Origin of the sequence: Paraburkholderia fungorum, assembly GCF_902833645.1 — a bacterium.
In the GTDB taxonomy this organism is placed as follows: Bacteria; Pseudomonadota; Gammaproteobacteria; order Burkholderiales; family Burkholderiaceae; genus Paraburkholderia; species Paraburkholderia fungorum.
Genome location: NZ_CADFGE010000003.1, coordinates 341,637 through 572,322, shown reverse-complemented (window position 1 = coordinate 572,322; position 230,686 = coordinate 341,637). Strand labels below are relative to the sequence as shown.

Sequence of the window (230,686 nt, the reverse complement as noted above, 5' to 3'; positions counted from 1 at the left end):
CACGGCCTCGCCGTCCACGATCACGGTGCATGCGCCGCATTGCCCTAGGCCGCAGCCGAACTTCGCACCGTGCAGTTGCAGGTCGTTGCGCAGCGCGTAGAGCAGCGGTGTGGCCGGATCGATATCGAGCGCGTGTTGCACGCCATTGACGGTAAGGTTGATCATCGCGCGGTGTTCTCCTGTCTGACTTTGGCCGCCATTGTCTCGACGTCCTGCCACGGCCCGCGCTGCGAATAGGTTGCGCGAATGTAGGACGCAAGATCGGCGATCTGCCGGTCGTTGTAAACCTGATTGAAGGCGGGCATGTAGTTCATGCTGTCCTCGCCGTGCCAGCCGTTGCCGCTCAATATCATCTGGACCGCGTTGCGCGGCGTTGCGGCATTGACGGCGGTGCTGAAGGCCAGCGTGGGGCGCTCGCCGATCGACTGCATCGGCGCAGCAGGGCCGTGGCATTGCGCGCACGAGGCAGTGAACAAGGTCGCGCCGCGTTGCACGTCCGGCGAGTCGGCGGCTTGAGCGGCGCTGTCGGTGGCGACGGCTTGCGCTGCGGCCGGCTGCGCCTTCTGGATCGACAGGATGTACGTGGCGATCGCCTGTACATCCTCTTCAGGCACGGTGGCCAGATCGCGCGTGACGGGCAACATGGGGCCGGCGGCGGCACCGTGTTCGCTGGCGCGGCCGGTGCGCAGATACATGACGAGCTGGTCCTGGGTCCACGGTTTCGGTGCTGCGCCCAGCGCCGTAAGCGCAGGCGCTTCCCAGCCGTCGACCATGCCCCCGTCGAAGGCCTGCCCCGACTTCTCGCCGCCAATCGCATTGAGTGGCGAATGGCACGACGCGCAGTGGCCGGGACCATCCACCAGCAGCTTGCCGCGGTTCCACTGGGCATCCTTCGAGGCGTCCGCCTGCTGGGCGCCCGGGTGCAGGAACAACACGTTCCAGAACGCCAGCAAGGGCCGGAAGTTCAACGGGAAAATCAGGTCGTTGGCGGGAGTGGTCGCATTGACCGGTTCACGCGTCATCAGGTACGCGTAGGCCGCTGAAATGTCGCCGTCGGACATGCGCGTGAAGTGAATATACGGAAACGCCGGATACAGCAGATGCCCGTCGCGCGCGACGCCGTAACGCACCGCGCGCGTGAAGGCTTCAAGCGACCAGCTGCCGATGCCGGTTTCGACGTCGGGCGTGATGTTGGTGGCGTAGATCGTGCCGAACGGCGTGGCGAGCGGCAGACCGCCGGCGAACGGCTGGCCGCCCTTCGCGGTATGGCAGACGATGCAATCGCCGAGCGCGACCACGCGCGCGCCGGCGAGCTTCGTTTGCGCGTCGAACGACGAAGCCGCCGGAGGACTGATCGGTGCGATGCCAGGCCTCCACATCAGCAGCGTAGCGACGATCAGCGCGGCCACGACGACCACGCCGCCCACCGTCAGCCATTTAGACTTGCGAGTCATTCACGCACCTGTCATAGAAGTCTTGAATCGAAGAAGCCGCACGGACTACGCCGGGTGCGCGGCTTAGGGCATGCGTCATGCGTGCGCGGTGCCGGGCTGGGCGGCCTGGCCGGCGCTGCTGTCGAACGGATAGTCGATATAGCCGGTGTGGTCGCCGCCATACCAGCCGACCGCCTTCGGTGACGCGAGCGGCGCGTGGGTTGCAATGCGTTCGACCAGATCGGGGTTGGCGATATACGCGCGGGCGAATGCCACCAGGTCGGCGTGGCCGTCGCGGATCAGCGCGTCGGCCTGGTCGATGGCAATGCCGCCGTTGAGCATCAGGGTGCCCGGGAACGCGCGGCGCATGCGTTCGATGATCCGCGGCAAGTCCGGCGCGCCGCTCCATCCGTTAGTGTCCGCCGCGTGCAGGTAGGCGACGCCGAATTCGCCGAGCATCTTGCCGACGTAGTCGTAGGTGCCGTCCGGGTCCGCGTCGCGCACGTTGTTGTAGTGCGCGTAAGGCGAGATGCGCACGCCGACCCGGTCGAGCGAGACCACCGAGCCGATCTCCGTGAGAATGTCGCGCAGGAAGTTGGCGCGGTTCGCAATCGAACCGCCGTAGCGATCATCGCGCGTATTGGTCGTCGACGAGAGGAACTGATGTGGCAGGTAGCCGTTCGCCGCGTGGACTTCGACACCGTCGAAGCCGGCCGCGATCGCGTTGACCGCGCCCTGTTTGAACGCGTCGATGGTGAGCTTCACTTCGTCGAGCGACATGGCGCGCGACGGCGTGGCGTGGATCTTGGTGTACTGGCCGTTTTGCAATTGCGCCCAGACCTGCAACTGTTCGAGGTCGTCATTCACGCCCGAAGGGGAGAGCGGCGCTTCACCGCCCAGCAGCGCAAATGAACTGACGCGCCCGCCATGCCACAACTGCATGAAGATGCGGCCGCCGGCGGCGTGCACCTGGCTTGTAATATGGCGCCAGCCGTCGATCTGCTCGGTCGTGATGATGCCGGGCGTGAGTTCGAAGGCGGCCGAGGCCGGGCTGACATTGGTGGCCTCGGTAATGATCAATCCCGCCGACGCGCGCTGCGCATAATATTGCGCCATCATCTGCGTCGGACGGCCTTGCAACGGCGCGCGCGAGCGCGTCATCGGCGCCATCACGACGCGGTTCGGCAGGCGCAGTCCATTCAGATCGTAACCGTCGAGCAGGGGTGAAAGGGAGGACATGGTGATTCCTTTGCAGGCGATTGAGCGTCGTTCAGGTAATTGACTATGTGGGTTAGCGTATCGTCAACCTCACGGAAATTCCTGAAGACGCCCTGAAATGTTGTTAACCCGGACAGCAGGCCGTCCGGTCTCGTGATTGGGTGTAGATCAGGCGATGCTGGCGGCGTGCGGACGGCCGATCGCGAGATAGTGAGCCAGCGCAATGATTGGGAAGGCCGTCGCGACGGCGGCTACCAGCGGCCAGCCACCGTGCTCGTAGAGCGGGCTGGCGAGCGCGGAACCGAACGCACCGCCCACGAAAATGCTCGTCATATACAGCGCGTTCAGGCGGTTTCTGCTCGCGGCATGCAACGCATAGATCTCGCGTTGACCCAGCACCATGTTCATCTGCACGGCGAAATCGAGCACGATGCCGGTTGCCACGAGGCCCAACACGCCCCACGCCGGATGGATCAGTGCCGGTGCGTAGGCGAGCGCGCCCACGACCAGCGCGATCAAGGTGGCGCGCACCGTGTGACCCGCGTCGGCCAGACGGCCCGCGACCGGTGCCGAGGTGGCGCCGATCGCGCCTACTAGCGCGAAGATGCCGATCTCGGTCTGCGACAGCCCGAAATGACGGGTCAACTCGACGGGGATCGCGGTCCAGAACAAACTGAACGAAGCGAACATCAGCCCCTGATACAGCGAGCGATGGCGCAACACCGGCATCGTGCGGAGCAGGTGGCTGAGCGAGCCGATCAGTTCGAAGTAGGTCGCCTTGTGATCCGGTTGGCGGCGTGGAATGGTCAGCGCGAGCACGCTGGTCACGATCGTCATCAGCACGGCTGCGGCGCCGAACACCGCACGCCAGCCGAAATGCCCGGCTATGACGCTGGAGATCGGACGCGACAGCAGAATGCCGAGGAGCAGCCCGCTCATAATGGTGCCGACCACTTTGCCGCGCGATTCGTCCGGCGCGAGATGCGCGGCGAGCGGAATCAGGATCTGCACGGCGACGGAGCTGAAGCCGACCAGCAGCGAGATCGCGAGGAACCAGCCCGGCTGTTGCGCGAACGCCGCGGCGGCCAGACTCACGATCGACACGAGGGCCGTAGTGATCATCAGCTTGCGGTTTTCCAGCAGGTCGCCGAGCGGCACGAGAAAGAACAGACCGAACGCATAGCCGATCTGCGTGAGCGAGACGATCAGGCTGGCTGTGCCGCCGGACATGTGAATGTCCGGTGCGATCAGTTCGGTGATCGGTTGCGCGTAGTACAGGTTCGCGACGATCGCGCCGCAGCAGAACGCGAACAGCGCGATCAGACTGCGTGTCATTTTGACGGGATGGGTGCCGCCCGTCGCGGTGGATGCCTGGGTTGACATGAAAAACTCCCTGAAGTGAGAAACGGAAAAAGTGGTTCAGCGGGCGATGTTCATCAGCCGGTCGCCGAGCGAAATGCCCAGATCGGTCATCAACTTGCCGCGTTGCAACTGCTGGTTCTCCCAACGCTTGAGCGCTGAATCGATCGTCGTGCCGCTTTGCCATGTCGAGGACAACGCGAGCGCCAATGAATGGGCATTGGCCGCCGCCTTCGCGGTGCTGCCCGCCGTATGGGGGCGCGGCACCGAAGCGGCGTCGCCGAGCAGCACCGCGCGGCCGAACACCATCCTCGGCGAGCGCAGGTCGACGATCGGCTGCATGAACGGGTCGTCGGTGGCCTCGACTAGCGCGCGAAACGTCGGCCCGAGCCACGTTTTGGCCTCGTCGCGCAACTGGGCGATGTCTGCGCTCTTGGTCGAGCCGGGCGGCAGCGAAAATGCACGCGCGACGCCGTGTCGGTCGACCAGCAATGCGTCGAGTTGCGACTGACTGTATTTGCGATACCACACCCAGTTCCAGCGACGCTCACCGACCGCGGTCGAATCGTTGTCGCCCGGAATCAGGTAGCAGAGTCCCGAATGCCCGTCGCCTTGCTGAAAGCTGAAGCGCTCGCGCAGCATGTTCGCGGCCGGCAACGGCAGATCGGCTTCCTCAACCAGCCCGCGCCACGCCACATAGCCTGCGTAAGCCGGCACGACTTCGGGGAGCAGGCGGCGCCGCAGCGTCGAACGAATACCGTCGGCGCCGATCAGCAAGTCAGCCCGTTCGCTGCGGCCGCTCTCGAACTGCGCGACGATCTGTTCGTCCTCCATACGGAAATCGACAAACGTCTCGCCGGCGTGCAGCGCCTGCGCCGGCAACGCATTTTTCATGGCGCGATACAGCAGGCTCCACGACGTCTGCATTTGTGGCATGTAAAACTGTTCGATACGCTGGTCGTTGCGATCCAGATAGATGCGCTCGCCCGACGCCACGCCAGGGGGCACCGGCAACGCGACGCCGGCGAACTGCAACGCATCCAGCACGTCCGGTTGCAGTACGACGCCGCCGCCGCGGCTTTCCAGTTGATTGGGCGAGGTTTCGAATACGTCGACCTCCCAGCTGGCCGCTCGCAAGGTATTGGCCGAGAGCAACCCGCCAAGCGATCCGCCGATCACAACGGCGCGCGGTTTTTCATGCGATCTCATGCTGCGTTCCTTTGCGTTGCCGAACGCAGCGCGTTGGTGAAGACCACGGGCGGCTGGGCGCCGCTGATCACATTGCCGTCTATCAGGATGGTCGGCACGGCCTGCACGCCGAGCTTGTCGGCCCGCGCGCGCGCGGCGTCCATCTCCTGATTGCCGGCCTCGGAGAGCAGGTAGGCGCGCACGTCGCCGGCATCGAACGCGTTCTCCGCGGCGATCGCGGTCAAGGTATCGAGCGAGCCGATGTCGCGGCCTTCGGAAAAGTAGGCCGCGTAGATGGCCTGATACAAGGCAGCGGTCTTCAGCGGTTCATTGCGCTGTTGCGCGAACTGCATCAGGCGATGCGCCAGACGCGTGTTCGGTGTGCGCAACACTACGTCGTAATTGAACGGCGCGCCGGCCGCCAGGCCCGCGGCCGTCACTTGCGAGTCCATGACTTGCGAGCGCGCCCAGCTGCCGAATTTCTGGCTTCGGTAGGCACGCCGGTCCATGCCCTCGACCGGCATGAGCGGATTCAATTCGAACGGCACGTAACGGATCGACACAGCCGCGCCCGTGCCGGCTTGCGCCAGCGCCGCAGCAAGATTGCGTTGACCGATCCAGCACCACGGACAAATGAAGTCGTAATTGATTTCGATCTGAATGGCTTGCATGTTGCACCCCTCACTAGGTAATGGATGCAGCTTATACGTTGCGTTTCGATCGTTGAATGGGGATAAAATGCAAGCTGGCGTTGCGTTTTTCGCAACCAAATCGGAAGCCGGAAAGATCATGGACAAATTCCTCGCGGTGAAAACGCTATTGGAGGTGGCGGACGCCGGCGGCTTCTCGAAAGCCGCCCAACGCCTTGGGGTGGCCACCTCCTCGGTCACACGCTTGATGGACGCGCTGGAAGCCTCCCTTGGCACTGCGCTGCTGACCCGTACCCCGAGAAAGGTCAGCCTCACGGACGCCGGCATTGCTTACGCCGAACAGGTCAGCAAGGTGCTCGACGAGCTGGCCGAGGCTGACGAGAGCGTGTTCGACAGCGGCGCGTCGCCGGTCGGCGCATTGCGCATCGCGGTGCCGTCCACCTATAGCCGCCTGCGGCTCGCACCGCACCTGGCGGCGTTTCTCTCGGCCCATCCCCGCGTCTTTCTCGATGTGGTCGTTGCCGATCACTTTGTCGACCTCGCGCTCGAGCGGATCGATGTCGCGATCCGGATCGGCCTGCTCGATCGCGACGCCAACCTGATTGTCAAAAAGCTGGCGGACAATCCGCGCTACGTGGTGGCAAGCCACGACTACCTCGAACGCAACGGCACGCCACGAACTGCGGAGGAACTGGGCGCTCACGAGTGCCTTCGCTTCGCATACGGCGGCGGCTATCGCTCCCGGCAGGTCTGGACTTTCCGGCGCGACGACGCGCAGCAGCGCGTCGACGTGCGTGGTCATCTGCTGTCGAACAATCTCGACATCCTGCTCGAAGCCGTGCTGGCGGGACGCGGCATTGCGTTGCTGCCGGAGTGGCACGTCGCCGCCGAGATTCGCGCGGGACGCCTCATGCGCCTGCTGGAGCAATTCGATGCGAGTCCCCATCCAGGCGATGCGTTCGTGTACGCCGCCTACCTTCCCAATCGCCGCCAGTCCAGTAAGGTGCGGGCACTTATCCAGTTTCTCGAAGCACGTCTTCACGCTGCCCTCGAAGGCTGAACGGTGGGTGCCCTGCTCGCGCGTCACCTCGGTTCTCACCGCAGGTTGCGCGGCACCCGCTTAAGCAGTCCTACGCGTGGCGTCCCGATTCGAACAGAAACCAGACGCGCCGTTCGGCCTCGTCGATCCAGTTTTCGAGCAGGCTGGCCGTCGCGACATCGTTGTATTCGCTGCACAGCGAATGCGTCTCACGCATGTAGCCGGCGAGCGCCAGATTGTCCTCACGCAATTCCGCCAGCATGTCGCTCGGCGTCACGTACTCCGCGTCGTTGTCGAGGATTCGCTGCAACTTCGTGATCTGGCCGGTGGAATGCAGCGTCTTGCCGCCTAGCTTGCGGGCGCGTTCCGCGATCGGGTCCGTCGTCGCGAAGATCTGATCCGATTGCTCGTCGAGCAACAGGTGATAGTCGCAGAAGTACGGCCCCGACATATGCCAGTGGAAGTTTTTCGTCTTCAGATACACCGCGAATACGTCGGCCAGCAACGTTGTCAGCGCGGCGGCGATATCGCGGGTCGCGTCTTCGGTCAGGCGGGTCGGGGTGTTAAGCGGGGCCGCGCGATGGGCGGCTGCGGTAAGCGCTTCTGTCATAGCGAGTCCTTGTCATGGTCGAGTGCGGCAGCGTGTGAATGTCTGACTTCAAGCGCTTGCATTGTAGGAATGCGGCGCAAGTAAAGTCCTGCAGAAAACATGAAATGTTCTGAAGCGCCAATCCGGATGTCCGCGTCATGGCCGCGCGAAGATCTCGCGCGCCAAGGTTTATTTAAGAACTATTAAGGACTCTGCCAAGGACTCGCAGAACTGCCGTGGATAGACTGGGCCTCAGTTGTCCTCGCACCTGAAACACGTGCGGCATCTCCTCCCATGTTCACCAAACCACCTATAGGACGTACAACGCCATGGCAAATCCGAAACTCGAAGTGCTGACGCCTGCTAACTCGCAGATCATCTTCATCGACCAACAGCCGCAAATGGCTTTTGGCGTCCAGTCCATCGACCGCCAGGTTCTCAAGAACAACGTAGTCGGCCTCGCGAAGGCCGCGCGCGTTTTCAACATTCCGACCACCATCACGACCGTGGAATCCGAAAGCTTTTCGGGCTACACATTCCCTGAATTGCTCGACGTCTTCCCGGGCCACAAAGTGCTTGAACGTTCGTCCATGAATTCGTGGGACGACCAGAAGGTGCGCGACTCGCTGGCTGCAAACGGCCGCAAGAAGGTGGTGGTGGCCGGTCTGTGGACCGAAGTCTGCAACAACACCTTTGCGCTTTGCGCGATGGCCGAGGGTGACTACGAAATCTATATGGTCGCCGACGCATCGGGCGGCACGTCCAAGGACGCGCACGACTATGCGATGCAACGCATGATTCAGGCCGGCGTGGTGCCGATGACCTGGCAACAGGTGCTGCTGGAGTGGCAACGCGATTGGGCGCACAAGGAGACGTACAACGAAGTCATGGCGATTGCCAAGGAGCATTCGGGTGCCTACGGGATGGGCGTGGACTACGCCTACACCATGGTGCACAAGGCTGCGCAACGCGCGACGGGCGCCCACGAAGTTCTGGCACCCGTGCCGGCAAAGAAGTAACGAGTCGCGACGAGCGCCCGCTTCCCATGAATAGCTCCGCGCATGAAAAGCGGAGCGCTCCCAATGAGGACCGACATGACTTCCCATACTTCCGTGCCGACGCCGGCCGAGGTTGTCTTCTTTAACGGCAAGATCGCCACGCAGGACGACAAGCGATCTTTTGCCGATTCGCTCGCCGTCGCGGACGGCCGCATTATCGCTGCGGGATCGCGCGACGCCGTGATGCGCCACGTGAACGGCAATACGCGGCAGGTCGACCTTAAAGGCCGGACTGTCATTCCCGGTCTGAACGACTCCCACCTGCACATCATTCGCGGCGGGTTGAACTTCAACATGGAATTGCGCTGGGACGGCGTGCCCTCGCTGGCCGACGCGCTGGACATGCTGAAGAAGCAGGTGGCTCGCACACCGGCGCCGCAATGGGTTCGCGTGGTGGGTGGCTGGAACGAATTCCAGTTTGCCGAGCGGCGCGGCCCGACGCTCGAAGAAATCAATGCCATTGCACCGGATACGCCGGTGTTCATCCTGCACCTGTACGACAGCGCGCTGCTGAATGCGGCGGCGCTGCGTGCGGTGGGTTATACCAAAGACACGCCGAATCCTCCCGGCGGGGAAATCCAGCGCGACAGGCGCGGCAACCCGACCGGAATGCTGATCGCGCGGCCGAACGCCGGCCTGCTGTACGCGACGCTCGCAAAAGGTCCGAAACTCGGGCTGGAGGATCAACGCAATTCCACCCGTCATTTCATGCGCGAACTGAACCGTCTGGGCGTGACGAGCGCGATCGACGCGGGCGGCGGCTACCAGGCCTATCCGGATGACTACGCTGTCATCATGGACCTCGCGAAGAAAAGCGAACTGACGGTACGGATTGCCTACAACCTGTTCACGCAGAACGCGAAGAAGGAAATCGAGGACTTCGCGAAGTGGGTGAAGATGACCAAGCCGGGCGAAGGCGACGATTTCCTGCGCGTCAACGGCGCCGGCGAAATGCTGGTGTTCTCGGCGGCGGACTTCGAAGACTTTCTCGAGCCGCGTCCGGATCTGCCCGACACGCTGGAAGACGAACTGGAAGCGGTCGTCAAACTGCTGGTCGCAAACCGCTGGCCGTTCCGGCTCCATGCCACGTACAACGAATCAATCGAGCGCTTCCTGAATGTGTTCGAACGGGTGAATGCCGAGATTCCGTTTAACGGGCTGCGCTGGTTCTTCGACCACTGCGAAACCATCACGCAGAAAAATATCGAACGAGTGCGTGCGCTTGGCGGCGGTATCGCGATCCAGCACCGGATGGCCTTCCAGGGCGAGTATTTCATCGAGCGCTATGGCGCGGAGGCCGTGAAGCGCACGCCGCCGATCCGGCACATGCTCGACGCCGGCCTGCCGGTCGGCGCCGGTACGGACGCCACCCGCGTCGCGAGCTTTAACCCGTTCGTCTCGCTCTACTGGATGGTGTCGGGCAAAACGGTCGGCGGCACGTCGATGTACACCAACGAAAACAAGCTCGACCGGATGGAGGCATTGCGCCGTTACACGGTGGGCAGTGCGTGGTTCTCGAGCGAGGAGGAACGCAAAGGCGCACTGGTTCCGGGCCAGTTCGCAGACTTCGCGGTGTTGAGCGAAGACTACTTTTCCATCGACGAAAGCCGCATCAAGTTCCTGACCTCGGCCATGACGGTGGTGGGCGGCAAGGTTGTGTACGCCGACGACGAATTCGCGCCGCTTGCGCCGCCTGATCTGCCGGTTAGCCCGTCGTGGTCGCCGGTTGCCGAATTCGGCGGCTATAGCCGTTACAAGCCGACAGCGGTGGCCTGCGTGGACGGCTGCGTGAATCTGTGCGGCGTGCACGCGCATGCGCATGGCTGGGCATGGCGAAAAAACGTGCCGGTCAGCGATTCGAACGGATTCTGGGGCGCGTTGGGCTGTAGTTGTTTCGCGTTCTGATTTCCACCGGTTCGTGCAACCCCGCGAGCGAGGACCTCGATGCCGACGCTAACTGACGGTGTGCTGTTTGGCCTGGGCATCCTGGTCCTCGATTTTCTCGCCTGGCGTTTTCTGGACGGGCGCAACGACCAGCTTCGTCTCGCTTTGCGTGCGCTCATGTTCGGGCTGTCGACCTACGTGCTGTTCAGTTACGGCATGAACCCGCTGCGCGCGGCGCCCTGGCCGGACGAGGGGCTGCGCCATCTGCTCGCGCAGGTGCTGGAGGTGGTGTGGTGGCTGCAAGGCGCGCGTCTCGTGACCATCATGCTGGATCGCGCGGTGTTGCCCGAGGCGTGGCACAAGGAGCGGCTGTTTCAGGACGTGCTCGGCGCGCTGGTGTTTCTGGCCGCGTCGGTAGGCGCGATCGCATTCGTGTTGCAACTGCCGGTGCGGGGCCTGCTCGCCACCTCCGGCGCGCTCGCGGTCGTTCTCGGTCTGGCGATTCAAAGCACGCTCAACGACGTGTTTTCCGGCATCGTTCTCAATGCGACGCAGCCGTTCCGTTTGGGCGACTGGGTCACCATCGGCGATGTGGAAGGCAAGGTGGTCGAGAGCAACTGGCGCGCGACGAGTCTGCTCAACGGTCAGGGCAATCTCGTCGTGATTCCGAACAGCGTGGCCGCGCGCACCAATATCGTCAACGCGAATCAGCCGTCGCATACGCACGGCCTCAGCGTCATGCTGCCGGTCAATCCGTCGATCCGGCCGGCGCTTGTATTGGCCGCGCTCGCCAATGCGGCGAACAGCTCCGAGCGGGTACTGAGGGATCCCAAGCCCACCGTAAGCGTGCGCCGCGCGACGAACGACGCAATCGAGTACGAGATCGTCTGCTATGTCGACTCGCTGGACCAGAAGATCAATGTACGTAACGATCTTTTCGATCTCGCGCATCGTCATCTGCTGTCGCGCGGTGTCGTCTTGCGGCCGTTATCGGTGCCGGAGCCGCCGCTCGGCGGCGCGGATGAAAAGCACCGCTTGCTGCGCAACGTGACGATCTTCCAGACGCTCGACGATGACGAAATATCGGCGCTCGAAGAGCGGCTGACCAGACACGAGTTCGACGTGGACGAGACCATTTACACCGCGGCGGATGAGACCGGCCACGAGCTTCATATTCTGGCGCGCGGCATTGCGAAAGTGATACTGCCCAAGGACGGCGCCGAGATCGAGTTGCGAAGGCTCGCGCCGGGCGATTCGATCGGCCAGTCGGGGATTCTAGCCGGCGTGAAGACCGCTGTGATCGCGCGGGCGCTCACGCGCGCCACCGTGTTCCGGCTCGACAAGACCGCCTTGACGCCGGTGCTCGCGCGGCGCCCCGAGGTGGCGCGCGAGATGTGCCGGCTATTGTCGGAGCACCACGCCACCGAGGAAATGCTGCTTGCATCGCCGAGCAATGTCGACGAGAGCTCGGGCGGTTTGTTGCAATGGATTCGCGATGGCGTGCGGCGCTTCCATGAACTGACGCTTTAAAGCAATCTGCACAGGACACGCGCCGATTAAGTCTTTTTAAGAATTCGCCAAAGTCTTTATAGGTTTAATTCGCTACGCTGCAATGGATAGGCCCCTGGACTGCTGACGCGACAGGACGTCGCCCGGTTGCGCTGCCCGTTCGGCACGTGCACAGGGGTGCGCCGGGGGGGTGCCACGGAGGAGTCGATATGAAGAGAACCATTGCCGGCGTTGACATCCCTGATGGAGTCATGGCGCAGGCGGCAACTGATCTTATGCGGACCACAGAATCCGAGTTGATGTTCCATCACGCGCTACGGTCGTTTCTGTTCGGGGCGCTCACCGGATATCGCGAGAATCTGACATTCGATCCGGATTTGCTGTATGTCGCCACGATGTTCCACAACGTCGGGCTGAACTCACAGTATCAAGGGTCGCCGTACCGGTTTGAAGTGGATGGCGCCAACGCGGCGCGCGAGTTCATGCAGCAGTACGACATTGCCGGGCGCGAGATTGAAGAGGTCTGGGTGGGGATCGCCCTGCACACGACGCCAGGCATTCCGGAGCACCTGTCAGCGCTGGTTGCGCTGATTAGCGCCGGCGTGCAGATGGATGTGCGAGGTGCGCGCTACGACGAATTCACCGCGCAGCAGCGCGATGAGATCGTGCAGGCCTACCCGCGCGAATCGGGCTTCAAGAAGAAGCTGATCGAAGCGTATGCGCGTGGCATGGCGCATCGTCCTGAAACGACTTTCGGGACCGTGAATGCCGATGTGCTGGACCGCTGGGATCCGAACTATCGGCGGCTGAATTTTTGCGGACTGGTGCTGGGATCGGACTGGCCGAATTGACAGATGTTTTATTGAAAGGACGATCACCATGGGCTACATCATTTCACTGGGCGTCGGCTTTGGCGTCGGACTTCTCTACTGGCTGCTCAAGGTGCAATCGCCAGCGCCGCCGCTGATCGCGCTGGCCGGTCTGCTCGGCATGGTGCTGGGCGAGCACGCGATACCGGTGGTGAAAGCGCAGCTGTTCGCCCAGACCAGCACGACGCAGGTCGCCGGGCAGACCAAGGACGGCGCGGCGCAACAGCCGGCGACGCCGGGCGCCACCAGAACGGCGGTGGATACAGATGCGCGTTGACTGCTTGACGACGCGCACCAACGCTCCACTGGCATCGCACATATCGCATATATGGCCTCGGCCGGAGGCCGACTCTTCAAACGTTGCTAATTCAATCGGGTAATCAAATGTTCAAGTCCCTTCAACGGTTGCGCCCCGTCGCGCTTCTTTCCGCCGCGCTGCTGATCGGGTTGGCGCCGGTTTCTTCCGCCTTCGCCGATGCCGGTCCGCCGGAACTATCCACCGGCAAAATCGCGCTGGCGAAACATCCCGACGTGTCGGTGGGCGCCCAGTACGACACCACCCACGTGTATGTCGCTTCGGCCGACCTCGACGCGTTCGTCAACAGCTTCCTCGCGACCTTCGGCGGTAAGGCCTCGCCGCGCGCGGTCTTTACCGTGACGCCGACGCCGAGCAAGACCGCCTCGCAGTACGTGCAAACGCCGGTCGGCATGCTGTCGGTGTTCGGCTTCGAGACGCCGATTCCGTATCCGTTCGGCAATGAGAGAACCGGCTATCTCGTCACCGACATCGATCAGGGTGTGAAGGCGGCGCGTGCGGCCGGCGCTAACGTGCTGGTCGAACCGTTCGACGACCCGATCGGCAAGGACGCGATCATTCAATGGCCGGGCGGCCTGACGATGCAGCTTTACTGGCACACCAAGGCGCCGAACTACGCACCGCTGCAAAGCGTGCCGGATAACCGCGTGTACGTCTCGCGCGACGAGGCGAACAACTTCGTGCGCCGCTGGGTGCACTTCTCGCACGGTAAGGTGGTGTCGGATAACCCGCATGCGGACGCCGGCGTGATCGGCCGCCCTGGTGAGACGGTCCGCGAGATTCTGATCACATCGGGTTTTGGCCGCATGGTCGTATTCGTGACGGATGGCAAGCTGCCGTTCCCGTTCGGGCGTGAAACGACCGGCTACGGCGTCGCCGATCTGGCGCAGACGCTGGATCGCGCGCAAGCGGCCGGCGCGAAGGTGCTGTATCCGGCGTATAGCACTGCGTCGGGCAAGACCGCGGTACTCGAATTCCCGGGCGGCTACATTGCTGAAGTGCACGATGGCCAGTGACGCACCCGTCACCACGCCGATGAAGGCATGTCGGCGTGCGCAGCGCGGTCGCACGCTGCGCGCCGTCCGCACGCTGCTTATCAGCACCGGGTTGGCGGCGGCGCTGCCGGCTTCGGCCGCGGACACGGCGCTGGGCGGCGCCGACAATACCGCCGCGACCGGCAGCGCGGCCGCCCCCGCCACTCCCGCTGCAGCGGCGGCGTCGTGCGCGCGGCCCGCGATCATGTTCAACCGCTGGCAGGAAAACTGGTCGGCGCTGGCCAACCCCTGCGTGCCGAAAGCGCCTTTCGATTCGTTGAAGTACATTCCGCTGTTCGGCAATCCCGACGCGTATATCTCGCTCGGCATAGTGCTGCGCGAGCGGCTGGAAATCAACGACGCGCCGCTTTTCGGGCTCGGCGCGGCGCATGACGACACGTACCTGCTGCAACGGCTCGAAGTCCACGCGGACGTGCGCCTCGGCCCCCACGTGCAGATCTTCACGCAGTTCGAAAGCGCGCAACCCTACGGCAAAGACTTCGTCACGCCGGTGGACAAAAACCCGCTGGATTTACGGCAGGCGTTCGTCGCGGTGACCGAGCCGCTCGGGCCTGGCACCTTCAAGGTCCGTGTCGGCCGCCAGGAGATGGCGTTCGATTTGCAACGCTTCATCTCCGTTCGAGACGGCCCGAACGTGCGTCAGGCGTTCGACGCAATCTGGGCCGACTATGAAACCGGCCCCTGGCGCTGGATCGCCTACGCGACCCAGCCGGTTCAGTACCGCGACAACGCGGATTTCGACGATGTCTCCAATCGCGATCTGACCTTCAGTGGCGTGCGCGTGGAGCGCAAGAACGTCGGACCAGGCGACCTGTCCGCGTACTACTCGCGCTACAACCGCAATAACGCGCACTTTCTCGACGCGAGCGGTGCCGAACATCGCGACGTGTTCGATGCCCGATACGCCGGCACTGTCGCTCATATCGACTGGGACGTCGAGGCGATGTATCAGTCCGGACATGTCGGCGCCAAGACGATCGGCGCCTGGGCGGTGGGTTCCCTGGCCGGCTACACGCTGGCGTCCGTGCCGTGGACGCCGCGCGTCGGCATTCAGGTGGACGCCGCATCAGGCGACAGTCATCCGGGCGACGGCCGCATCGGCACGTTCAATCCGCTGTTCCCGAATGGCTACTACTTCGCGCTGGCCGGCTATACCGGCTACACGAACCTCGTGCACGTCAAGCCGACGCTGATCCTCAAGCCCAACAGCAAGCTGACGCTGCTAGCGGGTGTGGGTTTGCAATGGCGCGAGACCACCGCGGATGCGGTGTACCAGCAAGGCTCGGCGGTCGTGCCGGGCACAGCGGGGCATGGCAGTCCGTGGACCGGTTTTTATACGCAGCTGCGCGCCGACTGGGCGGTCACTGCGAATCTCGCCGCGGCGCTGGAAGCGGTGCATTTCCAGGTCGGCTCATCGCTGCGCGATCTCGGCGCGCGTAATGCCGACTATGTAGGCGCCGAACTCAAATTCGGCTGGTAGAAGCCGGCACGCTATCGGCAAACCGTCATGGCGATGGCGAGCCAAATGAGGTCAAGTTATGAGCACCACGGACGTATCCGCAGACGCAGCGCCCCCCTCGGAACTCGAGAACCCGTACTCGTCGCTGGAGTACCGTCGGCACCAGATGTTCCCCCGTCTTTCGGCGCACGAGATTCAAAGTCTGCGACGCTTTGCCCGGCCGATGTCGTTCAAAGCCGGTGAACTGATTTTCGAAACCGGGCAGGTGGCGCTCGGGCTGTTCGTGCTGTTGCATGGCCGCGTGCGGATCGTGTCGCGCGACAGCTTCGGGCGCTCGACCGTCATTACCGAACACGATGACGGGCACTTCATGGCGGAGATGGCGCAACTCTCCGGCAAGCCCGCGTTGATCGACGGCATCGCGTTGACGGATGTCGAGACTCTCGTGCTCGAACCGGAGCGCTTGCGTGCGCTGATCGTGGCCGACGCGCAACTGGGCGAGCACATCATGCGCGCGCTGATTTTGCGGCGGCTCGGGCTGATCGAACAGGGGCTCGGGCCCGTCATCGTCGGCAATGGCGACGACGCGCGGCTCATCCGGCTGCAAGGCTTCCTGCGCCGCAATGCCTATCCGGCGATGGTGATCGACGCCCGCACCGATCCCGAGGCGATCACGCTGCTCGGCGGCATGACGACCGGCCCCGGCGACTTTCCGCTCGTGTTCTGCCCGAACGGCTATGTGCTGCGTGCGCCGGACGAGGCGCAGCTCGCATCGTGCCTCGGACTCGTACCGACCTTTGAACCCTCGCATGTCTATGACGTGGCGATTGTCGGCGCCGGGCCCGCGGGTCTGGCGGCATCCGTGTACGCGGCGACTGAGGGTTTATCGGTCGCCGTCTTCGATCAACGTGCGCCGGGCGGTCAGGCCGGCGCCAGCGCCCGGATCGAAAACTATCTGGGCTTTCCCACGGGAATTTCGGGTCAGGCGCTCGCGGCGCGCGCATTCCAGCAGGCGCTGAAATTCGGCGCGCATCTGGCGATCCCGGGCAAGGTCGTGGACGTGAGCCGCCATGCTGGCATCTTCCTGCTGACGCTGCTCGACGGGCAGCGTATCAGCGCGCGTACCGTCGTCGTCGCGAGCGGCGCCGCTTACCGCAAACCTACGGCCCCCGGCTTCGAGCGCTTTGAAGGGCGCGGCACCTATTACTGGGCATCGACAATCGAAGCCAGGCTGGCGAAAGGGCAGGATATCGTTCTGATGGGCGGCGGCAATTCCGCCGGCCAGGCGATCGTGTTTCTCGCCAACTTCGCGCGTAGCATTCGCGTGTTGATTCGTGGCGAGGATCTGAACGCGAGCATGTCGAAATATCTGATCGACCGGATCGCCTCCTTGCCGAACGTCACGCTCTGCACGCGGTGTGTGTTGCGCTGCCTCGAAGGCGACGAAGCCGGACTCACCGGCTTGCATATCAGGCATGAAGAAGAGGGGGTGGATGAAGTCATTCCCACGCGCCATCTGTTTCTCTTTATCGGCGCGGACCCGAAAACCGATTGGCTCGGTTCGAGCGGTGTTGAGCTCGACAACCGCGGCTTTGTTGTGACCGGCTTCGCCCGCAGCGAACAGGGTGTGTCTGAAGGCGGCGCGCGCTATCCGCTCGAAACCAGCGTGCCCGGCATGTTCGCCGTCGGTGATGTGCGGTCGGAATCCGCAAAGCGGGTGGCCGCCGCGGTCGGCGACGGCGCGGCCGTCGTGAGCCAGATTCATGCCTATCTGAGCCGGCTCGTCACCACGGCGGCCTAAGGCAATGGGGTGTAAGCCTGTGCAATGTCTGCCCGGCGCGAGCGGCCCATTCTCGATGGGGTCCGGCCGTCCGGCGGCCCGCACGCGGAAGCTATACCTACGTGTGATGTCGCGGAACCCCCTCCCGCCCGTAACATGCGATGGGGTCCGTTCGCGCATCCGCGCATCTCGCTGGCGAACACAGGCGTGGGGTCCGCACGGTCCAGACAGACCGGGACGCATCCAACGCTGTACACTTCGCGCCAGAAACTGCCGAACGAGATCATGTCGGCGCACGGTGACGACGAAACGGTTAGGCGAGCAACGCTGCACGAGGCAGTCGGTTTTCTGCACAAACCCTTTGTGGAAGACGTACTGCTCGATTCGATCCTGCTTGCCACCGGACGAAAGGGAGAAGTGAATTGAGCACGCAGGCATTGGTCGAGGGTTTTCGCGGATCGTCGCAGGACCCCGGTGTTACGGTGCATTTCGATCAGGTCTGGTTCGACCAGTTGTCGCTCGAGGCGCTGCTGGTCGACGGCAATATCGTGCGGTATCGCGCGAGGTCGCACGACGGCGTCCAGTCGTGGCTGGTCGCCGTGCCGGCCGATGCGCCTTTGGACGCCGTGTCCCGGCGCCTGCAGCGCGAGTTCGTACTGGCCGGCAAACTCGATTCCGCATGGGCCGTGCGGCCGCTCGCGCTGATACGACTCTCGCGAGGGCCGGTGCTGGTGTACGAGGACAACGGCGGTGCGCTGATTTTTCCGCCGGTCGACAGCACCCTTGCGATTGGCCGCTTTCTACGCATTGCGATCGGCGCCGCGCGCGCGCTGCGGCTCGCGCATACGCGCGGCGTGCTGCATCGGGATATCAAGCCGACCAATCTGATCGAAGCAGCCAACGGCACGATCCGCCTGCTCGGTTTTCGCGACGCCCTCGGGCAGGCCGGCGATCCGTCCGCCGAGCCCGTGGATACTCTGTACGGTACGCTGGCCTATATGTCGCCGGAACAGGCGCGGCGTGCGGAAGGCCTGGCCGACGAGCGTAGCGATCTCTATTCGCTCGGCGTGACGTTGTACGAGTTGCTCACCGGGCAGTTGCCTTTCGAGGCGACCGAGCCGCTCGAGTGGGTGTATAACCACGTGGCCCGTCAGCCTGCCGACCCGCGGCAATATCGTCGGTCCTTGCCCGCCGTACTTGGATCGATCGTACTGAAGCTGCTGGCCAAAAACGCTGCGGAGCGCTATCAAAGCGCCTCGAGTCTCGAGGCCGATCTGCGGCGTTGCCTCGCCGACTGGAACGAAATGCAGCACATCGTCCCATTCGAGCCGGCCGCGGAAGACAACGTCAGAAACCTCGCCGTCACCACGCGGCTGTTCGGTCGCGCGCAAGAATATGGGGCTCTGCTGGACGCGTTCGCACGCAATGCGCAGCAGGGTGTCGCGGAACTGATTTTCGTGTCCGGTTACTCTGGCGCCGGGAAATCCGAACTCGTGCGCAGCGTGCACCGTGCGACCGCGCAGACGCCGACGCTGTTTGCGTCGGGGAAGCTCGAACAGTACGGCCAGAACGCGCCCTACGCGCCTTTGATGCAGGCGATACGCTCGCTGTTCCAGCGCATTCTCGGCGAGAGCGACAGCGAGTTGGACCGCTGGCGCGCGGTGCTGCGCGACGCGATCGGCCTTCAAGGCAAACTCCTGGTGAGCTTCGTTCCCGAACTGGAAGTGGTGCTTGGCCCGCAGCCGGACGTGACCGATCTCCCGCCGGTGGAAGCGCAACTTCGTTTTCAGGCGCTGATCACGCGCCTGCTGTCGGTCTTCGCGACGCAAGCGCACCCATTGATCCTGTTCTTCGACGACGTACACTGGTTCGACGACGCCACCTTGAATTTCATCGCCAGCTTCGTCACGACCGCCGAGATCCGGCACGTGCTGCTGATCTGCGCCTATCGCGACAACGAAGTCGAGCGCTCGCCCAAGTTCAAGTCTTTCCTGACGTCGCTGCCGAACACCGGTGCGCGCGTGACCACACTCGTCGTCACGCCGCTCGACACCGCGAACGTTGCCGCGTTGCTGGCCGATGCGCTGCATTGCGATGCCGCGCATGTCCTTCCGCTGGCCGCCGTCGTGTATGAAAAGACCGGCGGCAATCCATTTTTTATCAAGCAGTTGCTGCTCGCGCTGGTCGATCATCAACTGATTGCCTACGACGGTGGTACGGCGAGCTGGACGTGGCGTATCGATCACATCGGTGAGTACGAGTCGTCTGATAACGTCGTCGACCTGATGGTGGCGCGTCTGTCGCGATTGCCTCGCGAGGCGCAGGCCGTTCTGAGACTGCTGGCCTTTATGGGGCGTCGGCTTGACAGATCGATCCTCGCGCGGATCGATCACGCAGACGGCCTGGATTTGGAGCAGCGCCTGCATGCCGCCTTTGAGGCGGGCCTGATCGTCTCCGACCGCACGGGCTTCGCGTTTGCTCATGACCGGATTCAGGAGGCCGCCTACGAGTTGACGCCGGCGGCTGAGCGTGGCGTCGAACATGCCCGTATTGCACGCATCCTGTTGCAGGATTTCGATGTGCACGCGGTTCAGCAGTCGGCGTTCTACCTTGCCCACCATATTGAGCGCGCGCAGGCAGCCGGCGCGCTAGGTGATCTGGACGTGAACGAGACCACGGTTTTCGCGAGGATTTGCCTGCAGGCGGCGCGTCATGCGAAAGAAGCGGTCGCTATTCAGTCCGCCCTGGGTTACATCGACGTCGCGCAAAAGCTGCTCGACGCGAGCGGCCTGGACTACGTGCAAACCCTCAGCTTCGATATGGGGGTTCTGCGCGTGCAGTGCCATATGATGGATGCGAACTTCGAGGCGGCGGGGACGGAGATCGAGAAGCTGCTGAGCCGCGAGCTGTCTGTCGTTGCGCGCGCATTGGTGTACAGGCTGAAAGCCAGCATGTACCAGCATCTGTCGGACTATGAGGCCGCAGTCGAGACGGCGCTCGAAGGCTTCAGGCTATTCGGTACGTATCTGCCCCGCTATCCGGAAGCCGCCGACGTCGAAACCGCTTACAGCCGGCTCACCGAGTCGCTCAAGGCGCGCACGGTCGCTTCGCTCGCCGACTTGCCGACCTTGCACGACGAGGTCATCGAGTCGGAAATGAATCTGCTGGCCAGTATCTACGCACCCGCCTCGTTCGTAAACGAACGGCTGGGTTTCCTGCATTTGTGCCGCATGGTGCAACTCACCGTCGATCACGGTATCACCGCGGCATCGGCCCATTGTCTCGCGTGGTTCGGCGTGTACGTGGCGGAATTTTTCGGCCGCTACGAAGAGGGCTTCGAGTTCTCCCGCCTGGCACGCACGCTGGTGGAAGCGCGCGGCTTCAACACGGTGGCCACGAGCGCACTGGTGGCGCTCGATACGGTCGCTGTCTGGACTCAGCCGCTTCCCTATGTGCTGGCATGCGCACGCGACGCATTCGAGTCGGCGCGTCCCAGCGGCGATCTGATCATGAGTTGCTATTCATGCAATCACATCGTCTCGGATCTGTTGACGATGGGCGTCCCGTTGGACCAGGTCGACCGGGAAATCGACCTTGGCCTGTCATACGCGAGACGCGTGCGATTCAAGGACGTCGAGGATATCCTCGAACTGCAGAAGCGCTATGTGCACAGTTTGACTGGCGGTCCCGGTTTGCCGGGCAACTTCGGCGTGGTGGTCGACGGACGCATGACATTCGACGCCGACCTGCTCGACACCCAGATGGCGACGCTGCGCTTCTGGATCTGGCTGCTCAAAGGCGTGTCCTGTTATTTTCACGGTGAATACGAGCACGCGCAGTATTGTCTTGTCGAAGCCGGTAAATTGAAGTGGGCGACTCCCGCGCATATTCATCTGCTCGACTATCATTTTTATGCGGCGCTCAATCTCGCGAAGGTGGCTGCGGCGGAAGACGAAGCGGCTGGCGCGGTGGCGCAAATCGAGCCGCATCTCGCGAGACTCAGGACTTGGGCGCAGCTCAATCCGGCGACCTTCCGCGACAAGATGCTTCTCGTCGAGGCCGAAGTGGCGCGGCTTAAGGGTACGCCGCTCGCCGCCATGGCGCTGTACGAGCAGGCCGCCGTGGCCGGCTCGGAAAACGGCTTCAACCATAGCACCGCGCTTGCTCACGAACTGGCGTCGGTGTGTTGCGAAGCAAACGGTCTCTTCAGCGCGGCGCGCCACCATCGTCGCCACGCGATCGACAGTTACACACGTTGGGGCGCGCTCGCCAAGGTCAAACAACTCGAACGCGCGGGTCGTCCCGCACAGGTATCGATCGAGCGGCCGGCGGCGTCGCGCCCCTCGGTTGAAATTGCCGATGCGCAGGCGCAATTCGATCTCGTGTCCGCGCTGAAGTCGTCGCAGGCGCTGTCCGAGGAGATCGTGCTCGACAAACTGATCCGCACCCTCGTCACGCTGGCGATTGTTCATGCCGGTGCGCAGCGCGGCATGTTGATCCTGTTGAAGGGCAATGTGCCGGTTGTCGAGGCGAGCGGGCAGGAGGCGCCAGAGGGCGTTCGGGTGACGCTGAGCGTCGACACGGTTACGCGTGAGCAGGTGCCGGCCTCCGTGTTCTACACGGCCTTGCGCACACGCAAACCGGTCGTGGTGGATGACGTGCAGAGCGATCCGCGCTTTTCGTTCGATGCCGCCTTCGCGAGCCGGCCCGTTCGCTCAATGTGTTGTTTGCCGCTGGTCAAACAGGGCAATGCAGTCGGCGCGCTCTATCTGGAGAACAACCTGACTGCCGGCGTGTTCACGGAGAACCGCACGTCCGTGCTCGAATTGCTCGCGTCGCAAGCGGCTATTTCACTCGAAACGGCGCGCCTCTACGCCGAGCTTGTGGAAGAAAACAAGCGCCGTCGGGAAACCGAAGCGGCTTTGCGTATGAGCGAGGAGGCGCTTGCGCTGGGGCAACGGATCAGTCGCTCCGGAAGCTATATCTGGAACGCGCAGACGGGTGAACGCTACTGGTCCAAAGAGCTTTACAACGTGTTCGGCCTGCCGATGGAAGAAGGGAGTTTAGGCACCCAGGCCATCCTCGAGCGGATTCACCCGGAAGACGTGGGCGTCTACCAGGAGACCGTCGAGCGGGCGGCGCGCAATCGCATGCCGTTTCGGCAGAAGTTCCGGGTGGTGACGCCCGCGGGAACCATTAAACACCTCGAAGTGCTCGGCGAACCGTCGGGCGAGACCAATTTTGTCGGCGTCGTCACGGATTTCACCGATCGGCATACCACCGAGCTCGCCTTGCAGAACGCCAAGATCGAACTGGCCAAGGCCTCGCGGGCGACCACCATGGGTGAGCTGGCGGCCTCGATTGCGCACGAGATCAATCAGCCGCTGGCATCGATCGTGTCGAACGCGAGTGCCGGCGTGCGCTGGCTCAACCGGCCGGTGCCGGACATTCCCGAAGCGCTGGGCGGTCTGCGCGATATCGTGAAGGACGGCAAGCGGGCGGGCGACATCATCCGTTCATTGCAGTCGCTGGCGAAGGAATCCAAGCCGAGCTTCATCCCGATCCCGATCGACGGGGTCGTGCGTGAAGTATTCGAACTGGCGGCCGCTGAAATCGAGCAACGCAGCCTGGCAGTCCGGCTCGATCTTTCTGCAGACTGTTCGGTGATGGCCGATCGGGTGCAGTTGCAGCAGGTGCTGTTCAACCTTGTGATGAACGCCGCCGACGCAATGAGTCATCTCGACGCGAAGCAGCGCTGGCTGAGCGTGACCTCCTGCATCAACGAACAGGGGATGGTGGCCGTATCGGTACAAGACAACGGCAGCGGGATCAGCGAGGAGATCGCCTCGCGCATCTTCGACGCCTTCTTCACGACAAAAGAAACCGGCATGGGGATGGGACTTGCAATCTGCAAATCCATCATCGATGCGCATGGCGGGACGCTTACTGCCGCGCCCGGATCCCCGGGTGGAACGGTCTTCGTCTTCACGCTGCCGATGTCCGGCTAGCGATGCTCAACGAGCCGCGCGTTTAGCGTATGTGTCACGGCGCATACAGCGCGCCTTTAACCCCTCGCAAGTCCACAGGCATTCGACGAACCCGCCCGCTCATGCAGCGGGCGCTTTTCGTTGACCGCTCGCGGAAGGACTTTTCTTCTCCGAGCCAAACCTGGATATGAGGAAGCCAAACCATTCGCAGCGTCCGTGAAACGGATGTAGGGATGGTTGTCGCCATGTGCTTCGGATAACGTTCTTTCGTGGCTTGCCGGTGTTCGTGGGACGGTTTGCATCACGTTGATACGACGGCGCGACACGGGGCAGTTTTTCAAACGATCGGCTCAATGCCGGTACTACGGAGAAGGAAATGAAGAAAGTCGTTTCATTGGTGGCTGTCGGTTCGGCGTTGCTAGCCGGTTCGCTTGCGAGTGCTGCGTCGGCGGAAACGATCCCGCAACTCGAGCCCACAACCCAGGCGTTTATCGACAAGCTGACCGCCGCAGGTGGGCCGCCGCTGTACACCATGACGCCGCAGGCCGCGCGCAAGGTGCTGGACGACGTGCAGGCCGATCCGAACGGCAAACTCGCCCCGGCACATGAGAAGGAAGTTACGCTGCCCGTCGGTCCGACCGGCAAGACGATGGTTCGCGTGATCCGGCCGGCCGACGTCAAGGGCACGACGCCGGTCATCATGTACTTCCACGGCGGCGGCTGGATTCTGGGTAACGCCGCCACGCACGACCGACTGGTCCGCGAACTCGCGAACCGCGCGCATGCAACGGTCGTTTTCGTGGAATATGAACCTTCGCCCGAAGCGCAATTCCCGGTGGCAATCGAGCAGGACTACGCCGCAACGAAATATGTCGCCGAGCATCCGCAAGAGTTCGATGTCGATGCAAACCGTCTCGCTCTCGCCGGCGACAGCGTGGGCGGCAACATGGTGGCCGTGGTCGCGCAGATGGCGAAAGAGCGTCATGGCCCGGCGATCCGCTTTCAGGCGATGTTCTACCCCGTGACCGATTACACCCTGGACGATTCGACCTACGAGGCGTTCCCGAACGGCCCGTGGCTCACGAAGCCGGCGATGAAATGGTTCTGGGACGCGTATCTGCCGAACGCCACTGAAGCGCAGGCTAACGACCCGCACGTCTCGCCGCTGCGGGCATCGCTCGACGCGCTCAAGGGCTTGCCGCCGGCGCTCGTCATCACCGATGAGAACGACGTGCTGCGGCATGAGGGCGAGGCGTATGCGCACAAGCTCGCGCAGGCCGGTGTCAATGTGACGGCTGTACGTTTCCTCGGCACGATGCATGACTTCATGATGCTGAACCCGCTGCGCAATACGCCTGCTGCGCTGGGCGCCACCGCACTGGCAGGCAGCATGCTGGATCAGGCGCTCGCGAAGTAAGCTCAAATCGACATGCCGCGAGCCGCGGCATGTCGATCTTCTTTTAGCAGTTGATTCGCCAGGATTCTCCCCATGAGGATCCACAATTCAAAACGGCCGGGGCTGCCCTGTGGGTAGCGTTGGCCGTTTTGCGGCATTCGCGTCGCATGCGTGCCATTCAGGCGCCGCCGAGGCGATCTCGACTCACTTGCCGATTCGCACGCCGCCGCCGGTAGGCACCTTAATCCTTGCTTCGCGACGACGAGAGCAGCGTGCGATCCCATCCGCCTCCGAGCGCCTTCAACAACTGCACGCTCGCATCCACGCGTCTTGCCTGGATCCGAGCTTCCGTGCGCTGGTTGGTCAGCGCAATGGTTTGCACGGTGACGACGTCGAGGTAACTGACCGCGCCGGCCTGATAGCGGTTCTGGGTCAGCCTGAGCGAGCGTTCCGCGGCGGCCGTGGCGCGCTGCTGGCTTTGCGCTTCGCTCGCGAGCGTGTCGAGCGCCGAGAGGTTGTCCTCGACCTGCTGGAATGCGACAAGCACCGTTTGCCGGTAATCGGCCACCGAACCATCGTATTGAGCCGTGGCGCCATTTAACGCGGCGTCGCGTTTGCCGCCGTCGAACAGCGTGCCGACGAGTTGCGGACCGATCGACCAGAACAGACTCGGCGCCGTCAGCCACGGCGCAAAGAAGGTGCTTTCGAGACCGGCGCTGGCGCTCAGCGTGAGGTCTGGATAGAACGCCGCCTTGGCTTCGCCGATCTGCGCGTTGGCGGCGGCGACACGCCGTTCTGCTGCGGCGATGTCGGGCCGGCGTTCGAGCAGTTGCGACGGCACGCCCGCCGGAATCTGCGGCACGGGAATCGATTCGACCTTTGGGGCAAGCGAAAACGACGAGGCGGGCACGCCGATCAGAGTCGCGATGGCATGGACCATCTGGGCGCGCTGGACCGCGATATCGGTTGCCTGCGAACGCGTCTCTTCCAGTTGTGTTTCGGCTTGCGCGGTTGCGGACGCATCGATCGCGCCGTCGGCCAGTTGTTGTCTGAGGATGGCCAGTGCCGCTGCATAAGCGCTCACGCTGTCGTCGAGCAGTTTCTTCTGGATGTCGAGCGCACGCAGCGCGAAGTAATCGCGCGCCAGGTCAGTGCTCATGGAGAGACGCACCGCCTCGAGATCCGCTTCGCTCGCCTGGGCGTTGTCGCGCGCATTCACCTCGGCGTCGCGTACCCGCCCGAACAGATCCGGTTCCCACGAAGCGTTCAGCCCCAGCGAATAGTCGGGTACCGTACGGCCGGCAAGCGAATGGCCTTCCACGTTCTGCGAAAGGCGCGCGCGCGATTGCGCGGCGCCGGCCGTTATCGTGGGTAGAAGGCCCGCGTGCTGGTAGTCGATCATCGAGCGCGCCTGCTGCAACTGCGCGACTGCCCGTTTGACAGTTTGATTCGATACGGCCAGCTGGTCTTCGAGCCGGTTCAACTCGGGGTCGTTGAAGAGCGTCCACCAGTCGCCGCGTGCTTGCGTATCGCCCGGTGTCGCCACGGCCCAGCCAGGCGCCGCTTCCGCAGGGCCGGCAGGCGCCGCGTAGCGAGCCGGCACGGCCGCCTCGGGGACGCTGTAACGGGGCAAGGTCGAGCATGCCGTCAGCGCGCACGCGACGCCGAGGGCCAGCGTTTTGCGCGGGAATGTCATGGGCAGGATGGGCATGATCCGCTTCCTTGGGTGGGACGGCATCAGCCGTGTGCGGCCGAAGTGCCAGACGCCGGCTCGGCGGCGGACGGGCGCAGCACCTGCACGGTGTCGCCGGCAGTGACGGCGTCGCCGGGGTTGTCGATCGCGCGGTCTGACGCTGCGAGACCCGTGGCGATTTCCACATAGGTGCCGAAATCGCGGCCGATAGTCACGTTCTTCAGCGTGACCTTGTTGTCGTCGCCGACCACCGCTACGGTCACGCCGCCCGGGCGGAACAGCAACGCGCTCACCGGCAGTTCGAGCGCGGGGTGCGCGGTGTCCAGCGCGAGATGCACCTGGACGTAAGCGCCGGGACGCAGCGCGCCGTCCGTGTTGTCCACGTCGACTTCCACGCGCATCGTGCGGCTCGTGGGATCGATCACGTCCGAACTGCGCGCGACCCGCGCCGCGAAGTGGCGGCCCGGATACTGCTGGGTCGTCAGATAGACCTGGGTGCCCACGGTGATGAAGCTCGCGTCGTTCTGCGGAATATCGGTGAAGGTGCGCAACACATCCGTCTGCGCGACGTGGAACAGTTCGTTGGCGGGCGCGGCGAGCCCGGGCGTTCCACCCGCGGTGACCAGCGCGCCGACGTCCACATTGCGCACGGTCACCACTCCGTCGAACGGCGCGGTGACTTTTTCATACGACACCATCTCGGTGAGCCGCGCGACGTTCGCCCGAGCCGATGCCAGGGTGGCGCGTTTAGCCTGCATGTCGGCGGTTTTGGTATCCGCGTCCTGTTGCGAAACGGACTGGGTCTGCAGCATTTGCTGCCAGCGTTGCGAGGTGGTGAGGGCGTAGTTGTAGTTGGCCTGTGCGGTGGCGGCGTCGGCGCGCGCCTGTTGCAATTGCGCGTCGAGCTCCGGTGTTGCGATGGTCGCGAGCAGTTGGCCCGCCTTCACCTTCGTGCCGATATCGGCGTACCAGCGCTGAATATAGCCGCTGGTTCGCGCATACACGGAGGCATCCGCATAGGGCATGACCGCGCCGGGCAACAGCAGGTCTTGCGAAGCCGGCGCGAGGCCCGGCGACACGACCTTGACGGTCAACGCGCTTTGCGCGGCGACCTGTTCGCCAAGCGCAGAACCGGCTCGCAGTCGGGGCACGATACCGATGATCAGCAGCACCGCGGCCACGCCTGTCAGAATCAGCGGCAGGCGGTAGCGGCTCCACGCGCGCGAGCGGACGGGCATGCGTGGCGGCGTCGCGCGCAGCGCAGGCAGGCCCGCGCTCGTGGCGGCGCCGTCGCGTTCCGGACGAGTATCAGGGGTGTTCATGATGGGTTCCTGTGGTGGGCATTTTTCATTGCACTTGGGGCGTGGCGGTGGCCTCGGCGTATCGGGCGCGGCGCCTGGCGAGCAAGGTGTGAACTACCGCAAATACCACCGGCACGAACAGCAGCGTGGAAACGGTGCCGATGCCGAGACCGCCGATCACGGCGCGGCCGAGCGGCGCATTCTGTTCGCCGCCGTCGCCGAGACCGAGCGCCATCGGCGTCATGCCGATCAGCATGGCGAGCGCGGTCATCAGCACCGGGCGAAAGCGGCTGAATCCCGCCTCGAGCGCGGCAGTGAGCGGATCGGCGCCGTGTTGCAGCAGCTCGCGCGCAGTGTTGATCACGAGAATGCTGTTCGCCGTGGCAATGCCGATACACAGGATCGTGCCGGTCAAGGCGGGCACGCTGAGCGTGGTGTGCGTCGTGAACAGCATCCACGCGATGCCGGCCAGCGAGCCCGGCAAACCGCTCACGATGATGAGCGGGTCGATCCACGACTGGAAATTCACAACCATCAGCAGGTAGACAAGCGCGATCGCGAAGATGAGTCCTGATTCAAGGCCGCTGAACGATTCGTTCATCGACTGCACCTGGCCGCGGATCACGATCGACGAACCGGCCGGCAGCTCGGCGCGCGCGGCATCGACGAGATGCGACACGTCGGCGGCGACGCCGCCCAGATCGCGGCCCTGCGTTGACGCAAAGATGTCGAGCACGGGTTGCACGTTGTAGTGCGAGACAACGGCCTGTTGCGTGCTGCGCGACATCACACCGAGCGTGCCGAGCAGATTGCGCGGCGCCGTGGCGGGCCCCAAGGTGGTGATCGGAATGTTGGCCAGCGTTTGCAGCGAGTGAATATCGTACTGCGGCACTTCAGCCATCAGCGGATAACTCACCCCGTTCTTCGGATCGAGCCAGAAGTTCGGCGTGGTTTGCGAACTGCCGGAGAGCGCGATCAGCAGATTCTGCGCGACGTCGCGTTGCGTGAGGCCGGCCTGGATCGCCTTCGTCCGATCGACGTCCACCTCGATCGCGGGGGCGTCGCCCGGTTGCTGAATGCGCGCGTCGACGAGGCCGCGCACGCTGCGCAGCTTCGCCAGCAGGTGATCCGCGACAACGCGGTTCGCTTCCAGCTTATTGCCGACGATCTGGATATCGATCGGCGCGGGCAGGCCGAAGTTGAGAATCTGACTGACGATATCGGCCGGCAGGAACGAAAACGTCACCCCGGGGAACGATACGTTCAGCACGTTGCGCAGCTTCGCGATATAGGCCGCGGTCGGGCCGGCGCCGGGCTTGAGCGTCAGCATGATATCGGCGTCTTCCGGGCCGATCGGGTCGGACGAGTCGTAGGTCAGGTTGATGCCGCTGACCGGCACGCCGATGTTGTCGAGCACGGCCGCCTGATCCTGTTTGGGAATGACGCTGTCGATGCGGGATTCGACCTCGTCGGTGATACGGGCGGTCTGTTCGATGCGGGTGCCGGTAGGCGCGCGCAGATGCAGGCGGATTTCACCGGTATCGACTGCGGGGAAGAAGTCGCGCCCCGCAAACGGAATCAGCGCGAGCGAACTGAAGCACAACAGCAGGAAGATGCCGATAAACCGGCCGCGGCGAGCGATCGCCCCTTGCAGCACGGTGCGATAGCCGTTGCGCAGTGTCTCGAAGCGATGTTCGAAACCGGCCTGAAACCGGACCAGCACACCGAAGCGCCCCTGCGCGGCGGCGCCGTCCTTCGACGGGGCGCGCATCAGATACATCGCGAGCGTCGGAATCAGGGTGCGCGAGAAGAAATACGACGCGCACATCGCGAACACGACCGCCTCCGCAAGCGGCACGAACAGATAGCGCGCGACGCCGGAGAGCAGGAACATCGGCACGAATACGATGCAGATGGACAGCGTGGAGACGAAGGTCGGCACGGCGATCTCGCCTGAGCCGTTCAGGATGGCATCGTGTAGCGGCTCGCCGTTTTCCAGATGATGCGTGATGTTTTCGATCGCAACGGTGGCGTCGTCGACCAGAATCCCGACCGCCAATGCGAGGCCGCCCAACGTCATGATGTTGATGGTCTCGCCGAGAGCCGACAACGCGATCAGGGACGTCAGAACGGCGAGCGGAATCGACACGGCGATGATCAGTGTGGCGCGCCAGCTGCCGAGGAACAGCAGGATCATCACTGCCGTGAGGCAAGCCGCGATCAGTGCTTCGCGCACCACGCCCATGATCGCCGACTTTACGAACACCGATTGATCCGACAGCGGCGTGATGACCAGCGCCTTCGGCAGGCCCGCTGCGATTTTCGGCAGCATGGCCTTGACCTGCTGAATGATGGTGAGCGTGGACGCGCTGCCGGTCTTTTCCACCTGGAGCAACGCGGCGCGCTTGCCGTCGCTGCGTACGATATTGGTTTGCGGCGCATAGCCGTCGATCACGTGGGCCACATCGCGCACGTACACCACGCCGCCGTCGATCGTTTTGACCGGCAGATTGTTCAGCGCGGCGACCGTATCGGTGCTGCCGTTCATCTGCACGTTGTATTCCTTTGCGCCGATCTTCGCGGTGCCGCCCGGCAGGATGAGATTCTGCGCGTTCACGGCGTTGACGACGTCAGCCGGCGCAAGCCCTTTTGCCTGCAAGGCCTGCGGATCGAGTTCGACCATGATCTGGCGAATCTTGCCACCGAACGGCAGCGGCACCGCGGCGCCTTGCACGGTGGCGAGCTGGGTGCGGATGAAGCTGTTGCCGAGGTCGTACAGCGTCTGTTCGGGCAGCGTATTGCTGGACAGGCCGAGCTGAAGCACCGGCACGGTCGAGGCGTTGTAGGTGATGATGTTCGGCGGCAGCGTACCCGGCGGCAGGACGCGCAGAATCGACGCGGAATTCGAGGCGGCTTCGGCAATCGCGCGGTTGATGTCGGCGCCGGGGTGAAAGAAGATCTTCACGACGGAGACACCGTTGAGCGACTGGGATTCGATATGTTCGATATCGTCCACGTCGGTCGTCAGCGCGCGTTCGTAGTTCGAGGTGATCCGGTGCGCCATGTCCTCGGCGGAAAAGCCGTTGTACGACCAGACAATGCTGACCACCGGAATGTTGATATTCGGAAAGATGTCCGTGGGCGTGCGGAGGATCGCCAGCGGGCCCAGGATAAACAGCAGTACGGCCAGAACGATAAACGTATAGGGCCGTTGCAACGCGAGTCTGACGATCCACATGACGGTGTCCTGATGACGGAAGACGGATGGGTTGCAGGCGTGCGCTGCACGCGGGGGCCGACGTGGGTGCCCAGTGGACCGGAGCGGTCACTTGAGATGGCTGCAGCTTAGGGCGTTTCGGGCCATGAGGATTCAGTGCGCGGCACCGTCTTTGTGAATTCGCACGGTGGTTTGTCGTGGGCAGAGCGACCGCGCGTCGAGTCGTCGCTCAACCGTGCAAATGTGAAAAAGTCGGGCGATTGGAAAGAAGCGCGGGCGGCCCATAGCGAATACTCAGCAAACGCATGGCCCACCGGTGCATGCCGGTCAACGATTTCCACAGGAGCAACAGCGATGGCATATTTCACCACCAAGGACGGTACGGAACTCTATTACAAGGATTGGGGCACGGGCCAACCGGTTACGTTCTCGCATGGCTGGCCGCTCGACGCGGACGCATGGGACGCGCAGATGTTCTTCCTCGCGGAACGCGGTTATCGCGTGATTGCGCATGACCGTCGAGGTCACGGCCGTTCATCGCAGCCGTGGAACGGCAATGAAATGGACACCTATGCGGACGATCTCGCCGAGCTGATCGAAGCGCTCGATCTGACGAACATCGTGATGGTCGGGCACTCGACCGGCGGCGGAGAAGTGGCGCGCTACATTGGCCGGCACGGTACGAAGCGGGTGGCGAAGGCTGTGCTCATCGCGGCAGTCCCGCCGATCATGTTGAAGACGGAAGCGAATCCAGGCGGCTTGCCGATCTCGGTGTTCAACGACATTCGCGATGGTGTGAAAAACAACCGCTCGCAGTTCTTCAAGGATCTGGCCGTGCCGTTCTATGGCTTCAATCGCCCGGACGCGAAGGTGTCGCAAGGCACAATCGATGCGTTCTGGCAGATCGGTATGCAAGGCTCGATCAAGGGTCTGTACGACTGCGTGAAGGCCTTTTCGGAAACCGATTTCAACGAGGATCTGAAGAAGGTGACGGTGCCCGCACTCGTCCTGCAGGGCGACGCCGACCAGATCGTGCCGCTTGACGACTCCGGCAAGCTGTCGGCGAAAATCATGCCGAATGCGCAGCTGAAGGTCTATGAAGGTGCGCCCCACGGTCTGTGCACGACGCACGCGGACCGTGTGAATGCGGATCTGCTGGAATTCCTCGAGTCGTAACCGGGTACGCGGGCGTCACCGGCCAGCGGAGCGCGCACGCGCCGCTCGCTGGCGGCGTCCACCGATCCGGCCGGCAACTGGTCCAGCGCACGGGCGGCCTGTGCGGCGCGCGTGCAGCACTCTTCGATCATGCCGGCGTCGCGTAATGCCCCGACCAGATTCGAGGCCAGTTCGACGCCGACGCGCGGGTCGCCATCGGCGGAAAACGCCCAGTCGAATGCGGCGCGCGCATCGTCGAGTGTTTGCTGAAAATCCGGCGGATTGCCGCGCTCGTTCACACGATCGGCCGACGCTCGAGTCTGAAAGCTCAAGGACAGATAGCGCGCATGGCGCAACGTGATGTCCTGCACTTCGCCTTCGGCCTGAAGCTTTTCCAACGCGTAGGCGCGGGTCGATTCGGACAGGCGATAGTTCGCCGCCGGTCCTTCGAAACTCACGCTGACGAGCGATTTCGCCACGAGCTCGGCGATGCCGCCGATCGCATTCGCCGCCATGAGTTCGTCGTCGCACACGACGGCGCACATCGCCTCGAACGTAAAGCTGCCGCCGAATATCGCCAGACGCCGGAAGATGGATTGCGTGCCTGTGTCGAGTAACGCAAAGCTCCAGTCGAAGGTGGCGCGCAAGGTTTGATGACGCGGCAGCGCGGTGCGGTAGCCGCCCGCCAGAATCGCCATGCGGTCATCCAGCCGGCGGCATACGCCTTCCACGCCGAGCGTGGCCACGCGAGCGGCCGCCAGTTCGATGGCGAGCGGAATGCCGTCCAGCCGGCGGCAAATCTCGCCGACGAGCCGGATCTCCGCGCTATCGGTGGCCACGCTTGTTTGCAACGACTCGGCGCGCAGCAGGAACAGCTTCACCGCCGAACAACGCAGAATGTCCGCATCGCCGGCATCAGGCGGCGGCACATCGAGCGGATCGACGCGAAATACCGTTTCGGCCATGATCCGAAGCGGCTCGCGGCTTGTGACCAGCACCCGGAGCGTATCGTTGACGGCGACTAGCGCGTCCACGATAAGCGCCACGGCGCAGATGACATGCTCCGCGTTATCGAGCACCAGGAGCCTGGATTGGCCGGCTAGCGCCGCCGCCAGGCGGGCGATGTCGATTTGCGCGCCAGTTCGCGCCACGCCGCAGCTTTCCGCAATGGCGCCGAGCACGGCCTCCTGCGTCGTCAGCGCAGCGAGTTCGACTAAGCAGACAGGCTCCGTCAAGCTCGCCGGGGTATGGCGAGCGGCCTCGATTGCCAGCCGCGTTTTGCCGATTCCTCCGGCACCCACCAGCGTCAACACATGAGTCTGTCGCAGCATCGAGCGGATCAACTCGACCTCGGCGTTGCGCCCCAGCAACCCGGATTCGGGCGGCGGCGCATGTCGCACGCCTGACGCCGGCGCACGGGTCTCGTCGGGCGCGGCGGTCTTCTGCCGTTGCACAAGTTGATAACCGCGGCCCGGCACCGTGAGAATCATGTCCCGGTCCGGGCCGAGTATTTTTCGCAACGCCGAGAGGTGAACCTGAATATTGTTTTCTTCGACGACGGTGTTGGGCCACACCGCATTCATCAACGCGTCCTTCGTGACGAGCTGGCCGCCGGCCGCAGCGACCACGGCAAGGATATCGAAGGCACGCGAGCCGAGACGCACGACTTCACCGTTTCGCCGCAACGTGCGCATCTCCAGATCGATTTGAAAGCGACCTATTTCGATCATGATGTTTACGGGTTGAACACAAGAGACCGAGGCAGCGGAGCATGCGCGGGCGCTACACGAACGGGAGGGGGCGGAGCATGCGCCGGACCTTGCATGGTGCGAGCCTATCGCGCCACCGGTCGAGCGTCTTGCACGTTAGTGCGATGTTTTGCAGGAAAGTCTACCGTGTAGCCAGAACGCTATGCGTTCGGCTCGCGCTTCTCCGATGAAAGCGGCAGAAGAAAACCGGGTCTGAGCCAATCGCGAAGCGTGCGGTTTGCTCGGCGTTCACTCAGTTGCCGGCCTGGCGGCGCCAGCTTCCTGGCGGGGTGCCGACCAGTTGCGAGAAGGTTCGCGTGAAGTGACTTTGGTCGGAAAAGCCGCACGCAATGGCAATCTCCGGCAGCGACGAATCGGAATGCCGAAGCAGTTCGCGCGCACGTTCAATGCGCTGCTCCAACAGCCACCGATGCGGCGTGCGACCCGTGGTTTCGCGGAATGCGCGGATGAAGTAGCTGCGCGACAGGTTGCAGGCGCTCGCGATTTCCTCGAGCGAAACGTTGCCTTGGGCTTTCGAAAGCAGCATGTCTTTCGCGCGCGTTTCGAGCAGGCGCGAGAGTCGCTGGTTTTTGCTGACCGATTGAGCCGGCGCGTTGCCGTACCGGTCGATTAAATGCATGGCAAGGGTGATGCCGAGTTGTTCGACAAATAGCGGGCTCGCCTCACCCGGGCGCTCCAGTGTCAGCGCGAGCACTCGCGCGAGGTGACCGAAGACCGCGTCGTTGCGGCCGGCGGGAGCCAGAAAGCCGCTGATTGCCGAGCCGTTTCGCTCGTAGCAGGTGTTCGTGATGAAGGCATGGGAGAACTCGACTAACACGAAGTCGAACGCACCGTGCAGATCGGCGCGGTAGTCTTCCGCGAAATTGCGAACGTAGACCGAATCCTTTTCGAAGTCATAGACCGTCGAGCGGTTTCCCGACATGATCCGGCGGCGGTGGCCAGCAGTTAGCGAAACGCCGACCAGGAAGCCGCGATCCGAAGCGGGCGTGGCCACTTCGCTGGTCTTCTCCTCGCGCCTGCACTTGCGATAAAACGAGAATTGGTCTGCTGCGAGTTCGAGATCTTTGTGTAATTGATTCGATAGACATCCGAGTGAATCTTTCCGCCGGGATGCCGGGGCAATGGATGTATTTGCATGGTTCGACATGATCCGTCACCTCTGTTTGTCGCGTTACATACGCAAGTCCGTTCGCGTTGCAAAAGCAGGGAGTGGTGATAATCGGTGTGCTGCCCAGATTATGTCGGAAAATTATGCGTGTCGAATATTAATTTTTAATGTGCTCCGGGTTTTGCAAGCGATCAATTAATTCGGCGGATTCTGATGCGCAACGTGTATCAGGCCTGCAGCTCGGGCTCAGTATGTACGGCCGAGTCCACTGTCAGATTCGCAATTCGCAAATCGAGTTTCTGTTTGAGCGACACGATCAGGAATTCAACGAACGTTTTTATTTTTGCGTCGACGAATTGGCGTGACGGATAAACCACAAAGACATTGGTGGTCTGAAGCGGATAATCCGGAAAGAGCTGAACCAGCTTGCCTTCCCTGAGTTCGTCCACGACCGAGTAAGTCGGTACGGCGCCCACGCCGGCCCCCGCCAGCAACGCGACCCTGAGCGCCTGCATGGTGTTGACGACAAAGTGTCCGGCCACCTCCGGGTTCGCCGCGCTATGGCCGGTAAGCTCCGATGGCCAGTCCGAGGGCGGATCGAAGGACGAACTGGTCTGCATGAGCGTGTGATTCGGCAGGTCGTTTACACTTTGGACAGGATGCCGCGTGAGATAGTCCGGCGCGGCCACCAGAATGCGCTCGCACCGTCCGATAAGCCGGCTCACGTTGCGGGAGTCCGGCAACGACGACACCGATACGATCGACACGTCGAACTCGTCTTCAATCAGATTCGCCATGCCGGGCAGCAGTTTCAGATCGACGGAGACCGCTGGAAACGCGTGCCGGTATTCGACGATTGTGGACGTCAACTGTTTCAGCCCGATGTCGGGCACGGCGTGAACTCTCAACTTGCCGCGCGGGAGTGTGTGGGCGTCGCTGGCTTCGGCGTCGGCGTCGTCGATATCCGCGAGAATTTTCTTGCAGCGCTGGTAGTATCGCTCGCCGCATTCGGTGAGCGAGACACTGCGCGTTGTCCGTTGCAGGAGCCGCGTGTGGAGATGTTCTTCGAGCGACACGACCGCGCGAGAAATATTGCCCGCGCTGCATTCCATGTGTTTTGCAACCGCACTGAAGTTGCCGGTCTCCGCGACCCGCGAGAACACGCGCATGCTGAAAATTCTGTCCATAGCCGCTTTGACCTCTTGATCCGGTTGAACCAGGCGGCACGTCTTGCCTGATGTGGACACAATACGATCCGTAGCGGGCTCGCGCCATCCCTACATACGGTTCGCGCATTCATCAATGCATTCACGCGTCTAATCCGCTCGTATAGGGCCAAGGCGGCGGCTGGACGGACTGCCGCAAAAACGCCTGCGCGAGCGTCAAGCCGAACCGAGCCCGAACGACTGGGCAAGCCGCGGGCCCTTGAGAAGCAGGGGCTCGACCGCCGCGCGCCGTGCCGCGGCCCAGTCGGCGAGTACCTGCACCACGTCCTCAGCGGGCTCGCTCAGGGCTTGCGCGAGGCTGACGGCGTCGCCGGCCGCTTTCGAGGTGCCGGAGCCCGTATGAGGACGCAGTGTGCACGCGGCGTCGCCGACCAGCGCAATCCGGCCTTTGGCGAACGACGGGCTCAGCGCGTCGGAGATGGCCTGAAGGAAAGGTGCCCCGGTTGCGAGCACGAGTTGCGAAAGCGTTCGGGGCAGTCCGTCGAGCGCCGTGCGCTGCAAGTACGACTGCGACTGCGCGGACAGTTCGCCGGGCGCCACAGAGGCATGATGCCGCCGACCGTCGCGTCCGGTCAGAAACGCGTCGATCGCCGAGGCGTCGGTTTCGTTGCGATACCAGAGCCAGTTAAAACGACGCCTGCCGGGTTCGAGGGAGCCGTCCAGTGCGGGAATCAGGAACGTCATGAACAGTTCGCCCGGCGCCTGGAACAAGGTCATGTTCTCGGTCAGTTCCGCGGTGTCGGCGTGGCCGAAAGCGTTTTCCTCGACCACCCCGCGCCACGCCAGGTAGCCGGCGTACGACGCGACGCTGCCGGGAAACAGCATGGCGCGAAGTCGCGAGGCGGTGCCGTCGGCGGCGATCAGCAGGTCCGCGTGAACCGGTGCCATGTCGTCGTCGAAACGGATCTCGACACCTTCCGCGTCTTCGGCCACGCTTGCCACGGCGTGCCCGTAGTGAACCGCTCCCGGCGGCAGCATGCTGCACAGCGACCGGTAGACGGTGTCCCACGATGAAAACGGCAGCAACTCGGGGTCGTCGCGGATGACCGTGCCGGCGCTATCGATCCAGCGCCGCCGGCGGGTCGGCACCGCCAGCATGGCGCGTGTCCGGTGGCCGTGCTGGTCGAGAAACTGCAGCATCTGCCGCAGCACCACGACGCCGCCGCCGCGGCCTCGCAGCGGCGCGGCGGAGCGCTCGTAAATGTGCACCTCGTGACCCGTGCACGTCAGCGTCAACGCGCATGCGAGTCCGGCGATGGAACCTCCGGCGATGGCAATCTTCATGTCGGCCTCGATGCTGTGTTCATGTTGCTCTCCAGTGGGCGCATAAGCGAATCATGCCTGCGCGAACCCGTCGATCGGCACGTGGCCTCAGGACAATTAATAAAAATTAGCAACGCTTTGGAACGCGCCGTCGTATGCTTTTTTTCATGCATTCGAGGAAACAACCCATGGAAACGGCAACAGAAACGATCGCGGTCGCGCATTACACGGATAGTGTCGCCGTCTGGGATCACGTGATTCATGAGCTTTTGCCGCACCATCGCCTCCAGGGCGCAGGCGAGGCTTACCCGGCACGAGCGGCGTCTCGCGTGGCCGCTTACGGGTTGTCGTCGCATATCGTGGTGGAAGTGATCGAGCGTCTGTCCGAGACGTCGATTGCCGTGCGGTGGCAGGACGCAACCCGCTGCCGCTACGACGACCAGGTGTGGATCGGTTGCCGCGCCCGCCTGAAGGGGCGCTGTGCGCTGAGTGGGCTGGTGATCCGCCGCGACGATCTGATCTATAAACCGAGAGTGCGGAGCACGAAACCGGTTAACGCCGCGGCCATGATGCTGGCCTCCGCCATCGACCGGATGCCGGTCATGGCGCAGAAAGCCGAGGCGTACTAGATTTTCAGCAACTGTGCTGCGTTGCCGCCAAGAATCAGGTTCTTCTGGTCGGGGGGCAGCGTGAGACGATCCAGGAACGTGACCGGCTGCTCGTAGCCCATATCGAAGCAGTAGTCGCTGCCGAGCACCAGCCGGTCGATGCCGATGTTCTGGATCAGGAAGTCCAGCACGGGTCCGGAGTGCGAGACCGTGTCGTAGTTGAAGCGGCGCAAATAGCTGCTTGGCTTCTGCGCCAGTCGCCGCGTTTCGGGGCGAACTGTCCAACCTGCGTCGATGCGGCCCATCAGGATCGGCAATGCGCCGCCGGCGTGCGGCAACGTAATGTTCAACCCGGGGTGCCGGTCCAGCACGCCGCCCAGGATCAGATGCGAACCGGCAATGGCCGTGTCGAACGGGTTGCCCAGCAGGTTGCTCAGGTAGAAGTCGCCGAGTCGCGCACCGCCGACTGTCTGCTGGGGATGCAGAAACACCGGCAGATCCAGCTGTTCAATGCGAGCGAAGACCGGTTCGAACAGCGGGTCGTCGAGATCCCGATTGTTGATGTTGGTCCCCATATAGACCCCGCGCACGCCGGGCAACTCGGACGCGCGTTCGAGTTCGTCGATTGCGTCGTGTGGATTGAGCATCGGCAAGGTGGCCAGCACCACGAAGCGGGTCGGATGTTGGAGATGGACCTGCGAAGCCGCGTCGTTCCATGTCCTCGCAAGCTCTGCATTGAAGGCACGGTCGGCCCAGTAGGCCATCGGCACGCTCAATGACAGCGCTTGCATGTCGACGCCGGACGCATCCATGTCGGCGAGCCGTTCGTCTATCCTGATGAATTTAAGCGGCAGCGGTCCCAGTCCGCCTGCCGGTGTCTGGAAGCTGAAACTGGTGGCGTCGCAGGTGAACTTGCCGCCGAACTTCGCGCCTTCGCTGCCCACCCTTTCACAATAGCTTTCCGGGTAGTAGTGCGCGTGAATATCAATCGAGCGGCCTTTACCGAGCGTGCTGGACGCGCCCGCGGCACCGGCCATGCCGGTGGCCGAGGGCGTGGCGGCGGTGGCGGGGCCTCCCGAGGCGAGACCGCCGGCGAGTGCGGCCATCGTCCCGAGCAAGCGGCGGCGTTTCGGCGAAATACAGCACGTGCAATCCATGAATCAGTCTCCGTGATGGGTTTTTTGGTGGCGAGTGTTATCCGTGCTTCACCATGCCGAGTTCGCAGTCCACCAGCTGATCGCCATACAGCGCGCGTTCGCGTGCACCGCGTGCCGAGGTATCGGTGATGGAGAAAAAGAACACGCCGGCGAAGGCCACGATCATCGAGAACAGCGCGGGGTATTCATACGGATAGATCGCATGCGCATGACCGAGCACCTGCACCCAGACGGTCGGGCTCAGAATGGTCAAGGTGACGGCCGAGATCAGGCCGAGCGAGCCGCCCAGCACCGCGCCTCGCGTAGTCAGTCCGCGCCAGTAGATCGACAGCAGCAGCACCGGGAAATTCGAGCTGGCCGCAATCGAAAAAGTCAGACTGACGATAAACGCGATGTTCTGTTTCTCGAAAGCGATCCCCAGCAGAATCGCGAGCACACCGAGCACCAGCGTGGTGATTCGCGAGACGTGCATTTCCTCGCGATCCGTGGCGGCGCCGCGGCGAATCACATTCGCGTACAGATCATGCGAGACGGCGGAAGAGCCGGCCAGCGTCAGGCCTGCGACGACCGCGAGAATGGTCGAGAAGGCCACCGCGCAGATGAAGCCGAGAAACACGTTGCCGCCCACCGCGTGCGCCAGATGGATGGCCACCATATTCACGCCGCCGATCACGGCGCCGGAGGCCGTGTGATAGTGCGGATCGGTCGCCACCAGAGCAATCGTCCCGAAGCCGATAATGATGATCAGCGCGTAGCCGATACCGACAATGCCGGTCGCGTACAGGATGCTCTTGCGCGCGGCTTTGGCGTCGCTCACGGTGAAAAAGCGCATCAGGATATGCGGCAGTCCGGCCGTACCGAAGATCAGCGCCAAACCGAGCGAGACGGCGGAAACCGGATCCGAGACCAGGCCGCCCGGACTCATAATCGCAGCATGCTTCGGATGCGCCAGTATCGCCTGCGCGAACAGCGCGTTCATACTGAAGCCGAAGCGGCTCAGCACCATGAACGCCATGAAGGCGGCGCCCGCGAGCAGCAGGGCTGCCTTGATGATTTGAATCCAGGTGGTGGCGAGCATGCCGCCAAAAAACACATACACCACCATCAGCACGCCCACCATCACGACAGCAACCGTGTAGTTGAAGCCAAACAGCAATTCGACGAGCTTACCCGCGCCGACCATCTGCGAGACCAGATAGAGCAGAACGATCACGATCGAGCTGGAAGCGGCGAAGGCGCGAATGGGCCGCTGTTGCAGCCGGTACGACACGACGTCGGCAAGCGTATAGCGGCCGAGATTGCGCAACGGCTCGGCGATCAGAAAGAGAATGACCGGCCAGCTGGCGAGAAAGCCGATCGAATAGATCAAGCCGTCATAGCCGCTTGTGAAGACGAGGGCGGAGATCCCGAGAAGCGACGCGGCGGACATGTAGTCGCCGGCAATCGCCCAGCCGTTCTGAAACGCGGTGATTTTGCCGCCTGCCGCGTAGTGATCGGAGACGCTGTTGTTTTTCCTCGCCGCCCAGCGCGTAATAAACAGCGTCGACGCGACGAACAGCAGGAACATGCCGATTGCAATCGGATTGTGCGATCGTGCCGGCGCCGAGGTGCCGGCAGCGGCCGCGGCCGCGGGCAGGGCGGTGAGCGCGTTGCAAGCGCAAAAAAGTAGCGCGGCGCGCCATCGAGCGATGCGTGTCATGGCCGTACTCCTTGCCGGATCTCATTCACGGCGCGATCGTGAAGGGTGTTGGCCCGCGCGACATATACCGCGACCAGCACGAAGGTAAAGACGAACATGCCGAAGCCGACCGGAATGCCCCACGGTGCGGGCGAGCCGTCGACGATCGGCCGTCCGAGCAGCGCGGGCGCGAAGGCGAGCGTGAGGATAAACGCGAAGTACACGACCAGCATGAGGATCGTGAGCGTCCACGAGAAGATACGCCGCTCACGCACGAGCGCGCGGAAGCGCGGATCGTCGAGTAGCGGATTGGCCGCGGGCGGCCGGTCGGTGGCGACGTACTGCGCGCTCATCGAGTAGGTTGGGGCACCATGTTCCACTGTGTGTCCTTTCGAAACGACTGCGTTTCGATGCTGCATTAACTGATCGGACCCGCCGCTCACGCAGCGGAGATTAAAAACGGGCGGGTACCGCGGTTTCGCGCATCACGGCGTCGGGCGTGCGATAGCGCTCGGCCATTTCACGGTCGACTTCGTTTTTCAACTGCGCCTGCATATAGGCGCCGAGGTGGCGCGCATGCTGCACGATGGCCGCGCCGACCTGGGTGCGCTCGCGGCTGTAGTCCGCCAGAGCCTCCCTAACGTCCGTGCGGGCTTGCAGCGCCTTGACGAGCGCCATGGCGTCGCTCGCCGCCTTGGTGACACCCATGCCGCAATGCGGACGCGCGACGAAGGCGGCGTCGCCGAGCAAGGCGATTCGGCCGAACGCCATCTGCGGCACTTCGAGATCGAAGATCGGCTGAAAGAGCGGTTGCTTCGCCTTGGTCACGACTTCGCCGAATTGCGGGGCAAGCAACGTGAGCGCGGCCTCCTCCATATCGGCGAGGATGTCCTGACGGATCAGCGTCGGCGGAATACCGCCCACCCAGCGCTTGCCGGACTGATCGGTCAGCAGGTTCGGCAACTGAATGTCTTCGCTCGTCGCGCGATACCAGACGAAGTTGTAGCGACGCTCGCCCGGGGTCGTGCTATTGCCCTGGCCTGCGACCGGATAGCCGAGAATCTGCTCGCGCGGCGGCAGGCAGAAGGCAAACTTCTCGAATAGCGCCTCGCGGGTTTCGCGCGACAGCGCTGCTTCGTCGACGAGACCGCGCCATGCGACATAACCGGCGTATTGAAGCTTGACGTCGGGCAGGAATTGCTCGCGTATCGACGATTTGAAGCCGTCCGCGGCGATCACCAGGTCGGCATGCAATACGGTGCCGTCGGCGAGCGTCACGAGCGCCTTTTCGGGGCCGTCCTGTACCGCTGCGACCGTGCCGCCTGCATGGTAGTGAACGTCGGGCAACGCGGCGCGCAACACGTGATACATCTTGCCCCACGCTGTCAGTGTTTGTGGCAGATCGCGCGCCGACAACACCGCGCCGTTCTGCGCGAACGTGACGCGTGATTGCACCTTGACACCGATGGAGTCGTCGAAATCGATACCGGCCGCCGCCAGCGCTTCGAACAATTCGGGGTGCGTGACAATACCGGCGCCGCGTCCGGCGAGTTCTTCCGGAACCCGCTCGAACACGTCGACGCTCCAGCCGTTGCGCACCAGCAGATTGGCTGCGAACAGGCCGCCCAACGAGCCGCCGACAATAATGGCCCTGGCGCGTGTAGAAGCATGGGTCATGGTTACGCTCCGGCGCTGAGGGTGGCTTGCGCGATGGCTGGCTGTGCTTCAACCAGACGGCTGATTTCTTCGGCGGGGAAGTTCAATTCAATGGTCACGCCGGACGGGTCTTCAATGAACACCTGGTGCAGACCGAGGCTTGGCACGGTGCGCTCGCGATAAGCGATGCCTTCCGCCTTGAGCGTCTCCCATATCTGTTCGACGCCCGTGGCGAGGAATGCAATATGGTCGACGGTGCCCGTGCCGCTGGCGGGCAGTGGCTTGTCGCCGAGATAGGCGGCGAGTCCGGCGGGATTGTGCGGATCCACGCCGATGATATGGACCGTACCGAAGTCGGCTTCATCGCCGCCGTTGTAGAGCCACGCGCCGGGAAAATCGAAGGGCGGACGGTAGCCCTGCCTGAAACCGAGGATCCGCTCATAGAAGCGGCAGGATTGCTCGAGGTCGGTCGTGCGAATCGAGTAGTGGGCAAGTTTTGAAACGGGCATGTTCGACTCCTGCTATGCTATTTATCGATCGATTAGTGATCGATGGATAAATTGTAGGTGAATCCGCAGGCGGGAGAAAGCAGCGTAATGCCGGTGTTTACCCGGTAGAACTCGAAAAGACGGGAGTGAGCGATGAGAGGTGAAGCGACCGGCCGGCTGCGCAGTCGGCGTGACCGGCGGCCCGGCTGCAGCGCGGGGTCAGGCTTTGGAGGGGGGCTTCGAGCGGGCGGTTTCTTTGGACGCGTGCTCGAGCGCCGCGGGCACGCCATTGAGGAACGCGTCGACCTGACGCGCGATGTGATCGTCGATGTCGTCCGTGACCGGCAGGCCGTAGATCCATTTGCGCACGCCGAGATAGAAGATGCTCGCGTGCAGGCTCCAGATCAACTCCAGATCGATTTCGCGCTGCCTGGCCCCCGTGGGCGCCGGAAGGTCATAGGCCGAGCGGATTTCCGCCATGACGGGCAGAAACACGCGTTCACGCAGGCGTGCGAGATATTTGGAGTTGATGCCTTCGCGCGTCAGGCCGGCAAAGATGAAAATCCGGATCCACTCGCGCCGCAAAATCACCACCGCGTACGACGAGTAGAACCTGACCATGCGCTCCTGGATTGGGACGGAGCGGTCCTTGATGAGCTTTTCCCAGCCGGTGTCCCATTGATAGACCTCTTCGTACACGCGGTCGATCAATGCTTCCTTGCTCGGAAAATAACGGTAGAGCAGCGGCTGCGTGACGCCGAGCTGGCGCGCGAGTTCACGGGTGCTGCCGGAGAAGCCATGGGTAGCAAAGTGGTCGACGGCCTTGAGCACGATCTGGCGTTCCCGGACTTCGGGCGCAAGGCGGCGCGTGACGACTTTCTCGTTGTCATGCACTTCGTTTTCCGACGCTGTCTCGACCGCTCGTGCTTTTCTCGGCATGGCTTGTTGGGCACCCCAGTATGGTGGGACGCATCATACAAAGATTACCCCCGTCTGGCTAGGCAACGGCCCACGGCCGGCGGCGCGGCTGTGCGGTACTGCAAGAGACCCGCCGGGCGCGGCGCTGCAAAGCGTCAACGGGTACTCACGGCGCTCGAAAAGCGTGCGCTTAGTTGCGCGCTTAGTACAAAAAATTTGAACGGTAGGTTCAGTTTTTTCCGCGCATGTGGAACGCCCGTTGATCTAGACTTCGGGGACGCAACGCCAGGTGGTTTTTTCAAGCGCTTCCGTGTCTGCTGACTGCTCTTCAAATCGCTGCGTACAGGATATCCCGCATGATTCGCATTGGCCCGCTTCACGTGGACATCGACCGTCGGGAAGTGTTTCTCGACGGCGAGCCTGTGCGACTGGGCAGCCGTGCATTCGACATGCTCGTGGTGCTGATCGAGGCGAAAGGCGGGCTGGTGTCGAAGAGCGACCTGCTCAAGCGGGTCTGGCCGAATGCATTCGTTGAAGAGAACAATCTGCAAGTGCATATGTCGGCGCTTCGCAAGATGCTCGGCGAAAATCGCGGACTCATACAGACGGTGTCCGGACGCGGTTACCGGCTGGTGCCGGGCGTGTCGACGGTGAGCGCTGCCGATGAAGCCGGCCAGCGCAACGAGTTGGTAGAAGCGCCCCCGCATGGCCGAAGCGTCCCGAACAATCTGCCTGCTCAATTTTCCCCGCTGATCGGTCGCGACCAGGCGCTTGACGACGTCTCGTTGGCGCTTGCCGCCGCGCGCCATGTGACCCTGGTCGGCTCGGGCGGCATCGGCAAGACTCGGCTGGCGGTGGAGGTCGCGCGTGGCTTGTTGACGCGTTTTCCGGACGGTATCTATCTGGTGCCGCTCGCCTCCACCACCGACGCCAGCAGTGTTCTCACGGCGTTTGCAGCTTCCATGGGCGTGAACCCCGGCCTTGGACCGCTGACACTCGCGCGCGTCAGCAAAGAACTCAGCGAACGGCGCGTGCTGTTCGTGCTCGACAACTGCGAGCATGTGCTCGGGCCCGCGGCAGAGCTCGCCGAGACGCTGCTCGGCGTCGGCCCCGCGGTCCGCGTGCTCGCGACCAGCCGCGAGCCGCTGCGGGTTGCGAACGAGCATCTGTATTGGGTCGCGTCGCTCCAGGTGCCTGCGCAGGAGGATCAGGGGCAAGACGTTCTGCAATGTAGCGCCGTCGAATTGTTCCTGTCGCGCGCACGCGCGATCGACGCCCGTTTTTCGTCCGACGACAGAAGCATCCGGTTGACCGGCATGGTGTGCCGCCGTCTCGACGGCATACCGTTGGCGCTCGAACTGGCGGCCGCGCGCGCCGCCATACTCGGTATCGAAACGCTCGCCGGCCATCTGGACGACCGCTTCAACATGCTGACCGGCGGCAATCGCACGGCCTTGCCGCGCCATCAGACCTTGAAGGCGACGCTCGACTGGAGTCACGCGATGCTTGACGATGCCGAGCGCACCACGCTGCGCAGACTTGCCATTTTCGTCAATAGCTTCTCCATGGACGCGGCCATCGCTGTCGTCGGCGACCGCGTATTGCGTGAGCTCGATGTGATCGCCGCGGTATCGGGGCTGGTCGAAAAATCGCTGCTGGTGACGCACGTTGCAAGCGGCCGGCCGAGCTATCGCCTGTTGGAAACCACGCGCGCCTACGCCATGCAGAAGCTCGAAGATAACGGCGAGCGGCGCATCGTTACTCTGCGTCATGCGCAATATTTCCTCGGTCTGCTCGAGCGCGATGAGCAGGGCCGCGCCGAGCCGCAAGGCGAGCAGCGCGACGGCTGGCATCGGCGGATGCGCGGCCTGCTCGACGATCTGCGCGCGGCGCTGGCGTGGGCCTTGACGCCGAAGGGCGACGACGTGCTCGGTGAGGCGCTGGCGGTCAACGTCGTGTTTCTTCTGTATGAGCTGTCTTTGGTGGAAGAGTGCTGCGCGTGGGCGCGGCGTGCGCTCGACACGGTTGCTGCCAACCATCAGGGCTCGCGTTCGACGCGCCATTTGCGTGTGCGCATGCAACTGCAGGCGGCGCTTGCTGCGGCGCTCGTTTACGTCAGCGGGCCGAATCGGGAAACGCTCGGCCTCTGGTCGGAGATTCTGGCTTCGGCGATCGGGCTGGGCGACCGGGCGTTCGAGGCCCGCGCCTTGTGGGGCATGTGGAATGGCAGCCAATCGTCCGGCGCGGCGCGCAATGCGCTGGCATTCGCGCGACGCTTCGAGTTGCTCGCCCTCGAGGTCGGCGACGCGAGCGGCACGATCCTCGCGCACCGGCTGCTGGGGATCGCGTCGCATTACACGGGCGATCAACAGCAAGCGCGGGCGTCGCTCGAACAACTGCTACGGCACAGCGAGGACTTGCAGCATGGCTTGCCGCTCGGACAGTCCGTCGACCAGCGCATTGTCGGCCAGGCGACTCTTGCGCGGGTGCTCTGGTTGCAGGGCTTCCGCGATCAGGCGCTGCAGCTCGCCGAGGACAGCGTGATGGCCGCGTGCGATCAGCAACAGGCGATTGTGACGTGTTATGTACTGGTCGAGGCGCTGGTGCCGCTGATGCTGCTGTCGGACAAGCGCGAGCGCGCGGCTCAGGCGATCGCCTTGCTGGGGGAGGTGTCGGCGCGCGCCGGCCTTAGCGTATCGCAAGCCTGTTGCCGGTGTTTCGACGAATACCTGCATTCGATGGGGGAAGCCGCGGCAGAGCGCCTGAACGCCTTCCGAAACGCGTTGGACGATCTGGAGTCGCTCGAATTCGGCGCGCCGCGCGCCATGCTCGCCGGGCAATACGGTCTCGCGCTCGGCCGTTCGGGTCAGCGGGACCAGGGCATCGCCACGGTGGTGCGCGCGCTGGCTCAGTGCGATGAAACCGGCGACCACTGGTATGCCGGCGAGTTGCGGCGCATTCATGGCGAGCTGCTGCTCATGGCGGAGGGCGGCGCGCCGCCGTCGGTCGCGGTTGCTAGGGACGCGGAGGTTTGCTTTGTTGCCGCGCTCGAGGATTCGCTGATGCGGGGCTGCCGCTCGCTGCAATTGCGCGCCGCGATCAGCCTGGGGAGCCTCTGGCATGCGCAAGGCCGGAGCGCGGAGGCTGTTGGGCTGATACGGCCTGCCACCACGGCAGTCGCCGAAGGTCTGGACTGGGACGATTTCGACGCCGCCACCCGTCTGTTGCAGATCGCGACGCGGGCGAGCGCTCACCCCTACGCCGCGTCGGGCATTCGCCCGGCTGGCCAGCCGGCGGCAGCGAATACTTCTGAGGCGCCGCCTCAAAAAGTCGCGCAACGCGGCTGAATGGCATTCAGCCGTTCAGCAGCCTCTGTTGTACAACCTCGTCGATCAGATCCGGCCGGTCTAACTGTTCGACCCACCAGCGCAGCGCTTTGCCGGTTTCATCACCGCGCCACGCCAGATAGAAATGCGTGATGTCGCGCATGCCGAGCACTTCTTTTTGCACCAGCTCCCCCCGCACCAACGGCTCGGCGGCGAGGCATTCCGGAATCGTGCCCGCGGCGAGACCTCTGATTTGCGCGGCGAGCTTCGCTTCGAGCGTTGGGACCGTCATGACTTCCTGATTCGCGGCAATCGCGATTGTGCGCGGCGCGAGCTTGCGCGACGTGTCGCCGATCGCGACTACCCGATGGCGCGCGACGATATCCTGCGTCAGCGGCTCCGGCATTGACGCAAGCGGATGATGCGGCGCCACCACGAACACGTGGCGCAGTGAGCCGATCGGCTTGGCAATCAGATTGGGAATCGGCGGCGGATCGCCCGCCGCGCCGACGACGAGATCCGCGCGGCGCGTCAGGAGCGCATCCCACGAGCCGCCCAGGACTTCTTTCGACAGATGCAGCCGGGTCTCCAGCTTCAACTTGTAGAACGCGCCGACGTGATCCCATAGCAGGTCGAATGGAATGATCTCGTCGATGGCGACATGCAGGTCGGATTCCCAGCCATGCTGGATCCTCTTTGCCTTGCATTCGAGGTCTTCCGCCGCCTCCAGAAGGCGGCGTCCTTCCTCGACGACCACGCGCCCGGCATGCGTGAGAATTGCCCGGCGGCCGCTGCGGTCGAACAGTTTCACGCCGAGATCGAGCTCCAGTTTCTGCACCAGATAGGTCAACGACGACGGGACTTTGTGCAGCGTTTCCGCCGCGCTCGCAAAGGTGCCTGTCCGATCGATCGCGTCGAGGACCTGCAGGACTTCAAAAGAGAGATTCATGTCACACGGCCGGATTTGAGGCGGACCATCAGGATACTGGAATCCCCGCCGTGCGCCACCACGTATCGATGAAAACGCGTACGTTGCAGCATTGCCGATCGCCTTGGGCCAGTTCGATTCAGCTGTTTTCAGACTGAATTCAGGACTTTTTTCCGCCGATCCCCTAGCTTGGTAGACGTGGCATACCGGCGCCCCTGTATGTGCCGGCTTCGCGGCCGCGGTCGTGGTTTTTAACGCCCGGCCGAGCCCCCTCTACCGTGAAAAGGAGTCAAGCATGGCCAGTACTACCATTGCCGCCTATCTCGCCGCCACACTCGCCGCCGCGGGCGTTGAACGGATCTGGGGCGTGACGGGAGATAGTTTGAATGGATTGGCCTACAGCCTTGATCAACTCGGCTCGATCCGCTGGATGCATACCCGCCACGAGGAAGCGGCCGCCTTTGCCGCCGGTGCGGACGCGGCCTCGACCGGACGTCTCGCCGTCTGCGCCGGCAGCTGCGGTCCTGGCAACCTGCATCTGATCAACGGCCTCTTCGATTGTCATCGCAATCATCAGCCGGTGCTTGCCATCGCCGCGCACATTCCGTCGACCGAAATCGGTCTGGGCTACTTTCAGGAAACGCACCCGCAGGAATTGTTCAAGGAATGCAGTCATTACGTGGAGGTGGTGTCCTCCGCGGCGCAGTTTCCGCGCGTGCTGGCGCGCGCGATGCGCACCGCTGTCGAGGAGCGCGGCGTGGCGGTGATCGTGTTGCCGGGCGATGTGGCGCTGAGCGAAGGCCCCGCCGAAATACCGTCCTGGACGGAAAGCATGCCGCCGCGGATTCTGCCTGCCGAGGCGGATCTCGATCGCCTCGCCGCGCTGCTGAATGACTCCGACGCGGTCACCATCATGTGCGGCAGCGGCACGCAAGGCGCACACGACGAAGTGGTGGCGCTCGCCGATACGCTCGGCGCACCGGTGGTCCACGCGCTGCGCGGCAAGCAGTTCATCGAGTACGACAATCCGTACGACGTCGGCATGACCGGGCTGATCGGCTTCAGCTCGGGCTATCACGCCATGATGTCCTGCGACACCCTGCTGTTGCTCGGCTGCGACTTCCCCTATCGCCCGTTCTATCCGGCCGACGCAAAGATCATCCAGATCGACTGGAAGGGCTCGCAACTCGGCCATCGCGCGCCCCTGTCGCTCGGCCTCGTCGGCACGGTGAAGGAAACCATCGCCGCGACGCTGCCCAGGCTGCAGCGCAAGACGGACCGCGGTTTCATCGACAACGCGCGCAAGCACTATGCGTCTGCCCGCCAGGGCCTCGACGATCTGGCTACGCCGGCCGGTCCGGGCCGACCGATCCACCCGCAGTATCTGGCAAAGATGATCGACGAAGCCGCCGGCGACGACGCGATCTTCACTGCCGACGTCGGCACGCCGACCGTCTGGGCCGCGCGCTATCTGACGATGAACGGCAAGCGTCAGTTGCATGGCTCGTTCAATCACGGGTCGATGGCCAACGCGATGCCGCAGGCGCTGGGTGCACAAGGCGCACATCCCGGCCGGCAGGTCGTGTCGCTATCGGGCGACGGTGGCTTGTCGATGTTGCTCGGCGATCTGCTCACGGCAAGGCAGCTCGATTTGCCGATCAAGGTGGTGGTGTTCAACAACAGCCTGCTCGGCTTTGTCTCGATGGAATTGAAGGCGGGTGGTTACCTCGATACCAATGTCGATCTCAGCAAAACCGACTTTGCAGCCATTGCGAAAGGCGCCGGCATTTTCAGCATTCGCGTGGAAGAATCGGAAGACGTGGCGGGCGCGTTGAAGCAGGCGTTCGGCCATCCAGGGCCGGCGCTCGTGGACGTGGTCACATCGAAACACGAGCTCGCAATGCCGCCCACGATCGAACTTGCCCAGGCGAAGGGCTTCAGCCTCTATATGATGCGCGCCATTCTGAATGGACGCGGCGACGAGATCGTCGAACTGGCGCGCACTAACCTGCGCTAGTCGCACGCGCGCGAGTTCGCGGCACGGCGCCCGGGATCCCGGGCGCCGCCTCAAGCAGCCATCGCGGGCCATCTCACGTATTGCATGCACACCGTCCAGCGTATGCGCAAAAAGCGTGCGATTGCGCAAAACCGCCCATCCCGTGTGCCACACACTACACACCGTATGCACAGCGGCGTTCGCAAGGCTCCACGCCCTGCATGACCGGCATTGCATGGACCATCAGCGATTGACGAGTGCCCTATGACCTTGCAAGCGGATGCCGGCAGCACGGTCCTGCCACGATGGCGGGACGAGCTGAAGGCCTACTGGAAAGACGACGGCCCGCGGTTCCTGCATATCGCCAAGGTCGCCATGGCGATGACGCTGGCGATGGGACTGTGCATGCGCCTCGAGCTTCGCACGCCCGCCACAGCGATGGTGTCGTGCGTCATCGTGATGATGCATCAGCAAAGCGGCATGGTGATCGCGCGCGGGTTCTATCGCGGCCTCGGCATGGTGTGCGGCAGCTTTGCGGGCCTTTTGCTCATTGCGTTCTTTCCGCAACAGCCCTTGCCGTTCTTTATCGCGTTAGCGGCATGGATCGGCGCGTGCGTATTCGGGGCGTCGTACTACCGCAACTTTCAGTCGTATGGATTCGTGCTGGCCGGGTACGGCACCGCCATCACGGCGATGCCGGTCTGGTCCAATCCCTACGGTGTATTCGACAACGTTGTGTTCACCGTGAGCGAAGTGGTGATCGGTGTGGTCTGCGCGAGCGTGGTCAGCGCGGTGATTTTTCCGCAGCGGGTCACGCCGGCGCTGTACGCGTCGAGCCGGCGCAACTTCACGAACCTGTTGAACGCGGTTCACGCAATGCTCGACCGTGCGACCGCCGTCGGCGGCTTCGACACGTTTCTCGACCTGATCCGCGAGCGCGCAGGGGTGGAAAGTCTGCGCAGCGGGGCGGTGTTCGAAGACCCGTCGATTCGCCTGCACAACCATGTCTTTCTCGAGCTCGACCGCAGTTTTCTCGACACGCTCGCATGGATTCACGCGCTGCATCAGTTGAAGGCGCGGGTGGCGGCGGAAGCCGATCCGCGGGCGCTCGCGGCGGTCGATGAACTGATCGGCGGCCTGCTTGCGATCGTGCCGAACGAGGCGCCGCTGGAAATGGTCACGCTCGAACAGATCGAGATCGTGTCGAGCCGCCTCGACGCTTTCGAGCAGGCCTTGCCCGCGCATCTGAGCCGGCTGCTGCAATCACTGTCGGACCTGGGGCCGCATCAGCGCCAGTTCGTTGCGACCACCGGCTCCGCGTTGTTCTTTTCAATCGCCGATCTGCGCATGCTGTGCAGAAGCTACATTGAAGCACGCACGATGGATCGGCTGCCGTGGTCGCAGTCGGTGATTCAGGCGATTACCCACATTGGCAGAACCCGGGCGACGGCCAATCGCACGGCCGCGACCATTGCCGGCGCGCGTGCCGCCGTGGCCGTGTTGCTGGTCGGCGCGGCGTGGCTTGCATCGGGCTGGGTCGGCGGATCGAGCGCGATCGTCGCAGTGGCGATCACGAGTGCGCTGTTTGCGCTCGTACCGAATCCGGCCGTCGCGAGCTGGCAGATTTTCTGCGGTTGCCTCGCCGGTTGGCTCGCCGGTTTTGCGTTCAACTTTTTCGTGCTGCCGAAGCTCGACGGATTCGTGCTGCTGGCCGCGTCGATTGCCATCTTCGTGATGGTGGGCAGCTACGTGAACACGTTTGCGAAGACCGCGATTCTCGGGCTCGGGTTCAGCATCTATTTCTGTTTTATCGTCGGCATGTCGAATCCGACCGTCTATAACCCTGGCGCGTACCTCGATACCGGTTTTGCGTTGCTGTTCGGCATTGCGGCGGCCGCGGTCGCGTTTTCAGTCATTGCGCCACGCGCGGGCGACTGGATTTCCGCGCAATACCTGAAGCAGATTCGTGCGTTGGTGGCGGACAGCGCGTACGACGACAACCTCGACGATCTGCTCTTTACAGTCGAGTTGAGCTTGCGTGATTTCATCATCCAGATTGCGTCCGCGCCCGCCGATGCGCGCGTGAATCGCAACTATCTGATCGGCTGGGCGTTCGCGGCGCTGGAGATTGGCCGCGCGATGATCCAGATGCGGCTCGACACCGAGCGGCTCGGCGATATCTTGCCGGCGAACTGGCCGGACGTGCAGCGCACGTGGCTGGCGGCGCTTGCCGATGTGTTCGCCGCCGCGACGCCACAGGCCGCCGAAGGCGCGCTGGCCGCGACGCGGCGGGCGCTGGACACATTGCCACTCGCGCACACTATCACGGTCGATGCGACCATGCTCACGCGCTGCCGGATGCGGGCCCTGCTGCATTTCACCGAATTGACGCTGCGCGACGACACCTTGTCCCTCTGGCAAAGCGCGGAGACTCGGGCATGAAACCGCATGAACTGCCCACGTTCGCGGTGCGCCGCCCGGTTGCAGCCGCGCTAGCCTGTGCGCTGCTGCTCTCCGCTTGTATCGACAGTGGCGGGATTCACACGCAAGCGTCGATGATCGATCCCACGACACTCGACCCGGGCGCGGCGTTGCGCGTCACCCAAGCCGACGCGAAGTGGCCGGCCGACGACTGGTGGCATCAATGGAACGATCCGCAACTCGACACGCTGGTGCAGGACGCCACCGACGGCAACCCGGGTCTGCGCGTCGTGCAGGAGCGGCTGGACGCAGCGCGCTTTCAGGCGCAGATCGCCGGCGCCGCCGAATTGCCTCAACTGAATGCGGGCGGCAGTTTCGAGCGCAGGCGCTACGCGCGCTACACGACTCCGGCGCCGCCGGGCGGCACGACCGTATGGAGCAACAGCGTCGAGGCGGATCTGTCCTATGACCTCGATCTATGGGGCAAGTCGCGCGCGCTTCGCAAGGGCGCGCTGGACAATGTGCAGGCGGCGGCCGCCGACGCGCGCTTCGCGCAAGTCGAGCTGCAGACCGCCGTGGTGCGCAGCTACGTCCAGTTGTCGCTCCAATATGCATTGCTCGACGTCTACCGCGCGGTGCAGAGCGAACAGCAGCGCACCGTCGACATCGCGACGCGCCGCTGGCGCGCGGGCGTGGGCAGCAATCTCGAGGTCAGCCAGGCGCGAACCCAGTTAGCCATGAGCACGACGCGAGTAGAAGCGGCGCAGCAGCAGCTTGCGCTCGGACGCATCAGCATCGCCGGTCTCGCCGGCAAAGGGCCGGGTTATGGCGATTCGCTGCGCCGGCCCAGCCTTGCGCTGAGCGTGCCGGTGGTGCTGCCGGCGTCGCTGCCGGCCGAGCTGATCGGGCATCGCGCGGATGTGGTGGCGGCCCGCTGGCGCGTGCTCGCTGCCGACAAAGGCATCGACGCGGCGCACGCCGATTTCTACCCGGACATCAATTTGCTGGCGACCGCGTCGCTGGGATCGGCCGCGACTTTCGGGGGCTTCTTCAACTTCGTGAATAGCGACGGCATGGGCCACGGCGTGGGCGCGGCGATCTCGCTGCCGATCTTCGACGGTGGACGGCGGCGCGGCAATTACGGCGTGGCGGTGGCCTCCCGCGACGCGGCGGTGGATCAGTACAACCAGAGTGTGGTGAATGCGATGCAGGCCGTTGCTGTGCAGGTCGTATCGTTGCGCTCGCTCGAGCAACAGCAGGCATCGGTTGAAAACACGCTCGATTCGGCGCGCAAATCGTTCCGGCTCGCCGACTCGGGTTATCGCAGCGGCATCACTGAATTCCTCAACGTGCTGGCGGCACAGAACGAACAGTTGCAGCAGGAGGAAAGCCTCGCGGCAATCGAGGCCAAACGACTCGATGCCTGGGCGTTGCTGATGAAGGAGTTGGGCGGCGGCTTCGCGGCGGCGCCGGGCGAGCGGGTGTCGCAAGGAGCGGGCGATGCCGGGCGAAATTGATCTGCTGTCGCTGCTCGTGCCAGGGCTGTTGCCGATTCTCGCCGGCTGCGTGCTGGTGTTCGTCGTCCTCGATCTGGTGCTGGCGAGGCTCGGTTTCTATCGCTACACCTGGCATCCGGCCCTGGTCCGGATTGCGCTGTTCGCCACCCTGTTCAGCGGTGCTTCGTTGCTGCTGTGGCAATGAATCCGGATCGGCACGCCTCCCATGAATCCATTGACTGCTCACGCCGGACCTTTACGATGAAAAAGCAATCCTTCCTGCGCGCAGGGTTCACGCTCACGCTACTCGTGGTGGCGATCGTGCTGGTTCGCATGCTGTGGGTCGACTATATGTTCTCCCCCTGGACCCGCGACGGCCGCGTGCGCGCGCAGGTCGTGCAGGTCGCCACCGACGTCTCGGGGCTGGTCAGCGAAGTGCGCGTGAAGGACAACCAGCTGGTGCGAAAAGGCGACATTCTGTTCGTGCTCGACCCCGCCCGCTTCCACTACGCGGTCGCGCAGGCCGACTCCGATGTCCTGCGGGCTCAGGCGCAGATGGCGCAGGCCAAGGCGCAGATGGCGGGTAGCGAGTCCGGCTTCGCGATGAAGCGCGCGCAGGCGGCGCGCCGGGCCAACCTGGCCGGGGACGTGATCTCGGACGAAAGCCGGCAAGATTCGGCCTCGCTCGCGAGACAGTCCGGCGCCGCCTATGCCGCTGATGTCGCCGCGTATAGCGCGGCAGAGGCCATGTACAAGGCGGCCGTGGTGGCGCAGCAGACGGCGCTGCTCAATCTGACGCGCAGCGAAGTGCGCGCGCCGTCGGACGGCTATATCACCAATCTGAACCTCTATCCCGGCGATTTCGCGACCGCTGGCGTCGCGCGCATGGCGCTGATCGACTCGCACTCGTTCTGGGTCTACGGCTATTTCGAAGAGACCAAGTTGCCGCACGTGCATGTCGGCGATCAGGCGGTGGTGCGGCTGCTGTCAGGCGGCAAGGACATTCAGGGGCACGTCGATAGTCTGGCGAGCGGGATTGCCGATCGCGACAACCCGACCAGCAACGGCGACCTGCTGGCGGACGTCAATCCGATCTTCACATGGGTGCGGCTCGCCCAGCGTGTGCCCGTGCGGATTCACCTCGACCAGATCCCCGCCGGGGTCAAGCTTGCGATGGGCATGACCTGCACAGTTACGCTGCGCCCGCGGCGCGGCGATTGATCTCACGGCGGAACGTGGCGCCTCAGGTTGCGCGCGTGGCGCTTTGCCACCGTGCGAATTCGAAAACGGCGCGGGCGCAACAGGTTAATAGTGATGCCTGGCGCGAGCCGGGTAAGCGGCATCGCAGATGCCGTCACCGTGTCGCGATTCATCTTTTTTAATTAGTGCATCTCGTGGAGAAATCATCATGAAGGCAAAATGGGCACTCGTATTTCTGGCGGCGTCGGCGTTCGGCGCAGTGTGCCAACAGGCCACCGCTCAGGTGGCAGGCGAACAGCCTATCGGCGTGAGCGTGGAGCAAACGCAACTGATCGTTGAAGGCTGGAGCGTCAAGAAAAGCCTGTTGGGCAAAAGCATCTATAACGACAGCGGCGAGAAGGTCGGCGTGCTGCACGACATCATCATTGCCCCGGACAACGCGGTGTCGTTCGGGATCGTCGCGGCGCACCAGTTTCTCGGCGTGTCGCAGCACGACGTAGCGATTCCGCTGTCGCAACTGGACTATGTGGACGGCAAGCTGATCTGGGCCGGCGCCACACGCGACGCGGTCAAGGCCATTCCCGCCTTCCAGTACTCGAAGGTTCGCACGGTGCCGATCGCCCGTAAGGACTTCGGTCATCACTGAGGCACGCGCCTGCGCGGCGCGGACGCGCGCCACGCAGGCTTGACGCTCCCCGGCTCCCGCCATGCGGGATGGATTGCGGCAGCGCAGCAGACTCGGCGCATCGCCTGAGACTCCCGTCAGACGGGCCTCCCAGCCTGAAAATGGGGTCGCGCCCGAGAAGCATTTTGGAAGGTTTAAGGAAAAATAAGTACCGCCGTTGAAGCGGGCTCGCGCATGATCACATCCAGATTGAAAGCTATCGCTCGCCGGTAGGTCTGAGTGTCATGTGCCTTGACAGCCCTGCTGGCTGTCATCCTGACGGACAGGCTGCCGGTATCCGCCAACGCATGCCCGCTTCGAAAGCCATGTCCACGCTTAACCCTTCCGCTTCGTTCAGTTGCCGTGCGACGGCGCGTTGATCCGGCTGCCATGAATACGCACCGGCGCGCGCTCCCCACGGTCCGCATCGATACCAATGTCGTGTCGATGCTGGCCGCCGCCGTCGCGTTCGTCGTGTTCGCAATCGACGCGTTTACCCCGCTCGATATCGCGGTCGCCGTCTTTTACGTCGTCGTCGTGCTGCTGGTCGCTTCGACGGGCAGCCGTGCGTCCACGCTCGGCGCCGCGTGGGGCTGCGTTGTGCTGACGCTGCTTGGCTTTGTGCTGTCGCACGACGGCGCCTATTCCAGCGGCGCGGTTGCGCGTTGCGTGGTGAGTCTGCTGGCGGTCGTCACCACCTCGATCCTTGCATTGAGAAACCTGACCGCGACAGCGACTTTGCAGGAGCAGGTCGAACTGCTCAACCTCACGCACGATGCGATCGTCGTGCACGATATGAACGACCGCATCACCTTCTGGAGTCGCGGCGCCGAGGTGCTGTACGGCTGGACCGCTCAGCAGGCGCTCGGCCAGCCGCTGCAAAAGATGACGCAGACGTCGTTTCCCGCCCCTTACGAGCAGATCCTCGACGAACTGTTGCGCACGGGCCGCTGGCATGGCGAGTTGCTGCGCGTGCGGCACGACGGGCGCGCCGTGGTGATTTCGAGCCGCGCGGCCTTGTGGCGCGACGCGAACGGCAGCCCGCGGGCGGTGCTCGCGACCAACAATGACATCACCGCGCGCAAGCGGGCGGAGCAGGCGCTCGAGCGCAGCGAGGCCTTCCTGCGTCACGCGCAGCGGCTGAGCCGCACCGGCAGCATTGCGCTGCGGTTTGCCGATGGCGAGATGTGGTGGTCCGACGAGGCTTACCGCATTTTTGATTACGCGCGGCAGACCGTGCCATCGGTCGAGGCCATCCTCGCACGCACCCATCCCGACGATCGCGTGCGTGTGCGTGGCGCGTTTGAACAGGCAGCGGCCGGCGTGCCGCAGGTCGATGTCGAACACCGGCTCGCGATGCCCGACGGCAGCGTCAAGCACGTGCATTACGTCGCCCATCTCACGACGACCCAGGCGGGCGAGCGCGAGTATGTCGGCGCACTGATGGATGTCACCGAGACCAAGCGCGCGCAGGAAGCGCTGGCGCGTTCCAACGACGAACTCGCCCACGTTACGCGAATTACCATGCTCGGCGAGCTGGCGGCCTCCATTGCGCACGAAGTCACGCAGCCGATCGCCGCGATCCTGACGTGTGGCGGCGCCGCGTTGCGCTGGCTGAACCGTCCCACACCGGAACTCAATGAAGCGGCGCAGTCGGTCGCGCAGATGATTCGCGACGCGAAGCGCGCCGACGAGGTGATCCAGCGCATCCGCGCAGTGGCGAAACGGCGCGACCGGCTACCGTCGATCGTGGATGTGAATGCGATCGTCAGCGAATCGATCGAGCTTGTGCGGGCCGAACTCCAGCGCCATCGTATCGAATTGCGCGTCGATCTTGCGGGGCGGTCGCTCACGGCGTGCTGCGATCGCGTGCAGTTGCAGCAGGTCATGATCAACCTGATTTTGAACAGCGTGCAGGCCATGGCCGAGGTCGCCGGACCGCGCAAGCTCACGGTCACGACGCGCCCGTTCGACGACGGGCAGGCCCAGGTGATCGTGCAGGACTTTGGTACGGGTATTAGCCAGGAAAGCGCCGGGAGTCTGTTCAATCCTTTCTTTACGACAAAAGCTGAGGGAATGGGTATGGGATTGTCGATCTGCCGTTCGATCGTCGAAGCGCACGGCGGCCGCATCTGGGCCGAATCGCCGCAAGCGGGCGGCGCCGTATTGCAGTTCATCCTGCCCGTTGATGAAGGGAGGTGTCATGAGCAGTAATGGGCACAACGAAATGGACATGGACACGGATAACAGTGCGAGCAACACCATGGTGTATGTCGTGGACGATGACGAATCGATGCGCGACGCCGTCCGCAATTTGCTGCGCTCGGTCGGCCTGAATGTGGAAACCTTCGGGTCTGCGCAGGAATTCCTCGCCTTCGACATGCCGGACGTGCCGAGCTGTCTGATTCTCGATGTCCGCCTTAAAGGCCAGAGCGGACTCGCGGTGCAGGAACAGATCTCGGCGAGCCAGTTAGGCTTACCGATCGTGTTCATGACCGCGCATGGCGACATCGCCATGACGGTCAAGGCCATGAAAGCCGGCGCCAAGGATTTTCTGGCCAAACCGTTTCGCGATCAGGACATGCTGGACGCCGTTGCGAATGCCCTGGCGAGTGACGAGGAGCGCCGCGAGGCCTGCCGCTCCGTGGCGGATCTGCGGCGTTGCTACGATTCGCTGACGGCGCGCGAGCGCGAAGTCATGGCCTTTGTCGCTTCCGGTCTGATGAACAAGCAGATTGCGGGTGAAATGAACCTTAGCGAAATCACCGTCAAGATTCATCGCGGGCAGGCGATGCGCAAGATGGGCGCGCGCTCGCTTGCCGACTTCGTACTGAAGGCAGAAGCGCTCGGCATCAAGCCGCCGCAAGGCATGACGACACAGGCGCGTAATTCGCGCGTCTGACTCACGGCGCGCGATGCTACGCGGCTTGCGTACTGCGTCGCCGTACCCGGCAGCTATCGAATCTATACGCAGGTATAGGTCGTTCAACGCTGAGAGCTAAAGAAGCACGGCAGCTCCCGTTCGTTCCGACAAGCGTCGGCGCTCGTCAAGTCCGGGCGCGGCGCAGCGCTGCCTGCGCGCTTTGTGATGCGACTAAACCTGGATATGAAACGACCCAACCATTGGTCATTTCAGACAACCGTATGTAGGGCTAGTTGGACGAATTCCCATGCGATACCTTGGAGTCACTGCAGCGCCGCACTTGTTCGGCACTGTCTCACCACCTAACCGGATGACCAGATCATGATCAGCTCGTCGACGTTGTATCCCGACCCCGCGGCGGAGGTCGTCCGGAAGAGTTGGGTGAGCCCGATCGGCAAGGAGCGTCAATGGCGCTGCCCTGGTGGCGACCATGCCGATACGCCGCAGCGAGGCGGGATTCTCGCCGCGCGTTGGACCCGTAACGAGGCCCAACCGCTGGAGGTTGTCAATCCGGGTAGCGCTGCGCACCATTGCATCGCGATGAATCTCAAGTGCACGTCACTGACGTTCGCTCATGCCGGCAAGACGCTGGTTCGCGGACGGGTGACGGCGGGGGTCGCGCAGATCACGGCACCGGATGTGCCGTGCAACGCCGTGTTCGAGTCGCCGGCCGACGTGCTGCACCTGTTCGTCTCGCAGCAGGTGTTGGGCGAGTGTTTCGAGGACATGTTTGGCCGGCCGCATGCAGGCGAGATTCGCATCGACAACCCCAAGCTCGTGCGCGACCCGGCGCTGGAGCGCTTGGGTCAGGCGCTCGCCGTATCGCAATCTGACGACGCCGCGCTCGGCAAGGTCTTTACCGACAGCGTGAGTCTTGCGATCGTTTCGCGCGTGATTGCGCGGCATTTCACGGTGGCTGAGCGGCAGGCGCGTGAAGCGAGTGCGTTGCCGTCGTGGCGACTGAGCCGCGCGATTGAATATGTCGACGCGCACCTTTCCGAGTCGATTGGACTTGCCGATATTGCCAACAGCACGGGTCTGACCCGCATGCATTTCGCGTCGCAGTTCCGTCGCGCGACCGGCATGCGGCCGCACGAGTACCTGTTGCGGCGGCGGATAGAACATGCACAGCATCTTTTACTTGCGTCGAAACACAACGTGCTCGATGTTGCACTGAGTTGCGGTTTTCGGTCGCAGGCCCACTTTACGACGGTGTTCAAGCGCCTTGTTGGCGAGACACCGTATTGCTGGAGGGTGAAAGCGAATGTCGATCGTTAAGCAGATTCAGGCGTTTCTCGCTGTAAGCGAAGTATTCCTGCGGCAGTCCGACGCCGAATGGGCGAATGAGTACCGGCTGTCGCAGGGCGGTACGGATGGGGTGGAGGAGGATCGGGAGAAGCTCGAGCGTGACCGGATGCCTGACAGGGCATTTGGATTTGCGGTGTTTGGCGAAGCTGTCGCGATGATCAACAAGGTTATCTGAAACAGGAGTGCAATCATGCTGGCGAAAGCTGATTTTACTGACCCGTGGCTGCAGACCCTTGGGTTGTTGTCCGCTCTTTCAGGCGATGTTGGCGGTAGTGCTGGCGAAGCGGCTGCCGTGAAGGTGTTGGCGCACGCAGCGCGGAAGGGGTGCCGCTTGCCGGTGATGGGGGAGCGGTTTGATGTGCGGGTTTATGTGATCGATCGGCCTACGCAATCGACCGCGACGATTGTATGGCGTGATTCGATGCGCTGTTCTTATGGAGATCAGGTTTGGCACGCTAGTCGCGCTAGAACGGCCGGTGTCTGCGCGATGAGCGGGCGCGCTATTCGGCCGGGTGATGCTATTTATAAGCCCAGGCCTTGCAGGCCGGCGCCGCTTAATGCCGGGGCTATGATTCTTCGGGGTGTGGTGCATGCGGCTGTTGAGGAGTGAGGTTCGGGGGTTTTTTGCTCTCGGCCTTGGTCTGCAATACACCGCCAACAAATGTAAGCACACCGACAAAAAAATAACCGCAAAACAAGGCCCGCGGAGGCAGGGCACAAACCATCACTCCCCAGCCCGGACCCCATTCCCCATCACCTTCCCCCGAAAAATATAATACTGATACAAGTTGTACCCGATCATCACAGGAAAGATAACCCCAATCCCGATCAACATGAACGCCAGCGTCGACGTATCCGACGCCGACTCCACGATACCGAGTTTCCCCGGCACAAAATCCGGAAAGAGGCTAACTGCAAGCCCGGCAAACGACAGAAAAAACAGGGCAACAGACGCCCGAAATGGTCCGCTGGAACTCCCGAGATACAACGCCCCCATGATGTAAGCAAAAGCCAACCCAGCCGCCACACCTAAAGCAATAAGCAAATGAAACACCCCGGGTTGAGTCCAGCGCTCGTGCCCCACGGCGCTAATAAACCACGTGGCGGCGGTCAGCACCACCGCCGCGGCCACGGTGACAAACGCGCTCAGCAAAGCGAGACGCCGCGACCATTGTTCGAGCGTACCGACCGTCCTCTTGACCAGATAAGTCGAGCCGAGCAACGAATAACCCGCCACCACGCCGACCGCCGAGACGGCGACGAACACGCCGCTCAACTCGCCGGGAGCCAGGCCCGTAAGCACCTTGCCGAGTATCACGCCTTGGGCGATCGCCGCGACGAGGCTGCCTATTCCAAACACCTTGTCCCAGAGCACACCATGCGACACGCTATGACGAAACTCGATGGCGGCGCCTCGCATGATCAACCCCGCAATCAGAAGCATCACCGGCAGGTACAGATCCTGCAAGAGTAACGCATACGCATCGGGAAAGGCGCCGAACAAGGCGCCGCCAAGCACGACGAGCCATGTTTCGTTAGCGTCCCAGACGTGGCCGATCGTCTGCACCATGACGTCGTGATCCTCACGACGTTTGCGCAGCAGGCTGAGTATGCCGATGCCGAGATCGAAGCCGTCGGTGACGACATAAAACACCAGCATAAGGCCGATCAGGCCGAACCAGGTGATGGCGAGCATCGTGTGAGTTGTGTTATCCATGGGACTTCCTCGCAATGGGAATGATTCAGTACTCGGAGACAGCGGCCGCGCGCTCAGCTTCGAGCGGCGCGGGCGGATTCAATGTGAGGTCGGGGCCGGCGCGCAGCCAGTTGCGCGCGAGCACGAAGAATGTGCCGAGCAGCACCACGTAGAAAGCAAAGAACATCGCCATGCTCAGCGTCACCGACGACGCGGCCACCGTCGACACAGCGTCTTTCGTACGCAGCAACCCGTAGACAACCCACGGCTGACGTCCCACCTCGCGCACAATCCAGCCGGCTTCGACAGCCACATAGGGCAGCGGAATGCACAGCACCCATGCGAGCAGAAGTTTGCGTTGCGCGAGTAATTGTTCGAGATTGCCGCGTGTCTTGCGCAGGACGTAAGCGGTCCAGAACGCGAGCACCATGAAAGCGAAGCCGATGCCGGCCATTACGCGGAATGCGTAATAGAGCAAGGGCAGCATGGGCGGCTGGTCGGCGGGGGGGAAGTCGGTGAGACCCTTGACCGTGCCGTCCAGCGTATGGGTGGCGAGCACGCTCAACATGCCGGGCACTTCGATCGACCAGTCGTTGCGCTGGGCCTGCTTGTCCGGCCATGCAAGCAGCGACCATGACGCGGCGGTGCCGGGCTTGTTCGTGATCCAGTGTCCTTCGATCGCGGCGCCTTTGGCCGGTTGCGACGCGAACACGCTGCCTCCGCTCGAATCGCCCAGCCAGATCTGGAGCGGCGCGACGAACACGAGCACCAGTAAAGCGATCTTGAACGAGCGCGCGAAGAATTCCGGATTGCGCCGCTTGAACAGATTCCACGCGGAAATGCCGGCGATCACGAACATGCCGGTTTCGATCGCCGCAACCCACATGTGCGTGACGCCCCACACCATATCCGGATTGAAGATCGCGGCAGCATAGTCGGTCACGATAATCTTGCCGTTCTCGACCGTCACGCCGGCCGGCGTTTGCATCCACGAATTGGCGACCATGATCCAGAATGCGGAGATGCTGGAACCCAGCGCGACCATGGAGGTGGCGAACAGATGCATGGCGCGCGGCACCCGTCCCCAGCCCAGCAGCATCACGCCGATAAAGCCCGCTTCGAGCATGAAGGCCATCGCGCCTTCGAAGCCGAGAATATTGCCAAAGAACTGGCCGCTGTAGCGTGAAAAGCCGGCCCAGTTGGTGCCGAACTGAAACTCCATCGGAATGCCGCTGACTACTCCGACCGCGAAATTCAGTACCAGCAGCTTGCTCCAGAAGCGCGCGTGCCGGTAGTAACCGACCTTGCCGGTACGCAGCCACAGTACTTCGACGAGTACCAGGAACGCGGACAGGCTGATCGTCAGAATCGGCCACATGATGTGGAAAATGGCCGTCATCGCGAACTGGGCGCGTGACAGATCGAGTACGTTACTCAGATGCATGATGAGCTCCCGCGCTGCCGACGAGGGCCGCCTGATGAGTAGAGTCGGGACCGACCGCCGCCGCGCGCGCGATCTTCACCGGTACGGATTTGTATGAGGGGGTGCGACTTTTCGGATCGAATGCATAGAGCGGCACGAGCGGATTCGCCTCCGGGTAGTAAGCGCCGCAGCATCCGTCCGGCAGCGAATATTCGATCACCTTGAAGCTGCGGATTACACGCTCGATGCCATCGGCCGAGAGCGCGTACACATCGACGCGTTCGCCCGGATGCAGGGCACGCTTCTCGAGTTCACGGGAGTTCATGAAGATGACGTCACGCTGGCCGAAAACGCCGCGGTAACGGTCCGAATGCGAGTAGAGCGTGGTGTTGTACTGGTCGTGGCTGCGCATGGTGGTGAGCCACAATGCTTCCGGGTCGTTATGCGCGGGGTCTTCGTCGAGTCCTTTGAAGACGAGAAAATTCGCGCGGCCGGTCGGCGTGGTCCACACGCGTTCGCGTGCGCTCGAGGCGAGATGGAAGCCGCCCGGCACGCGAATCCGCTCGTTGTACGCCTGGAATATCGGATAGACGATTTCGATCTTGTCGCGGATACGGTCGTAACTTGCGACGAGATGTTCCCATTCGACGTGGGAGTCGGGGCCCAGCGTGGCGCGGGCAATGCCCGCGACGATCGCCGGTTCGCTCTTCAGATGGGGCGAGGCGGGTTCGTTGCGGCCGCCGGAGGCGTGCACCATCGACATTGAATCTTCGACGGTGATCGATTGCGGACCGTCGGCCTGCACATCGATCTCGGTGCGCCCGAGACAGGGCAGAATCAACGCATCCTTGCCATGCACGAGGTGGCTGCGATTGAGTTTGGTCGCGATATGAACCGTCAGGTCGAGCTTGCGAATCGCCGCCTGCACGCGAATCCAGTCCGGCACGGCCGCCGCGAAATTGCCGCCGAGCGCCATGAATACCTTGGCGTCGCCACGCATCATCGAGTCGATCGTGGCGATCACGTCGTGGCCGTGCGTTGCCGGCGGCCGGAAGCCGAAGGCCCGTTCAACGCCGTCAATCAGTGCCGGCGAAGGCTTCTCCGTGATGCCGACGGTCCGGTTGCCCTGCACGTTCGAATGCCCGCGTACCGGGCACACGCCCGCGCCGGGCCGGCCGATATTGCCGCGCAGCAGCGCCAGATTGGCGACCTGCTGGACGTTTTCCGTACCGCGATGATGCTGCGTCAGCCCCATGCCGTAGACCAGAATCACGTTCTTCGCTTGCATGTAGATATCGGCGGCATTTTGAATGTCGCCGCGCGACAGGCCGCTTTGGCGAACGATTGCGTCCCAACTGGTGGCGCGCAGATCGGCGAGCAGTTCGCCTATGCCGTGCGTATGCCCTTCGATGAATGCGACATCGAGCACACGGGGGGCGTCGGCGGCGAGCGCGGCGTCGTCGGCTTCGACGATCGCTTTCATCATGCCTTTGAGCACCGCGACGTCGCCGCCGACGCGGACCTGGTAGAGAAACGAACTGATCTGCGTAAAGCCGAGGGTAGCCATTTCCACCGGATTTTGCGGCGACGCGAAGCGTTCCAGCGCCCGTTCACGAAACGGATTGAACGACACGATCTTCGCGCCGCGCCGCGAGGCGCTATGCAGATCGCTCATCATGCGCGGGCTGTTGGTGCCGGGATTCTGGCCGAAGATGAAAATCGCGTCGGCTTCCTCGAAATCGTCCAGCAGCACCGTGCCTTTGCCGACGCCGATCGATTCCGGCAGGCCGACGCTGGTTGCCTCGTGGCACATGTTCGAGCAGTCGGGAAAGTTGTTGGTGCCGAACTCGCGCACGAAGATCTGGTAGAGAAATGCGGCTTCGTTGGACGCGCGTCCCGAGGTATAGAAATCCGCCTGATCGGGGCTGTCGAGACCGTTCAGATGTTTCGCGATCAACGCGAAGGCATCGTCCCATTCGATCGGCAGATAACGGTCGGAGGTGGCGTCGTAAGCCATCGGGTGAGTCAGACGGCCGGCCATTTCCAGGTCGTAGTCGTCCCAGGCAGTCAGTTCGGAGACGCTGTGCGCGGCAAAGAAGTCGGGCGTACAGCGATAGGCCGTGGCTTCCCACGCTACCGCCTTGGCGCCGTTCTCACAGAACTCGAACGACGACGTGTGCTTCGCGTCAGGCCACGCGCAGCCCGGACAGTCGAAGCCTTCCGGCTGGTTCATCCGCAGAAGCGTCTTGGCGCCGGAGACGGCCACGCCTTGCAGCGCGAGCGCCTCGCCGGTTGCCTTCAGCGCACCCCAGCCTCCGGCGGGTTCGCTGTAAATGCGGACGGTTTTTTTGTTGGCCATGGGCGTTTCCCTAATGTTTCGTTGAGGAACTTAGGGTGAAAGCATGGGCTGCCGTCGACGCCGCCTCTTGTTGAAATGCCCGTCCGTTTCGGATTCGCACGCCGTCGACGCACGCCGTCGAACGCACGCCGGATGCGCCGTGCGTCCGATGGCGCCATGGACGCGCCGTGCATTTTCGAAAGCTCGCAGTCGATCTGGAAAGATTGGCCGATCGCCTCGACACACAATGGGTTCAACCGGCGGGGCCGCGAGAAGTCGACGCGGGGGAGGGGCGCCGCGTTCCTCGCGGTCTGTTCCGCGCCGATGCCTGAATTCACCGGAGCAACCACTATGCGATATCTGGACAATTCGACCCATGACATCAGCGGCAGCAATGCAAGACTTCAGCGGGACGCCGACGGGCTCGACCTGCCGGACTGGCGCACGACCGCTCTGGCGCCCGCCGAACCCGCCGTCCTTGGAGGATGGACGCGCTGGGTGGTCATTGCGACCGCCGTCTGGTCGGTCATCGAGTCGCCGTTTGAAATCTGGGTCAGCACCTCCGCCCGCAACGCACTGGCCTGCGTCACGGCAAAGCTGCTGTGGGTCGCGCTGGTGGCCTTCGTTCTGGCCGGCAACCGGGTGGCGCGCATCGCCTTCGCGGTTCTTTGCACGGTCGGTCTGATGGCGGTGGCGTTCGGGTTGCCTGCCGAATATCGGATGTTCCCGGTGGGGTTCGTGCTGTCTTCGGTGGAGTGTGTCTTGAAGGCGACGGCCTTTGTTTGCCTCGTTTCCGCCGGCATCTATCCCGACGAAGCGTGATCCGTCAGGTGCCGCCGAGGCCGCGTCACGTCCAGTTCTTCCAGTCTTTGATTTTCATGTAATAGCCGTGCACGCGAGGTTCCGAACGTAGCGTGGGTAGCTTTGCCATGCCGATATGAGGCTGTTTCGGCCCGTTGCACTCCGTGGCATGCACGCATTGCTCCGGCTGGCGCCGTGACGACTGCGCTGCCGGTTGCAGCGGCGACTGCGATTGCGACGGCACGGCGGGCGGATTGCGTGCTTCGACCGCAAGCCGTTCGAGCGGCAGTTGCGCATCCCACCCCGCCTGGTCGACCGCCTGCCTGAAGCTAACCGCCCGAGGCGGGCTCGACGCGCCGCAGACGGCGAGCGCCACACAGACGACGGCGGCCGCATAGCCGTAAGCGGGTCGATACCAGACTGCTTTTTGAGCTTGCATGATGGGTTCTCCGGGCGCCGACGGCGAAGGGCTGCGTCGCTGAATCGATGAAGGCTGGGTTGTCGAGAACCAGTATCCCGGGCCGACCCGGCTCGATCTTTCGCCTCAGCACGGTGACTTGTCGATTCGCACTCAAGTGGTGGCGTCGCCGCGCAAGGGCGGTGGCCGCGGGTGTGCCCCCCTGAGCGGCATCCAGCCGGACGTATGCCGGAGTCATACCAAAGTATGGCGCCCGGCATGTGGCCTGCAGGATGACCCTGCCGGAGACTGGCGCCGGCGTTTGCCGGTCGCGCGGAAGCAGGTGGGACAAGGCAACCGCAGGGGCACCCACCGTATCCCTATGGATAATAGGCTCGGATGATATTCCCGACTAGTATGGGTCTAACGACGCAAGTCTGCGCACCGGCCGCGTTGGTGCAATGGGTGAAGTATTCAAACGTGCCCGTCCCGCTAATCAACCAGGCGTGAGAGCAGCATGATAATGATCGGTCGACTGACAGTGTCGCTGGAAACGCGCGAAGTGTACCTGGAGGACCGTGTGCTCCAACTCGGCTCGCGTGCATTCGATATCCTCGAACTGCTGATCCGTGCAGAGGGGAAAACGGTCACAAAAGACGAGATTTTTCGGCATGTGTGGCCGAACTCGGTCGTAGAGGAAAACAATATTCACGTCCAGCTGTCGGCGCTCAGGAAGATTTTCGGGGGCGACAGTCAGGTGATTCGAACGATCTCAGGTCGCGGCTACCGGCTGACCATGCCAACCGAGACGCCTGATCCGGTCAGCGCGCCCACTAGCGCTGCTGCCATGCAAACCGGCACGCCGCGCCTCGCGCGCTTGCCGGTTTGCCATACGCCGTTGATCGGACGCGATGAGGCGATCGCTGAAATCACCCGCGCGCTGAAGGGAACGCCGATCGTCACCTTGCTCGGCCCGGGCGGCATCGGCAAGACGCAGCTCGGCATTGCGGTCGCGAGGGCAATTGCGGCCGTGTCGGACATGGAAGTCTGCTTTATCACGCTGGCCTCGGTGGACAACGCCGAGGGCGTCGCCAGCACGGTGGCCAAAGCACTGGGCATGGCGTGCCCGGAGGGCGAGATCCCGCTGCAATCGATAGTCGCCGCGATTCGCGGCCGCAAGCTATTGGTCCTTTTGGACAACTGCGAGCATGTGATCGAGGCCGCGGCAACTATTTGCGAGCCGCTCGTTCAGGCCTGCGCGGACCTGCGCATTCTGGCGACGAGCCGCGAGCCGCTACGGACCCGGGATGAAAAGTTCTATTGGCTTGCGCCGCTCGATACGCCTGACGCAGACGCCAACTCGCAGGCCATTCTCGCCTGTAGTTCGGTCCGTGTGTTCCTGGCGCAGATGAGCGGGCTCAATTCGCCGGTCGAAATCGACAGGAGCGGTCTCGAGATGGTCGCGACGATCTGCCGCCGGCTCGACGGCGTGCCGCTCGCGCTTGAGCTGGCTGCGGCCCGGGCCGCGGTCTTCGGCATTCGCAAGCTGGTGTCCGAGCTGGACGACCGCTTCCGGGCGCTGACAGGCGGCCGCCGGACTGCGCCGGCGAGGCAACAGACGCTGGAGGCTGCGCTCGACTGGAGCTACCAGCTTCTCAACATGACGGAGCGCGTGGTGCTGCAGAGGCTAGGCGTTTTCTCCGAGCGATTTACGCTGGAGGCGGCCTGCGCGGTGGCGGCGTGCGGGCGGCTGTCGCGCAACGACGTGACGGAAGCAATCGTAGGCCTTGCCTCAAAGTGTTTTCTCATGACGACCTTCGACAGCAAGATCAAGGAATACTTCCTGCTGGAAACGACGCGTGAATATGCGCTGCTCAAGCTGTACGAATCGGACGAGATGGACGAAATCCTCGCAAGAAAAGCGACCTGCCTGGCGTCGGCTGAAGAGCAGCTGTATGGGCCGGTTTTCAGCGCAGCGTCGCTCGGCGGCTCGCCTGCAATGGATGCCGTCGCGGCGCGTTGAGAGCGGTATGAGCCGCGGTCTGGAAAGGAGCGTTAGATGCTGAGTCTCATGTACCATGACGGCACTCAAATCCCCATTTTTCTGGAATCTGGAATGCCCGTTCCTTCGGAACTCGAACCGATGGTGTATGTGATTGACGACGAAGAAATGGTGCGGGAAGCGCTGGCGCGCTTATTGCGTTCGGCGGGTTTCAAAGCGCAGGGTTTCGCGTCGGCCACGGAAGTGCTTTCACAAGAAATACCGGCCGTGCCGATGTGCATCCTGCTGGATATGAACCTGAAGACCACGAATGGCTTCGACGTGCAAAACCAGCTCGCGCAGAAGGGTATTCAGGTGCCCGTGATTTTCCTGACCGGCTACGGATCGATCCCGATGTCCGTGAGAGCAATCAAGGCGGGTGCGCATGAGTTTCTCACCAAACCGGTCGACGACGACGAACTGCTCGAGGCCGTCAGGCGAGCGCTCGCTCAGGACGAGGCGAACCTCGCCGAGCGTGCGTTCAACGCCGATGTACTGCGACGTGCCGCGTTGCTCACGCCGCGCGAAATGGATGTGTTCGAACTTGCAGTGGAAGGCAGGATGATCAAACAGATGGCGCACGAGTTAGGCACGCAGGAGGTAACGGTGAAGGTTCACAAACGGCGCGTAATGAGCAAGATGCAGGCGAAGACGCTCATCGAGCTGGCCAGAATGTGGGAAGTGATTCGCCGGGCACGATGAGCATCACGAGGCAATAAATATCGCGCCGGATATTTTTCTCTGTAACCAGGTCGGCGCAATTGGAGTATTGGCAGCTATGAGCTTTGTTTGCATCGTCGACGATGACGCCTCGGTAAGAAGTGGTGTCGGAAACCTGCTTAAGTCAGCGGGATATACGACTGTGACGTTTTCATCGGGAGAGGAATTCCTTGCTTCTCCGTTGATTGACGATGCGTTATGTGTTTTGCTGGACGTGAGAATGCAGGGCATGCAGGGCCTCGAAGTGCAGCGTCAATTGAAAGCGGAACACAGGCGCATTCCGGTAGTATTCATGTCCGCGCATGGCGACGACGACATCGTTCAACGCGCCATGCAACATGGGGCGGTCAGTTTCCTGCGCAAACCGTTTGAGGAAGAAGTGCTGCTCGACTCGCTCGAACTCGCCACTGGACGTAGGAACTGGACGGACTAAGCACAAAGGCATATCCGTTAAATCAACGATCTGGTATTGCGCAACCGCCTCATGCCTCATTCTTGTGAGGCCGCTTGCGACTGGCGCACTGGGCCAGACCAGGCAAGCGAACGAATATCACCGCGCCAGCAAGCATCCTCTGAAACGCAGCACCACTTTGCATCCCGGCTGGTTGTCGTGGATTTCAAGGTCTGCGTCGTGGACGCGCGCAATCGCCGCGACGAGACTGAGACCAAGGCCATGCCCGGTGGTTGCACGCGCTTGCTGACTTGGGCCGCGGTAGAACGGACGTAGTACGGCTTCGCGTTCCCCGACTTCGATGCCTGGGCCCGAGTCTGCAACGTGCAAGACCGGTTTCCCCGCATCCGTGCCCGCTCCGAGCGTAATCGTGCCTCCGCCAGGCGTGAATTTGAGCGCGTTGTCGAGCAGATTTTCTATCGCACCGAACAACAGGTCGACGTCGCCACGCACTTTCACCGTTTCCGGAGCCTGCACCGAGACCGATAAGCCGCGCTGGTCCGCTGCCGGCTCGTACAGTTCGACGACATCGCGCAACACCGTGTCCAGCGACACATCGCCAAAGCTCGCACGCCTGCCGTCGGCTTCGATTTCCGCAATTCGAAGTAGCGCCGTAAAGCGGTTCAGCACGACGTCGGATTGCAGAATGGCGGCATCGACAGCGTTTTCATAGCCGGCCACGGTATCGGCGCGCCGCCGCGCTCGTTCGAGGCCCGCGCGCAGGTGCGTCATCGGCGTGCGCAAGTCGTGTGCGATGCCCGCGCATACTCCGCGTACCTCGGCGACGAGCCGTTCGATTTCGTCGAGCATCAAATTGACGATCCCGGCAAGGCGATCCAGGTCGTGATGCGTGCCGCGCGTCGGCAAGCGGCGGCTCAGTTGCCCCGCCATGATTTCGCCTGCGGTAAGGCTAATCGCTCGGATACGCCGATTCGACATCGCGTTGAGCGCCGCGCCGCAACCCACAGCGAGAATGATAGTCAGTGTCAGGCCCACGCAGAGCACATTCACGAGCATACGATCGAAGTTGCGAATTTCGTCGATCGAGTGACCGACGACAATGCGCAGGCCGCTAGCCGTCGGCACGATGATGCCGCGAAAGTGGGCGTCTCTCACGCGGTTGCCGTCGGCCACGGCTTGATCGTAATAGAACGGCTTGCCTTCGCGCGCGTCCGGCAGCATGGGGATATTGCCCGCGAGCCATCGGCCATTGGCATCGAACGCACCGTAGGGTCTGCTGCTCGCCACGTCGCGCCGGCTCAACGCCGCCACGTCCGAGATTGCCTCGTCACGTCCAATCGAGCGAAATTCCGCGACCTCGCCGAGCAAACGCTCGTCGACCTCGTGCAGTAAATAACCGTGCGTCACCCAGTACAGCGTCCCGAACAACGCGATCGCCGAACTGATGAACACTGCCAGCAGCCACGTAATGCTGCTGATGTGCATGCGCGGGCGGCGTCTACTCGCCGGCATGGAGGATGTAGCCGACATTGCGCACCGTGTGGATCATCGCTGAGAGGCGGCCATCCAGGCTGATCTTGCGGCGTAGCTGGCCTATGTGCATATCGATTACGTTGGTTTGAGCGTTGAAACGGTAATTCCACACGGACTCGAAGAGCATTGCGCGCGTGACCGGTTGTCCCGCGTGACGCATCATATATTCGAGCAACTGATACTCGCGTGGTTTCAGATCGATCACGTCTCCGGCGCGCGCCACAACATGCGTGCTCATATCGAGGACGAGATCGCCGACGCTCATCGCCGACGGCTCCGTCAGCGACGAACGGCGCCGCAGCAACGCACTCAGACGGGCGGTCAGCTCGAGACTGTCGAACGGCTTGGTCAGATAATCGTCACCGCCCGCGCGCAGACCTCGCACGCGCTCGTCGACCGCGGACAACGCGCTCAGGATCAGTACCGGCGTTTGCTTGCCGACATTGCGCAAGGTGGACAAAATCGACAGGCCATCGACATCGGGCAACATGCGATCCATGACGACCGCATCGAAATCGCCTTCCAGCATGCGCAGCAGGCCAAGGTGTCCGCTTGCGACACCATCCACCGCGAACCCGTAGTCTTCGAGCGCAGCGACGACTTCAAGACGCACGGGATCGTCGTCTTCAACAACCAGCACGCGCGGTTTGCGCGCCTTCGGCCAGGCGAGCAGCGATTCACTTTCCAAACGAACGTTTTCCCATTTGATTCATGCGTCACAGGGGCCAGCAGGGATCCTTCAGCCGATTGGCGACAGGATGAGCCGGCCGCTCGGACTTAACACGCGCGGCCGCACAGCGTGACATGAAAATATTTCCGTCTCGTGACATGCGGGCAGCCACTCGCCAACGTCGAATCAATTGAGCTTCAAGGCTGCGCGGACTTCGGCTCGCGCTTCAGCAAACGCCTTCTGAAACGCGGGGTTCGCCATTAGCGCCTCGGCGACGAGCGTGCCGTCAATCCGGCCGGCTTCCACATCGCTCGGATAGTGAACGCCATCCACCACGCGGTTTTCGCCGTATTCGCGGCCGCGTGCAAAAAGCGTATCGCGCTTTTCAGGGACCATCTGCGCGAGCAGGATCGCGGTCATATAGCCAAAGGTGGAGTGACCGCTGGGATAAGAATCGTAGCCATCCTTAGGATTGAGCGGAACCGACGGATGCACGCCCGGGTTCGCAATATAAGGGCGTGCTCGCGAGAAAAAGTCCTTGCCGGTTTTCGCGATCGTCGACGCGTCATGGTTCGCGGCATCGAAGAGCGCCGCGGTCTTGGGAAGATTGACTTCGTTGAACTCCGGGCCGAGCACATCTGCAAACCGGAATACCGTCTTTTTGACGTCGGCCCTCGCGCGCTCCACCTGTTCAGGCGTGCGGGTGCGCTGCACCTCCAGAACAGTTGCCATATCCGCCTGTCCACGGGCGGAGTCAGCCGCGGGAGGCGGCGCGAGAAGCTTGCTTAGGTCAACCTGGTGTGCGTCGAGATACGTGGCGGTTTGCGCGAGCACAGGCTGGCTTAACGCACCTGTTGTGCCCGCTGCAATCATTAGACAGATAACCAGCGGCAAAGAATGAAGACGTTTCATGGTGCCCGTGAAGAGAAGATGGCTTGCAGCGAAGCCTAGACGTAGCGCACGCAACGTGCGCCAGGCTAACTGATTTCAACCACACGTCGAGCGTGGCTGAGGGCTGATCCTAGTGTGAGCAGATGAATGAGCGGTGTCCGAAAACTTACAAATCTAAGCTCGCGCGGGGCCGTCCTTGCGATTCACGCAGCTCGTTGTCGATCCGTAACGAGAACTTTAATTTCGTAAGTTAACCATCACTGGGCATTAATGGACCGCCCTTAACATCGCGGCTTGTTTGATTCAACGCCCCACGGCCACATTCAAAAACAAGGATCCATGCACCATGCAACGGGTACGTTCAACGCTGTGTAAGACGCCGCTGACGCAGTTCGTTATCGCCACACTCTGCGCCGCCGGAACGCAGGTCTCTTACGCTCAGGCCGCCGGCGCACAGACCTCGGGCGACCTGGGCTCCGTGCAAAGCACGGCCGTTTCGTCGTCGGGTAACAGCGTGGCTGCAAGCAGGAAAGTCGAATCCGCACCGGCTCAAGCACCTTCGCAAGGCTCACTCACGGCAACCGAACCGCAGTCGACGATCAGCCGCCGCTACATTGAAAACAGCACCGCGCCGACTGCAACCTATAGCGACATCGCCAATATCGCGCCGAGTGTTCAGAGCGTCAATCCGAACGGCCCCGGTCTGATGGAGTCGGCGGGTGTCACCATCCGTGGCTTTCAGGACGGTCAGTACAACGTGACATTCGACGGCATTCCGTTCGGCGACACGAACGACTTCACTCATCACTCGACATCGTTCTTCACATCGCAATTCCTCAACGGCATCACCGTCGATCGCGGGCCCGGCGACGCGTCGCAAATCGGCTTCGCCACGTTCGGCGGCCTGCTCGGCATGCAGTCGAAGGACCCAACGATGACCCCATCGGCCTCGCTGATCGGCTCGTATGGCAGCTATAACACCTGGCTCGCCGGCGCCGAGTTCAACACGGGCGACGTACAGCAGCTGGGTGACGCACGCGCAATGTTCGGCTACACGCAAAGCAGCAGCGACGGTTATCTGACCGGTGCGGCCCAGCGTCGGCAGAACGTCTACTTCAAGCTTGAGAAGCCGCTTGGCGACGATACGCTGCTCACGCTGTTTGCCACCTACAGCAAGATCCATCAGGACGTCTCGTACGGCACGACCGCGGCCCAGATCGCGCAGTTCGGCCCCAACTACGGACTGTCCAGCGATCCGACGAGCCAGGCGTTCTCGGGTTACAACTTCGACCTGATCAATACGGACTTCGAGTACATCGGCATCCAGTCTAAAGTCGCGCAGTGGGCGATCGACAACAAGCTCTACACGTACGGGTACTACCACAACGGCTTCAACGGCATGGATCCGAACGGCGAAACGCCGAACGGCACCATCTACGGCGCGAACAACGTACCAGGCCAGGAGATGAACAACAACTACCGCGCGTGGGGCGATGTGCTGCGCGCCCAAAGAGATCTCGGCCCGGGCACGCTGGAGCTCGGAACCTGGCTCGCGTACCAGACGAATTTCCGCAACAACTTCAACGTCGACGACAGCCTTAACTTCGCGTTCACGTCGCCGAACTTCGCCATGAACGACAACTTCCTCACGTGGCAGCCGTATATCCAATACGCGCTGAAGTTGCCGTACGGCCTCACGATCACGCCCGGTGTGAAATACGCGTCGTTCACGCGTCATCTGTACTCGGACATGAACCAGGGCTCGGGCACGCCGGTGGACTTCAGCCATACCTGGACCAAGGTGCTGCCGTCGCTGCAGATCCACGAGCAGATCAATCCGGTCTGGAGTGCCTACGCTCAGTATGCGCAGGGCTTTCTCGCACCCAATCTGAACGCGCTTTACGTCAACAATCCGGCTATCTCCGGCCAACCCTCGCCGGAGCAGACCGACAACTATCAGATCGGCACCACCTATAAGACCGATCGCGTCACGGCCTCCGTCGACCTGTACTACGTGAACTTCAAGAATGCGGTCACGAACCAGACGATCGGCGGCGTCACATTCTTCCAGAACGCCGGTGGGGCGATCTACAAGGGCGTCGAAACGGAAGGAACGTACTACGCGGGGCTCGGCTTCAGCCTGTACGGCAACTTCACGGTCAACTCGGCGAAGCAGAAGGGCACTAACGACTGGATGCCCAACTCGCCGCGCGAGACGGCCGCGTTCGGCGTGATCTATGAACACGGTCCGTTGACCGGCTCGCTAATCACAAAGTTCATCGGCCGGCAGTACGGCCTCACGGGCAATCAGATCCCGATCGGCGGTTATGCCGTGACGAACCTCGCCACCGGTTACACGTTCAAGAGCCCCTCGCCGTGGTTCCGCGACGTACGCCTCGGTTTCCAGATCGACAACCTCTTCAACCGGACCAGCATCGACTGGCTCGCCGGCCAGACTGTTGCTGACGGTACGCCGCTCTACTACACGGTCCCGGGCCGCGCGTTCATCGGAACGATGCAGATGGACTTCTGATCTTCACCAGGAAACTTTTATCCATGAACCTTGCTCACCTCACCGACCTTGCGAACGATTCAGGCGGCGTACTCTACGTCATCGCTACGATGCTGTTCATCGCCATGACGATTATCATCGAGCGCCTCTGGTATCTGCACCGTGTAGCGGGTAGTGGCCGCGATGCGCTCGAGCAACTCGACCACCTCAATCCGTTGAATGTGGCCGCGCTCGTATCCTGCGCCGAGCAATTCGACGACTTGCCCACCGGCAGACTGATAAAGACGGCGGCGAGCGTTCCAGGGCAGGCGTCGCGCGAAGAACTTGGCGCTTGCCTCGACGAAGCGATCATGCGCGAGGCGCCGCGCATCGACCGCCTGCTGTGGGTGCTCGATACGATTGTCACGCTGGCGCCGTTGCTTGGCCTCTTCGGCACGATCGTGGGCATGTTCAACGCGTTTCAGGTCCTGTCGAATCCGGGCAATGCGCCGACCCAGGTCACGGGCGGCGTCGCCGAAGCGCTGGTCGCGACGGCATCGGGCTTGTTCGTGGCGATGATCGGGCTGGTATTTTTCAACGGCCTGCACAATCGGGCACGCGCCGTATTGCACCAGCTCGAGACCTTGAAGGCCGCACTCGTCAACCGCCTCGCGGCAACCTCGCAGGAAGCCGCGAAGCCAGTGCGTGAGACGCCGCGCGCGGTAGTCGGCAAGCTCGCGTCGCAGGGAGTGTGACGATGAAGTACTTCGAAGCGCGCAAGGCTCGCATCGAGATCATTCCGATGATCGACATCATGTTCTTTCTGCTGGTGTTCTTCATCATGATCACGCTGCACATGATCCCGAATGCGGGTCTGCGCACGCAATTGCCTTCGAGTGCTACGACGCAGTCGTTGCCGCCGCCGAAAGTGACGATCACGCTTGCCGTTGACGGCAGCGTGTCCGTCGACGGTAAGACGCTCAGCACCGCGCAACTGACGGCGATGCTTGCGGCGCGCCCGGATGTCGCCCACACGGCGGTGACGATTGCCGGCTCGAAGGAAGCGCAGCTCCAGAAGCTCGTCGCCGTGATGGACGCGTGCCGGGCCGCGGGCGTCACGCAGATCGCGCTGGCCGCGCAACCTGTGGCGAACTGATATGGCGACTGTACCCGTCTCCGGCATGTCGCAAGAACGCACCCGCCTATTTCCCGCCGCGGCGCTTGCGCTGGTCGCGGAGGCGCTGTTGCTCGGCGGTGCGTTAGTGTTCCTGACGCACAAGGCGCCGGCCCCGGTCGAACTTCCGCCGACCACGCTGACCCTTGCTGCGCCACCCGCGTCGACCCCGCCGGCGCCGCCGGCGCCAAAGCCGGTTGTTCCAACACCGCCGAAGCTTCAGACGCCGCCGGTGCGGCCGGTTGTGCCGGTGCATCACCTGGTGACGCATACACCGCCGCCGAAGCCTGCGGTTGCGCCGCCGCTGCAGCCGGTTCAAGCGCCCGCCCCGGTGCTGCCTTCAGTCGCGCCGACTGAGCCGGCGCCCGCGCCGCCTCCAGCGCCTGCACCGCCTGCCGCTCCTACTACGGCATCGCCGAGTTTCGAGGGCGCATTGCGCGCGGCGATTCAGGCGGCGCTGCGTTACCCCGAGTCGGCGCGTATGGCCGGCATGTCGGGACGCACACGAGTCGCGTTTCAGTATCGCGACGGCGTGGTGTCGGATGTGCGCGTGATCGTCCCAAGCGGACTGGGCTTGCTGGACCGCGCGGCGGTCGCGGCAGTGCGCGACGCGGCTTATCCAAAGCCCGATCCGGCCTTCGTGGGTAAGACGCTTTCCGAGCAGTTGTGGGTCACGTTCGATCTCGATCGCCCCAACTGACCGAGAAGGCGCGCGCACCCCAATCAAATCAACAGAATTAACTGGAGTCATTTCGACGTGAAACGAAGCAAAACTTTGCACATGCTGATTGCCGGCGGTCTTCTTTCCGGATTGTTATGTAGCGCGGCGCACGCCGTGACCGCTAAGACCGGCGCGCAGTTCGAAGTGACCGGGCGTTATGCGCTGCAAGGCGCCGAGCGTTGGGACTACGTCGCATACGATCCGGTGCGGCATCATCTGTTCGTGAGCCGCGATGACCACGTTCAAGTGGTCGACACGCATACCGGAAAGCTGTTCGGCGAAATAAAAAACACCGACGGTGTGCACGGTTTCGCGTTCGTCCAGGATCGCAAGCTCGGTTTCGTGACCAACGGCCGTGCGAATACGATAACGGTCATCAACCTCGATACGCTGAAGGTGGTCGACACCATTAAAGCCGCGGGTCCCGATCCGGACGGCATTCTGTATGTGCCGTCCCTGCAGCGCGTCTACGTCAGCAACGGGCATGACAAAAGCGTGAGCGCAATTGACGTTGCGACGCGCAAGATTGTCGCGACCACGCAGGTCGGCGGCAAGCCGGAGGCGCTTGCCGCCGACGGTCAGGGGCACGTTTTCGTCAACGTGGAAGACAGGAGTGAGATCGTCGAGATTGATGCGAGCTCTGCTGAAGTAGTGGCGCGTTGGCCGCTAGCGCCCTGCGAGAAGCCGTCGGGACTCGCCATCGACGCTAAGAACGAGCGCCTGTTCACCGTGTGCGCGAACGAACACATGATGGTGGTGGATGCGAAGTCGGGCCATGCGGTGGCCGACTTGCCGATTGGCGGCCATCCAGATGCCGCCGCGTTCGATCCGGCGTTGAAGCTGGCGTTCAGTTCCAACGGTGCGAATGGCACGCTGACGGTGGTCCACGAAGACGACGCGGATCACTACAGGGTCATGCAGAACGTGCAGACGCAGGAAGGTGCAAAGACGATGGCCCTCGATCCGCAGACGCACCGCGTGTACCTGGTGTCTTCGAAGTTCGGTCCTGCCGAAGCGGCGACGGCGCAAGATCCTCATCCGCGTCCAACGATCATTCCTCACACGTTCGAAGTGCTCGTCGCGCAACTTAAGTAAGCGTGGTCCATTGCTGGCTTGCCGTATTACGTCTGCGGCGCATGCCGGATAGCGTCGATCCGGCGCCGCGGCGACAAGTCCGGCGGCGGAGCCGCGCAGATCGTCTGCGCTCGTCAACTTGACAGAGCCCATGCAACAGATACTAACCAGCACTGTTGCTTTGGTATTTTTAACCCGCCGTTTTAACCGGAAAAATAACGATCCTGTAATCTGCCGGACGGCCTGGGGTAACGAAGTGGTCGCTATGCTAGGAACTAACCTCTCGCGGTTAGGCGCGGGCGTAGCGACGCGACTCCATCCCCCGCGAGGAGCTCGACGTCTAACAGATGGAGTGCACACCTATGGTTTCTCGCCCCCTCACACTGCTGTATTGCGCCCGAAACTTGCCAGCCAGCATGCGCCGGGGAACACGATGAACCAGTTGGCTTCGATACGCATCTTCGCCAAGGTTGCGGAGTGCCTGAATTTCGCCGAAGCCGCCAAGCAATTGGGCATTTCCAATTCGGTTGTCACGCGCAGTGTCGCGACGCTCGAGGAACACTTAGGCGTTCGGCTGATCAATCGGACTACGCGGCGCGTATCGTTGACGGCGACAGGCCGGCTGTATTGGGAGCGCTGCACCGAGTTGCTCAGGCAGCTCGACGACATGGACGAATGTATCGCGGCCGCAGTGGGACAGCCTACCGGGTCGCTGCGGATTGCGGCGTCTTCGCTGTACGCGACTACCGATCTACCGGACATGCTGGCCGCCTACCGTGCCCACGAACCCCGCGTGAGTTTCGACCTGACCGTGTTCGACAATATGAGCGACGTCGCGGCCAGCGAGTTCGATGTGTGCTTCAGTGCGGAGCGTCGCCTGCGTGATTCGTCGCTGGTGTGCCGGCCGCTCGCGCAAACACGCGACGTGATTGTTGCAAGCCCCGACTATCTGGCGCGTCGCCCTGCGCCGTGCACGCCGGGCGAGCTGGACTCGCACGACGTGCTCGTCGCGTCGGATGCGCCGAGCCGTTACTGGGAGTTTCGCGACGCCCACGGCACACAACGCGTCGTTGTGCGGCCGATCCTGAACATACAAAGTCCTCACGTCATCAAGCGTGCGGTGCTGGCGGGACTCGGAATCGCGCGCTTATCACGTTCGTTCGTACAGCACGAACTGACCAGCGGCAGCTTGTGTGCGTTGCTGGATGACGTCGCGCTATGCGGCGACGAACGCACTGTGTGGCTGCTCTATCTCGGGCAGCCGCACATGGCGGTTGCTTTGCGCAGCTTCGTTGATTTCGTCGTGGAGCGCTATCGTCGGAAACCGTTCGAAGGCAAGGCACAAAGCGACGTGCGCGTAGGCCCCGTACAACACCAATCGAGCAATACTGAATTGCTGTGGGGCGGGATTTTGTAGGTCCTAAAGTGCGAACAACCGACGTCGGCTGCGCCCGGACTCCGCGCAAATAGCGCGGGTGGCGCAGCGGCGCGGTGTTCTTACCCACAAGGATCCGACTACATGAAAAGACTCCTGATTGCCGCGGTCGCCAATACCGCGCTCGGCTGTACATTTGCCCCTATCAGCGCGATGGCGCAAAGCAGCGTCACGCTGTACGGCCTGATCGACGAAGGCCTGAATTACACCAACAATACCGGCGGCCATTCGAACGTACAGATGGAAAGCGGTTTTGCGCAAGGCTCCCGCTGGGGTCTGAAGGGGGCGGAGGACCTGGGCGGTGGGACCAAGGCAGTCTTCCAGTTGGAAAACGGATTCGACGTCAACTCGGGCAAGCTCGGCCAGGGCGGCCGGATGTTCGGACGTCAGGCGTACGTCGGCCTGAGCTCAACGCAATTCGGCACGCTGACGATGGGCCGGCAATATGACTCCGTCGTCGACTTCCTCGCGCCGCTCACGGCAAACGGAAACTGGGCGGGCTATCTGATGTCGCATCCGTACGATAACGACAACACCGACAACTCCTTCCGTTTGAACAACAGCGTGAAGTACACGAGCAACACGTACGGCGGCGTTACGTTCGGCGGCCTGTACGGCTTCAGCAACCAGGCAGGCGGCTTCGCGAACAATCGGTCTTACAGCCTCGGCGCGCAATACGTTGGCAGCAATGTGACGGTGGCCGCGGCCTATATGCAGATCAACAATCCGGGCGGCACGACAGGCGGTTCGCTCGCTGCCGACGACACCGACTTTTTCGCCGGCCGTCAACAAGTCTGGGGCGCGGGCATCAACTACACGATCGGACCGACGTTGCTCGGCTTTGTGTATAGCCATACGAGCCTGAACGACGCGACCGGCTCGGTCTACGTCGGCAACTTCGCAAACACCGCGACCAGCCTGAAATTCGATAACTTCGAACTCAACGCCAAGTATCAATTGACGAAGGCCGCGTATGTCGGCGCGATGTACAACTACACGATTGCCCACTTCGATTCCAGTGCGGGCAATTCGAAGCCGAAATACCAGCAGGTGGGCTTGATGGCGGACTATAACCTGTCAGCGCGCACCGACGTCTACGTGCAGGGTATGTACCAGCACGCATCGGGTGGCGGCACGGTGTCGGCTCCATTGAATACCGCGTATATAACGGGCGCGGATGCACCGTCGTCGAGCGCGAATCAGGTCCTCGCGCGCGTCGGTATCCGGCACAAATTCTGATCGCTTGCGCTTTGCGGTCATCGGGCAGTGTTTGCCCGATGACTGGGCGGCACGCATTGCTTCACGGCATCAGTTCGACGCCGACTCCGAATGGGCGGCTGCGGAGTCTGTGGTAGTTGTCGGGCTTGCGGCGTCGGTGCCATGCCGGATCGCATAGATTTCGCGATTGCGGGCGACGGCCTCTGCAGACGGCGGATAGTCGCTCCTGGGTGCCGGTACGAGGCCGTCTGCCTCGGCCTGCACGAGTTGAGCGTACACCTCGGCCCGCGTCAAGCCGCCGGTGGATGACTGGGCGAAAGCATTGGCGCCGAACGACAAGCTGAAGGCGATCACAGCGAAGGCGGTAAGCAGTTTCATGGTGTTTCTCCGGTTGGCGAGGAATGAATGGCTTGCACCACCATTCCTATTGTTGTCATTCCGGCTGTCGACGCGTTGACCGCAGGATTACCGTTTCGTTAACTACACGAAGCGTGGAGTGCAACTGCATTGCAGCGCGTGCCTCGGGTATGCCTTCGCATAGCGGCTTGTGGCTCGCGCGAGCCGTCGCATCAACATTTAAGGGAACACACATGTGCGCAGCGAAGCACCACGCAAAGCCGGTAGGTTTGTCGCTGGTTGTCGATAACTCGACGGTGGGTGACAGGGCAACATATCGCGAAGCGCCGTCCGCGGAGGGTATTCCTGAAGGCTGGTTCGAGGAAGAAGTTGGATATGTCGGCGCGCTGCCTTCGGCGGTTCACGCTCTGGCGGACCCGGATGAAAGCGGACGTGACGGCCATGACTGAAGCAACCTGCGAGGCCTATCAATCCCTGGGCCTGAGTGTATTGTTAAGGGCGGCGACCGCGGGCAATGACCTGACGCCACTGGGCGTGAGTCTGCTTGAGTACGCGCAGCGCCATGACGATCCTGGCGCACTGCTCGATCTCTCGCTGGTCCTGGAGATGAAATACGAAAAGCCGGCGGCGCTTGCCGTTCAGCGGCAGGCATTGCAGATGCGCCGACTTTACCGGATTAAAAATGCCAGCACGGAAAGTCCGTCGGTAAAGTTGCTGGTGCTGAAAGCGCCCGGCGACCTGATGGCGAATACGCCGGTCGAGTGCCTTCTTGAACACGCCGACTTGCAGGTCGACGTGCTCTATATCGACGAACACTCCACGCAGGAATGCCGCTTGCCGGAGCATGATGTCGTGTTGGTGGCAGCGTGCGCGCTGGATGAGAATATCGCGGCTCTCGACCTGATCGCCTCGTTGTTACACACGACAACAAAGCCCGTGCTCAACCTGCCGGAAGGTATCGCGCACACGACGCGCGAAGCGGCCTACGCGCTGCTGGGCGGCGTCCCGGATATCTGTATGGCGCCAACGAGACGCGTTTCGCGCGCTGAAATTCTGGATCTGCTCGCGGGTCGATCCGACAACCTCGTCATGCTGGACTTGGATTATCCGCTCATCGTCCGCCCGGTCGGATCGCATGCCGGCGAGGGGTTGGAGCGCATTTCCTGCGCCGCGGAACTTGCCGATTACGTGGATCGTTCGGCTGTCGCCGAGTTTTACATCGCGCCCTTCATCGACTACAGCAGTGCGGACGGACTGTTCCGTAAATACCGGATCGTGATGATCGGGATGACGCCTTTTTTGTGTCATATGGGCATTTCGGCGCACTGGATGGTTCACTACCCCTACGCGGAAATGATCGCGCATCCGGAGCGCCGGGCCGAGGAGGAGCGTCTGATGGCCAATTTCGACACCACCTTTGCGGTGCGCCATCGCGAAGCTTTGCGCGCCGTAGTCGAGCGGACAAGCCTGGACTACGTCGGATTCGATTGCGCCGAAACAGAAGACGGACGGCTGCTTATTTTCGAAATCGCGACAGCTATGGTCGTCCACGATATGGACGATGCGGCCTTGTTTCCGTACAAGCTTGCGCAAATGCGCCGGGTGTTCAGTGCATTTCATCAATTGCTGCTTGCCGCGCGGGTTGGCCGCAATCCCTCGACCGGTGCCTGAATCCGGATCCCGGCGGCCTCCATTTCCCGGTGCGCCTCGTTATAGAATGCGGCTAAGAAGGCGCGATCGTGCGCCTCGACACCGGGCAGGGTGCAAGTTGACCGCAGAAACAAAGAAAAGAGCGCCGCGTCGCAAATCGAATGCAATTTCCGTGTTGGACGTGGCACGCGCAGCGGGTGTATCGACCGCGACCGTTTCGCGTGTGCTGAACGGCAACGCGACGGTAGCGGCCGAACTGCAGAACCGCGTACGCGAGATCGCACAGACACTCGGCTACACGCCGCACGCCGCGGCGCGCGCGCTGGCGTCGCAGCGCTCGAAGACGATCGGTGCGGTGATTCCGTCGCTGGAAAACCAGAACTTCGCGATCGGTGTGTTCGCGCTGCAAAAGCGCATTGGGGAAGCCGGCTATACGTTGCTGCTTGGCTGTTCGTACTACGACCAGGAGGACGAACTGAAGCAGGTGCGTGCGCTGATCGCGGACGGCATTGCCGGCCTGATGCTGGTAGGCCGTAACCACTCGCCTGCGCTGTACGAACTGATCGAAAAGGAGCAGATTCCGCTCGTCAACGGCTGGACCGTCGATCACGATCATCCTTATGTCGGATTCGACAATGTCGCGGTGGGTCGGCGCCTCGCCGAGTATCTGCTCGAACTCGGGCATGTGCGATTCGGCATGATTACCCAGATGACGCAGCACAGCGATCGTGCGGCTGATCGCGTCGTTGGTGTGCGCGCGGCGCTGCAGTCACGTGGGCTGCAGTTGCGCCACGAGCATCTGATCGAGATGCCGCATAAGATCATTGAAGGCCAGATGGCGATGAAGGCGCTGATGAACGGTCCCGAGCGTCCAACGGCTGTCATCTGCGGTACCGATCTGCTTGCAATCGGTGCGCTTGCCGAAGCGCGCGAGTCGGGTATCGACGTACCGGGCGAGCTGTCGATAGCGGGCATCAACGACATCGAGTTTTCCAGCTTCACGTCGCCGCCGTTGACGACCATGCGGCTCGCAGCCGACGAAATCGGCGCGCGCAGCGCCGAGTATCTGCTCGCCCGGATCGAAGGGCGGCCGGTCAGTTCGCAGTACATCGTGCCGACCGACCTGATCGTGCGCGGTACCACGGGGCGCCCTCGCAACACCTAGCTCGGCGGCACACGGCGTGGCGCCTTGTGAAAACACGAACCGGGGCCGCCGGTCGCCAGACGCATGGACGCGCGGGACGACGGCGGTGGCCCTCCATGCAGGCCGGAATCGTCCCGCGGTGTCGACTGCGATCCGCGCCTAAGCCTTCGCGCCCAGCCGGAACTTGTGCAGCAATGGCTCCGTATACCCGGCAGGCTGCGCGCGCCCTTCAAAAACCAGCGCCTTCGCCGCTTTGAAGGCGAGCGATGTGTCCAGGTGACCGGTCATGGGCTGGTACTGCGGGTCGTTGGCGTTCTGCGCATCCACCACTTTCGCCATGCGCTTGAACGTTTCGTTCACCAGCGCCTCCGACACCACCCCGTGATGCAGCCAGTTCGCAATGTGCTGGCTCGAAATGCGCAGCGTCGCGCGGTCTTCCATCAGACCGATATCGTGAATATCCGGCACCTTCGAGCATCCGACGCCCTGATCGATCCAGCGCACCACGTAACCCAGAATCCCTTGCGCGTTGTTCTCGATTTCCTCGCAGATTTCCTCCTCCGACCACTGCGCCTTTTCGACCACAGGTATGGTCAGCAAGCCATCGAGCAGTTCATCGCGTACGCTGTCGTAGCCCGTCGTTTCCAGCTCCTGCTGCACGGCCTGAACGTCAACTTGATGGTAGTGCAGCGCGTGCAGCGTTGCGGCGGTCGGCGACGGCACCCAGGCCGTGTTCGCGCCCGCTTTCGGATGCGCGATCTTCTGTTCGAGCATCGCGTGCATCAGGTCGGGCATCGCCCACATGCCCTTGCCGATCTGCGCGCGTCCGCGCAATCCCGAGCTTAGGCCGGCCAGTACGTTATTGCGCTCGTAAGCCGCGATCCACGCCGACGATTTCATATCGCCCTTGCGCATCATCGGACCCGCTTCCATGACGCTGTGCATCTCGTCGCCGGTGCGATCCAGGAAGCCCGTATTGATGAACGCCACGCGTGCCGATGCCGCCGCAATGCACGCCGGCAGGTTGACGCTCGTGCGGCGCTCCTCGTCCATGATGCCCATCTTGATGGTGTGGCGCGGCAGCCCCAGCAGATCTTCGACGCGACCGAACAGTTCATTGGCGAACGCGACTTCGGCCGGCCCGTGCATCTTCGGCTTGACGATGTAAATCGAGCCGGTGCGCGAATTGAGCTTGTTTTGCAGGTCGTGCATCGCGCCCAGCGATGTCATCACGGCATCCAGAATGCCTTCGGGAATCTCATGACCGTCGCGATCGACGATCGTCGGATTTGTCATCAGATGCCCCACGTTGCGAATGAACAGCAACGAGCGGCCATGCAGCTTCACGGTCGAGCCGTCGGGCGCGGTGTATGTGCGATCGGCGTTCAGGCGGCGCGTGAAGGTCTTGCCGTTCTTCGTGACTTGCTCGGTCAGTTCGCCTTTCGCGAGGCCTAGCCAGTTGCGGTAAAGCTGGACCTTGTCGGCGGCGTCGACGGCGGCAACCGAGTCTTCGCAATCGATAATCGTCGAGACGGCCGCTTCCATCAGCACGTCTTTCACGCGCGCTGCGTCGGTCTTGCCGATCGGGTGCGTGGCGTCGATCTGGATCTCGAAGTGCAGGCCGTGGTGCTTAAGCAGGACGGCGGAAGGGGAGCCAGCGTCGCCCTGATAGCCGATGAACTGTGCCGGAACCTTCAATGCCGACGAGCCGTTCTTGAGCGTGACGGCGAGCTTGCCGCATTCCACGCGGTATGCGATGGCGTCGACGTGCGAGCCGTTGGCGAGCGGCGCGGCTTCGTCGAGGAAGGCACGGGCACGCGCGATCACGCGCGCACCGCGGACTACGTTGTAGTAAGCGGTGCGTACCGCGCCGTCGGTTTCGGGGATGGCGTCGGTGCCATAGAGCGCGTCGTACAGGCTGCCCCAGCGCGCATTCGCGGCGTTGAGCGCGTAGCGCTGGTTCGAGAGCGGCACGACGAGTTGCGCTCCCGCCTGTTCGGCGATTTCGGTATCGACGTTCTCAGTCGTCGCTTTCACGGCTGCGCTCGCCGGCACGATATAGCCGATGCCTTCGAGAAATGCGCGGTATGCCTTCAGATCGCGCACCGGCCCCGGATTTGCGCGGTGCCACTGGTCCAGCTCCGTCTGCAGACGGTCGCGTTCTGCGAGCAATGCGCGGTTCTTCGGCGCGAGGTCGTGGACGAGGGCATCGAAGCCTTTCCAGAACACCTCGCTGTCGATGCCGGTCCCGCGCAATGCTTCATCGTCGACAAATTTACTCAGAACAGCCGCAACACGCAGCCCGTTTCGCTCGATCATTTCACCCATCATGTGCTCCAACATTTCCAATGTATCAATCAGCCGTTGAGGCTGTTTGCTGCGGTTCTGGCCACTTGCGAATCCTGCTCCGGCTTGACCCCGGACACGCCGACCGCGCCCACAATGTGCCCGTCGACCACGACCGGGACGCCGCCTTCCAGCGTGCCGGCCAGCGGCGCGCTCAGGAATGCGGTCCGGCCGCCGTTGATCATGTCTTCGTACTGCTTCGATTCACGCCGGCCGAGCGCTGAGGTACGCGCCTTTTCGGTCGCGATGTAAGCGCCGATCGGCGCACAGCCGTCGAGTCGGAGCAGGGCCAGCAGGTGGCCTCCGTCATCCGCAACCGCAATGGTGACTGCCCACTGGTTTTTCTCTGCTTCCGCGCGCGCGGCTTCGAGGATTCGCGTAGCTTCTACAACGGTCAATACGGGTTTGCTTTGCATGTCGGGGTTATCAAGTCTGGGTTTCAAAGTGAAGCGTCGCCACCGGCGCACGCCGGTGACCGGGATACGTTGCGCGGCGAACCGGGTTAGCCACCCAGGGCGCCCTGGGTGTTGACGTGGACCGCATAAATGGACTGCGACGCCGCCATGAACAGCCGGTTACGTGCACGTCCGCCAAAACACAAATTCGCGCAGCGCTCGGGCAGGGCGATCCGGCCAATCATCTTTCCTTGCGGCGAAATGACCATGACGCCATCGAGTTCGTCGTTGCCCATGCCCCAGCCGCACCACAAATTGCCGTCGATGTCCGCGCGCATTCCGTCGATCGTGCCGACTCCGGCGTCGTAGAACATCCGCCCTTTACCGATTCCGCGACCGTCCGCGTCCATTTCATAGACGTGAATCATCCGGTTGGGCACGCCGCGCGATTCGATGATGTAGAGCAGCTTCTCGTCGGGTGAAAAGCACAGGCCGTTTGGCCCTTTCAGGTCGCGCGTGACGACGGACGCTTCGCCCGTCACGCCGTCGATCCGGTAGACGGAGTGCGGGAGTTCCTGTTCCGCCTTGATTCCTTCGTAGTGTCCGGAAATGCCCATCGGCGGATCGGTGAACCAGATGGAGCCGTCCGATTTCACTACCAGATCGTTGGGGGAATTAAGTGATTTGCCTTCAAAGGAATCGAGAAGGACGGTGATGCTGCCGTCGTATTCCGTGCGTGTGACGCGGCGCCCGTGCTCGCAGGTGACGAGTCGTCCCTGCCGGTCACGGGTGTTGCCGTTTGCGTAGTTGGAAGGTTTCCGGAACACGCTGACCACGCCTGTTTCCTCCTCCCATTTCAGCATCTGGTTGTTCGGAATGTCGCTCCAGAGCAGATAGCGTCCATCGCCGAACCAGACTGGACCCTCGGTCCACCGGTAGCCTGTCGCCAGCCGTTCGACAGCCGAAAAGGCCACGCGGTATTTATCGAAGGAAGGGTCTAGCGAAATCACCCGGGGGTCGGGGTATCGCTCAGCTTGTTGCCACATCTCAATCTCCAGTTCGGGTAGCCGGCAATTCCGCCTCTGCGGCGGCACGACCGGTAGTATAAAGGTAAATGAGTAAGCGCTTTCTCTTGAATTCGAGACTGAAGTACCATAAGATGCCTGAAATTCTTGAGTTTTGAGCAGCTGAACATTGGCCGTAGCGGTTATGCAAGAAAGCGATTACTCGGTTCGCGCCCTGTTTGATCGTCCGGTGCAAATTTTTGGAAGGGCAATGCCTGATGTCTGAGATGACGAGCAAGGACGTAACCGGCCCCGTGATCCGGTTGCATCCCGCTGACAATGTGGTAATCGCGCGCATCGACGTCGCAATCGGTACGCCGGTTCCGGCGGAAGATTTTGTTTGCCGCAGCCAGGTGGCCGCGGGTTACAAGATCGCGGCGAGGCCCATCAAAAAAGGTGAGCCGGTCCGCAAATACAACGTGGTGATCGGTTTCGCCGCAACGGATATTGCCACCGGTACGATGGTTCATAGCCATAACGTCGAGTTCCGCGAGTTCGACCGGGACTACGCATTCGGCGCTGACTACCGCCCCGTCGAGATGGTGCCCGAAGCCGGGCGCGCCACGTTCCAGGGCATCGTGCGCGACAACGGCGAGGTTGCCACGCGCAACTACATCGGCGTGTTGTCGACAGTCAATTGTTCGGCCACGGTCGCGCACAGGATCGCCGAATGGTTCACGCCGGAACGGCTGGCGGATTACCCCAACGTCGACGGCGTGGTCGCATTTACGCACTCGATCGGTTGCGGCATGGAAATGAGCGGCGAGCCGATGGCGCTGCTGCGTCGGACCATGGCGGGTTACGCGCGCCATCCCAATCTCGCCGCGGCGCTGATCGTCGGGCTTGGATGCGAGCGCAACCAGTTGGCCGGGCTGATGGATCAGGAGGGACTCACGGCTGATTCGCGGCTGCACACGTTCATCATGCAGGAGAACGGCGGCACCCGCCGCACCATCGAGGCGGGCGTGGCTGCGGTAAAGGCGCTGCTGCCCGAGGCCAATCGCGTGAAGCGCACGACGGTTCCGGCAAGCCACCTGAAGATCGGTCTGCAATGCGGCGGCTCGGACGGCTTTTCGTCGATCACCGCCAATCCCGCGCTTGGCGCGGCGGTGGATTTGCTGGTCCGTCACGGCGGCACGGCCATCCTCTCCGAAACACCCGAAATCTACGGCGTGGAACATACCCTCACGCGGCGTGCGGTCAGCCGCGAAGTCGGCGAGAAGCTCGTTGAACGGATCCGCTGGTGGAAGGACGAGTATTCGGTCGGTCGGGACGTTCAGATCAACGGCCAGGTCAGCCCGGGCAATCAGGTGGGCGGACTGGCGAACATCTTCGAAAAGTCGATTGGCTCAGCGATGAAAGGCGGCACCGGCCCGCTGATGGAAGTGTATCGATACGCCGAGCCGGTGAGGCAACCTGGACTCGTTTTCATGGACACGCCCGGATTCGACCCGGTCTCCGCGACGGGGCAGATTGCGGGCGGCGCGAATCTCATTGCCTTCACGACAGGGCGCGGTTCGATGTTCGGCGCCAAGCCCGTGCCGTCGCTGAAGCTCGCCACCAACACGCCTATGTACACCCGTCTGAGCGAAGACATGGATCTGAACTGCGGCGGGATCCTGGATGGCGTTGCGTCGATCCGGAGTACGGGCCAAAAAATCTTCGACGCTATTCTTGCGGCCGCGTCGGGCGAGCGCACCAAAAGCGAAATGCTCGGGCTCGGTGACCACGAATTCGTGCCGTGGCAGATCGGCATCATGAGTTGAGTCCGCAGCGGCTCAGCGCATCGCGAGGGCGAACGGTCATTTACACCCATAAGTAAAACCGCCGCCCTGTAGATAGTCGGACAAAAGTAGCGGAGACAGCCCTTGAGTACCCAAACCACGGCAATACGAATACCCGACAGCGCGGCAAGCAACTCGATCTACACGCGAGTGACCTGGCGCTTCATGCCCTTGCTGTTTGTCTGCTACGTGGTGGCCTATCTGGATCGGGTCAACGTGGGCTTCGCCAAGCTCCAGATGCTCAGCGATTTGAACTTCAGCGAGGCGATGTACGGCTTCGGCGCCGGCATTTTTTTCGTCGGCTATTTCTTTTTCGAGGTGCCGAGCAATTTGCTTCTGCATCGGCTCGGCGCGCGCCGCTGGATCGCCCGGATCATGCTCACGTGGGCCGTGCTCTCGGCCGCGACCGCCTGGGTCACCACGCCCACGATGTTCTACGTATTGCGTTTCTTTCTGGGCGTGGCCGAAGCGGGCTTTTTTCCGGGGTTGGTGCTGTATCTCACCTACTGGTTTCCGTCGCATCGGCGCGGCAAGATGATCGCTTTCCTGATGGCCGGCAATCCGGTGGCGGGTATTGTCGGCGGCCCGATATCGGGCTTTATCATGCAGCGCCTGGCGGGGAACGCGGGGCTTGCCGGCTGGCAGTGGCTGTTCATTCTGGAAGCCGTCCCCGCGCTGATCCTGGCGGCCGTCATTTTCTGGTTCCTCGACGACCGGGTGAAGGACGCAAAGTGGCTGCCGGTGCAGGATCGCGACTTCATTGCAGCGGAAATCGATGCGGAAGAACGCACCAAAAGCCACGGATCCGTGCGCGAGGTCTTCACGTCGCTCAAAGTCTGGACCCTGTGCGCGATTCTGTTCGGTATCGTGATGGGCTCCTATGCCGTCGGCTTCTGGCAGCCAACCATCATAAAGAGTTCCGGAATCAAGGACGCCTTCACCATCGGACTACTCACGGTTGTGCCTTATCTGGCCGCCTTGATTTCGATGATTGTGGTCGGCCGCCATGCGGACCGTACGCGTGAACGCCGCTGGCACGTCGTGTTGCCGCAATGCGTGGCGGCGGCGGGTTTCGTGATGTGCGCCTACGCGGGCAGCAATACGTATATTGCGTTGCTTGGACTGACGCTCGCCGCTTCGGGCGTCATTACGGCCTTACCGATGTTCTGGGCCTTGCCAACGTCCTTTCTCGGCGGCACCGGTGCGGCCGCCGGCATTGCATTGATCAATTCGACGGGCAATCTCGCGGGATTCGTAAGCCCTACGCTTGTCGGATGGCTGAAAACGGTCACGCATTCGCTTGATTCGAGCCTGTTCCTGATTGCGGGGTCGCTGATCGTCTCCGCATGTCTCATCTTGACGCAGCTTCCCGCGAAGCTTGTCAACCGGTAGTACCTCCATGGCACTCGAGAGAAGTGCCAGACAATAATGTTCGGCATCCTTAATTACATGGAATAGAGGCAACATGAAGACTGGGAAGTATCGTTACGTTGTCGCGTTGCTTTTGTTTGTTGCGGGCGCGATCAATTACATGGACCGCGCGGCGCTTGGCGTGGTCGCGCCCATCCTGAACAAGGAGCTGAGTCTTTCACCATCGCAACTCGGCGTGGTGTTCAGCAGTTTTTTCTTTGGCTATTCCATCTTCGCATTCGTCGGTGGTCAACTCGCCGATAAGTACGGGCCGCGCCGGGTTTTCTCCTGGGCAATGGGGACGTGGTCCATTCTCTGCGGGCTCACTGCGGCCGCCACTGGATTCGGCACGCTGCTGGTCTCCCGGGCACTCTTCGGCTTCGGAGAGGGGCCGATGAATTCGACGACCAACCGGACCATCACCAACTGGTTTCCCCGGCATGAAACCGCAACCATGGTCGGCTTTACGTTTTCGGGCCAGACGGTGGGCAGTGCGATCGCCGGGCCGGTGGTCGGACTGATTGCCATTGCGTACGGCTGGCGCACGTCGTTTGTGATTATCGCCGCGCTCGGACTGGTGTGGATCGTCGCCTGGCGCATATTCGCGACCGACAAGCCGGCGCAAAGCGCGTGGGTTGGCGAAGCGGAACGCGAGATGGTCGAAGCGAGCCGTGGCGCGGCACATCCGGCGGAAGGCGGCGACGAAAGCACGCCGCTGCGCAGCTACCTGTTTCGGCCGAGCACGCTCGCGCTTGGCGTCGGACTTTTCGCGGTGAACTACACACTGTTCGTGTTCATCTCGTGGATGCCGAGCTATTTCACCAACGCGCTGCATCTGGACATGAAGCACATGAGCATTCTGAGCGCAGTGCCCTGGGCCTGCGGCGGGATCGGATACTTCGGCGGCGGCCTGCTCGCCGACGCGTATTTCAAGCGCATGAGCAACAAGCTGCTGGCGCGCAAGGTCTCGGCAATCGTACCGCTGGCGCTGTCGGGTCTCGCCCTGGTGGGCGTCAGCATGGTCGATTCCGTGACGCCCGCAGTCCTGCTTGTCGCGTTCGCCGTGCTGTTCCTGACGGCTTCGTCGCAAGCCTGCTGGGCCATCATGCACGAGCTTGTGCCAGGCAGGCATCTCGGGGGCGTGAGCGGATTCGTTCACCTGATGAGCAACATTTCGGGCATCGTCGGTCCGACCATGATGGGTTTGGCGGTCCAGTACCTGGGCGGTTACAGCAGCGGCTTCATGCTCGGCGCGGCAGTCGATCTGGTCGGCGTGCTGGCCATGCTGCTGGTGATCGGCCGGCGCGCGTCAGGCGAGCCCGCCGGGACGCCTACCACCGCCGCATAAGCGGTCCGTCCTGCCGCGCAAGCGGTCAGGGCGTGGTACGCAGAGCCATCCACCTGCGACGGTGAGTGCGGCCGCACGATCGGTCCCATGAGCATCGGTATTTTTTCGAGTCGATCCACTGCTATGAAACACGTCATCGTTGAAACTGAGGAAACCGGTTATCAGACACGTTCGCGGGTCGTATCGGTGGAGGCGCGCACCATCCGCGTGCCGCTTGAGCGCAGCACTGCATTCTCGACCCGTCTTGTCACTGCCCGCGACTACACGGTCGTGCGCGTCACGACAGCCGATGGCCATTACGGCATTGGCTTTTGCTACAGCGGCAACCGCGCCGGCATGCTGGTCACGTATGCCGTGCGTGAATTGTTCGCGCCGCTGTTGCTCGGGCGCTCCGCGCTCGACGTCGAAGGCTCGTGGTGCGCGATGTACGACGAGTCGCTGCTGCAAGGGCGGGCCGGCTCGGTCATGCGGGCACTGTCCATCCTCGACATCGCCTTGTGGGACCGGAATGCACGCGCTACGGGGCTGCCGTTGAGCCGCTATCTCGGCGGCACATGCAGTGCCACCGTGCCGGCCTACGCCAGCGGTGGTTACTACCTCGAAGGCAAGACGCCCGAGCATCTCGGCGAGGAGATGGCGGGCTACGTGGCGCTCGGGTTTCGCGCGGTGAAAATGAAAGTGGGGCGGCTCGATCCGCGCAGCGAGGAAGCGCGGATCAGGGCGGCACGAGAGGCGATCGGCGACGACGTGCTGTTGATGCTCGATGCCAACAACGCCTGGTCCGACGTTCCGACCGCGCTCGAGTACATGCGCCGGTACGAGCCGTTCAACCCGTACTGGATAGAAGAGCCGTTCAGTCCGGACGACATCGAGAGCCATGCGCAACTGAGCCGGCGCACGCCGGTGACTGTCGCTACCGGCGAGATAGAAGCAGGGCGCTGGCGGCATCAGGAGTTGCTCGACAAGCGCGCGGCCCTGATTCTTCAATCCGACGCGGCGGTATGCGGCGGGATTAGCGAGTGGCGGCGGATTGCGGCGTCCGCCGCGGCCGTGGGCGTGACGATGTGCCCGCACTGGTTCCACGATCTGCACGTTCATCTGGTGGCATCGACGACCAATGCACGCTACGTCGAATTTTTTCCTGACGATCAGGTGCTGAACTTTCGTCGACTAGTGGATACGCAACTGTCGTTCGCAGACGGCAGGCTGACCGTGCCGACTCGTCCAGGCCTCGGCTTCGACTTCGACGAAGCCGCGCTCAACGAATACGCGCTGGACGATTGGGCGTGAAAGCAGTGAATAGCAGCGAGGCCGCCGGATGCATATGCAACCGGCGGCCTTGTTCTTCAGGGCACATCAGGCGGCGACTTCGACTCCCGGCATCGAGAAGTCGATTTCGCGGAGTGCGGTGGCGAGCGCATCGCACTGCACTGGCGTCAGATCGACTAGAGGAGGACGCACGATGCCCCAATCGGGATCGTTCGAATACACGCCGATCGCGGCCTTGAGCGCGGGGATCATCGGGAACCTCGCGAACGCCGCACGCGTGGCGTCCAGGGCTGCCTGACGGGCGTCGGCTTCGGCCGATTGCCAGTGACGATACAGTTCCACAATAGCTGCCGGATTGACGTTCCCGGTTGCCGTGATACAGCCGACGCCGCCCGCGCGCATGGTAGCCAGCAGGAAGTTTTCGTTGCCGGCGAACACGTCAAAACCTTGCGGCTGGAAGCGCTCGAGCATGGCCTGCGTGTTGCTCCAGTCGCCCGAACTGTCCTTCACGCCGGCGATCACGCCCGGGAAAGCAGCGAGCAGCCGCTCGATCAGCGCGAGGCTGAGCGGCACCTGGGACACAGGCGGGATGTGATACAGATAAATGCGCAGTGCGTCGGAACCCACGCGCTCGATGATTTGCGCATAGCTGCGGAACAAGCCTTCGTCAGTGACGCCCTTGTAGAAGAACGGCGGCAGCATCAGCACATTGTTCACCCCCAGCGAAAGCGCATGGCGTGACAGTTCGACTGTGTCAGTGAGTGCCGAGCAGCCGGTGCCGGGCATCAATCGATCGACCGGAATGTCCGCGCCAACCAGCGTTTCGAGCAGCTTCATTTTTTCGCTGACGGCGAGCGAATTCGCTTCCGAGTTGGTGCCGAAAACAGCGAGTCCGACATCCTGTTCGATCAGCCATCGGCAGTGACGGACGTAGCGGTCGTGGTCGGGGAGAAGATCTTTTGTGAACGGCGTGACCACGGGCGAGTAGACGCCGCGGGGCCGGTTGACTGAGGTCATCGCGTGTTCCTTTTGCTTGGGGTGGGGGTGTTTCGCGCCATTCAGCCGGCGATCTGCTGCGCGGACGAGCGGGCGTGGAGCGCTTCGGGGTTGACACAGGTCGACGAGAGCTGGCCATCGAGTGCTTCGATGAGATTGCGCACCGCGCGCATCGCCATGTTTTCGCGGGTCTGTTGTGTAGCGGAACCGATATGCGGCACCGCTACCACGTTCGATAACTGGAGTAGCGGCGAGTCCGGCGACACCGGTTCGCGTTCGAACACGTCGAGACCGGCGCCGAGAATGCGGCCTTCACGGAGATGCGCGATGAGGGCGGCTTCGTCGACGACCTGTCCGCGAGCACAGTTGATGAGAATGGCCGACGGCTTCATGGTCGCGAGTTCGGCGCTGCCGATCAGTCGCTCGGTGGCGGGCGATAGCGGCACCAGCACGCAGACGAAATCCGCAGTCGCAAGCAGTTCGGGAAGCGGCCGCCATTGCGCGCCGTAGCGTTCCTCTGCTTCAGGGTTGCGGGAGCGATTGGAATAGATCACGTCCATGCCGAAGCCGAGGGCGGCGCGTTTGGCGACGGCGCTGCCAATGCGTCCAAGCCCGACGATGCCCAGCGTCTTGTGATGTACGTCGACACCGAATTGCGCCTCGCCGATGGTCCGCGTCCACTGGCCGCGCCGCGTCCAGTCGGCGAGTTCGGAAATGCGGCGGGCGGTCGCGAGGATCAGGCTGAATACAAGGTCCGCGGTAGTTTCGGTGACTTCTTCTGGCGTATTCGTCAGAACAATGCCGCGGCGCGAGAGTTCGGGAACGTCGAACGCGTCGAAGCCCGCCGAAATGGTCGACGCAACCTGAAGCAGGGGCGCTGCATCGAGGATCTCTGGCGTGATCTTGAGATTGTTGCCGACCATGCCATGAGCCGTGCCCAAGGCCCGCCTGAATGGCGCCAGGTCGCCGGAGGAAACGTCGACCAGCTCGACGGAACAGTGCTCACGAAGGAGCCCCAGCACGGCAGGAGGCAACGAACGATAGGCCACGACATGCTTCATGAAGACCTCAGCGGAATGCTGTTAGAGAGGGTTGATGTGCGGCATCGGCCGCAACGAAAAAGAATCGCTTGCGGACAGACTATAAGTATCGGTAAGATTCTCGTCAAGATTATTGATAATTTCATCGAAGATTCAGGAGTAGCTATGAGCGAGAAGAAAAGCGGCTTGCGGAAGGGCCTGACGAACTACGGGGATGAAGGTTTCTCGCTTTTTCTGCGCAAGGCCTTCATCAAGGGTGCGGGCTATACGGACGACGCGCTGTCGCGTCCGATCGTGGCCATCGCGAACACGGGCAGTGCCTACAACCCATGCCACGGCAACGCGCCGCAGCTGATCGAGGCGGTAAAGCGCGGCGTGATGCTGGCTGGCGGGCTGCCGGTCGAATTCCCGACCATTTCGATCGCCGAGAGCTTTTCGCATCCGACCAGCATGTACCTGCGCAACCTGATGTCGATGGACACGGAGGAGATGATCCGGGCCCAGCCGATGGACGCGGTGGTGCTGATCGGAGGCTGCGACAAAACCGTCCCGGCCCAGTTGATGGGTGCGGCGGCGGCGGGCGTTCCTGCTATTCAACTGGTGACGGGCGCCATGCTCACGGGCTCGCACCGCGGTGAACGGGTGGGCGCATGTACGGACTGCCGTCGTTTCTGGGCGAGTTTCCGCGGCGATCAGATCGACGCAGCCGAGATCGAGGCGGTCAACAATCAGCTTGTCGCGACGGTCGGGACCTGTTCGGTGATGGGCACGGCAAGCACGATGGCTTGCATTGCGGAAGCCTTGGGCATCATGCTGCCGGGTGGTGCGTCAGCGCCTGCCGTGACCGCCGATCGCATCCGCATTGCGGAGCGCACCGGCGCGCAGGCCGTGGCGATGATCGGGCAGGATCTGAGTCCGGCGAAAATCCTGACCCCCAAGGCGATCGAAAACGCGTTGCGGGTGCTGCTCGCAATCGGCGGCTCGACCAACGGCATCATCCACCTCACGGCAATCGCGGGCCGGCTCGGCATTCGCATCGACCTTGAGAAACTCGACCAGATGGCGCGTGAAACACCGGTGCTCGTCGATCTGAAACCGTCTGGGCAGCACTACATGGAAGATCTGCATCGCGCCGGCGGCCTCACCACGGTCATGCGCGAGATCAAAGGGCTGCTGCATCTCGACGCTCTCACTGTGACCGGCCGTACGCTCGGCGAGGAGCTGGACCTCGCCCCGGCGAGCTTCCCGCAAGACGTTGTGCGCCCGCTTGACCGGCCGATCTTTCCGCAAGGCGGTATCGCGGTGTTGCGCGGCAATCTCGCGCCGGGCGGCGCGATCATCAAGCAGTCGGCGGCGAGCGCCAGCCTGATGGAGCACGAAGGGCGGGCTGTCGTCTTCGAGGACGCGGAGGATCTGGCGCGCCGTATCGACGATCCGGAGCTGGAAGTGGAAGCGCACGACGTACTGGTGCTCAAGCGGATCGGACCGGTCGGCGCACCGGGGATGCCGGAAGCGGGCTACATTCCGATCCCGCGCAAGCTCGGCCGCCTGGGTGTGAAAGACATGGTGCGCATTTCCGATGGACGCATGAGCGGCACGGCATCCGGCACAGTGGTCCTGCACGTCACGCCTGAAGCGGCGATCGGCGGTCCGCTCGCGATCGTACAAACGGGCGACCGGATTCGCCTGAGCGTGGCGGATCGTTCCATCGAACTTGCTCTCAGCGACGAGGAAATTGCAGCGCGTCTCGCCGCGCTGCCGGCGCACAAGGTGGATCCCGAGGAGCGTGGTTATCGCAAGCTGTTCCTGACGACGATCACTCAGGCTGACGAGGGCTGCGACTTTGACTTTTTGCAAGCGTCCCGGATTACCGCGACGGTTCCCGGCGACAGAAACAAGGGTTAAAGATCGCATTTTCGTATAGGCTCGCGGCTTAGATCATTTTGCGGATCCCTTTTATGAGCAACGCTGCCACGCCCAAACGCTCCAATGCACCCACGACGAAGACGGTCGAGCGCGACCGCAATATCGACGAGACGCTGCGCAGCGTCGCGGACGAACTCGAGGAGCAGATCGTCCTTGGCGTTCTGCATCCGCGCGAACGTCTCGTGGAAGACGATCTCTGCGAGCGCTTCAACCTGAAGCGTCACGTAGCCCGTCAGGTGCTGGTCGAGCTGGAGCGGCGCGGGCTGGCGGAGCGCCGCAAAAATGTCGGCGCGGTGGTCAAGTCGTTTACGCCGCGCGAGGTCACGGAACTGTATGCGCTACGCGAACTCCTGGAAGCAGACGCGGCGAGGCGCATCGTTTTTCCGGTCAGCAGCGAGGCGCTCGATGCATTAACGGCAATTCAGGCAGAGCACGACGAAGCAGCCATCGCCGGCGATCTGCGGCGTGTGTTTCGCGCGAACATGGCCTTTCACCATGCGTTCTTTGCGCTGTCGGAAAGCCAGGTTTTAACCGAGGCGATTCACGAATATGAACGCCGCACGCATGCCATTCGTTCGGTATCGATCGTGTTTCCCCAGTATCTGGAGAAGGCTCGCGCCGATCATCATCAGATGATCGAGGCGCTCCGATCCGGCGACCGGGAATCGTTGATCAAGTTATGCCGGGAGCACCTGGTGCCATCGCGCGATGCGTATCTTGAAGCGCACCATCGCCGCTCGGCCGGCTATGTCGTACAGAAGGGCGAGACCGAATAACCGCATTTATCTGAATCACGGAGAGGGTATCAATGACTCGAGTACTGATTACCGGCGCGGCCGGCCACATTGGACGTGTGCTTCGCGCCGGTTTCCAGGGCCACTATGAACTGCGCCTCGCGGATATTGCGCCGCAGGCGGACGCGCAGCCAGGTGAGGAAATCGTGACCGCGGACATCACGCGGCTGGACGATCTTCTGCCGGTCATGCAGGGCGTCGATGTCGTCGTGCATCTCGCCGGCATTCCTGACGAGGATCGCTGGGAACGCATCCGCGATATGAACATCGAGGGTTGCTACAACGTGTTCGAAGCGGCCCGGCAAGCGGGCGTCAAGCGCGTGGTGTTCGCCAGTTCGAACCATGCAGTGGGTTTTCATCGTCGCGACCGGATGATCGACAACAGCGTCGAGCCGCGCCCCGACAGCCGCTACGGCATCTCAAAGGTGTTCGGCGAGGCGCTAGGCCGGATGTATGCGGACAAGCATGGCATGTCGGTTGCCTGCATCCGGATCGGTTCATTCCGTCCGGACAATCGGCCAACGGCACCGCGCCATCTGTTCACCTGGATCAGTCATCGCGACATGGTACAGGTAGCGCGCCGTTGCATCGACTATCCGGACTTTCACTTCGCGGTCGTGTACGGCGTATCCAATAACGCGCGCAATCGCTGGGACAACGCCAACGTGCGCTATCTCGGCTTCGCGCCGGAAGATGATGCCGAACTGTACGCGGCTGAGATCAAGGCGACGGGAAAGACGGAAGATGCGCGTGAAGCGTTGTTTCATGGCGGCTTCGGCTGCCTGGTCGAATTCGACGGTGATCCGCTCCGCATCGATTGATCCGCCGTGCGAACAAGCGCGCCCGGTGCGAATCGAGGGGCGCTTTTCGCAGGCAGACTCAAGCGTGGACTCAGACATGCTGACCGGCGCCCTCGCGCCGGCTACCCCGGAATCAGCACGCGACTGCGTGTGAGCACCTCTTTTGCCAGCGCCACGATGGTGTCCGCGCCGCTCAGACACTCTTCCTGATAGGCGACAAAAAACCCCTGCTGAGTGATCGGCCGTTCAGTGTTGAGCACATGAATCAGCCCGGCATCGATCTCCGCGCGCATGATCGCGGGCGACAACACGGCGGCCGCATGTCCGGCCGCCACCAGTCGCGACATCATCGACAGCGAATTGCATGAGCTGATGTTGTCCGGATTGCAACCGGCGCTGCGTAACCAGTTCATCACAAGCGAATGGTTCGATGACGGCTGCGAGACAGTAATGATCGGCACCGACGCAAGCTCGTGAGGCGCGACACTGCAGTTGGGTACGAGTTGCGGCGACGCTACCCAGTGCAGATCGGTGTAGCCGATGGCAGTCTCGACCACGTGAGGCGCATCGGTGGAATCGTTCAGTATCGCTATGTCCAGTTCGTGAGCGCCGAGCTTGCGTCCTAATGCGACGCCCACATCGATTGTCAGTTCGATCTTCATGTGCGGATATCGCGACTTGAGCTGCGTCAGCAGATCCGCGAGCCCCGCGAGAGCGATGGACTCGATCGCGCCGAGACGTAGAAGCCCGTACATGGGGTCGGTACGCTTCGCAATCTGCTCGAGCCGTTCGGCGAGCCTTAGCATCTGTTCCGCATTGGCGAGCGCGTCGTGACCGGCGAGCGTGAGTTCGGAGCGGGTCCGGCTGCGCGTGAAGAGTTGCACGCCGAGATGCTCTTCGAACTCCTGGATGCGTGCCGAAATGGTCGGCTGCGTGAGATGCTGATGACGCGCTGCCGCATGAAATCCGCCTAACCGCGCCACCCAATAAAAGGTTTCAATTTGCTGAAGAGAAATGCGCATGATCGAAGGTTTCTATCAGATGACGTGGCTAACTTTGATTATCTCCCGGAAAAAATGCATGCGTATAGTAGTCCACTCTTTTCGTTGCACCGTAGCGCGCCGCGATCGTTGACCGTTTGCAGCAGGACAGTTCGTAGCACCGATTGACCCGCCGGCTAAAGGAGTTGCCGCTTGAAGCAACAGAAGCAAAACCGTCGCGATATCTCCCACGGTGGCAAAGACCCTGAGCGCAGCAACCCGGCGATCGGCCTCGCGACCATGCCAGCCTCACCCGGCGAATCTGCTTTCCCTGACGAGCGCGCACGCGTCGGCGGCCTCGGCCGGCCGCGCTTTCCGGTTCCACCGAACGCGACCGATAGTCATCACCACATCTACGACGCGCGGTATCCGGTTGATCCGTCGGCGCGATTGCAGCCGCCGGACGCGACGGTCGGCGACTATCGCGCGCTGCAGCAAATGCTCGGCGTCGAGCGACATGTCGTCGTTCAACCGTCTACGTATGGAACCGACAACCGTTGCCTGCTCGATGCCTTGGCGCAATTCGGAAAGACCGCGCGCGGCATCGCGACCGTGCCCGTTACCGTTACGGATGGTGAGCTGGCCGGCCTTCACGATAGGGGCGTGCGCGGGCTGCGCTTTAACCTCGAATACCTGGTCGGCGTCACGGTATCGATGATGGAGCCGCTCTCGAAGCGGATCGAACCGCTCGGCTGGCACATTCAGGTCAACGCCACCGCCCGGCAGCTACTCGCGCATCGGCAGTTGCTGGCGAATCTGTCTTCGCCCCTCGTGATCGATCATATGGGGCAGATCCCGCAACCGGGCGGCGCGGAGCATGCCGCGTTCCGGATGGTCGAGGCGCTGGTGGCCAACGGCCGTACCTGGGTCAAATTGAGCGGACCGTATCTCGTGTCGCAAAGCGGAGCGCCGGTCTACGCCGACGCCGGCCTGGTCGCGCTCAGGTTTGCCGAGCTTGCCGCGGACAGGGTGCTGTGGGGATCGGATTGGCCGCATCCGACGCAAGCGGCCGACAACAAGCCGGACGCCGCTCGCTTGCTGGATGATCTGACGCTGTGGATACCTGATGAATCGACGCGGCATCGAATCCTCGTCGAAAATCCTGCGAGGCTCTACGGCTTCTAGCGTGCGGGCCTCGTTCCCTACAGGCGGCTCGCGAGTTGCTCACGCACTCGCTATGACCCTTCGGTGTTAAGCACCACTGCACTCGGGCAGAGATAAGCAGTCGTGCAAGCATGGCGCGGCAATAGCATCATCCGGTCGCCGACAGCCCGATCACACGCGCGGGCAGTCGCATGCAGGCCATCGACAATGCGGCGCTCACGCGTGCGACGGCGCTGCGAGGTATCCGTCGACGTGCGCCCTGAGCTGACCCAGTACCTGTGCATGCTGTTCCCACGACAACCGGTCGACGCTCATCTTCGGCGTCGCGGGGCGGTCGATTCGGCTATCGTCAACCGCCTGTCCGACGTCGACCGCCGCTGCCAGATACGCCCGGTCGCGCTCCGGTGTGAAGTCGGTGAGCAACCGCGCGGCTGCGTCTCGCGGCGCGACCATTGCCATCGCGGATACCAGACCCCAACCGCCCCAGTTCGAGACACTGGAAACGATCAGGTAGTCCGCGGGAATGGCTGCGCTGATCAAGGGGCCGTTGGGAATGTCGTCGTGGACGATTTCCTCGGGCAGCACGCCCATGCCGATTTCATTGCCACCGTCGCCGATGCCGATCGTGACCCACGGACGCGACCACTCGGGATCCTCGAACAGAAGGTGAAGCGGAGCGGTATCGTCGGACATATCCGCGCCGTACTCACGGTGCGGTTTGCCGTCGCTCGCGGGGGACACCCGCTCGATCGCGATCATATGCGTGATCGGACGTTCAGCCTCGCTTAACCGGGCTCTCAATGACCTGACCGATGCCGCGCTCACCGAGGTGATCTCGAACGCCACGTCTTTCGGCAATTCCGTGGTGACGGCCCAGACGGCCTTACAGCATGGCGCATCCGAGATCACTGTGACCGGTATGCCGAGGTTAGAAAGTGCGGCGGCCAGATGGGCCATGCCGCCGAGCCCGTCCGTCTCCGGCGAGGGCGGCACGGCATTGCGTATGAAGAAACCCGTCACGATACCGACGTGGGCGTTCGGTGTGCCGATGATCGAACGCGCGGCCGCTTCCAGCTGACCTTCAACGAACCGCTTCATGCGGCCAATGTCGCGGCGGACGGTTTGGCCAATGATGTCCTCGACTTTTGCTATTCCCATTTTCCGATCTCAGTTGCAACGTTGTTCATGAGAGGCGCGACGTTTCGCTCAGACCGGAATCTTCGTTTCATAATCGATTCCGACCGAACAGACCAGCAGGCCGACGCCCATTGCGGCGAAGCACATCAGCGCGAGGAAATAGGAGCCCGTGAACTGAACGATCGCGCCAATCGCAATCGGGATCACCATGCCGCCGATATTTCCGCCGAAGTTGAGCAGCCCACCGAGCGTGCCCACCTTGTTGCGCGAGGCGAGCATTGCGGGGATCGACCAGTACAGTCCGCCCCACCGTAGAAAGAAGAGCGTGATGGACAGCAGGATCACGACCATCGTGGGGCTCGTCGCGTGTGCCACCGAAAACACCGCAATCGTGGCAACCACCCCAGCGATACCGAAAATCGTGCGCATGACGCGGTTCGGCGCGGCGCCGCTGGCGAGCCACTTGTCGGCGACGTAGGCGCCGAAGAGTTCGCCAATGAAACCGCAGAAGAAGATCACGAAGCTGGCACCGCCCATTTGCTGAATGTTGAAGCCTTGCACTTTCTGAAGATAGGTGGGCATCCAGGTCAACAGGCCGTAGTAAAGCGTCGTGCAACACATGAAGCCGACGAACATCAGCAGCACTGAGCGATACCTGAAGAAATCGAGCGAATTGCCCGACAGGTTCTTCGCTTCTTTTTCATCTTCCTTCCGCCGGGCCTGCTCGATGTGTTCCGCTTCGGCTTCATTGACGCCGGCGTGTTCGCGCGGTTGATTCTTGATGTAATACCAGGCGCCGATGCCGCACAGGACCGTGCCTACGCCGGCAATCGCGAACGCTGCGCGCCATGAGTGCGCGACTACGATCAGCCAGGTGATCAGCACCGATCCGAGCGCCGCGCCGAGCGGCGAGCCGCCATCCATCAGCGATGCGCCGCGCACCCGCTCATGCTGCGTGAGCCACATCGCATTGAGCGCACCTCCCGCCGAGGCTACGGGTGCTTCCGCCACACCGAGTCCGAGCCTCGTGGCGAGCAGGGACACTGCATTGGTCGTCAATGCGCCAAGACCCTGGAAGGCACCCCAGAGCAAAGTGCACAACGCGAGGACGAGCCGCGGCTTGAAGCGGTCGACGGCCATGCCGCCAGGAATCTGCATCAGCGTGTAAGACCAGAAGAAGGAACTCATAATGAGGCCTTGCATGACCGGTGTAAGCGTGAACTCGCTTGCGATCATCGGCATCGCGACGGACAGGGAGGCACGGTCGATGTAGTTGACCGTAACCAGCAGCAACATGATGAGGAAAATCTTCCAGCGAACCGATGTTTTCGGTTGGGCGTACGCCATGACCGCTGCGGGTGCTCTGCTCATGCCTGTTCTCCTGATTCGCCGTTTGAATGTCAGACACGCGCTCGGCGCATTGCGCATCGGCGATGGATGAACGGTCATCTGCCACGCCGCGGGCAGCCGTTTCGTGCTGGTTAAAAATGAGTATAGGTGCGCGGATCTGAGTGGAGATAATCGAAAATGACCCGCGCAACCGATAGAAATCGCCGATCATCGGTGCACGTTTGCAGCAAAGCGCGCGCGCTTCGGCTTCAGCATGAACATCGCAAGCGCGGCAGTGCTCAGGTCGAGCACAATCGCACAGCCGAACACCGGCACCCAGCTGCCGGTATGCTGATGCAGCAGTGCGGCCAGCGGCCCGCCGAAGATCGAGCCGATGCCGAACGAGATGTAAAGCCATCCATAGTTGGCGGTGGCATAGCGGGTACCAAACGTATCGGTCAGGGTCGAAGGGAACAGCGAAAAAATTTCGCCCCAACCGAAGAACACCACGCCGGACAGCAAGACGAACAGAACCGCGTTGTCGCGCGTCAGCAGCCAGAGCGCCATCGCCACACCTTCCAGCGCGAACGCGAAGCACATCGTGTTTTCGCGCCCCAGGCGATCCGAGATCCAGCCGAACAGCGGACGGGTCAGGCCGTTCGTGAAGCGGTCGATCGTCAGTGCCAGCGGCAGTGCGGCGAGCCCGAAGACCAGCACCTTGCTGACCCCGAAGTCGGCGGCGAAGCTTGCCATCTGCGACGTGACCATGAGGCCCGAGGTAGACATCATCGTCATCATCAGGAACATCAGCCAGAAGAGCGGCGTCCTGAGCATCTCGGATGGGCGGTAGTCGCGCGTCGCGACCGCTGTCCGGGATACGGCCGAGCCGATACTGTCCGCCGCAGGCGGTACCCGCAGACCCTGCGAGGCGAGGAGACCGACCGCTGCGAAGACGATGCCGTACAGCCACAGCGTGGATTCGACACCGTGCGTTGCCAGCGAGGCTGAGATTGGAAAGGTGGTGACAATGGCGCCCATGCCGTAGCCTGCGGCCGCTACGCCGGCGGCGAAACCGCGTCGATCGGGAAACCAGCGAACCACGAATCCCACCACGCCGACGTAGACGATGCCGGTGCCGAGACCGCCGACGCAGCCATACGTGAGGTACAGCATCGACGTACTGTGCGCGTACGAAGCGAGCACCCAGCTGAGGCCTGCCAGCAACGTACCGATCGAGATCAGCCGGCGCGGCCCGAAACGATCGATCAGAGCGCCCTGGAATGGTGAGAAAAATGCTTGCAGCAGCACGAGCAGTGAGAATGTCACCTGCAGTTCCGGCAGCGCGATGCCGAGTTTGGCCATGAGAGGCTTCGTCATCAGCGTCCATACATATTGCGGACTCGAAATCGTCATCATGCAAACAAGGCCGAGTCCGAGCTGGATCCAGCGGGTATACCCGGCTGTTTGCGCGGCGGGTGAGGCGGCGCCTTTCAGTGATTGCGTGGGGGTGTTCAAGGTGCTTCTCCGCTCTGGATTGAAAGATCGACAGATGGACGGACGTGCGCCGTCCTTGCCGCGGGCGCGAACGCTCGCGGGTTATTGGTTCAGAAAAGGTGCGGGCGGCGCGGCCGCCCGCTGTCTAGCGGATGCGCCTACCAGCCAGCCGCGGCTCCGTCGCTGCGCGGGTCGAAGCCAGCCTCCAGACATCCGTTGCCGTGCCGGAGGATCGCGCCGGCGTGGCCCATTGCTTCGTCGTATGGCCGCATCTGTTCGACTTCATGGCCGAGACGGCGCAGCACGTTGAATGTATTGGCGGGAAACCGCGCCTCGAGCTTGAGTGATTCATTGCTTCGCCCCCAAGTCCGGCCCAGCAGCCAGCGAGGCGCATCGATCGCGGCTTGCGGATTCCAGCCGAAATGCGCGATGCGCGAAAACACGGCGCTTTGCGATTGGGGCTGGCCGTCGCCGCCCATGTTTCCGTACACCATCGTGCGTCCGTCATTGAAGCGCGCGAGTGCCGGGTTCAGCGTGTGAAACGGCCGTCGTCCCGGCGTTAGCGGATTGCGCGCAGACGGATCGAGCGAGAAGCTGCAGCCGCGGTTTTGCCAGTTGATGCCCGAATCCGCAAGCACGAGGCCGCTGCCGAACTCGTGATAAATGCTCTGAATGAAGCTGACGGCTACGCCGTCGGCGTCGATCACGCCGAGCCATACTGTGTCGGCCGGTCCGAGACCGCGACCCCATGGGGCCGCCGCGGACATCGAAATCCGCTCGGCCATGGCGTCGAGCACAGGCGGCGCGAGCAACGCCTGCGGATCGATGTCCATGTAATCCGGGTCGGTGATGTGCTTGTCGCGGATGGCGAACGCGAGCTTGGTTGCCTCCACGCACGCGTGGACGTACTCCGGGCCGAGCGGATCCATATCGTCGCGCAAGACACGGTCAAGCACACCGAGAATCTGCAGCGAGACAAGCCCTTGCGTGGGCGGTGGCATGTTGTAGATCGTGCCGAGCGAATGCGTGAGTGCCAGCGGCGTGCGCAGCCTTGCGCGATGCCGTTCGAGGTCGGCTAGCGACAGCGGACTTTCGAGGGCGCGCAGGTCGGCCGCGATGCTGCGGGCGAGGTCGCCCCGGTAGAAGTCGTCGAGACCAGCGTGGGCGAGGCGCTCGAGTGTCGCGGCGAGGCGCGGCTGGACAAAGCGGTCGCCGACAGCCGGCACGCCGGACGGGTCGTCACCCGTCAGAAACGTCTGTGCGAACCCCGCGACCGATTCGAGTTCCTGCCGTTTGAGCGCGACGCATTCGGACTGACTGCGCGTGACTGGAATACCGCCGCCTGCGTAGGCGATCGCGTCTTCCAGCAGCCGTGCGACCGGCAGCTTGCCGCCGAGCGTGTCAGTGGACCACTGATGCGCCAACGCCCAACCCGACACTGTGCCGGCCACCGTATTCGCCGCCAGCGGTCCGCGAAACGGAATCGATTGCAGGCCGCGTGCGCGATAGGCGTCGATCGTCGCCGCTGATGCCGCCGCTCCACATGCCTCGATGCCGACGGGCTCTTCGCCCGGCCGCGAAATCAACCAGAAGCCGTCGCCGCCGATGCTGTTCATATGCGGATACACCGCTGCGATGGTCGCCGCGGCGGCAATCATCGCCTCGACGGCATTGCCGCCGTCGCGCAGGATCGCGAGCGCGCTTTGCGACGCCAGCGCATGGGGTGTCACCGCCATCCCGCGGATGCCCCGCACCGGATTTAAAAATTCTGCAGACATATTTCCTCAAACCCTCAATCGAACTTCACTACCCGCTCAGCCGCTACGGCTTTCGCATGATCACTTGATACTGTTGTGCACAACGAAGCCGGCCTCAGCGAGACGCAACCGCGATGTTCCAGCCGGTTCTGCCTTCCACCCACTCGGCAAGCGACAGCAACGCGGCATCGTGCTGACCCGCCCCGACCAGTTGCACGCCAAGCGGCAGCCCCGCCGGACCGAAGTTCACCGGTAACGTCACCGCCGGCACGCCGAGGAAAGTCCAGGGTGCGCAGAACGCCGCGTCGCCCGTATAGTCGAGCCCGCGGGGCGCCTCGCCCGATGCCGGCGCTACCAGCAGCGCATCCAGTCCGGCTTCTTCGGTGAGCCACCGGTCGAAGCGAAGCGCCATCTGTACCTGCAATGCCTTCGCTTTCGCATACTCGGTCGCGGGCAATGCCCGGCCTTCCGCGACCAGAGCCTTGATCGGCGCGCTGACAAGATCAGGTGAACGATCTATCAGTTCGCCGTGTACCAGCGCTGCTTCAACTGCGACGAGGATCGAAGCATGCCGGGCAGCGTCGAACAGTTCGGCCGGCACGTCCGCACCGACGATTTCTGCGCCGTCAGCTCGCAAACGTAAGGCGAGCTGATTCAGCACGTGTTGCTGCGCTTTATCGATCGCCCCGCCGATCTGCTCGCGCAACACGCCGATACGTGGCGGCCGCTTCGCCGCGTCGCCCGGGTCTTTTCTCTGGCGACCGGTATGCGAGGGGTGGGGATCGTCCGCATCGCTCCCCGCCAGAACCGACAGCACATGAACTGCATCGGCGACATTGGTGGTGAAAACGCCAAGATGATCGAGCGACCCTGACAACGGCAACACGCCGGTCCGCGCAATCGTGCCGTAGCTCGGCTTTACCCCAACCACACCGCAATACGCGGCGGGGCGGATGACCGATCCGAACGTCTGCGTGCCGAGCGCGAGCGGTACGATGCCGGCCGCAACGGCCGCGGCCGAGCCGCTCGATGAACCGCCAGGCGTGTGATTGCTGTTCCACGGGTTGGTCGTGGCGCCTGGCTGACGCCAGGCGAATTCGGTGGTGACCGTTTTGCCGAGCACCGTGGCACCGGCTTCGCGCAAACGGGCGACCACCCATGCGTCCTTGTCGGGCCTGCGGCCTTCGTAGGCCGGCGACCCGTACGCAGTGGGCATGTCGGCCGTATCGATCAGATCCTTTACGCCGACAGGGACGCCCGCGAGCGGTGCGTGGGGAGCGGCGCGATTGATTACCGGCGCCGCCGGCAGATGGATGAACGCTTGCAACTCGGGTTGCAGCCGTTGTGCCGCATCAAATGCCTGCTGGACAGTCTGATCGATGGTGCGGGTTCCCGCGCGGATCGCGTCGCGGATTTCGCGGATGGTGGGGGAGGGGGAAGAATGGTTCATTTTGCGGCTAGTGCTTGATGAATGTAGTTCTGCACGACGAACGTGCTGTAATTCGGCTGCTGCTTCAAGTTGCCGAGCGAGATCTGCGTATCCATTGCCACCGTCAGCGCTTTCGGGGTGATGTCGACGTTCCTCGGATATACGCCTTCGTTCAACATGCGCTTCACCGCAGCGTTGACGATCTCCGGATCGAGGCCTGGAAACTCACGGCGGGCGATCGCCAGGGTTTCCGTGGGATTGTTCTGCATGAAGACGAGTGCCTGTTCCATACCTTTCACGAACCGCGCCGCCACATCGGGGTCCACGCTCCTCTTCGCCGAGATGGACGAGAATGCGTATTCGCCGTACAACTTCGGAAAGCCGAGCACCACCTTCATGCCTCTGGCAACGGCCTGATCAAGGCCGGGTTCATACATCACCGCAACCTTGGACTGGCCGGCAACCAGCGGACCGATCTCGGAGCCGAGCGGTACCTGGGATAGTTTTACGTCAGCGGGCGACATGCCGTTCTCTTTCAGCAACTTGAAGAACAGCGACGTGCTGGTCGTCGGCATTTGTCCCGACACGACTGTCTGGCCCTTCACGTCCTTGATACCGGTGAATTTGCTATCCGGCGTAGTGACGATCCACACCGCCGCGCCGTTCACAACGTTGGCGATCACATCGACATCCGCGCCTTTCTCGGCGGCGACCGCGGTCCATTCGGGACCATGCAGCGAGAAGTCCGCACTTCCCGACAATACTGCCGACAACGCCGCGCTCGGACTGCCCGCAGTCTGCTTTGTCACGTCCAGCCCCTCCCTGGTGAAGAAACCGCCGTCGATGGCGACGTAAAGGGGCAGATACAGCATCGACTGGAAAGCCTGCGAAATAACGGCTTTTTTGTTGGCGGCGAGGACGGGCGTTGCGATGGTGGCGGCCGAAACTGCGACTGCTGTTGTCAAAGCAACCAGCATTTTTCTTGCAAGGATTGCCATTTTTCAGGTCCAGAGAAAGGTTAGATTGACGGGCAAAAAGCAAACAATTCGAGCTTGAGTGGCGATGGCGTCAAACCCGTAGCGTCGGTGCATTCGATATCTGTCGCCACGGCAGCAGCTTGCGTTCGACCAGGTCAATCAGGAAATACAACACGAAGCCGATCGCCATCAGCACGAAGAGGCCGGCCCACACGGTGTTCAGGTCGTAAAGACTCGAGGCGGTAAAGATCATGTGGCCGAGCCCTTTCTCTGACGAAATGAATTCCCCCACCACTGCGCCCACCAGACCAAAGCCGATATTGATGCGGAACGTCGAGATCACGTAAGGCAGCGTGAACGGGATAACGACCTTCAGGAACACGTCGTTTTTGTTCGCACCGAGCGTGACGAGCAGCGCCTGAAGATCAGGATCGGCTTCTTTCGCCGCCTCGTAAGCGGCTATCAGCGCGACGATCGCTGTCAGCGAAATTGCCAGCGCAACTTTCGAAACCAATCCAGTGCCGAACCAGAGAATCACAATCGGGGCGAAGGCGATCTTCGGCACGCTGTTGATCGCGACGATAAACGGCTCGATCAGTCGTGCGACGAATGGCGAATACCATAGCGCGAGGCCGCAGACCGAGCCGACCGCCGTGCCGAACAGAAAGCCGAGCATCGCTTCGAACATGGTGTAGCCGATATCGACGAAGAGGTCGCCTGATTCAGCGGAGCGAGCGAGAGCGTCGTAGATTTTCGTCGGCGAGCCGACCAGGAAGTTGGATACCCAGCCAAGCCGCGCGGCGCCTTCCCATATCGCAAAGAATGCAATCACGGCGACGAGCTGCAGGACTGTGCGTCCCCATCCGGTATTCAGAATGGGGCGCGAATGCGTCTCGTTGCGTGGCGCCGACACTTTCGTGCTATTGATGGATGCGGAATGGTTCATGCTGCCTTCACCTCGGTCTGGATATCGAGTTCCGCGCACAGCGCGTGAAAGTAACCAGAAAAGTTCGGATCGCTGCGCGCACCGATCGGCGTGCGCGCGCCGATCTCGATGTCATAGACCTTCTTGACTTGCGAAGGCCGTCCGCCCAGTACCACCACACGCTTCGATAGCGCGACTGCTTCGTCGATGTCGTGCGTGACCAGTACGACCGTCTTGTGGAACGTCTCGACCGCTTCCATCAGCACGCCTTCCAGATACAGCCGGGTCTGATAGTCGAGCGCCGAAAACGGCTCATCGAGCAGGATGATGTCGGGATCATTGATCAAGGTGCGGATCAGCGCGACGCGCTGGCGCATGCCACCGGACAGCATGCGCGGATAGGCATTTTCGAAACCCGCGAGGCCGTAGGTGTTCAGGTATTCCATTGCCGTTTCGCGCGCTTGCGCAGCCGGCATGCGGGACAACTCGGGACCGATCAGGACGTTCTGCAATACGGTGCGCCACGGCAACAGCAGGTCACGCTGCATCATGTAGCCGACTTTGCCGCGCAAGCCGGTCACCGCTTGCCCTCGATAGACGATCTCGCCGCTGTCGGGTTCCAGGAGGCCGGCGATCACGTTGAACACGGTCGTCTTGCCGCAGCCCGACGGGCCGATGATGCTGACGAAATCCCGTTCGTTGATGTCGAACGACAAGCCACCCAGCACATCGACCGATCCATGTTTGCCGGAGAAGGATTTTCGAATGTTTCGCAACGCTAATTGAACTGACATGCTGATCCTCGTGCTGAACCTGAATCACTTCTCTTGGTTTGCGTGACCGCTCAGGGCAGAGTGGGCACACGGTTTGTCGACGATCTGGAAGGACTCGACCGGGGAGTTTTGTTGCTGGATTCGTCGGTTGCCGACGACATATAGATGCAAATCGCAACAATTGAAATATTCACATTGATTGGAATTGCATAAAGCATGCCATCGATCGAAAACCCTGTATGCAAGCGCGAATCGGGTATTTTCAAGCCGACGTGAACCCACTACCATGGTCGGAAAGAGTGCGGATGCGCGCAAGGAAGGTGCAGCGGGCACAACGAAATCGGCCACGCACTACATCAGGGCTAAACGCCATGGTCGTCGGCGAAGGGCCGTTGAAAGGAACTTGGGATTTTGAGTCGGTGCGAGAATCGGCTAAAAGTTGATGTGTCGTACCAACGTGGCTACATCAGAAGATTCATGCCGCGGGCAGAGGACATCTGGCGATGTTGCCATACGGTGATAAGTTCCGTGCGGGAAACGCGTAAAATTCAAAAGTTGTGGTGTGCAGCTAAATCAGAGTATGGGAATAGGAGAACAGCATGTCGAAGGCGCCGTATCCAAGACTGGAGCATCTGAATTTTCGCCTCGACGTACTCAGTGAGTTGGCCAAGGGCGTGGCGTCTGGCCTTTACGAAGCCGAATGCGATGTCACCCTGCGCGATTTGCGCGTGCTGCGCTTCGTCGGTATGCAGCCGGGTATCTCTCTCGGTCCGCTCATCGAGCTGACATATCTTGAGAAGACGCTGGTTTCAAAGCTGGTGACCACGCTAGCCAACCGTGGCTTACTGACGCGTTCTACCGGCACGACGGATGCACGCGTCATCAACCTGAACTTGACCAGGAAGGGCAAGACGATCGTCAGCAAGTGCGATCGGATCGGCAAAATGTTCGACGAGCAGCTCATGTCCGTTCTGTCAACGGAGGAAAAGCGAGTGCTGTTTCACTGCATCGACAAGCTGACGGAACACGTTGAGGAGGGCGGGGAGTGGACAGTCCCGCCGGCACGACGCAAGCGCACAGCCTGAATCGCGACACCGGGGCGACGATGGCCGAGATTTTGCATTCGGCAGGGCGGCTCAACGAGATCATGGCCGAGATCGCCGCGGCGCCGTAAGAGCAAAGCGTCGGCATCAAAGCGCCGCGCGCCTTCACAACTCACAAGTTTCAACCTCGCGGTCTAAAGAGTCGCTCCGTTGGGTGAGCGCGAGGTGTTTACCCGCTTTTCTCCGCGATCGAACTGCAGCCGCGCCGCTTCCATTTCGCTCATGTGACTTTCCGCCCAATCCCAGATTCCGCAGATTTTGTCCAGAAGGCTGCTTCCCAGCGGTGTCAGCCGATAGTCGACACGCGGCGGTATCACCGGATGCACGTGGCGCGAAACCAGGCCGTCGCGCTCGAGTTGGCGCAACGTCTTCGTGAGCATCTTCTGACTGACGCCACCGATGTGTTCGCGCAGGCGTGAAAAACGCATCTCGCCGTCAGTCCCAAGTGCATCGATCACCAGAATGGTCCACTTATCGGCGATCTGCTCGATGATGTCGCGCGCAAGATCATCGGTTTTCTTTTGCGCGTTTTCGTCGGCGCAAAGCGCATCGTCGCAATGTGTTTCCATGGGGAAAGTGTGGGGCCGCGAGGTGTTTGGTGGTTGCCTGATGTGGCTGACGTGTATGTCGACCTGGTGGGTAATCAGCAGGCCTCAGTTAATCGGACAGCATCCGACTTGGGCTCGGTTTGTCAAAAAACGAGTATCGCATGACTACCGAAACACTTGCGATTGAATTTTCATGTACACCATGTTTCATGACCCGGCGCCGGACGCTTCCTTGCGTATCTGGACACCACGGTCGAATCACGAGGCGGCGCGTGTGAGCGCAAGAAGCGACCTTGTGACAAATCGTCGATGGACGGTGTCGTCTATGCACACGAAAATCAAGGCTCAGACCAGCACCAAGGAGTAAGTCATGGGCCATGCGGAAGTCCGCGAGTTGCACATTCCGAAACCAATCGGCGGGCGCTTGCCGGAGCCGCCGGTATTCGCCAGCCTCGACGATGAACGGCAACATCGCAAGCTCAAACTGGCTGCGGCATTTCGCATCTTTGCGCGATTCGGACTGGCCGAAGGCATAGCCGGGCATATCACGGTGCGCGACCCGGAGTTTCACGACCGGTTCTGGGTCAATCCGTACGCACAGCATTTTTCGTCCATCCACCCCGACGATCTCGTGTGTATCGACGAGGATGCCAACGTTTATCATGGGACCGGACCCGTCAACGCCGCTGCCGCGGCGATTCACTGCGGCATCCACGGCGCGAATCCGAACGTCGTTGCCGCAGCCCATACACACACGCCTTCCGGCCGCGCGTTTTCAGCGCGCGCACGGCTTCTTGCTCCGCTCAATCAGGAAGCCTGTCTCTTCTACGACGATCATGTCCTGTTCCGAGGCGACGTGGTCGTGCTCGCCACTCAAGAGGGTCGCCGAATCGCGCAGACAATGGGCACCAAGCGCGCCGCCGTTCTGCTCAATCATGGCTTGCTGACTGTCGGTTCATCGGTCGACGCCGCGGCGTACCGTTTCATTGCAATGGAGCGTTGCTGCCAGGTGCAGTTGCTGGCCGAGGCGGCGGGTCCCATTGAGCCGCTATCGGACGAGGACGCGCGGACCACGCACGCGCAACTGGGGTCCGACTACGTCGCGTGGCTCAGCTTCCAGGGGCTCTACCAGCAACTCCTGCGCGACAGCCCTGATCTGCGCGAACTCGCTTGAACACGGACGTGCTCATACCGCTGGCCTCAGTTTGGCGCAAGCGTCGCTTCGAAGGCTGCCGTTCGGTCGAGCCGGCAGCCTTCGCGATAGTCGCGCACGGCGGCGCATAGCCATCGATCGAAGCGTTTAAGCGGCTCCCAGTCACGTTTCTGCTCGGGAAATGAGTAGTAGACAGTCTCCGGATTCGGGATCGAATGAGGATGCACCTGGACGAGTGCACCGCTGCGCAGCTCCCGTTCAATCAGGATGCGCGGAAGCAAGGCCACGCCCAGTCCTGAAATCGCGGCGTTGATTGCCATGATGAACATGTCGTAATGCTGGTCCGCCGCACGATGTTCGGTGAGCTGCGTGGACGCGCTTTCGGACCATGCAAGCCACGCGCGCGGAAGATCGCGGGTGTGGATCCAGGGCAGCGCACTGATCTTTTCACTGCTCAGGCTATCGTGCCCGCCGCTCAACCCGGGCGCACAGACAGCCAGAATCTTATCGTCGCTCACAAGCGGTTGTCCGGGCATAGCGGGCCATAAGCTCTGCCCGAAATAGATCGCGGCATCGAAGCTTGAATTGTCGAAGAACGTCGGCTGGTCGCGCCCCATGATATGAAGTTGCAGGTCCGGGTTGGACTCGTAGAAGTCACGCAGGCGCGGAATCAGCCATTGAGACGCGAACGTGACGCCGACGGCCAACTGGATCTTCACTTCGCTTTGCTGGCGCATCAGCTCGAGCGTATCCCGGCGAATCTGGTCGAGATGAACCCGAATTCTCCGCGCGTACTCTGCGCCAGCAGCGGACAATACCAGGCGCTGACGCACGCGCTCGAACAGGGCGATGCCCAGATGAGCTTCGAGCTCGTTGACCTTTTTGCACACTGCGCCATGCGTTTGCGACAGCTCGATCGCGGCTTTCGAAAAACTTTCATGGCGCGCGGCGGCTTCAAAAGCTTGCAGCGCACTGAGACTGGGGACACCGCGGCGCATCGAGAATCCTTGCTGGCGAAAGGAAATGGGCAATGGGTCCCTCGATGATAGTCCTAAGGACAGCGAGGCGCCGGCCACGCTTATTCACTGGCAAGCTGCGGCCGGCTGATTTTTCGCCGACGCGTTTCGAGCAGCGTGACCGTGATCGCGGCGAGCACCATCGTCATGGCGATGCCCACAAACGCGAGGATAAATGTGCCGGTCGTATCCTTCACCCATCCGATGAAATAGGGCAGCAAGAATCCTGACGATACCCCGATGCTTGTGATTAGCGCGATGCCGGCCGCTGCGGCGCGATCGGTGAGGATACGACTCGGCAATTGCCAGAAGGTCGTAATGCTGCAGAAGCAGGCCGCGGAGCCGATCGAAAGGGCAATGATCGATTGGTAGGGAGATTTCAGCAGCAGGGCTACCGAGAGTGCGGCCGCGCACACCAGCAACGGGCCGGCTACGTGCCAGGCGCCGACCTGGTGGCGACTCACGACGCGGCCCCAGATGAGCGTCGCGACAACGGCCACGCCGAATGGAATCGCTGTGATCAGTCCGATATCCACGAGGCTGTACTTCACCCCGAAAGTGCTTTCAAACGTTTTAACGACTTGCGGCAGGAAATAGAGCAGGCCGATGATGCCGGCGTTGGTGCCGAAGTAGACGACACCGAGCGCCCAGACTTTCGGATTGCCGAGCGCTTTCCAGGCGCTCGACGGCGAGGTGGTGGCCGCCGCCTCGGCCCGTTCGGCAGCCAGCGCCGCGGCGATTTCGCTCTTTTCCGCAGCGGAAAGCCAGTGCGTGCGGGACGGGTCGTCCGTCAGCCGGAAATAGACGATCCCGGCCAGGACGATTGCAGGGACCCCCTCCAGCAGAATCATTGCGCGCCAGCCGGTGATGCCGAACACATTCGCATGTGCCATCAGCCAGGTGGACACCGGTGCCCCGAGCACGCCGGTTAGCGGGATTGCTGTCACGAACAGAGACATCATCCATACGCGGTTGCGCGCCGGCATCCACAGCGTGAGGTAATACACCATGCCCGGAAACAGGCCGGCTTCGAACGCGCCGAGAAAGAAGCGGGCGATATAAAGCCAGCGGGAGTCAGGGACGAAGCTCGTCAGCGAGGAGAGCAGACCCCAACTGAGCAGAATGCGCGTCATCCACAGCCGCGCGCCAAACCGATGCATGCACAGATTGCTCGGCACTTCGAACAGAATATAGCCGAGAAAAAACAGGCTTGCCGCGAAGCCGTATTGCGCCGTCGTCATGTGGAGTTCGGCGTTCATGGTCAGCGCCGCATAGCCGATGTTCGCGCGGTCAAGCTGGTTCGCGATGTACATCACGATCATCAGCGGCGCGAGCCGCCAGGCGATCCGCTTCATCAACCGATCGGAAATCGCAGGTTTGCGCGGCCCGAGATCCATGGCTTCCTCCAGATTTACGCGTTACGGAATCCTCTTGAGGATGATTAAGCGCCCTGACCAAGGGTACGACAATGCACGAAAAATATTGACTTTGTGAGGAAACGTCACAGACCGGGGGCGCGAGGCGGGCGCATGACGCATCGCCAATTCACCTCGAACGTGTTCTCAATCAACCGCCCCTTCGCCGCCCAGAAGCGCGGGACCGGCGTCGGTCGGGCTCGTGGCGGATGGCGTGCGACCGAGAAATCCAAGCACGACGAGCGCGGAGGCCAGTGTGATCGCCACGAGAATGTGAAGCAGGATACGGAATGCGCTGTCGTATGCCTGCGCGAGAACGGGCTGCCCCAGCGCGGGCAGAAGAGCGATGGCCTGAGGGAGATCGCCGGTTGCCACGCGCTGGGCGGCTTGCGCGGCGGCCTCGCGCGAAACGGACGGGAACGCTGCGAGTGCGTCGGATAGCCGTAGACGCGTGAGGACCGCCAGCACCGCGCCGGCAATTGCGAGCGTCATGCCCTCTCCGGCTACACGCGTCGTGCTGAAGATGCCGGTTGCCATGCCCGCGCGTTCCTTTGGAACGACACTGACTGACAAGCCATCCATCAGGCCCCACGGCAGACCGGCTCCGACTCCGATGATGAACAGCGGAAGTGGCAGGCTGCCGGATGGCGCGTCAGGCGCGATGCCACTGAACCAAAGCATACCGAGCGCCGCGATGATGAGGCCGGCCGCTGAAATGACGCCGGCCGACATCCATCGCGTGAGCAGTGCCGCCGTGATAGGAACAAAGAGCATCGGCGCCGATAGCGAGAGCATCATCAAGCCGGCGTCGATCGCAGAATGTCCTTCAATTCCGATAAAGCGCGTAGGCAAGACCAGAAGCAGCGTAACGTAACAAAATGCCGTCGCTAGCGGGAGCGCCTGCACACCCACGAAGCGCGGATAGCGAAACAGCGACAGGTCGAGCATGGGCCGGGAAGCACGCCTTTCGATGTGGACGAACGCGATGAACATCGCTACGGCGCCTGAGAACAATCCAATAATGAGAGGACTCTCCCAGCCGCTTTCCGGGCCTTGCAACAGCCCGAACGTGAAGAGTGTCAGCGCGGCGGTGAAGCTGGCGGCGCCAGGCCAATCGAGACCCGTGGCACTCGGGTCGTACGATTCTCTTAGCTTCGGAACGCCGAGTGCAAATCCGGCCAAGCCGATGGCGGCATCGACCAGGAAGAACGAACGCCAACCGAACGTCTCCGTGAGAAACCCGGCGAGTAGTGGGCCAAGCGCCAAGCCGATACCGAAGGTGGTGCCGAGCATGCTGAACGCGCGGGCGCGCCCAGGTCCGTCGAACTCCTGTGCGAGTGCTGCCGACGCACCGGCCAGCACAAACGCGGCGGCAATGCCCTGTAGCGCGCGCTGAAAATCGACCCACAACAGGGTCGGCGCCGCGGCGATCCCAAGTGACGTCAACGCGAAGAGCACCACGCCAATGGCGAATACACGCTTTCGTCCGAACAGGTCGGCAAGCGCTCCCGAGGCCATCAGACTGCTGCCGAAGCTCAGCATGAAGGCGTTGAGAATCCAGTTGACCGCCACCGGACTGCCTCCCAGGGCGGTGCCGATGGACGGCGCGGACACGGCCGCACCGCCGAAATTCAGCGGCAGCACGAGCACGGCGATGCAAATGCCGACGAGAATCAACATCTGTTGCGAGGCGCTACGGGCGACCGCTGCGTCTACTACTGGCAAGACACCAGTCGAGGCGGCCGGTCGTCCTGGGCGCGGGGTAACGCTTTTTTCCTGCACGGACTATCTCTCTGTTCAACTTTGGCGGTGATGCCCATCACGGCATGCGGAATCACACGGTTCAATTCGGCGCTATCGCGATGCGGCCCGCCTATGGCCACTCACCTCCCGGCCTGCATCCGGTTCTATGCCGATAAAGTAGAGGACCGAGAACAGCACCAGCACAGCCACTAGCAGGAAGGCCAGGCGGAAATCGGCCAGCGAGAGCTGTGCGTGATTGCCATGAACCAGGACCGCAACGTGTAGCGCGATCGCGCCAAATGCGATGCCGAGGCCGATGGTCATCTGCTGGACCATACTGAAGAATGTGCTCGCAGAACTCATCCGCGCCGGTGGGACGTCCGCGAACGCGAGCGTGTTGATGCTCGTGAATTGCATCGACCGGCACAGCCCGCCAACCAGCAGCACCAGCATGATCAGCGCGCGCGACGTGTCCGGCGCAAGCAGGCTGCACAAAGCAATGGTCGCGGCGGTAAGCATTCCGTTGACGATCATGACCTTGCGAAAGCCAAAGCGTTTGAGGATCGGCGTGGTGACGGTCTTCATGCCCAGATTGCCGGCCGCGTACGCGAGCACCAGCAAACCCGCAGCAAACGCATTCATCCCGAAGCCGAGCTGGAACAGCAGCGGTAACAGGAAGGGGGAGACGCTAACCGATACGACATACAACGAGCCGCCGTCGAGGGTCACGCGGAACGTCGGAATTCGCCAGGGCGAAAGATCGATCAGGGGATGGTCGGCGCGGCCGAAATGCCGTATCGCCAGGATTGCGGCGGCAAAGCCGCAGATCAGCGCGGCGGTCGTGATGCGCCAGTCGCTATGCAGTTGCCCGATCAGGACCATGCCGTACATCAGGCAAGTCAGCGCGATACCGCTCAGCACGAACCCCGACACATCGAAGGGGCGGCGAGTGGGTTCGCGGTAGTTCGGAATGAACAGGACGGTGAGCACCAGACCCAGCAAACCGATCGGTATGTTTAGCAGGAAGATCCAGCGCCAGTTGAAATAGGTCGAGATAAAGCCGCCCAACGCCGGACCTAACACCGGTGCGGCGAGGCCGGGCCACGTGATGTAGGCTATCGAGCGCATCAGGTGACGCTTTTCGGTGCTGCGTAGCACGGCGAGGCGGCCTACCGGCACCATCATCGCGCCGCCGATTCCCTGCAGGATTCGCGCAATGGTGAATTCGACGAGGCCGTTGCTCAGCCCGCAAAGTATGGAGGCGCCGGTGAACACGATGATCGCGCCACCGAACACCGAGCGTTGCCCAAAGCGGTCCGCCACCCATCCACTGATTGGAATGAAAACCGCGAGCGCCAGCAGATAGGCCGTCATGCCGATACTCAGGCTCACGGACGTGACGCCGAATGTGGCGGCCATGTGGGGCAGGGCGGTCGCGATCACCGTCGCATCCAGATTCTCCATGAAATAGGCACTGGCGACGATCAGCGCGATGATGACTGGCTGGCGGCTTGACAAAGACATGGGCGGAAAACGGAATCCGGTTTGTGCGACAGGCGCTCAAACGCTTCGGATTGAGCGGTTTGCGGTCGTCGGCAATCAAAGATGGAGCTCGGTTCGCGGCAGCCTGAGATAATGGATGGCTGCGTCCGGGTGCCTGGCGAGACTCTTCCGCGTACCCGGACGATATACTCTACCAAACCATAAGTCGTCATGTGAAGACTTATTTTAGAAATCGATGGACACGGGAGCGTTATGAAGGCCAAATCCAAGGATGTTGCAGAGCCGGGCAGCAAGACCGCGGCGGGTCGCGCGCCGACCAGGCGGCCGATGAAGAAAGCACCGCAGCGTCTGCCGCGTGCCGAGCGTCAGGCGCGCGTGCTGGAGAAGGCCGCCGAATATTTCGCCGAGCACGGCCTGAACGCGCAGACGCGCGCGATTGCCGAGGCTTGCGGCGTGTCGCAACGTTTGCTGTATAGCCTGTTCCCTAGCAAGGCCGCGTTGATCGACGAAGTTTACAAGCGCGAGATTGTGGGAACCTTCAAGGCGATGTGGTTTGTTCAGTTGAAAGACCGCAGTGTGCCCCTTGAAAGCAGGCTGAATACTTTTTACCGCGAGTACTACGACACGCTGCTGACGCGGCAGTGGCTTCGCCTGTTCCTTTACTCGTCACTTGAAGACTTACAAATGGCGCCGACGTACACGAACGCCGTTGTGACCCATGCGCTCGAGATCATCGTCACTGAGACGGCGCACGAATTGGGACGCGGCGTACCGGCCGATCCGGCTCATCTGACCGAGGTCGGCTGGCTGCTGCACGGCGCGGTATCCCACCTTGCAATTCGCCGCCGTATCTATTCGAACGACAACACCACGCCTAGCGACGCGGTGATTGCGATGCACGTGCGCGCCTTCCTCACGAGTGCGCCGGCGCTGCTGCCGGCCCTGGAAAGCGCCTGAGCGTGATGTGCCGGCGGCCTCGCCTCGCGCGGAAGAGCGTCGTGCTCAGTCACCGATTGCTGCGGCGTCCCGTTCCCGCTTCACCTGTCCGCGTATCAGCAGGAGCAGCGCGATGAGAACAAGGACGATCGTCAGGCCGACAAAGAGCAGCGTCGCGCGTTGAATGTCGGCGAGTTGCACGGCGATGCCAAGGCCGATCACGGGGAGCGAAATCGCCACATAGAGCACCACGAAAAAGCTGGACGTGACTTCCGCTCGCCGGTGCGCAGGCGCCGCGGACGCGATCTCGCCTAACCCCGCTCGGAAGCTGATGCCTTGCCCGATTCCCGCGAGAGCGGTGCCGATTAAAAGCGCGCCGAGCGAGCGCTCCGGCACGCACAGACCGACACACATCAGCCCCACGACGAGTCCGATGCAGCCGGCCGCTTGCCGCCACCGGGCAGCAATGATCGTCTGCACGATCTGTCCGAGGGCGGAGCACGCGAACAGCAGGAACACAATGGATCCGGTCACGATGCCGCTGTGAAAGCCGAGCACGCCCCGAATCAGTTGAGGGGCGACCGCAGCGAAGAATCCCACCACGACAAAACCGGCAAACCCGGCCAGCGCGGCGGGGATGAACGCACGGCGTACCTCGGCTGGAAGCGAAATTTTCTGGATGCCGAGCTTTACCCGCGGGGGAGTCGTGGCAGTCTCCGGCACGCTGAAAACGGCGAGTGCGGCGACGCCGACAAGCGCCAGATGCACCACATAGGGCAACTGCATCGGCCTGCGAAATAGTTCGACGAGGATGCCGCTTAGCAAAGGACCGCAACCCAGCCCGAGCATATTGGACGCCGTGGCCGCGAGCATGGCTTTGCCGCGCCACGCGGGTGGCGCGAGCTCGATCACGGCGACGGTGGCGGTTCCTGTGAAGATGCCGGCAGAGATTCCCGACAGCAGGCGGCCCAGCATCAGAAGCGCTAGTCCGTCGCTGAGCAGGAACGTCAGCGCCGAGGCGGCCGACGCACACAGACCCGCCAGCAGCATGCGACGACGGCCCAGCTGATCGGACCAGTTGCCGATCAACAGTAGTGCGCCCAGCACCCCGGCTGCATACGAGGCGTAGATCACGGTGATGACGGTTGGCGAAAAACCGAACTGCAGTTGGTAGTACCGATAAATTGATGTCGGTAGCGTCGTACCCATCATGTTGATCGCGAACGCCAGCGCGACGGCCAGAAATGCGATCGGGGATTGCGGTGCGCCAGAAGCTGTTTTCATGAAACGTCCCAACGGTTGCTCGAAGATTGCGCGCAATTATGGGTAATTTCTCGCGGTCTTGCTGGCGGCTCGACAGCGGCGGTCAGCTTCGGCTTCGCATGAAGGCGGCGACGCTAGGCGCTGGGTGCGTCACGCGGACGCAGGTAATCGACCCGCTTTTCGCCTCGATCGAACTCGCGTCGCGCTGATTCCATTTCACCCATATGGATTTCGACCCAGTCCCAGATTCCGCAGATCTTGTCGAGCAGGCTGCGCCCCAGTGGCGTTAGCTGATAGTCGACCCGCGGCGGGATCACCGGATGCACGTAGCGTGTAACGAGGCCGTCACGCTCGAGTTGCCGCAGTGTCTTGGTGAGCATCTTTTGGCTCACACCCTCCACCACTTCGCGCAGACGCGAAAAACGCATCTCGCCATGCGTGCCGAGTGCATCGATGACGAGGATGGTCCACTTGTCCGCGATCTGCTCGATGATGTTCCGCGCCAGGTCGTCGGTTTTTTTCTGCGGGTTGTCTTGCGCGTAAGCGCTGTCGTAGCAATTAGTTTCCATGGGGAAAGTATGAAACCGTCAGGTGCCTTCTTGTGATCGCCGGATGCCGCTGAAATAATCGGCTCGCTTGCCCGTCCGCGGGGCGCGCCGCCATTTGTCAGATCGCACTCGACCCGGATGTGGTGCCTTACGTAGTGCATTGATTAGAGAGCTTCACATGACTATCGAAACAATCGCAATTGAAGGTTTAACGACTCCCGTCTCCCGCATCGGCCTCGGTACCTGGGCGATCGGCGGCTGGATGTGGGGCGGCACCGATGAGAAAGACTCGATCGCGGTAATCCGCCGGGCGCTCGATAGCGGTGTCAATCTGATCGACACCGCGCCAGTGTATGGCTTCGGCGCTTCGGAGGAGATTGTCGGCAAAGCGCTGGCCGATGGTTATCGGCACAAGGCGGTCATCGCGACCAAGGTCGCTTTGGAATGGCAGGATGGCGCGGTGTTCCGCAACTCGTCACCGGTGCGCATTCGTCAGGAAGTAGAGGATACGCTGCGGCGCTTGCGGACAGATTACATCGATCTGTATCAGGTTCATTGGCCCGACCCGTTGGTACCGATCGAACAGACCGCTGCGGTGCTCGACGATCTGCGCAAGGAGGGCAAGGTGCTGGCGCTGGGCGTCAGCAACTTCTCGCCTGCGCAAATGGACGCGTTCCGGCGTGTGGCGCCGCTGTCGGCCACGCAACCGCCGTACAACCTGTTCGAGCGCGATATCGACCGTGACGTGCTGCCGTATGCAAAACAGCATGGGCTTGTCGCGCTTGCCTATGGGGCGCTCTGTCGCGGGCTGCTGGCCGGGCGCATCGGCGTCGACACGCGCTTCGAGGGCGACGATCTGCGCCAGCGCGACCCGAAGTTTTGCGAGCCGCGTCGCGAGCAGTACGTCGCGGCGGTGAAAGCACTGGACGTGTTCGCACGCGAGAACTTCGACAAGTCGGTGCTCGCGCTGGCGGTGCGCTGGGTGCTCGATCGCGGCCCGACGATCGCGCTGTGGGGTGCGCGTCGTCCGGCGCAACTCGACGGGATTGAAGACGTGTTCGGCTGGCGCCTCGACGAGAAGGCCTTCGAGCAGATCGACGCGATTGTCGCGCAGTTCGTCAAGGACCCCATTGGGCCGGAGTTTATGGCGCCGCCGCGCCGCGTGCAGTTAGCCTGACGAGGTGCCATCCGACATGCGAACCCATCGACGCACCTTCCTGATCCATTCAATCGGCGCCACAGCGCTCGCGATCACCGGTCGCTACGCGTGGGCGGCGCCTTCTCAGCTTCAGGAGAGCGATCCCGCTGCGCAGGCGCTCGGGTACAAGGCCAATGCAAACCAGGTCGACCGCACGAAATATCCGCATTTCAGCGACAACCAGCGCTGCGCGAACTGCCAGTTCTACCAGGGCAAGCCAGCTGACGCCAACGCGCTCTGCGCGCTGTTCGGCGCGAAGCAGGTGAGTGGCGCCGGATGGTGCAAGGCCTATCAGGCCAGAGCATGAACGGCGTGCGCAGGTAAGGCGATCGCGAGGCAGCGCCCGCGAGTGTGACGCGCGTCGACAAACAAGGAGTGAACCGATGGAACTGATTGTGAATGGCGTTCATCACAACGTCGACGCCGACGCGAACATGCCCTTGCTATGGGCGGTACGTGACCTGCTGGGGCTGCATGGCACCAAGTTCGGCTGCGGCGTAGGTGCATGCGGCGCGTGCACCGTACATCTGGATGGCGTGGCGGTGCGCTCGTGTGTTACGTCGCTGGCGGACGCACAAGGCAAGCCCGTGACGACGATCGAAGGCTTGGGGAACGGCGGCGAGCATCCCGTGCAGCGAGCGTGGAAAGCCGCGAATGTTCCGCAGTGCGGCTACTGCCAACCTGGCCAGATGATGCAGGCTGCGTCGCTGCTCAAACAGACGCCGAAGCCGAGCGACGAGCAGATCGTCGAAGCGATGTCCGGCAATGTCTGCCGCTGCGGCACCTATCAACGCATCAAGGTTGCCATCAAGGCCGCAGCGGAGCAGGCGTAATGAGCGAGATCGTCAATCTGAGCCGGCGCCGGGTACTGAAGGGCACCCTGGCAGGCGGGGTGGTGCTCGGCCTGTATGTCGGCGGCACAGCAACGGCGTTTGCGGCAAGCCCGCTCGCCTCGGCAAGCAGCGTCAAAACAGTGTTTGCGCCGAACGTCTATGTGTCGGTCGCGCCGACTGGTGAGATCGTGCTGGTTGTGCATCGTTCCGAGATGGGCACCGGCATCCGCACCAGCCTCGCGATGATCCTCGCCGACGAACTCGACGCCGACTGGAACACCGTCAAGGTGGTGCAGGCGCAAGGCGATGCGAAGTACGGCGACCAGAATACCGATGGCTCGCGCAGTATCCGCCAGTTCTTCCAGCCACTGCGCGAGGCAGGCGGTTCCGCGCGGCAGATGCTGGTGGCCGCCGCCGCTTCGAAATGGCGCGTCAGCCCGGCGAGTTGCCGGACCGAGCCCGGCCACGTGGTGCATCCGGCGAGCGGGCGGCGCCTGTCATACGGCGCGCTCGCGCAGGCAGCCTCACATCTGCCGGTGCCCGGCCGCGACACGCTGCAGTTGAAAAGTGAGGACCTGTGGCGCTATATCGGCAAGTCGCTGCCGATCGTCGATCTCGACGATATCGTTCATGGCCGCGCGACGTACGGCATCGATGTCGTGTTGCCCGGTATGACGTATGCGTCGGTCGAACGGTCGCCTGTGTATGGTGCAACACTCAAAAGCGTCGACTCGACTGAAGCGACGAAGGTGCCGGGCGTGCTTCGCGTGGTGCGCATTCCTGCCGCGCCGCTACCCGCAGGCTTCCAGCCGCTCGGCGGCGTCGCGGTGATCGCGACCAACACGTGGGCCGCCATGCAAGGGCGCCAGAAGCTGAAGCTCGAATGGAACCTCGGGCCGAACGGCACGTACGATAGCGGGGCGTATCGCAAGGCGCTTGAAGACACCGCGCGGCAGCCCGGGAAGGTCGTGCGCAACAATGGAGATACCGCAGGCACGTTGAAAAACGCTGCAAAACACGTATCGGCAGACTATTATGTGCCCCATCTGGCGCATGCGACGATGGAGCCGCTCGCTGCGACTGCATCGTTTGCAAACGGCGCAGTCGAGGTCTGGACCGCGACGCAAAATCCGCAGCAAGCGCGCACGACCGTCGCACAGGTGCTCGGCCTGCAAGAGCAGGCTGTGACGATCAACGTCACGTTGCTCGGCGGCGGCTTCGGCCGCAAGTCGAAACCGGACTATGTGGCCGAGGCCGCGTTCCTGGCGCGCGAAGTCGGTGCACCCGTCAAGCTGACGTGGACGCGCGAGGACGACATACGTAACGACTACTTCCATGCGGTGTGCGCGCAGCACATGGAAGGCGGACTCGACGCGCAGGGCAGGACGATTGCGTGGTTGCACCGGAGCGTGTTCCCCTCGATCGGTTCGACGTTCACACCAGATGTGGTCTATGGTTCGGCGGGCGAACTGGGGCAGGGTGTGACCGACATGCCCTATGAGGTCGCCAACGTGCAGTGCGAAAACGGGGCGGCGCAGGCGCATACACGTATCGGTTGGTATCGCTCGGTGTACAACATTCCGCACGGCTTCGCGCAAGGCTCGTTCGTCGACGAACTCGCCGCTGCTGCAGGCCAGGATCCGGTGCAGCATTTGCTCGCGCTACTGGGCAGTCCGCGCCATGTCGATCTGCATGCGCTGGGAGTGGACTATCCGAACTACGGCGCGTCGATCGACGAGTATCCGATCGATACCGCGCGCTTTGCCGCAGTGGTCCGCGCGGCGGCGGTGCGGTCGAACTGGTCCGCCGCGTTGCCGGCTCGTCATGGGCGGGGTATCGCCGTTCACCGCAGCTTTCTGACGTACGTCGCCGCAGTCGCGCAGGTGCAGGTGGCCGACGATGGCTCGGTGCGCGTGACGCGTGTCGATCTGGCAATCGACTGCGGACGTATCGTGAATCCCGATCGCGTGATCGCGCAGTTCGAGGGCGCGGTGGTCATGGCACTCGGCAATACGCTATACAGCGAACTGACGTTCAGTAGCGGCGCAGCCGATCAGTCGAACTTCACAGACTATCGTGTCGCCCGGATCGACTCCGTGCCGGAAACTCACGTGTATATCGTGCCGAGCGCTGCGCCGCCCGGCGGTGTCGGCGAACCGGGTGTGCCGCCGACCATGGCCGCGATCTGCAACGCGATCTCCAATGCTGTCGGCACGCGGGTTCGGGCGTTGCCGGTCGATAGCGCGCTCCTGAAGCGGGCGTGATCGGCGAATGGCCGGATGGGGAGGCGAGCTTGTGCGGTGTCGCGATCACCTGTTCTGCTAATAGGCGATGCGCCGTGAAATGCGGCGCATCGCCCAGGTCTCAGTGTGTCGCGCCGACTCGGCGTAGCGCTTGCTCAGCAGCCGGATTGTGTTGTGCGATCGCCATTTGCAGCGCGGTCCCGCCGCGCGCGTCGACATGATTCGCGTTGGCGCCGTGTGCGACGAGTACCGGAATCATATCGAGTCGGCCGAATAGCGCGGCAAACGACAATGCCGTTTCCCCCGCGTTATTGGTTTGATCGATGTCGCAATGCGTGTCGAGCAACATCTTTGCAATATTCGTCTCGCCTTTGAAGAGCGCCCCCATCAGCGCCGTATTGCCGTGCCGGTCGGCCGCACAGGCGTTGGCGTCCGCAGAAAGGAGCGCCTTCAAGGTCTCCGGGTGATTGTCGTATGCGCTAAGGATCAGCGCGGTATAACCTTCGGGCGTGGTTGTCTCGAGCGGGAAATGGGCATCGATCAACGCCTGAACAATATCCGTGCGCCCCGCACGCGCCGCGGCAAACCAGTCTTCGGTGTAACTCGGTGTGGCCGTCACGGCCGAATAGGCGCCCGACTGATACACATGCGCACAACTCGCCGTGACCATTGCGCTGAGGGCGGTTGCCGCCACGGTCCGAACAAGGCGCCGGGTAGCAGATGAACATCGCATTGCATTTCTCCGCAAGGAATCTGATTCAATCGGACGGGGGCTTGTCTCGGCAGGCCCCCGCGTGCGTTAGTTGTCGCTGAGGTGTGCCGCCGCATCCTGCACGCGCGCGACATCCGCGTGTATCGCCCGCGCGAGGCGGGTGCCATAGTCGGTGTCGGCTTTATAGAAGTACGAGAGCATCGTGTACTTGTTCGCGTCGTTGGTTACGCGGCCAAGGTCGCCCGAGAGCGACGTGATCAGATCCGCCTTGTCAGCCTCGGACAGCGTGCGGTAGTACTCGCCGGCCTGACGGAAGTCGAGCGTTTTGTGAATCGCTTTTTGCTGGGTCGTTCCCTGCAGCGGCGTCTGCACGGACTTGTACGTATCCTGCTGTGCGATTTCGGCGATTCCGGATGGCTCGTAGTTCACCTCGCCTTTTCGATCTCCCTCGTTCATGAGACCGTCCTGGTTGTTGTTGTAGACCGGGACGATGGGGCGGTTGATCGGCAACTGGTTGTAGTTTGGGCCGAGGCGATACATCTGCGTGTCGGCATAGGCGAACAGGCGGCCCTGCAGCATTCGGTCCTCTGAAGGCTCGATCCCGGGCACGAGCCGCGACGGCGCGAATGCCGATTCTTCCGTGGACTCGAAATAGTTATCCGGAACGCGGTTGAGCGTCATTGTGCCCACCTTCTGTTCGGGGATGGAGGTGGGCCATACCTTCGTGTCATCCAGCGGATCGAAATCGAACTTGTCCAGATCCTTCGGCGAGAGGACCTGGATGTAAAGGTCCCACTGCGGGTATGAATGTGCCTTGACCGAGTTGTAGAGGTCATTGGTCATCAGATTCCAGTCCGCGCCGATCGAATGCGGGATATCCTGGGGGCGAATGCCCTGGATACCCTGGCGGCTCTTCCAGTGAAACTTGACGTAGTGAACTTCACCTTTCGCGTTGACGAACTTGAAGGCGTGCACGCCGTAGCCGTCCATGTGGCGATACGAATCCGGCATGCCCTCGTCTGTGTAGAGGTGCGTGAGCATGTTGGTTGCTTCGGGCGTATGGGCGAAAAAGTCGAACGCCAGATTCGGATCCTGGACGCCGGTCACTGCCGATGGTTTGTTCGCATGCACAAAGTCAGGAAACTTGATGGCGTCGCGAATGAAGAAGATCGGCCAGTTGATGCCGACCATGTCCCAGTTCCCTTGCTGCGTGTAGAACTTGATAGCGAAACCACGCGGGTCTCGTGCCTGCTCGGGCGAGCCGCGATAGCCCATCACTGTCGAGAATCGAACGAACACCGGGGTCTTCGATCCAGGCTTGAACACCTGGGCAGTGGTCAGGGCGCTGATGTCCGTGGTGGGCACGAATTCGCCAAAGATGCCCGTGCCCCGCGCATGCACGACGCGCTCGGGTATGCGCTCGCGGTCGAAGCGCTGCAACTTCTCAATAAGATGGGAGTCCTGCAAAAGAACCGGACCTTCGGGGCCGGCAGTCTGGGAGTTCTGGTTGTCGCCGACCGGTGACCCGCTATCCTGGGTCATATCCACAGCGTACGCGGGTTGAGCCAGCATCGTTGCTGAGACGATCGAGAAAATGCTTGCAGCAATCTGTGTCTTCAATACTTTCACTTTAAGTTCCTGTTTCAGGGGGAAACCGGAGTGATCCTATTGCTCAGTCATTTCCTTATCCAATCTCTTTTTCCTATCATTTCGATAGCGGCAGAATTTAATTAGGAAATCGACGAAATTAAAGAGAGTGAAAGCCTGCCGCCGGTTCATTGCTCCGTGAGGCGCGACGGGGGGATTCAGAAATTCGCTGCCCCTGTAGGCCAATTTATCGTTGGACGGCCCAGTGCTGCACGTTTCGTACGGTTCGAAAAATTACAACCCGATTGAGTATTTTTATGCATGGGGTTATGAGTAATTTGGTAATTTTCATTGTGATTTCATAAAGTGCCAATTGTTCCATTAATCAAGTTAATTGCGGTTTGTAATTGCGGGAAATGGCTATTCTTTTAACGCACCGGGTAAGGGGGCGGCGACGTTGGTTTAAGCGCAAGAAGGTCGAGTTTTCCAGCGATGAGAAGCAGGACCATGCGGATCGTCCCGCAGCGGGCGTTTCCTTGTGCCTTACGTACGGCGGTCGTGAAGCGCGACGCCGTTGCCATCGAACTTCACGCCCGTACAAGCATTTGTGCGCGCTGGGACAAGTCCCTGGAATTTCGTTCACATACTCTCGCGCTGGTGCGATGCAACAAGGCGTACATCGTGTGGGCCATTGTCATCTGCCGCTTAGGGAGTTCAGTGATGTATACCAATCTTGTCGATCATGGGTATCAAGTCCGGCGCGCGGGCGGTGTTGCGCGGCACTGGCGCGAGCTGGTTCTTGGTGCGGTCTGTCTGCTGACGCTGCTGGTGTCGGGCCACGCAAAGGCTGCCGCACCGGCGCCTGCCGAATGCGCGGCGCTACAGGCGAAATACCCACAATTCAAGGGCAAGACGCTGATCAACGCGATCAACCCGCACACGCCGGGCTATGAAGCGCTGGACCCGAATGACCCGAGTAAATATGTCGGCTTCGACATCGACCTCGGCGAAGCAATTGGCAACTGCCTCGGCTTCAAGATGGCGTACAAGCCGGTCTCGTTCGCAGCGCTGCTGCCGACGCTGCAAAGCGGCCAGGCGGACATCGTGATCTCCGACATGTATGCGACCGAAGAGCGCGCGAAGGCGGCGGACTTCGTCACGTATTCGAAGGTGTTCGACGGCGTGCTCGTTGCGAAAGGCAATCCGAAGAAGATCAGCGGCATCAACCCGACGATGTGCGGCACGATTGCCGCCGAGAACACCGGCTACGTTGAAGTGCCGCTGATCCAGAATCTTGCGCCGGCCTGCAAGGCGGCGCACAGGCAGGAAGCGTCCGTGCAGCTGTATGACAACAACGCGAACGCGATCCAGGCGATTCTCGCAGGCCGCGCCGACACCTATATCAATGACGTGAACACGGTGGACCAGGCGGTCAAGGCGTATCCGAACCAACTCGAAAAGGCCAGTGCGGTAACGCTGCCGTATTCGATTGGTATCGCCGTGCCGAAGACCAATCAGGCCATGCGCACAGCCGTGATGGCAGCGCTCGTCGCGATTCAGAAGGCCGGCATCCAGGCCGACTTGCTGAAGAAGTGGTCGCTCGGCGTCGAGAACCTCGAAACCCCCAAGCTGGTGGCTTCGAACTGATGAATCTGTTTCTGCACTATCTCGGCCTGCCGTATCTGCTTAGCGGCATCGGCTTTACGATCGAGGTCACGGTCCTCGGGCTGGCGGGCGGTCTGATCGTGGGGCTGGTGCTCGCGAGCATGCAACTGAGCAAGGTGGGGCCGCTCGCCGCTATCGCGCGTGGCTACACGGTCATTTTTCGCGGTACGCCGCTGATTCTGCAACTCGTGTTCGCGTACGACGCGTTGCCGCACATCGGGTTGAAGTTGAGCGCGATCGGTGCAGCGGGTCTCGCGCTCGCGGCGAACGAGGGGCCGTTCATTGCGGAAATCCTGCGCGCGGGTGTGCTCGGTGTCGACCGTGGACAACTGCTCGCGGGGCAGGCGCTCGGCATGACGCCGACCGTGCTGCTGCGCCGCGTGATCGCGCCGCAGGCGATCCGCACGATGATACCGGCGCTCGGCAACGAATCGGTCAGCGCGCTGAAGAACTCGTCGCTGGCATCCGTGATCGCGGTCGACGAACTGACGTTGCGCAGCACCCAGCTCGCGTCGTCGACGTTCGATTTCTTTTCGATCTTCTTTGCGTCCGGGCTGATGTATCTCGTGCTGACCGGCGCGATCGCCGCGATCCAGTTGTTCGCAGAAACCGCGCTCGATCTCGATCGTAGCCCGTCTGGACGCTTTGCACGGCTGCTGCCGTGGCGCCGAGCCCGGATGACGACGAACCCGCCCCGCGCGGGCGTGTCGTTACCCGCCGATGCGTTGCCCGAGCCGACGCCGTCGCACGGACACCTGCCAGAAGGGGGTAACGGGCGTAACGGACGCAACGGACGTGACGCTCACGCAGAGCGCGCGCAGCGCTACGCGGCGCTCCAGAAACAGAGTCCGACCGTGCAGGTGAAGGGGCTCAGCAAGCGTTACGGCGAGCAGACGGTGCTCGACGGCTTTGACCTCACCGTCCGCTTCGGCGAAGTTATCGCGCTGCTTGGGCCGAGCGGATCGGGAAAAAGCACGCTGCTGCGCTGTATCAATCACCTGGAGCAGTGGGATGCGGGGGAAATCCGCGTCGGCGGCAAGCGCCTGGGTTTTCGGGTCGATGGTCAGCCGATGACCCAGGCCGATATCGCCAACGAGCGTGCGAGTGCGGGCGTCGGCATGGTGTTCCAGCATTTCAACCTGTTCAGCCATCTGACGGCATGCGAGAACATCGCGGGGCCGCTGCGCTGGGTGCACGGCGTGGCGCCTGCCGATGCCGAGCGTAGAGCACGTGAGCTGCTCGAACGCGTCGGCCTCAGTCATCGCGCCGACGCGTTGCCGCGCCATCTGTCCGGCGGCCAACAGCAGCGCGTCGCGATCGCCCGCGCGCTTGCGCCCAATCCTCGCGTGCTGCTGCTTGACGAACCGACGTCCGCGCTCGACCCCGAGCTGCTCGGCGAAGTGCTCGACGTCATCCAGCGGCTCGTGGACGAAGGTGGTCTGACGATGATCATCTCGACGCACCAGTTGCGCTTCGCCGATCAGGTCGCCGATCGCGTCGTGTTCATGAGCGGCGGCGCGGTGGTCGAACAGGGGCCTGCGCACGACGTGCTCACACGCCCATGCCATCCATTGACGGCGCGATTCCTGAGCGTGATGGGTGCCGACGACCGGCTCGAAGTCGCGTCCTGACGGCGCGCGCCATTCTGCATTGCCCGGCCCTTTGTGCCGGGCGCCTTACGAGGTTCGAACTACCATGAAGCACCATACTTTGCCTGTGTCGCCGGAAACGGTTCATTGGGGATACTTCAGCAAGAAAGTCGCGCCCGCGCTGACGGTGCGCTCCGGCGACCGGATCACGATCGAGACGCTGACCCATCATGCGAACGACGATCACGAGCGGATGGTCGCGGGCGACCCCGGCGCCGAAAGTATTTTTCGCTGGACCCGCGAGCACAAGGCCATGCCGCGCCGTGGCGCGGGGCCAACCGAGGGACCGTTTACGTTCGGTTCCGGCGAAGGTGTCGGCGTGCATCTGCTGACGGGGCCGGTCGCAATCGAAGGGGCCGAGCCCGGCGACGTGCTCGAAGTGCGGATACTCGACGTTCGGCCGCGGCCGAGCTGCAATGCGTGTTATCGCGGCCGCTGTTTCGGTTCGAACGTCGCAGCATCATGGGGCTTTCACTATCACGATCTGATCGAGGAGCCGAGGCCGCGTGAAGTCGTGACGATCTTCGAGCTCGACACGTCGGGCGAGCCGTTCGCACGCGCGGTCTACAACTACGTGTGGACGCCGCAGACGGATCCGGACGGCATCGTGCATCAGACGATCGATTATCCCGGCGTGAAGGTCGACCATGCGTCGGTCAGGAAGCGGGAGAACATTCTGTCGAACGTGAAGGTGCCCGCCCGGCTGCATTTCGGCACCATGGGACTCGCGCCGGCGGAGCTCGACTATGTCAGCTCCAATCCGCCCAGCTACACCGGCGGCAATATCGACGACTGGCGCGTCGGCAAAGGGGCGCGGATGTATTACCCGGTCGCTGTCGAAGGCGCCTTCTTTTCGGTCGGCGATCCGCATGCGGCACAGGGAGACAGTGAGCTCGGCGGCACTGCGATCGAAACCTCGCTGACCGGAGACTTCGAATTCGTGCTGCACAAGAAGAACGACCTGGGCGGCACGCTCCTCGAAGGCCTCACGCACCCGATGCTGGAAACCGAAGACCAATGGTCGGTGTACGGCTTCACCTTCCCGAACTATCTGGCGGAACTCGGCCCGGCCGGACAGATCGAGGTGGCCCAGCACGCGAGCGTCGACAAGGCGATGCGTGACGCGTTCCGCAAGCTGCGCCGCTTCCTGATGACCGTGCACAGGCTGAGCGAGGACGAGGCCATCGCGTTGATGTCGGTCGCCGCAGACTTCGGCGTCACCCAGGTCGTCGACGGGAACTGGGGGGTGCATGGCTCGATCCGCAAGAACGTTTTCGTCAGCGGGCCATCAATGCAGTCGGCATGCGATGGCGTGAATATTGCTCCGCGATGACCAGCCCGCCTTTTTTGAATCCATCGAGGTGCAGCGGGTACCTGTGACGCGTTCGCGCTCAGGCATCGGCCTTGGAGTTCACTTGGATCTGCTGCGCTTTACAACCGAATCCTATCCGGAAATTGAACGGCCACGCGCGTGGCGGGAAGCGCTAGACAGGATGGGATGGCGCAGCGTCGCGATCCTCTCTGCACGGGCATTACACGGAGTGATCCACGCTCAACGGTCGATCGGCGGCTTCGAGTTGAGTCTGCTGGCGTCCGCTGCGCAGACGCTCGAGCCGAATGCCGCCGGCGGCGAAAGTGTGCTACTCGTGCTGCACCTCGACGGGGCGGCGACGCTGGACACCGTCGGCCGACGCGAGCCGCTGGCGTTGAACGACCTCGTCTATCTGCCGTCGCATGAGGACGCCTCGCTGGTTTTCGCCACGGATTTCCGCGCCTTCGTGGTGCGTGTGCCGCGTGCGGCGATCAAAGGGCGGCTCCTTGCGCCGTCGTTGACGAGTGCCGGACGGATTGCCGGCGATAGCGGCGTCGGCCATGTGTTTTCCGGTTTCCTGGCGTCGCTGGCGGAAAGCCTGGATACGTTGCCGGCCGACGAGTTGCGTCCGCTTGAACTCGTGCTGGTTGAGTTCCTGGTGGCGCTGCTCGCGGCGCATCAGCGCGAAGCGCCGACGAGCGTACTGACATCCTCACAGGCGGCCATCTTCTCGCGCGTCTGCCGCAGTATCGATGCGCGCCTTGGCGACCCGAAACTCAGTCTCGCGCTTCTCGCGGCGGAAGAGCGCGTTTCGCAGCGCTATCTGCAAAAGTTGTTCGAAACCGCGGGCCAGAGCTTCTCCTCCTATTTGCGTCTGCGCCGCCTCGAACGTTGCAGGGTCGAACTCGTCGATCCTCAGTACGAAAAGACATCGATTTCGGACATCTGTTTCCGTTGGGGTTTCAACGATCCCGCGCATTTCAGTCGCGCGTTTCGCGAGCAGTATCACACCTCACCGCGCGCCTTCCGTCACGAAGCGAGCCTCGATCTGGCCCGGCATCTGGTGCAGCGCATTTCGCGCGGACTGCCTTTTAAAACTGAAGCGCTGCTGCTCCATGCGCAAGGCGCGGCGCCCGCACGGCTGCAAGAAGCAACCCTCGGCGATGTGGATACGGTCGTGGCCAGTCCTCCTGTCGAGGTCGATACCGCCCCCCCGAACGGCGCTGCCCGTCGTGCGGGCAAGCCGCGCCACCACTTGTTGCGGGCCACAGCAAACACGGTGCATTGGGGCTATTTCTCGCACGACCTGAAACCCGTGCTCGAAGTCGACAGCGGCGACACGGTGACGATAGAGACGCTGACGCAGCACGCATCGGACGATTGGGCGCGCATGGTTGCCGGCGACCCGGGAGCCGAAAGCGTGTTCCACTGGACCGCCGAGCGCAAGAACGTCAACCGGCGCGGTGCCGGACCGCTCGATGCATCGATCTACGGACGTGGGGCGGGCGAAGGGTTCGGAGTGCATATCTGTACCGGTCCGATCGCGGTACGTGGCGCCGAACCGGGCGACGTACTGGAAGTCAGGATTCTCGATGTGCGTCCCCGGCGCTGCGCGAATCCGCAGTTCAGCGGGCGCGCGTTCGGCAGCAATGCGGCTGCATGGTGGGGGTTTCATTACCGCGAATTGCTGACCGAGCCGAAACCGCGCGAAGTTGTCACGATCTATGAGCTTGACGCAGAACCGCAGCCGCACAACGGTCCGCCCCATGCGCGTGCGGTCTACAACTATCGCTGGACGCCGCAGCGCGATCCATTCGGTGTGGTGCACTCGACGATCGATTATCCGGGCGTGCCCGTCGACCATTCGACCATTGAGGAGAACCATGGGATCCTGAAGGGCGTCAAGATCCCTGTGCGCCCGCATTTCGGCCTGATCGCGGTTGCGCCGCAACAGGACGGCCTCATCGATTCGATCCCGCCCTCTGCGTTCGGCGGCAACCTCGACAACTGGCGCATCGCGCAGGGCGCGATCGTCTATCTGCCGATTGGCGCTCCCGGCGCGTTGCTGTCGCTCGGGGACCCGCACGCGTCGCAGGGCGATTCCGAGCTATGTGGGACCGCGATCGAATGCTCGTTGACCGGCGACTTTCAACTCGTCTTGCACAAGAGAGCGACGCTGGCCGGTCAACCGTACGCGGACTTGACATACCCGCTCGTCGAAACACCTGAAGAGTGGGTGTTGCACGGCTTCAGCCATGCAAACTATCTTGCCGAATTCGGCACGCACGCGCAGAGTAAGGTCTACGAGAAGCCGACGCTAGATCTCGCCATGCGCGACGCGTTCATCAAAACGCGCCGCTTTCTGATGACGACCAAGGGTCTCACCGAAGATGAAGCAATCTCGTTGATGTCCGTTGCGGTCGACTTCGGCGTGACACAGGTTGTCGATGGCAACTGGGGTGTGCACGCGATCATCCGCAAGGCCTTGTTCACGGACTAATCAATTTCCGATGCGTTCGCTATGGCGTTGCCGGCAGTGGTACGCGTACGACGCTTTTTTTATTCATGGAGTGATGGCAGATGGATGTATCAACAAAATTCTGGGTGGTGGAGGACGCGCCCACCCCGGTCGGTCCCTTCTCTCATGCGACCGAGCAGAGCGGCTGGGTGTTTCTCACCGGCCAGATGCCGACATTGCCGGACGACGACAGCGCACCGCTTCCCGAAGGCGTTGCCGCACAGACGACGCAGGTCATGGACAATCTGGTCCTCGTGTTGAAGGGGATCGGACTTGGCCTCGAACATGTCGTCTCCGCGCGGATCTTTCTGGCCGAGTTCAAACGGGATTATGCGACGATGAACGCGGTCTATGCCGCCCGTTTCCCGCCGGGGAAATTGCCGGCGCGGACCTGCATCGGCGTGACTGGATTGGCGCGCGACGCGCTCGTCGAAATAGACTTCATTGCCCATAGGCCGGACTCGGCAGCCGCCTGACACTCGACTTGCCATTTGCACGGGAATCCAGTCGACAGCCTGCTTGTCGACGTGTCGACTTTCTCCCGTGCCGTACAGCGGTGTTCAGGTGGCGCGGGATGCCTTGAATTGCACGAGCGCGACGGCGATGGCTGTCAATGACCCAAACGAGCGGACCGGCGACGGGATCGTCGCGAATGCATTCGACCGCAGCACCACTTCGCATACTCCTTCCCGTATTCCTTCGCGTCCCGGCACGCCAATGGTGCAGCAATGCACGAGAAACTGGCATTCGATAGAACCCCCGCCACATCGCCCCTCCAAAACTCGCCCGGATTCGCGTTTTCCAGTTTCTATCGTCGATTGACGATAAAAGTTACTCGACCAGTCGAGAGAATTCATCCGACCAAATAGCGGAAAATGCGGGGAATCGATCAAATTTGGCTCGCCGTAGCAGTCACATGTCGGTGCGGGAAAAATTCTACGAAAAACGTATGTCGTCAGTTGACGATTTATTTTATCGAAGATATCTTCGCGTCTCAAGAGGTGGCCGGATCAGCGGCTACGCCACGTGTGAACAGCGCCGCGCAGGCGGTCGGAGCGAACCATGAGTAACGTCGTGAATAGATTCGGAAACGGTCGTCGTCGATTTCTACAGCTGTCGGCGGGCGCGGGGCTCGCCGCTTCAGGTCTGGTCGGTGGGATGTCGCGGGCCTTCGCTGCAGACAGCGTGAACCTCCATACGTGGTCGGCCGGCGTCGATACGGTGAAGCGCATGCTCGTGCCGTTTCAGAAGGAAGCGGGGTTGAACGTCAACTACAACAACCTCCCGTTCGCACAGTATCGGGAGGCGATGGTGACGAAGTTCGTCGGCCAGGCGCCGATCGACGTGCTGTGGGTGTCCGACGGCTGGCTGCCCGAGTGGGCCGACGCGGGCTGGCTTGCGCCGCTCGACGGCTATCCGCAACTGCTCAAGTACAACGGCGAGGTACAGGACTTTTGCACTCAATCGATGCGCTACAAGGGGCGTCAATACGGTCTCACGTACTACACCGACTACATGGCGTTTCTGTACGACGCAGACAAGCTCGCCAAGGCGGGCATCGCGGCGCCGCCTGCAACATGGGACGAACTGGTCGCGCAATCGCTGAAGATCAAGAATGCGGGTCTGTCGCAATACCCGCTGATGCTCTCGATGGCGCGCGAAAGCTGGCTGATCGAGTTCATGTCGTCACTGGTGTTTTCCAACGGCGGACGCTTTGTCGACGACAGCGGCAAGGCGGTGATGGACGATCCGAAGCACGGCGCGCTCACGTCGCTGCAATGGGTTGCTGATGCGGTCAACAAGCACCGCATTGTTTCGCCTGCCTGCGTCGAGTTGGGCGAGTTGAACGGTTTCAAGGCCGTCGCGTCAGGCAATCACGCATTCGCGTTGTTGCCGCGCTACCGGATTCAGGCGCTTAACGATCCGCGCCAGTCGCGTGTCGCGGGCCATATCAAACAGGCGCTGATGCCGGCCGGCCCGAACGGTTCGCACGCCACGGTTGCGTGGATGCGCATGCACGCGATGAGCGCCGCCGCCGGCGCCAACAAGACGCGGGCCGCCGAGGCGACGCGCCTGATCGAAGCGTTCGGCGGACGATTCGACGGGCAGTACGCGTTCCAGAAGGCGATGTTCCTCGATACCGGCACGGCGTTCGGCGTGAAACCGCTCTTTAACGACCCGGAAGTCCGCGCCGCGTACGAAAAGTATGGCGATTTCTCGATGTTTCAGAAGCAGCAGGATCTGGCGCGCAAAAAGGATGTGATTACGCGCTGGTTCGGCGAGTGGGATGAGACCAACGGTACGGCATGGCAAGCGGCGATCCTCGGTCAATCGAGCGTCGCTGATGCGCTGAAGACGTCCGCGCAGAAGTGGACCGCGTTGAGCAAAGCCTGAGGTCGATATGAGCGTTCAAGCCCTGGGCCGCCGCTGGCTCGCCAGACATTCCGTGGCGCCCTCCGATCAGCGCAGCGCCATGCTGCTGCTGACTCCGATGATGCTGGTGCTGCTCGCGGTCGCCGTGTTTCCGGTGCTTTACTCGTTCTGGACGAGCCTGTTCGACATTCATTTGACGCGAATGAACAGCGTGTCGTTCGTCGGACTGGGCAACTACATCCAGACCTTCCGCGACCCGATGTTCTGGGCAGCAGTCGAGCGCACTGCATGGTTCACCGTCGTGTCGGTGCTCGCGATCATGGTCATCGCGACGCTGATGGCGCTATTGCTGAATCAGGAGTTTCCCGGCCGGCGCATCCTGTCGACCGCCTTGCTGATTCCATGGGCTATTCCGTATGTGGTCGACGGTCTGATGTGGAAATGGATCTACGACTCAGGGTACGGTGCGCTCAACGGACTGCTGTTGCAGCTTGGCGTGATCGGGCAGTACATGGTGTGGCTGGGCGACACGCACAAGACGCTGGCGTTGATCTGTAACGCTTTCGTGTGGAAGGAAGTGCCGCTCGCAACCATTCTGTTGCTCGTGACGATGAAATCCATTCCGTCGGACCTGTACGCGGCCGCTCGCGTGGACGGCGCCAATCTGTGGAGCCGATTCGTGCACGTGACGCTGCCGGCAATGCGTCCTGGCTTCATGCTCGTGATGATCTACGAAGCGATGATGGCGGTGCGTCACTTCGACCTCTTCTTCATTCTGACAGAGGGTGGTCCGGCCGACGCATCGCACGTGCTCTCCTGGCATATCTACGTGGAGACGTTCCGCAACCTGTCGTTCGGCACCGGTGCGGCGGTCGCGTATGTGCTCGCGCTCGCCACGTTCGCGATGTCGTACGCCATCATCCGTCTACTCGGCAAGAGGCTCTAAGGGATGTCATCTTCTCTGTTGTTCAAACGCCTGGCGCTGCTGGCCGGGTCAATCGTGATGTTGCTGTATGTACTGGCACCGGTTGCGTGGCTGCTGTCGTCTTCGCTGCAGCGCGAAGCGGATATTACGTCCATTCCGCCACACTGGATTCCCCATCCGCCGACGCTGTCCAGCTTCAAGGCGATCGTCGCGGCGAGCACCGGCACAGCGCCGGACGACGGCAACGCCGCGTTCATTCCGTCCACCGCGCAGTACCTCTTGCCGGCGCTGCGCAATAGCCTCGTGGTCGCCACGGCGGTGGTGTTGCTGAATCTGCTCGTCAGCGTTCCCGCCGCCTATGCGATGGCGAAGATCCGGTATATCGGCCGCGATCTGTCGGTGTATTTCATGCTGGCTACCCGCGTGATTCCCGATATCGCGCTGGTCGTACCGTTCTTTCTGTTCGTGCGCAAGCTCGGGCTGCTCGACAGCGTCGGGTCGTTGATCATCACTTATCTGGCGATTACGGTGCCGTTCAGCGTCTTCATGTTGCTTAGCTATTTCGAGTCGCTGCCGGACGAACTCGACAAGGCGGCTCGGGTCGACGGCTGCTCGCGGATTCAGGCTTTGCTGAAGGTGTTTTTGCCGCTCGCGGTGCCGTCGCTCGTCGCCGTCATCATGTTCACATTCCTGACGAGCTGGAACGAGTTCCTGTTCGCCTTGATGTTTACGCAGACCGCCGCGTCGCAAACCGTCCCGATCATCGTCGCGTCTTTCACGTCGGATTTCACCACGAGTTTTTCGTTCATCAACGCAGCCGGCGTGGTCGCGATCGTGCCGCCGGTGATCATTGCCGTGGTGTTCGAGCGTTACATCGTGTCCGGTCTGACTGCCGGCGCGGTAAAGGGATAAAGGGAAACATCATGGCTCAAATCGAATTTCAGCAGGTCGGCAAGCAGTACGCGAACGGGCACGTTGCACTGGACAACCTGAATCTGCAGATAAAGGACAAGGAGTTTCTCGTTCTGCTCGGACCCTCCGGATGCGGCAAGTCGACGACGCTCAACATGATCGCCGGCCTGGAGGAGGTCACGCAGGGCAGCTTGCGGTTCGACGACGTCGAAGTCAACGCCTTGCCGGCGCATCGGCGCGATGTGGCGATGGTGTTTCAAAGCTACGCGCTGTATCCGCACAAGAACGTGTACGACAACATCGCCTTCGGCCTGCGGATGCGCAAATATCCGCAACAGGAGATCGATGCGCGGGTGCGAAGAGCCGCGCAGTCGCTTGAAATCGAGCATCTGCTTGACCGGCGCCCCGGGCAACTGTCGGGCGGGCAGCGCCAGCGCGTTGCGCTCGGCCGCGCAATGGTGCGCCAGCCCGCGGTCTTTCTGATGGACGAACCGTTGTCGAACCTCGACGCAGCGCTGCGCGTGTCGATGCGCGCAAGCATCAAGGCATTGCATCAGTCGATGCAGACGACCTTCGTGTACGTGACGCACGATCAGGCCGAAGCGCTCACGCTGGCCGACCGCATCGTCGTGATGCGCCAGGGCGTCGTGCAGCAGATCGGCTCGCCGGACGACATCTACGAGCGGCCTGCCAATAAGTTTGTCGCCAATTTCCTCGGCAGCCCGCCGATCAACTTTATCGACGGCGTGCTGATGCAAGGCGAGCGCGGTTTGCATTTTTGCAGCGGCGATCTTTCGCTCGCCCTCGATGACGAAACGCAACGCCTGCTTGCCGGATGCAGTGGCCGGGCCGTGTCGGCCGGCATTCGTGCCGAGGACATCGACGAGCATGGCGAGTCGGCCGATTGTTCGCTGACGGGCGATATCGCCTCGTTGCTGCCGGTCGGCTCCGATCAGTTCATCGGCCTGCAATGTTTGGGGCAGTCGATGTTTTTTCGTGTCGGCAAGGAGCGTTCATGCAAGGTCGGTGAACGTGTGTCCCTGTCGATCAACCGCCGCCGTCTGCACCTATTCGATCAGGCGAGCGGTGTGAACCTGAAGGCGCAGAACGCATGAAACCCGCGGTATTTTCGTATCACCGGCCTCACACGCTTGAAGATGCGCTGTCGTTGCTCGCGCTGCACGGCTTCGACGCCAAGGTCATCGCCGGCGGCCAAAGCCTCGCGCCGATGATGAACATGCGCTTTGCGCAGCCGGCGCATCTGATCGACCTCAACGCGTTGCCGCAACTCAGCGGCGTGACGCTTACGGGTGAGTCGCTATCCATTGGCGCGATGACGCGTCATCACGAGGTGGCCACCAACAGCACGGTGCGCACCGCTTGCCCGCTGCTCGCGCAAGCGGCCGCGACCATTGGGCACTACGCGATCCGCCAGCGCGGCACGCTTGGGGGCAGCCTTGCCCATGCGGATCCTGCGGCGCAAATGCCATTGATCGCAAGCACGCTGGGTGCCCGCATCGAGATTGCCGGACCGGACGGCAGGCGTGAAGTGCCGGCCACCGAGTTCCTGATTGCGGTGATGACGACCGATCTCGCCGTGGAAGAAATCATTTGTGCCGTGCACTTTCCGGTAGCACGCCCGGACGAACGACACGCATTCGAACTGTTTAGCAGGCGGCACGGCGATTTCGCGATTGCGGCTTGTGCACTCAGCGTCGTGCTCGAAGGCAACCGATTCTCCAGCCTGCGTATCGGGCTCGGTGGCGTCGCGGATGCGCCACTCGTGCCGAGCGAACTCGCTGCAGCGTTCGTGGGCGCACCGGCCGATGCATCGACACTGGCTGCAATCGCCGACGCGGTGGCAGGCGCTATCGATCCGTACGATCAACCGGACATCAGCGCCGCTTACCGGCGCGATCTCGTCAAGGCGCTCGCTGCGCGCGCGTTGCAACGCGCGACGCGGCCGGACAATACGACCTCGAAGTAAGTCATGGAAAAAAAAGCAATTTATCTCGATGTGAACGGCACCCGTCACGAAGTGCATTGCGAGCCTCGCAAGCTGCTCTCCGATGTGCTTCGGGAAGACTGCCGTCTGACCGGCACCCACGTCGGCTGCGAGCATGGCGTATGTGGTGCATGCACCGTGCTGATGGACGGCCGCCCGGCGCGCTCGTGCCTCGCGTACGCCGTTCAGATGGAAGAAGTGCGGATCACGACGATCGAAGCTGTCGCGCAGGACGGCCGTCTCTCGCCGCTGCAACAGGCGCTGCACGAGTGTCATGGGCTGCAGTGCGGCTTTTGCACGCCCGGCATCGTGATGACCTTCGAGGCCTATCTGCGCGAGCATCCAGGCCCATCTGAGGCCGAGGTGCGCGAGGCGCTTTCCGGCAACCTGTGCCGCTGCACCGGGTACCAGAACATCGTGCGGGCGATCCTGCTCGCGGCCGCGCGGATGCGCGGGGAGAGCGCCGATGTCTGAGCAGACGTTTCGCTACCTCAACAAGGCGGTGCCGCGCACCGAAGACTATCGCCTGCTGACGGGCTATGGCCGCTATCTCGACGACATCGAAATCGCGGGTGCCCTGCACGTGAGTTTCGTGCGCTCGCCGCATGCGCATGCGCGCATCGTCTCGGTGGATACCGCGGCGGCTGCCGGCATGCCTGGTGTCGTGACCGTCGTGACCGGGCGGGAGCTGGCGCAGTGGACCACGCCGATGCGCGTCGCCGCGCCGATCGAGGGCTTATTGCCGGTCGAGTTCGCGACGATGCCGACCGACATCGTGCGCTTTCAGGGGGATCTTGTGGCGTGTGTGGTCGCCACGGACCGGTACCTCGCGGAAGACGCGGCGGAGCAGGTCATGGTCGAGTTCGAGCCGTTGCCTGTGGTGACCGATATGTGGCAGGCGCTCGAAGCCGATGCCGTGCAAGTCGACCCCGGCGTGCCCGGCAATCTGGTGTCGCACCAGACCTACTCGAACGGCGACCCGCAGAGCGTGAGCCGGCACGCTTACCGCGTGGTCGAGGCGACCTTTCAGCAGCAGCGGCAGACCCATGTGCCCATCGAAACGCGCGGTTGCGCAGCGGTCTGGGACGCCGGGCGCGATCACCTGACATTTCACATTGGAACCCAGGTGCCGCATCCCTTGCGCACTCAACTCGCGCAACGGCTCAGGCTCAGCGAGTCGCAGGTGACGGTGATTTCGCCCGATGTCGGCGGGTCATTCGGTCAGAAAATCGCGTTGTATCGCGAAGAGCTGACCGTCGCCGCGCTCGCGCGTCACCTGAAGCGGCCGGTGCGCTGGCGCGAGGACCGTCTCGAGAACCTGACCGCAGCGGCTAATTCGCGCGAAGACTTCTGCCGCACGCGCGCCGCGGTGGACGAGCACGGCACGCTGCTCGCGCTCGATCTGGAGATCCGCGAAGACTTTGGCGCGTATTGCTTCTTTCCGGCGAACTACCTCGCACGCGTTGTCGCGATGGTGTTGAGCGGACCGTACCGGCTGCAGGACTACGCGTTCGACGTGAAAGTCGTGCTCAGTCACAAATGCGGCAATGCCCCGATGCGCGCGCCGATGTCCATCACCAGCTGGGTTATGGAAGGCACGATGGAAGCCATCGCGCGCGAACTGAAGCTGGATCCGGTCGAAGTGCGCCGCCGCAACCTGTTGACGCCGGAAGAACTGCCGTACCGTACGGCCACTGGCGAATTACTGGCCGACATCACGCCATCGCAGACCTTCGAGGCGGTGCTGGCAGCTTTCGACTACGACGCGTTTCGCGTTCGCCAGCAGGCGGCGCGGGCGGCCGGCCGCTATCTTGGGCTGGGTCTGTGCAATGTGGTCGAACCGACGACTTACGGCTCGCGCTTCTATAAATCGGCCGGCATTCCGGGCTCGGGACACGAGGCGAGCTGGATCCGTATCGAGCCGAGCGGTGTCGTGAATGCGTCGGTGGGTCTCGGCCCCAGCGGACAGGGATATGAAAGCGCGATGGCCAACGCGGTGGCGGAAGGTCTCGGTGTCCATCCGTCGAGCGTGCATATTCATCTGGGCCATACCGATATCGCGCCATACGGGATGGGCAGCCGCGGCGCCCGCAGCGGCACGGCGGGCGGCGGTGCGCTGTATTTGTGCGCGCTCGACGCGCGCCGCAAAGTGCTCGCCATTGCCGCCGCCTGTCTCGGCCTGGACGATAGCGACTCGCTGCGACTTGTCGATGCGCGCGTCGAGCGCCGTAGCGGCGACACCTGGGTGGACGCGGGTCTAACGCTCGCCGACGTGGCGCGGAGTGCCTATATGGATCCTACTTCGCTGCCGCAGGGCCTCACGCCCGGTCTCGAGTTTCACCTGACCTACGATCCGCCGCCGATGACCTACTCGAATTCGACGCACGGATGCGAGATTGAACTGGACGTGGCCACCGGTGCGATCCAATTTGTGCGCTACGTGATCGCCGAAGACTGCGGCACGCTGCTCAATCCCACCGTGGTGGCCGGGCAGCAACATGGCGCCGTGGCGATGGGATTGTCCGGCGCGTTGTTCGAGCATACGCGCTACGACGAAACGGGACAGAACGTGACCGGCTCGCTTGCCGACTACATGATCGCCACTTCGACCGAATTACCCAACATCGAGATCATCCCGTTGCACACGCCTAGCCGTGCGACGGCGGCGGGCATCAAAGGGATGGCCGAAGGCGGCGTGATGGGCGCGCTCGGTGCCTTGACCAACGCCGTGAACGATGCGCTAGCGCCATTCGGCGTGGTGGCCGACCGTCATCCTTTGACTCCCATGCTGTTGCGCGACCTGCTGCGCGACAAACTCTGACTGGAACGAACAATCATGAATCAATCTGCGATCAAACCCGCTATCGGCTTTATCGGCCTCGGCATCATGGGCGCCGCGATGGCGGCGCGGCTCGCCGCAGCCGGCTATCCGCTGCACGTCTATAACCGCACGCGTGCGAAGGCCGCGCCGCTCATCGAGGTGGGCGCATCCTGGCACGCTACGCCGAAGGCGCTCGCTGAAGCAACCGACGTGATCATCACGATCGTCGGCATGCCTGACGATGTGCGCGCGCTGTACCTCGGCGACGACGGCCTGATCGCGAATGCGCGGCGCGATGCCGTGCTGATCGACATGACGACTTCGAGCCCGCAGCTCGCCGAAGAGCTAGCCGTGCACGCCGCAGCCAGCGGCGTACACATGCTGGACGCGCCGGTTTCGGGCGGCGATGTCGGCGCGCGCGAGGGACGGCTATCCATCATGGTGGGCGGCGCGGCCGACGTGCTCGCGCGCGTCGAGCCGATCCTGCGCCACCTCGGCTCCAAGATCGTGCTGCAAGGCGGACCGGGTGCGGGTCAGCATACCAAGCTGTGCAATCAGATCGTGATCGCATCGACGATGCTGGGCGTGTGCGAAGGCCTGGCTTATGCACACAGCGCCGGCCTCGATGCGCAAACCGTACTGAGCGCGATCGGTGGTGGCGCGGCCGGCGGCTTTCAGTTGAATAACCTGGGGCCGCGCATCGCGAAAGGCGATTTCGCACCGGGCTTCTTTATCGAACATTTCATCAAGGACATGCGGATCGCGCATGAGGAAGCCGCGCATATGGGACGTGAGTTACCGGGTCTGAACCTGGTGCGCAGTCTTTATCAGAAGCTCGCTGAGGAAGGTTTTACGCGCAACGGCACCCAGGCGCTCTTCAAACTCTACGAGCGCTGAGGCGTGGCGATGAAACTAGCTGATCAATGCATTCTGCCCGCCGGGCCCGATATCGTGTGGCGCGCGCTGAACGATCCTGCCGTGCTCGAGGCGTGTCTGCCCGGGTGTAAAACGCTCGCGATGCTGGACGAGCGGCATTTCGAAGCGACCGTGCAGATTCGCGTGGGTCCGGTGGCGGCGACCTTTAAAAGCAATGTCGAGCTGTCGGACCTCGATCCGCCGAGGGCTTACACAATTGTCGGCACGGGCAACGCGGGCGCGGTTGGCTTTGCCAAGGTCACGGCGCGCGTGCAGCTCGAACCGGCAGCCGGGACTACGGTGCTCGCATACGACGCGGATGTCGAAATCGGCGGAAAGCTGATGAGCGTGGGCTCCCGCCTGATTCAGTCCGCGGCCGGCAAGAATCTCGACGCCTTCTTCGGCGCGCTGAAGGCGCACATCGAAAAGGAGGCGGCACCCGTGGATGCTATGCAAGTCATCGAACCGGCGCAGCGGACACAGCCGGACGACACGCCACTGACGGGCAGCGTGCAAGGTCGGGCGCACGTCGAGACGAAGCTGCCCACCGTCATGTCCGAACCCGGCTCGGCATCGGGTCTGCGGGTCTGGCTGGTCGGAGCGGGTTCCGGGCTGCTTGGTTTGCTGGTGGGATTCCTGATTGGGCACGCGGCCTGACGGTCCATGTTGCGATGGTGGTGCCCGGCCTGCGTGCAGACCGGGCACCGTTTTGAAAAGTAAGGAGCCTGGGCGCTGCAATGCTTGAGCGCGCCGCGCATCGATTACAAGCCGTTCGAGTGGCAACCTTGTTCGTTCTGTAGTTCAGCGTTTGACCCAATCAACTTCTTCATTGGACAGGAATTCTCGTGAGTAAAAAAATAGTTATCCTAATGGCGCTGACCTGTCTGGCAGAGGCAGCGCAGGCGCAAAGCAGCGTGACTCTGTACGGCGTCGCTGACGATGGCATTACCTACACCAACAATCAAGGCGGACATGCCAATTACCAGACCTTCAGCGGTGGTCTGGGCGGAAGCAAGTTCGGGCTGCTGGGCAGCGAGGATCTGGGCGGTGGCACGCGTGCAATCTTCCAGCTGGAGAGCGGCTATGACCTGAACAGCGGCAAGCTCGGTTACAACAACCGGCTGTTCGGCCGTCAGTCTTATGTGGGCTTGTCCGGCAACTACGGGAGCGTGCGCCTTGGGCGGCAGTATGACTTCATGGTGACCAATCTGCAGTCGCTGACGTCTGCGCAACTGTTCGGCGGCTCGCTGTCGTCGCATGCAGGCGACGTCGACGGGATCTGGGGCACGTATCCCGTCAGCAACTCGATCAAGTATGTGAGCCCGACGTATCACGGCCTCACGGCGGGCGCGCTCTACAGCTTCGGCGGCGTGGCCGGTTCGGTAGGCGAATCGCGCCAGTATGGTTTCGGTCTGAGCTATGCGAATGGCCCGCTGAAGCTGGCGGCCGCCTATCTCTACGTGAACAACCCGGCGGTGACGCGCTTTGACGGCACCACGGGGGCGACAGCCGGCGGAGCGTTTACGAACCCGGTGACGAACCCGATCTACAGCGGCTATGCGACCGCGCACAGCATGCAGACCCTCGGCGTGGGCGGCAACTATCAGTTCGGCGCGACGACACTCGGCGCGCTTTACACCGATACGCGCTTTAACAACGCAGTCGCGACAACCACCACCACATTCCAGGGTTCGGCAACGCTCGATTCGTACGAAGCATTCGTTAGCCATAACTTTACGCCAGCAGTCATGGCCGGTCTCACGTACGACTACACGTCGTCGCCGCATGCGCATTACAACCAGGTGGCTGCGGGTTCCCAGTATGCATTTTCCAAGCGTACTTTCACCTATCTGATCGTGGCATGGCAACGCGCGAGCGGGGTCGATTCGACCGGGCATGCGGCCGTGGCGGATCTGACATACCTGTCGCCTTCGTCGACGCCGAATCAGGTCGCGGTGCGCTTGGGTATCCGACACAACTTTTAACCTGCGGTGGAGCACAGGTCTGCCGGGCGGCGTGACAGCGTGCCCGGTGGCCGTCGTTTTGTGAGCGTTTGAATTGCAACAGGAGGCAATCATGCTGGTGGAAATGCGTACGTATCAGATTACGGCAGGAAAGGTGGGCGAGTTTCTGCAAATCTACGAGCGCGAAGGGCTCGCGATCATCAGTCAGTACGCACGGCTAAAGGGCTGCTGGACCAAAGACTCGGGCACGCTGAACTCGGTCGTGTTCTGCTGGAGCTATGACGACTACACGCATCGCGCCGCGCAGCGCGCGAAGCTCGCGGCGGACGAGCGTTGGCAAGCCTTCACGCCTCGCATCCTGCCGTATCTGGTGCATCAGGAGTCGGTGTTCCTTGCCCCCGTGCCGTTTTGCCCGGCTGACTGAAGCAGCCGAAGCGGTGAAGTTCTCTGACTCGCGGAGCGTGCAACGGTACTTGCCGCGCCGCGCTGCGTTTGTGAGGTAATCGATGATTGAAGCTGATTTGGTCGGCAAGATGGTGTCGTGGCGTCGTGCATTGCACGCGCACCCGGAGACCGCGTTTGAGGAAGTCTCGACAGCACGCCTCGTGGCATCGACACTGCGCGAATACGGTTTCGAAGTGACCGAAGGTGTCGGCAAAACCGGTGTGGTCGGTACGCTGCGAAGGGGGCACGGTCCTGCGCTCGGCTTGCGCGCGGATATGGATGCGCTGCCTATGGTGGAGTACAACGAATTCGCGCACCGCTCGCAACACCGCGGAAAAATGCATGCGTGCGGCCACGACGGTCACACCGCGATGCTGCTGGGTGCTGCTGCTTCGTTAAGCCGCGATACCGGTTGGGGCGGTACGGTTCACGTGATCTTCCAGCCGGCCGAAGAGGTGGCGGGCGGCGGGCGCGTCATGGTCGAAGATGGACTGTTCGAGCGTTTCCCGTGTGACGCGGTTTTCGGCCTGCACAACTGGCCAGGCTTGCCGCTCGGGCATTTCGCAATCAACCGTGGCCCGATGATGGCCTCGTTCGATACGTTCGAGATTGTGGTCGACGGCAGGGGCTCGCATGCCGCAATGCCGGAAGAGGGGATCGATGCGCTGGTCTGCGCAAGCCACGTGGTGATCGCGCTGCAGACGATCGTGAGCCGGCGCGTCTCACCGAAGGAAGCATGCGTAGTGAGCGTCACGCAGATTCATGGCGGCGAGGCCTGGAATGTGTTGCCCGACCGCGCCGTGATTCGAGGCACGGTGCGCTGCTTCGAGCGAGGCGTGCAGGAGCGCGTGCGGGGCCTGCTGGATGAAATCGGCACGCTCACTGCCAGGGCGCATGGCGCAAAAGCAACGCTGTCCTACCACTACGGCTATCCGGCAACGATCAATGCACCGGCCGAAGCCGACGTCGCGCTCGATGCGGCGCGTGCGACCGTCGGCGCGGCGAAGGTGACGTTAGGCTGTAAGCCGTCGATGGCTTCGGAGGACTTCGCATTCATGGCGCAGGCGAGGCCAGGTGCGTATGTCTGGATGGGCGTCGACGGGCCTGAGCCAGGCGCTCCGCTTCACAACCCGCACTACGACTTCAATGACGACGCATTGGCTACCGGTGCATCGTATTGGGTGAACGTCGTGAAGGCGTTTGGCGTTGCGCGCGTGTGAAGCCCGGCAAGTCAATCGGAACGCTTATCGCGAAGCTCGAAGAGCACGATTAGTGTCGCGACCGCGCCGGCCGGCGGTCAATTCGCGTTGCGCTCCATTGCCGTCGCGACGAGTGCGGGCGCTGCTGCCGCCTGAGCGAGTTCATCGCTCGACCACCCGCCGCCGAGCGCATGCAGGAGTTGCACATTCGCGCTTAGCTGGCGGGTCTGGATATCGAGCACGCTGCGTTGCGCATCGAGTGCGACGGTCTGCGCCTGCACGACGTCGAGATAACCCACTGTGCCCTGACGGTATTGGCGTAACGCGAGGTCGACCGAGTACTGCGCGGCGTTTGCTGCATCTCGCTGCTCACTCAGCGCGGTGCCAAGATACGACAGTAGGGCAAGGTTGTCTTCAACCTGCTGGAATGCAGACAGCACCACGCCGCGGTAAAGTTCTCCGGCTTCTTCGGTTGCCGCCTTGGCGGAATCGAGTTCCGCGCGACGATACCCGCCGTCAAACACGTACTGCACAAGCTGCGGGCCGATCGCCCAGAATAGATTGGGCGCGCTAACCAGGCCGGCGTACGCTGCGCTTTGCACACCACCCTGCAAACTTAGTGTGATGTCCGGGAAGTAGGCCGCCCGCGCGACGCCAATTTTTGCGTTGGCTTCGGCCACCCGGCGTTCAGCCGCGGCGACATCGGGCCGTCGCTGCAGTAGCGTGGAGGGCAGGCCGGTCGGGATTGCCGGCAACGCGATGACGGCGGTCTGGGACGGCAGGCTGAATTCGGACGCGGAGGTTCCAACCAGGACCGCGATAGCGTGTTCAATTAGCGCCCGTTGCGCCAGGTTCTGCGACAACTGCGATTTTGCCGACGAAAGTTGCGTTTGCGCTCGGGAAACGTCGAGGCCCGACACGATCCCACTGGTGTGCAGTGTTTGCGTGAGTTGCAGTGCCTTTGCATATGCCATGACAGTCTCGTTCAACAGTTCGGTTTGCTGGTCGAGGCCGCGCAAGCGGAAGTAACTATCCGCCAGTTGGACCTGCAGGCTCAGCCTTACCGAGGCCAGATCGGCTTTGGTCGCCTGCGCCTCGTCCTTGCCGGCTACCACGGAGTCGCGCACGCGGCCCCAGAGGTCGAGGTCGTAGTTGATTTCGCCGCCAAGCGTGACCGAGTTGTAGTCGTTCGGGCCGCCCGCGCGCAGTGGCCGGTTGTCGGACTGGCGATCGCGCTGCGGTACGGCGCTCGCACTGATCGACGGGTACAGTCCCGACTCTACCTGCGCCACGAAAGCCTGCGCTTGCGCATAGTGCGCGTACGCCGCGCGCAAATCGGTGTTGTTTGCCAGTAGGCGCGCTTCGAGATCGTCGAGCTGCGCGTCGCCATACATCTTCCACCAGCCATTGCGGTCGATCCGGTCGGCTGGCTGCGCCGTGGTCCACGGGCCAACCATCCTGTATCGCGCGGCGATTGGCGTCGGCGGGACCCGGTATTGCGGCGCGAGCGAGCAGGCGCTGAGCGCGACGACGCTCGCGAGAAGCGCCGGAATTCCATGCTTAACCATGTGCTGCCGCCTTCTTGTCGGTCGCAGTCGCAACTTGCACGTTGTCGCCGTCAGCGAGTCCGTCGGGCGGTGTATCGATCACGCGATCGGTTGCGGCGAGCCCTGAGCCGATCTCCACTGAGTCGCCCAGGTCGCGGTTGATCTTCACCTGCTTGAACAGCACGCGTCCGTTCGCGCCGAGCGTGGCGACCACGACGCCGCGGCTATCGAACACGAGCGCGCTGGCCGGTACACGGAGCGAGTCGGCGGAGACGGGCAATGTGAACTTCAGGCTGGCGAAGCCACCCGGCAGCAGCTTGCCGTTAGCGTTGTCAACCAGTAGTTGAACCAGCGTTGTTCCCGAGCTCGAGTTAACCGAGTCCGCGGCTGCCACTACGCGCGCGGCGAAATGCTGATCGGGATACTCGGGGACTGTCAGGATGGCGGTCGTGCCGTCGTGTATTGCCGGTGCGTAATTCTGCGGCACCTGGACATACACGCGTAACTGCTTGACGTCGGAAATCGCGAACAGTTCCTGTCCCACCCCGCCGCTGCCGGCGTTGACCAACGCACCGACGTCGGTATCGCGGGCCGTCACCACGCCGTCGAAAGGCGCGACGATGCGCGCGAAGGCCTTGGTGGCGACGAGGCGATCGACGTTGGCCTTCGCGGCCGCAACGATTGCCTCCTTGGCGGCGTAGTCGGCCGTGCGTTGGTCGACGTCCTGCTGGGCAACGGAATCGGTGCCGCTTAGCGCTTCCCAGCGCTTCGCCGTCGTACCCGCGACTAAAGCATTCGCCTGCGCGCTCTGGAGATCCGCGCGCGCTTGCAAGAGCTGCTGGTCGAGCTCGGGCGTTTCGATTTCGGCGAGGACCTGGCCCGCTTTGACCGGCGCGCCGATATCGACACTCCATGATTTCAGATAGCCGCTGACCTGCGCGAAGATCGGCGCCCGCGTAAACGCTTCGAGGCGGCCGGGCAGTTGCAGCGAAGGGCCGTTGGCGTCGCGCACGGGTTGTATCAGGTTGACGGTCGGCACGGCCTGAGCGTCGGTCCAGGTTTTCAGCTTGCGGGCGTCGGCGGCTCGCAGTGTGACGCCGGCGACGACGATGCCTAATGCGACCAGCAGGCCTATCACGCCTGCTACCAGAAGCGGGCGGCGCGACGGTGTATTAGTGGGGAAAGCGGATTCAGACGACATGAGCAGGACCTCCCGAGACGGATGCCGGGGTAGCCGCGCGCCCTGGGCGCGCGTGCACGATACAAAAAATGACGGGGACGAGGAACAGCGAAGCGGTGGTCGCAAACAGCAGGCCGCCAATGACCGCGCGGCCAAGCGGTGCGTTTTGCTCGCCGCCCTCGCCGAGAGCGAGGGCCATCGGCGCCATGCCGATGATCATGGAGAGCGCGGTCATGAGCACGGGGCGAAAACGCGTAAAGCCTGCTTCGAGGGCGGCCTTGAACGGGTCGCCGTGTACGGCAAAACGTTCGCGGCAGAAACTGACGACCAGAATCGAGTTGGCCGTCGCCACCCCCATGCACATGATCGCGCCGGTCAACGCGGGCACGGAGAGCGTCGTGTGGGTCGCGAACAGCATCCAGACGATCCCGGCCAATGCGGCAGGCAACGCGGTCACGATCACGAACGGGTCGGCCCATGACTGGAAATTGACCACGATCAGCAGATAGATCAGCACCACCGCACCAAGCAGACCGAACAACATGCCGGCAAAGGCGCTGTTCATCGTCTGCACCTGGCCCAGCAGCGCGACGGTCGAACCCTTGGGCAAGGTGCCGGCGTTGTCGTGCACGATGCGCTGAATGTCGGATGCCACCGCGCCGAGGTCGCGGCCCTGGGTGGTCGCGAAGATCTCGACCATGGGCTGGATGTTGTACTGGCTGACAACCTCGTTGCTGCTGGTCCGTTCGACGGTCGCCAGACCGCCGAGGACCTGGGCGGAGCTTCCGCCGCTGGCTGTGATCGGAAGGTTTTGCAAGGCGGCGAGCGAATCGAGGCTGTATTGCGGCGTTTGCATCACGATCGGATAAGACACACCGTTCGCGTTGTTCAGCCAGAACGTGGGCGCGACCTGGCTGGAACCCGCGAGGTTCACCACCATGCTGTTCGTCACGTCGCGCTCGGTGATGCCGAGCAATTGCGCGCGCGTGCGGTCGACATTGACGTTGAAAGTCGGGTTGCCGTGCGACTGCGCGATCCGCGCGTCGACCACGCCCGGAACATCGCGAATCTGGCGCAGCAGACGATCCGTGTAGGCGTAGTTGGCGGTCAGGTTATTGCCGCGAATCTGCAGGTCGATCGGCGCCGGCGAGCCGAAGTTCAGGATCTGACTGATGATGTCCGCCGGTGGGAATGAAAACGTCACGCCCGGGAATTCCCGCGGCAATCTCTCGCGCATCAATCGAACATACTCTTCGGTGGGACGATGGCCTTCGTTCAGCGCGATCTGGATATCACCGTCCTGCGAGCCGACGGTGCCGGTGTTGTTGTACGCCGTATTGATGCCGCTGACCGGCAGACCCATGTTGTCGACCACGGTGCCGAGATCCGCCGGTGGGATGATCTGGCGGATCGTGCTTTCGACATCCGCAAAGATCTGCGCGGTCCTTTCAACGCGGACACCGACCGGTGCGCGCACATGCATCAGGATTTGTCCGGAATCGACCGAAGGGAAGAAGTTGCGGCCGAGGAACGGCACCAGCGCGAAGGAGAGCGCGACAAAGCCGAGGAAGCAACTGACGAACGGTCGCCGATGGGTCAGCGCGAGTTCGAGCAAGCCACGGTAGGCGCCACGCACCTTTTCAAAGCGTGCTTCGAAGCCACGCTGGAAACGTGCGAGCGGACCGGGGCTGCTGGTTTCATGAGCGTGCTCGCCCTTTACATGCTGTTTCAGCAGGTATTTCGCCATGGTCGGCACTAGGGTTCGCGACAGGATGAACGACGAGATCATCGCGAAGATCACCGCTTCGGCCATCGGCACGAACAGGAAGCGTGCAACACCGTTCAGGAAGAACATCGGCACGAACACGATACAGATACACAGCAGCGAGACGAATGCCGGCGTGACGATCTGCGCGGCGCCGTCGAGAATGGCCGTCTCCACTTCCTTGCCGTGCTCGAGGTGCCAGTTGATGTTCTCGATTGTCACCGTGGCGTCGTCGACCAGAATTCCCACCGCTAGCGCGAGACCGCCGAGCGTCATGATGTTCAAGGTCTCGCCGAGCGCGGACAGCGTCGCGATGGAGCCGAGGATAGCGAGCGGGATCGAGGTCGCGATGATGATCGTCGAGCGCCAGCTGCCGAGGAACAGCAGGATCATGAGGCTCGTCAGCACGGCCGCGATCACACCCTCGCGCGCCACGCCGGTGATCGCCGCCCGTACGAACAGCGACTGGTCGCCGATGGGCTCGATCTGCAGGTTATCGGGCCACGACGCTTTCCCTGCAGCAAGCCGCTGCTTGATGCCGGAGATGATGCCGAGCGTCGAAACTGAACCGTTCTTGAGCACGGACATCAATACCGAGCGCCGGCCGTCGACGTGCACGATATTGGTCTGCGGCGGGCTGCCGTCGCGCACATTCGCAATGTCGCGAATGTAGACCGTGGTGCCATTGGCCGCTTTGACAGGCAGGTCGCCCAATGCTTTGATTTCTGACGGGGCATTGTTCAGTTGCAGCGTGTATTCGTAATTACCGATCTTCTCAGTACCAACCGGCGTAATCAGGTTCTGGCCGGCAAGTGCGTTGGCCACGTCCTGCGCGGATAAGCCGCGCGCCTGGAGCGCCGCGGGGTCCACGTCGATCTGTACCTGACGTGTCTTGCCGCCGAACGGATAAGGAATTGCTGCGCCTGCAACTGTGGTGAGAACCGGGCGCACTGCGTTCAGGCCCAGGTCACCGAGGTTCTGTTCAGAAAGTCCCTTGCCGGATAGCGCCAACTGGATGATCGGCACGGTCGAAGCGTTGTAGTTCAGGATCAGCGGAGGTGTCGTCCCGGCAGGCAGCTGCCGCAGTTGCGTCTGCGCGACCGAAGTCACCTGCGCATTCGCTGTGCTGATGTTCACTCCCGGCTGGAAGAAGATCTTGATGATCCCGAAGCCGGCGACCGATTCCGCCTCGATATGCTCGACGTCATTCACCGTAGTCGTCAGCGTGCGTTCGAATGGCGACGTAATGCGGCCGACCATCTGGTCTGGCGGCAGACCCGTGTATTGCCACACGACGCTGATCACCGGAATCCTGATGTCCGGAAAGATGTCGGTTGGCGTCCTCATCGCCGATAAAGGACCGATGATGAGGATGAAGATCGCCAGGACTACGAAGGTGTAGGGTCGCCGAAGGGCGATACGGACTAGACCGAGCATGAGAATTCCAGAGCTTGGGGTAAAACGTAAGCGTGTCTTGTTTGAAGGCTAGCGCGACGCGCGATGACTCGTAGCCGTGTGCGTGTACCTGAATCCAAGCGCGAATGTACACAAAGCTCGGCATCTCTGCTGAAGGACAAATGAGACATCAGGCGCGTATGGCTGCCGGGTGAGCTCATTTCATTTTGCCTGCACGCCCCGGGAATGCCTTGTCGTTGCTGGAGCGAGTGACGCGGGAAAGAACCGGGAAGGGGAGCGCGAGCGTCTCTTTCGGTGAACGTCAGATCGCCCGCGTTTTTTATTACCAATTGTTCAGGAGGGAAAGTGTTCAGAGTTGACCAACAAAGCAACAGATCGCTCTATTAATAGTAATGCTAACTGTACATATGAAAAGAGCTTAACGGACCGCTGCAGAAGCCCACATTCGTGCCGATACCGAGCCCGGAGGGCGTCTCTAAACTTTCAATCAACAAAGTCCCCAGCTTCGCAAGCCGACTTTGACGCTTTGAACGCAGTGGCGCGCCGAGGGGCAGCGTAACGGGAGACGGTGTTTTGCAAAACGGCTTTTTCTGCAAAACAGTTGTGCGCAAAACAGGTGGACTGGTGGATGGCTTTCACGCTGCCGACGGCGTCTGGCAGTCGGCATAGGAGACCGCCCTGAGTATGGTCCCTGCATCGTGCTTCGACTTTTCGAGCAGTCGAACTGCCGTCTTCATTCGCAACGTCTTGCGCTCGTTTCTGTGCACTGTCGTCGCCGTAACGCTCGTCGCGGCAATTAGTTTCCGTGGGGAAAGTATGAAACCGGAAGGTGCCTACTTGTGATCGCCGGATTTCGCTGAAATAATCGCGTGGCATGCTCGATTGACCAGCATGCATCGGTTCTTCAAACCATTAGCAGACAGGCCTGAGAGAGACCGTTGCGGCGCGCGGCGAGTGAGTGCCGCGCGTCCGTCAACGTCTGGCAGACCCGGGCGGGACGCAGCGGGTTGCCCTTAACCTGCTGTGGGTTGTTGCACGCCTGAACTAAAGTCGCAGCAACGCCGTGCTACGTCGGCAACCATGTGCCCCAGCGCGGAATGTGACTGCTTCTGGAAAATTGCGTCGTAGCGAACCATCGGTGCAGGCGGATTGGTCATCACGATCTGCATGAGCCGGTTCTGGATTTGCTGCCCGAAAAGGTCGACCGGCAGCAAGCTCACGCCAACCCCGGCCGCCACGAGACCGCCCACTGCCACCGCATTGTTGCCGCCGCAAATTCGCTCAGGCTCGACGCCCGCACTTTGGAAGCTCCTGGAACTCAGCACGGTGATGATCGACGCCGGAATTTGTTCGATGACCGGAACAGTGCTCAATTCGTGCAGCGACACTGTGCGTTTGCTGTCGAACGCACCGGGACGGCAGAACCAGGCGAAGCGGGCACTCCCGAGCATCACGCGCTCGATTGACGGGGGAAGCGCTGCGTCGGGCAAAATCGCGAAGTCGAGGCGTCCGTCGATCACCCGCTCTTGCAGCGGCCCGGACATGTCGACATGGGGTTGCAGGATGAGATTTGGAAAAAGGTCGCGCATCTGCTGGAGGAACGCTGGGAACCACGTCAACGCAACCAGTTCGGTCAGACCGATGTGTAGCACGCGGGCCATCTGCCGGTCGGCGTCCTGGTAGGCTTCCAGTCGCTCGATACTGTCCAGCAAGCCTTCGCACAGCGTGAACATCTCGTGCCCTTTCGCGGACAACCTTGCTTTCTTGCCGCTGCCTTCGAACAAACGTGCTGCGGACTTCGCTTCGACATCCTGCAGGCGCTTGGTCGCCGCGGACTGCGTGATATGGAGCTTGTCGGCCGCCCGCTGCACGGTGCCGAGCTTCGCTACCCAGTAGAACGTCTCGATCTGCTTGACGGTCAGCATTGTTATTCAGCCTCGTTGGCGAGTGATTCGCGTGCGTCCTGATAGCGCATTCCATAGTTGCACGTCGCGCGCGCGAGGGTAATGACCTTGCGGTGGAACGGTGTCAGCGCGTCTTGCCGCGCAGCGGCTACATAGCGCACCGGCGGCATCACCGGTGTCACATGGACGGCACGCAACAGACCCAGCGTCACGAGTTCACCCGAGATGGCGTCTGGCAGACAGGCGATCCCCAGACCGGCGCTCGCCATGCCGCCAAGCGCCGCGAAGTTGTTGCAGGTCAGAATGCTGCGCGGTTGCACACCGTTGCGTTCGAGCCATTCGCTCATGACATGGCCGACCGCGGAGTCGGCGGATTGGGACAGCAACGTCAACTGGCCGAGGTCCGACACGGCGAGCCTGCGTCGCTTGAGGCTGAACGCGGGACTGCAGAACCAGCCGTTGCGCACGTTGGCGAGCGGGAATCTCACTATGTCCGCCCAGCGTGGCGTGTCAGGCACGATGGCCAGATCCAGCTGCGCCAGTCTGAGTTTTTCGTAGAGTTCCACCGCGACGCCCCCCACCTCCAGTTCGACGTCCACCAACGGATAGGTAGAACGCAATGCATCGATGAAGCCTGGCAGCCAGGTTAGCGCCGCGAGCTCAGTCACGCCGAGTCTCAACGAGCGCCGTAATACTTTCTCGCTCGCATACTGACTTAACAGGGCGTCGCGTTGCTGAAGAATCGTGCGGGCCTGCGAGAGTACCTCGAGGCCGTCGACGGTAAGCCGTGCCGATCGCGAACCGCGGTCGAACAGCGGTTTCTGAAACTGGCTCTCCAACTCGCGAACGTGGCGCGACACGCCGGACTGAACGCTGCCGAGCTTGCGCCCGGCAGCTTCGAACGAGCCCATATCGGCGATTGCAACCAGTGCCTCGAGTTGCAGAAAAGTGATCTGGCGTGCCATGCAGCCTCTCTCGAATCCATCTCATTTTGGAATGAACAAGTATGCACAAATATCTCTTTATTTGGGATTTATTTCCGCCAAGAATAGGTCTCCCCGTCCCCTGCAATGCAGATCGAGCATGCCGAACGCTCGCGGTTGCGCCTTGAAGCACACTGTCTATGGAGATCGCATGAAATCGTCTAACAAAATAATCGCTGCGTTGCTGGGGCTCACCCTGGCCGTGGTTGCGGCTACCGCTCAGGCCGACCAGCTCGCGGATATCAAGGCGCGTGGAACACTGGTGTGCGGGGTGCTCGCCAACTTCGAGCCATTCGGCTTTCAGGACCCGGCGTCACGCGAGATCGTCGGATACGACGTCGACTACTGCAAGGGCGTTGCCAAGGCTCTGGGCGTGAAGCCCGTGTTGCAGGTGGTGTCGATGGAGGCGCGTATTCCCGAGCTGCTGCAAGGCCGTGTCGACGTGCTCGCCGCGGTGCTCGGCTACTCCCCGGCTCGCGCGGAACAGCTCGCATTTACGCATCAGTATTACGTAGCCAGGCAGGTCATTGCAGTAAAGACCGCTGGCCCGTTCAAAGCGCGGGACGATCTCAACGGCAAGCGCGTCAGCACAATCAAAGGCTCCAGCAATATCGCCATCATGGGTCAGGTCATGCCGAGCGTGCAGCTCGTCAGCTATGACGACTCGCCATCCGCTTTCCTCGCCATGGTGCAGGGTAAGGTCAATGGTTTTGTCGTGTCCGAACCCATCATGCATCGCTTTGCCGCCAAACTCGGTCAAGGTACAAAAGTTGAAGCATTGTCGCCGCCGGTGGGTCTCGAATACTGGGGACTCGGTATCAAGAAGGGGGAGCCGGGATTGCTCGGCGCGGTGAACAACGCGCTGGACGGCATGGAAAAATCGGGCGAGGCACAGCAGATCTTCGACAAATGGCTCGGTCCCAATACGATCTATCAGATGCATCGCGATTTCAGGATCGGGCCGATCAAAGGCTGACCCCAATGCCGTTTGTGTGATGAGGATTACTCATGTTGGCGCATCTCAACTTTTCCGGCATCTTCACAGCCCAGAATCTGCAGCATTTGATGTGGGGGATGCAGTACACCGTATTGCTCACGCTGACGAGCTGGGTACTGGCGGTTGCTCTCGGCACGGTGCTGGCGATGCTGCGTGCGCTAGGTAACCCGTTCATCGAGAGAATCGTCGCCGGCTACGTTGCCTACCATCAGAACGTTCCGATGCTCGCGCAACTGTTCCTCTGGTATTTCGGGTTTCCAACGCTGTTGCCGGACAGCGCGCAAGGATGGATCAACGCCCATGGAGGTGAATTCATCTTCGCATCGATTGCCATCGGCCTGTGCATGGCGGCTTACTACTCGGAGGATATTAGAAGTGGCCTGCGGGCGGTATCGTCAGGTCAACTTGAGGCTGCACGCTCGCTGGGTTTGAGCTTTTCGAAGTCGATGCGTTACGTGATCCTGCCGCAAGGTTTTCGCATCGCAATGCCGCCGTTCATCAACCATACGGTGGTGCTGTTCAAGAACACCAGTCTGGCGATGGCCATCGGCGTTGCGGAGTTGACGTACACAGTGCGCGACATTGAGAACCAAACCTTTCAAACCTTCGAAATCTATCTCGTTGGAACGGTCATCTACCTGGCCATTTCATTGGGGCTGATGGGTGCGGGCGCGGCGATCACGCGCCGCACCCGTATCCTGGCGAAATAAGCGATGCTCGACATACTCATCCACAACGCGCATTTCCTGCTGCTCGGGCAGTATCCGAACGGGCCGGTCGGTGGTCTTGCGCTAACGCTGATTCTCGCGCTGCTCGGTCTCGCTTTTGCGTTTCCGCTCGGTGTGCTGCTGGCGTTATGCCGTGTCTCGCCGTACAGGGTGTTGAGCGTGCCTTCGACGGTGCTCGTCTATATCGTGCGTGGTGTGCCGCTCGTGATGCTCGTGTTCTGGAGTTATTTCCTCGTGCCGGGCTTGATCGGCCATCTGGTGAGCGCATTCACGACCATGGTCGTCACGCTGGTGATTTATCAGGCGGCTTACCTGAGTGAGATTGTCCGTGCCGGCATCGAGTCCTTGCCGAAAGGACAGACCGAGTCCGCACGTTCCCTCGGAATGAGTTACGTTGCGACGATGCGTCACGTGATTCTGCCGCAGGCGCTGTACAACATGCTGCCGAGCATTCTTAGCCAATGCGTGTCGACGGTGAAGGACACCTCGATAGGTTATGTGATCAGCGTCCAGGAACTGACGTTCTCGGCTCAGCAGATCAACGCCAGTCTTCTCACACAGCCATTTCAGGTTTTCTTCATTCTCGCTTTGACCTACTTCGTGGTGTGCTACACGCTCACCCGATGCGCGCATGTCATGGAACGGCGCATCGCGCAGCGGCGTGCCTCAGGAAAGATCCAGGAACTCAGGAATGTCATCAATGATTCAATTCTCCAAAGTTAACAAGTGGTACGGCGAGTATCAAGCGCTCGTCGACGTCACGGCCGAGGTGAAGCGAGGCGAAGTGGTGGTCGTGTGCGGCCCTTCCGGATCGGGCAAATCCACGCTTATCCGTACCGTCAACCGCCTCGAGGAGATTCACGGTGGCGGGATCACGGTCGACGGAACGAGCGTCCACCAGGCGTCGTTGAATCTGAACCGGTTTCGCACCCGTGTCGGCTTCGTGTTTCAGCAGTTCAACCTCTTTCCTCATCTGTCGGCGCTCGACAACGTGTGTCTGGCGCCGATGAAGGCAGCCGGGAGAAGCCGCGCGGATGCGAAGCGGCAGGCATTGGCGCTGCTCGATCGAGTTGGCCTTGCCAGCAAGGCCAACTCGTATCCGCAGCAGTTATCCGGAGGACAGCAGCAACGCGTGGCGATCGCCCGCGCGCTGGCAATGGAGCCGCCGGTGATGCTGTTCGACGAGCCGACGAGCGCGCTCGATCCCGAGATGGTGGGTGAAGTGCTCAGCGTGATGAAATCGCTTGCCAGAGATGGGATGACGATGATGTGCGTGACTCACGAGATGGGATTCGCGCGCGAGGTGAGCGACAGCGTCTGGTTCATGGATCGCGGCGCGATTCTCGAGGTGGCCGATCCGCAAACGTTCTTTCGATCGCCGCAGCACCCACGCGCACAGGCATTTCTGTCCGACTTACGTCACTAGCCACGCATTATCGATACGAAGGTGCTCATCGACAAGTTTGATGTCGGCGAAGCGGGCTATGTATTCCTAACTATGACTCTATGACAACGAGCAACATGATTAATCCCATTGCCGCGGACCTGGTGCCGGCGGTTGCAACACCTTGCTTTGTGGTGATGGAAGACCGCGTTCTGCACAATCTGGCGGTCACTGCACGTGCGTGCGGCGGCGTTGAGCGCCTGATGCCGCACGTGAAGACTCACCGCGCGGCGTGGCTCGTTTCGTTGCTACTGGCCAACGGCGTCCTCGCATTCAAAGCCAGTACGCTCGCCGAGGTCGAAATGGTCCTGAGCGCGGGCGGCACGCGCGTCACCTGGGCGTTTCCTACTGTCAATCCGCAAAATATCGGCCGCTTCATCGAATTGGCCCGAGCATTTCCGGAGGCCGAGCTCACGGGTCTGGTGGATTCCCGCGAGGGACTGGACGTATGGACGCGGCTACTCGACGGCGCTTCGCCTTCAGTTCGTCTGCGTATCGATCTCGATCCCGGAATGGGGCGCACGGGCGTCGCGATGGACGAGGCCGCGCTCGAACTCGCGCGCGGGGTGGCGCGGCTCGGTCGGCTTGCGGGGTGGCATGTTTACGACGGCCACATCCGCGGCGCGTATGACGAGCGCAAAGCCGCAGTGGAAGAACTTGCCGGTACGCTGGCGTTTCTGCAGTCGAGCCTGCGCGAAGACGGCATCGATGTCGACGTCGTCGGCGCATGCAGCTATACGTTCGACCTGTGGCCGCGCTCGGTGATGCAGTATGTGTCGCCGGGTACCTGGGTGTATTCGAACGCCCAGCACCTGAGAGAGCTATCGCATCACAACTGGGTTGCCGCCGGCTTTGTTTTGACAACGGTTGTTTCAACGCGCAATGGCACGTCGACGCTGGACGCCGGCAGCAAGGCGATCTCACCGGACAAACCGCTGCGGCAGCGTTTTGACGGCGCCGGCGAGATCGTGATGATGAACGAAGAGCACACGGTGATTCGCAGCGACGCACTTCACACCGGCGACAGGCTGTTACTGATCCCGGAGCACACGTGTACCACCGCCTACCTGTACAGCAACGCCCTCGTTCGATCTCTCGACGGACGGTGGGAATACCGCGAACAGCTCGGCAACGAACGTACGGTTGTCGCGTTGACGCGATGACCGCCAGAAGGCGGGGGCCTGCGGACCCACGTCTATCTTCCTCACAGTTTGAGACTTCGCACATGACAGAATCGAGTAAGCAACCGTCTACAGGTGGTCATTACAGCCCATGGCGCCGCGCAGGCGAGCTGATTTTTGTAGCAGGCCAGGTTCCGCGAGATCCTGAGCGAAACATTATTGGCGCCACGATCGAAGAGCAAACAACCGCGGTGCTCAACAATTTGCGTCTTGTCCTGGAAGAAGCCGGCACCGATTTCAGCCGACTTGTTCGCGTCCAGGTGTATCTGTCGGACATCGGCGAATTCCAGCGCTTCAACGCCGTCTACGCCCAGGTGATGGGCACTGCCGCTCCCGTACGAACCACTATCGGGTGCGCGTTGAATGGCGTGCGTATCGAAATCGATGCTGTCGCGCAGGCCGGCGACGCACCGATCCGCCCGGCAGTAAATAGCTAACCAGTTTCTGACAGGGAAAGACGATGGACCTACAGCTAAAAGATAAGACCGCTCTCGTGCTTGGCGGCGGTGGCGGTCTTGGTGGCGTCATCTCGCGAACGCTTGCGGCCGAGGGCGTTCGCGTTGCCGTTGCCGACATTGATCTGGCGGCGGCCGAAAAGACCGCCAAGGCGGTGAGAGAGGCGGGCTCGCATGCCATCGCGCTTCAGTGGGATCTTGGTGATCTGTCTGCCGTGGACAGTCATATCAGCCGGATCGAGGACGAACTGGGGGCTATCGACATACTGGTGAACAATACCGGAGGCCCCCCTCCGACGCCGGCGCACGGCCAGGATGCCGCACTGTGGCGCAAGCACTTCGAGAGCATGGTGTTGTCGGTGGTAACCATCACCGACCGGGTGCTTCCGGGAATGCGCGAACGCGGTTTCGGCAGGGTGATCACCAGCACCTCATCGGGTGTTGTCTCGCCCATACCGAATCTCGGGTTGTCGAACGCCCTGCGCATGTCGCTCGTCGGCTGGTCGAAGACACTGGCGCGGGAAGTCGGTCGCGACGGGGTTACCTGCAACATCGTGCTGCCCGGGCGTATTGCCACCGATCGCATACGCTTCCTTGACGAGGCCAAAGCCAAACGTGAAGGGCGATCGGTCGAGGACGTTGCGGCCGAGAGCACTGGCTCGATTCCGGTGGGGCGCTACGGCGAGCCGCAAGAATACGCAGATGTGGTGACCTTCCTTGCGAGTCCCCGAGCTTCATACATTACTGGCTCGACAGTCCGTATCGACGGCGGTCTCATCGCCAGCATCTGATCACTTTTTTGGGGAGGCGCCAAATCATGACCATCGACTCACTTCCGCTCGACGAAAAAATCATTGCGGCCCTCTCGGGCATATCTACGGCCACGCTTACGACGGTCCTGCTGAAGCACGGTCTGCGCAACGTGTGGCTTCGGGGTACACGGCCGATCGCGGAAGGTCAGCCGCGGCTCGTCGGCCGTGCCTTCACCCTCCGTTTCGTGCCGGCCCGGGAAGACCTCGCGACCCCCGCTTCGTGGGGCTCGCCGATTTCGACCCGCGCGGCGATTGAAGCGATGCCACGTGGCTGCATTGCCGTAGTGGGCGCCCTGGGCGTGACCGATGCGGGAATCTTCGGCGATATTCTCTGCGCACGGATGCACATGCGCGGAGTCGCAGCGCTAGTCACGGACGGCGTGGTTCGGGATATTGTGGGCGTGCTGAATACCGGGCTGCCAGTATGGTGCCAGGGTACCGCATCGCCACCCTCGGTGGCCGGCCTGACGTTTGTCGGCTGGCAGGAGCCTATCGACTGTGGCGGCGTCGCGGTATTTCCAAACGACGTGATCGTGGTCGACCGGGATGGCGCTGTGCTTATTCCGGCTGCGCTGCTTGACGAGGTTGTTGCCGCGTCGGTCGAACAGGAGCGACTGGAAAACTGGATCATGAGCGAGGTGGAAAGCGGTGCTGCTTTGCCAGGCCTCTATCCGCCGAATGAGGCAAACCGGGCTCGCTATGAGGCGGCGAATATTTCATTGGGCGGTGCGTCGAAGTAAGGCGGGTGACTGCTGATCCGACGGGCCGAATATCGGGCATCACGTCGCAACGGCCGATGCCGAGGCCGAGGCCGAGGCCGAGGCCGATGCGAGTTCGACGGCTTCGACGAAGCTCGCCACAATCGACTCCATCGCGGTCCCCGGTCCGAGCACCGCAAAAACGCCATTGCGTTTGAGCAAACGTACGTGCTCGTCCGGAATGATGCCGCCAACCACAACCGCTGCCCTCGGTCGCCGGACCCGCAACGTGCGCACTACCTCGCCAACAAGGTCAAGGTGCGCACCCGATAGGGACGAAACGCCGATGACATCGGCCTTTGCTGCGATGGCGTCGTCGACCACCTCTCCCGGCGAGCGGAACAGCGCGCCGAGCGACACGTAGAATCCGGCATCGGCCAACGCCGCCGCGACGGTCTTTGCACCCCGATCGTGGCCGTCCTGCCCCACCTTTGCGATGAGCACCCTGGGCAGGCGTCCAAGGCGCGCGGCAAGAGCGCTGACACGATGGCATGCGTCACGCCATGCCGCATCGGCGATCCGCGCTTCGCCGTAGATTCCGCTGCTAAAACGACTGGGAGTGCTGTAGCGCGGCCAGACAGCCTCCAGCGCGCGCGTGCATTCGCCGATTGTCGCGCGCGCGCGGACACACTCGATAGTGAGGGCCAGCAGGTTGCCGGTACTGTCACGCGCACCTTTAGCGAGCGCCGCCAGCGAGCGCGAGACCAGAACATCGTCGCGCTGCGCCTTCAGTTCTGCAAGCTGCCGAACTTGTCTGGCACGAACCCGCCGACCGTCGATCTCGAGGCAATTGGACGGAGTATCCGCATCCGGTGATCGGAAGCGGTTTACACCCACGACGACATGCTGCCCGGCATCGATCCGCGCCTGCGTGCGTGTTGCCGCTTCGTGAATGCGCTGCTGTACCCAACCCGAGCGGATCGCTTCGACGACGCCCCCATGCGCAGCAATTTGCGCCATCAGATCACGCACGCGCCGGACAATATCGCCGGTAAGCGACTCCATCATGTACGAGCCGGCCCACGGATCGATAACATCGCACAGGCCCATCTCATGCTGCATGATCAACTGCGTGTCACGCGCGAGCCTCGACGCATCCGCGCCTGGGAGGGCGAGCGCCTCATCGTACGCATTGGTATGCAGCGACTGGGTGCCGCCGAACACCGCGGCCATCGCCTCGATCGTCGTCCGGACGATGTTGTTCTGTGGATGCTGCGCAGTGAGCGAGCATCCCGAGGTCTGGCAATGCATACGCAAAGCCTGCGCTCTAGCCTCACGTGCTCCCAGTTCGCTCATTATTCCGGCCCATAGAACCCGAGCGGCGCGAAGTTTGGCGATCTCCACAAAGAATTCGGTGCCGACGCCAAAAAAGAAACTCAGCCGTTCGCCGATGCGCTCGACATTCATGCCGCGCTTCACCAGGGCCTCGACGTAGGTGCGCGCGTTGGACAGCGTCAGCGCGAGTTCGAGTACCGCGTCCGCGCCTGCTTCCTGAAAGTGATAGCCGGAGATGGACATTGCATTGAAGCGCGGCGCGCGTTCGGCCAGATACTCGAAGACGTCCGCGACGATCCGTAAGGACGGCTCCGGCGCGAATATCCAGGTATTGCGCACCATGTATTCCTTCAGGATGTCATTCTGGATCGTACCCGTCAGGGCCCCCGTGCGCACGCCGCTTTCTTGCGCTGCCACGATGAATGCGGCCAGTACGGGTAGCACAGCGCCGTTCATCGTCATCGAGACCGACACCCGTTCGAGCGGAATCTGCCGAAACAGGCGCTTCATGTCTTCGACGCTGTCGATTGCGACTCCAGCCATGCCGACATCGGCCGTCGCGGCAGGATCGTCCGAATCGTAGCCCCGATGCGTCGGCAGATCGAAGGCGACCGATAAACCCTGCGCCCCTTCGGCAAGCGCCGTCCGGAATGCGAGATTCGAATCGGCCGCGTCCGCATAGCCTGCGTATTGACGGATCGTCCACGGCTTTTGCGTATACATCGACGCATGGGGCCCTCGCACGAAGGGCGCCTCACCGGGCCGACTGCCGAGATGCGACACCCCTTCAAGATCGCTCTCCGTATACAGCGCTTTAAGCGGTGCCGCATGGGGCGGGTGTCGCACCGAGTCGCGACTTTCATCGGCGAAGCTCCGCTCGCCGCGCATATCGCCCTCGCGCTTCATCGCTGCCTCCAATGCTTGCTTGTCACTACGTCGGCAATCTTCTGCTGATCGCTGCCACGACGAAGCTCGCACCAATGGGCGAGGCCGCGTTCATCCTTATGCTCCGCGACCACGCGCAGTCCGAGGGTGTCACCAACATTAATGTTGCCGTAGAAGAACAACTCGCGGCCTGAAATAACGGGTGGCTCGTTAAACCGGTGGCGCTGCCATTCGGCACGGTCAACAAAGGACTGAAAGCTTGCAAAGTAGAGAAAATCCGCGCCGTTGAAATCGTTGTTCGGACAGGGCAGAAATTCGATCCAGTCGCTCTCGACCCGATCGGCGCGTGTGAAGGGCAACCGCTCGTCCCACTGCCCGGCGCGAAACTGCTTGCCACGCCACCCCATGTCCACCGCGTCCGCCGGCGGAGTCGTTGTCGGGCCCGCCATCGCCGCGAACGTCGCGCGCGTCACCGAACGGTTGTTGCGCACCTCATGCCGCCGCACGAACGTCGACGACATCGACACGAGGGCGCACTCGCCATTGCCCGAAACCAGACGGTGCCGGCTAAAGTGGCGAGCCGGACCGGTTCGGCAAAGCTCGGTACCGAGCTCGAAAGCGTCGTTCTCACCGATTGCGTGGAGCGTGGCCCCCGTCAATCTGATTGCGGTGAAGGCCGCATACGATTTGCTCCCACCGTCATCGACGAAATCCGGCGCGCGCCGGCCGGCATTCTCCGCCAACGCCTCCCAGTGGCGATGTCCGCATTCCTTGATCAGCCAGTTTTCGGACAGCCCCGTATAGGCCAATTGCGGCATCCCGGCGCGATAGCGCTGTGTTGTTTGCTGCATGCGCTTCAGGCCACTACTGTGTCGCGAGAGGAGGTTCGCTCGCGGAGGCTCGCGAGAATTGCCCGGCTCACGTGGTCGGCATCGCGCGCGATGCCCGAGAAACGCCCTGAGCCCCATGTATGCAGCCACGGCAAGCCGATGAAGTAAAGCCCCTCAACCGGCGTGATGCCGCGCGTGTGCGCCGGATAACCGCGGCCGTTGAACACAGGCGCATCTATCCAGCCGAAGTCCGGCGTAAAGCCAATGCACCAGATAATCGATGTAATGCCGCTGCCTGCGAGTTCGAGCGTCGTACGCTCGCAAGGCGGCTGCCATAGAGGCTCATAGACGCTGGTGGGCGGTGCATCAATGCCGTTCTTTTCAATGAAGCCGTCGATGCTCGCGTTGATGCGGTTATAGGTATCGTCTGCGCTGTCGAGATTGGCGGCGAGGTTCGGCGCGAAGTGCAGCCGCCCGTCGCGCAGGTCGTCGAGCCGTCCGTATAACTCCATGCCTTCGGCCGCGAACTTGCGCAGATCGATGTCGCGTCCGCCGTCGCGGCCGGTCACATAGTGATTGGTGTTGTCCCGCACCCCCTCACGCAACGGGTGCTTTTCCACCGGCATGTCGTAGTATTTCATGTCGGCCAGCCAGTCCACCACATCGCGCCCGCGGTAGAAGCGTGCACAGCGTGGCGCCTCGCCGACGGCCAGCACCACCTGTCGGCCGGCCAGATGCAGGTCCTCGGCAATCTGCGCACCGGACTGCCCCGATCCCACCACCAGCACCGCGCCGTCGGGCAGCGCCTGCGGATTGCGATATTCCGACGACTGCAACTGGACGATCTGCGCGGGCAGGCGTTCAGCCATGCGCGGCACGATCGGCGTGTGATAACCGCCCGAGGCCACCACGACCTGATCGGCGGTGAAATCGCCCTGGCTCGTCGCCACCGCAAAGGTGCCGTCGTCCTGCCGCTTCACGCGTTTGACCTGGGTGTGCTCGATGACCGGCGCATCGACCATCGCGATGAAACCGTCGAGATACGCGATGATTTCATCCTTCTTCATAAAGCCATGCGGATCGTCGCCCGGGTAGGGGTAACCCGGCAGCGCGCATTGCCAGTTCGGCGTGACGAGACAGAACGCGTCCCAGCGCTGGTTGCGCCAGGTGTGCGTGACGGTGTTCTTCTCGACGACAAGGTGATCGACGCCGGCCTGTTTCAGATAGTAGCTGACCGACAGGCCGGCCTGCCCGCCACCCACGACGAGCACGCTGTAGTGGCTATTCTCGCGCGTCCCGGCGCTTACGGAGTACGCTGTGTTCGACATGATGGGTCCTTGCAGGTAAAAAATCGGCTTACCGTTACGGTGCTGTGCCCGGGGCGCCAGGTTCAACGGTTCATCCCGGGTTTAGAGCAGTTCGATGACCTTGACGGTCGCGTCCGGTCGATTGCGAAAGCGGTCTGCCTCCTGTTCGATCTGCGCGAGCTGATCCATCGCCGCCGAACAGGCAAAACCGTACTTCTGCCGCACGCGCTCCGAGGCAATGTTGAGCGCCTCGCGCGAGCGTCTGACAAAATCGTCGAGCGGGTAAGCATGGCCCGGCGTAAAAAACTCGCTGACCACCTGCGACGGCGAATAGCAATTCGCTTCTTCCCCGTCGGGCCATTGAATCCGGAAGTGCATGACAGGCATGGAAATCCTCTTTTTGCTGATGGCTTGGTGGATAGCAGGCGGCTGGCGTGCCAGCAGCGCGATCCGCAACGCGTCGATGCTCATCGCGGCACCTGGTCGGCCGGGACGATGAACGGCTCGCCGCTGAAATCCCACAACACCGCCGCATCGTCACAGCGATGGACGACCGCCTGGCGCGTTGCGTCTACCGTCCCAATCTCCGCGCAGGCCAGCGAACGCGCGTCGAATCGCGCCCGCACGCGCTCGACGTGCGCTTCACGCACCGAGAGCAGATAGCCGAAACTCGGAAACGCGGTGACCCAACGCGCGAGCGGCACGTCAGCCGGCTTCGGGATCGCATCGAGATCGATGCGAGCGCCGACGCGCGAACATTCGAGCAACATCAATGCCGTGCCCAGCGTACCCGCCATGCTGATATCCTTCGCTGCATCGCATAGCCCGTTCTCGGCCAACTCCGGCAATAACTCGAGATCGCCGCGCAGCCGCGCGGCCGGCGCTCCGACTGAAGCATTCCAGAACGGATACGGTTCCTCGAAGTGGCCGCGCAGATCGACCACCATCAGCAGGCGGTCGCCCGGTCTCGCGTTGAAACTCGACAGCAGCGCGTTAGCGCGGCCCAGAATCGACACCGCCAGTTGTGCCTGATCGCTTCGCGCGTTGGTGTGTCCGCCGACAATCGGCACGCCATACGCCACCGACGCCGCGGCCATGCCGGCCAGCACCTCGTGCGCCGCGTCGATGCCATTGCTCCATAGCGCATCCACGACAGCGAGCGGCCGGCCGCCCATCGCATAGATATCGCTGACATTGACCATCACGCTGCTGTAGCCGGCGAACCAGGGCATCGCCTGCACGAAGTCGCTGACCATACCTTCGATGGCGAACAACAGGTAAGCGTCGCCATCCGGCAACGCTGCGCAGTCGTCGCCCAACGCCACCGCCTGGCCGAGATCGCGCGCGCCGCCCGGCAAGCGGTCAGCCAGCGACGACACTACGCCGGCAATATCGGTCTTGTGTCGAAAGCCGCGGCTTTCGCGCAAGCTGGTGACCAGATCCGCGAGACTCATGAGCCGCTCCGCGATTGCGTGACAAAGCCGCTGCGCGGTGTCGTACACGGCGGGTAGTGCTGAAGCTGCGCCTGCATCAGATGATGCGGACGGCCGAGCATCCTTTCCTCTGCAAGTACATCCCAATGCAGACGGCGAAACAGCGGCACATTCTGGCTCTGCACATGCGCGAGGAATGTCTGACAGCCGAGCGCATGCGCGCTTGTCACGGCAAGACGGATCAGCGTTGCACCGATCTTGCCGTGACGGCGAAACGCAGCGTGCACGGCGAGCCGCGAACCGAACCAGACGCCAGGCGCTTCCTCGTGGATGCGCACCGTGCCCACTACCTGCTCCGGCATCCCGGCGAGACAGCTCACCGCCACCAGTTGCTGCGCACGCTCGTCGATTTCGTCGCGGTCGTCGCCGACAAAGATGCCCTGTTCGATGCAGAACACCGTGCGCCGCAGCTTGTACGCTTCATCGGCCTCCCACTGCAGCGTGGTCCACTTGATCCGGTATTCGGTCGGCGTGTAAAACGCCGGCGCGACATCCGGGTCGTCCAGTTCACCCGATGCACCCGCAATCGCTTCGCCAAACATGATCACACCTCGTACGAAGACAGGGACGAGCACGCGCCGCACTTGCCGCAGCCGGCCTTGATGTCCGCCGAGCGCATTTCAGCCGCGGCAAGCATTGAGCCGAGCGGCTGCAGCACCGACCTCATGAACTCCGGCGAGGGCGCCGGATGATCTTCGAGCGGCGTGCCGCTGATCGGCACGAATGGCACCACGAACGGATACACGCCAAGATCGATCAGCTCGCGCGAAATCGAGAGAATCGCTTCGGCGGTGTCGCCGAGTCCCGCGAGGATATAAGTGCTCACCTGTCCCCGTCCGAACACGGCGACCGCCGCCTTGAACGCGTCCATATAGCGCGACAGCGGTACGCCCGATTTACCCGGCATGATGCGTTCGCGCAGCGACGGCGTCACCACTTCGAGATGCATGCCGAGCGTATCGATGCCGCTCGCCTTCATGCGCGCGAACCATTGATCGTCGTCCGGTGGTTCGCATTGCGCCTGGATCGGCAGATCGACCGCGGCCCTGATCGCGAACGCACTCTCGCAGAGAATCTGCGCGCCACGGTCGCTGGTGGGCGGCGTGCCGGTCGTCAGCACCATATGCCTGACACCGTCCAGCAGCACTGCCGCACGCGCGACTTCTGCGAGCTGCTCCGGCGTCTTGCGCGCAATCGTGCGACCGGCGGCAAGCGATTGACCGATCGCGCAAAACTTGCACGTCTTGCGGCGGCTCTCATAGCGAATACAGGTTTGCAGCACAGTGGTCGCCAGCACATCGGCGCTGTGCAGCGTTGCGATGTGCGAGTACGGCACCCCGTCGAGCGTCTGCATGCCGTAAAAGCGCGGCGCCTTTGGAAAGCTGATATTGGCAATCGGAATCGTGCCGCGCAGCAATGCGCTGGTGCCGTCCGCATCGGCAGGCGCGGCGACGAACGGCGAATGCCACGCCGTGTTGGTATGCACCGGCACCATGATGGTCACGCCATCCACCGTGACGGCTTTGTGATCGGACGGTCCCGCGCCTCCGCGCCGGCTGGCGACGCCGGTACCGGGATCGGCCAGCCGCAAGCCGACCGACTGCAATTCAGTCATCAATTGCCGGCTCGCGGCCGGCAGGGTCTCGCTGGAATTCATCGCGGCATCCCATGGTTGAGTTGAAATCGGTGCTGGACGAGGCGTTCCACGCATCGCCCGGCGACGGCATCGGCGCCACGGTCGTAGCCGGCCGCTCGTTGATGGCGAGGCTCAGCAATTCGGGCCGCGCATAGTGGCCGACCGAATCCATCATGCGTTTGCGCTTGGTGATCAGCGCCATGTCGAGATCGGCGATCACCATGCCTTCGCCTTCACGCAGCGGTGCAGCCAGATGCTGCCCCTCGGGCGACACGATTGCGGTATTGCAGCCGCCGCGCAGCGCCTTTTGCAGATTCGTATCGCTTGTGACAGATGCGATCTGCGCTTCGGTCAGCCACCCCGTTGCGTTCACGACGAAGCAGCCCGACTCGAGCGCGTGATGGCGAATCGTCACTTCAATCTGCTCGGCGAAAATCGGCCCCACCAGCGATCCCGGAAACTGGCTGCAGTGAATCTCCTCGTGCTGCGTCATCAACGCGTAACGGGCGAGCGGGTTGTAGTGCTCCCAGCAGGCGAGCGCACCCACGCGCGCGACGCCGGTTTGCACGACCTTCAGTCCCGTCGCATCGCCTTGTCCCCAGATCATTCGTTCATGGAACGTCGGCGTGATCTTGCGGCGCTTGAGCAACAGCTGCCCATCCACATCGAAGATCAGCTGCGTGTTGTACAAGCTGCCGTAATCGCGCTCGTTCACCCCGAGCACGACGACCATGCGATGCAGGCGGGCACGCTCGGCCACCGCCCGCGTCACGGGGCCGGGCACCACCACCGCTTCTTCGTAAAGCCGCATGTGGTCGGCGCCGGAGGCAACCGGTGGCCGCACGAACGAAAAGTACGGGTAATACGGTACGAAGGTCTCGGGGAACACGATCAGCTGCACGCCTTCGCGCGCCGCCTGATCGATCGCCTCACAAACCTTGTTCAGCGTGCCGTCGCCGCGCTCGAAGTCCGGTGAAATCTGGACTGCGGCGGCACGAACGATGCGTTTTTCAGACATGGTGGTAGCCGCCTGTGCTCAGACCGTCCAGGTGTGGATGATCAGTGCGTTGTCCTTGCGATGCAGAAGCTGGATATCCAGCACGTCGAGCGGACTGATCGGACGAATGCCCTCGATCAGCGACGCTTCGCCATGCCCGTACAGCGCCTGCAATGCGAAGCGGCACGCGTACACCTTGCCTCCCTCTTCCATGAACTTCATCAGTTGCTTGTTGAAGTTCAGATGACCCGGAAACGCTTCGTCGCCGAGCGTTGGGAAACCGCGCTGCAGACCGAGCGTCACGCCCGGGCCATAGAGCAGCACTGAGGTTTCGAAACCTTTGCGCTGCAAACGCGTGGCTTGCAGAAGATTGACGAAGCCGATCGAGCCTTCAAACGCCACCGTATGAAACGTGACGAGCGCCTTTTCACCTGGCTCGGCCTTCACGTCCTCGAAGACTTTCTCTTCGTAGTCGACGAGGTAATCGCCCTTCTGATGCAGCGGTTTGTTGACAACTGGCATGGCACTCTCCAATGTGAATTGCCGGAACAGGAAATGAAGCGTCATATCAAGGCGCCGCTTGACGTTTGCTCCGAGCCCGATAACGCAACGCCTATGCCATCTGCCGTCGCGGCGAATGCGATCACTATCCAATCAAGCAGACGATCATTCGTCGAACGCGCCCAAAAATTTTTTGGCCCGAAGGTTGCGTACGGTCAGCCGCGCCAATGAAAGCGGCCGTGCGGGCGTTGATCGCACCAGCCGGGTGCGATCCGGATGGTGCACGCGCGCCGATCGGGTGCAGTCATTCACCGCAATCGATCCGTCCGTCCATTCAATCGGTCCATTTGATCCGATCATTCGAGCCGCGTTATGCGATCACTTGCATTGCTGATTCGACCCTGCATGACGTCTTTTCCAATCGTTTTCCAGTTCCACGAACCCCATGAACACCATGAGCAGCCCGACTCACCATTGGATCAAACGCCTTGCCGAAATCCGCAAACCGGCTTATCTCGCGATCCCGGATCTGATAGAAGAAGATCTCGCGACCGGACGCCTGCGCCCGCGCGACCGGCTGCCGGGCCTGCGCGATCTGGCCGACGAACTGTCACTGAACTACACCACCGTGGCGCGCGCCTATGCCGAGGCAAAAAAGCGCGGCCTGCTCGATGCGCGCGCCGGCAGCGGCACCTTCGTGCGCGGCCGCACCGTGACGCTGCCGCTAAGCGGTGGCAGCAGCATCGAAATGACGATGAACACGCCCCCCGAGCCCGCGGACTACGCCGCGCACTTGCGTGAATCCGCCGCCCGTCTGATGGCGAATAGCGACCCGTATCAACTGTTGCGCTATCAGGATTTCGGCGGCACGCCGGCCGACAAGGCGGCGGGCGCGGAGTGGTTAAGGCGCCGCCTGACTCATTGCTCGCCGGACAACGTGCTGGTGTGTCCGGGCATTCACAGCGCGCTCGTCGCACTCGTCTCGCAGTTGGCAAGTCAGGGCGCAACAATCTGTCTCGACACGCTCGCCTATCCGGGCATCAAGGCGATCGCAGCGCAACTGGGCGTGCGCTTGCAAGCGCTCGCACGCGACGACGAAGGGCCACTGGCGCATTCGTTCGAAGCGCTTTGCAAGACCGGCAAGCCGGCCGCGCTCTATTGCAATCCGACGCTGCAGAACCCGAGCACGCTGACGCTCACGCGAAGGCGGCGTGAGGCGCTCGCCGATGTGGCGTTGCGCTACAGCGTGCCGATCATCGAGGACGATGCCTATGCGATGTTGCCGCAGCAAGCGCCGGACACGCTGGCGAGTTTCGCGCCTGAACTGACGTACTACATCACGGGAATGTCGAAAAATCTGGGTGCCGGGTTGCGCGTCGCGTATCTGCACGCTCCGACTCCGCGTCAGGCGCAGCGTCTGGCAGGCGCACTGCGCGCGACCACCGTGATGGCGAGTCCATTTACCGTTTCACTCGCCACACAGTGGATCGCCGATGGCACGGCGCAAGAGATGCTGAGCGCGATTCGCAGCGAGTCGAAAGCGCGCCAGGCGATTGCCGCTCGCGTGCTCGGCGCATGGTCCTATGATGCACATCCGGACGGTTTTCATCTGTGGCTGCCGATTCCCCGCGAAGGCGGCTGGAGCGCTTCCGAACTGGCGCTGCAGTTGCGTAGTCAAGGCATTGCCGCTGTCGCCGGCGCAGCGTTCTCGACCGACGGTAATCCACCCGACGCGATGCGGGTATGTCTGGGAGGCTCGAAGAATCGGAGCGAATGCGAGCGGGCGCTGCGCGTTATCGCCGAAACGCTCGAGCATCCGCATCTTCTGCATTCGCCGGTGATATGAAGTAACCTGGCCGTTGCCGATACGATCAGATGGCGCGACATGAAACACCCAGGATCGGACTTGCCCGGGTCGATGCGCTGTCGGTCAGCACGCGGTAACGCATGCCCTAAGATGACTCCCTCAGTCAGTTACCGACGTGTTGTACGGATGTGAACAAGCCCGGTCTGTCACAGCGCATTCGCGAACATCCGTTCTGAATTCGCCGTTACGCTCTCTTGTGAAATTGACAGCCATAAGCGCGTTCGCACGTCATGCGTCGAGGTGTCGTACGCAAAAGACAAGTACGCGATATATCGCCGAATACCGACCTCACATTTCGCGAAGCAACCGAAGCGTTAATCGCGCTCACGAATCCCGACGTCGAAATCACAAGCATGTTCAGCAATTGGGCAGCACGCTCAAGACGTACGCGTATCCGCTGACGGGCAACCGTCCTCGTTCATTCTGCGAGTCACATGGAGTTACGAAAGCTTTCCTTAATAAGCGCATCAGAAGAATGAAGGCCTATATAATCCGTTGGGTTTACTCAATATCGCCTCTGACGCTTGTGACAGTCACTTCTCTATATCAAACGGCGGGCACCGGGTCTGGAATGAATAATGCGGAGGCGTCCGTCTCCGACAGGCCGATCGGCTCCGTACCCGATGCGATCGAAACACTGCGTTCCGCGACCAGGCATCGGCATGAATTGCTTCATTGCATCATGCCGCTTTCGGTAGAAAGTACGGACGTGGGTGACTATCTCTTGCACCTCTCGATGCTGCGCGAGTGGCTTACGCCCATCGATGTGTGGTTGCGCGCGTTTGCGGATGGTCCACGGGAAAATATCTTGCGATCGATTTCGGAGCGCATCGCATTGATCGACGCAGATCTGGTTTTTGCATCGTTGCACGTCAAGGATCACATCGACCAGTCGATCTTGCAGGCCCGCGTGTCAGGCTACATGGAGACGGCAAGTCCGGCTTATCGATGGGGTGTTTGCTATGTTGTAGAAGGATCGCAACTGGGCGGAGCCGTGCTCTATAAGCACCTGAAAGAGCGGCTTGCCCCGCATCCGCTCCGTTTTCTGCAACCGTGTTCCGAGTCATCCGGGGCGCACTGGAAAGCGTTCGTCAGCCTCATGACGAATGAGCTGTGCACGCCCGAGGCGATACAGGAAGCATGTAACGGCGCGGTCGATGCTTTTGACCGCCTCATTGATATCGCGCTGCGTCCGAGCCAGGACGTCTGTTCCGGCGCCGGTTAACGAGGAGCCGGGAAACCTCAATGGATCTCCGCCGTAACAATCTTTCCGCCGTCAACGATTCGTTTGATGCAGCCTGGGCGTTCGAGGCTTTGCCCCACGCCTATATGATCCTGAATCAGCGCTATGAGGTTGTGCTTGCCAACGCAAGCTATCTCGCCTTGACTGGGCAGTCGCTGAGCGACCTGCAAGGCAAGTCGATTTATGAAATCAACCAGTTCGGCGCGCCCGAGCAGCGTGAAGCGCGCCGCGTCTGGCTCGACTCCGTACTGAAAGCTGGGTCGGCAGGGGCGTCGCAGTGGTCTCCGTTGTTCCGCTACGAAATGCCGGAGCGTCGGCGTGACGAAAACGGCGACCTGTCCGTCACGGACGGGACCGTCATCCGTTACTGGAAAATCAAGGCAGATCGGCTGCCGGCCCGACATGGCGACGGCGGCAAGATCGCCTTATGCGTGGTCGAAGTGACCGACAGCGTCTCCGAGGACGAGCGCAACCAGCGTGAACGCGCGAAGCTGCGATCACAGGCGCAGTTACGGCAGGTCATCGCCGACGAAGCGATGGCCAAATTGCGTGACAACCAGGAGCGCTTTCAGTTCGCGCTGGCGTTTTCGCAACTCGGCGCGTGGGAGATCGATCCTGCCACCGGCACGATGGAGTGCACCGAACAATGCAGCGTCAATCTCGGCATCCCGGCCAACGCCGCGCTGACCGAGAGTCGACTGATCGACGAGGTGGTCCATCCTGACGATCGAACGCGCTTTCGCGAAGCGATGACGGCAGCGCTCGCCAGTCACGAGCCTTTCGAGGTGGATTTTCGCGTCGGTTGGGCGGACGAGCGGGTCCGCTGGATTCTTGTGCGCGGCGTAGGGCGTTATCTGCAGGATGGCTCGCTCACAAGGGTACTGGGATTCACGCTCGATATCACGGCCCGCAAGGAGTCCGAACTCGAGCAGCGCGAGATTGCCGAATCGGAGAAGCGCGCACGTGAGGAAAGCGACCGGCTCGCCGTCGCAATGGATCATTTCGTCACGACAGTGAGTCACGAATTGCGCTCGCCATTGAGCGCGATTCTGGCGTGGTCCAATCTGCTCGAGCGAGCTGCCGACCCGGCGCATGTGACGCGCGCCGTCAGCGTGATCAGCCGCAACGTCCGTCAGCTTGCCCACATGGTCGACGATCTGCTCGATAGCGGGGCGATCGTCTCCGGCAAGCTCTCCGTGCATCCGCGCCCGGTCGATCTCGGCGCGCTCGCCGGCATCGTTGCCGAAGATATGCGCGTGCATGCGGAGGCAAAGAACCTGCAGCTGATCGCTGACGATCTATCTTCAGTAACGGTGCTGGCGGACGAGAACCGGATGAAACAGGTCGTGTGGAATCTGGTGTCGAACGCCGTGAAGTTTACCGAGCAGGGAACGATCGAGTTGTCCGTGGTTGCCGACGGTGATCAGGTGGAACTGGCGGTGCGCGATACCGGTGTCGGCCTGGATGCTGCATCGATCGAGCGCATCTTCGAGCGCTTCGAGCAGCTTGGCACGAGCGGCTCCGGGCGCGTGGCAGGGCTGGGGCTTGGCTTATGGCTGGTGAAGAATCTCGTGGACCTGCACGGCGGCACCATCACGGCGGAAAGCGAAGGGCCAGGGCGCGGCGCGACTTTCCGTGTGCGGCTGGCGGCGTCCCGCCAGGTCGCTCCTTAGTCCGGCGTCACGTGTTAAAGCGGGCTTCGCTGTCGTCGCGCGTGCGAAATTGAGTGCTGACGGTGATGCTGGCTGGGGCGCATACCCGGCGGGCGCTCAACGTGGGTAGGGCGGCGGTTCGTTCAGCACACCCCAGAACATGCCCAGATCGTTGATAGCAGCCATGAAGTCGTCGAAAGCGACGGGCTTCACGACGTAGGCGTTCACGCCCAGGTCGTAGCTGCGCAGCAGATCTGTTTCCTCCCGCGACGACGTCAACATGACGACCGGAATCCGCTTGAGCTTGTCGTCCGATCGTACGATCTTCAGCAATTCGTGACCGTCGATTTTAGGCAGTTTCTTATCGAGCAGGATCACGGCCGGGTTCTCTTCCGCACGGCTCGCCCATGGTCCCTCGCGACGCAGGTACAGCAGCGCTTCCTCGCCGTCGCGCAATGACACGACCGGGTTCGCGAGACGCGTCTTTTCCAGCGCGATCAGCGTCAACTCGACGTCGTTCGGATTATCTTCAACCAGCAGGATGGGGCGTAGCACGTTGGGGTCCTTTACTTCGGTTCATCAGATGGTGCTTCATGTTCAGCGCCGCCGCGCGCTCCCCGGATATCCTTGGGCACAGGCCGGAAGCGCTTGCCGGGCGACAGCGCCGTGAGCCGGGCAACCGCGGCGCTCGCGGATTCTTCGCCCTCGCTCGCTTCAGCGACAAATTCATGCGGCAATGAAAAGTAGACCGTGGCACCGCGCTCCGGTTCGCCGATTGCCCAGGTTTTACCGCCATGCCGCTCAACGATGCGTTTGACGCCCGCCAGCCCGATTCCGGTGCCGTGGAAATCCTCCACGCGATGAAGACGCTGGAACACGCCAAACAGTTTGTCGACATAGCGCATGTCGAAGCCGACGCCGTTGTCCTTGACGAAGAACACGTGCTGGTCGGCCAGATCACCTTCGCCGCTATAACGGCCTACTTCGATGACCGTTTCGGCGCGGGTTTGCGTGAATTTTACCGCGTTCTCCAGAAGGTTTCGCAGCACGACGTGCAGGAGCACCGCGTCTGCGGTCACGTGGCCGAGTTCGCCAACCCGCCACACGATGGTGCGCGATCTTGCTTCTTTGGTTTCGTCGGCGATCAGTGCGTCCACCATGGCGCCTACGTCCACTCGCTGCGGATGCAACGCGGACCGGCCCATTTGCGAGAACGCCAGCAGATCGTCGACCAGTTTCCCGCCGAAGCGCGCCGAAGCGACAATCCGTTCGACGAAGTGCTTGCCGCGCTCGGAGAGCCGTTCGGCTTCCGTTTCGCGCAGCAGCTCGCCGAAGCCGACGATATGCCGCAACGGGGCGCGCAAATCGTGCGAAACCGTGTACGAAAATCCTTCAAGCTCCTTGTTCGCCCGACCCAGTTCGAGCGCCAGTTGCGCGAGCTCTTCCGCGCGACGCAGCACGATGCCGAGCAGCGCAGCCCGAAAGTCCAGGGCGATTTCCAGTTCCGCGGCGCGCCAGGGCAGCGAGCGTCCGCGCACGGTTTCCGTCCACGCATCGAAGCTCTTGCGCGGCGACAGCGTGCCGGACTGCGACTGCAGCTTCGCGCGTGGATCGCCGGCCCATTTGATCGTCTGTACGACCTCCGGGCGAAACCAGAGCACGTAATTGCGAAACAGCTTCGAGATCGATACCGCCAGCATCCCGGCGTAGTTCGGATGAGGATCCAGGATGGGACAGGTGGTGGCAAGACGATCGGTGTGAAAGGTGTCCTCGACCCGCGCATCGAGCCACTCGACGAGCCGGGCCACCTCCGCTTGGTCCGGCGTCGTGCCGACGAGAACAATACGGCCGTCGAAGACGATTGCAGCGCCGTCGGACGCCGTCAGATCCAGCAGGTCCCGCGGGTCCTCGGCGAGCGCGTCCACGAAGCTCTCGGTGTTGGCCATTGCCGCGAGCAGGCGAGTGTGGGTGTGGCGCAGGCGCAACCGGTAGGCAGCTTGCGCATGTTCTTCCTTGGCCTCGATCTGCAGCGACAGCACCTCGGCAATGTGCTCGCATGCGGCGCGCACTTCGAACGACGGGATGCGCGCCGTGTCGTGATGGCAGGAAATCAGGCCCCACAGTTGACCCCGGACCACGATCGACATGGACATTGACGACAGCGTGCCCATGTTCTTCATGTACTGGACATGGACCGGCGACACGCTGCGCAACGACGAGTAGGTGAGATCGGTAGGGTTTCCAGTCAGTGGATGCAGCGGCGGCACCAATGGCACGGGCGTGTAACCGGCGTCGGCAATCAGCCTGATGCGGTTGCGTATGTAGAGCGCACGGGCTTGCGCGGGAATATCCGAGGCGGGGAAGCGTTGGCCTTCGTACGACGCGTAGCCGGGTTCGATGTGCTCGGCGATCACGCATCCACTACCGTCCGCGTCGAAGTTGTACACAATTGTGCGGCCGAAGCCGGTAATGCGCTGCACCTCTTCGGCGGCAAGCTGCGCCAGTCCGTGGACGTCCTGAACGCCATGCAGGCGGTTAATGAAGGTGCGCACCAGCGGATACATCGACGAGAAGACGTCAATCGTGCCTTGAGCGGGTTCCAGCTCGACTATCGCGACGCCCTGGTTGCGATGGACGATCACCGCGAATGGTGACGCCTGTGTACCGTTGCCCGCGGGTGAAATCGCAATCGAGCCGAGGTAAAGGGGGATGCCTTCGAGATCTTCGGTGTCGAGTGCGGTGACGATTCTCGTAGCCCATTCGGCCCCGAGAAATTGCGCAAGCGGCTGCCCCAGCGCATTTTGGGCCGGCTCGCCGTTCAATTGGGTGGCATTGCTGCTTGCCTGCAGCACGGTGCCGTCCGCAGCGATGCTGAACAGAAAGCCGTGTGGCTGAATGCCGCCGGGAATGTGAATAGGCTCGTTGGCGCAGTTCTCGACTGCAGCGGATGTGGAATGTGAAAGGTCAGCCATGCTCGCTCCTCGATCTGACCGGGATTTTCGCATAGAGATGCGGGGAGTATGCCCACAGGGACAGCGAGGATGTTGCGGCTCGTGAGGCTTTCTGCATCCAGGCGCGACTTCGACGCGTAAATACAGAATTAAGGAATCCACGAACCTCAACGCATGTCGTCCTCAGCTCCTCCGGGCCCGTCTCCCTCAAATACCCCGCGCCCGATAGCGCCCAGGGTGTGGCTCTACTTTGTTGTCGGTCAGGCGGGCTGGTTTGTCTGCGTGTTGAGTGCCGCAAGGGGAGTAGCGTGGATCGGCGGCGCGTTCGTGCTGGCTACGGTCGTTTGGCACGCCACGCGTGTCGCCGCGCCAGTGCCCGAACTGAAGCTGGTCGCCACGGCTGTGCTGATCGGTGCGCTATGGGAAAGTCTGCTGGTCGCGAGTGGCCTGCTCGTTTATCCGGGCGGCGCGCTGATTGGCGGCACGGCCCCATGGTGGCTGCTCGCCCTGTGGGCTCTGTTCGCAGTCCAATTCAATGTGCTGTTCGGCTGGCTTAAGAGGCGGCTTTTTCTGGCCGCCATGGTCGGCGCGCTGGCCGGCCCGCTGTCGTTTCGCGCGGGTGCGGCGCTTGGCGCGGTTCGCTTTGGCGATCCGGTGCTGTCATTGTTCGCCCTGAGCGTGGGTTGGGCCGTACTGATGCCGTTGATGCTGGCGTTGGCACGGCGCTGGGACGGGGTTCATGTCCCTACGGACTAGCCGGACGGCCGCGCGCACGGGTTAGGAGCTTAGCTCGCCTCGTCGCGGGCCGCCGGCGTTCAGATCGGCATCAATCCGCTCGCACTTCGATGCGGCGCGGACGTGCCTCTTCACGACGCGGGATGCTGAGTTTCAGCACGCCGTCATGCAGATTTGCGTCCACCTGCGACGTGTCGAAGTCGTCGCTCAACGTGAAGACTCGCGCGAAATGCGGCGCGCGAATCTCTGAATGGTGCAGCCTCAGGTCGCTGGGCGTGGGCACCACGGCCTCTGCCTCGATGTAAAGTCTTCCGTCGTGCACCTTCACGTCGAGCCGCTCGCGCGGCACGCCCGGCAGGTCGGCCCACAGGGTGATGCCGTGACTGTCCTCGATGATGTCCACAGCCGGCGCGAGGGAGAGCCTGCGGGCGTTGCTTTCGTTGCGGCGAGCGACCTCGCCGGTGTCGCGTTGGGCGATTTGGGTCGTTTCGTTCATGAGTTCCTCCGCTTTACTGAATGGTGATGGAGCGCGGCTTCGAGGCCTCGCGCTTGCCGATCTGAATGGTCAGGCAACCGTTCGAATAGCCGGCCACGACCTTGTCCGGATCGGCGTTCTGCGGCAGTTCGACGACGCGGCGGAACTTGCCGAAAAAGCGCTCCTTCGCGTAAGAGCGGGTTTCGCTCGCCGCGGACAGTTCAGGCGCCTTGCGCTCACCCGCAATGGTCAGCGTGCCTTTGTCGACGGTCACGTCGAGCGCAGCCGGGTCAATGCCGGGTGCGAACGCGACGATGTTGATCGAGTCGTCGGTGCTGCCTATATTCAGAGGAGGAAATGCGTCTGTGCGGCTCGAGCGGATGCTCGATGGAAGGTTGCCGAACAGCGCCGACATCTGCCGTTGCAGACGATCGAGTTCCCCGAACAGGTCGTTGCCAAAGTAGAAGTCACTCATAATTCATCTCCTGTCGTGCGAGCTCATCAAAGTTGTCTTCCCACTGCGGCGGTTGGACAAACCTCCTTCCCCAATGACTTCCTGGGAGCATCGCGCAGTGGGTTTTGCGAGCCAAAAATAGGCGCTTGATGAAGACTTTCAACTTCAGCATTTCCAATATTGATTGAGTCTGAATATATGGATTCGAATATATTGAAACGCCCGGCGGGCGCCCCTATTTGAGCGCCGCAGATTCTTCTGGGAGGCAACATGGAATTCGACACAGACTGGATAACGCTTGGCAAACACCGTGTCCGACTGCATGCGACTCGTGGCTTTCCGACCGAGCGGCTGCGCGTTGTGGCCGAGGTCGCGCGGTTAGCCATCGAAAGCAATATGAGCGCGCGGGCGCGCCTCATCGAAGTCGTGTTGCGCGATCAGGACGGCGCGTATGACATTGCCGTGGGCACGACCATCGCGGAAGACCGCGCGTGTGCCGGGCCGATCGAGGTCGCACTCGCCACGGTCCTCGGTCTCACCGCCGAACAGGTGGCGTTGACGGTTAACATTGTTTCCCAGGACGAGGTGGACTTGAGTTTTGGCACTTACGAGCGGTTGCTGGCGCAGAAGATTGGCGCGGCAACCCCAATCCAGTGATTCGACCGATGCGTCGAAGCGTGTCAATGCGCGTTCACGCCGGGCCGCTCGTCTCTGTCGCGGCGCTGGAGGCCGGCCCGTTCCCTTGCTGCCCGCTTACGCCTCAGGCAGCATTCTCTGAATGATCGGCAGTAGTGTGTCGATCGATAGAGGTTTGCGGCAATATTCAATGACCGGATTGGGTTGCACCGGTATATCGGCGGCTGCGCTGCACAGGATGACAGGAATTGACCGCAACTCCGGGTCCTCGAAAAGCGCCGCGCACAACTGCGGACCTGACATGATCGGCATCATGCAGTCGCTGAGGATGAGGTCCGGCTTGCTCTTCCTCGCCAGTTCGAGCGCGGCCGCTCCATTTGGCGCGGTCACGACGGTGTAGCCGACCTGTTCGAGCAGGAGGCTCCAGACAGTCAGGAGATCGAACTCGTCGTCCACTACCATGATTGTTTTCATGGGCGTCAGCTGTGGAACCGGCCAAGTGTTCCCGAGGCACGCCCGCGACCGGCGAGCACATCTGCCGCGCCCGGAAAGGCGTCGATGATATCGAGGCCTTTCTCGGACACGACGAGCTCCCGAAGCGAAGAGTCGTGCATGCTTTCCCGTTGCTTGACCACGGAAATCATCCGATGCAGCCCGGTGTCCGTTTCGGCATAGCGCAACAGAATGAGATTCTCGGTCATGGCTGACAGGCGTATCCCGCGAGTCGCGGCAGGATCGGAGTAAAACGGTACTTCCTCCGTAAGAAGAGTAGTGACTCCCGCTTCGCGCAACTGATGCGTCAATGCGTTCAGAAACAGACCGAACCGGCCTGTGCGCATGGCGGAATCACGGAACCCTTCTATGCCGTCGAGCACCAGCCTCGTTGCGCCGGTTCGCTTCACCGTCGCGAGAGCAACGGCTGCGAGTTCGTCTATCGCCAGTTCAATGGCAGGTTGCCACTGGATGGTCAGAAGCCCACTGTCGCAGGCTTGCTGAAGCGGGATTGAAACGGACTCGGCCTTGCCGATCAGTCGTTGTGGCGACTCATAAAAGCCGAGGTAGACGGACTTCTCGCCGCGTTTGGCGCCGGCCGCCAGGAACTGAAGCCCAAGGAGTGTCTTACCGATTCCGGTTGCACCCATCAGCGTAGTCGTGGAGCCCTTGATAAACCCTCCGCCAAGCAACTCGTCAAGGCGTGGGATACCCGATCCGAGGCGCGCCTTGAGGTCCGCCGGCCCCGGTTGCGTTGCGCATCGTGCTTCCAGCCTCGGAAACATGACGTGCCCGCTGTCTGTGATCCGGAAGAAATGCTTGCCCAATAAATGATCGCGGGCGCGCATCTTGTGGACTTCGATTTCGCGGGTCCGGCGCATACCGTCGCTGTAGCGGTTGAGTTCGATCAGGCCGTCCACAAGCGTGTGCTCGGGATGCGGTTCGTTGCCTGACAGAGGCGCCAGCAGCAATGTCGTGCAGTTCATCGCGGCAACCAGCGCGTTCAACTCATGGATGAATTTGGACAGTGAGAGATCCGTCTCGCTAAACTCCCGCGCGCTGCGGAACCCGTCAATGATCAGAAGACTTGGACGATACTGGTGAAGGCTCGAGGCCACCTGCTTCAGGAAGCCATCCAGCCCGCCCTGCATGAGCGCGTGATAGCCCGAGACGAAGAACATCTTCTCCGCGACTGCCTGTGCGTCAAAAAAATTCAGACCGCTCAGGTGTGCAAGAAGCTTGTCGTGCGATTCAGCGATCAGGGTCATATACAGCACCTTTTCGCCCTGCAGCACGCGATGGAAACCGATCTGGCTAGACAGGATTGTTTTGCCCGCGCCCGCCATGCCTTCAATCAGATACAGCGCTCCGCGGTTCAGACCTCCACCCAGGATAACGTCGAGACCAGGGACGCCCGTTTCGACGTTCGACTGGTCCGATGTCATAGATGTTTGATGTGTCATTTTCAATCGTGCTCGAAGGTTCAAACTGGGGCCGGTGAGTCGATGCGAGCGCAGGCCAACTGACAAGGGTGAGCAATCCGTGTGCCTGAAGGATCGCACCGGTGCAAAAACGCGCGCGTCTGCTAAGACGCGGGATTTTACCTCGTCACTGTAGCGAGTAACGTGCGGACCCCAATTCAGCGAATTCATGGTGCTTCAGGTCTGGTTCCGAGTGTTCCGAGCGTTCCGAGTCAAGGCTGACCCATACATATCGTATAGCACAGAATGAACAGTGTCAGTGACTCGGTGTGCTGCTCATTGCCGACTCACTATGTCTCATATGTCGTCTATCATTCCGATACGGACGGTAAGAGAAAGGAGCTGCAGTGGCTTTTGCGACAGATGACAAGACCCAGAAGCGTTACCGCAGCGGAGACGCGGCGCGGCTGGCAAAGATGCCCGTCACCACGCTGCGTATCTGGGAGCGCCGTTATGGTGTCGTGGCGCCGCCCAGGAGCGAATCGGGGCAGCGCCTGTACTCGGAAGACGACGTGCGCAGGCTGTTGCTGATCAAGAGCCTCGTTGAGCGCGGCCATGCAATCGGCGCTATCGCGAAGCTAGATTGGATACAGCTCGAACAGCTCGCGCTCGGCCGCTCCGGCAGGGAGTTCGCCGAGGTGGCGCCGGGCACAACGCCGCCTCGCCTGGGCATTACGCTCGCGGTCATCGGCGACGCCTATTTGCGGCGCATCGAGTCGGACGATGTCGATCTTTCAGAAGCAGGCGTAGTTAGTTGCGAGCGCTTTGCGAGCCTGGATGAGGCGAGTTCGAAGCTGGCCAATAAGGCCTCCGACATCCTCCTGGTGTCGGTTGCCTCGCTGCACGAAGATGTGGCATCGCAAGTCCTGAGTCTGGGCGAAACGTGTCAGGCGAAGGCAATCGCAGTAGCTTATGGGTTCGGTACGGGGCGGGCCATCCAGATGTTGCGGTTATCCGGTGTGCGTCTTTACCGCGAACCCGACAGCCGTATCGAGTGGCGGCAAGTGCTCGAAGAGCTGGTCCGCGCCGCACGAGGCTGGGGCGCGGCATCGCCCGACAGTCTCTGGCTGCGTGCAGCACGCCGCTTCGACGATCAGATGCTGACCCGGATGGCCACCCGCTCGTCAACGATTGCGTGCGAATGTCCACGGCACCTTGTCGAACTCATCATGAAACTCTCGGCCTTCGAAAAATACAGTGACGAGTGCGAATCGCGCTCTGCCGAGGACGCATTGCTACACCGGAATCTTGGCGACGTAGCCAACCGCGCCCTCGCGATGTTCGAGTCCGCGCTCGCGCACATCGCGCACGAGGAACGTCTCATGCAGCAGCGGCACGATGACTGACCCGATCGCTCGCCGCCATAGCGTGCCTATGTTCGCATCAGGGAATGGTGATGCGGTCCACTGCATGGCTGGCCTGATCTAACCAGGGGGGCTTGACTTATGAAAACCGGATCGAAGGCTATTTCGATGCGTCAACCAGAAACGCAAACTCCGTCGCCACTGCCGAAAGAGCGGCGCCCGATAGGTATCGCCGCAACGATCCTCGCTGTCTCCGCGCTTGGGCTATTGGCAGCTTGTGCATCGCTGACAGGCGGCAAGAGTGGCAATGCGCAGGTTCCTGAGCCCGCGAGGCCGGTGGATCTGGATCGCTACACCGGCCGGTGGTATGAGTTTGCGCGCTATGAAAACCGGTTCGAGAAGGGTTGCGAAAGCGTGAGCGCCGAGTACGCGAAACGCAACGATGGCCTGATTGCCGTAACGAACAGCTGTCGCGATGGAGGTATAGACGGACCGCTACGCGTGTCGGAGGGGCGTGCGAAGATCGTGCCGGATTCGGCAAACGCCAAACTCAGAGTGTCGTTCTTCGGACCTTTCTATGTGGGGAATTACTGGGTGCTGGACCATGCGGACGACTATAGCTGGTCGATTGTCGGCGAGCCCAGTGGCCGCTATTTGTGGATTCTCACGCGTGCCGCGCAGCCCGACCCGACGCTGGGTGCCGAACTGGTAAGCCGGGTTGCGGCGCTCGGCTACGATACCTCGATGCTGAGGAAAACGCAGCACTAGCTCGTCCGTCCGAGGATATCTTTTTGCCCGACGGGCTGAGAGGATGAGATTGCTGTTCGTACATCCTCCTAATCAAATGAGTCGATAGCGACGTGCCAGAGGCACTGCAGCCGGCTGTCCGTGAAAACGGTATCGCTGGATGCAGGCCGCTTTTGAATCCAGGCGCGCGTATTCCCCGTATATGCGGTCAGAGCCACGCAATTACGCCTGGCGACTCAGGGGAAGTCCATCATGAAGTGCAAACCTATATTCGTCGTTGTCGCCTTGTCGGTAGTCGTCTCTAGCGCCTATGCGGCCAGCGATACGGTCATGGTCGGCGGCCAGGCCATGTATCCAAACAAGGACATCGTGGACAATGCAGTCAACTCGGCCGACCACACCACGCTCGTCGCCGCGGTCAAAGCGGCAGGCCTCGTCGACACTTTAAAGAGCCCCGGACCGTTTACGGTGTTCGCACCCACTAACGAAGCGTTTGCTGCGTTACCCGCTGGCACGGTCGATACGCTCGTCAAACCTGAAAACAAGGGGATGCTGACCAGCATCCTGACGTATCACGTCATTCCTGGGCGCTACGACTTCCGCAAGCTCGACCAGGCCATCAAGGCCGGCGGCGGCAAGGCCGAACTGAAAACGGTCAATGGTGAGCCGCTGACATTCACAGAGAACGGTCCGCACAATATCGTAGTGACGGATGCAGGTGGCCACACTGCTGATATTTCAACCTACGACGTTACCCAGAGCAACGGCGTCATCATGGTCGTCGACAAGGTTCTGATGCCGAAGTAGTGCAGACAGTACGCAGAGTCTGAGGCTCAAAAATCGGCACATCGCAGTCATTTTTGCTGGCCAGCCTCGACTCATACGCATGCATCGCTCCTGGACGTGGTCCATCTCTGCTCCGTCCCTGAGCGGGCACCTGCTTGCGCGTTGCCGCGGCGCAGCCGGGCAGACCTTTCGCGGTATATGAGACTTCGGCACGGCTAACGGACGAGCCGGGATCACAGGAGAAACACCATGGATAAGTTGACGATGAAAGCTCGGCTCGCACGTGTCGCTATCGCATCGCTATGTGTGGGTGCCGCGACGCTTGCGCAAGCTGGAGGGAACGGCAACGGCGGCAATGGCAGCGGCGGCGCCCACGGTGCCGCAACCGCAGGCATGACGTACCACAGCGAGCCCGTATCGAGCCCGTGGAACCGGGTTCCTGGCGGCATGAGCAAGACGGGGGATAGTGGCGGTATGAACATGCCGACCATGCGCCCCGAAGACAACAGCATGCCGGCACGGACTGTTCAGTAGGACTTTACGACGCGCGATGGAATCCCTCGGGCACATCCAGGATCTCATGCCGCCGTGGCGGGCTATTTTTTAAGTAACGCACGTGACGTCGTCGGGGCAGATGCCTTTACGTTGGTGGTGCTCGACCGTGGCAGTCAAGCTGGTTCTTATGGAGGTCGGTACCGATGCCACAGCGGAACAGTCCTTGCTCACACTCTCACTGCCGTTTCCGGATAAACCAAGGAGAGCGCCATGAGCAGCACGCTGAACCCCGACGAAGAGCCGCAGCACACAGTCAAGCAAACTTCAGGAACGACGGGCACACTCGGCCCGAGCGATTCATCCGATAGCGGCAGCGATGTCGCCGGTGCGAAGCGTCATGAGTTCGATGTCGATTCCGAGTTAGACAATCACGCGCTCGAAACTGGTGACGCCGAACTCGGTGGTGACACCGACCGGACGGGTACCGGCGAACGCCGCGCCGCCGACGGCGACTCGACGCTAGTGGATAGCGGCGATATCGAACCCGATCGCATCATCGATCCGGCAGAGGGAGATCTTGAAGGCCGCGAGGACGATCCACCGGCGTAGGCTCTTTATTTGCCAAGGTTGTTCATCAGATCGTCAGGCCGCACACTGGCCGCGCAGGTACTGAAGGGAGAGCGGGGCGTCGCTCTCCGATTGAAAAAATACATGAGCGACGCGCTTTCGCCTTCGTGACCCGACGCGCGGCAATTTATTTTCGCACCGAATCCTGAGGAATTGGATTCTTATCCTGCGACGATTCGAGCCCGTTCTCCGACGGAGGATGGTGGCGTTTTTCCCGTGTGTCCTGCGCGTTTTGCATTGTGTCTGCCGGTGAACTCGCGCCCGGATCTGTTTCGCGGGAGACAGGTTGCGCGGGATCTATTCGGGTCGAGCCACCCATCGACGGCGGATCGCTGGCGGGAAAGGTATTCTCGACGGCCTCGTCGATTTTCTCTTCGGTTTTATTTACGCCCGGACGATGTTCCTTCAAGGGCTGATTTTTACCGGCGGTTTGCCGGGTATCGTGCGGCTCGTTTCTACTGGTCGACATGATGAACTCCTGTTGCGTGGAATTCTCGTAAGGTGAGCAAACGGCGTTCCGCCCGGGGGCGTCTTCTGCGGCGCTGACGCGCAAGCGTTCGTTGGACGTGGCTGCGAAGATCCCGAAGCAAGGTGATAAGCGACGAGCAGCTTGTGCGGTGCAGCAGGTGAACGACCGCATCAGCGGAGATTGCAACGCGCGCCGGCAGGGGCCATGAGCAGGGAACCGGCGGGCCTGAGCAGACCGACGACCCGCTCTCGCTGCAGTGGGTCGGCGCATGCGTCGCGGCTAACTCATTCCACGCTGCAATTTCGGCACCACCTCTTGAAATTTTCACCGCAAGTTATATCTTTGATTTCGCTCAGGCAGATGCGTCGGTTACAGCCGGCGCGCTGCGTTTCGATTTGTTTGTCAGCAAGCTGGCAGGCGAACTGGAGCGTAGGCCCGTTCGCCTCCTCGCTGAATCGAAGGAGGATACGATGAGTGATCTCTTTCCCGGCGCCGACCTGTTCAGTGAGTTTGACCGTCTGCAGCGGCAGATGGACAGCCTGTTCGGCGGCTTCCCGTCCAGCATCCGCTCTGGCCGTTTCGGGGCCTTTCCGCAAGTGAACATCGGTGCGACCGACGACGCGATCGAAATCGTCGCGTTCGCGCCCGGACTCAAGGCGGCCGACATCGACGTTTCGATCGACAAGGGTCTGCTGATCATCAGCGGTGAGCGCAAGCCTGCCCGCGTGGTGGCCGACGACGACACGCGCGACGATACCCGCACCTATGCACAGGAGCGCTTTACCGGCAGTTTCCGGCGCGTGATCGAGCTTCCGCAGAATGCCGATCCTGAGCGGGTGCAGGCGCGCTATACCAACGGCTGTCTGTCGGTTACCGTCGGCAAGCGCGAAGCGTCCAGGCCACGTGCCATTACCGTCCAGTAACGCCTGTGATTTGAGGAGCAAACCATGAATGACAGAACTCAGGTTGCTGAGCGCGACCAGAATCCCGTGACACGACGCGAGGGTGACCGGCCGGCACGCCGGATAACGCTCACGCCGGCCGTCGACATATTCGAGGACAGCCAGGGCGTTACGCTGTGGGCCGATCTGCCGGGCGTCACCAAGGACAAACTCGACGTGAAGGTGCACGACGGCAATCTGTACATCGAGGCCGAAGCGGTCGTGCCGACGCCCGCCGGTCTACGGCTGCAGCACGCCGAAATCCGTGAGCCGCATTTCGCGCGGTCTTTCTCGCTGAGTCCGGACTTCGATACATCGAAGATCGACGCGAACCTGCAGGATGGGGTGCTGAAGCTGACCATTCCGCGTCGCGACGAAGCCCGGCCGCGACGGATCGAGGTGCAGACGAGCTGACGCATGAAGACCGGCGGCGGTTTCATGGCCGCCGCCGGTTTGTGGAAGGCGCGAGACTGCGACGGCCAGGGTACGGCAACGACGCGCCGTTCGCGGTACAAATGAAACAAGAAGCAGCAGGGGTCGTTAGCTCAGTTGGTAGAGCAGCGGACTTTTAATCCGTTGGTCACTGGTTCGAATCCAGTACGGCCTACCAGAGCGCCCGAAAAGCGGGCCCATGTTCACGCGCTAATACAGCCGGCGCTGTCTTCCTTTGGCCGCAGCACTGCGCCAGAGCCCTCCAGTTCGCTGCGTCCAACGACGTTTTCCGGACCGAGACTTCGACCGCACGCCGGGCAGCCGGGCTTCGCCCTTGCGAACAACCGGTCTACGCCTTCGTAGGTGCCGGCATGGTTCAGGTCGCGCAGCCACGTCCGATACTGCGGGCCTTGAAAATCGCCAATATCCAGACTTTCGATGACGGCGCCGCGATGTCCGCATGGGCATTCGACGTAAGTAAAAATGCGTGTTTTCATGGTGGCCTCCTGCCGGGTCGCACAGAATGCAGCACGAATCAGGCCACGAAGCGGCACCGTCTGTATGAGCCGCGGCGAGGCGGCGCCAGCCTGATTCGCCCCATGACGGAGGGGAAGAATTACGATTTGTACACGTGCCAAGCCAGCCGCATTTCCACGGCGAGGACATCGGCCAACGACTCGGGAACACCGCTTGCGCGCCCCTTCGGTACTTTTCTTGAGGAGGTGGACCATGAACCCTATCAACCCGCAAGGCGTTAGCCAGTCCGGCGCTGACATTGTCGGCAGTGGTGTAGGCGAGGGACCGGGACCGGAAATTATGGCGGCAGCAACGCTCGATGGAAACAAGGTTATGTCCTCCGACGGCGAACACGTCGGGAAAATTTCGGACATCATGCTTGACGTCAGAAACGGACGCATCGCTTACGCGGTGCTGTCCGAAGGCGGCTTCCTCGGAATGGGCGCCAACTTGCACGCCATTCCGTGGAGCGCGCTGACGCTCGATACCGACGAGAAGTGCTTCGTCGTCGATATTCCCGCACAGCGGCTGAAGGACGATCCCGGCTTCGACAAGGATCACTGGCCGACAATGGCGGACGCCAGATGGGGAGAATCGACGTATAGCTACTACAACCGGCGGCCGTATTGGTTGGAGAGCCGTGGAGCGCTGGAAAACGACCCAACCCTTGGTGCTGACGAGCTCTAAAGCGCTGCCGCCTCGCGTGTCTGACCAGTCCGTCATTGACCGCTTACGCCGTGCCGGGTTTATCCGGCGGCGTGAGCGGATTACCTGAACCGGATCGCTCGAACCACGCTTTCATTGCGCCGCCGACGCCGACGCCGACGCCCCGCTCGACGCGGCGGCATCACTGGCTCGCTTTGCGGCGTTACTGCTGCCGGGCGTGCCGCTCAACCCCGCCGAATTGCTCATCACACCGCTGCTGCCGGAACTCAGGGCGTTCCGGCTCGTGTCATCCGCTTTCTTGCATCCAGCGAGTGCGGTGGCTGCCAGAATAATCAGGATAACCAAAGTCCTATTGCGTTTTACCTTCATGATCGGTCTCCATCAAACGCGCTTGCGATGCCCTGGCGGACGGTTCAGCGCACTACTGGACAACGCAGCAAGAAACATGTCCGCCCCAGGTCGCCCCAGGTCTACCGTTTGCTGCCTATGTGTCATGTGCCGCCGGTTTTCGTCCCAAGGCGGCGCATGTAACCGCATTGAGGAGAGTCATGAGCGATCTATCACGTTCCGCACCACCGTTCCCGAGACAGCAGCAGGACCGGACTCCCGGGCACACGAGCCCGATGACGCCAAAGCCCGACCACGGTGAGCATTCGTACAAGGGCACAGGGCGCCTCGCGGGCAAAGCAGCGATTGTGACGGGCGGGGACAGCGGCATCGGCCGTGCCGTGGCGATTGCGTTCGCGCGCGAAGGCGCCGACGTCCTGATTTCGTATCTCGACGAAGACGAGGATGCCCGTGAAACCGCACACTGGGTAGAAGCGGCTGGCCGTAAAGCGGTCCTGCTGCGCGGCGATATTACGAACCGGGATCACTGTAACGAAATCGTCGCCCGCGCGATCGCCGCATTCGGCCGGCTCGACGTACTGGTCAATAACGCCGCTTATCAGATGAGCTACCCGTCGCTCGATGCAATCAGCGACGAAGAATGGGATAAGACCTTCGATACCAATATCGGCGCGATGTTCAGGATTACACGGGCCGCGGTAAGACATATGAAGCCTGGCGCTTCGATCGTGAACACCTCGTCGATCAACGCCGACCATCCCAATCCCGGTCTCATTGCCTACGCCACCACCAAGGGCGCGATCCAGAACTTCACTGGAGGACTCGCGCAATTACTCGCGGAGAAAGGAATTCGCGCGAACTGCGTGGCGCCCGGACCGATCTGGACACCGCTGATACCGTCGACCATGCCCCCCGAGAAGGTCGAGAAATTCGGCGAGCAGGTTCCGATGAAGCGGCCGGGACAACCTGCGGAACTCGCTGCGGCTTATGTGATGCTGGCATCCGACGAAGCCAGCTACATTTCGGGCGCGACGATCGCGGTCACCGGCGGTGCGCCGATTATTTAGTAGCGGTGCCGGAGCAAGATGGCGCGCGATAAAGAATCCCGGGCGTCGGCTGCGGGTACGCACACAGCGCCGGAAACTGGCGCCGCCAGCGACACGACGACGAATCACTAATTTGCCTGACGAGACATAACGTGCCTGACTTGCAGCGCTTTTGTAGCGCTTACATGTCGACGGCCCGGCTGAATTCCCACGGGCATTTGTGCGGAAGAGTTTCGATTACGCGCGGCATAGCCCTTGCTGCAACCGAAGCTGTGGAGCAATCGTGGCCACTTCGTTCAGCAATAGCAGGCACGCTGTCCGGCAAAGGTAGCGCACGTGCGGTAGCGTCACTTTGAGCGCGGCATGTGCTGTCCGTTTCATTCAAATAGGGTGGCTTAAATGAAATACTCGAAGGCATTTTTAGCAGCAGCAATTTTGACCATGTCAGGCGCAGCGTTCGCGCAGACGGGTGGAGGCAATGGCAACGGAGGCGGTCCGGCAGGTGGCTCGGGAAATGCGCACGGTGCCGCGACTGCGGGGCCGACGGTCGACGGCAGTCCGGCGTCAGGCGCGATGAGTAGCGGCGGGACCAAAATGCATCACATGTCAAAGTCGAAGAAGAAGCCGATGAACGACACGACTAACACCCCGGGTGCGGATGCGAGCAGTGATACGAAGGGGAAGTGAGATCAGCGAGGCATCGATACGGCCGGCAGGTGGCACCCCGACTTCTGGTGTGCCATCGGCCGGCCCGGCGTGCAGTTGTAAGCGCTAAGTTGTCCAACTAATGATGAGCGTCATGCTTGCCGATCGTCTTCACCAGTTCGGTGCCCCGAGGTTCTCGGGCCAAATACTGTGACGGGTCAGCGAATGGAAGCGCGGCGACGAAGTGTATAGCTCCGCCGGACAGGGACAGCGCTCCCGCACATACCGCCCGGTTCGGCGATCATTCATACCACGTACGGCCCCGGCAGCTGCGTCCTTTCTGGTTATTCGAATCCCCCGACATGTACCGCTTGACTTTGGAATGCCGCTTGCTGGTATCCGGGATGTCACCGTCGCGAGGAGCGTTCCATGGACAAGGAAAAATTAAACGAAGCGTATCCGCACCCGTCTGGCGGTTGGGGGTCGTTAAAGGCCGTCGCAAAAATTCTCAGCCAGGAGAAAGTAGCGCTGAAAGATAGCGCGATTCTGCTGCGTCAGAACAAACCGGACGGTTTCATGTGTGTCAGTTGCTCATGGGCGAAACCGGCTGATCCGCACACGTTCGAATTTTGCGAGAGCGGCGCAAAAGCGACTGCATGGGATACCACGACTAAACGGGTCGATGCCGATTTTTTCCAGACCCATTCGGTGAGCGAGCTTCTGACGTGGCACGACCACGATCTGGAGGAAGCGGGGCGCCTGAGCGGACCACTACGCTATGACCCCGCGTCAGATCATTACGTGCCCGTGGCATGGCAGGATGCGTTCGACGAGATCGGGCGAGAACTGAACACGATGGACCCGGAGCAGGTGGTGTTCTATACGTCGGGGCGGGCATCGCTCGAAACGTCGTACATGTTGCAACTCTTCGCGCGTATGTATGGTACGAACAATCTGCCGGATAGTTCGAACATGTGTCATGAAAGCAGCAGCGTAGGCCTGAAAGAGGCGATCGGCGTCGGGGTGGGAACCATCACGCTGGACGACTTCGAAAAGACGGACCTCATGTTTTTCTTCGGGCAGAACGTCGGCACGAACAGTCCGCGAATGCTTCACCCGCTGCAGGACGCCCGCAAGCGTGGCGTGCCGATCATTACCTTCAACCCGTTACGCGAGCCGGGCCTGGTCAGCTTCGCGAATCCACAATCTCCTGTGCAGATGCTCTCGCCTGACCATACGCAGATCAGCACCCAGTATCACCAGGTGCGCACAGGCGGCGACACCGCCGCGATTCTCGGCCTTTGCAAGGCCGTCATCTCCGCGGACGACGCGGCGGTAGAAAGCGGACGTCCGCGTGTGCTGGACGTTGCTTTTATTCGCGAACACACGCATGGCTTTGAAGACTTTTCTCGCTATGTCCGGCAGGCTCAGTGGGCCGACATTGAGCGGGCCAGCGGACTGATGCGCGCCGACATCGAGCGCGCGGCCGACGAATATATGAAGGCGAATGCCGTGATTGTCCATTACGGCATGGGACTGACGCAGCATCGGCTGGGTGTGCAGAACGTGCGCATGCTGTGCAATTTCCTGCTGCTTCGGGGCAATATCGGCAAGCCCGGTGCAGGGCCGTCTCCGATACGCGGGCATTCGAACGTGCAAGGGCAACGCACGGTCGGCATCACGGAGAAGCCTGAGCTTGCGCCGCTCGACAAGCTGGCCCAGCAGTTCTCTTTCGAACCGCCGCGCACAAAAGGGATGAACACTGTCGAGGCGTTCGAGGCGATGATAAAAGGAGACGTCGCTGCGGTTTTCAACCTCGGCGGCAACCTCGTGCGTTCGGTACCAGACCGGTCACGGACCGAGCCGGCGTGGGCGCGTCTGCGCCTCACTGTCAATGTCGCCACCAAGCTCAACCGGAGCCACCTCGTCCATGGCGCGGTGTCTTATATTCTGCCGTGCCTGAGTCGCATTGAGATCGATCGGCAGGCGAATGGCGAGCAGGCCGTGTCGATGGAAGACAGCACCGGTTGCATGCACGGCTCGCACGGTGTGACGGAGCCGGTTAGTCCGGACATCCGCTCCGAGCCATTTATCGTTGCGGGCATAGCCAACGCAACACTGCAGGGCAAATCGACAGTGGACTGGAACGCGTGGCGCGACGATTACAGTCGTGTGCGTGCGGCGATCGCCGAAACTTATCCGGCAATTTTTCACGATTTCGAAGCGCGTATGTGGACCCCTGGCGGTTTTCCGAGACCCCTGCCGGCGCGCGAAAGAAAATGGCAAACCAAAAGCGGTAAGGCGGAATTCATGGTGCCGGAGTCGCTGGATGAAGACCCGGATATGACGGCGCGTGAGCCGGAAGCATTGCGCCTGATGACCCTGCGCTCCGACAGCCAGTTCAATACGACCATCTATAACCTTGATGACCGGTTTCGCGGCATCAAGGGTACACGCATGGTGATCCTGATGAATCGCGCGGACATGGCGTCGCGCTCGCTTGAGGAGGGCGAACAGGTCACGCTGCAGACTATTGCCGACGACGGCGTTGACCGCCGCGTCGAAGGACTTCGGGTCGTCCCGTATGACATCCCGCTGGGCTGCGTTGCTGGTTATTTCCCGGAGTGCAATCCGCTGTTGCCGCTCTGGCACCATGCGAAGGAAAGCAAGGTGCCAGGTGCGAAGTCGATACCGGTTCGCATTGCCGCACATTACCGGTAGCGCATTCGCGGATGAACAACTGCACGGGGAAACAGTCGCCAGTCTTATGTTGGCGAACAAGGCTGCCATGGGCATATCGCTTGCTCGCCATAGCGGTCAACCGCGGCGGGTTAGCCGCGGCGCAACCGCATGATAGAGGAGATCAACATGCAAGCGACGAAACCGGAAGAGACAAAGACCCAGCCAGGCCCGCAAGACGCACTCGCGGCGCTGGAGGCCGATCATCGTGCAGTCGAAAAGTTGTTCGCGGCATTCAGGAAAGCCGCCGACCACGATCTCGAAGCGAAGGCCACGCTGGCGCAGCGCGCCTGCGAAGAGCTTTCCATTCATACGATGCTCGAAGAAGAGCTTCTGTACCCGGCGGCTCAGCAGGCTTTACCCGACAGCGACAAGATCGACGTGGAGGAAGCCTATGTCGAGCATTTCCTTGTTAAGACGCTGATCTCCAAGTTTGAGACCTTGAAGGCCGGCGACAAGGGTTTCGACGCGACGTTCAAGGTGATGAGTGAGATGGTGGAGCATCACGTCGAAGAAGAAGAGCAGACGCTCTTCCCCGAACTGCGCAAATCGTCATGCGACCTGCGCACCCTCGGCGACAAGATAGCGAAACGTAAGGCTGAATTGCAAAGCAAGCTTGATGCGGTGGGCAGCCGGTCGGTGGGCGACAAGACCGCGACGCTCTAGGTCGAATCATGCTTTGGCGTGAGCATCCGTCGCACTACCCCTTGCGCTACCCGCTTCGATCCGCGCGCGGAAATAACGCGCGGTGGCAGCGAGGCCCTCATCGAGCGACGTCTGCGGCTGCCAGCCGAGCATTTCGCGCGCACGCGTGATATCCGGCTGCCGATGCCACGGATCGTCGATCGGCAGCGGACACAATTCCAGAGGTGAGCTTGAACCGGTGATCTTTACAATACGCTGTGCAATCTCGCGCATGCTCACTTCATGCGGATTCCCGAGGTTGACCGGTCCCTCTGGATCGCCCTCCGTGTTCATCAAACGGATGAATGCGTCGATCATGTCGTCCACGTAACAGAATGAGCGGGTCTGCGAGCCGTCGCCGTAAAGCGTGATCGGCTTGCCTTGCAGCGCCTGCATCATGAAGTTCGACACGACGCGGCCATCGGCGGGATGCATGCGCGGCCCGTAAGTATTGAAGATGCGCGCAATGCGGATCGAGAGCCCGTGTTGACGCCGGTAATCCATGAACAGCGTCTCGGCGCAACGCTTGCCTTCGTCGTAGCAGGAACGCGGGCCGATTGGATTGACGTGTCCCCAGTAATCTTCGGCTTGCGGATGCATGCGCGCGTCGCCATAGACTTCGCTGGTCGATGCCTGAAAGATTTTCGCCTTCACCCGTTTGGCGAGCCCCAGCATGTTGATCGCGCCGTGCACACTGGTCTTGGTGGTTTGCACCGGATCGTGCTGGTAATGGATCGGTGAGGCGGGGCAGGCCAGGTTATAGATTTCATCCACTTCCACGTATAGTGGAAACGTCACGTCATGACGCATCAGTTCAAAATTCGCGCAGTCGAGCAGATGCGCGATATTGTCCTTCGTGCCGGTATAGAAGTTGTCCACGCACAGCACGTCGTGCCCTTGCGTCACGAGCCGTTCGCATAGATGCGAGCCGAGAAATCCTGCGCCGCCGGTAACCAGAATCCGCTTGCGGGTAAGTTCTTTCATGTTGCGTTGTCCTTGCTTGAGCTGCGTTTGCGCCACCGGTCAGGCGGTGACGTTCAGCAGCGTGTCGTGCCAGTCCTGCGCAAAACGGTCGATATGGAAACGCTCCAGCGCGGTGCGCCGTGCGCCTTCGCCGAGACGCCGCGCCTCGGCGGGATCGCGCAGCAGCGCGGTCATGACGTCCACCAGCGTATCCAGGTCGGTATGAACGAAGCCGTTCTCGCCATTGCGGATCACGGTGGCGAGTTCGGTCGTGGCGAGGCCGACGATCGGCATGCCAATCGTCATCGCCTCCACGATCGCGAGCCCGAGGCTGGTCCAACGAATCGGATTGAAGAAGAAGCGATAGCGGGCGCTGAATGCGGCCAGATCGAGATTGCCGATTTCGCCGATACCGCCGAGCCTCTCGGCGTCCATGCCGACCAGATCGAGCGGCACGCGGGTGCGCGCCGCGTTGAAGACATCGGCGCCCAGACGCCGTCCGCGTTGCGCCAGATGATTCACCACCACAATGCCGCGCTCCAGCTCACCGCTATAACGCGCGCCTGCGGGCACCAGTACACCGTGCTCGATCACGCGCGTCGGCGTGACGCCGCAATCCCACATCAACCGGTTGAAATGTGTGACGTGGACCATCAGCGTGTCGGGGTCGTCGACCCAATGCCACTGCTGGAACGGATTGTCCTGCGGCGGATCGTGCTCGATATAGACGCGCGGCAGACGCTGCTGCGCGGCGCTCAACAGATGTTCGCGGTCATACTCCCAATGCGTTTTGTGCTGATACAGAATCACGTCGAATGGCTGGTTGGGCACGTCGTCAGCACGAATCTCATGGACGTTGGCGCCCCACGGCAGCACGCCGACCTTGCCCGCGTAACCGGGCGGATGACCGGGTTTCGTGACGAGGTAGAACTCGTGCGGCGCCTGAGTGAGGTAATACAGATAATTGCCGTGCACGTGCCAGGTCAGAACGCGCAGCCGGCGGCAGTTACGCAGCATGATGCGTCTCCTTGAAGGGACGGGCGTTCCCGTGTAACGCGTTCGGCGCGCCGGGTTGCGCCCCCGGCACCTGCGCGAGTTGCGCGCGCGCCGCTTGCACGACCTGTGCAACGCTCACGTTCAGCGCGCACGGATGACCGTATGGACACTCACGGAACATGCATGGCCGGCATGCCGGATAGTCGGCGAGTACGCGGTGCAGAGCGTGGTCTAACGGCGCCCAGCGGCGCGTGTCGCTGCCCGAGGCGATCACCACGGAGGCTGTGGCCACGGCCGCCGCGATGTGCGAGATGCCGGTGTCGTTGCAGACCACCAGCCGCGCGTGCGCGACCAGCGCGGCCAGTCCGCCGAGCGAAGTGGCGCCCGCAAGATGTAGCGCGGGGGAGGTCATCGCGCCCAGTACCGCGCCGGTCAGCGGGGCTTCGGCTGCCGTTCCGGTAATGGCGATCTGCCAGCCGGCGCCCGCCAGACTGTCGGCCGCCGCGGCGAAGCGGTCCGCTGGCCAGCGGCGCGACGGCAACTGCGCGCCCGGATGGATCAGCACGAGCCGCTGTGCTTCCACGCCATGAGCCGCCACCAGCGCGGCATATTCCTCCCTATCCTCAACATTCAGCGGAAACGCCGCTTGCCGCTCTGTCGCGGGCGCACCCAGCGCTTGCATCAACTTCAGATAGCGGTCGGCCTCGGGCAGATCGTCGGGCCAGTCGATGAAGCAGCCCTGCCGTGCCGCTTCGTCAGGCTGCACGAAACCGGCTTGCGCTTTGGCGCCCAATTCGAGCAGCAGATCATTGGCAATGCCGCCGCTACCATGCAACTGGATAGCCAGATCGAAACGCCGCGCGCTCATCCGCGAAAAAAAGCCCGGCAACCCGGCGTTCGTTTCGGCCTGCTCCGGAAAGCCGACTGCGCCGGGAAATACGATCAGTTCATCGACGAGATCCTGGTAGCGTTCGACAAACGTCTGCGCCCAAGGCAGCCCGAGCAACGCGATATGCGCGTGCGGCGCCGCACGGCGCAATGCCCGCAGCGCCGGGACGGCGCACAGCATGTCGCCGAGTTGCAGCGCGCGGAAAACGACGATGCGGCGTGGCGCAAGGGCGCCGAGGAACGTGGCTTCAGTCATGGAAAGAACACCTTGAAGCGAAAGGCGCCATACAGCCGCCAATAGATCGAAAGAAACGGAATCGGAACCGACGTCCAGACCATTTCGGCGACGTGCCGCCAGCTTCGATCGCGGTTGCTCAAGCGCATCACGCAGAAGTAGCCGGTCAACGCCACCCACACGAGCAGCGCCGCGAGCGCGGTGCGAAAATCGCGGGCCAGACCGGCGATCAGTGCGATGAGCGCGGCGCACAGAATCGCGTAGTACAAAAGCGGTGGCGTTGCGCGAATGCGTGCTTTGAATAGTCGTGGGTGCTTCTTGTAAAGCAGTGCGTCGAACTGGCTCTTCTTCTGTTGCGCGATGCTCACGCCCCAACGTGCGGGCCGGACCGGATGCACGACCACGGCATCCGGCGCGCGCACTATTTCCCCGCCGGCTTGCAGCAACGAAAATTGCAGGTCGGAGTCTTCGCGCCAGGCCGACGTGAAGCGCTCGTCGAAGCCGCCTGTTTTCACGAGAAATGCGCGCGCGACGAAGGCGTTGGCGGTGGCGAACTCGGCCCGTTCGAGGCCGCTGGCGTCGACCTCGTAATCGGTAGGGCGTTCTGGCAGCGGCACTACAATCGCGCCCGACGCGGCCGCTGCGCCGTTCGCGAGCGCCGCGACGCCGGCTGTGAGCCAATGTGGATCGGGCAACGTGTCGTCGTCGGTAAAAGCGATCAACGGCGAGCGCGCCTCGCGCCAGCCCGAATTGCGCGCGCCGGCCGGCCCCTGTGTGCGCGTGACCGGCACATAGTGCACCGCCAGCCCGCGCCCGGCCTGCGCCCGTGCGAATTGCGCAACGCAGCGGCGGGTGGCGTCGTCGGGGCCGTCGTCGCATACGATGATCTCGTAGCGCCCGGCAGGAAAATCCTGCCGGCACAAAGCGTCCAGGCACGCAGCCAACATTTCCGGGCGGCGATAGGTCGGCACCACTACGGAAACCTCCAACTGAGCCGGCCGCGCGCCCCTACCGTCTGCAGCGGACAGACTCATACGCGTGCCCCCGTTTTTTCGATGAGGAACGGACCGATCACGAGCGCGTCGAGCGGCGAGGTCCAGAAAGACTCCACGGCATCGCGTGGCGAATTCACCATCGGTTCGCCGCGCGTATTGAACGAGGTGTTCACCAGAATCGGCACACCTGTGCGCTGCCTGAACGCATCCAGCAGGTCGTAGTACAGCGCATGCTGCGCGCGGTTCACGGTCTGCACGCGCGCTGTGCCGTCCACATGCCGCACCGCCGGAATGCGCTCCGCCTTCTCCGCGCGCACGTCGAACACGAACAGCATGAACGGCGCGACCTTGCCGTTCACGAACCACTCGTGCGCGTGTTCTTCCATCACGACCGGCGCCACCGGACGAAAATCCTCACGGTCCTTGATCTCGTTGAGCTTTGCCTGCATCCGCGGATCAGTCGGTGAGGCGAGAATCGAACGCGCGCCAAGCGCACGCGGGCCGAATTCCGTGCGGCCCTGATACCAGCCGATCACTTTGTCGTTCGCGAGCAGAGCGGCGGTCTCGGCGGCGATGTTGTCGAGGCGGCGGTAAGGCACCTTCGACCAGCTCAGGAACTGTTCGATTTCCGCTGCGCTGTATTCCGGGCCGAGATATGCGTGGTCCATCTTCCAGCGACGTGTCCGGTCGCCGTGTGCGGCTCGTTCGCGATAGTCGATCCATAGCGCCGCACCGAGCGCGGTTCCGGCGTCGCCGGCCGCCGGCTGAACCCAAACGTCGTCGAATGGGCCGGCGTCGCGCAGTTTCGAATTCATCACGCAGTTCAACGCCACGCCGCCGGCCATGCTGAGTTTGCTCAAACCGGTCTGCCGGTGCAGCCAGCCGGCCAGTTGCAATACCGTCTCTTCCAGCACGCGCTGCAACGAATGCGCGATATCGAAGTGGCGCTGTTCGAGCGGGCCGCCACGTTCGCGCGCTGGGCCGAAGCGTTCGACCAGACGCGGGGCGTCGACGGTGTAGCTGCCGTCATTGCGATAGCGAACGATCTCACGGAATACGTCGACATACGCGGGTTTGCCGTACGACGCGAGCGCCATCACCTTGTATTCGTCCGACGAGTGCAGAAAGCCCAGCCAGTCGGTGACGGCTTCGTAGAGCAAGCCCAGCGAATGCGGCAGTTCGACCTGCTTGAGCCGCGTGTATTCGCCGCCGACAAACTGCCCCATGCTGGTGGTTACGCCTTCGCCGCGGCCGTCCATGGTCAGTACGGCCGTGTCGTCGAACGGCGCGGCGAGAAAGGCGCTCGCTTCGTGCGCGAGATGATGTTCGACGAAGTGCCACGTGAAGCACTTGTCCCGATCCACGCCCTGAAAACGTTTCTTCAGATGATGCGGCGCGCCGTCGAGCAGTTGTCCTTTTGCATTCGCGATATAGCTGAGAAACAGTGGGTCCCATGGCGAAGCGGACGGGTCTGAAAGACGCGTGTTGGCCGGATCGAACGGCAACTCGATGGTCGCGCTGGGGCGGCTCGGCATGCCGCCGAACAAGGTGGGATCGTAAGAGTAGGCGACATGGTCGACGTCGGCCAGCGTAATGCCGGCGGCCTTCAGGCAATAGTCGATCGCGTCGAAGGGCAATTGCCAGGTCGAGAACGGCACGGGCCGCTTTGCATGCTTGACGTGCGTGAAGCGTTCGTCTTCGGCGGCGGCGAGCACGACACCGTCGCGCAGCAGGGCCGCGGCGCTATCGTGATAGACGGCATTGATTCCGAGTGTGTACATGGTCGTTCGCAAAAGAGAAGGGTTTCAGGGCGTGATCGGTTCATCGGCGAGAGGCGGCGCGGCAGTGCGGTCGGGCTCGCCTGCTGCGGCGCGGACCGCGTTGCGCGCCGCCGCCGCGGCGCGGAGGTCGAGTGCCGCCTGCACGACTTCGCCCGGCGTGACACCGAGCAGGCAGGCGTGATGATGTTGCGGACACACGCTGCGATAACACCAGCGGCACTCGACGTCGTGAAACAGCACGCGTTGCGGCGTTTGCCATGGCGTGTGCTGCGGATTGGTCAGCGCGTAGAGGTCGACTACCGGCGTGTTCAACGCGGACGCGAGATGCACCGGTCCGCTGTTATTGGAGACGAGTACGCTGGCGCCCTCGATCAGCGCGCCGAGTTCGCCGAGCGTGAGCGCGCCGCTGAGATCGTGCAGCTGCGAGCGCACGCCTGGCGCGGCGGCGCGGATCACGGCTTCGACCAGCGGCCGCTCGCTCGAGCCACCGGAAATCAGCAGCGGCGCGCCGGTTTCACGGACGAGGCGCGTGGCGACTTCGCCGAACCGCTCGGGCGGATAGCGGCGCGAAGCGGCTGTGGCCCCAGGATGCAGCACGATCCAGCCGACTTCTCGATCGACGCCGCGTGCAACGAGTTGCGCCTGCAGCGTGCGGCGCTCGGCATCCGAAACGCGAAAGCGCATGCCCGTATCCTGCGCATGCGCGCCGATATGGCCGACGAGATCGAGTTGCCGCTCCACCTCATGGCGGGTGCGCTGCTGCGGTTCAGGTTCGCGCAGCCAGTCGGTCAACAGCGCGTAGGGATTCTCGCGGCAATGCGCGAGGCGGCGCGGAATGCCGGCGAGGTAGCAAAGCATGGCGGCGGGCAGCGGGCTTTGACTGTAGACCGTGAAAATCACCGCGGCATCGAAACGGCCGCTACGCAAGCGCTCCTGCATGCGATGGTCGTCGAGCAAACTGCGCGCATTGCTCGAGGGCTGCGCGACCCACGGCGCGTCGTACTCGATCACGTCGTCGACGTCGTCGAGAAAGGGCGCGAGCGCGACACCGCTGCGCGACGCCAGCAAAGTGACATGACGATCGGGCGCCGAGTGGCGCAGCGCATGCAGCGCGGGCGTGGTCATCAAGACGTCGCCGAGATTGTCGAGTCGCACACACAGAATTCGCCTGACGTCCTCGCCCCACCGCGCGGGCGGCGACGTATCGGGTACCCGTGCATGCGCGAGCGTAGGTTGGGGGAGTAGCAGCGGGGCATTCATCGCGTGGCTTCCCCGCGCGGCCACGCAGCGTATTCGTCCGCATTGCGCCGGCTCGCGATCAGCGTTGCTGCCTCGTGCAGATTGACCGCGCGCGCCGTCGGCACGCGGTACTGCCCGTCGAGCCACTCGGTCTCGTGACCGTTGTCGAGCAGCACCGTGCGGCAACCCGCGCGGTTGCCGGCCTCGACGTCGTCGAGAATATCGCCGACGAACCAGCTGCTCGCGAGGTCGAGCCGGTGTTCATGCGCCGCGCGCAGCAGCATGCCTGGTGCGGGCTTCCGGCAACTGCACAAGGCCGCATAGCGCGCGACGCTGCCGCGTGGGTGGTGAGGGCACCAGTACACGCCACTCAAGGTCGCGCCGCACCCGGCAAACAGACGATGCAATTCGGCTTCGACCCCACGCAACGCGGTAACGTCAAATTTGCCCAACGCGACGCCGGACTGATTGCTGATAACGAATAGCGCGACGGGTAACGTGGCGAGTAGCGCCAGCGCTTCGCGCGCGCCGGGCGCGAGGCGCATCCGCGAACGGTCGACGTTGTACGGCACGTCGTCGAGCAGCGTACCGTCCTTGTCGAGGAAGACAGCGGCTTGCATCATCTGAACGTCAACGGAAGGCTGCGCCGGCCGCAGCGCGTTTTGGCAGCGCGATACGCTCGGAGTCGCCGGTGGCCGGCGCGAGACCCGCGGCGCGCGCATAGATTTGCGCGAGCGACTCGCCGACGCCCTTCCACGTGAACGCTGCGCGGGCCCGCGCGAGTCCGGCCTCGCCCATGCGGCGTGCAAGGTCGGGGTCGCGCCGCAATTGGGCGAGGCGCGCGGCCAGCGCAGCCGGATCGCGTGGCGGCACGAGGAAGCCGGTCAGGCCGTCGGCGACCGAAAAGCGAATACCGCCGACGTCGGCGCCGATCACCGGTGTGCCGCAAGCCATTGCCTCGACCGGCGTGATGCCGAACGGTTCGTACCAGGGCGTGGTCACGAACACATCCGCGGCGCTGTAGAAATAGCGCAGCTGCGCCCGGCCGCGCCGGCCAACGAAGACGGTCTGCTCCGCCACGCCCGATTCGTGCGCGATGGCGCGCAGCCGCGCAATCTCGGGCGTCGCCAGTTCGTTCGGCGCGTCCGAGTTGCCGCCCACCACGTAAAGCCGCGCGCTTGCCCCAAACGTCTGCTTGAGGAGCCCGACGCCGCGCACCACGTTGTCGATGCCTTTGCGTTGCACGAGACGGCCGAGTTGCAGCACGATGAATTCGTCCTGCTGCCAGCCGAGCGCTTCGCGAGCAGCACGGCGCTCCACGGGCCGGAATTCGTCTGCGTTGAAGCCGCACGGCACGATCTGGATACGCGCCGGATCGGCGTCATAGTGTTCGACCAGGTCGGCTTCGTCCTGCGGACACTCGGCCACGACAATGTCCGAGCGGGCGACGAGTTCGTCTTCGATCGCGAAGCGTTCGTCCGGGAAGCCGTCGTCCGCCCCCTGATGAATCCGGCGCACCCGGCCCAGCGCGTGGAAAGTCGTTACCAGCGGTACGCCGAGCGCGGCCTTGACCTTCAGCGCGGCAAGGCCGGACATGAAGAAGTTCGCGTGAATAACGTGGTACGGCTCGCGCTCGCCGCGGAAAAAGTCGATCAGGAAGGCCGCGAATTCATCCATGAACGGCAGCAGTTGCTCTTTCGGCAACTGTTTTGGCGGCCCGGCGGGAACATGGATCACACGTACGCCGTCCATGTCGGAAGCGAGCGGCAGCAATGCGCGGTCGCGCCGCGTGAAAACATCGACCTGATGCCCCATCGCCACGAGCTCGCGCGCGACGTTGGCGACATAGATATTCTGTCCGCCACTGTCGACTCCTCCGGCAACAGCGAGTGGCGAGGCGTGTTCACTGACGAGAGCGATTTTCATGGCGTTCCTTCGCAAAGGGGCAGAGTCGGGGGGGCTGTGGGGTTTGTAGCGCCCGAGCATGCGCTGTGCCAATCGCCGATTGCAGCCCGCATAGAAATGCAATGCCCCGTGTAAATGGCGAAGCGCGCTAACGGCCTCCGAACCCGTGACAAGAAACGCTGTGGCGTTCCCTGTTTTACAAGCGCGGATGTAAGGCTGGGTGCGTGGAAATTTCTTCCGTACTGCAACGCATATGGTCGGAGGAGGTAGAAGATTTGCAAAAACGGCAATACGTATGCCGTTTTCCGAATGCCGCGGGCGTGCGGCTTGCTGCGCGTTCGCGTCGAGATGCAGTATCCGGGACCCCATGACACATTCACCGAACCCGCCAGCTTCTGCGCGATTACCCCGTTCCCAGCTCACCAGTCGGATCGTTTCCGAGCTCGCGCGCGCCGTATGGCGCTATCGCAAACAGACGGTGCTGTCGATTTTGCTGATGGTGGCGGCCAAGCTGGCGGTGGTGCTGATTCCGCTGGTTTTGAAACATATCGTCGACGAACTCGGCCATCCCGTTGCGCAGGCACTATTTCCCGTTTTTCTGGTATTGGCATATGCGTTGCTGCGCTTCCTCGGCGACGCGCTCAACGAAGCCCGCGATGTGGTCTTCAGCATCGTCACGCAGCGAACCGTGGCCGCATTCACCGAGAGAACGTTCGCGCACCTGCACCGTATGAGCGCGCGGTTTCATACCCGGCGAGAAACCGGCGCAATCGTGCGCGACGTACAGAAAGGCGCGGACGGTATCGGCTTTTTGCTGGGCGTCGCCTTGTTCACCATCGTGCCGACGGCCTTTGAGATCGCGGCGATCGTCGCGATCATGGTGCGCGGCTACGCGCGCGAATTCACACTGGCGATTGCCGCCACCTTTGGCTGCTACGCGGTCTATACGTTCATTTTCACGCGGCGGCGGGTTGCATTTCAACGCGCTGTCAATTTGCTCGAGGCGAAATCGGACGGGCGGCTGGTCGACAGTTTGCTGAACTACGACACCGTCAAGTACTTCGCAACCGAGGAGACAGAAACACGGCGGCTCAGCGAAGTGCTGGAACAGTGGGTACACGCCAGAACGGCGAATCAGCGTGCGTTGACCGCGTTGCATGTTGGACAGAGCGCGGTGATTGCGCTCGGCATTGCGGCGATCATGCTGCTCGCGGCGCAACGTGTGGTGGGCGGCACCATGAGTGTCGGGGATCTGATTCTGGTTAATGCGTACCTGATTCAGATCTGCATGCCCCTGAATACGCTCGGCTTCGTCTTTCGCGAGACTAATGACGCGATGGTCAACGTCGAGCGCATGTTCGCGATTCTCGCGGCGCGCGGGCGAGTGGGCGAGGACATCGACGAACCCGCCGCGCAACCGCTGGTCGTGAGCGTCGGCAAGATCGACTTCGAGCACGTGGACTTTGGCTACGACCCGGCGCGGTCGATCCTGCGCGATGTCGATTTCCATGCCTATGCGGGCAAGACGCTGGCCGTGGTCGGCGGCAGCGGGTCGGGCAAGTCGACCATTGTGAAGCTCTTGTTCCGGCTCTATCAACCCGACCGTGGCGCCATCCGGATCGACGGCCAGGATTTGAGCAAGGTGACGCAGCAAAGCCTGCGCGAAGCCATCGGCATCGTGCCGCAAGACACCGTGCTGTTCAACGAGACGATTGCCTACAACATTGCGTACGGGCGGCCCTCCGCCACGCGTGCGGATGTCGTGCGCGCCGCGCGTGCCGCACAACTGGACGAGTTCATCGAGCGGCTGCCGGATCATTACGACACCCGCGTCGGCGAACGTGGCGTGCGCCTGTCGGGGGGTGAGCGTCAGCGCATCGCGATTGCTCGCGCCATTCTGAAAGACCCGCGCATTATCGTTTTCGACGAGGCGACGTCGGCGCTCGACACGCGCTCCGAACGCGCGATCCAGACCGAATTGACACGCCTCGCACAAGGCCGCACGTCGATCGTGATCGCGCATCGGCTTTCCACCGTGGTGGACGCGGACTGGATTCTCGTGATGGAGCATGGCCGCGTGGTCGAACAGGGCACGCATCGGGAACTGCTGTCGCGTGACGGCGTGTACGCGAAAATGTGGTCGCTGCAAGGGCAGCAAGGTGAACTCGAGCATGCGCAGCGCAAGCTGACCGCGCAATCGGTCAGCCTCGCCACGTTGACTTCCGGCGCGGTCGACGCGCTGCACGACGAAATCGCCGCGCGGCACGTGGCCGTGCAGGTGGAACTCAGCGACAGCGATTTGCGCGTGACCGGCGATCCTGGCGTTCTGCAACCCGCGATCGCGGAATTGTGCCGCAACGAAATCGTGCAGGCGCGGCCCGGCGAGCGGATCGTGTTGCGGGTCGAGCGGCATAACAACCATGCGTGGCTCAGCGTGCGGGGGTCGGGCGACAAGCCGGCGGAGCTATCGGAGTCGGCGGCGCAGCGCATGGAAGCGACGCTCGCCAGCGCGGGCGGCGCTTTTACGCTGATGCCGCTGCACGGGCGGCTCGCGTATGTCGCGATACTGCCGCTGCGTGCCGTCGCCGATGCGAGGCCGCACGTGGCGCCGACGCTGCGTGAAGAAGGCGCGAAGCCGCTCGACGATCTGCTTGTGATGGCCATCGACGATCAGGAGGAAGCGCGCGACGCCCTCGAAGCGGTGTTGAGCGCGAATGGCGCGCGGGTTCGGCTCGCGTCGTCGGGTGCGGAAGCATTGGATTGGCTAGGACGCACGCAAACGAGCGATTGGCCGAACCTGCTGTTGTGCGACATTGTGCTTGCCGGGGAAGACGGTTACGACGTGTTGCGTCGCATACGCGCGCTCGAAAGCGAACGCTCCGGTAGCACGCATGCGATCTTGCCGGCGATCGCGCTGACCGGCTACGCCGAGACTGAAGACCGTGTGCGTGCCGAACAAGCGGGCTTTAAGGCACATTTGCCGAAACCGGTGGCGCCGGAAAAGCTGATCGCGGAGATCAGGAAGCTGGCAGCCGATCGACCGCGTGCAGCCACGGCTCATTAAACGCCTTCGCGTTTCGGCCGCTCGCTGCATCAACTCAGTATCGGCTCAAGTACGGGCTTCCGTTTCGCCCACGACGGCCTCGGCGCGGTCCTTCGCTGACATCTCGCCCGTCGATTGCTCGACGGCATGCACGCGTTCGCGCAGGCTCAGTACGGCCGGCGGCACTACGCGCCGACGCGGCAGTGCCCACATGAGTCCGTGCAGCAACGCAACGCTGTCGTGCACGAAGCTGCCTTCACGCGTAAGCGCAGCCAGTGCGCGTAGCGTCGCGCGGCATGCTTGCGGCCACGGCAGACGCAACCATGCGATCCATGCCGCGTTACGCGCGAGCATGCGGCGTCGCAAGCCACTGTCGCGCACAACCGACGGATGATGGTGCACCGTCATTTGCTCGCAATAGACGATTGAATGATTCGTTGCCAGTACGTCGAGCGCCACGAGTTCTTCTTCGCCACCGATAAACAGTCGTGGCTCGTAGCCGCCCACGGCGCGAAACAGCGAGGTCCGGAACACGCACGCGCCCGCCATGTAGCCGATCAGCGCAGGGCCGGGCAGCCCGTCGCTGCCGAGCGGGCTCGCGCGCATCGCGGCGCAGGTCGGGTCGGTGGTTTCATCATCGCCGACGGCCACGCGCGCGCTGAGCACGCCCACGGTCGGCCACGCGTCGAGCAGTTGCACGGCGTGCTCGAGCGAGCCGGGTGCCCACCACGTGTCGTCATCGCAGAAGGCCACGTAATCGGTGCGCACGCACGCGACCGCACGGTTGCGGCCGGCGGCGCCGAGATTGCCTCCGCATTCGATCACGCGGACCATTGGGAACCGCTTCCTGACGAGCGCGACGGTACCGTCGCTCGATCCATTGTCAGCGACAACGATAGGTGGATTTTCCGGAAGGGCAAGCAGATGCTCGAGAGTCGTCGTCAGTTCGTCAGCCCGGTTGCAGGTCAGGACGACAACGGAAATTCGTTGATCAAACCGTTTCAAATCCATGCAGTGCGTTCCTTCTGGCGACGGGCAGAACAATCGCGCAAGCGCCGTGCCCATCAGATCGCGTTCGAGCGGCATTCGCCCATCCCGGCTGTGCGTTCCTTATCGCGAAGCTGCCAGTAGCGTTCGGGTGCGACGAGACCGGCTCTTCCGTCTGGGCCGAATGCGCGCAACTGACTTTCATACGCGCCAATCGCCGCCTGCTTCATTTGCCGATGCCGCGCATCTGCTTGCGCGCCGAGACCGTCCTCTGGACTCGCTACATAGCCGCGCCGTGCGAGCTCGCCCAGGCGCGATTGCACCACGCCGGGTATGCGCCGGTATGGCACATCTTCATAGACGTACATCGAGGGAGCGGGGATGCCCCGCAGCATCGCGAGGCATGCGTCGGCCACCAGTTTGTGGTCTGAATGGAACAGACCCAGTGGAATGACTACTGTCACCGGGTCGACCTTCGTGACTATTTGCGCCAGAGCGGCGGCCAGCGAGTCGAGAGGCGGCGGCTGGTGGTATTGCGCGTCGCGGAAAGGAAGATGGATTGGATGGGCGCCCAGTAGGGCGAGAGCGTGGACGTCCTCCGTTTTGCGTGTGGACATCGCTGTGAACGCGTCGGGGAATCCGGACGCCTGGTCCCAGTCGGTCGTCATGTTATTGCTCGGTGCTCCAGCGAAAACAGTACACACGAGCGCCGCCGGACGGGTGGCAAGCAGCAGGCCGCAACTGAGAACCGCGTCGTCTAGATGCGGCGAGATGACGAGCAGGCGTTCATGCAATGTCATTGCCATAGCGAGTTAGAAACGGCCTCTTGCATTGGGCCGCAAAGACTTTGGCCTTACGCCGACCAGGTCGCCGCACGCGCCCCTTCCCTCTGTGGGAGACGTCACGGCGAATGTTCATCGATCCAGGCAACGGCGCGCTCGCGTGCAAGCGCCATTGCCTCATGTTCGTCGACGAACGGCAGATGGAATTCCATCTCGTGTGTATCTTCGGCCACAGCGGCATCGACCTGCGAGTTATAGATGCGCGCGTAGCCCACGATCTCACCATCGATCAGACTGGCCGAGACATGGATGGAGTATCCGTTGTATTGACTTTCCATGATGCGCATTCCGAAGAAAGATGGCACGTTGGCGAGAACATTGCCGGAGGACTCGCGCGACGGGACGTAAGGTTCGTGATTTACGCGCTGTTGTAGAGGTTACAGATCAGCTAACCGGACTGCATCCTCATAGCCGTTCGAGCGGATAATTCGTCAGCGCGTCTTCCCACCTCCGTCGATACCTGCTCCTCTGCGCCACACTTCCCTTCCTTCTTCGGACAATTCGCCGCTGCTATGCGTTGCATCGGGTTGGGTCCCTTCAACAGCTTTTGGCCCTCCCGGCTGTTCTTGCGCTTGCTGTTTCCGATGTTTCCGTGCGGCGACACGTTCGTCTTGTGAACGTCCTGCATGGGTATTCATCTTTTCTCTCCATATGCGGGGTGGTTGACTGGCTTCACTTCGATGTCCGGAGCGCATAACCTGTGCCCGATCGGGCGTCTCGTAGACGGAAGGCATGCTGAAAAGACAGCTTTTCTTCGCTGCGCCTGCGGCGGCCCTCCGGCTCGCGACGCCCGCTCGCCGGGTACGGCGCTTGCACAGGGTTCGCTATGCGAATAGCGCCCCTCCCAGCTCGCCCCTCGTCATGAACAGCCGCATACCCCCACGTCAGTCGCCGGTCCGCCCGGAACTGGCCCCTGCTGCACAGAGTTTGCGAGCGTTGAATTCGCTGGCGAGCGGCGTGGTCGTAATCGCCGCGCTGTATGTCGGGCGGGGCGTGCTGATTCCGATCACATTGGCCGTGCTGCTCAGCTTCATCGTTGCGCCGCTCGTCGGGTTGCTCAGGCGGCTGCGTCTTGGACGGTTGCCGTCGGTGATCGTCGCGGTGCTATTCGCGCTTTCAGCCCTGTCGGCGGTCGGTGTGCTGATCGGCGCGCAGGTGGCGCAACTGGCGGAGGGGCTGCCGCAGTATCAGCGGACCATTGAACGCAAGCTCAACGTCGTGCAGGAAAATACGCTCGGTCGCGCTGACACGTTGCTCGCGATGACGTCGAGTGCGTTAAAGCGCTTTACGCCGCCGTCACGCGACGCGCGCAGGACCGACAACCCCGTTTCCGCGAATGAAAGTACGCCACTACCCGTCGAGGTGCACGAACCCACGCCGTCGCCGATCGATCTGGCGCAGCGCTATCTGTCGCCCGTGGTCAGTCCTCTCGCGACAGCCGGTATCGTGCTGGTGGTCACCATCTTCATCCTGCTTGAGCGCGAACGCTTGCGTGACCGGATGATCCGGCTCTTCGGCTCGCGCGACCTGCATCGCACGTCAACGGCAATCGGCGAAGCCGCAGGCCGCCTGAGCCGCTACTTTGCGATGCAACTGGCGATCAATGCCGGCGTCGGCGGCGTCGTCGCAATCGGCCTTGCGATCATCGGGATGCCAGGCTCGCTGCTGTTCGGCGTGATGACGGCGCTACTGCGATTCGTGCCGTACGTCGGCGCCTGGATCGCGGCATTCATGGCCACGGTCATGGCCGCGGCGGTCAGCCCCGGCTGGTTGATGGCGGTTGGCACCGTGGGTCTCTTCGCCGTGACCGAGGGCGTAGCGAGTCAGTTTATCGAGCCGCTGGTGTACGGGCATGGCAACGGACTCTCGCCACTTGCCGTGATCGTCGCGGCAATTTTCTGGAGCTGGCTGTGGGGACCGGTGGGATTGGTGCTTTCGACCCCGCTGATGCTGTGCGCGGTGACGCTCGGCCGCCACGTCGAGCGGCTTGAATTTCTCGATGTCCTGTTCGGCGATCGCCCTGGGCTCACGCCGGCGGAAAATCTCTATCAGCGCCTGCTCGCCAACGATCCGATGGAGGCGTTGCAGCAGGCCAACGCAATGCTGAAAAACTGCTCTCTGGCGGCGTATTACGACACCGCCGTGCTGGCCGGCCTGCGGATGGCACACGCCGACATCCGGCGCGGTGTCGTGCCGGCCGCTCAGATCAGGTTGCTGCGGTCGGCGACGCATGCGGTCGTCGCCGGACTGAAAGAGGCCGGCGATGTGATGGCACTCGGAGCGGACGGCGAGCCGTTGCAACGCGTACCCGTGCTGTGTATAGGCGGTCGAGGCAAGCTGGACGATCTGCTGGTCACCATCGCCGTGCAACTGCTGAACAGGCACGGTTTCGACGCATCGCAGGCAAGCTATGAGCGGTTTGCAGCAGGGCGTCTTGACGAAGCCCGGCTCGCCTCGCATCAGCTGATATGCGTGATTTCGTTCGACGCAAGCGAATTGCCGCCCTATCTGCGGAACCTGGTGCTTCGCTTGAGCGAAGCGCGGTTGTCCCGTGCGGTGGTATTGGGCATGGCGGCGGCAGGCGAATCCACGAGTGACTATTCGTCCGTCGCGGTGCCGGCGCGCACGGTCCCCGTTGTTGCGTCGTTCCAGCAGTTGCTGCGGCGTTGCGCGCAGGCTGCGCAAAAGCAGGCGGAGACGCGAGTAGAGAAGCACGAACAGGGCGATGCCGGTCGCACGCCTGCCGGGACAGATGTATGACGTGAGTTGCGGTTTCCTCGGGCGCGGCAGGCACGGCGCATGCGGCGAATCCTGCGAGCTTTGCTGTTGCACGCAATCGTGCGGCGGTGGCTTTCACGGGCGACGAAGCGTCTGGAAGCATCGGACCGGATATGTGATCGTCGCTGATTTTCTGTAGGTTTTCCAATGGAGAAGGAGAAATGGCCAATAAACTCGCAGGCTGCAAGGTAGCGGTGCTCGCGGTTGACGGCTTCGAGCAGGCCGAGTTGCTCGAACCGAAGCGCGCGCTGATGGACGCCGGAGCCGAGGTGCACGTGATCTCGGAAAAACCGGGCAAGATTCAGGGCTTCAAGCACGTCGACAAAGGTGAAACAGTCGACGTGGACGTCACGTTCGATAAGGTCAGTCCCGACGATTACGATGCGGTGGTGTTGCCCGGCGGCGTGGTGAACAGCGACGCGATTCGCGTGATTCCGGAAGCACAGGCATTCGTGCGTGCCGTCGACGGCGCCAGCAAGCCCGTGGCGGTGATCTGTCATGGCGGCTGGCTGCCGATCTCGGCGGGCATCGTCAAGGGCCACAAGATGACGAGCTGGCCAAGTTTGCAGGACGATATCCGCAATGCCGGCGGCACGTGGGTGGACGCACAGGTTGTCGAGGATGGCAACTTCATCACGAGCCGCAAGCCGGACGATCTGCCCGCATTCAACAGGAAACTGATCGAGCAACTCTCGAGTCAGCCGCGCCGCGCGTAATGGGCGCGCGGCCGCTGTCCGCGCTTGCGGGATATCCGCATGTTCACGCGACGCCGACGAGGCGGGACCTGTCGGCGTCGGACTTTACATTTGTCAATGCGATGAGGGCGTCGCGCAGGGGCCATGCGCTTTAGCGCTGCCATCGTGCCCCAGACATAACCGAGGCAGATCACGCGCGTCACGCGAAAATTCGTCCGGCGTCATTTGTCGCGATGCCCCGGCAGCACGGCGTCGAGTACCTGTTTCGCCGTCTCGACGATCACGTTGCCTTCGTTCGGATCGCGCTTGATGAGCGTCGATGCGAATGCTTTCGCCTGCGCCAACGTGATATGCGGCGGCAGAGGCGGAATATTCGGGTCGGCCTTCACCTCGATCACGACCGGGCGGTCCGAGGACAGCGCGCGGTCCCATGCTTCGCCCATGCGCTCGGCGTCGTCGACGTAAATGCCGGTGAGACCGATCAACTCCGCAAAACGGTGATAGGGCACCGAAGGAATGTTCTGCGACGCCTCGAACTTCGGATCGCCTTCCATCGCCCGTTGCTCCCACGTCACCTGATTCAGATCGCCGTTGTTGAGCACCATGCAGATCCAGCGCGGATCGGCCCATTGTTGCCAGTATTTGGCCACCGTGATGAGTTCCGCCATATTGTTCATCTGCATCGCACCGTCACCGACCAGCGCGATCACGGGCCGCTCGGGATACGCGAATTTTGCGGCGATCGCGTAGGGCACCGCCGCGCCCATCGATGCGAGACCGCCTGAGAGCGAGCACATCATGCCGCGCTGGACCTTCAGATCGCGTGCATACCAGTTCGCGCATGAGCCCGAATCGCTTGTAACGATCGCATTTGCCGGGATGCGCGACGAGAGTTCCCAGACGCTGCGCTGCGGGTTCATACCGTCCTTGCCGGCTTCATGGGCGCGTTTGTCGAGCGTCTTCCACCAGTCGGCCGTCCAGTCTTCGATTTTCTTGCGCCATGCGCGGTCCTGCTTCTGTTCGAGCAGCGGCAGCAACGCGCGCAGCGTCTCGACGCTGTCGCCCACGAGGTTGACTTCCATTGGATAGCGCAAGCTCAGCATGTCGGCCTTGAGGTCGATCTGCACGCCGCGGGCGGCGCCTTCTTTCGGCAGGAACTCGGAGTAGGGAAAACCGGAGCCGATCATCAGCAAGGTGTCGCACTCGCTCATCAGCTCGTAGCTGGGCTTGGTGCCGAGCAGCCCGATCGAACCCGTGACCCAGGGCAAATCGTCCGGCAGCACGGCCTTGCCGAGCAGGGCCTTGGCAACGCCCGCACCAAGCTTTTCCGCGACGGCGATGACTTCGTCAGTAGCGTGCAGCGCGCCGGCGCCGACCAGAATGGCGACTTTCTTGCCGGCGTTGAGCACCTCGGCAGCTTGCTGCAGATCGTCAGGGTAGGGAACGAGTCGGGGGGCGCGGTAGCCGACTCCGGAGTGCAGGGTGCCGTGTTTGCGGCCCGGCGCTTCATAGGCGAGGTCCTGCAGATCGTTGGGCAGCACGATTGCCGTGACCTTGCGCTCCGACAGCGCGGTACGTACCGCACGGTCGACCAGATGCCGGACTTGCGACGGCACGCTGGCTTGTTCGACGAACGCACCGGCGACGTCCTTGAACATGGACACCAGATCCAGTTCCTGCTGGTAGTGGCCGCCGAGTGCCGCACGCGCCTGCTGACCGGCAATCGCCAGCACGGGCATATGATCCATACGGGCGTCGTAAAGTCCGGTGATCAGATGCGAGGCGCCCGGTCCGGAAGTGGCGATACATACGCCCAATTCGCCGGTGAACTTCGCATGCGCCGAGGCCATGAATGCCGCCATTTCCTCGTGCCGGACCTGAATGAACTCGATCTTTCCCTTCGCCCGGTTCAGCGCACCGAACACGCCGTTGATGCCGTCTCCCGGGTACCCGTAGATACGCCGTACGCCCCAGGCATGCAGTCTTTCTACAATAAAATCACCGACGGTTTGAGTCATTGCAGTCTCCACAAACGGATGACGGGCATGAGTCGCGTCCAACGCGTAACGCCATGCCGCGCCCGAGGTCAGGTAAATACGCGTGATCCACAGCGTCCGGCAGCGCGGGTTGAGTGCGCGTATTCCAACGTCGAGCAACGCGCGTACCTGTCTGTTTTGTTTGGTTCGGCGTAGAAACGGTAAAGACAACGTAAGAATTCGCGTGCGCCAACCGGCGACGTTGACGGCCCGCGCGTAATACACCTCCTTGCGAGCCGACGGCGTTCATACGTCCGTTCCGGCGTGATGCGGCATGGCGGCCGGCCTCATTCCTCGACAGACCATGACGCGGCGTGACGACTGGCGCCGACGAGCGCGTTCATCGCGCGTTCAACCGCGTCGTTCTTCAGCGTCGCGCGCCAGCGGACGTCGAAGCGCTCCTCAAGCAGTCCGTTGCTTGCATTCATGCGCATGCCCTTCGACTCCACGTGGCAGCGCTGTTGTTCGAGACGCGCGAGCGCTGCGTCGCGCTCGTGCGATAGAGCGGCGTATTCGATCGTTAGCCATGCGTGATGATTGCGCGGCAGATGGCGTTCGAGCACGCCCAGCACCTGCAACACGACGAGTCCAAGGGCGGTGCCTGCGGCGGCCAACGCAATCTGGCCGCCTCCCGCGCATAGTCCGATCACCGTGACGAACCACAGCGTGGCGGCGGTCGTCACACCCGTGATGAGACCGTCCTTGCGCAGAATCGCGCCGGCACCGATGAAACCGACGCCGGACAGGATGCCGAGCGGCAGACGCATCAGATCGAGCACGACGAATGAATGTTCGGGTTTGCCGGCTTGCTGCAGCAGAACATTGACCTGAAGCATCGCGATGCAGGCGGCGAGGCAAACCAGCAATGTCGTGCGCAAGCCTGCGGGCTTGCCCGATTCGCCGCGATTCAAACCGATCGCGGTGCCGACGGCCAGCGCCACCGCCAGGCGGATAGCGAAGTCTTGCCAGGTGAGGACAAGTGGCATGAGTTGCATGGTCGAGCCTCTCTTCGGGTGGAATCTCCATTGGGCCGCCGGTGGAGCCCGCTTCGAAAGAAATACGCGCGGCAGGAAGATGGTCGTGTGCTTCGCGGCGAAGCGCCAGTCACTGAGCCGGCCGTGCGCACGGTGCTCCGTATCTGTCGCCTTGATGCTGCTACTGCGGCATCGGTTCGAACCGATGCGGCGCGCGCGGTGCAGCGGCCGCTGTTGCTGCGTCCTGCCAGCCGCCGCCCAGCGCCTTGTAAAGTGCAACCAGATCGGTACTGACCTGCATCGTGCCTTGCGCGTCCTGCTGGCGGGCCTGTGCCAGTTGCCGCTCGGCATCGAGCACGTTGATGAACGTGACAAGACCCTTGCGGTAGCTTTCGCGCGCCAGCTCGAAGGCGGCTTGCTGCGCGGCGACATCCGCGTCGAGCGCGGCGCGGCGGTCCTGATCGGTGCGGTACACCGCGAGCGCATTGTCCACGTCGCGCAGCGCCATCAGCACGGTCTTGCGGTAGTCCAGCGCTGCTTCTGCCTGTTGCGCCTGCGACAGACGCAGGTTCGACACGAGCGCACCGCCTTCGAACACCGGCAGCGAAATGCTCGGGCCGAATGAATAGAACAGATGCGACCAGCGCGACAGATCACTTGCGTGGGTCGCGCGTGTACCGATTTCGCCGGTCAGCGAAATGTCGGGGTAGAACTGGGCGACCGCTACCCCGACATTGGCTGTCGCCGCGTGCAGATTCGCCTCGGCGCGACGGATGTCCGGCCGCCGCCGCGCCAGCGTGGCGGGCAGCCCCACCGGCACCGCGGGCGGCACCGGCGGCACGGCGGCAGGCGCCGAGAGTTCGCCGGCAAGCGAGCCCGGCGGCTCACCGAGCAGATACGAGAGCGCATTCAGCGCTTGGGCGATCTGCTGATCGAACTGGGGCAACTGCGCTTGCGTTTGCGCGAGCTGCGCGGCCGCGCTTTTCACGTCGAGTTCACTGGCGAGGCCCACCCGCGCCTGGCTCTGTGTGAGTGTCACGATCTCGCGCTGTTGGTCGACGAGGTTGGCGCCGATCTGCCGTTGCGCTTGTGCGCCGCGCAATTGCACATAGGTCTGCGCGACCTCCGCCTCCAGCGAAAGCAATGCGTCGTTGCGGCTCTCGATGGCGGCCTGGGTTTGTGCCCTGGCTGCTTCGACCGAACGGCGCACGCGGCCAAACAGGTCGAGTTCCCATGACGCGTCGAAGCCGGCTTGCCAGAGATTGACGGGCGCTGTCAGTTGATCGAGGAGGTTGTTGGCGCCGTTTCGCACTGCGGCGCCCGCGCCCGGCGCTATCTGATTGACCGGCGAGTTCGGCGCACCCAGTTGGTCGACTTTGTCGTACACCCCTTGCGATTCGAGGAAACCTTTGACACCAAGCTGTTCGCGCGCATAGCTGCCGGTGGCGCGCACATCCGGCAGTCCTTGAGCGGCGGCGCTTTGCACCTGGGTGCGCGCTTCGACGATGCGCAGCAGCGCCTCCTGCAGATCGAGATTGCCTTTGGCGGCCCGGTCGATCAGCGCGTCCAGTGTCGGGTCGCCGAAGCTGCGCCACCAGCGCGGATCGGGATCGGAGTCCTCGGTCGGCTTTGAAGCCGCCGCCTCGGACGATGCCGCACCTGCTGCGGACGCCGCTTGCTGCGGATCGTGCCATTGCGCGGGAACATCGGCGTGCGGCGCGTGAAAATCCGGACCGACCGTGCATGCGCCAAGCGAGCCGGCAAGCGCCACGATCAGCACACGCCGTGAAAGAGCGGCGACCACACGCGACATGTCAGTGGCCTCCCGCACCGCCGGCCGCTTTGGCCGGCGAAAAGAAGAACGTGACCGGAATGCACAGAAAGCAGAACACCGCGAGAATCGCGAACACGTCGACATAGGCCAGAATCGTCGCTTGTGAAATGAAGGTTTCGTAGAGGCGTCCTGACGCGGTCTGCAAGGCCTGCGCGAAGGGCTGGCCCGTCATATCCGCGACGGTTTGCGCGGTGCGTTGCAGCGTGTCGTTATAGTTTTGCGAGAGCGGCGAAAGATGCCCGGACAGGTGGGCCATGCGCGCCTGGGTGCGCTCTCGGATCAATGCCGTCGACAGCGAGATGCCGATCGAACCGGCCACATTGCGAAACATCGTGAAGAGCGCCGACGCATCGTCGTTCAGGCGCTGCGGCACGGTCAGATAGGCGAGCGTGGTAATCGGCACGAACAGGAAGCCGATCGCCAGAGACTGTGCGCTGCGCATCTTGACGAGCGTGGCGTAGTCGATATCCGGCACGAGCGTATGCGAATAGGCGAGTGCACACGTCAACAGAAAAAATCCGCAGGTGACGAGAAAGCGCGTTTGCACATAGGGCATAAGCTTGCTGATAAGCGGAATTTCCATTGTGATCAGCAGTGCGCCTGGCGACAGCACGAGCCCGGCCAGCATCGCCGTATATCCCAGTTGCTGCTGCGCGAGTTGCGGCACCAGTACCGCGCTGCCATAAAGCACCGACGCGAAGGCGGCGATCGTCACGCAGCCGAGCGCGAAATTGCGGTCCTTCAGGCAGTCCAGATCGACAACAGGCTTCTTTGCATACAGCAGCCAGCAGATCGCTCCGGCGATTCCCAGCGCCGCCAGGATCGCAAAGGTGCGAATAAAGGGCGACGAGAACCAGTCGTCGTCCTCGCCGCGATCGAGCATGACCTGCAGGCAGCCGAGACCGATTGCGATCAGCGCAATGCCGATATAGTCGATCGACACCTTCGATTCGCGTTTGCGCCACGGTGGATCTTCGACCAGTTGCATCACCGCCAGCGAAGTGAGCACGCCCACCGGCACGTTGAGCAGGAACACCCAGCGCCACGAAAAATTGTCGGTGATCCAGCCGCCGAGCGTGGGGCCCAGCACGGGCGCGACGACGATCGCAACCGCCGAGATCGAGAACGCGCGGCCGCGCTGCGCGGGCGGGAAGGTGTCGAGAATGATCGACTGCTGATTCGGCTGCAGACCGCCGCCGAAGAAGCCCTGCAGAAGCCGGAATACGATCAGTTGCCCGAGATTGGTTGCGATACCGCACAGGAACGAGCAGATCGTGAACGCGACAATACAGACGAGGAAATAGCGCTTGCGGCCCAGCACACGGCCCAAAAATCCTGAAATAGGCAGCACGATGCCGTTGGCGACCAGATACGACGTCAATGTCCAGGTGGCTTCGTCGTAGCTTGCCGACATGGTGCCGGCAATATGCGGCAGCGCCACGTTGACGATCGTCGTGTCGAGCACTTCCATGAACGCGGCGAGCGTGACAACCACGGCAATCAACCAGGGGTTGCCGGCGGGCTGCCAGTTCGACTGCGCGCCGTCCTGCTGGGGCGGATTCGAGCCGCTTGCGTCGCTTGCGCTCATTTGAGGTAAACCTTCGGCGTCACCGACAAGCCGAGCGCGAGCGGCCGATCGCGCGGCAAACCGTCGTCGATCACGATCTTCACGGGGACTCGCTGGACGATCTTGACGAAATTGCCCGTTGCGTTTTCTGCGGGAAACGCCGAGAAGCGCGAGCCGCTGCCAAGCTGGATGCTATCGACATGGCCGTGCAGATCGAGCTTGGGGTAGGCGTCGACTTCGACGTTCACCTTGTCGCCCGGACGCATACGCTCGAGTTGCGACTCCTTGAAATTGGCGGTGATCCAGACTTGCGGCGTGACGATCGAAAAGAGCGATACGCCTGCCTGCAGGAAGGTGCCGTATTGCACGTTGCGGCGCGTGATCCAGCCGTCCGTTGGCGAACGCACTTCGCAATACGAGAGGTTGAGTTCGGCCTGCTCGAGTTGCGCGCGCGCTTGCTGAACCTGCTGACGCCGTTCTTCTACGGCGGCTGCGGCCTGTCTGATCTGCTGCGGCACGAGACTCGCGGTTTGCAGTTGCGCGCGGGCCTGTTCGACGTTGGCGCTGGCCGTTTGCCGCTGCGCGTCGGCGGTGTCGATATTCTGTTGCGAGGTGGCGCGCTGGTCGACCGCATGCTGGCGCTCGTACGCAGCCTGCGCCTGATGGTAGTTCGCCTGAGCCGACGAGATCTGCGCTTTCGCCTGCTGGTACTGGGCGGGATATTGCACGCGCGCAATGTCGAGCTGTACCTGGGCCGCGTTTAACTGGGCCTGCGCGAGGCCCAGTTGCGCGCGTGCCGCGTCCACCTGCGCCTGGTAGTCGCGCTTGTCGATGACAAGCAGCAGGTCGCCTTTGTGCACATAGACGTTGTCGTTGACCGCGAGCCGAACCACGTAGCCCGATACTTTCGGCGCCATCGTGATGGCGTTGCCGTCCGTGTAGGCATCGTCGGTGCTGACCTGATTGCGAGTCGCGAACCACCAGACGAGCCCGGCAATCGCGAGCAGAACGGCTACCGCGCCGAGGATGATCAAAGGTTTCTTGCCGGAGCGCTTGCGGGTGTCCGACGAGTCGCCGTCTTTGCCTTCCTTGCCGTCCTGGTTGCTCTGCTGATGTTGATTGCTGGGGGTGCCCTCCGGCGGGTCACCGGTTCTTTCACGGTCCTGGTCGGTCTGAGAGGAGGCGCTTTGATCTGACATTGGAATTTGTTCCGACGAAGGGTACTTTTTTCGCAAAACGTGACAGCGTGATCGTCAAGACCTGCATTCGGATCGCGCCAGAAGTCCACACGGCGGGCGACATTTTGTCGGCGCAACGCGCACCCCTGGCGGTGCGTTGCGTCGGCTGCGTGCGTCTACGGCGTATCGACGTAGGTCAGCAATCGATGTGCCCGTTTGGCCCTGCTGCCACGGCTTTCGGGATGGCACACCTGCATGGCGTTACACGCGTTTGCCGACTCCGGCCTTTTGCGGCGCGGCCTGTTTTTTGCTACCTGCACACACGCAGGACCTTCTTGTTCGGCGCGTCCTGCCGTAGAAACCAGAGTTCACGGAGACGGCACGGATGCGGATACGGCGACGATTCGCAACGACAGTTCGCGGCGGCCCTGCCATGCGCAGATGGGCGGTGCCGGCATGGCTCGCCGTAGCGTTCGGCGCGCCGCCCGCCGCCGCGCAAGGCACGCCGGGCGGCGCGCCGCTCAACTATTTTCTGCACGCGGCCGGTCCTGCTGCCGTGCCCACCATGCGCCTCGGCTGGATGCTCGCCGCCTTGGCCGTCTCGGTGTCGGTGCTGGTGGCGGTGCTGTTGTGTATAGCCATCATGCGCCGACGGCCGCGCGCCGACCCGGCCACGTTGCATGGGGATAGAGGCGGAATGGCGTGGGTCTATGTCGGCACGGGGATATCGTCGGTCGTGTTATTCGCGACGCTTGTCTATGTGCTGATGACGCTCGAAACCGTCGCGTCGCCGGTCCGGCAGCCGAACCTGACAATCACCGTCACCGCCTACGACTGGTGGTGGAAAGTCGCTTACAGCGATGCGCCCGACCCGGCTCGCAACTTCGTGACCGCCAACGAAATCCATATTCCGGTGGGCGAACCGGTGAAGGTCGAATTGCAGAGCGCCGATGTGATTCACGCGTTCTGGGTGCCGCAGCTGGCCGGCAAAACCCAGGCGATTCCCGGGCAGACCAACGAACAATGGATCGAGGCCGATCAGCCGGGCACTTATCGCGGGCAGTGTTCGCAGTTCTGCGGCGCGCAGCATGCGCACATGGCGTTCGAGGTGGTCGCGCAAAGCGCTCAGGATTTCGACGCGTGGCGCCGCGCTCAGGGGCAGGCCGCGCAACCGGTGAGCGGCGCGGAAGCAGTGGCGGGTCAGCGGCTCTTCGGCGAGCGCTGTGCCGGCTGTCACACGGTGCGCGGCACCGATGCGCTGGGCGTGCAGGCGCCCGATCTGACGCATCTCGACTCGCGCCGGCTGCTGGCCGCCGGCGCGCTGACCAATACCGCCGCGCATCAGCTCGACTGGGTCCAGCACGCGCAACGGATCAAACCGGACTCGCTGATGCCGTCCATCGCGCTAAGCGTTACCGATGCCGCCGCGCTGTCCGCGTATCTGTCCACGCTGCACTGACAAAGGAGTCGAGCCGATGGCCGCACCCACCGTGTCACCCGCGCAAGCCGACCCGTTACGGCTGTCGCGCACATTGCGCGTCGGCCGTATCGAAGCAGGCAGTGCTGAGGAGAAGCGCTTGCGGGAGCTATGGGAAGCGCGGCCGGGCTGGCGCGGCTGGTTCTCGACGGTCGATCACAAGACCATTGGTCTGCGCTACCTGGTGACCGCCTTTCTGTTCCTGCTGGCGGGCGGCATTGAAGCGCTGCTGATGCGTCTGCAACTGGCGCGCCCCAACGCGACGCTGCTCACGCCCGAACAATACGACCAGCTCTTCACGATGCACGGCGTGACGATGATTTTCCTGTACGCGCTGCCCGTGCTGTCCGGCTTCTCGAACTATCTGTGGCCGCTGATTCTCGGCGCGCGCGACATGGCGTTTCCACGCCTCAATGCATTTTCCTATTGGGTGTTTGTGTTCGCGGGCCTGTTTCTCTATGCGAGCTTTCCACTTGGCGAAGCGCCGAATGCGGGCTGGTTCAACTACGTGCCGCTATCCGGCCTCGAGTACAACACGGGACCCAACATCGACGTGTATGCGCTCGGGATGGTGCTGCTCGGCATTTCGACCACCGTCGGTTCGATCAACTTTGTCGTCACGCTGCTGCGAATGCGTGCGCCGGGTATGTCGCTCGACCGGCTGCCGGTGCTGGTGTGGGGCACGTTGACCGCTTCGGGCGCCAACCTGCTGGCAGTTCCTTCGGTGAGCCTGGCGTTTTTTCTGCTTTGGCTGGACCGGCGCGTAGGGACCCATTTCTTTGACGTGCTCAACGGCGGGCGGCCTTTGCTGTGGCAACACCTGTTCTGGATTTTCGCGCACCCGTGGGTGTACGCGGTTGTGTTGCCGGCAATGGGTATCGTCTCCGATGCGTTGCCGGTGTTTTGCCGCAGACCTCTGGTCGGCTACGGACCGGTGGCGATCTCCACTGTGGCGACCATGCTGGTGGGCTTTGTCGTGTGGATCCATCATATGTTTGCAACTGGCATTCCGCCGCTCGCGCTGTCATTTTTCGGCTCGGCCAGCATGGTGATCGCGGTGCCCAGCGCGGTCGCGACGTTCGCATGGATCGCGACGATCTGGACGGGCAGGCCGGTCATGCGTGTGCCGTTCCTGTTCTTCGCCGGCTTTGTATTGCTGTTCGTGGTGGGCGGCGTGTCGGGCGTGATGACGGCCGCCGTGCCGTTCGACTGGCAACTGACCGATACGTATTTCGTGGTCGCGCACCTGCACTACGTGCTGCTCGGCATCAACGTGTTTCCGGTGATCGGCGGAATCTACTTCTGGTTTCCGAAATTCACCGGCCGGATGATGAGCGAGCGGCTTGGCAAGATCGGCTTCTGGGTGATGTTCGTCGGTTTCAACGTGGCGTTTTTTCCAATGCATATCGCCGGGCTGTTGGGTATGCCGAGGCGCATCTATACCTATCCGCCCGATATGGGCTGGAATACCGTGAACATGGTAACGTCGCTCGGTTCGTTCGTGTTCGCGTTCGGCGTGCTGATTTTCCTTGTCGATCTGTTGTATAGCATCAGGCATGGTGCGATTGCCGGCGACAACCCGTGGGATGCGCCGACGCTCGAATGGTCCGTTTCGTCGCCGCCGCCGCCGTATAACTTCGCGGTGCTGCCGTTCGTCGCGAGTCGGCACCCGCTGTGGGAAGGGCGCATGGAGGAGGGGACGGCCGGCGAGGCGCCACGTCAACGTTCGAAGCTCGATGAAGGGTTCCTGCTAGGCGAAGGCCGCGAGGCGCTCGGCACCACGGCGCTGGAAGGCAGACCGGATGTGATTCTGAAAATGCCGGACGACTCGTATGCGCCGTTCTGGCTCGGCCTGTTCGCGACGCTGGTGTTCGCCGGGCTCGCGCTGCGCGCCGGGATTTTTACCGCGGCGGCGCTGCTCGCGTGTGCAGTCACCATCGTCGTGTGGTTGTGGCCCGAACGCGCGCTGATCCAGCGCGAACCGCAGACCGTGACCGACGCGGGGGACTGACATGGACGCACTCACAGCACGCAGCGACTACACCCTGCCGGTCGGCAGTGCCGGCGAGCGCTCCGGCGGCTGGTGGGGGTGTCTCACGTTGATCGTTACCGAGGGGGCGCTGTTCGGTTATCTGATCTTTTCGTATCTGTACCTTGCGTCGCAAACCGGTCAGCAATGGCCGCCGGAGGGGCTGCCCAAGCTTGGTCTCGGCATTCTCAACACCGGTATCCTGCTGTCGAGCAGCGGCTTTGTCTGGTTCTGCGAGCGCTGCGTGCGGCGGCGACGCTTACGCTGGGGCGTTGCGTCGATGGCGGTGGCAGTTGTACTCGGCGTGACGTTCATGGGCATCCAGTTGCGCGAATGGCATAACCACCCATACGGACTGACTGCGCAGCTATATAGCTCGCTTTACTTTACGATCACCGGCTTTCATATGATGCACGTCGCGGTGGGCATCGTCGTGCTGTTCCTGCTGCTGTTGTGGACGGCGTTTGGCTACTTCGACGAACGGCGCTGCGTCGCGCTGACGATCGGCGGCCTGTACTGGCATTTCGTCGATGTGGTGTGGCTGTTTATCTTCACCACCTTGTATCTGACGCCCTATCTGTTGCGGGGCGCATCATGAGTCCGGCCAGAATTGACACGCCACCACCGGCGCATGCGTCGACGCTCGCCGGTATGCCACGTCTGCACGGCTCGCGCGTGTTGATCGGCATGCTTGCCGCGCCGTTTGCATGGGTTGTGCAGATGGGCATCACAGAGGCGTTGGCCGCACAAAGTTGCTTTCCTCACACGCGTCCGCTGGCGGCCCCGGCGATACCGTGGCTCAATGCGGCCATTCTCGTCGTCAACGCCGTCTGTCTGGTGCTTGGCTGTTGTGGTGCCGTCACTGCATGGCACAACGTCCGATTTGTCAAACGGATTCGCTCTGGAATGCCAGGCAATGCGAATGATGAACCTGGTCTGCTGGATGGTTTCCTCGCGCGGGTGGGGGTGATGAGCAGTACGCTGTTCGTGTTCGCACTGATCGCCACCGACATCGCGGTGCTGATTGTGTCGCCATGCCGGTGGTGAAGATGAACGTGCGCATTTTTTTACTCCTGGCCGCGAAAGGTCGCCTCAATGGCCGGCCCGGCAACCGGCGACTGTACGCGGCGCTGTTGGCCGGTTGCGCTTTGCTCTGTGGGGGAACGCTGGGCGGATCAGCGGCGCTTCGTGCGGCCGAGCAGGCTGCGCCGCCTGCGGAGGTCGCACAAGCGGTGCCCGATGCCGCACTGGTTGCCCGTGGCGCGTATCTGGCCAAAGCGGCCGATTGCGCGGGCTGCCACACCGCAGCGCCCGCCGCCGGCCAGACTGGCCCTGCGGCCCTGCCTGCTCCGTTTGCCGGTGGCCTGGGCATGGCCTCGCCGTTCGGCACGATCTACTCGTCGAACATTACGCCGGATCCTGTCAATGGAATCGGCCGCTACACCTATGACGACTTCGCCCGCGCGCTGCGCGACGGGGTTGCGCCCGGCGGCAAGCGGCTCTATCCGGCAATGCCGTTCCCATCGTTCGCGAAGATCAACGACGACGACATGCACGCGCTGTACGCTTACTTCATGCATGGCGTCAAACCCGTCGCAAAGCCGGCGCCGCAAACGCGCCTGCCTTTTCCGTTCAACCAGCGCTGGGCGCTGATGTTCTGGGACTGGGCGTTCGTGCCGGGCGGGCGATATGTGCAGCAGCCCGGACACGATGCGCAGTGGAATCGTGGCGCCTACCTCGTGCAATCACTCGGCCACTGCGGCGCCTGCCATACGCCGCGCGGTCCGGCGTACGAGGAACGCGGCTATGACGGCAATGCGCATCTGTACCTGACAGGCGGCACCAACGATCACTGGTTTGCGCCGAATCTGACCGGCGATCCCGGTGCGGGTCTCGGACGCGTCCCGGCGCAGGACATCGCAGCGTTCCTGAGAAGCGGGCACGGTGGGGGACTTGTCACGTTCGGCAGCATGGTTCAGGTCGTCGAAGACAGCACGCAGTATCTGAGCGATGACGACCTGAACGCCATCGCCGCGTACCTGAAGAGCTTGCCGGCGCGTGAGCCGGCCGGGCTTTACGACATGCATTCGCGCGCGGCGCAGCAAACCGTGCAGGCGCTGCGTACCGGCGACGTCGAGCGGCCGGGCGCCGGCATTTTCCAGAGCTACTGCGCGCGCTGCCATCAGGCGGACGGGCTCGGCGTCGCGCAGAAGTATCCGCGTCTGGCGGGCAATCCCGCGGTGCTCGCGCCCCAAAGCACATCGCTTGTACGTCTGCTGGTAGAAGGCGGCGCGGCTCCGCACACGGAGAATGGGCCGCCCTCGCGCAAAATGCCGTCCTTCGCGGACAAACTGACCAATGAGGAAATGGCCCAGGTATTGACGTTTATCCGCAATACGTGGGGCAACGCGGCGCCGCCCGTTACGACACGCGATGTGACGAGCGTGCGCGGCGCCATTCACAAGTAGTGGGGCGCCGCATCTTCAGTCACTGAGGGCGCAGGTCGGTGCGCTGCTGCGCCTCACGGGCAGAACGCCGTGTTTCCAGTTTCGAACGTTGCACGAATGCTGCGATTGACAGCCGCTCACGAGCCGGTGACTGACGCGCCGAGTTCGGTCACACCCATCTCGTCCAGCACCTCGCGGACCGCTGCGAGTGCGGCGCGCAACTCGGGCTCGCCGATGCGGCCGATGCAGCCAATCCGGAACGATTCAGCCACGGTGAGCTTGCCCGGATAGATCACGAAGCCACGTTGCTTGAGGCTGTCGTAGAAGCGCTGGAACACGAAACGCGGATGCGTGGGCATATGGAACGTGACGATGATGGGAGCCTGCAACGCATCAGGCAGCAGCGGCCTGAAGCCGAGCGCGCGCATGCCCTCAACGAGTATCCGGCAATTGTTCCGGTAGCGTGCCCCGCGACCCGCCACACCGCCTTCGGCGACAAACTCTTCGAGTGCCTGATGAAACGCGACAATCACGTGGGTCGGCGGCGTGAAGCGGTACTGGCTGGTCTTCTCCAGGTTGGCACACTGGTCTTGCAAATCGAGCACCAGCGTAGTCGCATTCCCCTTTGTCCGCTCGAGCGCCTCGCGCCGGCAGATCACAAAGCCGAGGCCGGGAACGCCCTCAATGCATTTGTTCGACGATGCGGCTACCGCGTCGATGTGCATCGACCGCACGTCGAGGGGGAGCGCGCCAAACGCGCTCATCGAGTCCACCAGATAACTCTTGCCGTATTTCGCCGCGAGTGCGCCAAGCTGCGCGATCGGGTTCAGTATGCCTGCCGTGGTTTCGCAGTGGACGGCAAACACATGGGTGATCGAGGGCGTGCGTGCGAGGATCGCCTCGACCTCGCCGAGGTCGGGCGGCGTGTCCTCGGCAGTCTCGTAGACCAACGTCTCGCGCCGCGCGATCTCGAGGATGCGCTTCGCCCGCTTGCCGTAGGCGCCGTTGATCAGCACGAGCGCGGTGCCGTCCGGGGGCACAAAGCTCGTCAGCATCGCCTCGACCGCGAAAGTGCCCGAGCCCTGCATCGGCACCGTCACCCACTCGCCCGCGCCATTCGCGATGTCGGCAAGGCGCGCGAGCGTGGATCGGTTGATC

At 62.4% G+C, this 230,686-nt stretch carries 197 protein-coding genes, 1 tRNA gene and 2 pseudogenes (2 of these 200 only partly in view); 107 read left to right on the top strand and 93 right to left on the bottom strand.

Annotated elements, in window-relative coordinates:
- The 6 genes from HWX91_RS13695 to HWX91_RS13670 form a co-directional block, all read right to left on the bottom strand.
- On the bottom strand, positions 1 to 165 hold the 5' portion of the coding sequence (locus HWX91_RS13695) for a (2Fe-2S)-binding protein (protein ID WP_028194260.1). 348 nt of this gene lie to the left of the window's left edge; the window shows 165 of its 513 coding nt (coding positions 1–165); it begins with the start codon at positions 163 to 165; the stop codon falls past the left edge of the window.
- Positions 162 to 1,454, bottom strand: coding sequence for a c-type cytochrome (locus HWX91_RS13690; RefSeq protein WP_028194259.1), 1,293 nt, complete (start codon positions 1,452 to 1,454; stop codon positions 162 to 164). The genes HWX91_RS13695 and HWX91_RS13690 overlap by 4 nt, the downstream gene beginning before the upstream one ends.
- A 75-nt stretch (positions 1,455 to 1,529) precedes the next feature.
- On the bottom strand, positions 1,530 to 2,672 hold the full coding sequence (locus HWX91_RS13685; protein WP_028194258.1) for an alkene reductase: 1,143 nt from the start codon (positions 2,670 to 2,672) through the stop codon (positions 1,530 to 1,532).
- A 147-nt stretch (positions 2,673 to 2,819) separates the two neighbouring features.
- Positions 2,820 to 4,034 carry an MFS transporter gene (locus tag HWX91_RS13680; RefSeq protein ID WP_028194257.1) on the bottom strand — a complete coding sequence of 405 codons (1,215 nt, stop codon included), beginning with the start codon at positions 4,032 to 4,034 and terminating at the stop codon, positions 2,820 to 2,822.
- A 36-nt stretch (positions 4,035 to 4,070) separates the two neighbouring features.
- A complete protein-coding gene (locus tag HWX91_RS13675; RefSeq protein WP_028194256.1) occupies positions 4,071 to 5,219 on the bottom strand; it encodes an FAD binding domain-containing protein in 1,149 nt (382 codons plus the stop codon).
- The gene (locus HWX91_RS13670) at positions 5,216 to 5,869 is read right to left on the bottom strand and encodes a DsbA family oxidoreductase (protein ID WP_028194255.1); all 654 of its coding nucleotides are present in this window, start codon (positions 5,867 to 5,869) and stop codon (positions 5,216 to 5,218) included. The genes HWX91_RS13675 and HWX91_RS13670 overlap by 4 nt, the downstream gene beginning before the upstream one ends.
- 118 nt (positions 5,870 to 5,987) lie before the next feature.
- On the opposite strand from HWX91_RS13670, the gene HWX91_RS13665 reads away from it, so the two are divergent.
- A complete protein-coding gene (locus HWX91_RS13665; protein WP_028194254.1) occupies positions 5,988 to 6,908 on the top strand; it encodes a LysR family transcriptional regulator in 921 nt (306 codons plus the stop codon).
- A 70-nt stretch (positions 6,909 to 6,978) separates the two neighbouring features.
- On the opposite strand, the gene HWX91_RS13660 is transcribed toward HWX91_RS13665, so the two are convergent.
- Entirely contained in the window at positions 6,979 to 7,497 is a 519-nt protein-coding gene (locus HWX91_RS13660) for a Dps family protein (RefSeq protein ID WP_028194253.1), read from the bottom strand.
- Positions 7,498 to 7,805: 308 nt separating this feature from the next.
- Here HWX91_RS13660 and HWX91_RS13655 point away from each other — a divergent pair, with 308 nt between their 5' ends.
- The 11 genes from HWX91_RS13655 to HWX91_RS13605 all read left to right on the top strand — a co-directional run bounded on the left by HWX91_RS13655 (position 7,806) and on the right by HWX91_RS13605 (position 24,810).
- Positions 7,806 to 8,495, top strand: a complete 690-nt coding sequence (locus HWX91_RS13655; protein ID WP_028194252.1) for a hydrolase — start codon at positions 7,806 to 7,808, stop codon at positions 8,493 to 8,495.
- Positions 8,496 to 8,570: 75 nt separating this feature from the next.
- Entirely contained in the window at positions 8,571 to 10,439 is a 1,869-nt protein-coding gene (locus HWX91_RS13650; protein ID WP_028194251.1) for an amidohydrolase, read from the top strand.
- Positions 10,440 to 10,478: 39 nt separating this feature from the next.
- Positions 10,479 to 11,948: a mechanosensitive ion channel domain-containing protein gene (locus tag HWX91_RS13645; RefSeq protein ID WP_028194250.1), complete on the top strand. Its 1,470-nt coding sequence runs from the start codon at positions 10,479 to 10,481 to the stop codon at positions 11,946 to 11,948.
- A gap of 188 nt (positions 11,949 to 12,136) precedes the next feature.
- Positions 12,137 to 12,778, top strand: coding sequence for an HD domain-containing protein (locus HWX91_RS13640; protein WP_028194249.1), 642 nt, complete (start codon positions 12,137 to 12,139; stop codon positions 12,776 to 12,778).
- A 28-nt stretch (positions 12,779 to 12,806) separates the two neighbouring features.
- Positions 12,807 to 13,073, top strand: coding sequence for a DUF1427 family protein (locus HWX91_RS13635; protein WP_028194248.1), 267 nt, complete (start codon positions 12,807 to 12,809; stop codon positions 13,071 to 13,073).
- A 107-nt stretch (positions 13,074 to 13,180) separates the two neighbouring features.
- Positions 13,181 to 14,128 (top strand): VOC family protein, encoded by a 948-nt coding sequence (locus HWX91_RS13630; protein ID WP_028194247.1) that lies wholly within the window; start codon positions 13,181 to 13,183, stop codon positions 14,126 to 14,128.
- Positions 14,118 to 15,647, top strand: a complete 1,530-nt coding sequence (locus HWX91_RS13625; protein WP_028194246.1) for an alginate export family protein — start codon at positions 14,118 to 14,120, stop codon at positions 15,645 to 15,647. Before HWX91_RS13630 ends, HWX91_RS13625 begins: the two co-directional genes overlap by 11 nt.
- 58 nt (positions 15,648 to 15,705) lie before the next feature.
- A complete protein-coding gene (locus HWX91_RS13620) occupies positions 15,706 to 17,427 on the top strand; it encodes an FAD-dependent oxidoreductase (protein ID WP_028194245.1) in 1,722 nt (573 codons plus the stop codon).
- 135 nt (positions 17,428 to 17,562) lie between these two features.
- Positions 17,563 to 17,832 carry a response regulator gene (locus tag HWX91_RS40495; protein WP_052660604.1) on the top strand — a complete coding sequence of 90 codons (270 nt, stop codon included), beginning with the start codon at positions 17,563 to 17,565 and terminating at the stop codon, positions 17,830 to 17,832.
- Positions 17,829 to 23,414 carry a trifunctional serine/threonine-protein kinase/ATP-binding protein/sensor histidine kinase gene (locus HWX91_RS13610; RefSeq protein WP_028194244.1) on the top strand — a complete coding sequence of 1,862 codons (5,586 nt, stop codon included), beginning with the start codon at positions 17,829 to 17,831 and terminating at the stop codon, positions 23,412 to 23,414. The genes HWX91_RS40495 and HWX91_RS13610 overlap by 4 nt, the downstream gene beginning before the upstream one ends.
- Before the next feature lie 355 nt (positions 23,415 to 23,769).
- Positions 23,770 to 24,810 (top strand): alpha/beta hydrolase, encoded by a 1,041-nt coding sequence (locus HWX91_RS13605; RefSeq protein WP_028194243.1) that lies wholly within the window; start codon positions 23,770 to 23,772, stop codon positions 24,808 to 24,810.
- Between the two features lie 220 nt (positions 24,811 to 25,030).
- On the opposite strand, the gene HWX91_RS13600 is transcribed toward HWX91_RS13605, so the two are convergent.
- Genes HWX91_RS13600 through HWX91_RS13590 form a run of 3 tightly spaced genes read right to left on the bottom strand, consistent with a single transcriptional unit; the run spans position 25,031 to position 31,021 of the window.
- Complete coding sequence (locus HWX91_RS13600) at positions 25,031 to 26,500, bottom strand: efflux transporter outer membrane subunit (protein WP_028194242.1); 1,470 nt, start codon at positions 26,498 to 26,500, stop codon at positions 25,031 to 25,033.
- A 26-nt stretch (positions 26,501 to 26,526) separates the two neighbouring features.
- Positions 26,527 to 27,804, bottom strand: coding sequence for an efflux RND transporter periplasmic adaptor subunit (locus tag HWX91_RS13595; protein ID WP_081832909.1), 1,278 nt, complete (start codon positions 27,802 to 27,804; stop codon positions 26,527 to 26,529).
- A 25-nt stretch (positions 27,805 to 27,829) separates the two neighbouring features.
- Entirely contained in the window at positions 27,830 to 31,021 is a 3,192-nt protein-coding gene (locus HWX91_RS13590; RefSeq protein ID WP_028194241.1) for an efflux RND transporter permease subunit, read from the bottom strand.
- Positions 31,022 to 31,354: 333 nt separating this feature from the next.
- On the opposite strand from HWX91_RS13590, the gene HWX91_RS13585 reads away from it, so the two are divergent.
- Positions 31,355 to 32,176 (top strand): alpha/beta fold hydrolase, encoded by an 822-nt coding sequence (locus tag HWX91_RS13585; RefSeq protein ID WP_028194240.1) that lies wholly within the window; start codon positions 31,355 to 31,357, stop codon positions 32,174 to 32,176.
- Here HWX91_RS13585 and HWX91_RS13580 read toward each other — a convergent pair.
- The 4 genes from HWX91_RS13580 to HWX91_RS13565 form a co-directional block, all read right to left on the bottom strand.
- Positions 32,095 to 33,885, bottom strand: a complete 1,791-nt coding sequence (locus HWX91_RS13580) for an ATP-binding protein (RefSeq protein WP_081832908.1) — start codon at positions 33,883 to 33,885, stop codon at positions 32,095 to 32,097. The two genes, HWX91_RS13585 and HWX91_RS13580, sit on opposite strands and share 82 nt — an antisense overlap.
- 271 nt (positions 33,886 to 34,156) lie before the next feature.
- Complete coding sequence (locus HWX91_RS13575) at positions 34,157 to 35,071, bottom strand: helix-turn-helix domain-containing protein (protein ID WP_028194239.1); 915 nt, start codon at positions 35,069 to 35,071, stop codon at positions 34,157 to 34,159.
- Positions 35,072 to 35,259: 188 nt separating this feature from the next.
- Positions 35,260 to 36,219 (bottom strand): LysR family transcriptional regulator, encoded by a 960-nt coding sequence (locus tag HWX91_RS13570; protein ID WP_028194238.1) that lies wholly within the window; start codon positions 36,217 to 36,219, stop codon positions 35,260 to 35,262.
- Positions 36,220 to 36,414: 195 nt separating this feature from the next.
- Positions 36,415 to 37,542, bottom strand: a complete 1,128-nt coding sequence (locus tag HWX91_RS13565; protein ID WP_028194237.1) for an FAD binding domain-containing protein — start codon at positions 37,540 to 37,542, stop codon at positions 36,415 to 36,417.
- Between the two features lie 167 nt (positions 37,543 to 37,709).
- Between HWX91_RS13565 and HWX91_RS13560 the strand changes: the two genes are divergently transcribed.
- The gene (locus tag HWX91_RS13560; protein WP_042273698.1) at positions 37,710 to 38,150 is read left to right on the top strand and encodes a DUF3331 domain-containing protein; all 441 of its coding nucleotides are present in this window, start codon (positions 37,710 to 37,712) and stop codon (positions 38,148 to 38,150) included.
- Here HWX91_RS13560 and HWX91_RS13555 read toward each other — a convergent pair.
- The 6 genes from HWX91_RS13555 to HWX91_RS13530 all read right to left on the bottom strand — a co-directional run bounded on the left by HWX91_RS13555 (position 38,147) and on the right by HWX91_RS13530 (position 44,047).
- Positions 38,147 to 39,286: an amidohydrolase family protein gene (locus tag HWX91_RS13555; RefSeq protein ID WP_028194236.1), complete on the bottom strand. Its 1,140-nt coding sequence runs from the start codon at positions 39,284 to 39,286 to the stop codon at positions 38,147 to 38,149. The two genes, HWX91_RS13560 and HWX91_RS13555, sit on opposite strands and share 4 nt — an antisense overlap.
- A 37-nt stretch (positions 39,287 to 39,323) precedes the next feature.
- Positions 39,324 to 40,985: a cation/acetate symporter ActP gene (gene actP, locus HWX91_RS13550; RefSeq protein ID WP_028194235.1), complete on the bottom strand. Its 1,662-nt coding sequence runs from the start codon at positions 40,983 to 40,985 to the stop codon at positions 39,324 to 39,326.
- Positions 40,982 to 41,344 carry a DUF485 domain-containing protein gene (locus HWX91_RS13545; RefSeq protein WP_028194234.1) on the bottom strand — a complete coding sequence of 121 codons (363 nt, stop codon included), beginning with the start codon at positions 41,342 to 41,344 and terminating at the stop codon, positions 40,982 to 40,984. Before HWX91_RS13545 ends, actP begins: the two co-directional genes overlap by 4 nt.
- A gap of 73 nt (positions 41,345 to 41,417) precedes the next feature.
- Positions 41,418 to 42,641 (bottom strand): FAD binding domain-containing protein, encoded by a 1,224-nt coding sequence (locus HWX91_RS13540; protein ID WP_028194233.1) that lies wholly within the window; start codon positions 42,639 to 42,641, stop codon positions 41,418 to 41,420.
- A 2-nt stretch (positions 42,642 to 42,643) separates the two neighbouring features.
- Complete coding sequence (locus HWX91_RS13535; protein WP_028194232.1) at positions 42,644 to 43,129, bottom strand: VOC family protein; 486 nt, start codon at positions 43,127 to 43,129, stop codon at positions 42,644 to 42,646.
- A 198-nt stretch (positions 43,130 to 43,327) separates the two neighbouring features.
- Complete coding sequence (locus tag HWX91_RS13530; RefSeq protein WP_028194231.1) at positions 43,328 to 44,047, bottom strand: TetR/AcrR family transcriptional regulator; 720 nt, start codon at positions 44,045 to 44,047, stop codon at positions 43,328 to 43,330.
- A gap of 335 nt (positions 44,048 to 44,382) precedes the next feature.
- Between HWX91_RS13530 and HWX91_RS13525 the strand changes: the two genes are divergently transcribed.
- Positions 44,383 to 47,373 carry an ATP-binding protein gene (locus HWX91_RS13525; protein ID WP_028194230.1) on the top strand — a complete coding sequence of 997 codons (2,991 nt, stop codon included), beginning with the start codon at positions 44,383 to 44,385 and terminating at the stop codon, positions 47,371 to 47,373.
- Positions 47,374 to 47,380: 7 nt separating this feature from the next.
- Here the strand turns inward: HWX91_RS13525 and HWX91_RS13520 are convergent, their stop codons facing one another.
- On the bottom strand, positions 47,381 to 48,301 hold the full coding sequence (locus HWX91_RS13520; RefSeq protein ID WP_028194229.1) for a LysR family transcriptional regulator: 921 nt from the start codon (positions 48,299 to 48,301) through the stop codon (positions 47,381 to 47,383).
- Positions 48,302 to 48,575: 274 nt separating this feature from the next.
- Between HWX91_RS13520 and poxB the strand changes: the two genes are divergently transcribed.
- From poxB to HWX91_RS13465, 11 genes are all read left to right on the top strand, one after another.
- Entirely contained in the window at positions 48,576 to 50,297 is a 1,722-nt protein-coding gene (gene poxB / locus HWX91_RS13515; protein WP_028194228.1) for a ubiquinone-dependent pyruvate dehydrogenase, read from the top strand.
- A gap of 243 nt (positions 50,298 to 50,540) precedes the next feature.
- Entirely contained in the window at positions 50,541 to 52,718 is a 2,178-nt protein-coding gene (locus HWX91_RS13510) for an FUSC family protein (protein ID WP_028194227.1), read from the top strand.
- On the top strand, positions 52,715 to 54,214 hold the full coding sequence (locus HWX91_RS13505; RefSeq protein ID WP_028194226.1) for an efflux transporter outer membrane subunit: 1,500 nt from the start codon (positions 52,715 to 52,717) through the stop codon (positions 54,212 to 54,214). The genes HWX91_RS13510 and HWX91_RS13505 overlap by 4 nt, the downstream gene beginning before the upstream one ends.
- Entirely contained in the window at positions 54,198 to 54,398 is a 201-nt protein-coding gene (locus HWX91_RS13500; RefSeq protein ID WP_028194225.1) for a DUF1656 domain-containing protein, read from the top strand. The genes HWX91_RS13505 and HWX91_RS13500 overlap by 17 nt, the downstream gene beginning before the upstream one ends.
- 56 nt (positions 54,399 to 54,454) lie before the next feature.
- Entirely contained in the window at positions 54,455 to 55,414 is a 960-nt protein-coding gene (locus HWX91_RS13495; RefSeq protein ID WP_028194224.1) for an HlyD family secretion protein, read from the top strand.
- Positions 55,415 to 55,601: 187 nt separating this feature from the next.
- On the top strand, positions 55,602 to 56,039 hold the full coding sequence (locus HWX91_RS13490) for a PRC-barrel domain-containing protein (protein WP_028194223.1): 438 nt from the start codon (positions 55,602 to 55,604) through the stop codon (positions 56,037 to 56,039).
- Between the two features lie 408 nt (positions 56,040 to 56,447).
- On the top strand, positions 56,448 to 58,271 hold the full coding sequence (locus HWX91_RS13485; RefSeq protein ID WP_042273696.1) for a PAS domain-containing sensor histidine kinase: 1,824 nt from the start codon (positions 56,448 to 56,450) through the stop codon (positions 58,269 to 58,271).
- Positions 58,261 to 58,959, top strand: coding sequence for a response regulator transcription factor (locus HWX91_RS13480; RefSeq protein ID WP_102857526.1), 699 nt, complete (start codon positions 58,261 to 58,263; stop codon positions 58,957 to 58,959). The genes HWX91_RS13485 and HWX91_RS13480 overlap by 11 nt, the downstream gene beginning before the upstream one ends.
- 342 nt (positions 58,960 to 59,301) lie before the next feature.
- Positions 59,302 to 60,258 (top strand): helix-turn-helix domain-containing protein, encoded by a 957-nt coding sequence (locus tag HWX91_RS13475; protein WP_028194220.1) that lies wholly within the window; start codon positions 59,302 to 59,304, stop codon positions 60,256 to 60,258.
- A complete protein-coding gene (locus HWX91_RS13470) occupies positions 60,245 to 60,463 on the top strand; it encodes a hypothetical protein (protein ID WP_028194219.1) in 219 nt (72 codons plus the stop codon). Before HWX91_RS13475 ends, HWX91_RS13470 begins: the two co-directional genes overlap by 14 nt.
- A 15-nt stretch (positions 60,464 to 60,478) precedes the next feature.
- Positions 60,479 to 60,898, top strand: a complete 420-nt coding sequence (locus HWX91_RS13465; protein ID WP_028194218.1) for a DUF3331 domain-containing protein — start codon at positions 60,479 to 60,481, stop codon at positions 60,896 to 60,898.
- A gap of 114 nt (positions 60,899 to 61,012) precedes the next feature.
- Here the strand turns inward: HWX91_RS13465 and HWX91_RS13460 are convergent, their stop codons facing one another.
- The 3 genes from HWX91_RS13460 to HWX91_RS13450 are packed head-to-tail and all read right to left on the bottom strand — an operon-like array spanning position 61,013 to position 65,766.
- Entirely contained in the window at positions 61,013 to 62,005 is a 993-nt protein-coding gene (locus tag HWX91_RS13460; RefSeq protein WP_028194217.1) for a cytochrome d ubiquinol oxidase subunit II, read from the bottom strand.
- Between the two features lie 25 nt (positions 62,006 to 62,030).
- Positions 62,031 to 63,428: a cytochrome ubiquinol oxidase subunit I gene (locus HWX91_RS13455; protein ID WP_028194380.1), complete on the bottom strand. Its 1,398-nt coding sequence runs from the start codon at positions 63,426 to 63,428 to the stop codon at positions 62,031 to 62,033.
- Positions 63,415 to 65,766 carry an FdhF/YdeP family oxidoreductase gene (locus HWX91_RS13450; protein WP_028194216.1) on the bottom strand — a complete coding sequence of 784 codons (2,352 nt, stop codon included), beginning with the start codon at positions 65,764 to 65,766 and terminating at the stop codon, positions 63,415 to 63,417. The genes HWX91_RS13455 and HWX91_RS13450 overlap by 14 nt, the downstream gene beginning before the upstream one ends.
- A gap of 156 nt (positions 65,767 to 65,922) precedes the next feature.
- On the opposite strand from HWX91_RS13450, the gene HWX91_RS13445 reads away from it, so the two are divergent.
- Complete coding sequence (locus HWX91_RS13445; protein WP_244144065.1) at positions 65,923 to 66,567, top strand: hypothetical protein; 645 nt, start codon at positions 65,923 to 65,925, stop codon at positions 66,565 to 66,567.
- A 25-nt stretch (positions 66,568 to 66,592) separates the two neighbouring features.
- On the opposite strand, the gene HWX91_RS13440 is transcribed toward HWX91_RS13445, so the two are convergent.
- Entirely contained in the window at positions 66,593 to 66,985 is a 393-nt protein-coding gene (locus tag HWX91_RS13440) for a hypothetical protein (RefSeq protein WP_030099202.1), read from the bottom strand.
- 481 nt (positions 66,986 to 67,466) lie between these two features.
- Between HWX91_RS13440 and HWX91_RS13435 the strand changes: the two genes are divergently transcribed.
- The 3 genes from HWX91_RS13435 to HWX91_RS13425 all read left to right on the top strand — a co-directional run bounded on the left by HWX91_RS13435 (position 67,467) and on the right by HWX91_RS13425 (position 70,137).
- The gene (locus HWX91_RS13435) at positions 67,467 to 68,966 is read left to right on the top strand and encodes an ATP-binding protein (RefSeq protein ID WP_052660603.1); all 1,500 of its coding nucleotides are present in this window, start codon (positions 67,467 to 67,469) and stop codon (positions 68,964 to 68,966) included.
- A gap of 93 nt (positions 68,967 to 69,059) precedes the next feature.
- Complete coding sequence (locus HWX91_RS13430) at positions 69,060 to 69,686, top strand: response regulator transcription factor (protein ID WP_028194214.1); 627 nt, start codon at positions 69,060 to 69,062, stop codon at positions 69,684 to 69,686.
- 76 nt (positions 69,687 to 69,762) lie between these two features.
- Positions 69,763 to 70,137, top strand: a complete 375-nt coding sequence (locus HWX91_RS13425; RefSeq protein WP_028194213.1) for a response regulator transcription factor — start codon at positions 69,763 to 69,765, stop codon at positions 70,135 to 70,137.
- Between the two features lie 117 nt (positions 70,138 to 70,254).
- Here HWX91_RS13425 and HWX91_RS13420 read toward each other — a convergent pair whose 3' ends face one another.
- The 3 genes from HWX91_RS13420 to HWX91_RS13410 form a co-directional block, all read right to left on the bottom strand.
- Complete coding sequence (locus tag HWX91_RS13420; protein ID WP_028194212.1) at positions 70,255 to 71,601, bottom strand: sensor histidine kinase; 1,347 nt, start codon at positions 71,599 to 71,601, stop codon at positions 70,255 to 70,257.
- Positions 71,602 to 71,614: 13 nt separating this feature from the next.
- Positions 71,615 to 72,337 (bottom strand): response regulator transcription factor, encoded by a 723-nt coding sequence (locus HWX91_RS13415; RefSeq protein ID WP_042273690.1) that lies wholly within the window; start codon positions 72,335 to 72,337, stop codon positions 71,615 to 71,617.
- A gap of 168 nt (positions 72,338 to 72,505) precedes the next feature.
- Positions 72,506 to 73,051, bottom strand: coding sequence for an acid phosphatase (locus HWX91_RS13410; RefSeq protein WP_208459035.1), 546 nt, complete (start codon positions 73,049 to 73,051; stop codon positions 72,506 to 72,508).
- A gap of 505 nt (positions 73,052 to 73,556) precedes the next feature.
- On the opposite strand from HWX91_RS13410, the gene HWX91_RS13405 reads away from it, so the two are divergent.
- The 7 genes from HWX91_RS13405 to HWX91_RS13375 all read left to right on the top strand — a co-directional run bounded on the left by HWX91_RS13405 (position 73,557) and on the right by HWX91_RS13375 (position 81,344).
- On the top strand, positions 73,557 to 75,743 hold the full coding sequence (locus tag HWX91_RS13405; protein ID WP_052660601.1) for a TonB-dependent receptor: 2,187 nt from the start codon (positions 73,557 to 73,559) through the stop codon (positions 75,741 to 75,743).
- Positions 75,744 to 75,766: 23 nt separating this feature from the next.
- The gene (locus HWX91_RS13400) at positions 75,767 to 76,456 is read left to right on the top strand and encodes a MotA/TolQ/ExbB proton channel family protein (protein ID WP_028194209.1); all 690 of its coding nucleotides are present in this window, start codon (positions 75,767 to 75,769) and stop codon (positions 76,454 to 76,456) included.
- Positions 76,457 to 76,458: 2 nt separating this feature from the next.
- Positions 76,459 to 76,857, top strand: coding sequence for an ExbD/TolR family protein (locus tag HWX91_RS13395; RefSeq protein ID WP_028194208.1), 399 nt, complete (start codon positions 76,459 to 76,461; stop codon positions 76,855 to 76,857).
- Between the two features lies 1 nt (position 76,858).
- On the top strand, positions 76,859 to 77,575 hold the full coding sequence (locus HWX91_RS13390) for a TonB family protein (protein ID WP_042273688.1): 717 nt from the start codon (positions 76,859 to 76,861) through the stop codon (positions 77,573 to 77,575).
- Positions 77,576 to 77,632: 57 nt separating this feature from the next.
- Complete coding sequence (locus tag HWX91_RS13385) at positions 77,633 to 78,691, top strand: YncE family protein (RefSeq protein ID WP_127837972.1); 1,059 nt, start codon at positions 77,633 to 77,635, stop codon at positions 78,689 to 78,691.
- Positions 78,692 to 79,103: 412 nt separating this feature from the next.
- On the top strand, positions 79,104 to 80,087 hold the full coding sequence (locus HWX91_RS13380; protein WP_028194207.1) for a LysR family transcriptional regulator: 984 nt from the start codon (positions 79,104 to 79,106) through the stop codon (positions 80,085 to 80,087).
- Positions 80,088 to 80,189: 102 nt separating this feature from the next.
- Entirely contained in the window at positions 80,190 to 81,344 is a 1,155-nt protein-coding gene (locus HWX91_RS13375) for a porin (RefSeq protein ID WP_028194206.1), read from the top strand.
- 69 nt (positions 81,345 to 81,413) lie between these two features.
- On the opposite strand, the gene HWX91_RS13370 is transcribed toward HWX91_RS13375, so the two are convergent.
- A complete protein-coding gene (locus HWX91_RS13370) occupies positions 81,414 to 81,701 on the bottom strand; it encodes a DUF4148 domain-containing protein (RefSeq protein WP_028194205.1) in 288 nt (95 codons plus the stop codon).
- A gap of 212 nt (positions 81,702 to 81,913) precedes the next feature.
- Here HWX91_RS13370 and HWX91_RS13365 point away from each other — a divergent pair, with 212 nt between their 5' ends.
- The 3 genes from HWX91_RS13365 (at position 81,914) to HWX91_RS13355 (ending at position 84,495) form a co-directional block, all read left to right on the top strand.
- Positions 81,914 to 82,129: a hypothetical protein gene (locus HWX91_RS13365; protein ID WP_028194204.1), complete on the top strand. Its 216-nt coding sequence runs from the start codon at positions 81,914 to 81,916 to the stop codon at positions 82,127 to 82,129.
- Positions 82,122 to 83,351, top strand: a complete 1,230-nt coding sequence (locus HWX91_RS13360; protein WP_028194203.1) for an ATP-grasp domain-containing protein — start codon at positions 82,122 to 82,124, stop codon at positions 83,349 to 83,351. Before HWX91_RS13365 ends, HWX91_RS13360 begins: the two co-directional genes overlap by 8 nt.
- Positions 83,352 to 83,502: 151 nt before the next feature.
- Positions 83,503 to 84,495, top strand: coding sequence for a LacI family DNA-binding transcriptional regulator (locus tag HWX91_RS13355; RefSeq protein ID WP_051743187.1), 993 nt, complete (start codon positions 83,503 to 83,505; stop codon positions 84,493 to 84,495).
- A 138-nt stretch (positions 84,496 to 84,633) separates the two neighbouring features.
- Here the strand turns inward: HWX91_RS13355 and HWX91_RS13350 are convergent, their stop codons facing one another.
- The 3 genes from HWX91_RS13350 to HWX91_RS13340 form a co-directional block, all read right to left on the bottom strand.
- Entirely contained in the window at positions 84,634 to 86,793 is a 2,160-nt protein-coding gene (locus HWX91_RS13350) for a malate synthase G (RefSeq protein WP_375792407.1), read from the bottom strand.
- A gap of 38 nt (positions 86,794 to 86,831) precedes the next feature.
- Positions 86,832 to 87,236 carry a heme-binding protein gene (locus tag HWX91_RS13345; RefSeq protein WP_028194200.1) on the bottom strand — a complete coding sequence of 135 codons (405 nt, stop codon included), beginning with the start codon at positions 87,234 to 87,236 and terminating at the stop codon, positions 86,832 to 86,834.
- An 86-nt stretch (positions 87,237 to 87,322) separates the two neighbouring features.
- Complete coding sequence (locus HWX91_RS13340) at positions 87,323 to 88,261, bottom strand: SMP-30/gluconolactonase/LRE family protein (protein WP_030099186.1); 939 nt, start codon at positions 88,259 to 88,261, stop codon at positions 87,323 to 87,325.
- A 236-nt stretch (positions 88,262 to 88,497) separates the two neighbouring features.
- Between HWX91_RS13340 and HWX91_RS13335 the strand changes: the two genes are divergently transcribed.
- The 4 genes from HWX91_RS13335 (at position 88,498) to HWX91_RS13320 (ending at position 94,111) form a co-directional block, all read left to right on the top strand.
- Positions 88,498 to 90,045 (top strand): UxaA family hydrolase, encoded by a 1,548-nt coding sequence (locus HWX91_RS13335; RefSeq protein ID WP_028194198.1) that lies wholly within the window; start codon positions 88,498 to 88,500, stop codon positions 90,043 to 90,045.
- 102 nt (positions 90,046 to 90,147) lie between these two features.
- Positions 90,148 to 91,455 carry an MFS transporter gene (locus tag HWX91_RS13330; RefSeq protein WP_028194197.1) on the top strand — a complete coding sequence of 436 codons (1,308 nt, stop codon included), beginning with the start codon at positions 90,148 to 90,150 and terminating at the stop codon, positions 91,453 to 91,455.
- Positions 91,456 to 91,528: 73 nt separating this feature from the next.
- On the top strand, positions 91,529 to 92,821 hold the full coding sequence (locus tag HWX91_RS13325) for an MFS transporter (RefSeq protein WP_028194196.1): 1,293 nt from the start codon (positions 91,529 to 91,531) through the stop codon (positions 92,819 to 92,821).
- A 123-nt stretch (positions 92,822 to 92,944) separates the two neighbouring features.
- Complete coding sequence (locus HWX91_RS13320; protein ID WP_042273677.1) at positions 92,945 to 94,111, top strand: mandelate racemase/muconate lactonizing enzyme family protein; 1,167 nt, start codon at positions 92,945 to 92,947, stop codon at positions 94,109 to 94,111.
- Positions 94,112 to 94,177: 66 nt separating this feature from the next.
- Here the strand turns inward: HWX91_RS13320 and HWX91_RS13315 are convergent, their stop codons facing one another.
- Both HWX91_RS13315 and HWX91_RS13310 read right to left on the bottom strand, forming a co-directional pair.
- Positions 94,178 to 95,107 carry a dihydrodipicolinate synthase family protein gene (locus HWX91_RS13315; protein ID WP_028194194.1) on the bottom strand — a complete coding sequence of 310 codons (930 nt, stop codon included), beginning with the start codon at positions 95,105 to 95,107 and terminating at the stop codon, positions 94,178 to 94,180.
- Between the two features lie 41 nt (positions 95,108 to 95,148).
- Entirely contained in the window at positions 95,149 to 96,147 is a 999-nt protein-coding gene (locus tag HWX91_RS13310) for a 2-hydroxyacid dehydrogenase (RefSeq protein ID WP_042273674.1), read from the bottom strand.
- A 144-nt stretch (positions 96,148 to 96,291) separates the two neighbouring features.
- Here HWX91_RS13310 and HWX91_RS13305 point away from each other — a divergent pair, with 144 nt between their 5' ends.
- From HWX91_RS13305 to HWX91_RS13295, 3 genes are read left to right on the top strand one after another with little or no spacing between them, the layout of a single operon-like run.
- Positions 96,292 to 98,031, top strand: coding sequence for an IlvD/Edd family dehydratase (locus HWX91_RS13305; protein WP_028194193.1), 1,740 nt, complete (start codon positions 96,292 to 96,294; stop codon positions 98,029 to 98,031).
- Between the two features lie 53 nt (positions 98,032 to 98,084).
- Entirely contained in the window at positions 98,085 to 98,828 is a 744-nt protein-coding gene (locus HWX91_RS13300) for a GntR family transcriptional regulator (protein WP_028194192.1), read from the top strand.
- 32 nt (positions 98,829 to 98,860) lie between these two features.
- Positions 98,861 to 99,667, top strand: coding sequence for an NAD-dependent epimerase/dehydratase family protein (locus HWX91_RS13295; protein ID WP_028194191.1), 807 nt, complete (start codon positions 98,861 to 98,863; stop codon positions 99,665 to 99,667).
- A gap of 101 nt (positions 99,668 to 99,768) precedes the next feature.
- Here HWX91_RS13295 and HWX91_RS13290 read toward each other — a convergent pair whose 3' ends face one another.
- The gene (locus tag HWX91_RS13290; protein ID WP_042273671.1) at positions 99,769 to 100,668 is read right to left on the bottom strand and encodes a LysR family transcriptional regulator; all 900 of its coding nucleotides are present in this window, start codon (positions 100,666 to 100,668) and stop codon (positions 99,769 to 99,771) included.
- Positions 100,669 to 100,839: 171 nt separating this feature from the next.
- Here HWX91_RS13290 and HWX91_RS13285 point away from each other — a divergent pair, with 171 nt between their 5' ends.
- Positions 100,840 to 101,811, top strand: a complete 972-nt coding sequence (locus tag HWX91_RS13285; protein WP_208459034.1) for an amidohydrolase family protein — start codon at positions 100,840 to 100,842, stop codon at positions 101,809 to 101,811.
- Between the two features lie 195 nt (positions 101,812 to 102,006).
- Here HWX91_RS13285 and HWX91_RS13275 read toward each other — a convergent pair whose 3' ends face one another.
- From HWX91_RS13275 to HWX91_RS13240, 8 genes are all read right to left on the bottom strand, one after another.
- Entirely contained in the window at positions 102,007 to 102,948 is a 942-nt protein-coding gene (locus HWX91_RS13275; protein WP_028194189.1) for a glutamate cyclase domain-containing protein, read from the bottom strand.
- A gap of 48 nt (positions 102,949 to 102,996) precedes the next feature.
- On the bottom strand, positions 102,997 to 104,298 hold the full coding sequence (locus HWX91_RS13270) for an MFS transporter (RefSeq protein WP_035519172.1): 1,302 nt from the start codon (positions 104,296 to 104,298) through the stop codon (positions 102,997 to 102,999).
- 186 nt (positions 104,299 to 104,484) lie between these two features.
- The gene (gene oxlT / locus HWX91_RS13265) at positions 104,485 to 105,771 is read right to left on the bottom strand and encodes an oxalate/formate MFS antiporter (RefSeq protein ID WP_028194187.1); all 1,287 of its coding nucleotides are present in this window, start codon (positions 105,769 to 105,771) and stop codon (positions 104,485 to 104,487) included.
- Between the two features lie 137 nt (positions 105,772 to 105,908).
- Positions 105,909 to 107,528 (bottom strand): gamma-glutamyltransferase family protein, encoded by a 1,620-nt coding sequence (locus HWX91_RS13260; protein WP_028194186.1) that lies wholly within the window; start codon positions 107,526 to 107,528, stop codon positions 105,909 to 105,911.
- Between the two features lie 94 nt (positions 107,529 to 107,622).
- The gene (locus HWX91_RS13255) at positions 107,623 to 108,957 is read right to left on the bottom strand and encodes an amidase (protein WP_028194185.1); all 1,335 of its coding nucleotides are present in this window, start codon (positions 108,955 to 108,957) and stop codon (positions 107,623 to 107,625) included.
- Complete coding sequence (locus HWX91_RS13250; RefSeq protein WP_028194184.1) at positions 108,954 to 109,934, bottom strand: ABC transporter substrate-binding protein; 981 nt, start codon at positions 109,932 to 109,934, stop codon at positions 108,954 to 108,956. Before HWX91_RS13250 ends, HWX91_RS13255 begins: the two co-directional genes overlap by 4 nt.
- Before the next feature lie 70 nt (positions 109,935 to 110,004).
- A complete protein-coding gene (locus HWX91_RS13245) occupies positions 110,005 to 110,859 on the bottom strand; it encodes an ABC transporter permease (protein ID WP_028194183.1) in 855 nt (284 codons plus the stop codon).
- Positions 110,856 to 111,632 carry an ABC transporter ATP-binding protein gene (locus tag HWX91_RS13240; protein ID WP_028194182.1) on the bottom strand — a complete coding sequence of 259 codons (777 nt, stop codon included), beginning with the start codon at positions 111,630 to 111,632 and terminating at the stop codon, positions 110,856 to 110,858. Before HWX91_RS13240 ends, HWX91_RS13245 begins: the two co-directional genes overlap by 4 nt.
- 578 nt (positions 111,633 to 112,210) lie before the next feature.
- On the opposite strand from HWX91_RS13240, the gene HWX91_RS13235 reads away from it, so the two are divergent.
- Positions 112,211 to 112,696: a MarR family winged helix-turn-helix transcriptional regulator gene (locus HWX91_RS13235; RefSeq protein WP_030099172.1), complete on the top strand. Its 486-nt coding sequence runs from the start codon at positions 112,211 to 112,213 to the stop codon at positions 112,694 to 112,696.
- On the top strand, positions 112,657 to 112,785 hold the full coding sequence (locus HWX91_RS41060) for a hypothetical protein (RefSeq protein WP_255246768.1): 129 nt from the start codon (positions 112,657 to 112,659) through the stop codon (positions 112,783 to 112,785). Before HWX91_RS13235 ends, HWX91_RS41060 begins: the two co-directional genes overlap by 40 nt.
- A 63-nt stretch (positions 112,786 to 112,848) precedes the next feature.
- On the opposite strand, the gene HWX91_RS13230 is transcribed toward HWX91_RS41060, so the two are convergent.
- The gene (locus tag HWX91_RS13230; protein ID WP_042273668.1) at positions 112,849 to 113,283 is read right to left on the bottom strand and encodes a winged helix-turn-helix transcriptional regulator; all 435 of its coding nucleotides are present in this window, start codon (positions 113,281 to 113,283) and stop codon (positions 112,849 to 112,851) included.
- A 349-nt stretch (positions 113,284 to 113,632) separates the two neighbouring features.
- Here HWX91_RS13230 and HWX91_RS13225 point away from each other — a divergent pair, with 349 nt between their 5' ends.
- Positions 113,633 to 114,436, top strand: coding sequence for a class II aldolase/adducin family protein (locus HWX91_RS13225; RefSeq protein WP_028194180.1), 804 nt, complete (start codon positions 113,633 to 113,635; stop codon positions 114,434 to 114,436).
- A 26-nt stretch (positions 114,437 to 114,462) separates the two neighbouring features.
- On the opposite strand, the gene HWX91_RS13220 is transcribed toward HWX91_RS13225, so the two are convergent.
- The 4 genes from HWX91_RS13220 to HWX91_RS13205 form a co-directional block, all read right to left on the bottom strand.
- On the bottom strand, positions 114,463 to 115,491 hold the full coding sequence (locus HWX91_RS13220; RefSeq protein WP_127837970.1) for a LysR substrate-binding domain-containing protein: 1,029 nt from the start codon (positions 115,489 to 115,491) through the stop codon (positions 114,463 to 114,465).
- 2 nt (positions 115,492 to 115,493) lie between these two features.
- Positions 115,494 to 116,828: an MFS transporter gene (locus HWX91_RS13215; protein ID WP_028194179.1), complete on the bottom strand. Its 1,335-nt coding sequence runs from the start codon at positions 116,826 to 116,828 to the stop codon at positions 115,494 to 115,496.
- A 165-nt stretch (positions 116,829 to 116,993) separates the two neighbouring features.
- Positions 116,994 to 118,571 (bottom strand): MFS transporter, encoded by a 1,578-nt coding sequence (locus HWX91_RS13210; protein ID WP_244144064.1) that lies wholly within the window; start codon positions 118,569 to 118,571, stop codon positions 116,994 to 116,996.
- 129 nt (positions 118,572 to 118,700) lie between these two features.
- Complete coding sequence (locus tag HWX91_RS13205; protein ID WP_028194178.1) at positions 118,701 to 120,113, bottom strand: DHA2 family efflux MFS transporter permease subunit; 1,413 nt, start codon at positions 120,111 to 120,113, stop codon at positions 118,701 to 118,703.
- Between the two features lie 231 nt (positions 120,114 to 120,344).
- Here HWX91_RS13205 and HWX91_RS13200 point away from each other — a divergent pair, with 231 nt between their 5' ends.
- Positions 120,345 to 121,049 (top strand): TetR/AcrR family transcriptional regulator, encoded by a 705-nt coding sequence (locus tag HWX91_RS13200; protein ID WP_028194177.1) that lies wholly within the window; start codon positions 120,345 to 120,347, stop codon positions 121,047 to 121,049.
- A 45-nt stretch (positions 121,050 to 121,094) separates the two neighbouring features.
- Here the strand turns inward: HWX91_RS13200 and HWX91_RS13195 are convergent, their stop codons facing one another.
- Positions 121,095 to 122,312 (bottom strand): MFS transporter, encoded by a 1,218-nt coding sequence (locus HWX91_RS13195; RefSeq protein ID WP_028194176.1) that lies wholly within the window; start codon positions 122,310 to 122,312, stop codon positions 121,095 to 121,097.
- Positions 122,313 to 122,425: 113 nt separating this feature from the next.
- Complete coding sequence (locus tag HWX91_RS13190) at positions 122,426 to 122,860, bottom strand: winged helix-turn-helix transcriptional regulator (RefSeq protein WP_028194175.1); 435 nt, start codon at positions 122,858 to 122,860, stop codon at positions 122,426 to 122,428.
- Between the two features lie 157 nt (positions 122,861 to 123,017).
- On the opposite strand from HWX91_RS13190, the gene HWX91_RS13185 reads away from it, so the two are divergent.
- The 4 genes from HWX91_RS13185 (at position 123,018) to HWX91_RS13170 (ending at position 127,134) form a co-directional block, all read left to right on the top strand.
- The gene (locus tag HWX91_RS13185) at positions 123,018 to 124,016 is read left to right on the top strand and encodes an aldo/keto reductase (RefSeq protein WP_028194174.1); all 999 of its coding nucleotides are present in this window, start codon (positions 123,018 to 123,020) and stop codon (positions 124,014 to 124,016) included.
- A gap of 16 nt (positions 124,017 to 124,032) precedes the next feature.
- Positions 124,033 to 124,344, top strand: coding sequence for a high-potential iron-sulfur protein (locus HWX91_RS13180; protein ID WP_028194173.1), 312 nt, complete (start codon positions 124,033 to 124,035; stop codon positions 124,342 to 124,344).
- Positions 124,345 to 124,420: 76 nt separating this feature from the next.
- Positions 124,421 to 124,870 carry a (2Fe-2S)-binding protein gene (locus HWX91_RS13175; RefSeq protein ID WP_028194172.1) on the top strand — a complete coding sequence of 150 codons (450 nt, stop codon included), beginning with the start codon at positions 124,421 to 124,423 and terminating at the stop codon, positions 124,868 to 124,870.
- On the top strand, positions 124,870 to 127,134 hold the full coding sequence (locus tag HWX91_RS13170) for a xanthine dehydrogenase family protein molybdopterin-binding subunit (RefSeq protein WP_028194171.1): 2,265 nt from the start codon (positions 124,870 to 124,872) through the stop codon (positions 127,132 to 127,134). The genes HWX91_RS13175 and HWX91_RS13170 overlap by 1 nt, the downstream gene beginning before the upstream one ends.
- A 100-nt stretch (positions 127,135 to 127,234) precedes the next feature.
- On the opposite strand, the gene HWX91_RS13165 is transcribed toward HWX91_RS13170, so the two are convergent.
- Together HWX91_RS13165 and HWX91_RS13160 are read right to left on the bottom strand one after the other, a co-directional pair.
- Positions 127,235 to 127,846, bottom strand: a complete 612-nt coding sequence (locus HWX91_RS13165; protein WP_028194170.1) for an ankyrin repeat domain-containing protein — start codon at positions 127,844 to 127,846, stop codon at positions 127,235 to 127,237.
- 66 nt (positions 127,847 to 127,912) lie between these two features.
- Entirely contained in the window at positions 127,913 to 129,397 is a 1,485-nt protein-coding gene (locus tag HWX91_RS13160) for a catalase (protein ID WP_102857561.1), read from the bottom strand.
- Between the two features lie 735 nt (positions 129,398 to 130,132).
- On the opposite strand from HWX91_RS13160, the gene HWX91_RS13155 reads away from it, so the two are divergent.
- The 17 genes and pseudogenes from HWX91_RS13155 (at position 130,133) to HWX91_RS13075 (ending at position 150,135) form a co-directional block, all read left to right on the top strand.
- Positions 130,133 to 131,059 (top strand): ABC transporter substrate-binding protein, encoded by a 927-nt coding sequence (locus HWX91_RS13155; protein WP_028194168.1) that lies wholly within the window; start codon positions 130,133 to 130,135, stop codon positions 131,057 to 131,059.
- Entirely contained in the window at positions 131,059 to 132,708 is a 1,650-nt protein-coding gene (locus HWX91_RS13150) for an amino acid ABC transporter permease/ATP-binding protein (RefSeq protein ID WP_028194167.1), read from the top strand. The genes HWX91_RS13155 and HWX91_RS13150 overlap by 1 nt, the downstream gene beginning before the upstream one ends.
- 67 nt (positions 132,709 to 132,775) lie before the next feature.
- Positions 132,776 to 134,059, top strand: a pseudogene (locus tag HWX91_RS13145) (acetamidase/formamidase family protein); the annotation flags it as partial.
- A gap of 82 nt (positions 134,060 to 134,141) precedes the next feature.
- Positions 134,142 to 136,538, top strand: coding sequence for an acetamidase/formamidase family protein (locus tag HWX91_RS13140; RefSeq protein WP_028194166.1), 2,397 nt, complete (start codon positions 134,142 to 134,144; stop codon positions 136,536 to 136,538).
- 80 nt (positions 136,539 to 136,618) lie between these two features.
- A complete protein-coding gene (locus HWX91_RS13135) occupies positions 136,619 to 137,032 on the top strand; it encodes a RidA family protein (RefSeq protein WP_028194165.1) in 414 nt (137 codons plus the stop codon).
- A 598-nt stretch (positions 137,033 to 137,630) separates the two neighbouring features.
- Positions 137,631 to 138,950, top strand: coding sequence for an extracellular solute-binding protein (locus HWX91_RS13130; protein WP_244144063.1), 1,320 nt, complete (start codon positions 137,631 to 137,633; stop codon positions 138,948 to 138,950).
- 7 nt (positions 138,951 to 138,957) lie between these two features.
- Positions 138,958 to 139,875 (top strand): carbohydrate ABC transporter permease, encoded by a 918-nt coding sequence (locus HWX91_RS13125; protein ID WP_030099156.1) that lies wholly within the window; start codon positions 138,958 to 138,960, stop codon positions 139,873 to 139,875.
- Positions 139,876 to 139,878: 3 nt separating this feature from the next.
- On the top strand, positions 139,879 to 140,766 hold the full coding sequence (locus HWX91_RS13120) for a carbohydrate ABC transporter permease (protein ID WP_028194162.1): 888 nt from the start codon (positions 139,879 to 139,881) through the stop codon (positions 140,764 to 140,766).
- 11 nt (positions 140,767 to 140,777) lie between these two features.
- On the top strand, positions 140,778 to 141,881 hold the full coding sequence (locus tag HWX91_RS13115; protein ID WP_028194161.1) for an ABC transporter ATP-binding protein: 1,104 nt from the start codon (positions 140,778 to 140,780) through the stop codon (positions 141,879 to 141,881).
- Complete coding sequence (locus HWX91_RS13110) at positions 141,878 to 142,753, top strand: FAD binding domain-containing protein (RefSeq protein WP_028194160.1); 876 nt, start codon at positions 141,878 to 141,880, stop codon at positions 142,751 to 142,753. Before HWX91_RS13115 ends, HWX91_RS13110 begins: the two co-directional genes overlap by 4 nt.
- A gap of 3 nt (positions 142,754 to 142,756) precedes the next feature.
- Entirely contained in the window at positions 142,757 to 143,245 is a 489-nt protein-coding gene (locus tag HWX91_RS13105; RefSeq protein ID WP_028194159.1) for a (2Fe-2S)-binding protein, read from the top strand.
- Positions 143,238 to 145,592 carry a xanthine dehydrogenase family protein molybdopterin-binding subunit gene (locus HWX91_RS13100; RefSeq protein ID WP_028194158.1) on the top strand — a complete coding sequence of 785 codons (2,355 nt, stop codon included), beginning with the start codon at positions 143,238 to 143,240 and terminating at the stop codon, positions 145,590 to 145,592. The genes HWX91_RS13105 and HWX91_RS13100 overlap by 8 nt, the downstream gene beginning before the upstream one ends.
- 15 nt (positions 145,593 to 145,607) lie before the next feature.
- Positions 145,608 to 146,489, top strand: coding sequence for an NAD(P)-dependent oxidoreductase (locus tag HWX91_RS13095; protein ID WP_028194157.1), 882 nt, complete (start codon positions 145,608 to 145,610; stop codon positions 146,487 to 146,489).
- A 9-nt stretch (positions 146,490 to 146,498) separates the two neighbouring features.
- A complete protein-coding gene (locus tag HWX91_RS13090; protein ID WP_028194156.1) occupies positions 146,499 to 147,164 on the top strand; it encodes an SRPBCC family protein in 666 nt (221 codons plus the stop codon).
- 188 nt (positions 147,165 to 147,352) lie between these two features.
- The gene (locus HWX91_RS13085) at positions 147,353 to 148,492 is read left to right on the top strand and encodes a porin (RefSeq protein ID WP_042273660.1); all 1,140 of its coding nucleotides are present in this window, start codon (positions 147,353 to 147,355) and stop codon (positions 148,490 to 148,492) included.
- Positions 148,493 to 148,583: 91 nt separating this feature from the next.
- Entirely contained in the window at positions 148,584 to 148,895 is a 312-nt protein-coding gene (locus HWX91_RS13080; RefSeq protein WP_028194154.1) for an NIPSNAP family protein, read from the top strand.
- An 82-nt stretch (positions 148,896 to 148,977) separates the two neighbouring features.
- The gene (locus HWX91_RS13075) at positions 148,978 to 150,135 is read left to right on the top strand and encodes a M20 aminoacylase family protein (protein WP_042273656.1); all 1,158 of its coding nucleotides are present in this window, start codon (positions 148,978 to 148,980) and stop codon (positions 150,133 to 150,135) included.
- A 77-nt stretch (positions 150,136 to 150,212) separates the two neighbouring features.
- Here HWX91_RS13075 and HWX91_RS13070 read toward each other — a convergent pair whose 3' ends face one another.
- The 5 genes from HWX91_RS13070 to HWX91_RS13050 all read right to left on the bottom strand — a co-directional run bounded on the left by HWX91_RS13070 (position 150,213) and on the right by HWX91_RS13050 (position 158,891).
- Positions 150,213 to 151,682: an efflux transporter outer membrane subunit gene (locus HWX91_RS13070; RefSeq protein WP_028194152.1), complete on the bottom strand. Its 1,470-nt coding sequence runs from the start codon at positions 151,680 to 151,682 to the stop codon at positions 150,213 to 150,215.
- Positions 151,675 to 152,862 carry an efflux RND transporter periplasmic adaptor subunit gene (locus HWX91_RS13065; RefSeq protein WP_028194151.1) on the bottom strand — a complete coding sequence of 396 codons (1,188 nt, stop codon included), beginning with the start codon at positions 152,860 to 152,862 and terminating at the stop codon, positions 151,675 to 151,677. Before HWX91_RS13065 ends, HWX91_RS13070 begins: the two co-directional genes overlap by 8 nt.
- Positions 152,852 to 156,043 carry an efflux RND transporter permease subunit gene (locus HWX91_RS13060; RefSeq protein WP_028194150.1) on the bottom strand — a complete coding sequence of 1,064 codons (3,192 nt, stop codon included), beginning with the start codon at positions 156,041 to 156,043 and terminating at the stop codon, positions 152,852 to 152,854. Before HWX91_RS13060 ends, HWX91_RS13065 begins: the two co-directional genes overlap by 11 nt.
- Positions 156,044 to 157,035: 992 nt before the next feature.
- On the bottom strand, positions 157,036 to 157,947 hold the full coding sequence (locus HWX91_RS13055) for a LysR family transcriptional regulator (protein ID WP_042273654.1): 912 nt from the start codon (positions 157,945 to 157,947) through the stop codon (positions 157,036 to 157,038).
- Positions 157,948 to 157,949: 2 nt separating this feature from the next.
- A complete protein-coding gene (locus HWX91_RS13050) occupies positions 157,950 to 158,891 on the bottom strand; it encodes a LysR family transcriptional regulator (protein ID WP_042273652.1) in 942 nt (313 codons plus the stop codon).
- A 169-nt stretch (positions 158,892 to 159,060) separates the two neighbouring features.
- On the opposite strand from HWX91_RS13050, the gene HWX91_RS13045 reads away from it, so the two are divergent.
- The 8 genes from HWX91_RS13045 (at position 159,061) to HWX91_RS13010 (ending at position 165,266) form a co-directional block, all read left to right on the top strand.
- Positions 159,061 to 159,885, top strand: coding sequence for an ABC transporter substrate-binding protein (locus HWX91_RS13045; protein WP_028194149.1), 825 nt, complete (start codon positions 159,061 to 159,063; stop codon positions 159,883 to 159,885).
- Positions 159,886 to 159,917: 32 nt separating this feature from the next.
- Entirely contained in the window at positions 159,918 to 160,616 is a 699-nt protein-coding gene (locus tag HWX91_RS13040) for an amino acid ABC transporter permease (RefSeq protein WP_028194148.1), read from the top strand.
- A gap of 3 nt (positions 160,617 to 160,619) precedes the next feature.
- Entirely contained in the window at positions 160,620 to 161,357 is a 738-nt protein-coding gene (locus HWX91_RS13035) for an amino acid ABC transporter permease (RefSeq protein ID WP_028194147.1), read from the top strand.
- The gene (locus HWX91_RS13030) at positions 161,335 to 162,060 is read left to right on the top strand and encodes an amino acid ABC transporter ATP-binding protein (RefSeq protein WP_028194146.1); all 726 of its coding nucleotides are present in this window, start codon (positions 161,335 to 161,337) and stop codon (positions 162,058 to 162,060) included. Before HWX91_RS13035 ends, HWX91_RS13030 begins: the two co-directional genes overlap by 23 nt.
- A 95-nt stretch (positions 162,061 to 162,155) precedes the next feature.
- On the top strand, positions 162,156 to 163,241 hold the full coding sequence (locus HWX91_RS13025) for an alanine racemase (protein ID WP_244144062.1): 1,086 nt from the start codon (positions 162,156 to 162,158) through the stop codon (positions 163,239 to 163,241).
- 62 nt (positions 163,242 to 163,303) lie between these two features.
- Positions 163,304 to 163,696, top strand: coding sequence for a RidA family protein (locus tag HWX91_RS13020; protein WP_042273650.1), 393 nt, complete (start codon positions 163,304 to 163,306; stop codon positions 163,694 to 163,696).
- 23 nt (positions 163,697 to 163,719) lie between these two features.
- Positions 163,720 to 164,505, top strand: coding sequence for an SDR family oxidoreductase (locus HWX91_RS13015; RefSeq protein ID WP_028194145.1), 786 nt, complete (start codon positions 163,720 to 163,722; stop codon positions 164,503 to 164,505).
- 26 nt (positions 164,506 to 164,531) lie between these two features.
- Positions 164,532 to 165,266, top strand: a complete 735-nt coding sequence (locus tag HWX91_RS13010; protein WP_028194144.1) for a ribonuclease activity regulator RraA — start codon at positions 164,532 to 164,534, stop codon at positions 165,264 to 165,266.
- A gap of 39 nt (positions 165,267 to 165,305) precedes the next feature.
- Here the strand turns inward: HWX91_RS13010 and scpA are convergent, their stop codons facing one another.
- The 10 genes from scpA to HWX91_RS12960 all read right to left on the bottom strand — a co-directional run bounded on the left by scpA (position 165,306) and on the right by HWX91_RS12960 (position 174,568).
- Positions 165,306 to 167,447 carry a methylmalonyl-CoA mutase gene (gene scpA / locus HWX91_RS13005; RefSeq protein ID WP_081832924.1) on the bottom strand — a complete coding sequence of 714 codons (2,142 nt, stop codon included), beginning with the start codon at positions 167,445 to 167,447 and terminating at the stop codon, positions 165,306 to 165,308.
- Positions 167,448 to 167,461: 14 nt separating this feature from the next.
- Positions 167,462 to 168,295 carry a Pnap_2097 family protein gene (locus tag HWX91_RS13000; RefSeq protein ID WP_028194143.1) on the bottom strand — a complete coding sequence of 278 codons (834 nt, stop codon included), beginning with the start codon at positions 168,293 to 168,295 and terminating at the stop codon, positions 167,462 to 167,464.
- A gap of 5 nt (positions 168,296 to 168,300) precedes the next feature.
- Complete coding sequence (locus HWX91_RS12995) at positions 168,301 to 169,602, bottom strand: MSMEG_0569 family flavin-dependent oxidoreductase (protein WP_028194142.1); 1,302 nt, start codon at positions 169,600 to 169,602, stop codon at positions 168,301 to 168,303.
- A gap of 81 nt (positions 169,603 to 169,683) precedes the next feature.
- Positions 169,684 to 169,968: an MSMEG_0570 family nitrogen starvation response protein gene (locus HWX91_RS12990; RefSeq protein ID WP_028194141.1), complete on the bottom strand. Its 285-nt coding sequence runs from the start codon at positions 169,966 to 169,968 to the stop codon at positions 169,684 to 169,686.
- A gap of 80 nt (positions 169,969 to 170,048) precedes the next feature.
- On the bottom strand, positions 170,049 to 171,035 hold the full coding sequence (locus tag HWX91_RS12985; protein WP_028194140.1) for a sll0787 family AIR synthase-like protein: 987 nt from the start codon (positions 171,033 to 171,035) through the stop codon (positions 170,049 to 170,051).
- Complete coding sequence (locus tag HWX91_RS12980; RefSeq protein WP_028194139.1) at positions 171,032 to 171,616, bottom strand: MSMEG_0567/Sll0786 family nitrogen starvation N-acetyltransferase; 585 nt, start codon at positions 171,614 to 171,616, stop codon at positions 171,032 to 171,034. Before HWX91_RS12980 ends, HWX91_RS12985 begins: the two co-directional genes overlap by 4 nt.
- A gap of 2 nt (positions 171,617 to 171,618) precedes the next feature.
- Entirely contained in the window at positions 171,619 to 172,689 is a 1,071-nt protein-coding gene (locus HWX91_RS12975; protein WP_028194138.1) for an MSMEG_0568 family radical SAM protein, read from the bottom strand.
- A complete protein-coding gene (locus tag HWX91_RS12970; RefSeq protein ID WP_028194137.1) occupies positions 172,682 to 173,728 on the bottom strand; it encodes a Nit6803 family nitrilase in 1,047 nt (348 codons plus the stop codon). Before HWX91_RS12970 ends, HWX91_RS12975 begins: the two co-directional genes overlap by 8 nt.
- 18 nt (positions 173,729 to 173,746) lie before the next feature.
- On the bottom strand, positions 173,747 to 174,229 hold the full coding sequence (locus HWX91_RS12965) for an MSMEG_0572/Sll0783 family nitrogen starvation response protein (RefSeq protein WP_028194136.1): 483 nt from the start codon (positions 174,227 to 174,229) through the stop codon (positions 173,747 to 173,749).
- A gap of 144 nt (positions 174,230 to 174,373) precedes the next feature.
- Positions 174,374 to 174,568 carry a hypothetical protein gene (locus HWX91_RS12960; protein WP_028194135.1) on the bottom strand — a complete coding sequence of 65 codons (195 nt, stop codon included), beginning with the start codon at positions 174,566 to 174,568 and terminating at the stop codon, positions 174,374 to 174,376.
- 94 nt (positions 174,569 to 174,662) lie between these two features.
- Here HWX91_RS12960 and HWX91_RS12955 point away from each other — a divergent pair, with 94 nt between their 5' ends.
- The 3 genes from HWX91_RS12955 to HWX91_RS12945 all read left to right on the top strand — a co-directional run bounded on the left by HWX91_RS12955 (position 174,663) and on the right by HWX91_RS12945 (position 178,991).
- Complete coding sequence (locus HWX91_RS12955) at positions 174,663 to 176,054, top strand: aminotransferase-like domain-containing protein (RefSeq protein ID WP_028194134.1); 1,392 nt, start codon at positions 174,663 to 174,665, stop codon at positions 176,052 to 176,054.
- 592 nt (positions 176,055 to 176,646) lie between these two features.
- Positions 176,647 to 177,300 (top strand): biliverdin-producing heme oxygenase, encoded by a 654-nt coding sequence (locus tag HWX91_RS12950; RefSeq protein WP_042273647.1) that lies wholly within the window; start codon positions 176,647 to 176,649, stop codon positions 177,298 to 177,300.
- Positions 177,301 to 177,320: 20 nt separating this feature from the next.
- Positions 177,321 to 178,991 (top strand): PAS domain-containing sensor histidine kinase, encoded by a 1,671-nt coding sequence (locus HWX91_RS12945; protein ID WP_028194132.1) that lies wholly within the window; start codon positions 177,321 to 177,323, stop codon positions 178,989 to 178,991.
- Between the two features lie 96 nt (positions 178,992 to 179,087).
- Here the strand turns inward: HWX91_RS12945 and HWX91_RS12940 are convergent, their stop codons facing one another.
- Together HWX91_RS12940 and HWX91_RS12935 are read right to left on the bottom strand one after the other, a co-directional pair.
- Positions 179,088 to 179,525 carry a response regulator gene (locus HWX91_RS12940; RefSeq protein WP_028194131.1) on the bottom strand — a complete coding sequence of 146 codons (438 nt, stop codon included), beginning with the start codon at positions 179,523 to 179,525 and terminating at the stop codon, positions 179,088 to 179,090.
- Between the two features lie 11 nt (positions 179,526 to 179,536).
- Positions 179,537 to 181,942: an ATP-binding protein gene (locus tag HWX91_RS12935; protein WP_042273645.1), complete on the bottom strand. Its 2,406-nt coding sequence runs from the start codon at positions 181,940 to 181,942 to the stop codon at positions 179,537 to 179,539.
- A gap of 216 nt (positions 181,943 to 182,158) precedes the next feature.
- Between HWX91_RS12935 and HWX91_RS12930 the strand changes: the two genes are divergently transcribed.
- Positions 182,159 to 182,677, top strand: coding sequence for a DUF2878 domain-containing protein (locus tag HWX91_RS12930; protein WP_028194130.1), 519 nt, complete (start codon positions 182,159 to 182,161; stop codon positions 182,675 to 182,677).
- Positions 182,678 to 182,747: 70 nt separating this feature from the next.
- On the opposite strand, the gene HWX91_RS12925 is transcribed toward HWX91_RS12930, so the two are convergent.
- On the bottom strand, positions 182,748 to 183,152 hold the full coding sequence (locus tag HWX91_RS12925) for an Hsp20/alpha crystallin family protein (RefSeq protein WP_028194129.1): 405 nt from the start codon (positions 183,150 to 183,152) through the stop codon (positions 182,748 to 182,750).
- Between the two features lie 13 nt (positions 183,153 to 183,165).
- Positions 183,166 to 183,606, bottom strand: coding sequence for an Hsp20/alpha crystallin family protein (locus HWX91_RS12920; protein ID WP_028194128.1), 441 nt, complete (start codon positions 183,604 to 183,606; stop codon positions 183,166 to 183,168).
- Positions 183,607 to 183,855: 249 nt separating this feature from the next.
- Here HWX91_RS12920 and HWX91_RS12915 point away from each other — a divergent pair, with 249 nt between their 5' ends.
- Positions 183,856 to 184,242, top strand: coding sequence for a hypothetical protein (locus HWX91_RS12915; protein WP_028194127.1), 387 nt, complete (start codon positions 183,856 to 183,858; stop codon positions 184,240 to 184,242).
- 96 nt (positions 184,243 to 184,338) lie between these two features.
- On the opposite strand, the gene HWX91_RS12910 is transcribed toward HWX91_RS12915, so the two are convergent.
- Positions 184,339 to 184,695 (bottom strand): response regulator, encoded by a 357-nt coding sequence (locus HWX91_RS12910; RefSeq protein ID WP_028194126.1) that lies wholly within the window; start codon positions 184,693 to 184,695, stop codon positions 184,339 to 184,341.
- Positions 184,696 to 184,700: 5 nt separating this feature from the next.
- Positions 184,701 to 186,176 (bottom strand): ATPase domain-containing protein, encoded by a 1,476-nt coding sequence (locus HWX91_RS12905; protein ID WP_028194125.1) that lies wholly within the window; start codon positions 186,174 to 186,176, stop codon positions 184,701 to 184,703.
- A gap of 365 nt (positions 186,177 to 186,541) precedes the next feature.
- On the opposite strand from HWX91_RS12905, the gene HWX91_RS12900 reads away from it, so the two are divergent.
- The 5 genes from HWX91_RS12900 to HWX91_RS12880 all read left to right on the top strand — a co-directional run bounded on the left by HWX91_RS12900 (position 186,542) and on the right by HWX91_RS12880 (position 190,135).
- A complete protein-coding gene (locus tag HWX91_RS12900; protein ID WP_028194124.1) occupies positions 186,542 to 187,540 on the top strand; it encodes a MerR family transcriptional regulator in 999 nt (332 codons plus the stop codon).
- Positions 187,541 to 187,666: 126 nt separating this feature from the next.
- Complete coding sequence (locus HWX91_RS12895; protein ID WP_081832900.1) at positions 187,667 to 188,266, top strand: lipocalin family protein; 600 nt, start codon at positions 187,667 to 187,669, stop codon at positions 188,264 to 188,266.
- A 231-nt stretch (positions 188,267 to 188,497) separates the two neighbouring features.
- Entirely contained in the window at positions 188,498 to 189,052 is a 555-nt protein-coding gene (locus tag HWX91_RS12890) for a fasciclin domain-containing protein (protein ID WP_028194122.1), read from the top strand.
- Between the two features lie 228 nt (positions 189,053 to 189,280).
- Positions 189,281 to 189,565 (top strand): hypothetical protein, encoded by a 285-nt coding sequence (locus HWX91_RS12885; RefSeq protein WP_028194121.1) that lies wholly within the window; start codon positions 189,281 to 189,283, stop codon positions 189,563 to 189,565.
- 231 nt (positions 189,566 to 189,796) lie between these two features.
- Positions 189,797 to 190,135, top strand: coding sequence for a hypothetical protein (locus HWX91_RS12880; protein WP_028194120.1), 339 nt, complete (start codon positions 189,797 to 189,799; stop codon positions 190,133 to 190,135).
- A gap of 301 nt (positions 190,136 to 190,436) precedes the next feature.
- Here the strand turns inward: HWX91_RS12880 and HWX91_RS41300 are convergent.
- Positions 190,437 to 190,622 (bottom strand): annotated as a pseudogene (locus tag HWX91_RS41300) (hypothetical protein); the annotation flags it as partial.
- Between the two features lie 470 nt (positions 190,623 to 191,092).
- On the opposite strand from HWX91_RS41300, the gene HWX91_RS12870 reads away from it, so the two are divergent.
- From HWX91_RS12870 to HWX91_RS12860, 3 genes are all read left to right on the top strand, one after another.
- Entirely contained in the window at positions 191,093 to 191,545 is a 453-nt protein-coding gene (locus tag HWX91_RS12870) for an Hsp20/alpha crystallin family protein (protein ID WP_028194119.1), read from the top strand.
- Positions 191,546 to 191,569: 24 nt separating this feature from the next.
- A complete protein-coding gene (locus tag HWX91_RS12865) occupies positions 191,570 to 191,977 on the top strand; it encodes an Hsp20/alpha crystallin family protein (protein ID WP_028194118.1) in 408 nt (135 codons plus the stop codon).
- Between the two features lie 120 nt (positions 191,978 to 192,097).
- Positions 192,098 to 192,173: transfer RNA gene (locus HWX91_RS12860), tRNA-Lys, on the top strand.
- A 25-nt stretch (positions 192,174 to 192,198) separates the two neighbouring features.
- Here HWX91_RS12860 and HWX91_RS12855 read toward each other — a convergent pair.
- Positions 192,199 to 192,492, bottom strand: a complete 294-nt coding sequence (locus tag HWX91_RS12855) for a hypothetical protein (RefSeq protein WP_028194117.1) — start codon at positions 192,490 to 192,492, stop codon at positions 192,199 to 192,201.
- A gap of 232 nt (positions 192,493 to 192,724) precedes the next feature.
- Between HWX91_RS12855 and HWX91_RS12850 the strand changes: the two genes are divergently transcribed.
- A complete protein-coding gene (locus tag HWX91_RS12850; protein ID WP_028194116.1) occupies positions 192,725 to 193,198 on the top strand; it encodes a PRC-barrel domain-containing protein in 474 nt (157 codons plus the stop codon).
- A gap of 111 nt (positions 193,199 to 193,309) precedes the next feature.
- Here HWX91_RS12850 and HWX91_RS12845 read toward each other — a convergent pair whose 3' ends face one another.
- Positions 193,310 to 193,546: a hypothetical protein gene (locus tag HWX91_RS12845; protein WP_042273638.1), complete on the bottom strand. Its 237-nt coding sequence runs from the start codon at positions 193,544 to 193,546 to the stop codon at positions 193,310 to 193,312.
- A 179-nt stretch (positions 193,547 to 193,725) separates the two neighbouring features.
- Between HWX91_RS12845 and HWX91_RS12840 the strand changes: the two genes are divergently transcribed.
- The 4 genes from HWX91_RS12840 to HWX91_RS12825 all read left to right on the top strand — a co-directional run bounded on the left by HWX91_RS12840 (position 193,726) and on the right by HWX91_RS12825 (position 198,621).
- A complete protein-coding gene (locus tag HWX91_RS12840; protein ID WP_028194114.1) occupies positions 193,726 to 194,592 on the top strand; it encodes a glucose 1-dehydrogenase in 867 nt (288 codons plus the stop codon).
- 378 nt (positions 194,593 to 194,970) lie between these two features.
- Positions 194,971 to 195,258, top strand: a complete 288-nt coding sequence (locus tag HWX91_RS12835) for a hypothetical protein (RefSeq protein ID WP_028194113.1) — start codon at positions 194,971 to 194,973, stop codon at positions 195,256 to 195,258.
- A gap of 387 nt (positions 195,259 to 195,645) precedes the next feature.
- Complete coding sequence (locus HWX91_RS12830; protein ID WP_028194112.1) at positions 195,646 to 197,937, top strand: FdhF/YdeP family oxidoreductase; 2,292 nt, start codon at positions 195,646 to 195,648, stop codon at positions 197,935 to 197,937.
- Positions 197,938 to 198,084: 147 nt separating this feature from the next.
- Positions 198,085 to 198,621, top strand: coding sequence for a hemerythrin domain-containing protein (locus tag HWX91_RS12825; RefSeq protein WP_028194111.1), 537 nt, complete (start codon positions 198,085 to 198,087; stop codon positions 198,619 to 198,621).
- A 6-nt stretch (positions 198,622 to 198,627) separates the two neighbouring features.
- Here HWX91_RS12825 and HWX91_RS12820 read toward each other — a convergent pair whose 3' ends face one another.
- From HWX91_RS12820 to HWX91_RS12785, 8 genes are read right to left on the bottom strand one after another with little or no spacing between them, the layout of a single operon-like run.
- Positions 198,628 to 199,623, bottom strand: coding sequence for a UDP-glucuronic acid decarboxylase family protein (locus tag HWX91_RS12820; RefSeq protein ID WP_028194110.1), 996 nt, complete (start codon positions 199,621 to 199,623; stop codon positions 198,628 to 198,630).
- Between the two features lie 39 nt (positions 199,624 to 199,662).
- Positions 199,663 to 200,619 (bottom strand): glycosyltransferase family 4 protein, encoded by a 957-nt coding sequence (locus HWX91_RS12815; protein WP_028194109.1) that lies wholly within the window; start codon positions 200,617 to 200,619, stop codon positions 199,663 to 199,665.
- Complete coding sequence (locus HWX91_RS12810; RefSeq protein WP_028194108.1) at positions 200,609 to 201,742, bottom strand: glycosyltransferase family 9 protein; 1,134 nt, start codon at positions 201,740 to 201,742, stop codon at positions 200,609 to 200,611. The genes HWX91_RS12815 and HWX91_RS12810 overlap by 11 nt, the downstream gene beginning before the upstream one ends.
- Positions 201,739 to 202,755, bottom strand: coding sequence for a glycosyltransferase family 2 protein (locus tag HWX91_RS12805; protein WP_042273635.1), 1,017 nt, complete (start codon positions 202,753 to 202,755; stop codon positions 201,739 to 201,741). The genes HWX91_RS12810 and HWX91_RS12805 overlap by 4 nt, the downstream gene beginning before the upstream one ends.
- Complete coding sequence (locus HWX91_RS12800; RefSeq protein WP_028194106.1) at positions 202,752 to 204,497, bottom strand: carbamoyltransferase family protein; 1,746 nt, start codon at positions 204,495 to 204,497, stop codon at positions 202,752 to 202,754. Before HWX91_RS12800 ends, HWX91_RS12805 begins: the two co-directional genes overlap by 4 nt.
- Before the next feature lie 24 nt (positions 204,498 to 204,521).
- On the bottom strand, positions 204,522 to 205,757 hold the full coding sequence (locus HWX91_RS12795) for a glycosyltransferase family 9 protein (RefSeq protein ID WP_028194105.1): 1,236 nt from the start codon (positions 205,755 to 205,757) through the stop codon (positions 204,522 to 204,524).
- The gene (locus HWX91_RS12790) at positions 205,754 to 206,359 is read right to left on the bottom strand and encodes a D-glycero-alpha-D-manno-heptose-1,7-bisphosphate 7-phosphatase (RefSeq protein WP_028194104.1); all 606 of its coding nucleotides are present in this window, start codon (positions 206,357 to 206,359) and stop codon (positions 205,754 to 205,756) included. The genes HWX91_RS12795 and HWX91_RS12790 overlap by 4 nt, the downstream gene beginning before the upstream one ends.
- Before the next feature lie 7 nt (positions 206,360 to 206,366).
- Positions 206,367 to 207,662: a glycosyltransferase family 4 protein gene (locus tag HWX91_RS12785; protein WP_028194103.1), complete on the bottom strand. Its 1,296-nt coding sequence runs from the start codon at positions 207,660 to 207,662 to the stop codon at positions 206,367 to 206,369.
- Between the two features lie 346 nt (positions 207,663 to 208,008).
- Between HWX91_RS12785 and HWX91_RS12780 the strand changes: the two genes are divergently transcribed.
- Entirely contained in the window at positions 208,009 to 210,705 is a 2,697-nt protein-coding gene (locus tag HWX91_RS12780; protein ID WP_028194102.1) for an ATP-binding cassette domain-containing protein, read from the top strand.
- A gap of 45 nt (positions 210,706 to 210,750) precedes the next feature.
- Here HWX91_RS12780 and HWX91_RS12775 read toward each other — a convergent pair whose 3' ends face one another.
- From HWX91_RS12775 to HWX91_RS12765, 3 genes are all read right to left on the bottom strand, one after another.
- Complete coding sequence (locus tag HWX91_RS12775; RefSeq protein WP_028194101.1) at positions 210,751 to 211,695, bottom strand: glycosyltransferase family 2 protein; 945 nt, start codon at positions 211,693 to 211,695, stop codon at positions 210,751 to 210,753.
- A gap of 53 nt (positions 211,696 to 211,748) precedes the next feature.
- Entirely contained in the window at positions 211,749 to 212,471 is a 723-nt protein-coding gene (locus HWX91_RS12770) for a PIG-L deacetylase family protein (protein WP_052660619.1), read from the bottom strand.
- 101 nt (positions 212,472 to 212,572) lie between these two features.
- Positions 212,573 to 212,791, bottom strand: a complete 219-nt coding sequence (locus HWX91_RS12765) for a hypothetical protein (RefSeq protein ID WP_042273809.1) — start codon at positions 212,789 to 212,791, stop codon at positions 212,573 to 212,575.
- Between the two features lie 583 nt (positions 212,792 to 213,374).
- Between HWX91_RS12765 and HWX91_RS12760 the strand changes: the two genes are divergently transcribed.
- Entirely contained in the window at positions 213,375 to 215,273 is a 1,899-nt protein-coding gene (locus HWX91_RS12760) for an AI-2E family transporter (protein WP_081832898.1), read from the top strand.
- A 179-nt stretch (positions 215,274 to 215,452) separates the two neighbouring features.
- Complete coding sequence (locus tag HWX91_RS12755) at positions 215,453 to 216,007, top strand: type 1 glutamine amidotransferase domain-containing protein (RefSeq protein WP_028194098.1); 555 nt, start codon at positions 215,453 to 215,455, stop codon at positions 216,005 to 216,007.
- A gap of 200 nt (positions 216,008 to 216,207) precedes the next feature.
- On the opposite strand, the gene HWX91_RS12750 is transcribed toward HWX91_RS12755, so the two are convergent.
- The 5 genes from HWX91_RS12750 to HWX91_RS12730 all read right to left on the bottom strand — a co-directional run bounded on the left by HWX91_RS12750 (position 216,208) and on the right by HWX91_RS12730 (position 223,596).
- Positions 216,208 to 218,004: a thiamine pyrophosphate-requiring protein gene (locus HWX91_RS12750; RefSeq protein WP_028194097.1), complete on the bottom strand. Its 1,797-nt coding sequence runs from the start codon at positions 218,002 to 218,004 to the stop codon at positions 216,208 to 216,210.
- Between the two features lie 305 nt (positions 218,005 to 218,309).
- Positions 218,310 to 219,017, bottom strand: coding sequence for an MgtC/SapB family protein (locus HWX91_RS12745; protein WP_035519163.1), 708 nt, complete (start codon positions 219,015 to 219,017; stop codon positions 218,310 to 218,312).
- A gap of 160 nt (positions 219,018 to 219,177) precedes the next feature.
- Entirely contained in the window at positions 219,178 to 220,809 is a 1,632-nt protein-coding gene (locus HWX91_RS12740; RefSeq protein WP_042273630.1) for an efflux transporter outer membrane subunit, read from the bottom strand.
- A gap of 1 nt (position 220,810) precedes the next feature.
- On the bottom strand, positions 220,811 to 222,418 hold the full coding sequence (locus HWX91_RS12735; RefSeq protein WP_028194096.1) for a DHA2 family efflux MFS transporter permease subunit: 1,608 nt from the start codon (positions 222,416 to 222,418) through the stop codon (positions 220,811 to 220,813).
- Complete coding sequence (locus HWX91_RS12730; protein ID WP_028194095.1) at positions 222,415 to 223,596, bottom strand: HlyD family secretion protein; 1,182 nt, start codon at positions 223,594 to 223,596, stop codon at positions 222,415 to 222,417. Before HWX91_RS12730 ends, HWX91_RS12735 begins: the two co-directional genes overlap by 4 nt.
- A gap of 412 nt (positions 223,597 to 224,008) precedes the next feature.
- On the opposite strand from HWX91_RS12730, the gene coxB reads away from it, so the two are divergent.
- The 5 genes from coxB to HWX91_RS12705 are packed head-to-tail and all read left to right on the top strand — an operon-like array spanning position 224,009 to position 229,549.
- Positions 224,009 to 225,034, top strand: coding sequence for a cytochrome c oxidase subunit II (gene coxB / locus HWX91_RS12725; RefSeq protein WP_042273628.1), 1,026 nt, complete (start codon positions 224,009 to 224,011; stop codon positions 225,032 to 225,034).
- A gap of 16 nt (positions 225,035 to 225,050) precedes the next feature.
- Complete coding sequence (ctaD, locus tag HWX91_RS12720) at positions 225,051 to 227,063, top strand: cytochrome c oxidase subunit I (RefSeq protein WP_042273626.1); 2,013 nt, start codon at positions 225,051 to 225,053, stop codon at positions 227,061 to 227,063.
- A 1-nt stretch (position 227,064) separates the two neighbouring features.
- The gene (locus HWX91_RS12715; protein WP_028194092.1) at positions 227,065 to 227,679 is read left to right on the top strand and encodes a cytochrome c oxidase subunit 3; all 615 of its coding nucleotides are present in this window, start codon (positions 227,065 to 227,067) and stop codon (positions 227,677 to 227,679) included.
- Entirely contained in the window at positions 227,676 to 228,128 is a 453-nt protein-coding gene (locus HWX91_RS12710; protein ID WP_244144059.1) for a hypothetical protein, read from the top strand. The genes HWX91_RS12715 and HWX91_RS12710 overlap by 4 nt, the downstream gene beginning before the upstream one ends.
- Positions 228,129 to 228,130: 2 nt before the next feature.
- Complete coding sequence (locus tag HWX91_RS12705) at positions 228,131 to 229,549, top strand: c-type cytochrome (RefSeq protein WP_081832922.1); 1,419 nt, start codon at positions 228,131 to 228,133, stop codon at positions 229,547 to 229,549.
- A gap of 116 nt (positions 229,550 to 229,665) precedes the next feature.
- On the opposite strand, the gene HWX91_RS12700 is transcribed toward HWX91_RS12705, so the two are convergent.
- Positions 229,666 to 230,686 carry the 3' portion of a 2-aminoethylphosphonate--pyruvate transaminase gene (locus HWX91_RS12700; protein ID WP_042273624.1) on the bottom strand. It continues 143 nt past the right edge of the window, so 1,021 of the gene's 1,164 nt are visible here — the last part of the coding sequence; its start codon lies off the right edge, out of view — the gene reads right to left on this strand; it ends in the stop codon at positions 229,666 to 229,668.

Excerpts from the sequence above, each read along its gene's own strand:
- HWX91_RS13690 (WP_028194259.1), bottom strand. The coding sequence starts at position 1,454 with ATGACTCGCAAGTCTAAATGGCTGACGGTGGGCGGCGTGGTCGTCGTG.
- HWX91_RS13685 (WP_028194258.1), bottom strand. The coding sequence starts at position 2,672 with ATGTCCTCCCTTTCACCCCTGCTCGACGGTTACGATCTGAATGGACTG.
- HWX91_RS13680 (WP_028194257.1), bottom strand. The coding sequence starts at position 4,034 with ATGTCAACCCAGGCATCCACCGCGACGGGCGGCACCCATCCCGTCAAA.
- HWX91_RS13675 (WP_028194256.1), bottom strand. The coding sequence starts at position 5,219 with ATGAGATCGCATGAAAAACCGCGCGCCGTTGTGATCGGCGGATCGCTT.
- HWX91_RS13670 (WP_028194255.1), bottom strand. The coding sequence starts at position 5,869 with ATGCAAGCCATTCAGATCGAAATCAATTACGACTTCATTTGTCCGTGG.
- HWX91_RS13665 (WP_028194254.1), top strand. The coding sequence starts at position 5,988 with ATGGACAAATTCCTCGCGGTGAAAACGCTATTGGAGGTGGCGGACGCC.
- HWX91_RS13660 (WP_028194253.1), bottom strand. The coding sequence starts at position 7,497 with ATGACAGAAGCGCTTACCGCAGCCGCCCATCGCGCGGCCCCGCTTAAC.
- HWX91_RS13655 (WP_028194252.1), top strand. The coding sequence starts at position 7,806 with ATGGCAAATCCGAAACTCGAAGTGCTGACGCCTGCTAACTCGCAGATC.
- HWX91_RS13650 (WP_028194251.1), top strand. The coding sequence starts at position 8,571 with ATGACTTCCCATACTTCCGTGCCGACGCCGGCCGAGGTTGTCTTCTTT.
- HWX91_RS13645 (WP_028194250.1), top strand. The coding sequence starts at position 10,479 with ATGCCGACGCTAACTGACGGTGTGCTGTTTGGCCTGGGCATCCTGGTC.
- HWX91_RS13640 (WP_028194249.1), top strand. The coding sequence starts at position 12,137 with ATGAAGAGAACCATTGCCGGCGTTGACATCCCTGATGGAGTCATGGCG.
- HWX91_RS13635 (WP_028194248.1), top strand. The coding sequence starts at position 12,807 with ATGGGCTACATCATTTCACTGGGCGTCGGCTTTGGCGTCGGACTTCTC.
- HWX91_RS13630 (WP_028194247.1), top strand. The coding sequence starts at position 13,181 with ATGTTCAAGTCCCTTCAACGGTTGCGCCCCGTCGCGCTTCTTTCCGCC.
- HWX91_RS13625 (WP_028194246.1), top strand. The coding sequence starts at position 14,118 with ATGGCCAGTGACGCACCCGTCACCACGCCGATGAAGGCATGTCGGCGT.
- HWX91_RS13620 (WP_028194245.1), top strand. The coding sequence starts at position 15,706 with ATGAGCACCACGGACGTATCCGCAGACGCAGCGCCCCCCTCGGAACTC.
- HWX91_RS40495 (WP_052660604.1), top strand. The coding sequence starts at position 17,563 with ATGCGATGGGGTCCGTTCGCGCATCCGCGCATCTCGCTGGCGAACACA.
- HWX91_RS13605 (WP_028194243.1), top strand. The coding sequence starts at position 23,770 with ATGAAGAAAGTCGTTTCATTGGTGGCTGTCGGTTCGGCGTTGCTAGCC.
- HWX91_RS13600 (WP_028194242.1), bottom strand. The coding sequence starts at position 26,500 with ATGCCCATCCTGCCCATGACATTCCCGCGCAAAACGCTGGCCCTCGGC.
- HWX91_RS13595 (WP_081832909.1), bottom strand. The coding sequence starts at position 27,804 with ATGAACACCCCTGATACTCGTCCGGAACGCGACGGCGCCGCCACGAGC.
- HWX91_RS13590 (WP_028194241.1), bottom strand. The coding sequence starts at position 31,021 with ATGTGGATCGTCAGACTCGCGTTGCAACGGCCCTATACGTTTATCGTT.
- HWX91_RS13585 (WP_028194240.1), top strand. The coding sequence starts at position 31,355 with ATGGCATATTTCACCACCAAGGACGGTACGGAACTCTATTACAAGGAT.
- HWX91_RS13580 (WP_081832908.1), bottom strand. The coding sequence starts at position 33,885 with ATGATCGAAATAGGTCGCTTTCAAATCGATCTGGAGATGCGCACGTTG.
- HWX91_RS13575 (WP_028194239.1), bottom strand. The coding sequence starts at position 35,071 with ATGTCGAACCATGCAAATACATCCATTGCCCCGGCATCCCGGCGGAAA.
- HWX91_RS13570 (WP_028194238.1), bottom strand. The coding sequence starts at position 36,219 with ATGGACAGAATTTTCAGCATGCGCGTGTTCTCGCGGGTCGCGGAGACC.
- HWX91_RS13565 (WP_028194237.1), bottom strand. The coding sequence starts at position 37,542 with ATGAAGATTGCCATCGCCGGAGGTTCCATCGCCGGACTCGCATGCGCG.
- HWX91_RS13560 (WP_042273698.1), top strand. The coding sequence starts at position 37,710 with ATGGAAACGGCAACAGAAACGATCGCGGTCGCGCATTACACGGATAGT.
- HWX91_RS13555 (WP_028194236.1), bottom strand. The coding sequence starts at position 39,286 with ATGGATTGCACGTGCTGTATTTCGCCGAAACGCCGCCGCTTGCTCGGG.
- actP (WP_028194235.1), bottom strand. The coding sequence starts at position 40,985 with ATGACACGCATCGCTCGATGGCGCGCCGCGCTACTTTTTTGCGCTTGC.
- HWX91_RS13540 (WP_028194233.1), bottom strand. The coding sequence starts at position 42,641 with ATGACCCATGCTTCTACACGCGCCAGGGCCATTATTGTCGGCGGCTCG.
- HWX91_RS13535 (WP_028194232.1), bottom strand. The coding sequence starts at position 43,129 with ATGCCCGTTTCAAAACTTGCCCACTACTCGATTCGCACGACCGACCTC.
- HWX91_RS13530 (WP_028194231.1), bottom strand. The coding sequence starts at position 44,047 with ATGCCGAGAAAAGCACGAGCGGTCGAGACAGCGTCGGAAAACGAAGTG.
- HWX91_RS13525 (WP_028194230.1), top strand. The coding sequence starts at position 44,383 with ATGATTCGCATTGGCCCGCTTCACGTGGACATCGACCGTCGGGAAGTG.
- HWX91_RS13520 (WP_028194229.1), bottom strand. The coding sequence starts at position 48,301 with ATGAATCTCTCTTTTGAAGTCCTGCAGGTCCTCGACGCGATCGATCGG.
- poxB (WP_028194228.1), top strand. The coding sequence starts at position 48,576 with ATGGCCAGTACTACCATTGCCGCCTATCTCGCCGCCACACTCGCCGCC.
- HWX91_RS13510 (WP_028194227.1), top strand. The coding sequence starts at position 50,541 with ATGACCTTGCAAGCGGATGCCGGCAGCACGGTCCTGCCACGATGGCGG.
- HWX91_RS13505 (WP_028194226.1), top strand. The coding sequence starts at position 52,715 with ATGAAACCGCATGAACTGCCCACGTTCGCGGTGCGCCGCCCGGTTGCA.
- HWX91_RS13500 (WP_028194225.1), top strand. The coding sequence starts at position 54,198 with ATGCCGGGCGAAATTGATCTGCTGTCGCTGCTCGTGCCAGGGCTGTTG.
- HWX91_RS13495 (WP_028194224.1), top strand. The coding sequence starts at position 54,455 with ATGAAAAAGCAATCCTTCCTGCGCGCAGGGTTCACGCTCACGCTACTC.
- HWX91_RS13490 (WP_028194223.1), top strand. The coding sequence starts at position 55,602 with ATGAAGGCAAAATGGGCACTCGTATTTCTGGCGGCGTCGGCGTTCGGC.
- HWX91_RS13485 (WP_042273696.1), top strand. The coding sequence starts at position 56,448 with ATGAATACGCACCGGCGCGCGCTCCCCACGGTCCGCATCGATACCAAT.
- HWX91_RS13480 (WP_102857526.1), top strand. The coding sequence starts at position 58,261 with ATGAGCAGTAATGGGCACAACGAAATGGACATGGACACGGATAACAGT.
- HWX91_RS13475 (WP_028194220.1), top strand. The coding sequence starts at position 59,302 with ATGATCAGCTCGTCGACGTTGTATCCCGACCCCGCGGCGGAGGTCGTC.
- HWX91_RS13470 (WP_028194219.1), top strand. The coding sequence starts at position 60,245 with ATGTCGATCGTTAAGCAGATTCAGGCGTTTCTCGCTGTAAGCGAAGTA.
- HWX91_RS13465 (WP_028194218.1), top strand. The coding sequence starts at position 60,479 with ATGCTGGCGAAAGCTGATTTTACTGACCCGTGGCTGCAGACCCTTGGG.
- HWX91_RS13460 (WP_028194217.1), bottom strand. The coding sequence starts at position 62,005 with ATGGATAACACAACTCACACGATGCTCGCCATCACCTGGTTCGGCCTG.
- HWX91_RS13455 (WP_028194380.1), bottom strand. The coding sequence starts at position 63,428 with ATGCATCTGAGTAACGTACTCGATCTGTCACGCGCCCAGTTCGCGATG.
- HWX91_RS13450 (WP_028194216.1), bottom strand. The coding sequence starts at position 65,766 with ATGGCCAACAAAAAAACCGTCCGCATTTACAGCGAACCCGCCGGAGGC.
- HWX91_RS13445 (WP_244144065.1), top strand. The coding sequence starts at position 65,923 with ATGGACGCGCCGTGCATTTTCGAAAGCTCGCAGTCGATCTGGAAAGAT.
- HWX91_RS13440 (WP_030099202.1), bottom strand. The coding sequence starts at position 66,985 with ATGCAAGCTCAAAAAGCAGTCTGGTATCGACCCGCTTACGGCTATGCG.
- HWX91_RS13435 (WP_052660603.1), top strand. The coding sequence starts at position 67,467 with ATGATCGGTCGACTGACAGTGTCGCTGGAAACGCGCGAAGTGTACCTG.
- HWX91_RS13430 (WP_028194214.1), top strand. The coding sequence starts at position 69,060 with ATGCCCGTTCCTTCGGAACTCGAACCGATGGTGTATGTGATTGACGAC.
- HWX91_RS13425 (WP_028194213.1), top strand. The coding sequence starts at position 69,763 with ATGAGCTTTGTTTGCATCGTCGACGATGACGCCTCGGTAAGAAGTGGT.
- HWX91_RS13420 (WP_028194212.1), bottom strand. The coding sequence starts at position 71,601 with ATGCACATCAGCAGCATTACGTGGCTGCTGGCAGTGTTCATCAGTTCG.
- HWX91_RS13410 (WP_208459035.1), bottom strand. The coding sequence starts at position 73,051 with ATGGCAACTGTTCTGGAGGTGCAGCGCACCCGCACGCCTGAACAGGTG.
- HWX91_RS13405 (WP_052660601.1), top strand. The coding sequence starts at position 73,557 with ATGCAACGGGTACGTTCAACGCTGTGTAAGACGCCGCTGACGCAGTTC.
- HWX91_RS13400 (WP_028194209.1), top strand. The coding sequence starts at position 75,767 with ATGAACCTTGCTCACCTCACCGACCTTGCGAACGATTCAGGCGGCGTA.
- HWX91_RS13395 (WP_028194208.1), top strand. The coding sequence starts at position 76,459 with ATGAAGTACTTCGAAGCGCGCAAGGCTCGCATCGAGATCATTCCGATG.
- HWX91_RS13390 (WP_042273688.1), top strand. The coding sequence starts at position 76,859 with ATGGCGACTGTACCCGTCTCCGGCATGTCGCAAGAACGCACCCGCCTA.
- HWX91_RS13380 (WP_028194207.1), top strand. The coding sequence starts at position 79,104 with ATGAACCAGTTGGCTTCGATACGCATCTTCGCCAAGGTTGCGGAGTGC.
- HWX91_RS13375 (WP_028194206.1), top strand. The coding sequence starts at position 80,190 with ATGAAAAGACTCCTGATTGCCGCGGTCGCCAATACCGCGCTCGGCTGT.
- HWX91_RS13370 (WP_028194205.1), bottom strand. The coding sequence starts at position 81,701 with ATGAAACTGCTTACCGCCTTCGCTGTGATCGCCTTCAGCTTGTCGTTC.
- HWX91_RS13365 (WP_028194204.1), top strand. The coding sequence starts at position 81,914 with ATGTGCGCAGCGAAGCACCACGCAAAGCCGGTAGGTTTGTCGCTGGTT.
- HWX91_RS13360 (WP_028194203.1), top strand. The coding sequence starts at position 82,122 with ATGACTGAAGCAACCTGCGAGGCCTATCAATCCCTGGGCCTGAGTGTA.
- HWX91_RS13350 (WP_375792407.1), bottom strand. The coding sequence starts at position 86,793 with ATGATCGAGCGAAACGGGCTGCGTGTTGCGGCTGTTCTGAGTAAATTT.
- HWX91_RS13345 (WP_028194200.1), bottom strand. The coding sequence starts at position 87,236 with ATGCAAAGCAAACCCGTATTGACCGTTGTAGAAGCTACGCGAATCCTC.
- HWX91_RS13340 (WP_030099186.1), bottom strand. The coding sequence starts at position 88,261 with ATGTGGCAACAAGCTGAGCGATACCCCGACCCCCGGGTGATTTCGCTA.
- HWX91_RS13335 (WP_028194198.1), top strand. The coding sequence starts at position 88,498 with ATGTCTGAGATGACGAGCAAGGACGTAACCGGCCCCGTGATCCGGTTG.
- HWX91_RS13325 (WP_028194196.1), top strand. The coding sequence starts at position 91,529 with ATGAAGACTGGGAAGTATCGTTACGTTGTCGCGTTGCTTTTGTTTGTT.
- HWX91_RS13320 (WP_042273677.1), top strand. The coding sequence starts at position 92,945 with ATGAAACACGTCATCGTTGAAACTGAGGAAACCGGTTATCAGACACGT.
- HWX91_RS13315 (WP_028194194.1), bottom strand. The coding sequence starts at position 95,107 with ATGACCTCAGTCAACCGGCCCCGCGGCGTCTACTCGCCCGTGGTCACG.
- HWX91_RS13310 (WP_042273674.1), bottom strand. The coding sequence starts at position 96,147 with ATGAAGCATGTCGTGGCCTATCGTTCGTTGCCTCCTGCCGTGCTGGGG.
- HWX91_RS13305 (WP_028194193.1), top strand. The coding sequence starts at position 96,292 with ATGAGCGAGAAGAAAAGCGGCTTGCGGAAGGGCCTGACGAACTACGGG.
- HWX91_RS13300 (WP_028194192.1), top strand. The coding sequence starts at position 98,085 with ATGAGCAACGCTGCCACGCCCAAACGCTCCAATGCACCCACGACGAAG.
- HWX91_RS13295 (WP_028194191.1), top strand. The coding sequence starts at position 98,861 with ATGACTCGAGTACTGATTACCGGCGCGGCCGGCCACATTGGACGTGTG.
- HWX91_RS13290 (WP_042273671.1), bottom strand. The coding sequence starts at position 100,668 with ATGCGCATTTCTCTTCAGCAAATTGAAACCTTTTATTGGGTGGCGCGG.
- HWX91_RS13275 (WP_028194189.1), bottom strand. The coding sequence starts at position 102,948 with ATGGGAATAGCAAAAGTCGAGGACATCATTGGCCAAACCGTCCGCCGC.
- HWX91_RS13270 (WP_035519172.1), bottom strand. The coding sequence starts at position 104,298 with ATGAGCAGAGCACCCGCAGCGGTCATGGCGTACGCCCAACCGAAAACA.
- HWX91_RS13260 (WP_028194186.1), bottom strand. The coding sequence starts at position 107,528 with ATGTCTGCAGAATTTTTAAATCCGGTGCGGGGCATCCGCGGGATGGCG.
- HWX91_RS13255 (WP_028194185.1), bottom strand. The coding sequence starts at position 108,957 with ATGAACCATTCTTCCCCCTCCCCCACCATCCGCGAAATCCGCGACGCG.
- HWX91_RS13250 (WP_028194184.1), bottom strand. The coding sequence starts at position 109,934 with ATGGCAATCCTTGCAAGAAAAATGCTGGTTGCTTTGACAACAGCAGTC.
- HWX91_RS13245 (WP_028194183.1), bottom strand. The coding sequence starts at position 110,859 with ATGAACCATTCCGCATCCATCAATAGCACGAAAGTGTCGGCGCCACGC.
- HWX91_RS13240 (WP_028194182.1), bottom strand. The coding sequence starts at position 111,632 with ATGTCAGTTCAATTAGCGTTGCGAAACATTCGAAAATCCTTCTCCGGC.
- HWX91_RS13235 (WP_030099172.1), top strand. The coding sequence starts at position 112,211 with ATGTCGAAGGCGCCGTATCCAAGACTGGAGCATCTGAATTTTCGCCTC.
- HWX91_RS13230 (WP_042273668.1), bottom strand. The coding sequence starts at position 113,283 with ATGGAAACACATTGCGACGATGCGCTTTGCGCCGACGAAAACGCGCAA.
- HWX91_RS13225 (WP_028194180.1), top strand. The coding sequence starts at position 113,633 with ATGGGCCATGCGGAAGTCCGCGAGTTGCACATTCCGAAACCAATCGGC.
- HWX91_RS13215 (WP_028194179.1), bottom strand. The coding sequence starts at position 116,828 with ATGGATCTCGGGCCGCGCAAACCTGCGATTTCCGATCGGTTGATGAAG.
- HWX91_RS13205 (WP_028194178.1), bottom strand. The coding sequence starts at position 120,113 with ATGTCTTTGTCAAGCCGCCAGCCAGTCATCATCGCGCTGATCGTCGCC.
- HWX91_RS13200 (WP_028194177.1), top strand. The coding sequence starts at position 120,345 with ATGAAGGCCAAATCCAAGGATGTTGCAGAGCCGGGCAGCAAGACCGCG.
- HWX91_RS13195 (WP_028194176.1), bottom strand. The coding sequence starts at position 122,312 with ATGAAAACAGCTTCTGGCGCACCGCAATCCCCGATCGCATTTCTGGCC.
- HWX91_RS13190 (WP_028194175.1), bottom strand. The coding sequence starts at position 122,860 with ATGGAAACTAATTGCTACGACAGCGCTTACGCGCAAGACAACCCGCAG.
- HWX91_RS13185 (WP_028194174.1), top strand. The coding sequence starts at position 123,018 with ATGACTATCGAAACAATCGCAATTGAAGGTTTAACGACTCCCGTCTCC.
- HWX91_RS13180 (WP_028194173.1), top strand. The coding sequence starts at position 124,033 with ATGCGAACCCATCGACGCACCTTCCTGATCCATTCAATCGGCGCCACA.
- HWX91_RS13175 (WP_028194172.1), top strand. The coding sequence starts at position 124,421 with ATGGAACTGATTGTGAATGGCGTTCATCACAACGTCGACGCCGACGCG.
- HWX91_RS13170 (WP_028194171.1), top strand. The coding sequence starts at position 124,870 with ATGAGCGAGATCGTCAATCTGAGCCGGCGCCGGGTACTGAAGGGCACC.
- HWX91_RS13165 (WP_028194170.1), bottom strand. The coding sequence starts at position 127,846 with ATGCGATGTTCATCTGCTACCCGGCGCCTTGTTCGGACCGTGGCGGCA.
- HWX91_RS13160 (WP_102857561.1), bottom strand. The coding sequence starts at position 129,397 with ATGCTGGCTCAACCCGCGTACGCTGTGGATATGACCCAGGATAGCGGG.
- HWX91_RS13155 (WP_028194168.1), top strand. The coding sequence starts at position 130,133 with ATGTATACCAATCTTGTCGATCATGGGTATCAAGTCCGGCGCGCGGGC.
- HWX91_RS13150 (WP_028194167.1), top strand. The coding sequence starts at position 131,059 with ATGAATCTGTTTCTGCACTATCTCGGCCTGCCGTATCTGCTTAGCGGC.
- HWX91_RS13135 (WP_028194165.1), top strand. The coding sequence starts at position 136,619 with ATGGATGTATCAACAAAATTCTGGGTGGTGGAGGACGCGCCCACCCCG.
- HWX91_RS13125 (WP_030099156.1), top strand. The coding sequence starts at position 138,958 with ATGAGCGTTCAAGCCCTGGGCCGCCGCTGGCTCGCCAGACATTCCGTG.
- HWX91_RS13120 (WP_028194162.1), top strand. The coding sequence starts at position 139,879 with ATGTCATCTTCTCTGTTGTTCAAACGCCTGGCGCTGCTGGCCGGGTCA.
- HWX91_RS13115 (WP_028194161.1), top strand. The coding sequence starts at position 140,778 with ATGGCTCAAATCGAATTTCAGCAGGTCGGCAAGCAGTACGCGAACGGG.
- HWX91_RS13110 (WP_028194160.1), top strand. The coding sequence starts at position 141,878 with ATGAAACCCGCGGTATTTTCGTATCACCGGCCTCACACGCTTGAAGAT.
- HWX91_RS13105 (WP_028194159.1), top strand. The coding sequence starts at position 142,757 with ATGGAAAAAAAAGCAATTTATCTCGATGTGAACGGCACCCGTCACGAA.
- HWX91_RS13100 (WP_028194158.1), top strand. The coding sequence starts at position 143,238 with ATGTCTGAGCAGACGTTTCGCTACCTCAACAAGGCGGTGCCGCGCACC.
- HWX91_RS13095 (WP_028194157.1), top strand. The coding sequence starts at position 145,608 with ATGAATCAATCTGCGATCAAACCCGCTATCGGCTTTATCGGCCTCGGC.
- HWX91_RS13090 (WP_028194156.1), top strand. The coding sequence starts at position 146,499 with ATGAAACTAGCTGATCAATGCATTCTGCCCGCCGGGCCCGATATCGTG.
- HWX91_RS13080 (WP_028194154.1), top strand. The coding sequence starts at position 148,584 with ATGCTGGTGGAAATGCGTACGTATCAGATTACGGCAGGAAAGGTGGGC.
- HWX91_RS13075 (WP_042273656.1), top strand. The coding sequence starts at position 148,978 with ATGATTGAAGCTGATTTGGTCGGCAAGATGGTGTCGTGGCGTCGTGCA.
- HWX91_RS13070 (WP_028194152.1), bottom strand. The coding sequence starts at position 151,682 with ATGGTTAAGCATGGAATTCCGGCGCTTCTCGCGAGCGTCGTCGCGCTC.
- HWX91_RS13065 (WP_028194151.1), bottom strand. The coding sequence starts at position 152,862 with ATGTCGTCTGAATCCGCTTTCCCCACTAATACACCGTCGCGCCGCCCG.
- HWX91_RS13060 (WP_028194150.1), bottom strand. The coding sequence starts at position 156,043 with ATGCTCGGTCTAGTCCGTATCGCCCTTCGGCGACCCTACACCTTCGTA.
- HWX91_RS13055 (WP_042273654.1), bottom strand. The coding sequence starts at position 157,947 with ATGCTGACCGTCAAGCAGATCGAGACGTTCTACTGGGTAGCGAAGCTC.
- HWX91_RS13050 (WP_042273652.1), bottom strand. The coding sequence starts at position 158,891 with ATGGCACGCCAGATCACTTTTCTGCAACTCGAGGCACTGGTTGCAATC.
- HWX91_RS13045 (WP_028194149.1), top strand. The coding sequence starts at position 159,061 with ATGAAATCGTCTAACAAAATAATCGCTGCGTTGCTGGGGCTCACCCTG.
- HWX91_RS13040 (WP_028194148.1), top strand. The coding sequence starts at position 159,918 with ATGTTGGCGCATCTCAACTTTTCCGGCATCTTCACAGCCCAGAATCTG.
- HWX91_RS13035 (WP_028194147.1), top strand. The coding sequence starts at position 160,620 with ATGCTCGACATACTCATCCACAACGCGCATTTCCTGCTGCTCGGGCAG.
- HWX91_RS13030 (WP_028194146.1), top strand. The coding sequence starts at position 161,335 with ATGATTCAATTCTCCAAAGTTAACAAGTGGTACGGCGAGTATCAAGCG.
- HWX91_RS13025 (WP_244144062.1), top strand. The coding sequence starts at position 162,156 with ATGATTAATCCCATTGCCGCGGACCTGGTGCCGGCGGTTGCAACACCT.
- HWX91_RS13020 (WP_042273650.1), top strand. The coding sequence starts at position 163,304 with ATGACAGAATCGAGTAAGCAACCGTCTACAGGTGGTCATTACAGCCCA.
- HWX91_RS13015 (WP_028194145.1), top strand. The coding sequence starts at position 163,720 with ATGGACCTACAGCTAAAAGATAAGACCGCTCTCGTGCTTGGCGGCGGT.
- HWX91_RS13010 (WP_028194144.1), top strand. The coding sequence starts at position 164,532 with ATGACCATCGACTCACTTCCGCTCGACGAAAAAATCATTGCGGCCCTC.
- scpA (WP_081832924.1), bottom strand. The coding sequence starts at position 167,447 with ATGCGCGGCGAGCGGAGCTTCGCCGATGAAAGTCGCGACTCGGTGCGA.
- HWX91_RS13000 (WP_028194143.1), bottom strand. The coding sequence starts at position 168,295 with ATGCAGCAAACAACACAGCGCTATCGCGCCGGGATGCCGCAATTGGCC.
- HWX91_RS12995 (WP_028194142.1), bottom strand. The coding sequence starts at position 169,602 with ATGTCGAACACAGCGTACTCCGTAAGCGCCGGGACGCGCGAGAATAGC.
- HWX91_RS12990 (WP_028194141.1), bottom strand. The coding sequence starts at position 169,968 with ATGCCTGTCATGCACTTCCGGATTCAATGGCCCGACGGGGAAGAAGCG.
- HWX91_RS12985 (WP_028194140.1), bottom strand. The coding sequence starts at position 171,035 with ATGAGTCTCGCGGATCTGGTCACCAGCTTGCGCGAAAGCCGCGGCTTT.
- HWX91_RS12980 (WP_028194139.1), bottom strand. The coding sequence starts at position 171,616 with ATGTTTGGCGAAGCGATTGCGGGTGCATCGGGTGAACTGGACGACCCG.
- HWX91_RS12975 (WP_028194138.1), bottom strand. The coding sequence starts at position 172,689 with ATGACTGAATTGCAGTCGGTCGGCTTGCGGCTGGCCGATCCCGGTACC.
- HWX91_RS12970 (WP_028194137.1), bottom strand. The coding sequence starts at position 173,728 with ATGTCTGAAAAACGCATCGTTCGTGCCGCCGCAGTCCAGATTTCACCG.
- HWX91_RS12965 (WP_028194136.1), bottom strand. The coding sequence starts at position 174,229 with ATGCCAGTTGTCAACAAACCGCTGCATCAGAAGGGCGATTACCTCGTC.
- HWX91_RS12960 (WP_028194135.1), bottom strand. The coding sequence starts at position 174,568 with ATGATCGGATCAAATGGACCGATTGAATGGACGGACGGATCGATTGCG.
- HWX91_RS12955 (WP_028194134.1), top strand. The coding sequence starts at position 174,663 with ATGAGCAGCCCGACTCACCATTGGATCAAACGCCTTGCCGAAATCCGC.
- HWX91_RS12950 (WP_042273647.1), top strand. The coding sequence starts at position 176,647 with ATGAATAATGCGGAGGCGTCCGTCTCCGACAGGCCGATCGGCTCCGTA.
- HWX91_RS12945 (WP_028194132.1), top strand. The coding sequence starts at position 177,321 with ATGGATCTCCGCCGTAACAATCTTTCCGCCGTCAACGATTCGTTTGAT.
- HWX91_RS12935 (WP_042273645.1), bottom strand. The coding sequence starts at position 181,942 with ATGGCTGACCTTTCACATTCCACATCCGCTGCAGTCGAGAACTGCGCC.
- HWX91_RS12925 (WP_028194129.1), bottom strand. The coding sequence starts at position 183,152 with ATGAACGAAACGACCCAAATCGCCCAACGCGACACCGGCGAGGTCGCT.
- HWX91_RS12920 (WP_028194128.1), bottom strand. The coding sequence starts at position 183,606 with ATGAGTGACTTCTACTTTGGCAACGACCTGTTCGGGGAACTCGATCGT.
- HWX91_RS12915 (WP_028194127.1), top strand. The coding sequence starts at position 183,856 with ATGGAATTCGACACAGACTGGATAACGCTTGGCAAACACCGTGTCCGA.
- HWX91_RS12910 (WP_028194126.1), bottom strand. The coding sequence starts at position 184,695 with ATGAAAACAATCATGGTAGTGGACGACGAGTTCGATCTCCTGACTGTC.
- HWX91_RS12905 (WP_028194125.1), bottom strand. The coding sequence starts at position 186,176 with ATGACACATCAAACATCTATGACATCGGACCAGTCGAACGTCGAAACG.
- HWX91_RS12895 (WP_081832900.1), top strand. The coding sequence starts at position 187,667 with ATGCGTCAACCAGAAACGCAAACTCCGTCGCCACTGCCGAAAGAGCGG.
- HWX91_RS12890 (WP_028194122.1), top strand. The coding sequence starts at position 188,498 with ATGAAGTGCAAACCTATATTCGTCGTTGTCGCCTTGTCGGTAGTCGTC.
- HWX91_RS12885 (WP_028194121.1), top strand. The coding sequence starts at position 189,281 with ATGGATAAGTTGACGATGAAAGCTCGGCTCGCACGTGTCGCTATCGCA.
- HWX91_RS12880 (WP_028194120.1), top strand. The coding sequence starts at position 189,797 with ATGAGCAGCACGCTGAACCCCGACGAAGAGCCGCAGCACACAGTCAAG.
- HWX91_RS12870 (WP_028194119.1), top strand. The coding sequence starts at position 191,093 with ATGAGTGATCTCTTTCCCGGCGCCGACCTGTTCAGTGAGTTTGACCGT.
- HWX91_RS12865 (WP_028194118.1), top strand. The coding sequence starts at position 191,570 with ATGAATGACAGAACTCAGGTTGCTGAGCGCGACCAGAATCCCGTGACA.
- HWX91_RS12855 (WP_028194117.1), bottom strand. The coding sequence starts at position 192,492 with ATGAAAACACGCATTTTTACTTACGTCGAATGCCCATGCGGACATCGC.
- HWX91_RS12850 (WP_028194116.1), top strand. The coding sequence starts at position 192,725 with ATGAACCCTATCAACCCGCAAGGCGTTAGCCAGTCCGGCGCTGACATT.
- HWX91_RS12845 (WP_042273638.1), bottom strand. The coding sequence starts at position 193,546 with ATGAAGGTAAAACGCAATAGGACTTTGGTTATCCTGATTATTCTGGCA.
- HWX91_RS12840 (WP_028194114.1), top strand. The coding sequence starts at position 193,726 with ATGAGCGATCTATCACGTTCCGCACCACCGTTCCCGAGACAGCAGCAG.
- HWX91_RS12835 (WP_028194113.1), top strand. The coding sequence starts at position 194,971 with ATGAAATACTCGAAGGCATTTTTAGCAGCAGCAATTTTGACCATGTCA.
- HWX91_RS12830 (WP_028194112.1), top strand. The coding sequence starts at position 195,646 with ATGGACAAGGAAAAATTAAACGAAGCGTATCCGCACCCGTCTGGCGGT.
- HWX91_RS12825 (WP_028194111.1), top strand. The coding sequence starts at position 198,085 with ATGCAAGCGACGAAACCGGAAGAGACAAAGACCCAGCCAGGCCCGCAA.
- HWX91_RS12820 (WP_028194110.1), bottom strand. The coding sequence starts at position 199,623 with ATGAAAGAACTTACCCGCAAGCGGATTCTGGTTACCGGCGGCGCAGGA.
- HWX91_RS12815 (WP_028194109.1), bottom strand. The coding sequence starts at position 200,619 with ATGCTGCGTAACTGCCGCCGGCTGCGCGTTCTGACCTGGCACGTGCAC.
- HWX91_RS12810 (WP_028194108.1), bottom strand. The coding sequence starts at position 201,742 with ATGACTGAAGCCACGTTCCTCGGCGCCCTTGCGCCACGCCGCATCGTC.
- HWX91_RS12805 (WP_042273635.1), bottom strand. The coding sequence starts at position 202,755 with ATGAGTCTGTCCGCTGCAGACGGTAGGGGCGCGCGGCCGGCTCAGTTG.
- HWX91_RS12800 (WP_028194106.1), bottom strand. The coding sequence starts at position 204,497 with ATGTACACACTCGGAATCAATGCCGTCTATCACGATAGCGCCGCGGCC.
- HWX91_RS12795 (WP_028194105.1), bottom strand. The coding sequence starts at position 205,757 with ATGAATGCCCCGCTGCTACTCCCCCAACCTACGCTCGCGCATGCACGG.
- HWX91_RS12790 (WP_028194104.1), bottom strand. The coding sequence starts at position 206,359 with ATGATGCAAGCCGCTGTCTTCCTCGACAAGGACGGTACGCTGCTCGAC.
- HWX91_RS12785 (WP_028194103.1), bottom strand. The coding sequence starts at position 207,662 with ATGAAAATCGCTCTCGTCAGTGAACACGCCTCGCCACTCGCTGTTGCC.
- HWX91_RS12780 (WP_028194102.1), top strand. The coding sequence starts at position 208,009 with ATGACACATTCACCGAACCCGCCAGCTTCTGCGCGATTACCCCGTTCC.
- HWX91_RS12775 (WP_028194101.1), bottom strand. The coding sequence starts at position 211,695 with ATGGATTTGAAACGGTTTGATCAACGAATTTCCGTTGTCGTCCTGACC.
- HWX91_RS12770 (WP_052660619.1), bottom strand. The coding sequence starts at position 212,471 with ATGACATTGCATGAACGCCTGCTCGTCATCTCGCCGCATCTAGACGAC.
- HWX91_RS12765 (WP_042273809.1), bottom strand. The coding sequence starts at position 212,791 with ATGGAAAGTCAATACAACGGATACTCCATCCATGTCTCGGCCAGTCTG.
- HWX91_RS12760 (WP_081832898.1), top strand. The coding sequence starts at position 213,375 with ATGAACAGCCGCATACCCCCACGTCAGTCGCCGGTCCGCCCGGAACTG.
- HWX91_RS12755 (WP_028194098.1), top strand. The coding sequence starts at position 215,453 with ATGGCCAATAAACTCGCAGGCTGCAAGGTAGCGGTGCTCGCGGTTGAC.
- HWX91_RS12750 (WP_028194097.1), bottom strand. The coding sequence starts at position 218,004 with ATGACTCAAACCGTCGGTGATTTTATTGTAGAAAGACTGCATGCCTGG.
- HWX91_RS12745 (WP_035519163.1), bottom strand. The coding sequence starts at position 219,017 with ATGCAACTCATGCCACTTGTCCTCACCTGGCAAGACTTCGCTATCCGC.
- HWX91_RS12740 (WP_042273630.1), bottom strand. The coding sequence starts at position 220,809 with ATGTCGCGTGTGGTCGCCGCTCTTTCACGGCGTGTGCTGATCGTGGCG.
- HWX91_RS12735 (WP_028194096.1), bottom strand. The coding sequence starts at position 222,418 with ATGAGCGCAAGCGACGCAAGCGGCTCGAATCCGCCCCAGCAGGACGGC.
- HWX91_RS12730 (WP_028194095.1), bottom strand. The coding sequence starts at position 223,596 with ATGTCAGATCAAAGCGCCTCCTCTCAGACCGACCAGGACCGTGAAAGA.
- coxB (WP_042273628.1), top strand. The coding sequence starts at position 224,009 with ATGCGCAGATGGGCGGTGCCGGCATGGCTCGCCGTAGCGTTCGGCGCG.
- ctaD (WP_042273626.1), top strand. The coding sequence starts at position 225,051 with ATGGCCGCACCCACCGTGTCACCCGCGCAAGCCGACCCGTTACGGCTG.
- HWX91_RS12715 (WP_028194092.1), top strand. The coding sequence starts at position 227,065 with ATGGACGCACTCACAGCACGCAGCGACTACACCCTGCCGGTCGGCAGT.
- HWX91_RS12710 (WP_244144059.1), top strand. The coding sequence starts at position 227,676 with ATGAGTCCGGCCAGAATTGACACGCCACCACCGGCGCATGCGTCGACG.
- HWX91_RS12705 (WP_081832922.1), top strand. The coding sequence starts at position 228,131 with ATGAACGTGCGCATTTTTTTACTCCTGGCCGCGAAAGGTCGCCTCAAT.